The sequence below is a fragment of the Mycobacterium neglectum genome, from assembly GCF_002591975.1.
In the GTDB taxonomy this organism is placed as follows: Bacteria; Actinomycetota; Actinomycetes; order Mycobacteriales; family Mycobacteriaceae; genus Mycobacterium; species Mycobacterium neglectum.
Window position 1 is genome coordinate 1 of the sequence record NZ_NVQE01000002.1, and the last position, 229076, is coordinate 229076.

The 229076-nt window shown below is 65.6% G+C and carries 223 protein-coding genes, 1 tRNA gene and 2 pseudogenes (1 of these 226 running past the window's edge); 76 read left to right on the plus strand and 150 right to left on the minus strand.

Translation table 11 applies throughout. The annotated features are described in order from the left end of the window. Positions 1-964 precede the first annotated feature (964 nt). From CSQ99_RS01950 to CSQ99_RS01965, 4 genes are all read right to left on the minus strand, one after another. Positions 965-1273 carry a DUF4189 domain-containing protein gene (locus CSQ99_RS01950; RefSeq protein ID WP_342746661.1) on the minus strand — a complete coding sequence of 103 codons (309 nt, stop codon included), beginning with the start codon at positions 1271-1273 and terminating at the stop codon, positions 965-967. A gap of 363 nt (positions 1274-1636) precedes the next feature. Continuing rightward, positions 1637-2002, minus strand: coding sequence for a nuclear transport factor 2 family protein (locus CSQ99_RS01955; RefSeq protein WP_099037369.1), 366 nt, complete (start codon positions 2000-2002; stop codon positions 1637-1639). 163 nt (positions 2003-2165) lie between these two features. Continuing rightward, on the minus strand, positions 2166-3149 hold the full coding sequence (locus CSQ99_RS01960; protein ID WP_342746667.1) for a methyltransferase: 984 nt from the start codon (positions 3147-3149) through the stop codon (positions 2166-2168). A gap of 296 nt (positions 3150-3445) precedes the next feature. After that, positions 3446-5059 carry a cation:proton antiporter family protein gene (locus CSQ99_RS01965; RefSeq protein WP_099037371.1) on the minus strand — a complete coding sequence of 538 codons (1614 nt, stop codon included), beginning with the start codon at positions 5057-5059 and terminating at the stop codon, positions 3446-3448. A gap of 215 nt (positions 5060-5274) precedes the next feature. Here CSQ99_RS01965 and CSQ99_RS01970 point away from each other — a divergent pair, with 215 nt between their 5' ends. After that, positions 5275-5715 carry a hypothetical protein gene (locus tag CSQ99_RS01970; RefSeq protein ID WP_099037372.1) on the plus strand — a complete coding sequence of 147 codons (441 nt, stop codon included), beginning with the start codon at positions 5275-5277 and terminating at the stop codon, positions 5713-5715. A 13-nt stretch (positions 5716-5728) separates the two neighbouring features. On the opposite strand, the gene CSQ99_RS01975 is transcribed toward CSQ99_RS01970, so the two are convergent. The 8 genes from CSQ99_RS01975 to CSQ99_RS02010 form a co-directional block, all read right to left on the minus strand. After that, positions 5729-7186, minus strand: coding sequence for a flavin-containing monooxygenase (locus tag CSQ99_RS01975; protein WP_099037373.1), 1458 nt, complete (start codon positions 7184-7186; stop codon positions 5729-5731). Positions 7187-7223: 37 nt separating this feature from the next. Then, the gene (locus CSQ99_RS01980) at positions 7224-9011 is read right to left on the minus strand and encodes a flavin-containing monooxygenase (protein WP_099037374.1); all 1788 of its coding nucleotides are present in this window, start codon (positions 9009-9011) and stop codon (positions 7224-7226) included. A 17-nt stretch (positions 9012-9028) separates the two neighbouring features. After that, entirely contained in the window at positions 9029-11383 is a 2355-nt protein-coding gene (locus tag CSQ99_RS01985) for an ATP-binding cassette domain-containing protein (protein WP_099037375.1), read from the minus strand. Further along, positions 11384-11794, minus strand: coding sequence for a VOC family protein (locus CSQ99_RS01990; protein WP_099037376.1), 411 nt, complete (start codon positions 11792-11794; stop codon positions 11384-11386). A gap of 5 nt (positions 11795-11799) precedes the next feature. Next, on the minus strand, positions 11800-12249 hold the full coding sequence (locus CSQ99_RS01995) for a helix-turn-helix transcriptional regulator (RefSeq protein ID WP_099037377.1): 450 nt from the start codon (positions 12247-12249) through the stop codon (positions 11800-11802). A 43-nt stretch (positions 12250-12292) separates the two neighbouring features. Beyond that, positions 12293-13111: an acyl-CoA thioesterase domain-containing protein gene (locus CSQ99_RS02000; protein ID WP_099037378.1), complete on the minus strand. Its 819-nt coding sequence runs from the start codon at positions 13109-13111 to the stop codon at positions 12293-12295. Positions 13112-13144: 33 nt separating this feature from the next. Further along, complete coding sequence (locus CSQ99_RS02005; protein WP_099037379.1) at positions 13145-13672, minus strand: phosphate-starvation-inducible PsiE family protein; 528 nt, start codon at positions 13670-13672, stop codon at positions 13145-13147. A 71-nt stretch (positions 13673-13743) separates the two neighbouring features. Continuing rightward, on the minus strand, positions 13744-14358 hold the full coding sequence (locus CSQ99_RS02010) for a class I SAM-dependent methyltransferase (RefSeq protein ID WP_099037380.1): 615 nt from the start codon (positions 14356-14358) through the stop codon (positions 13744-13746). A gap of 48 nt (positions 14359-14406) precedes the next feature. Here CSQ99_RS02010 and CSQ99_RS02015 point away from each other — a divergent pair, with 48 nt between their 5' ends. After that, positions 14407-14844 carry a MerR family transcriptional regulator gene (locus CSQ99_RS02015; RefSeq protein ID WP_099037381.1) on the plus strand — a complete coding sequence of 146 codons (438 nt, stop codon included), beginning with the start codon at positions 14407-14409 and terminating at the stop codon, positions 14842-14844. Here the strand turns inward: CSQ99_RS02015 and CSQ99_RS02020 are convergent. Continuing rightward, positions 14805-15527: a YwaF family protein gene (locus CSQ99_RS02020; RefSeq protein WP_342746668.1), complete on the minus strand. Its 723-nt coding sequence runs from the start codon at positions 15525-15527 to the stop codon at positions 14805-14807. The two genes, CSQ99_RS02015 and CSQ99_RS02020, sit on opposite strands and share 40 nt — an antisense overlap. A gap of 78 nt (positions 15528-15605) precedes the next feature. Between CSQ99_RS02020 and CSQ99_RS02025 the strand changes: the two genes are divergently transcribed. After that, positions 15606-16481 carry an alpha/beta fold hydrolase gene (locus CSQ99_RS02025; protein WP_099037383.1) on the plus strand — a complete coding sequence of 292 codons (876 nt, stop codon included), beginning with the start codon at positions 15606-15608 and terminating at the stop codon, positions 16479-16481. Here CSQ99_RS02025 and CSQ99_RS02030 read toward each other — a convergent pair. Then, on the minus strand, positions 16445-17839 hold the full coding sequence (locus CSQ99_RS02030) for a purine-cytosine permease family protein (protein ID WP_099037384.1): 1395 nt from the start codon (positions 17837-17839) through the stop codon (positions 16445-16447). The two genes, CSQ99_RS02025 and CSQ99_RS02030, sit on opposite strands and share 37 nt — an antisense overlap. Before the next feature lie 97 nt (positions 17840-17936). Between CSQ99_RS02030 and CSQ99_RS02035 the strand changes: the two genes are divergently transcribed. Continuing rightward, the gene (locus CSQ99_RS02035) at positions 17937-19412 is read left to right on the plus strand and encodes an MFS transporter (RefSeq protein ID WP_099037385.1); all 1476 of its coding nucleotides are present in this window, start codon (positions 17937-17939) and stop codon (positions 19410-19412) included. Positions 19413-19420: 8 nt separating this feature from the next. Here CSQ99_RS02035 and CSQ99_RS02040 read toward each other — a convergent pair whose 3' ends face one another. Beyond that, complete coding sequence (locus CSQ99_RS02040) at positions 19421-19870, minus strand: type II toxin-antitoxin system Rv0910 family toxin (protein ID WP_099037598.1); 450 nt, start codon at positions 19868-19870, stop codon at positions 19421-19423. A gap of 376 nt (positions 19871-20246) precedes the next feature. Between CSQ99_RS02040 and CSQ99_RS02045 the strand changes: the two genes are divergently transcribed. From CSQ99_RS02045 to CSQ99_RS02060, 4 genes are read left to right on the plus strand one after another with little or no spacing between them, the layout of a single operon-like run. Then, the gene (locus tag CSQ99_RS02045) at positions 20247-21365 is read left to right on the plus strand and encodes an ABC transporter ATP-binding protein (RefSeq protein ID WP_099037386.1); all 1119 of its coding nucleotides are present in this window, start codon (positions 20247-20249) and stop codon (positions 21363-21365) included. A gap of 56 nt (positions 21366-21421) precedes the next feature. Further along, on the plus strand, positions 21422-22609 hold the full coding sequence (locus CSQ99_RS02050; protein WP_099037387.1) for a polyamine ABC transporter substrate-binding protein: 1188 nt from the start codon (positions 21422-21424) through the stop codon (positions 22607-22609). A 4-nt stretch (positions 22610-22613) separates the two neighbouring features. Continuing rightward, positions 22614-23489: an ABC transporter permease gene (locus CSQ99_RS02055; RefSeq protein ID WP_099037388.1), complete on the plus strand. Its 876-nt coding sequence runs from the start codon at positions 22614-22616 to the stop codon at positions 23487-23489. Beyond that, positions 23486-24331: an ABC transporter permease gene (locus tag CSQ99_RS02060; RefSeq protein ID WP_099037389.1), complete on the plus strand. Its 846-nt coding sequence runs from the start codon at positions 23486-23488 to the stop codon at positions 24329-24331. Before CSQ99_RS02055 ends, CSQ99_RS02060 begins: the two co-directional genes overlap by 4 nt. On the opposite strand, the gene CSQ99_RS02065 is transcribed toward CSQ99_RS02060, so the two are convergent. Together CSQ99_RS02065 and CSQ99_RS02070 are read right to left on the minus strand one after the other, a co-directional pair. Beyond that, positions 24332-24679 (minus strand): hypothetical protein, encoded by a 348-nt coding sequence (locus CSQ99_RS02065; protein ID WP_099037390.1) that lies wholly within the window; start codon positions 24677-24679, stop codon positions 24332-24334. It lies immediately after the preceding gene. A gap of 13 nt (positions 24680-24692) precedes the next feature. After that, positions 24693-25565, minus strand: a complete 873-nt coding sequence (locus CSQ99_RS02070; protein WP_099037391.1) for an EamA family transporter — start codon at positions 25563-25565, stop codon at positions 24693-24695. 1291 nt (positions 25566-26856) lie between these two features. Here CSQ99_RS02070 and CSQ99_RS02080 point away from each other — a divergent pair. Beyond that, entirely contained in the window at positions 26857-27765 is a 909-nt protein-coding gene (locus CSQ99_RS02080; RefSeq protein ID WP_099037393.1) for a LysR family transcriptional regulator, read from the plus strand. A 16-nt stretch (positions 27766-27781) separates the two neighbouring features. On the opposite strand, the gene CSQ99_RS02085 is transcribed toward CSQ99_RS02080, so the two are convergent. From CSQ99_RS02085 to CSQ99_RS02095, 3 genes are all read right to left on the minus strand, one after another. Next, on the minus strand, positions 27782-28096 hold the full coding sequence (locus CSQ99_RS02085) for a hypothetical protein (RefSeq protein WP_245908632.1): 315 nt from the start codon (positions 28094-28096) through the stop codon (positions 27782-27784). Next, positions 28002-28235, minus strand: a complete 234-nt coding sequence (locus CSQ99_RS02090; protein ID WP_099037394.1) for a DUF6400 family protein — start codon at positions 28233-28235, stop codon at positions 28002-28004. The genes CSQ99_RS02085 and CSQ99_RS02090 overlap by 95 nt, the downstream gene beginning before the upstream one ends. A 152-nt stretch (positions 28236-28387) precedes the next feature. Then, positions 28388-29782 carry a xylulokinase gene (locus CSQ99_RS02095; RefSeq protein ID WP_176560833.1) on the minus strand — a complete coding sequence of 465 codons (1395 nt, stop codon included), beginning with the start codon at positions 29780-29782 and terminating at the stop codon, positions 28388-28390. 157 nt (positions 29783-29939) lie between these two features. Between CSQ99_RS02095 and CSQ99_RS02100 the strand changes: the two genes are divergently transcribed. The 3 genes from CSQ99_RS02100 (at position 29940) to CSQ99_RS02110 (ending at position 31971) form a co-directional block, all read left to right on the plus strand. Then, positions 29940-30446, plus strand: coding sequence for a DUF6328 family protein (locus CSQ99_RS02100; RefSeq protein ID WP_099037600.1), 507 nt, complete (start codon positions 29940-29942; stop codon positions 30444-30446). 36 nt (positions 30447-30482) lie between these two features. After that, entirely contained in the window at positions 30483-31373 is an 891-nt protein-coding gene (locus tag CSQ99_RS02105; RefSeq protein WP_099037396.1) for a DoxX family protein, read from the plus strand. Positions 31374-31479: 106 nt separating this feature from the next. Next, complete coding sequence (locus CSQ99_RS02110) at positions 31480-31971, plus strand: RDD family protein (RefSeq protein ID WP_099037397.1); 492 nt, start codon at positions 31480-31482, stop codon at positions 31969-31971. Between the two features lie 12 nt (positions 31972-31983). Here the strand turns inward: CSQ99_RS02110 and CSQ99_RS02115 are convergent, their stop codons facing one another. Then, positions 31984-33447, minus strand: a complete 1464-nt coding sequence (locus CSQ99_RS02115; RefSeq protein WP_099037398.1) for a GntP family permease — start codon at positions 33445-33447, stop codon at positions 31984-31986. Next, positions 33447-33947, minus strand: a complete 501-nt coding sequence (locus tag CSQ99_RS02120) for a gluconokinase (RefSeq protein ID WP_099037399.1) — start codon at positions 33945-33947, stop codon at positions 33447-33449. The genes CSQ99_RS02115 and CSQ99_RS02120 overlap by 1 nt, the downstream gene beginning before the upstream one ends. A gap of 124 nt (positions 33948-34071) precedes the next feature. Here CSQ99_RS02120 and CSQ99_RS02125 point away from each other — a divergent pair, with 124 nt between their 5' ends. From CSQ99_RS02125 to CSQ99_RS02135, 3 genes are read left to right on the plus strand one after another with little or no spacing between them, the layout of a single operon-like run. Continuing rightward, positions 34072-34800 (plus strand): FadR/GntR family transcriptional regulator, encoded by a 729-nt coding sequence (locus tag CSQ99_RS02125; protein ID WP_099037400.1) that lies wholly within the window; start codon positions 34072-34074, stop codon positions 34798-34800. A 15-nt stretch (positions 34801-34815) separates the two neighbouring features. Continuing rightward, positions 34816-35703, plus strand: coding sequence for an SCO6745 family protein (locus tag CSQ99_RS02130; protein WP_099037401.1), 888 nt, complete (start codon positions 34816-34818; stop codon positions 35701-35703). Between the two features lie 5 nt (positions 35704-35708). Continuing rightward, entirely contained in the window at positions 35709-36038 is a 330-nt protein-coding gene (locus CSQ99_RS02135; RefSeq protein ID WP_245908634.1) for a YnfA family protein, read from the plus strand. A gap of 12 nt (positions 36039-36050) precedes the next feature. Here the strand turns inward: CSQ99_RS02135 and CSQ99_RS02140 are convergent, their stop codons facing one another. From CSQ99_RS02140 to CSQ99_RS02150, 3 genes are all read right to left on the minus strand, one after another. Continuing rightward, positions 36051-38018 carry a DUF7064 domain-containing protein gene (locus CSQ99_RS02140; protein WP_099037403.1) on the minus strand — a complete coding sequence of 656 codons (1968 nt, stop codon included), beginning with the start codon at positions 38016-38018 and terminating at the stop codon, positions 36051-36053. Then, complete coding sequence (locus CSQ99_RS02145; protein WP_099037601.1) at positions 38005-39969, minus strand: primary-amine oxidase; 1965 nt, start codon at positions 39967-39969, stop codon at positions 38005-38007. Before CSQ99_RS02145 ends, CSQ99_RS02140 begins: the two co-directional genes overlap by 14 nt. A gap of 87 nt (positions 39970-40056) precedes the next feature. Continuing rightward, positions 40057-41565, minus strand: a complete 1509-nt coding sequence (locus tag CSQ99_RS02150; protein ID WP_099037404.1) for a carboxylesterase/lipase family protein — start codon at positions 41563-41565, stop codon at positions 40057-40059. A gap of 75 nt (positions 41566-41640) precedes the next feature. On the opposite strand from CSQ99_RS02150, the gene CSQ99_RS02155 reads away from it, so the two are divergent. Beyond that, complete coding sequence (locus CSQ99_RS02155) at positions 41641-42318, plus strand: hypothetical protein (protein ID WP_099037405.1); 678 nt, start codon at positions 41641-41643, stop codon at positions 42316-42318. On the opposite strand, the gene CSQ99_RS02160 is transcribed toward CSQ99_RS02155, so the two are convergent. The 5 genes from CSQ99_RS02160 to CSQ99_RS31145 all read right to left on the minus strand — a co-directional run bounded on the left by CSQ99_RS02160 (position 42308) and on the right by CSQ99_RS31145 (position 46182). Then, a complete protein-coding gene (locus tag CSQ99_RS02160) occupies positions 42308-43237 on the minus strand; it encodes a cation diffusion facilitator family transporter (RefSeq protein WP_099037406.1) in 930 nt (309 codons plus the stop codon). The two genes, CSQ99_RS02155 and CSQ99_RS02160, sit on opposite strands and share 11 nt — an antisense overlap. Beyond that, on the minus strand, positions 43237-43611 hold the full coding sequence (locus CSQ99_RS02165) for an ArsR/SmtB family transcription factor (RefSeq protein ID WP_176560844.1): 375 nt from the start codon (positions 43609-43611) through the stop codon (positions 43237-43239). Before CSQ99_RS02165 ends, CSQ99_RS02160 begins: the two co-directional genes overlap by 1 nt. A gap of 137 nt (positions 43612-43748) precedes the next feature. Further along, positions 43749-44447, minus strand: a complete 699-nt coding sequence (locus tag CSQ99_RS02170) for a hypothetical protein (protein WP_099037408.1) — start codon at positions 44445-44447, stop codon at positions 43749-43751. A gap of 79 nt (positions 44448-44526) precedes the next feature. Further along, entirely contained in the window at positions 44527-45732 is a 1206-nt protein-coding gene (locus CSQ99_RS02175) for an alpha/beta hydrolase (protein WP_099037409.1), read from the minus strand. A 117-nt stretch (positions 45733-45849) separates the two neighbouring features. Next, complete coding sequence (locus tag CSQ99_RS31145) at positions 45850-46182, minus strand: hypothetical protein (protein WP_425437763.1); 333 nt, start codon at positions 46180-46182, stop codon at positions 45850-45852. A 132-nt stretch (positions 46183-46314) separates the two neighbouring features. Here CSQ99_RS31145 and CSQ99_RS02185 point away from each other — a divergent pair, with 132 nt between their 5' ends. Then, positions 46315-46650, plus strand: a complete 336-nt coding sequence (locus CSQ99_RS02185; RefSeq protein ID WP_006245254.1) for an RNA polymerase-binding protein RbpA — start codon at positions 46315-46317, stop codon at positions 46648-46650. A 29-nt stretch (positions 46651-46679) separates the two neighbouring features. On the opposite strand, the pseudogene CSQ99_RS02190 reads toward CSQ99_RS02185, so the two are convergent. The 7 genes and pseudogenes from CSQ99_RS02190 to cobN form a co-directional block, all read right to left on the minus strand. After that, a pseudogene (locus CSQ99_RS02190) lies at positions 46680-47432 on the minus strand (polyprenol monophosphomannose synthase); the annotation flags it as partial. Next, positions 47429-49132, minus strand: a complete 1704-nt coding sequence (lnt, locus tag CSQ99_RS02195) for an apolipoprotein N-acyltransferase (RefSeq protein ID WP_425437755.1) — start codon at positions 49130-49132, stop codon at positions 47429-47431. The gene lnt and the pseudogene CSQ99_RS02190, both read right to left, overlap by 4 nt. Next, on the minus strand, positions 49125-50711 hold the full coding sequence (locus CSQ99_RS02200) for an amidohydrolase (RefSeq protein WP_099037412.1): 1587 nt from the start codon (positions 50709-50711) through the stop codon (positions 49125-49127). The genes lnt and CSQ99_RS02200 overlap by 8 nt, the downstream gene beginning before the upstream one ends. Beyond that, positions 50712-51197, minus strand: coding sequence for an FxsA family protein (locus tag CSQ99_RS02205; RefSeq protein WP_099037413.1), 486 nt, complete (start codon positions 51195-51197; stop codon positions 50712-50714). 68 nt (positions 51198-51265) lie between these two features. After that, the gene (locus CSQ99_RS02210; RefSeq protein ID WP_099037414.1) at positions 51266-51649 is read right to left on the minus strand and encodes a PPOX class F420-dependent oxidoreductase; all 384 of its coding nucleotides are present in this window, start codon (positions 51647-51649) and stop codon (positions 51266-51268) included. A gap of 62 nt (positions 51650-51711) precedes the next feature. Beyond that, a complete protein-coding gene (locus tag CSQ99_RS02215) occupies positions 51712-52092 on the minus strand; it encodes a PPOX class F420-dependent oxidoreductase (RefSeq protein ID WP_099037415.1) in 381 nt (126 codons plus the stop codon). A 16-nt stretch (positions 52093-52108) separates the two neighbouring features. Then, positions 52109-55669, minus strand: coding sequence for a cobaltochelatase subunit CobN (gene cobN / locus CSQ99_RS02220; protein ID WP_099037416.1), 3561 nt, complete (start codon positions 55667-55669; stop codon positions 52109-52111). A gap of 84 nt (positions 55670-55753) precedes the next feature. Here cobN and CSQ99_RS02225 point away from each other — a divergent pair, with 84 nt between their 5' ends. Continuing rightward, the gene (locus tag CSQ99_RS02225) at positions 55754-56572 is read left to right on the plus strand and encodes a helix-turn-helix domain-containing protein (protein WP_245908645.1); all 819 of its coding nucleotides are present in this window, start codon (positions 55754-55756) and stop codon (positions 56570-56572) included. A 10-nt stretch (positions 56573-56582) separates the two neighbouring features. Continuing rightward, a complete protein-coding gene (locus CSQ99_RS02230; RefSeq protein WP_099037418.1) occupies positions 56583-56984 on the plus strand; it encodes a VOC family protein in 402 nt (133 codons plus the stop codon). Positions 56985-57214: 230 nt separating this feature from the next. Here the strand turns inward: CSQ99_RS02230 and CSQ99_RS02235 are convergent, their stop codons facing one another. After that, positions 57215-58672 carry a flavin-containing monooxygenase gene (locus CSQ99_RS02235; protein WP_099037419.1) on the minus strand — a complete coding sequence of 486 codons (1458 nt, stop codon included), beginning with the start codon at positions 58670-58672 and terminating at the stop codon, positions 57215-57217. 227 nt (positions 58673-58899) lie between these two features. Between CSQ99_RS02235 and cobG the strand changes: the two genes are divergently transcribed. From cobG to CSQ99_RS02255, 4 genes are read left to right on the plus strand one after another with little or no spacing between them, the layout of a single operon-like run. Next, complete coding sequence (gene cobG / locus CSQ99_RS02240; RefSeq protein ID WP_099037420.1) at positions 58900-60048, plus strand: precorrin-3B synthase; 1149 nt, start codon at positions 58900-58902, stop codon at positions 60046-60048. Positions 60049-60057: 9 nt separating this feature from the next. Further along, positions 60058-60684 (plus strand): precorrin-8X methylmutase, encoded by a 627-nt coding sequence (locus CSQ99_RS02245; RefSeq protein ID WP_099037421.1) that lies wholly within the window; start codon positions 60058-60060, stop codon positions 60682-60684. Continuing rightward, complete coding sequence (locus tag CSQ99_RS02250) at positions 60681-62156, plus strand: precorrin-2 C(20)-methyltransferase (RefSeq protein ID WP_099037422.1); 1476 nt, start codon at positions 60681-60683, stop codon at positions 62154-62156. Before CSQ99_RS02245 ends, CSQ99_RS02250 begins: the two co-directional genes overlap by 4 nt. 12 nt (positions 62157-62168) lie before the next feature. After that, positions 62169-63236, plus strand: a complete 1068-nt coding sequence (locus tag CSQ99_RS02255) for a phosphotransferase family protein (protein ID WP_099037423.1) — start codon at positions 62169-62171, stop codon at positions 63234-63236. Here the strand turns inward: CSQ99_RS02255 and CSQ99_RS02260 are convergent. The 4 genes from CSQ99_RS02260 to CSQ99_RS02275 are packed head-to-tail and all read right to left on the minus strand — an operon-like array spanning position 63214 to position 66654. Then, entirely contained in the window at positions 63214-63945 is a 732-nt protein-coding gene (locus CSQ99_RS02260; RefSeq protein ID WP_099037424.1) for a cobalt-precorrin-6A reductase, read from the minus strand. The genes CSQ99_RS02255 and CSQ99_RS02260 overlap by 23 nt on opposite strands. Next, entirely contained in the window at positions 63945-64700 is a 756-nt protein-coding gene (gene cobM / locus CSQ99_RS02265; protein ID WP_099037603.1) for a precorrin-4 C(11)-methyltransferase, read from the minus strand. Before cobM ends, CSQ99_RS02260 begins: the two co-directional genes overlap by 1 nt. Continuing rightward, positions 64697-65875 carry a precorrin-6y C5,15-methyltransferase (decarboxylating) subunit CbiE gene (gene cbiE / locus CSQ99_RS02270; RefSeq protein ID WP_099037604.1) on the minus strand — a complete coding sequence of 393 codons (1179 nt, stop codon included), beginning with the start codon at positions 65873-65875 and terminating at the stop codon, positions 64697-64699. The genes cobM and cbiE overlap by 4 nt, the downstream gene beginning before the upstream one ends. A 26-nt stretch (positions 65876-65901) precedes the next feature. Next, positions 65902-66654 carry an SDR family NAD(P)-dependent oxidoreductase gene (locus tag CSQ99_RS02275; RefSeq protein WP_099037425.1) on the minus strand — a complete coding sequence of 251 codons (753 nt, stop codon included), beginning with the start codon at positions 66652-66654 and terminating at the stop codon, positions 65902-65904. Positions 66655-66688: 34 nt separating this feature from the next. Between CSQ99_RS02275 and CSQ99_RS02280 the strand changes: the two genes are divergently transcribed. Continuing rightward, a complete protein-coding gene (locus CSQ99_RS02280; RefSeq protein ID WP_099037426.1) occupies positions 66689-67114 on the plus strand; it encodes a F420-dependent biliverdin reductase in 426 nt (141 codons plus the stop codon). Here CSQ99_RS02280 and CSQ99_RS02285 read toward each other — a convergent pair. Next, on the minus strand, positions 67111-68286 hold the full coding sequence (locus CSQ99_RS02285; protein ID WP_099037427.1) for a M24 family metallopeptidase: 1176 nt from the start codon (positions 68284-68286) through the stop codon (positions 67111-67113). The two genes, CSQ99_RS02280 and CSQ99_RS02285, sit on opposite strands and share 4 nt — an antisense overlap. 10 nt (positions 68287-68296) lie before the next feature. Next, entirely contained in the window at positions 68297-68692 is a 396-nt protein-coding gene (locus tag CSQ99_RS02290) for a VOC family protein (protein WP_099037428.1), read from the minus strand. 23 nt (positions 68693-68715) lie between these two features. Here CSQ99_RS02290 and CSQ99_RS02295 point away from each other — a divergent pair, with 23 nt between their 5' ends. Further along, on the plus strand, positions 68716-69687 hold the full coding sequence (locus CSQ99_RS02295) for a 5'-3' exonuclease (protein WP_099037429.1): 972 nt from the start codon (positions 68716-68718) through the stop codon (positions 69685-69687). Here CSQ99_RS02295 and CSQ99_RS02300 read toward each other — a convergent pair whose 3' ends face one another. The 6 genes from CSQ99_RS02300 to CSQ99_RS02325 are packed head-to-tail and all read right to left on the minus strand — an operon-like array spanning position 69688 to position 76629. Beyond that, a complete protein-coding gene (locus tag CSQ99_RS02300; protein ID WP_099037430.1) occupies positions 69688-70536 on the minus strand; it encodes a DUF4333 domain-containing protein in 849 nt (282 codons plus the stop codon). It lies immediately after the preceding gene. A gap of 35 nt (positions 70537-70571) precedes the next feature. Beyond that, complete coding sequence (locus CSQ99_RS02305; RefSeq protein ID WP_099037431.1) at positions 70572-73355, minus strand: DEAD/DEAH box helicase; 2784 nt, start codon at positions 73353-73355, stop codon at positions 70572-70574. Further along, complete coding sequence (gene tatC / locus CSQ99_RS02310; RefSeq protein ID WP_099037432.1) at positions 73339-74289, minus strand: twin-arginine translocase subunit TatC; 951 nt, start codon at positions 74287-74289, stop codon at positions 73339-73341. Before tatC ends, CSQ99_RS02305 begins: the two co-directional genes overlap by 17 nt. Before the next feature lie 50 nt (positions 74290-74339). Beyond that, on the minus strand, positions 74340-74618 hold the full coding sequence (gene tatA / locus CSQ99_RS02315; RefSeq protein WP_099037433.1) for a Sec-independent protein translocase subunit TatA: 279 nt from the start codon (positions 74616-74618) through the stop codon (positions 74340-74342). A gap of 29 nt (positions 74619-74647) precedes the next feature. Beyond that, positions 74648-75631, minus strand: a complete 984-nt coding sequence (locus tag CSQ99_RS02320; protein ID WP_099037434.1) for a helix-turn-helix transcriptional regulator — start codon at positions 75629-75631, stop codon at positions 74648-74650. Further along, a complete protein-coding gene (locus CSQ99_RS02325) occupies positions 75628-76629 on the minus strand; it encodes a helix-turn-helix transcriptional regulator (RefSeq protein WP_099037435.1) in 1002 nt (333 codons plus the stop codon). The genes CSQ99_RS02320 and CSQ99_RS02325 overlap by 4 nt, the downstream gene beginning before the upstream one ends. Positions 76630-76651: 22 nt before the next feature. Between CSQ99_RS02325 and CSQ99_RS02330 the strand changes: the two genes are divergently transcribed. Then, positions 76652-77257, plus strand: a complete 606-nt coding sequence (locus CSQ99_RS02330; RefSeq protein WP_099037436.1) for a class I SAM-dependent methyltransferase — start codon at positions 76652-76654, stop codon at positions 77255-77257. Here the strand turns inward: CSQ99_RS02330 and pafA are convergent. Then, positions 77232-78590: a Pup--protein ligase gene (pafA, locus tag CSQ99_RS02335; RefSeq protein ID WP_099037437.1), complete on the minus strand. Its 1359-nt coding sequence runs from the start codon at positions 78588-78590 to the stop codon at positions 77232-77234. The two genes, CSQ99_RS02330 and pafA, sit on opposite strands and share 26 nt — an antisense overlap. A 130-nt stretch (positions 78591-78720) precedes the next feature. On the opposite strand from pafA, the gene CSQ99_RS02340 reads away from it, so the two are divergent. Next, positions 78721-80325 carry an alpha/beta hydrolase gene (locus CSQ99_RS02340; RefSeq protein WP_245908636.1) on the plus strand — a complete coding sequence of 535 codons (1605 nt, stop codon included), beginning with the start codon at positions 78721-78723 and terminating at the stop codon, positions 80323-80325. A 49-nt stretch (positions 80326-80374) separates the two neighbouring features. Further along, entirely contained in the window at positions 80375-81259 is an 885-nt protein-coding gene (locus CSQ99_RS02345) for an alpha/beta fold hydrolase (RefSeq protein WP_099037438.1), read from the plus strand. A gap of 9 nt (positions 81260-81268) precedes the next feature. Here CSQ99_RS02345 and prcA read toward each other — a convergent pair whose 3' ends face one another. The 4 genes from prcA to dop form a co-directional block, all read right to left on the minus strand. Beyond that, positions 81269-82003, minus strand: coding sequence for a proteasome subunit alpha (gene prcA / locus CSQ99_RS02350; RefSeq protein WP_099037439.1), 735 nt, complete (start codon positions 82001-82003; stop codon positions 81269-81271). Further along, positions 82000-82848 carry a proteasome subunit beta gene (prcB, locus tag CSQ99_RS02355; protein ID WP_176560847.1) on the minus strand — a complete coding sequence of 283 codons (849 nt, stop codon included), beginning with the start codon at positions 82846-82848 and terminating at the stop codon, positions 82000-82002. Before prcB ends, prcA begins: the two co-directional genes overlap by 4 nt. A 56-nt stretch (positions 82849-82904) precedes the next feature. Then, positions 82905-83099 carry a ubiquitin-like protein Pup gene (locus CSQ99_RS02360; protein WP_006245296.1) on the minus strand — a complete coding sequence of 65 codons (195 nt, stop codon included), beginning with the start codon at positions 83097-83099 and terminating at the stop codon, positions 82905-82907. Between the two features lie 104 nt (positions 83100-83203). Next, positions 83204-84700, minus strand: a complete 1497-nt coding sequence (gene dop / locus CSQ99_RS02365; RefSeq protein WP_099037441.1) for a pup deamidase/depupylase — start codon at positions 84698-84700, stop codon at positions 83204-83206. A gap of 39 nt (positions 84701-84739) precedes the next feature. On the opposite strand from dop, the gene CSQ99_RS02370 reads away from it, so the two are divergent. The 3 genes from CSQ99_RS02370 to CSQ99_RS02380 are packed head-to-tail and all read left to right on the plus strand — an operon-like array spanning position 84740 to position 88316. Then, the gene (locus CSQ99_RS02370) at positions 84740-85996 is read left to right on the plus strand and encodes a threonine/serine exporter family protein (RefSeq protein ID WP_099037442.1); all 1257 of its coding nucleotides are present in this window, start codon (positions 84740-84742) and stop codon (positions 85994-85996) included. Next, positions 85989-87134 carry a hypothetical protein gene (locus CSQ99_RS02375; RefSeq protein ID WP_099037443.1) on the plus strand — a complete coding sequence of 382 codons (1146 nt, stop codon included), beginning with the start codon at positions 85989-85991 and terminating at the stop codon, positions 87132-87134. The genes CSQ99_RS02370 and CSQ99_RS02375 overlap by 8 nt, the downstream gene beginning before the upstream one ends. A 45-nt stretch (positions 87135-87179) precedes the next feature. Next, positions 87180-88316 carry a hypothetical protein gene (locus CSQ99_RS02380; RefSeq protein WP_099037444.1) on the plus strand — a complete coding sequence of 379 codons (1137 nt, stop codon included), beginning with the start codon at positions 87180-87182 and terminating at the stop codon, positions 88314-88316. Here the strand turns inward: CSQ99_RS02380 and CSQ99_RS02385 are convergent. After that, complete coding sequence (locus CSQ99_RS02385) at positions 88313-88948, minus strand: hypothetical protein (RefSeq protein WP_176560835.1); 636 nt, start codon at positions 88946-88948, stop codon at positions 88313-88315. The genes CSQ99_RS02380 and CSQ99_RS02385 overlap by 4 nt on opposite strands. Positions 88949-89229: 281 nt before the next feature. On the opposite strand from CSQ99_RS02385, the gene CSQ99_RS02390 reads away from it, so the two are divergent. After that, positions 89230-89514: a DUF732 domain-containing protein gene (locus CSQ99_RS02390; RefSeq protein WP_099037445.1), complete on the plus strand. Its 285-nt coding sequence runs from the start codon at positions 89230-89232 to the stop codon at positions 89512-89514. Between the two features lie 28 nt (positions 89515-89542). Here CSQ99_RS02390 and arc read toward each other — a convergent pair whose 3' ends face one another. Continuing rightward, a complete protein-coding gene (gene arc, locus CSQ99_RS02395; RefSeq protein WP_099037446.1) occupies positions 89543-91378 on the minus strand; it encodes a proteasome ATPase in 1836 nt (611 codons plus the stop codon). Between the two features lie 146 nt (positions 91379-91524). Between arc and CSQ99_RS02400 the strand changes: the two genes are divergently transcribed. The 3 genes from CSQ99_RS02400 to CSQ99_RS02410 are packed head-to-tail and all read left to right on the plus strand — an operon-like array spanning position 91525 to position 92905. Beyond that, positions 91525-92016: an MTB12 family secreted protein gene (locus CSQ99_RS02400; RefSeq protein WP_099037447.1), complete on the plus strand. Its 492-nt coding sequence runs from the start codon at positions 91525-91527 to the stop codon at positions 92014-92016. Positions 92017-92044: 28 nt separating this feature from the next. Then, positions 92045-92596, plus strand: coding sequence for a lipoprotein LppK (gene lppK / locus CSQ99_RS02405; RefSeq protein ID WP_099037448.1), 552 nt, complete (start codon positions 92045-92047; stop codon positions 92594-92596). 12 nt (positions 92597-92608) lie between these two features. Next, entirely contained in the window at positions 92609-92905 is a 297-nt protein-coding gene (locus tag CSQ99_RS02410) for a DUF503 domain-containing protein (protein ID WP_099037449.1), read from the plus strand. On the opposite strand, the gene CSQ99_RS02415 is transcribed toward CSQ99_RS02410, so the two are convergent. Further along, the gene (locus CSQ99_RS02415) at positions 92902-93741 is read right to left on the minus strand and encodes a tRNA (adenine-N1)-methyltransferase (RefSeq protein ID WP_099037450.1); all 840 of its coding nucleotides are present in this window, start codon (positions 93739-93741) and stop codon (positions 92902-92904) included. The two genes, CSQ99_RS02410 and CSQ99_RS02415, sit on opposite strands and share 4 nt — an antisense overlap. 64 nt (positions 93742-93805) lie before the next feature. On the opposite strand from CSQ99_RS02415, the gene CSQ99_RS02420 reads away from it, so the two are divergent. From CSQ99_RS02420 to CSQ99_RS02440, 5 genes are all read left to right on the plus strand, one after another. After that, positions 93806-94687 (plus strand): RecB family exonuclease, encoded by an 882-nt coding sequence (locus CSQ99_RS02420; RefSeq protein ID WP_099037451.1) that lies wholly within the window; start codon positions 93806-93808, stop codon positions 94685-94687. Further along, positions 94684-95478 (plus strand): thioesterase family protein, encoded by a 795-nt coding sequence (locus tag CSQ99_RS02425; RefSeq protein WP_099037452.1) that lies wholly within the window; start codon positions 94684-94686, stop codon positions 95476-95478. Before CSQ99_RS02420 ends, CSQ99_RS02425 begins: the two co-directional genes overlap by 4 nt. 120 nt (positions 95479-95598) lie before the next feature. Then, a complete protein-coding gene (locus tag CSQ99_RS02430; RefSeq protein WP_099037453.1) occupies positions 95599-95916 on the plus strand; it encodes an ArsR/SmtB family transcription factor in 318 nt (105 codons plus the stop codon). After that, a complete protein-coding gene (locus tag CSQ99_RS02435) occupies positions 95913-96422 on the plus strand; it encodes an SRPBCC family protein (RefSeq protein ID WP_099037454.1) in 510 nt (169 codons plus the stop codon). The genes CSQ99_RS02430 and CSQ99_RS02435 overlap by 4 nt, the downstream gene beginning before the upstream one ends. Further along, on the plus strand, positions 96419-97066 hold the full coding sequence (locus CSQ99_RS02440; protein ID WP_176560836.1) for a flavodoxin family protein: 648 nt from the start codon (positions 96419-96421) through the stop codon (positions 97064-97066). Before CSQ99_RS02435 ends, CSQ99_RS02440 begins: the two co-directional genes overlap by 4 nt. Here the strand turns inward: CSQ99_RS02440 and CSQ99_RS02445 are convergent. The 6 genes from CSQ99_RS02445 to CSQ99_RS02470 form a co-directional block, all read right to left on the minus strand. Continuing rightward, on the minus strand, positions 97017-98387 hold the full coding sequence (locus CSQ99_RS02445) for an FAD-containing oxidoreductase (RefSeq protein WP_099037455.1): 1371 nt from the start codon (positions 98385-98387) through the stop codon (positions 97017-97019). The genes CSQ99_RS02440 and CSQ99_RS02445 overlap by 50 nt on opposite strands. Before the next feature lie 8 nt (positions 98388-98395). Further along, complete coding sequence (locus CSQ99_RS02450) at positions 98396-98878, minus strand: DUF4126 family protein (protein ID WP_099037456.1); 483 nt, start codon at positions 98876-98878, stop codon at positions 98396-98398. A gap of 68 nt (positions 98879-98946) precedes the next feature. Next, complete coding sequence (gene hisG, locus CSQ99_RS02455; RefSeq protein ID WP_099037608.1) at positions 98947-99792, minus strand: ATP phosphoribosyltransferase; 846 nt, start codon at positions 99790-99792, stop codon at positions 98947-98949. 5 nt (positions 99793-99797) lie between these two features. Then, a complete protein-coding gene (locus CSQ99_RS02460; RefSeq protein WP_099037457.1) occupies positions 99798-100079 on the minus strand; it encodes a phosphoribosyl-ATP diphosphatase in 282 nt (93 codons plus the stop codon). A gap of 45 nt (positions 100080-100124) precedes the next feature. Further along, a complete protein-coding gene (locus CSQ99_RS02465) occupies positions 100125-101600 on the minus strand; it encodes a sugar porter family MFS transporter (protein ID WP_099037458.1) in 1476 nt (491 codons plus the stop codon). Between the two features lie 82 nt (positions 101601-101682). Next, positions 101683-102366 carry an HAD family hydrolase gene (locus CSQ99_RS02470; RefSeq protein ID WP_099037459.1) on the minus strand — a complete coding sequence of 228 codons (684 nt, stop codon included), beginning with the start codon at positions 102364-102366 and terminating at the stop codon, positions 101683-101685. A 39-nt stretch (positions 102367-102405) separates the two neighbouring features. On the opposite strand from CSQ99_RS02470, the gene CSQ99_RS02475 reads away from it, so the two are divergent. Beyond that, positions 102406-103209: an NAD(P)H-binding protein gene (locus CSQ99_RS02475; RefSeq protein WP_099037460.1), complete on the plus strand. Its 804-nt coding sequence runs from the start codon at positions 102406-102408 to the stop codon at positions 103207-103209. Positions 103210-103248: 39 nt separating this feature from the next. Here CSQ99_RS02475 and metH read toward each other — a convergent pair whose 3' ends face one another. After that, entirely contained in the window at positions 103249-106893 is a 3645-nt protein-coding gene (gene metH, locus CSQ99_RS02480) for a methionine synthase (protein WP_245908649.1), read from the minus strand. A gap of 323 nt (positions 106894-107216) precedes the next feature. Here metH and CSQ99_RS02485 point away from each other — a divergent pair, with 323 nt between their 5' ends. Then, positions 107217-108068, plus strand: coding sequence for a PAC2 family protein (locus CSQ99_RS02485; RefSeq protein ID WP_099037610.1), 852 nt, complete (start codon positions 107217-107219; stop codon positions 108066-108068). A gap of 85 nt (positions 108069-108153) precedes the next feature. On the opposite strand, the gene CSQ99_RS02490 is transcribed toward CSQ99_RS02485, so the two are convergent. The 4 genes from CSQ99_RS02490 to CSQ99_RS02505 are packed head-to-tail and all read right to left on the minus strand — an operon-like array spanning position 108154 to position 112573. Then, positions 108154-109551, minus strand: a complete 1398-nt coding sequence (locus tag CSQ99_RS02490) for a DUF1254 domain-containing protein (RefSeq protein ID WP_099037461.1) — start codon at positions 109549-109551, stop codon at positions 108154-108156. Between the two features lie 35 nt (positions 109552-109586). Then, a complete protein-coding gene (locus CSQ99_RS02495; protein WP_099037611.1) occupies positions 109587-110462 on the minus strand; it encodes an SDR family oxidoreductase in 876 nt (291 codons plus the stop codon). Between the two features lie 42 nt (positions 110463-110504). Continuing rightward, positions 110505-111743, minus strand: coding sequence for a cysteine--1-D-myo-inosityl 2-amino-2-deoxy-alpha-D-glucopyranoside ligase (gene mshC, locus CSQ99_RS02500; RefSeq protein ID WP_176560837.1), 1239 nt, complete (start codon positions 111741-111743; stop codon positions 110505-110507). A 56-nt stretch (positions 111744-111799) separates the two neighbouring features. After that, positions 111800-112573, minus strand: a complete 774-nt coding sequence (locus CSQ99_RS02505) for a 3'(2'),5'-bisphosphate nucleotidase CysQ (RefSeq protein ID WP_099037463.1) — start codon at positions 112571-112573, stop codon at positions 111800-111802. Positions 112574-112681: 108 nt separating this feature from the next. Between CSQ99_RS02505 and CSQ99_RS02510 the strand changes: the two genes are divergently transcribed. Then, entirely contained in the window at positions 112682-113374 is a 693-nt protein-coding gene (locus CSQ99_RS02510) for a Crp/Fnr family transcriptional regulator (RefSeq protein ID WP_245908651.1), read from the plus strand. Between the two features lies 1 nt (position 113375). On the opposite strand, the gene CSQ99_RS02515 is transcribed toward CSQ99_RS02510, so the two are convergent. The 5 genes from CSQ99_RS02515 to CSQ99_RS02535 all read right to left on the minus strand — a co-directional run bounded on the left by CSQ99_RS02515 (position 113376) and on the right by CSQ99_RS02535 (position 116771). Then, positions 113376-114221 (minus strand): SCO1664 family protein, encoded by an 846-nt coding sequence (locus CSQ99_RS02515; RefSeq protein WP_099037465.1) that lies wholly within the window; start codon positions 114219-114221, stop codon positions 113376-113378. Continuing rightward, on the minus strand, positions 114205-114792 hold the full coding sequence (locus tag CSQ99_RS02520) for a DUF3090 domain-containing protein (protein WP_099037466.1): 588 nt from the start codon (positions 114790-114792) through the stop codon (positions 114205-114207). Before CSQ99_RS02520 ends, CSQ99_RS02515 begins: the two co-directional genes overlap by 17 nt. Before the next feature lie 57 nt (positions 114793-114849). Next, on the minus strand, positions 114850-115566 hold the full coding sequence (locus CSQ99_RS02525) for a histidine phosphatase family protein (protein WP_099037467.1): 717 nt from the start codon (positions 115564-115566) through the stop codon (positions 114850-114852). Continuing rightward, entirely contained in the window at positions 115563-116393 is an 831-nt protein-coding gene (locus CSQ99_RS02530) for an undecaprenyl-diphosphate phosphatase (RefSeq protein WP_099037612.1), read from the minus strand. Before CSQ99_RS02530 ends, CSQ99_RS02525 begins: the two co-directional genes overlap by 4 nt. A 66-nt stretch (positions 116394-116459) precedes the next feature. Continuing rightward, positions 116460-116771, minus strand: coding sequence for a hypothetical protein (locus CSQ99_RS02535; protein ID WP_099037613.1), 312 nt, complete (start codon positions 116769-116771; stop codon positions 116460-116462). Between the two features lie 131 nt (positions 116772-116902). Here CSQ99_RS02535 and CSQ99_RS02540 point away from each other — a divergent pair, with 131 nt between their 5' ends. The 3 genes from CSQ99_RS02540 to CSQ99_RS02550 are packed head-to-tail and all read left to right on the plus strand — an operon-like array spanning position 116903 to position 119263. Next, positions 116903-117937 (plus strand): YncE family protein, encoded by a 1035-nt coding sequence (locus CSQ99_RS02540; RefSeq protein WP_425437756.1) that lies wholly within the window; start codon positions 116903-116905, stop codon positions 117935-117937. After that, entirely contained in the window at positions 117934-118191 is a 258-nt protein-coding gene (locus tag CSQ99_RS02545; RefSeq protein WP_425437757.1) for a DUF5703 family protein, read from the plus strand. Before CSQ99_RS02540 ends, CSQ99_RS02545 begins: the two co-directional genes overlap by 4 nt. Positions 118192-118198: 7 nt before the next feature. After that, the gene (locus CSQ99_RS02550) at positions 118199-119263 is read left to right on the plus strand and encodes a quinone-dependent dihydroorotate dehydrogenase (protein ID WP_176560848.1); all 1065 of its coding nucleotides are present in this window, start codon (positions 118199-118201) and stop codon (positions 119261-119263) included. Positions 119264-119294: 31 nt separating this feature from the next. On the opposite strand, the pseudogene CSQ99_RS02555 reads toward CSQ99_RS02550, so the two are convergent. The 9 genes and pseudogenes from CSQ99_RS02555 to CSQ99_RS02590 form a co-directional block, all read right to left on the minus strand. After that, a pseudogene (locus CSQ99_RS02555) lies at positions 119295-119995 on the minus strand (response regulator transcription factor). Then, the gene (locus tag CSQ99_RS02560) at positions 119992-121125 is read right to left on the minus strand and encodes a sensor histidine kinase (protein WP_099037470.1); all 1134 of its coding nucleotides are present in this window, start codon (positions 121123-121125) and stop codon (positions 119992-119994) included. Before CSQ99_RS02560 ends, CSQ99_RS02555 begins: the two are co-directional and overlap by 4 nt. Positions 121126-121195: 70 nt before the next feature. Next, positions 121196-121744 carry a hypothetical protein gene (locus tag CSQ99_RS02565; protein ID WP_099037471.1) on the minus strand — a complete coding sequence of 183 codons (549 nt, stop codon included), beginning with the start codon at positions 121742-121744 and terminating at the stop codon, positions 121196-121198. Further along, on the minus strand, positions 121741-122853 hold the full coding sequence (locus CSQ99_RS02570) for a hypothetical protein (RefSeq protein ID WP_099037472.1): 1113 nt from the start codon (positions 122851-122853) through the stop codon (positions 121741-121743). Before CSQ99_RS02570 ends, CSQ99_RS02565 begins: the two co-directional genes overlap by 4 nt. A 14-nt stretch (positions 122854-122867) precedes the next feature. Then, a complete protein-coding gene (locus CSQ99_RS02575; RefSeq protein WP_176560838.1) occupies positions 122868-123275 on the minus strand; it encodes a FixH family protein in 408 nt (135 codons plus the stop codon). Then, positions 123272-124609 carry a hypothetical protein gene (locus tag CSQ99_RS02580; RefSeq protein ID WP_245908637.1) on the minus strand — a complete coding sequence of 446 codons (1338 nt, stop codon included), beginning with the start codon at positions 124607-124609 and terminating at the stop codon, positions 123272-123274. Before CSQ99_RS02580 ends, CSQ99_RS02575 begins: the two co-directional genes overlap by 4 nt. 116 nt (positions 124610-124725) lie before the next feature. Then, complete coding sequence (locus CSQ99_RS30900; RefSeq protein ID WP_176560839.1) at positions 124726-124887, minus strand: hypothetical protein; 162 nt, start codon at positions 124885-124887, stop codon at positions 124726-124728. Between the two features lie 160 nt (positions 124888-125047). Then, positions 125048-125584 carry a YbhB/YbcL family Raf kinase inhibitor-like protein gene (locus CSQ99_RS02585; RefSeq protein ID WP_099037475.1) on the minus strand — a complete coding sequence of 179 codons (537 nt, stop codon included), beginning with the start codon at positions 125582-125584 and terminating at the stop codon, positions 125048-125050. Between the two features lie 32 nt (positions 125585-125616). Further along, a complete protein-coding gene (locus CSQ99_RS02590) occupies positions 125617-126960 on the minus strand; it encodes a M20/M25/M40 family metallo-hydrolase (RefSeq protein ID WP_099037615.1) in 1344 nt (447 codons plus the stop codon). Between the two features lie 106 nt (positions 126961-127066). Here CSQ99_RS02590 and CSQ99_RS02595 point away from each other — a divergent pair. Both CSQ99_RS02595 and CSQ99_RS02600 read left to right on the plus strand, forming a co-directional pair. Beyond that, positions 127067-127152, plus strand: a tRNA-Leu gene (locus CSQ99_RS02595). 4 nt (positions 127153-127156) lie between these two features. Next, on the plus strand, positions 127157-127777 hold the full coding sequence (locus CSQ99_RS02600) for an FMN-binding negative transcriptional regulator (protein ID WP_099037476.1): 621 nt from the start codon (positions 127157-127159) through the stop codon (positions 127775-127777). Between the two features lie 22 nt (positions 127778-127799). Here CSQ99_RS02600 and CSQ99_RS02605 read toward each other — a convergent pair whose 3' ends face one another. From CSQ99_RS02605 to CSQ99_RS02635, 7 genes are all read right to left on the minus strand, one after another. Then, the gene (locus tag CSQ99_RS02605) at positions 127800-129218 is read right to left on the minus strand and encodes a cytochrome P450 family protein (RefSeq protein ID WP_099037477.1); all 1419 of its coding nucleotides are present in this window, start codon (positions 129216-129218) and stop codon (positions 127800-127802) included. A gap of 227 nt (positions 129219-129445) precedes the next feature. Next, positions 129446-133219: a bifunctional nitrate reductase/sulfite reductase flavoprotein subunit alpha gene (locus CSQ99_RS02610; RefSeq protein ID WP_099037478.1), complete on the minus strand. Its 3774-nt coding sequence runs from the start codon at positions 133217-133219 to the stop codon at positions 129446-129448. A gap of 5 nt (positions 133220-133224) precedes the next feature. Then, complete coding sequence (locus tag CSQ99_RS02615) at positions 133225-134661, minus strand: nitrate/nitrite transporter (protein ID WP_099037479.1); 1437 nt, start codon at positions 134659-134661, stop codon at positions 133225-133227. Between the two features lie 144 nt (positions 134662-134805). Next, positions 134806-135198, minus strand: a complete 393-nt coding sequence (locus tag CSQ99_RS02620) for a universal stress protein (protein ID WP_099037480.1) — start codon at positions 135196-135198, stop codon at positions 134806-134808. Then, a complete protein-coding gene (locus tag CSQ99_RS02625; RefSeq protein ID WP_099037481.1) occupies positions 135195-136736 on the minus strand; it encodes a tripartite tricarboxylate transporter permease in 1542 nt (513 codons plus the stop codon). Before CSQ99_RS02625 ends, CSQ99_RS02620 begins: the two co-directional genes overlap by 4 nt. A 1-nt stretch (position 136737) precedes the next feature. Beyond that, positions 136738-137262 carry a tripartite tricarboxylate transporter TctB family protein gene (locus CSQ99_RS02630; RefSeq protein WP_099037482.1) on the minus strand — a complete coding sequence of 175 codons (525 nt, stop codon included), beginning with the start codon at positions 137260-137262 and terminating at the stop codon, positions 136738-136740. Further along, entirely contained in the window at positions 137259-138218 is a 960-nt protein-coding gene (locus tag CSQ99_RS02635; protein WP_099037483.1) for a Bug family tripartite tricarboxylate transporter substrate binding protein, read from the minus strand. The genes CSQ99_RS02630 and CSQ99_RS02635 overlap by 4 nt, the downstream gene beginning before the upstream one ends. A 119-nt stretch (positions 138219-138337) precedes the next feature. Here CSQ99_RS02635 and CSQ99_RS02640 point away from each other — a divergent pair, with 119 nt between their 5' ends. Together CSQ99_RS02640 and CSQ99_RS02645 are read left to right on the plus strand one after the other, a co-directional pair. Beyond that, positions 138338-139966, plus strand: coding sequence for a sensor histidine kinase (locus tag CSQ99_RS02640; RefSeq protein WP_099037616.1), 1629 nt, complete (start codon positions 138338-138340; stop codon positions 139964-139966). After that, the gene (locus CSQ99_RS02645) at positions 139959-140624 is read left to right on the plus strand and encodes a response regulator (RefSeq protein ID WP_099037484.1); all 666 of its coding nucleotides are present in this window, start codon (positions 139959-139961) and stop codon (positions 140622-140624) included. Before CSQ99_RS02640 ends, CSQ99_RS02645 begins: the two co-directional genes overlap by 8 nt. On the opposite strand, the gene CSQ99_RS02650 is transcribed toward CSQ99_RS02645, so the two are convergent. From CSQ99_RS02650 to CSQ99_RS02685, 8 genes are all read right to left on the minus strand, one after another. After that, positions 140610-141896, minus strand: coding sequence for an HNH endonuclease (locus tag CSQ99_RS02650; protein ID WP_099037485.1), 1287 nt, complete (start codon positions 141894-141896; stop codon positions 140610-140612). The genes CSQ99_RS02645 and CSQ99_RS02650 overlap by 15 nt on opposite strands. A 51-nt stretch (positions 141897-141947) precedes the next feature. Then, complete coding sequence (lgt, locus tag CSQ99_RS02655) at positions 141948-144248, minus strand: prolipoprotein diacylglyceryl transferase (protein ID WP_099037486.1); 2301 nt, start codon at positions 144246-144248, stop codon at positions 141948-141950. Next, positions 144245-145015: a tryptophan synthase subunit alpha gene (gene trpA, locus CSQ99_RS02660; protein WP_176560849.1), complete on the minus strand. Its 771-nt coding sequence runs from the start codon at positions 145013-145015 to the stop codon at positions 144245-144247. The genes lgt and trpA overlap by 4 nt, the downstream gene beginning before the upstream one ends. Positions 145016-145029: 14 nt before the next feature. After that, entirely contained in the window at positions 145030-146289 is a 1260-nt protein-coding gene (gene trpB / locus CSQ99_RS02665) for a tryptophan synthase subunit beta (protein ID WP_099037488.1), read from the minus strand. 3 nt (positions 146290-146292) lie between these two features. Continuing rightward, a complete protein-coding gene (gene trpC / locus CSQ99_RS02670; RefSeq protein ID WP_099037489.1) occupies positions 146293-147111 on the minus strand; it encodes an indole-3-glycerol phosphate synthase TrpC in 819 nt (272 codons plus the stop codon). A gap of 70 nt (positions 147112-147181) precedes the next feature. After that, positions 147182-147775: a TIGR02234 family membrane protein gene (locus CSQ99_RS02675; protein ID WP_099037490.1), complete on the minus strand. Its 594-nt coding sequence runs from the start codon at positions 147773-147775 to the stop codon at positions 147182-147184. Beyond that, positions 147772-149298: an anthranilate synthase component I gene (locus CSQ99_RS02680; protein ID WP_099037491.1), complete on the minus strand. Its 1527-nt coding sequence runs from the start codon at positions 149296-149298 to the stop codon at positions 147772-147774. The genes CSQ99_RS02675 and CSQ99_RS02680 overlap by 4 nt, the downstream gene beginning before the upstream one ends. Next, positions 149299-150021 (minus strand): phytanoyl-CoA dioxygenase family protein, encoded by a 723-nt coding sequence (locus CSQ99_RS02685; RefSeq protein WP_099037617.1) that lies wholly within the window; start codon positions 150019-150021, stop codon positions 149299-149301. It abuts the gene before it with no gap. Positions 150022-150090: 69 nt separating this feature from the next. On the opposite strand from CSQ99_RS02685, the gene CSQ99_RS02690 reads away from it, so the two are divergent. Together CSQ99_RS02690 and CSQ99_RS02695 are read left to right on the plus strand one after the other, a co-directional pair. Continuing rightward, a complete protein-coding gene (locus CSQ99_RS02690; protein WP_099037492.1) occupies positions 150091-150555 on the plus strand; it encodes a peroxiredoxin in 465 nt (154 codons plus the stop codon). After that, the gene (locus CSQ99_RS02695; protein WP_099037493.1) at positions 150552-151352 is read left to right on the plus strand and encodes an ABC transporter ATP-binding protein; all 801 of its coding nucleotides are present in this window, start codon (positions 150552-150554) and stop codon (positions 151350-151352) included. Before CSQ99_RS02690 ends, CSQ99_RS02695 begins: the two co-directional genes overlap by 4 nt. A gap of 32 nt (positions 151353-151384) precedes the next feature. On the opposite strand, the gene hisI is transcribed toward CSQ99_RS02695, so the two are convergent. The 9 genes from hisI to CSQ99_RS02740 all read right to left on the minus strand — a co-directional run bounded on the left by hisI (position 151385) and on the right by CSQ99_RS02740 (position 158344). Next, positions 151385-151735 carry a phosphoribosyl-AMP cyclohydrolase gene (hisI, locus tag CSQ99_RS02700; protein WP_099037494.1) on the minus strand — a complete coding sequence of 117 codons (351 nt, stop codon included), beginning with the start codon at positions 151733-151735 and terminating at the stop codon, positions 151385-151387. After that, positions 151732-152505 (minus strand): imidazole glycerol phosphate synthase subunit HisF, encoded by a 774-nt coding sequence (gene hisF / locus CSQ99_RS02705; protein WP_099037495.1) that lies wholly within the window; start codon positions 152503-152505, stop codon positions 151732-151734. The genes hisI and hisF overlap by 4 nt, the downstream gene beginning before the upstream one ends. Further along, positions 152506-153321 (minus strand): inositol monophosphatase family protein, encoded by an 816-nt coding sequence (locus tag CSQ99_RS02710; protein WP_099037496.1) that lies wholly within the window; start codon positions 153319-153321, stop codon positions 152506-152508. Then, positions 153322-154056: a bifunctional 1-(5-phosphoribosyl)-5-((5-phosphoribosylamino)methylideneamino)imidazole-4-carboxamide isomerase/phosphoribosylanthranilate isomerase PriA gene (priA, locus tag CSQ99_RS02715; protein WP_099037618.1), complete on the minus strand. Its 735-nt coding sequence runs from the start codon at positions 154054-154056 to the stop codon at positions 153322-153324. It abuts the gene before it with no gap. 10 nt (positions 154057-154066) lie between these two features. Next, positions 154067-154684: an imidazole glycerol phosphate synthase subunit HisH gene (gene hisH / locus CSQ99_RS02720; protein ID WP_099037497.1), complete on the minus strand. Its 618-nt coding sequence runs from the start codon at positions 154682-154684 to the stop codon at positions 154067-154069. Further along, positions 154681-155289: an imidazoleglycerol-phosphate dehydratase HisB gene (gene hisB, locus CSQ99_RS02725; protein WP_176560850.1), complete on the minus strand. Its 609-nt coding sequence runs from the start codon at positions 155287-155289 to the stop codon at positions 154681-154683. Before hisB ends, hisH begins: the two co-directional genes overlap by 4 nt. Positions 155290-155291: 2 nt before the next feature. Further along, complete coding sequence (locus CSQ99_RS02730) at positions 155292-156422, minus strand: histidinol-phosphate transaminase (RefSeq protein ID WP_099037499.1); 1131 nt, start codon at positions 156420-156422, stop codon at positions 155292-155294. Continuing rightward, positions 156419-157735: a histidinol dehydrogenase gene (gene hisD / locus CSQ99_RS02735; RefSeq protein ID WP_176560851.1), complete on the minus strand. Its 1317-nt coding sequence runs from the start codon at positions 157733-157735 to the stop codon at positions 156419-156421. The genes CSQ99_RS02730 and hisD overlap by 4 nt, the downstream gene beginning before the upstream one ends. Positions 157736-157831: 96 nt before the next feature. Then, the gene (locus tag CSQ99_RS02740) at positions 157832-158344 is read right to left on the minus strand and encodes a hypothetical protein (RefSeq protein ID WP_099037501.1); all 513 of its coding nucleotides are present in this window, start codon (positions 158342-158344) and stop codon (positions 157832-157834) included. A gap of 653 nt (positions 158345-158997) precedes the next feature. Here CSQ99_RS02740 and CSQ99_RS31655 point away from each other — a divergent pair. The 3 genes from CSQ99_RS31655 to CSQ99_RS02755 all read left to right on the plus strand — a co-directional run bounded on the left by CSQ99_RS31655 (position 158998) and on the right by CSQ99_RS02755 (position 161446). After that, positions 158998-160251 (plus strand): PGRS repeat-containing protein, encoded by a 1254-nt coding sequence (locus CSQ99_RS31655; RefSeq protein WP_099037502.1) that lies wholly within the window; start codon positions 158998-159000, stop codon positions 160249-160251. Positions 160252-160334: 83 nt separating this feature from the next. After that, positions 160335-160748: a nitroreductase family deazaflavin-dependent oxidoreductase gene (locus CSQ99_RS02750; RefSeq protein ID WP_099037503.1), complete on the plus strand. Its 414-nt coding sequence runs from the start codon at positions 160335-160337 to the stop codon at positions 160746-160748. Between the two features lie 131 nt (positions 160749-160879). Then, the gene (locus CSQ99_RS02755) at positions 160880-161446 is read left to right on the plus strand and encodes a TetR/AcrR family transcriptional regulator (RefSeq protein WP_099037504.1); all 567 of its coding nucleotides are present in this window, start codon (positions 160880-160882) and stop codon (positions 161444-161446) included. Here the strand turns inward: CSQ99_RS02755 and CSQ99_RS02760 are convergent, their stop codons facing one another. Genes CSQ99_RS02760 through nadA form a run of 4 tightly spaced genes read right to left on the minus strand, consistent with a single transcriptional unit; the run spans position 161447 to position 165384 of the window. Continuing rightward, on the minus strand, positions 161447-161926 hold the full coding sequence (locus CSQ99_RS02760) for a hypothetical protein (protein WP_099037505.1): 480 nt from the start codon (positions 161924-161926) through the stop codon (positions 161447-161449). A 7-nt stretch (positions 161927-161933) separates the two neighbouring features. Beyond that, positions 161934-162800 carry a carboxylating nicotinate-nucleotide diphosphorylase gene (nadC, locus tag CSQ99_RS02765; protein ID WP_099037506.1) on the minus strand — a complete coding sequence of 289 codons (867 nt, stop codon included), beginning with the start codon at positions 162798-162800 and terminating at the stop codon, positions 161934-161936. Continuing rightward, the gene (locus CSQ99_RS02770; protein WP_099037507.1) at positions 162800-164344 is read right to left on the minus strand and encodes an L-aspartate oxidase; all 1545 of its coding nucleotides are present in this window, start codon (positions 164342-164344) and stop codon (positions 162800-162802) included. The genes nadC and CSQ99_RS02770 overlap by 1 nt, the downstream gene beginning before the upstream one ends. Then, a complete protein-coding gene (nadA, locus tag CSQ99_RS02775) occupies positions 164341-165384 on the minus strand; it encodes a quinolinate synthase NadA (protein WP_099037508.1) in 1044 nt (347 codons plus the stop codon). Before nadA ends, CSQ99_RS02770 begins: the two co-directional genes overlap by 4 nt. 47 nt (positions 165385-165431) lie before the next feature. On the opposite strand from nadA, the gene CSQ99_RS02780 reads away from it, so the two are divergent. Both CSQ99_RS02780 and CSQ99_RS02785 read left to right on the plus strand, forming a co-directional pair. Then, the gene (locus CSQ99_RS02780) at positions 165432-166124 is read left to right on the plus strand and encodes an NUDIX hydrolase (RefSeq protein ID WP_099037509.1); all 693 of its coding nucleotides are present in this window, start codon (positions 165432-165434) and stop codon (positions 166122-166124) included. Between the two features lie 42 nt (positions 166125-166166). Next, entirely contained in the window at positions 166167-167504 is a 1338-nt protein-coding gene (locus CSQ99_RS02785) for a lipase family protein (RefSeq protein WP_099037510.1), read from the plus strand. On the opposite strand, the gene CSQ99_RS02790 is transcribed toward CSQ99_RS02785, so the two are convergent. The 3 genes from CSQ99_RS02790 to bioB are packed head-to-tail and all read right to left on the minus strand — an operon-like array spanning position 167470 to position 169297. Further along, complete coding sequence (locus CSQ99_RS02790; protein WP_099037511.1) at positions 167470-168102, minus strand: DUF2567 domain-containing protein; 633 nt, start codon at positions 168100-168102, stop codon at positions 167470-167472. The genes CSQ99_RS02785 and CSQ99_RS02790 overlap by 35 nt on opposite strands. Then, positions 168099-168290: a biotin synthase auxiliary protein BsaP gene (gene bsaP / locus CSQ99_RS02795; RefSeq protein ID WP_099037512.1), complete on the minus strand. Its 192-nt coding sequence runs from the start codon at positions 168288-168290 to the stop codon at positions 168099-168101. The genes CSQ99_RS02790 and bsaP overlap by 4 nt, the downstream gene beginning before the upstream one ends. A gap of 11 nt (positions 168291-168301) precedes the next feature. Beyond that, the gene (bioB, locus tag CSQ99_RS02800; protein ID WP_099037513.1) at positions 168302-169297 is read right to left on the minus strand and encodes a biotin synthase BioB; all 996 of its coding nucleotides are present in this window, start codon (positions 169295-169297) and stop codon (positions 168302-168304) included. 74 nt (positions 169298-169371) lie between these two features. On the opposite strand from bioB, the gene CSQ99_RS02805 reads away from it, so the two are divergent. Both CSQ99_RS02805 and CSQ99_RS02810 read left to right on the plus strand, forming a co-directional pair. Continuing rightward, on the plus strand, positions 169372-169935 hold the full coding sequence (locus tag CSQ99_RS02805; RefSeq protein WP_099037514.1) for a TetR family transcriptional regulator: 564 nt from the start codon (positions 169372-169374) through the stop codon (positions 169933-169935). A 2-nt stretch (positions 169936-169937) separates the two neighbouring features. Beyond that, positions 169938-170273 (plus strand): MmcQ/YjbR family DNA-binding protein, encoded by a 336-nt coding sequence (locus tag CSQ99_RS02810; protein WP_099037515.1) that lies wholly within the window; start codon positions 169938-169940, stop codon positions 170271-170273. Here the strand turns inward: CSQ99_RS02810 and CSQ99_RS02815 are convergent. From CSQ99_RS02815 to CSQ99_RS02830, 4 genes are read right to left on the minus strand one after another with little or no spacing between them, the layout of a single operon-like run. Next, entirely contained in the window at positions 170270-170788 is a 519-nt protein-coding gene (locus CSQ99_RS02815) for a 2'-5' RNA ligase family protein (protein WP_099037516.1), read from the minus strand. The genes CSQ99_RS02810 and CSQ99_RS02815 overlap by 4 nt on opposite strands. A 1-nt stretch (position 170789) precedes the next feature. Next, positions 170790-171470 carry a dethiobiotin synthase gene (bioD, locus tag CSQ99_RS02820; RefSeq protein WP_099037517.1) on the minus strand — a complete coding sequence of 227 codons (681 nt, stop codon included), beginning with the start codon at positions 171468-171470 and terminating at the stop codon, positions 170790-170792. Further along, positions 171467-172612, minus strand: a complete 1146-nt coding sequence (locus tag CSQ99_RS02825) for an 8-amino-7-oxononanoate synthase (RefSeq protein WP_099037518.1) — start codon at positions 172610-172612, stop codon at positions 171467-171469. Before CSQ99_RS02825 ends, bioD begins: the two co-directional genes overlap by 4 nt. A gap of 28 nt (positions 172613-172640) precedes the next feature. Continuing rightward, the gene (locus tag CSQ99_RS02830) at positions 172641-173924 is read right to left on the minus strand and encodes an adenosylmethionine--8-amino-7-oxononanoate transaminase (protein WP_099037519.1); all 1284 of its coding nucleotides are present in this window, start codon (positions 173922-173924) and stop codon (positions 172641-172643) included. A 32-nt stretch (positions 173925-173956) separates the two neighbouring features. Between CSQ99_RS02830 and CSQ99_RS02835 the strand changes: the two genes are divergently transcribed. Genes CSQ99_RS02835 through treZ form a run of 4 tightly spaced genes read left to right on the plus strand, consistent with a single transcriptional unit; the run spans position 173957 to position 182311 of the window. Then, positions 173957-176134 (plus strand): acyltransferase family protein, encoded by a 2178-nt coding sequence (locus CSQ99_RS02835; RefSeq protein ID WP_176560841.1) that lies wholly within the window; start codon positions 173957-173959, stop codon positions 176132-176134. Next, positions 176134-178284, plus strand: a complete 2151-nt coding sequence (glgX, locus tag CSQ99_RS02840; protein ID WP_099037520.1) for a glycogen debranching protein GlgX — start codon at positions 176134-176136, stop codon at positions 178282-178284. The genes CSQ99_RS02835 and glgX overlap by 1 nt, the downstream gene beginning before the upstream one ends. A 3-nt stretch (positions 178285-178287) precedes the next feature. Continuing rightward, a complete protein-coding gene (gene treY, locus CSQ99_RS02845; RefSeq protein WP_099037521.1) occupies positions 178288-180567 on the plus strand; it encodes a malto-oligosyltrehalose synthase in 2280 nt (759 codons plus the stop codon). Further along, the gene (treZ, locus tag CSQ99_RS02850; RefSeq protein ID WP_099037522.1) at positions 180560-182311 is read left to right on the plus strand and encodes a malto-oligosyltrehalose trehalohydrolase; all 1752 of its coding nucleotides are present in this window, start codon (positions 180560-180562) and stop codon (positions 182309-182311) included. Before treY ends, treZ begins: the two co-directional genes overlap by 8 nt. 131 nt (positions 182312-182442) lie before the next feature. Here the strand turns inward: treZ and ilvA are convergent, their stop codons facing one another. Both ilvA and CSQ99_RS02860 read right to left on the minus strand, forming a co-directional pair. Beyond that, positions 182443-183723 carry a threonine ammonia-lyase IlvA gene (gene ilvA / locus CSQ99_RS02855; protein ID WP_099037523.1) on the minus strand — a complete coding sequence of 427 codons (1281 nt, stop codon included), beginning with the start codon at positions 183721-183723 and terminating at the stop codon, positions 182443-182445. Between the two features lie 29 nt (positions 183724-183752). Beyond that, entirely contained in the window at positions 183753-184190 is a 438-nt protein-coding gene (locus tag CSQ99_RS02860; protein WP_099037524.1) for a nitroreductase family deazaflavin-dependent oxidoreductase, read from the minus strand. A gap of 88 nt (positions 184191-184278) precedes the next feature. Here CSQ99_RS02860 and CSQ99_RS02865 point away from each other — a divergent pair, with 88 nt between their 5' ends. Beyond that, complete coding sequence (locus CSQ99_RS02865; protein ID WP_099037525.1) at positions 184279-184473, plus strand: hypothetical protein; 195 nt, start codon at positions 184279-184281, stop codon at positions 184471-184473. Positions 184474-184482: 9 nt separating this feature from the next. On the opposite strand, the gene CSQ99_RS02870 is transcribed toward CSQ99_RS02865, so the two are convergent. Next, the gene (locus CSQ99_RS02870) at positions 184483-184884 is read right to left on the minus strand and encodes an SRPBCC family protein (protein WP_099037526.1); all 402 of its coding nucleotides are present in this window, start codon (positions 184882-184884) and stop codon (positions 184483-184485) included. 29 nt (positions 184885-184913) lie between these two features. On the opposite strand from CSQ99_RS02870, the gene CSQ99_RS02875 reads away from it, so the two are divergent. Together CSQ99_RS02875 and CSQ99_RS02880 are read left to right on the plus strand one after the other, a co-directional pair. Then, on the plus strand, positions 184914-185654 hold the full coding sequence (locus CSQ99_RS02875) for a hypothetical protein (protein ID WP_099037527.1): 741 nt from the start codon (positions 184914-184916) through the stop codon (positions 185652-185654). Between the two features lie 35 nt (positions 185655-185689). Further along, complete coding sequence (locus CSQ99_RS02880; RefSeq protein WP_099037528.1) at positions 185690-186523, plus strand: class I SAM-dependent methyltransferase; 834 nt, start codon at positions 185690-185692, stop codon at positions 186521-186523. A 12-nt stretch (positions 186524-186535) separates the two neighbouring features. Here CSQ99_RS02880 and CSQ99_RS02885 read toward each other — a convergent pair whose 3' ends face one another. From CSQ99_RS02885 to lspA, 6 genes are read right to left on the minus strand one after another with little or no spacing between them, the layout of a single operon-like run. Continuing rightward, positions 186536-187345 (minus strand): isocitrate lyase/PEP mutase family protein, encoded by an 810-nt coding sequence (locus CSQ99_RS02885; protein ID WP_099037529.1) that lies wholly within the window; start codon positions 187343-187345, stop codon positions 186536-186538. Next, a complete protein-coding gene (gene dnaE / locus CSQ99_RS02890) occupies positions 187345-190878 on the minus strand; it encodes a DNA polymerase III subunit alpha (RefSeq protein ID WP_099037530.1) in 3534 nt (1177 codons plus the stop codon). The genes CSQ99_RS02885 and dnaE overlap by 1 nt, the downstream gene beginning before the upstream one ends. Before the next feature lie 58 nt (positions 190879-190936). Beyond that, complete coding sequence (locus tag CSQ99_RS02895; RefSeq protein ID WP_099037531.1) at positions 190937-191143, minus strand: hypothetical protein; 207 nt, start codon at positions 191141-191143, stop codon at positions 190937-190939. A gap of 9 nt (positions 191144-191152) precedes the next feature. Then, a complete protein-coding gene (gene rarD / locus CSQ99_RS02900; RefSeq protein ID WP_099037532.1) occupies positions 191153-192085 on the minus strand; it encodes an EamA family transporter RarD in 933 nt (310 codons plus the stop codon). Then, a complete protein-coding gene (locus CSQ99_RS02905; protein WP_425437766.1) occupies positions 192085-192996 on the minus strand; it encodes an RluA family pseudouridine synthase in 912 nt (303 codons plus the stop codon). The genes rarD and CSQ99_RS02905 overlap by 1 nt, the downstream gene beginning before the upstream one ends. Positions 192997-193007: 11 nt before the next feature. After that, positions 193008-193580, minus strand: coding sequence for a signal peptidase II (lspA, locus tag CSQ99_RS02910; protein WP_099037534.1), 573 nt, complete (start codon positions 193578-193580; stop codon positions 193008-193010). 42 nt (positions 193581-193622) lie between these two features. Between lspA and CSQ99_RS02915 the strand changes: the two genes are divergently transcribed. Further along, entirely contained in the window at positions 193623-194573 is a 951-nt protein-coding gene (locus tag CSQ99_RS02915; RefSeq protein ID WP_099037535.1) for an asparaginase, read from the plus strand. Between the two features lie 13 nt (positions 194574-194586). After that, positions 194587-195048: a hypothetical protein gene (locus CSQ99_RS02920; RefSeq protein ID WP_099037620.1), complete on the plus strand. Its 462-nt coding sequence runs from the start codon at positions 194587-194589 to the stop codon at positions 195046-195048. On the opposite strand, the gene CSQ99_RS02925 is transcribed toward CSQ99_RS02920, so the two are convergent. Beyond that, positions 195030-196394 carry a DNA polymerase IV gene (locus CSQ99_RS02925; protein WP_099037536.1) on the minus strand — a complete coding sequence of 455 codons (1365 nt, stop codon included), beginning with the start codon at positions 196392-196394 and terminating at the stop codon, positions 195030-195032. The two genes, CSQ99_RS02920 and CSQ99_RS02925, sit on opposite strands and share 19 nt — an antisense overlap. A 32-nt stretch (positions 196395-196426) precedes the next feature. Between CSQ99_RS02925 and CSQ99_RS02930 the strand changes: the two genes are divergently transcribed. Next, positions 196427-196666 (plus strand): RNA-binding S4 domain-containing protein, encoded by a 240-nt coding sequence (locus tag CSQ99_RS02930; protein ID WP_099037537.1) that lies wholly within the window; start codon positions 196427-196429, stop codon positions 196664-196666. Continuing rightward, positions 196657-197694: a TIGR03617 family F420-dependent LLM class oxidoreductase gene (locus tag CSQ99_RS02935; RefSeq protein ID WP_099037538.1), complete on the plus strand. Its 1038-nt coding sequence runs from the start codon at positions 196657-196659 to the stop codon at positions 197692-197694. Before CSQ99_RS02930 ends, CSQ99_RS02935 begins: the two co-directional genes overlap by 10 nt. On the opposite strand, the gene ileS is transcribed toward CSQ99_RS02935, so the two are convergent. Together ileS and CSQ99_RS02945 are read right to left on the minus strand one after the other, a co-directional pair. After that, a complete protein-coding gene (ileS, locus tag CSQ99_RS02940) occupies positions 197687-200806 on the minus strand; it encodes an isoleucine--tRNA ligase (RefSeq protein ID WP_099037539.1) in 3120 nt (1039 codons plus the stop codon). The genes CSQ99_RS02935 and ileS overlap by 8 nt on opposite strands. 214 nt (positions 200807-201020) lie before the next feature. Then, positions 201021-201674 (minus strand): hypothetical protein, encoded by a 654-nt coding sequence (locus CSQ99_RS02945; RefSeq protein ID WP_099037540.1) that lies wholly within the window; start codon positions 201672-201674, stop codon positions 201021-201023. Between the two features lie 137 nt (positions 201675-201811). Here CSQ99_RS02945 and CSQ99_RS02950 point away from each other — a divergent pair, with 137 nt between their 5' ends. Both CSQ99_RS02950 and CSQ99_RS02955 read left to right on the plus strand, forming a co-directional pair. Further along, complete coding sequence (locus CSQ99_RS02950; RefSeq protein WP_099037541.1) at positions 201812-202195, plus strand: transcriptional regulator; 384 nt, start codon at positions 201812-201814, stop codon at positions 202193-202195. A 43-nt stretch (positions 202196-202238) separates the two neighbouring features. Further along, positions 202239-202976, plus strand: coding sequence for a hypothetical protein (locus CSQ99_RS02955; RefSeq protein ID WP_099037542.1), 738 nt, complete (start codon positions 202239-202241; stop codon positions 202974-202976). An 18-nt stretch (positions 202977-202994) separates the two neighbouring features. Here CSQ99_RS02955 and lipL read toward each other — a convergent pair whose 3' ends face one another. The 4 genes from lipL to mutA are packed head-to-tail and all read right to left on the minus strand — an operon-like array spanning position 202995 to position 209446. Then, complete coding sequence (gene lipL / locus CSQ99_RS02960) at positions 202995-204263, minus strand: esterase/beta-lactamase LipL (protein ID WP_099037543.1); 1269 nt, start codon at positions 204261-204263, stop codon at positions 202995-202997. Between the two features lie 59 nt (positions 204264-204322). Then, entirely contained in the window at positions 204323-205303 is a 981-nt protein-coding gene (gene meaB / locus CSQ99_RS02965; RefSeq protein WP_099037544.1) for a methylmalonyl Co-A mutase-associated GTPase MeaB, read from the minus strand. Beyond that, positions 205284-207557 carry a methylmalonyl-CoA mutase gene (gene scpA, locus CSQ99_RS02970; protein WP_099037621.1) on the minus strand — a complete coding sequence of 758 codons (2274 nt, stop codon included), beginning with the start codon at positions 207555-207557 and terminating at the stop codon, positions 205284-205286. The genes meaB and scpA overlap by 20 nt, the downstream gene beginning before the upstream one ends. A 2-nt stretch (positions 207558-207559) precedes the next feature. Beyond that, complete coding sequence (gene mutA, locus CSQ99_RS02975) at positions 207560-209446, minus strand: methylmalonyl-CoA mutase small subunit (protein WP_099037545.1); 1887 nt, start codon at positions 209444-209446, stop codon at positions 207560-207562. A 147-nt stretch (positions 209447-209593) separates the two neighbouring features. Between mutA and CSQ99_RS02980 the strand changes: the two genes are divergently transcribed. Next, positions 209594-210319 (plus strand): TVP38/TMEM64 family protein, encoded by a 726-nt coding sequence (locus CSQ99_RS02980; RefSeq protein WP_099037622.1) that lies wholly within the window; start codon positions 209594-209596, stop codon positions 210317-210319. Here the strand turns inward: CSQ99_RS02980 and CSQ99_RS02985 are convergent. Together CSQ99_RS02985 and CSQ99_RS02990 are read right to left on the minus strand one after the other, a co-directional pair. Next, positions 210307-211527: an SPFH domain-containing protein gene (locus tag CSQ99_RS02985; RefSeq protein ID WP_099037546.1), complete on the minus strand. Its 1221-nt coding sequence runs from the start codon at positions 211525-211527 to the stop codon at positions 210307-210309. The genes CSQ99_RS02980 and CSQ99_RS02985 overlap by 13 nt on opposite strands. A gap of 31 nt (positions 211528-211558) precedes the next feature. Next, the gene (locus CSQ99_RS02990; protein WP_099037547.1) at positions 211559-211990 is read right to left on the minus strand and encodes an NfeD family protein; all 432 of its coding nucleotides are present in this window, start codon (positions 211988-211990) and stop codon (positions 211559-211561) included. A gap of 59 nt (positions 211991-212049) precedes the next feature. Between CSQ99_RS02990 and CSQ99_RS02995 the strand changes: the two genes are divergently transcribed. Further along, positions 212050-212910 carry a hypothetical protein gene (locus CSQ99_RS02995; RefSeq protein WP_099037548.1) on the plus strand — a complete coding sequence of 287 codons (861 nt, stop codon included), beginning with the start codon at positions 212050-212052 and terminating at the stop codon, positions 212908-212910. 21 nt (positions 212911-212931) lie between these two features. On the opposite strand, the gene CSQ99_RS03000 is transcribed toward CSQ99_RS02995, so the two are convergent. From CSQ99_RS03000 to CSQ99_RS03050, 11 genes are all read right to left on the minus strand, one after another. After that, entirely contained in the window at positions 212932-213177 is a 246-nt protein-coding gene (locus tag CSQ99_RS03000) for a hypothetical protein (protein ID WP_099037549.1), read from the minus strand. A gap of 98 nt (positions 213178-213275) precedes the next feature. After that, complete coding sequence (locus CSQ99_RS03005) at positions 213276-214289, minus strand: ferrochelatase (RefSeq protein WP_099037550.1); 1014 nt, start codon at positions 214287-214289, stop codon at positions 213276-213278. Beyond that, positions 214290-215096, minus strand: coding sequence for an NADH-dependent enoyl-ACP reductase InhA (gene inhA / locus CSQ99_RS03010; protein WP_099037551.1), 807 nt, complete (start codon positions 215094-215096; stop codon positions 214290-214292). A gap of 22 nt (positions 215097-215118) precedes the next feature. Then, positions 215119-215886 carry a 3-oxoacyl-ACP reductase FabG1 gene (fabG1, locus tag CSQ99_RS03015; protein WP_099037552.1) on the minus strand — a complete coding sequence of 256 codons (768 nt, stop codon included), beginning with the start codon at positions 215884-215886 and terminating at the stop codon, positions 215119-215121. A 43-nt stretch (positions 215887-215929) separates the two neighbouring features. Further along, complete coding sequence (locus CSQ99_RS03020) at positions 215930-216940, minus strand: VWA domain-containing protein (RefSeq protein ID WP_099037553.1); 1011 nt, start codon at positions 216938-216940, stop codon at positions 215930-215932. A gap of 22 nt (positions 216941-216962) precedes the next feature. Beyond that, positions 216963-217970, minus strand: coding sequence for a VWA domain-containing protein (locus tag CSQ99_RS03025; protein WP_099037554.1), 1008 nt, complete (start codon positions 217968-217970; stop codon positions 216963-216965). Positions 217971-217999: 29 nt separating this feature from the next. Continuing rightward, on the minus strand, positions 218000-218917 hold the full coding sequence (locus CSQ99_RS03030) for a DUF58 domain-containing protein (protein ID WP_176560852.1): 918 nt from the start codon (positions 218915-218917) through the stop codon (positions 218000-218002). Between the two features lie 35 nt (positions 218918-218952). Further along, positions 218953-220116, minus strand: coding sequence for a chaperone MoxR1 (moxR1, locus tag CSQ99_RS03035; RefSeq protein ID WP_099037556.1), 1164 nt, complete (start codon positions 220114-220116; stop codon positions 218953-218955). A gap of 175 nt (positions 220117-220291) precedes the next feature. Beyond that, positions 220292-220954: an NlpC/P60 family peptidoglycan endopeptidase RipB gene (gene ripB / locus CSQ99_RS03040; RefSeq protein ID WP_141562646.1), complete on the minus strand. Its 663-nt coding sequence runs from the start codon at positions 220952-220954 to the stop codon at positions 220292-220294. 53 nt (positions 220955-221007) lie between these two features. After that, a complete protein-coding gene (gene ripA / locus CSQ99_RS03045; RefSeq protein ID WP_099037557.1) occupies positions 221008-222441 on the minus strand; it encodes an NlpC/P60 family peptidoglycan endopeptidase RipA in 1434 nt (477 codons plus the stop codon). A 214-nt stretch (positions 222442-222655) separates the two neighbouring features. Next, positions 222656-223207 carry an Rv1476 family membrane protein gene (locus tag CSQ99_RS03050; RefSeq protein WP_245908640.1) on the minus strand — a complete coding sequence of 184 codons (552 nt, stop codon included), beginning with the start codon at positions 223205-223207 and terminating at the stop codon, positions 222656-222658. 161 nt (positions 223208-223368) lie between these two features. On the opposite strand from CSQ99_RS03050, the gene acnA reads away from it, so the two are divergent. Together acnA and CSQ99_RS03060 are read left to right on the plus strand one after the other, a co-directional pair. Then, positions 223369-226188, plus strand: coding sequence for an aconitate hydratase AcnA (gene acnA, locus CSQ99_RS03055; protein ID WP_099037558.1), 2820 nt, complete (start codon positions 223369-223371; stop codon positions 226186-226188). Positions 226189-226192: 4 nt separating this feature from the next. Beyond that, positions 226193-226756, plus strand: coding sequence for a TetR/AcrR family transcriptional regulator (locus CSQ99_RS03060; protein ID WP_099037559.1), 564 nt, complete (start codon positions 226193-226195; stop codon positions 226754-226756). Positions 226757-226771: 15 nt separating this feature from the next. Here CSQ99_RS03060 and CSQ99_RS03065 read toward each other — a convergent pair whose 3' ends face one another. The 3 genes from CSQ99_RS03065 to CSQ99_RS03075 all read right to left on the minus strand — a co-directional run. Beyond that, positions 226772-226969 carry a helix-turn-helix domain-containing protein gene (locus tag CSQ99_RS03065; protein WP_099037560.1) on the minus strand — a complete coding sequence of 66 codons (198 nt, stop codon included), beginning with the start codon at positions 226967-226969 and terminating at the stop codon, positions 226772-226774. A gap of 99 nt (positions 226970-227068) precedes the next feature. Continuing rightward, positions 227069-228697 (minus strand): ABC-F family ATP-binding cassette domain-containing protein, encoded by a 1629-nt coding sequence (locus CSQ99_RS03070; protein ID WP_099037561.1) that lies wholly within the window; start codon positions 228695-228697, stop codon positions 227069-227071. Between the two features lie 89 nt (positions 228698-228786). Beyond that, positions 228787-229076 carry the 3' end of an enoyl-CoA hydratase gene (locus CSQ99_RS03075; RefSeq protein ID WP_099037562.1) on the minus strand. 556 nt of this gene lie beyond the right edge of the window, so 290 of the gene's 846 nt are visible here — the last part of the coding sequence; its start codon lies off the right edge, out of view; its stop codon occupies positions 228787-228789.

The window sequence follows — 229076 nt, forward strand, 5'->3', positions numbered from 1 at the left end:
TTCGGTCATCGCAGGTGAGACTACGGCCGGGGTACGACATTAGCCGCCAGATTCACTGAGATATGCGTGACACACCGAAAACCGCCAGGTCAAATGCGAAACCCGCCAGATATACCGAGACAGGACAGCAATTTGGGTGCCGCATGATTCATCAGATGAAAACGGCGACGTTAACTTGACATAATGTGGCTTATCGGCACTTTGTCGACCAGGCTGAACCCCGTGAAGTGCACGAACCCCGGGAACAGACGGGCGCCCGCACTCTGTGACGGCTTGGGCTATCGACCGCGCCGCGGGACCTGGCGTACGCGCAAGTCGCGTCATCGGTCCTAGGTTCATACTCCCAATCCGGCGAGTCTGCGACGAAACCCTGCGTATGTCTCCGTCGACCGGCTTTGGCGTCAGCATTGGCCACTCTTCCCTTCCCGTCCGTGCCGTCTCAATTTGTCACAGTGACGAATTAGTCTGTGACACATGCGCACTGGGGTTACGCTTTTGGCTGGTGGCCGGCCATTCACCGATGTGCACACGACCGATTCTTGCGCTCGACGGATTCGCCAACGCCGAGTCTGTTCGGGTGTTCCGCCCCCAAGGTCGCGGGCTCCCCTTCTCCCTGCACCCCGCCCCAATGCGTCACAGTGACGAATTATCCTGTGGCCAACGGCATTTGAGTTATCGCATCCCGCTTACCAGCTCAGGATGACGCCGCTTCGGCCTCGGTTAGGCCACCCTTGGCCCGGCTGGGGGGCACGTGTCGTCGGCACTGCCTTGATCGACACGCTCCCACTGGTCTCGCACCGGACGAAACTGCCGGCATCGTGACAGGTTTGCCGTGCGTCTGCGATGGGAGCCGAAATCAGCGACGCCGCAATCACGCCCACCAACAGCACCGAACTCTTTCCGCGCTTGGCCATTTGGCCGACCCCTCTCACCGGGACTTGGTCTGTCATTCGGACCGGGCTCGTCACGGGCACGCCGATGCGAGAATCCGGGCGTTCGGATCCAGCGGCGCATTGGCCTCCTGGGCATGCCGGAACGCATCATCACGGGCGGTCTCCACCGTCGGACCGGCACCGCCTGCCACGACCCCGCTGCCGTCATCGCCGACGGATACGATGCACAAATTGTCGTTGGTCACCTCGTCGCGGCTGCAATCCAGGGCGCCGGCCTGCTGACACGCCGCGATCACGGCCGCCGACGCCGCCTCATTGGTCGGCCCGGTCGCGCTGAATCCGACCAGTGCCACGTCGAGCACACCGGAGCCTACGGCCACGGAGATATCACCATCAGGCTCAACCACACCGCCCGGTCCGTCGGCCCAGGCCGAGCCGGCCCAAACGACCGCGGCGAGTACGCCCGTTGCGAAAACCGCGGTATACCTGGCGAAAGCAACCATTCCGACCCTCTCGTAAGACCCGATGTGCGGGACGCTCGATAGCGTAAACCCTGCTGGTTGGCATTACGCGCAGAAGACGTCGATCCGCGCATGGACTGAAGGCCGAATGTGGTTACGACGTGCTCGGCCACGGGCTATCCAGATTTACGGATCGAGCACCTCAGCCGCCACCCGTACCGACAGCGGCAGGAAGGTTTGGCAACCGCCTATCGATATGACATGCGTATTCGCGAACCGGCGTCACACCTCGGCGTGGAGCGGCGCGATGTCGACATAGATGCGCCAGTCTCGCACCAGATCACCGTCGTAGGTCAGGATGTCGGAATTCGGAACGGTCACAGAGTGCCCGTCGATGCGGAGGTACTCGACGTCGATCTGAACGATCGTGGTGTCCTCCACATCCCACAGATTCTTGATGTGGTGATTCAAGCCTTTGATCGTCGAGAAGAACTGTCCGACAAACTCTTTAACGGCCGATCGTCCGACGACAGGCTCAGCATTACCGAACTGAAACACTACATCTTCGGACAGGCGCCCCACAAAACCGTCGACATCCATCGCGTCGATGTCAGCGAACGTTGCGCGGATAGCAGATTCGCGACTCATATATTCTCCCGTTCATCCACTTCACCGCGGTCGCGGCTAGATCAACGCTGCGGAGTCGGCTCGCAGCGTCTAGGTACTTGACGTCGCATCGTGCGTTTCATTCGCCCGATCACGATGTAGAGGGCCCCATTTCAGCGTCAGTGGGGCGCTCGGCCGCGTGAGTTCAGTCCCGAGTCGCTTCGAGAATTGAAAAGGGGCTGGCGGTCGCGACCACCCGGTCGAGGGTGAATCCCGCGGTGGCCAGCAGTTCGCGGTATTCGTATTCGGATCGTTCCTTGCCGGTCAGCATCCCTAGCATCGTAAGGTCGAGGGCCTTGATGAAGTGAGGTTCGTCGCCAGGGGGAACTACCCCTTCGATGAGCAACACACGTGCACCTTTGTCGGCGGCCGACGCGATAGCCGCGAGAATGCGCCGGCTTTCCTCGTCGCTCCAGTCGTGGAGGATAAAGCCAAGAACGTAGATGTCCGCTTTCGGCACTGCGGTGAAAAAGTCGCCGCCGATCCGTTCGATGCGGTCGGTGAGACCCGCAGCGGCGACACTGGATTCCGCGTTCGAGATAACGGTGGGTCGGTCGAATACGATGCCGCGCCGCGTGGGGTCGCCGTCTCGGTGCAGGAGCTCGATGAGCACACTGCCGTTGGATCCACCGATGTCGGCGACCACCCGGCCGGGTGGGAGCTGATAGCCATCGAACATGCCCGTACGCAAGGTCGACGTCAAGTTGGCCATTGCTTGGCTGAACAATGCTTCCCGTTCACTGTCCCGGGCGAGCCACTCGAAGAGTGGCTCGCCAAAGTACTTGTTGCAAGCGGGTTCACCGCTGCGGACGGTGTGAATCAGTTCGCTAAAAGGCAGGTAATGGGTTTCCATCCACAGCCGCGCAAAGGCGTGCAGCGATTGCGAGTGCGTCTCCGACAAGGTGGCGCCGATCGGGGTGATGCTGACGAGTTCGCCCTCTGTGCTAAAGACGCCAAGCGGCGCAAGGGTTCGCACGATTCGTGCCAATGCCTCTGGAGCGGCTTCTGTACGCGTCGCGAGTTCGGCGACTGTCTTGGGCCCGTCCTGTTCGAGGATCGTCGCCACTCCCAGCTTGGCCACCACGTAGACCGCCTGCGATATCTGAAAGCCCGTCATCAGTTGCATCATGGCGGCGGTGCTGGGTGCCAGATCCGCATTCTTGGAGCTCAATGTCGTAAACCCTTCCGTGAAGTTGCCATACCGGTGAACCTGTGATCGCGTCCACGGTCTTGATGGCTCGATCCCTACGTTGATATAGACGTGAGCGTCGGCAGATTCGTTCGCACGCGCGGTGACTGCACCCGCGAGGTCTCGTCGTAGTTGAACGAGATGACGTCGAGAAATGCCGGCGCGGGTTGGCGAGTCACTCACGCAGGTCGTTCTCCGGCACGTATCTTGCGCCGTAGGACTATTGGATCACCCAACTACTCGCTGGGCTCGTCGTCGGCCGGTTGAGCGCGTTCGGGTACGCCATTGCCCGCCACCTGATCGGCCAACTCCAAGCCCGCGCCGGCATAGACGTTGAACGCGATGTCGACACCGTGATCCCTCGCCCACTGCACCTCGTCGTCGTATCTGGCGACGGCGGCGACCTCACCGCTGAATCCCGACTCGCGCAGGCATGCGAGTGCGGTGACGTTGGCGCCGTGTCGTGGCATCGCGAGCACGGCGATGCGGACCGACTCGGAATGTCGTAGTTGGTGCCAGAAGTCCAGGTCGGTGGCATCACCTTCGATGACGCGTAGCCCTTCGGCTGCGAGTCGCTCGACGCGTGGCCCGTCGTAGTCGACACCGACGACCCGTAGTCCGTAGTGATCGGTCATTCGTTGGTAGGCGGCGAACCCGACGCGGCCCATACCGATCACCACGACCTCGGCGTCGCCGGCGTCGGCTGGCCGTTCCTCCGGGACAAGGGCATTTTCGTCCTGAGCGGGTAGCCGGGTCGCGATCTTCTCCACCATCAGGTGTCCGCGTCCGTTTACGAATGCCGCGAGTACGAAACTCAGCGCCACCGCTATCGACATCTCCACGAGCCAGGCTTGGGCCAGCAGTCCGGCCGAGACGCCGACCGACACCACGATCAATCCGAATTCTGAGTAGTTCATCAGGCCGAGTCCGGCGAGCAATGCGGTGCGATACCGCAGCTTCATGCGCGACAGCAACAGCACGTACCACGCCGCCTTGAACGGCAGGAGCAGCACCATCAGCAGCGCGACGCCGATCGTCGGCAGGTCGGGTAGTCCGGTCAGGCCGATCGATACGAAGAAGCCGACGAGCAGCAGTTCCTTGATGTGGAACAGCGAGCGTGACAGCTCGGAGGAAGCCGAGTGCGACGCCAGCAGCACACCGATGATCAGAGCGCCGAGGTCACCCTTGAGCCCGACCGCGGAGAACAACGCATATCCGGGTACCAACGCCATCACGATCCCGAACAGCGACTGCATCTCCCCGTGTCCCAGGCGACTCCAGATCTTGCGCACGAATCGGGTCAGCGGCCACAGGCCGACCAACGTCAGCGCCCAAGGGCTGGGCAGATGACCGCTGGTCGCAGTCAGGAAAACCACGGCGACGATGTCCTGCATGACCAGGATGCCGATGGCGACGCGGCCATACAGCGCGTGCGATTCGCCCCGTTCCTCGAGAACCTTGACCACGAAGACGGTGCTGGAGAACGACAGCGCGAAGGCGAGCAAGGCGATCGTTTGCACACTCTGCCCGGACAGCATGGCCACTCCGGCCACCGCGGCCAGCCACAGGGTGATGCTCCCGAGAACAACGCTGACCAGCATGTGCACGGAGGTGGTCAACCAGACTTCGCGGCGCAGCAGGATGCGGGCGTCGAGCTTGAGGCCGATTGCGAAGAGCAACAGTGTCACGCCCAAATCTGCCAGCACTTCCAGTTGCGGTATGTCCTCGACATTGAGGGCGTTGATGACGAACCCCGCCGCCAGGAACCCCACCAGAGGCGGCAGGCGCAGCGCCATCGCAAGGCCGCCGAGACCGAAAGTGATGACGAGATAGATGGCGACTACTGTCACGCGCGCCCCCTTGATCTAGGTGTCGGTGGTGCTGAAGTTCTCCAAGTATCCCGGCAAACGTCTGAATTCTCTGCGCACTGCCAACGCCTGGTGCCTTGAGGACGAAAGACGCCGAAGAGGCTCGGCATCACTCCCCCTCAATGGCGTTGCGCTGCAACGGGCAGCTGATTGACCAAAGGGCAGACAGTCCAATGAACGTGCGGCACAGTTGATAGATGGCGAGCAAGGTTCCCAGCCCTAAAGACATCGTGGCTGCCGCGCAGGCGGCGGCGGACAGCGCGCAGGCTGCCGCGCGGGAGGCGGCCGAGACTGCGCAGTCCGCCGCCGGCGCAGCGCTGCGCATCCCGCCCGCGTCGATACAGCTCGCGAGTCAGTTGCCCGATCTGATCGAGAACCTGGCGATTGCGACGGAGCGGCTGAACACGGCGATCGATCGTGCCGAACGCTACCTCGCGCTCGCTGACCCGATGATCCGGACGATGGACGCGGTACTGCCGCAACTCGAAGCGCTCGTCGCTACCGGTAACGAGGTCTACGGCGCTGTGTCGTCGCTGCCGGGTGTCGCCACTCTGAGCCGACTCGCCACCCGTGGGTCGGCCGCGCCTGTCACCAAGAAGCCGTCGAGTGGCCGCCGCTCGAAGAAGACCGAGCAGTGACAGCGGTTTGCGCTCAGGTCCGATGGAGCCAGTCTCGTGACCGTATCCGCCACGTCGCCTTCGCGTAGTCGAATTCTGAGTGCGGCCACTGGGTGACGATCCGCCCGGTCGGCGATCGGTAGTAGCTGTCGCATTGCGTCCAGATCGTCTGCTCCAGATCTGCGGAAATCTGCTCATTGAACCGGGATTCGACTTCAGGTCGCAGGTCGAGGTAGCCGCCTCGCCCGGCCAACCGGCTTACCGCGCTGGCGACCATGCGGGCGCCTGCCTCGAGCACATAGATGATCGAGTTCGCGCCCTGGTTGGTGTTGGGTCCATACAACATGAAAAAGTTCGGAAAACCGCTCACGGCGACACCGAGGTAGGCCTGCGGATCCAGACCCCAACGGTCGTGGAGGCTTTCGCCGCCGAGCCCGACGACGTCGAGACCCGACAGGTAGCTGCTGGTCTCGAATCCCGTTGCGAGCACTAGCGCGTCGATGTCGACCACTCGACCGCCTGCGGTGATCACGGCTGTCGCGGTGACCCGTTCGATCGGATCTGTCACCAGTTCGACGTGCGGACGCTGCAGCGCCACATAGTATTTGTCGCCGAGCAGGACGCGCTTGCACCGGAACGGATACCGAGGGGTCAGCGCATCGCGCATTGCCTCGTCGGTGACGTGGCGCCGCAGAAAGTTCTCCGACAGCTCCTGAACCACCGCCATCCTCGGGTGGTCGGGCGTCAACGCGGTGTTGTCGTGCTGCATCTTCCACAGTCGCCACCGCTCCCGCAACGCGGCCCACGGGATCCGGCGGAATCGGGTGCGCTCGTCAGCGCTGTAGTGCCGATCCTCTTTGGGCACCATCCACGGAGGCGTGCGCTGGAAGACCGTCAGCTGCGCTGCGGTTTCGGCAAGTTCGGGGATGACCTGCACCCCGCTGGCCCCGGTACCGATGACGGCGATCCGCTTGCCGGTCAGGTCGATGTCCGCGTTCCACTGCGAGGTGTGCATGAGGTCGCCGGTGAACTCTGTAATGCCCACGATCTCGGGATACCTTGCGGCGCCGAACAACCCCACCGCGCTCACGATGACGTCCGCGACCAGCGTCCGACCGTCGGTGAGCTCGACGTCCCAGTGCGCATCGAGCTCGCTCCAGACGAGCCGCTGCACGCCGGTGCCCAGCATGAGGTGGCGGCGCAGGTCGAAGTCATCGGCCACCGACTCGAGGTACGACAGGATCTCGGGCTGATAGGCGTAGGTACGGGTCCAGTTGCGGTTCGGCGCGAACGAGAAGGAGTACAGGTGGCTCTGGATGTCGCAGGCCGCGCCCGGGTAGGTGTTCTGCCGCCAAGTGCCGCCGACACCGTCGGAGCGTTCGATGATCGACAGATCGTCGATACCCTTGCGGCGTAACGCGACCGCCGCGGCAAGTCCGCCGAAGCCGGCGCCGATGATCACTACCCGCGGTGACCCGCCACGGCGAGTCAGAGACCGAACACGACCGGTGAGGTATCGGCCGCGCCCCTCATCGAGGGATACCTGTGCGGATCTCGAACCCTTCCGGTGCGCCGTCCGCGCGGGACGCGTCGAGAATGTCGGCGTATTCGGTCGGGGTGCCGTAGAAGAAGCTGCCCTGACGCGTCTTCGCGTTCGCCTGTCCTTCGCGGTTGTAGTAGCCCGGTGTGCAGGCTTTGGCCCGTTCGGCGCTGGCTCCGGTCCGTGCGACCACCGTGTCGACCCACGACGACTCGGCGTCGACCGTCGCCTCCAGTTGCGTGACGTCGTTGCTCAGCGCCCACGCGATCACCTCCGCGCTGTGCCGCGCCTGCACGTCAAGGAGATACGGAAAATTCACGGTGAACCCGGACTGCGCGATGGACAGGATGAAGCAGTTCGGAAAGCCGTTGACGGTGAGGCCGTGCAGCGTTCGCACGCCGTCGCTCCACTTCTCGGTGAGTGTCACCGCGTCTCGCCCGATGATCTCGAAGCCGGTCCGCCGCGAGTAGTCGGTGCCGACCTCGAAACCGGTTGCGAAGATCAGACAGTCGATGTTGTGCTCCGTACCGTCGACGACCACACCGCCGCGGGTGATGCGCTCGACGCCCTTGCCTTTGGTGTCGACGAGAGTCACGTTGTCCCGGTTGAACGTCTGCAGATAGTCGTCGTGGAAGCAGGGGCGCTTACAGAAGTACCCGTACCAGGGTTTGAGCGCTTCGGCCGTCGCGGGATCGGCCACGATCGAATCGACGCGGGTCCGAATCTCTTCCATCTTGGCGAAGTCGGCCATTTCCACTGCACGTAGGCGCTCTTCGTCGGACACCCCCTCGACCGCGGTCTGCCGCATCAGGAAGAGCTTCTTGACGATGCTGGTCCATGCGTCGTCGACGAGGTCCTCGTCGGCTTCGCCGCCCGCCGTGAGCAGCTGGAAATTCTCTATCCGGCGACGCTGCCATCCGTCCGGTAGCGACTCCGACCATGTCGGATCGGTCGGTCGGTTCCCGCGTACATCGACGGTCGACGGCGTGCGTTGGAAGACGAGTAGCTGCTGGACCGCCTTCGCGATGTGGGGCACGCATTGGATGGCGGTGGCGCCGGTTCCGATGATCCCGACTCGCTTGTCCGCCAGCTTCCCGAGATCAGAACCCGTGTAGTCGTAGTCCCACCGGCTGGTGTGAAACGTGTGCCCCTCGAAGGCCGTGATTCCTTCGATGCCCGGCAGTTTCGGCTTCTGCAGATAGCCGTTGGCCATCGCGACGAAGCGGGCGCGAATGGCGTCGCCGTGATGGGTCGCGATGATCCAGCGCTGAAGTTCGGCCTCCCAGCGGATCTCGTGGACCTCGGTCTGCAGGCAGATGTCGCGATACAGGTCGTAATGCTCGGCGATGCTCTTGCAGTGCGCGAGAATTTCGGGGCCCTTCGCGTACTTCTCGGTCGGGACGTAACCCAACTCCTCTAGCAGCGGCATGTACACGTACGACTCGACATCGCAGGCGATACCCGGATATCGATTCCAGTACCAGGTGCCGCCGACGTCGGCGGCCTTGTCGATCAGCCGGATGCTCTGTACGCCCAGTTCCCGGAGCCGGGCCCCGGTGAGAAGCCCGCCGAACCCGGCGCCGATGATCGCGACGTCGACGTCGTCGGTCAACGGCTCGCGGGTGAACTCCTCATCACTCCAGGGGTCGTTCGCGAAGTCAGCGAACACACCTGAGGTCTCGACGTACTGCGCGATGCCGTCGGGGCGCAGTCGGCGATCCCGTTCCTGCGCGTATTTCTGCCGCAGCGCATCTACGTCGAATTCCACGCCCGGCATCTTGCCGCGAATCCTAGTCAGGCGTCGACGTATTCCGCGAGATGTTCGCCGGTCAGGGTGGTTCGCTTGGCGACGAGGTCGGCAGGGGTTCCTTCGAACACGACTCGGCCGCCGTCGTGGCCCGCTCCCGGACCGAGGTCGATGATCCAGTCCGCATGTGCCATGACTGCCTGGTGGTGCTCGATCACGAGCACCGACTTCCCAGCATCGACCAGGCGGTCGAGCAGGCCTAGGAGCTCCTCGACGTCGGCGAGGTGCAGACCCGAGGTCGGCTCGTCGAGTACATAGATATCGCCCTTGTCGCCCATCTGGGACGCGAGTTTGAGCCGTTGCCGCTCACCGCCGGACAGCGTGGTCAGCGGCTGACCGAGCGACAGGTAGCCCAGCCCGACATCGGCGAGGCGCTCCAGAATCTTGCGCGCGGCCGGGGTGGCCGCGTCGCCCTCGCCGAAGAATTCAAGCGCGTGGGCCATCGACATCGCCAGTACCTCGGCGATGTTGCGACCGCCGAACGTGTACTCCAACACAGAGATTTGAAAACGCCTGCCCTCACACTCCTCGCAGGGCGATTCGACGGTGGCCATGACACCCAATTCGGTGAAGATGACTCCGGCCCCGTTGCAGGTTGGGCATGCGCCCTCGGAATTGGCACTGAACAGAGCCGGTTTCACCCCGTTGGCTTTCGCGAACGCCTTTCGGATCGGATCCAGCAGTCCGGTGTAGGTCGCCGGATTGCTGCGTCGTGAACCGCGGATCGGCGCCTGGTCGATCACCACGACGCCGTCGCGGCCGGCAACCGACCCGCTGATCAACGAGCTCTTGCCCGAACCCGCCACGCCGGTGATCACGCACAGCACGCCGAGCGGGATGTCGACGTCCACCTTTTGCAGATTGTGCGTTGACGCCCTGCGGACCTCCATGACCTCGGAGGATGTGCGCACCGAGTCCCGCAGCGCCGCGCGGTCGTCGAGGTGGCGGCCGGTGATGGTATCGCTCTTCCTCAACCCCTCGATCGTGCCTTCGTAGACGACCTGGCCGCCGTCGCCGCCGGCACCGGGACCAAGGTCGACGACGTGATCGGCGATGGCGATCACTTCAGGTTTGTGTTCCACGACCAAGACGGTGTTGCCCTTGTCGCGCAGTTGCAGCAGAAGGTCGTTCATGCGCGCGATGTCGTGGGGATGCAACCCGACCGTCGGCTCGTCGAAGACGTAAGTGACATCGGTGAGCGCCGATCCGAGATGTCGAATCATCTTGACGCGCTGGGCTTCACCGCCCGATAAGGTTCCGGCCGGGCGGGCCAGTGAGAGGTAACCCAGCCCGATCTCGACGAACGAGTCGAGGGTGTGCTGCAAGGACGCCACCAACGGTGCCACCGACTTGTCGGTGACACCGCCGATCCACTCGGCGACATCGCTGATCTGCATCGCGTAGACATCGGCGATGCTGTGGCCCGCGATCTTCGAGGATCGGGCCGTATCGGACAGCCGGGTCCCGTCGCACTCGGGGCACGTCGTGAACGTCACCGCCCGCTCTACGAAGGCACGGATGTGCGGCTGCATCGCTTCGACATCCTTGGCCAGGAAGGACTTCTTTATCTGCGGAATCAGCCCCAGGTAGGTCAGGTTCACCCCGTCGATCTTGAGTTTGGTCGCCTCCTTGTGGAGCAGCGCATCGAGTTCCTTCTTGGTGAACTCACTGATCGGCTTGTCTGGGTCGAAGAAGCCACAGCCGTTGAAGATTCGTCCGTACCAGCCCTCCATGCTGAACCCAGGAATGGTGAGCGCGCCCTCATTGAGCGACTTGCTGTCGTCGTACAGCGCGGTCAGATCGATGTCGTTGACCCTGCCGCGACCCTCACAGCGCGGGCACATACCGCCGACGATGTTGAAGTCACGGCGCTCCTTGACGGTGCGCCCGCCCTTCTCCATCGTGACGGCCCCGGCTCCGCTGATGGAGGCCACGTTGAACGAAAATGCTTGTGGTGAACCGATATGGGGCTTGCCGAGCCGGCTGAACAGGATCCGTAACATCGCACCGGTGTCGGTTGCGGTGCCGACCGTGGAGCGGGGGTCGGCACCCATACGCTGCTGATCCACGATGATCGCGGTCGTCAGGCCCTCGAGAACGTCGACGTCAGGCCGCGCCAACGTCGGCATGAAACCCTGAACGAAGGCGCTGTAGGTCTCGTTGATCAGCCGTTGCGATTCAGCGGCGATTGTGTCGAAGACCAACGAGCTCTTGCCCGAACCCGAGACTCCGGTGAATACCGTCAGCCGGCGCTTGGGCAGCGCGACGTCGACGTCCTTGAGATTGTTCTCGCGCGCGCCGTGCACGCGGATCAGGTCATGGCTGTCGGCGGCGTGACCCACTCAGCTCAGCTCCTGGATACGGATCATGTTGCCTGCCGGATCACGCAACGCGCAGTCGCGCACGCCGTAGGGCTGCTCTGTCGGCTCCTGAACGATGTCGGCGTCGCCGCCCTGAATACGCTCGAAGGTCGCGTCGAGGTCCTTGGTTGCGAGGTTGATCTGGGCGTAGGTGCCCTTGGCCATCATTTCGGCGATCAGGCGGCGTTCATCCTCGGTGAGGCCTGGCGTGGCGGTCGGCGGATACAGGACGACGTTGGTGTCCGGCTGGTTGGGAGGCCCGACCGTGATCCAGCGCATCTTTCCCTGGCCGACGTCGAGGCGGACTTCGAAGCCGAGAGTGTCGCGGTAGAACGCCAAGGAGGCATCCGGGTCCTCGTGCGGGAGCATGCTGGAGTTGATGGTGATGTCCATGGCGCTCACGTTATGTGCAGCGATACGGCAGGCGCTTCTCGATTCCTGATCGGTCTGGTGATCTGTTTCTCGACGCAGTGAGGTAGGCCTGCCGAAGCGCCGGACGTCTGTTCGCGATAGGTGCTGGGCGGTATGCCGACCAACTCGGTGAACCGGGTGCTGAACGTGCCCAGCGACGAGCAGCCGACGGCGAAGCAGACCTCGGTGACCGATATATCGCCGCGCCGCAGCAGGGCCATCGCCCGCTCGATGCGCCTGGTCATGAGATAGGAGTACGGCGACTCCCCGTAGGCGCTCTTGAACTGGCGCGACAGATGTCCAGCTGACATGTTCACCCCGCGCGCGAGCGCCTCGACATCCAGCGGCTCGGCGTATTCGCGGTCCATCCGGTCGCGGACCTTGCGCAGAAGCTTGAGGTCGCGCAGGCGCTGTTCTTCCACCGGCCCGCCCGTCATGTACGCGATCGTACAAAGCGTGACAATGGCGCTGGGGAACCGGCTATTCGTAGTTGACGCCGGTCGGCGGAAACGGCCTGTTCGCGAAGTCGATCTGCGCCGCCGGGTTGGCGACGGCAGTGGTCATCCCCGATCCGAACGCACCGGCCTGGTCGAACAGGGTTGCCGTCCCGACGGCGATTCCGTCTGACGCCCAGTGCGAGTCGGCCTGAATGCAGATCCAATCGTCAACCGGCAGCCGCGATAACGCGACGGTCAGGTCGCCGTTGATATAGCCGACGCCCTCGGTGCCCAGGTTCGTCACCAGGCTGGTCGCCTCGGCGACAATCGCGGCCCGTACGAACGGCGAGACCTTCTCCCCCGCAACCACATTGATGCCTCCGTAGTAGAAGCTCTTGCGTGAGGCGTTCTGATGCGCCGCGGGTGTGCGAGTCCAGCCCGCATCGCTACCGATGAACGGCATCGTCTGATCGTCCGGCGGTGGCGGCGACGGGTGCGGGATCGGCGCGGACCACAGCACGCCTGGTGGTGGCGACGACCGTCGGTAGGAGAGCAACGTCGCGCGCGCGACCGTACGGCCCTCCTGCACCACATCACATTCCGCACTGCGCACTCGCCGACCATCGCGCACCACGCGTGCGTCCACCGTCGTGAGCACCGACCGGGCCGCCCTCAGCAGGTCGACCGTAAGGCGAGTCGGCATGAAGTCCGGCGACCCGCAGAGGCTTTCGAGCACCTGTGCGGACAGGCCCACGACAGCGGGTCCGTTGAGATGATCATCGCCCCAGTGGCTCAGCGCAAAACGGGTCGGCATGAACCCGCCGTCCTCGGTTCGCGTGAAATGCGCAGGTTCCGTTGCCATTCGCGCATCCTCGCACAAGCGTCGCGACGCCCCTCAGCCAGAAGCGGCTTCCTCTTCATCGCGCGCTTCTTCTTCGGCCGGGTCGGCATCACTTCGTCGACGCTCACGCAACACGTATGCCGCTACGGCCAGTACCAGCACGGCTACGCCGAGCACCGCGACCTCGACGATCGCGCGCGAGAACTGTGGCCCGTCCTTGAGCAGCGTGGCGGCCTCTACGGACAACACCACGATCTCCTTGATACAGGCCAGAATTCCGACGATGAGGAACGGCTCCGCGACGATCTCACGGGACCGAAGGCACGAGCGGACGGCGTACAACAGCTCCACGAAAATGAAGATCAGCAGTAGACCGTCGAGCACCTCCAGCATGACAGTCTTGGCCGGTGCGCTCCGCAGGCCGAGCATCGTGTTGAACTGCGCGACGAGCAGCGCGATGGATCCGATGACGAGCACGACGGCGATCGCCCAGTACACGATGTCTTCGAGAAACCCGAGCGCGCGGTCGGCGAACCGCTGCCGTTCTTCCTCGTCGGCGTCGCCGCTTTTCGCCCTCGCCATGCACCACCTCCGGATCGTTGCCGGTTTACCTGTCCGTCAGTAGATACCCCCAGGTCGATCGCGCCAATCCCTCACCCTCGAGTGGCGCTCACCGACCACACCGCGCGGCGGCCCCGACCGTGCTGACCAACCGTCACGTCGACGAAGCCCGCGGTTCGGCATTGGGTGGCAAAGGATTCCGCCTGTTGCCCCGTCCACCCGTGGCTGGCCAGCCCCGTGGCACCCGGTTGAGTTCGGCGTTCGACGGCGAGCAAACGCCCGTTTCGCGTCAGAAGCCGGTGCGCCTCGCCGAGGCCCGCGCCGACGTCCTGCCAGTGGTGCACCGTGGCCAGCGACCAGAAAACCGTCGCCGATCCGTCCGGCAGCGGCACGCTTTCAGCGGTGCCCTCGACCCACCCGACGCCGGAGGCCCGGGTGAAGGTGCGGGCCAGCCGCAGCATCACCGGCGCTGGGTCGACGCCGGTCACCAGGGCACCACGACGCGCCGCTTCCCTCACCGCACCTCCGGGGCCGCACCCGATGTCGACAACCCGGTCGCCGGTCGCGACGTTGGTGAGCTGGCAGGCCAGTCGCGCATTGGCCCGCCCCATCCACAGCAGCATCAGGCCGACGATCGCCCCAGTCAGACCAGAAAAGCCCGGATGGTCGGCGTGATGGTTGACCGGCAGCGCCTTTGGTGCAGTCATGCATCCGAGCTTGCAGGTTCAAGTCGGCTTGAAGTCAAATGAAACGCAATGGACCTGATTCCGATCGGCGAAGCCGCGGCCCGGCTCGGGTTGTCCGCGTCCGCGCTGCGCTATTACGACGAACGCGGGTTGGTCCGGCCGCAGCAGCGACGGGCCGGCCGACGAATGTACGGCTCCGAAGACCTCCGCCGCTTGGCGTTCATCAAGATCTTTCATCAGCTCGGCGTCTCGCTCGACACGGCCGCCGCGGTCCTCGATGCGCCCGCTCCCCAGTGGCGCGAAATCGTTCGCGAACAAATCGATCAACTCGATGACGTGATCAGGCAGGCCCAAGGTGCACAACAGTTCCTCACCCACGCCCTGCAGTGTCCGACGGAGCATCCGGCCCGCGAATGCCCGACGATGACGGGCGCGCTGGACCGCCTTGTCGACGGCATGAGTGTGGCTCAGCTGGCCGACGAGCATTCGGACGGCCCGGTGGACTGACCTCCGCGCCCCCGTTCCCACGGCCAGGTCATGGCCGCCCATATCGCCGCCACGAGCACGGCCCCCACCAGCACGTACCACGGCCATGTCCCCATCACATCCAGCAATGACGGAGTGCCGGGTTTCGCATTGAGGAAGCCGTAATTGCTTCCGGCGATGCTGTTGAACGTCATGGTGACGACCACCCACGTCACCGTCACCGCCACGACGAACCGATAGCCGCGCCACCCGGGCCGCATACCCCGCCCCCAGGTGAGGTAGATGGCGGCCCAGACGACCAGCAGATGGATCGCCCAGAACCCGAGGAACTGATAGTGCGGAAAGTCGGGACCCCTCAGCACCGGCGAGATCAACGCCTGCACGCTGAGCACCAGGCCCCAGTAGTAGGTCAACACGTAGGCCCACTGCCGCTGCGACCACATGGCGTACGCGGTCACCATGGTCGCCAGATCGGTCAGATGCAGCGGCACCGACCACCGCAGATCGGGCGGGAACAGCGCGTTGACGAAAGCGGCCGCGTAGATCGCCGCCGTGATTGCGCCGACGACCCGGCCGAAGATGCGCGCCTGCCCCTCGGTCTGTCGTCGGCCGAGCCACACCACCACCACGGCTCCGGCGGCGAAGACGGCGAGCGCAGCCCAATGTGATGGGCCATACACCGAGAACCCGCCGTGTGCGTTGATCTCACAATTCTGACGCCAGCTTCACGTGCCACGCTTTCGGGTAGATAGTGACTGGACATCACGAGGGGACCAATTCAGGTGAGTGAGACGAAGTATCTCGAGCTGCACGGGGACCGGGTGGCCTACCAGGACGTCGGCACCGGCCCCGAAACGCTGCTGCTCATTCACGGAATGGCAGGCAGTTCAGCGACATGGCGGGCGGTGATCCCCCCGCTGTCCCGAAACTACCGCGTCGTAGCGCCCGACCTGCTCGGTCACGGGCAATCCGCGAAGCCGCGCGGGGACTACTCGCTGGGCGCGTTCGCGGTGTGGCTGCGAGACCTGCTCGACGAGTTGGAGGTGTCGCGGGCGACGATCATCGGCCAGTCGTTGGGCGGCGGTGTCGCCATGCAGTTCGTGTACCAACATCCCGACTTCTGCGAGCGGCTGATCCTCATCAGCAGCGGCGGCCTGGGACCGGACGTCGGCTGGACACTTCGCATGCTGTCTGCCCCGGGAGCCGAGCTGATCCTGCCGGTGATCGCGCCGCGCCCGGTGCTGACGGCAGGCAACAAAGTGCGCTCGTGGCTGTCCAGTGCCGGGATTCAGTCACCCCGCGGTGCCGAGATGTGGAGCGCCTATTCCTCGCTGGCCGATGGCGACACGCGGCAGGCCTTCCTGCGGACACTGCGTTCGGTCGTCGACCACCGCGGCCAGGCGGTGAGTGCCTTGAACCGACTGCACGTGACCGCCGAGATGCCGATGATGGTGATCTGGGGCGACCAGGACCGCATCATTCCCGTCGAGCATGGCCACGCCCTTCATGAAGCACGTGCGGGAAGCCGGCTGGAGGTACTCGCCGGCGTCGGTCATTTCCCCCATGTCGAAAGGCCGGCCGAGGTGGTGGATCTGATCGACGATTTCATCAACACCACGGGTCAGCCGGATTCACCGCGCCTGCGCACAAATCGGTAGCCGCCGTAGAGCGCGGCGGCGACCAAACCATTGACGTAGTAGGCGATGTCGGCGCCGTGCCACGCGACGGCGATCGATCCTTGGAGAATGGTCGTGTTCATGAAAGGGATCGCCGCGCCATACGCCACCACGAACACGACCACCGCGACGGCGGCATCGCGCTTGTCGGTCGGCTCCAGAGCCGGGTTGAGGGTCGCCCTGCCGCGAATACGCAACACCCAGTCGACCACGACGATCGCGACGAACGCGGGAATCCAGTAGCTCACGAGCAGTAAGACGTCCAGAAATCGCGTCGCGGTGTCTGCGGCATTCAGCCAGAGGATCAGCGCGAACGCCAAGACTATGACAATCACCGCAGACAGCGGCCGACGCACTTTGACCCCGATCGTCTGCAGTGCGAGTGACCCGCTGTAGTCGTTCATGACACCTGAACCGATCGACGCCATCGTGATGATGGCCAGCGCCAGCGCCCCCAGGAGCCCACCGCCCATCACCGTGCGGACACCTTCTGCGGTGTGCTCGCTCAGTACGTCGGCCGCTGCGATCCCTATGCCCTGAACGAAGGTGTACGACAACACGAGTCCGGCGACCGTGAAGCCGAACACCCGGCCCCTCGAGGAATCCGATGGTAGGTAGCGGCTGAAGTCGGCGGCGTAGCTCGCCCACGACACGGCAAGGCTGAACGCGATGGTCACCTCCAGCACGAATGCGCCGGCGAGATCGGCTCCTGATACCAGCGCCGGCGTGACAATCTGATGTCCGCCAACGAGTTTCACCGCGAAAACCACGAACGTCACGAAGAGCACAACACTGAGGACCGCCTGCACGCGGTGAATCAGCTCGTAGCCGAAGATCCCGACCGCGCCCTGTACCCCGAGCGCGATCAGCACTGCCAACCAGAATGGAACGCCGAGCAACGCCGCCAATGCCTCGCCGCCAAAGAGCCCGACCAATGCCGTCCACGCGATCGACGAAAGCCATTGCAGGACACCGGGAACTAAGACCGCCCCGCCGAACGCCATCCGCGAGTTCGGCAGCTGTCCCGTGCCCGTGCGCGGTCCCCATGTGGATAGGTAACCGACGATTATCGAGCCGAGAAACGTCCCGATCACCATCGCCAACAGGCCCAGCCAGAACCCCAGCCCGAGCACGATCGCAAGTGTGCCGCTGAACACCCCGGCCATGTTCACCTGTGGTGCGAACCACACCGTGAACAATCGGCCCGGTGTTCCGTACCGCTGATCCTCACCGATCGGTGCGATGCCGTGCGTCTCGACCGACAGATCGCCCGCCCGGGTGGGACGGCGCCCGCTGAAAATCGATTCGGTCAGCGCGCTTTTCGGTCCGTTGTCCGGCATGGGTCCATTCGATCACGACGGGTGGCCATCGGCCCGCCCAGGCCGAGGCACATAATCGAGGACGAAACCAAAGATGAGCTAACGATCGGAGTGGTGCGTGGTCGACGCCGATGCGACCCGGTCGACCACGCCCGGCGATTCGAGCAGGCGGTCGAGGCTGCTTGTCGCGGGGTTGAGCATCGTGGTTCTGACGGTCGCCGTCTTGCAGACGGCCGTGGTCCCCGTGCTGGGCGTCATCGCCGATCAACTTCAGGCGTCCGACGTTGCGGTCAGCTGGGCGGTGACCGCCAACCTGCTCGCCGCAATCGCCCTGACTCCGTTGATCGGCCGCCTCGCCGATCTGCACAGCAAGAAACCCGTACTGCTGATCGTCCTTGTCGTCGTCCTCCTCGGTTCGCTGCTCGCGGCAACCACGACGTCGCTGCCGCTACTCATCGTCGCCCGTGTTCTCCAGGCCACCTCCTACGCGCTGTATCCGGTGGGCATCGCGATCCTGCGGGAGGAACTGCCCGAGGACCGACTGATGTCGGCGATGGCGGTGATGTCGGGCACGCTGGGCTTCGGCGGCGGGACCGGTCTCGTGGTGGTGGGGCTGTTGATGAGCGGTGATGCGGGCTACCACCGGGTGTTCTGGCTGACCACAGCGTTCACCGTCGTCGTCATCGTGATCGCTGTGATCGTCGTCCCCCGTCGGCCACGGGCCACCACCGGGACGATCGACTGGCTGGGCGCGGTCGGGATCGCAACGGGGCTTTCGGCGGTCCTGCTTGCGCTCACCCAGGGGCAGTCATGGGGCTGGACGTCGCCGGCGACGCTCGGGTGCGCGGCGGGCGGTCTGGTCGTGCTCGTCGGTTGGTGGATGTGGGAGCGACGCGCCAAGCAGCCGCTGGTGTCGACCGCGATGCTGAAGCGGCGCCCGATACTGCTCACCAACCTCGCCACCGTTTTCGTCGGAATGGGCCTGTATTTCGCCTTTCTCGGCTTGACGCAGTTTGTCCAAATACCAAGGGAAGCAGCAGGATATGGCTTCGGCGCGACGGTACTCGAGGCCAGCGTGGTCTTCCTGTTGCCCGGGGTGGTCGCGGGTTTCCTCATCGCCTTGTTCAGCGGCCGGTTCATCGACCGCTTCGGTGCTCGCCCCGTCCTGATGGTCGCGGCCGTCGCGGGGATCGCCGGGTTTCTGTTCATCGCATTCGCTCACTCGCAGGCGTGGCAGGTGATGGTCGCGGGCATTCTCGCCAACGCCTACATCAGTCTGGGCTACGGGGCGCTGCCCGCGTTGGTCGTCAGTGAGGTCGGGGCCGGCGAGACGGGTATCGCCACGAGCATGAACGCGATAGCCAGGACGATCGGGAGCTCGACCGCAGCGGCGCTGGTTGCGGTGCTGCTCAGCCGGGTGGTCGCCGGTACGGATGTGCCGATGGAGAGCAGCTTCTTCATCATCTTCATCGGCGGTGCGGTGACGGCCGCGCTGGCCATGGCGCTCATCGTGTTTTCGCATCTGGGCGCACCCGAACCGGAATCCGTGGAGGCGCGCTACGAATCCCGTGCCATGAACCACGAATGGGGCTGAGCGCCAACTCAGCGCAGGGCGGCCAGGTTCGTCACGGATCTGCGGACGTCGGACTCGAGGACCTTGGCGACCAGGCTGCCGATGGGGGTGTTGAGCAGGCCGCCGGTGAGATCGGCGATCACCTGGAATTCGGAGCCGGAGGCGACATCGGCGGAAGAGCCAGGTATCTCCTTCACGCACAGGCGCAGCGCGATGCAGACCGCCGGTTTTCCGCGGCCAACCAATTCGATCGCCTTCGGCTCGTCGTAGCGGGTGACACGCCAGTGGATGGTGTTGCGGAACCCCTTCACCTTGATCGCGGACGACACCGTGGTGCCGACCTCGACCTGCGGAGGAACGGGGCTCTTCCATCCGCCGAAGATAGTGAGCCATTCGTCGAACCGGCTCAGATCGGACGCGAGTTCCCACGCCTTCTCTGGACTGAGATCGGACGACACCGAGACATCCACTCCTGCCATGTCCACTCACTACCCGGGCATGCCATTGGGATAAACGAGTGATCAGATTTCGCCGACCCAGCGGCGAACGGTGCGAAACTGATCATGCGTGCTGCGGCGCACCCCAACCAGCCGGCTGCTGGACCAGTCCGGCCGCGGGTCTGCATGCTCTCGCTGTAGCGGATTCATTCGGTTTTCGGCGTAGCTGACGAAGGATTCGATTGTCGATATGTAAATTCGTTGCGGAATCGCTTGCGAAGGTCAGCATGATCGGCGATTGTTTATCCACAGCTTCTGGGGCTTCTGAGGAGGATCCGCTCTGACCGGCTCACACACCACCGCCGTAGACCAATCGACGGGACAACACGCGGCCGACCGCGCCAAGGGCGGCCCGGTCATCGAGATCGACCATGTCACCAAGCGCTTCTCGGACTATGTAGCGGTCACCGAGGCGGACTTCTCCATCGCCTCGGGTGAGTTCTTCTCGCTGCTCGGCCCGTCCGGCTGCGGAAAGACGACCACCCTGCGGATGATCGCGGGTTTCGAGACTCCGACCGAGGGGGCCATCAGGCTCGAGGGGGTCGACGTTTCGCGGGTGCCGCCGCACAAACGCAACGTCAACACCGTGTTCCAGCACTACGCGCTGTTCCCGCACATGTCGGTGTGGGACAACGTCGCGTACGGACCACGAAGCCGCAAGTTGGAAAAGGCCGACGTCCGTAAGCGGGTCGACGAACTGCTGGAGGTCGTCCGTCTGACGGACTTCGCCGAGCGCAGGCCCGCCCAACTGTCGGGCGGCCAGCAGCAGCGTGTCGCACTGGCCCGTGCGCTCGTGAACTATCCGAGCGCGCTGCTTCTCGACGAACCGCTCGGCGCGCTGGACCTCAAACTGCGCCATGCGATGCAGTTCGAGCTGAAGCGCATTCAGCGCGAGGTCGGGATCACGTTCGTCTACGTGACCCACGACCAGGAGGAAGCGCTGACGATGAGCGATCGCATCGCGGTCATGAACGCAGGCAATGTCGATCAGATCGGCTCGCCGACCGAGATCTACGACCGCCCCGCGACGGTGTTCGTCGCCAGCTTCATCGGGCAGGCCAACTTGTGGGCGGGTCGGCAGACCGGTCGCACGAACCGCGACTTCGTCGAAGTCGACGTTCTCGGATCAACATTGAAGGCCCGCCCCGGTGACACCACGATCGAGCCGGGCGGCCACGCGACGTTGATGGTGAGACCGGAACGCGTCCGCGTGTCGGTCGACGCGCCGACCGGAGACGTGGCGACCGTGGCCGCGACGGTCAAGGATCTGACGTTTCAGGGTCCGGTGGTGCGGCTGTTGCTGGCGGCACCGGATGATTCGACGATCGTCGCCCACGTCGGCCCTGAGCAGGAGCTGCCGATGCTGCGTCCCGGCGACCAGGTGCACGTGGGCTGGGCTCCCGATGCGTCGCTGGTCCTGCCCGCCGCGGACATCCCCACCGCCGAAGATCTCGAAGAGATGCTCGACGACTCCTAATCAAGCGTCCCTGAACGCCTGTCCCCTGTTTTACACCGACGAAAGGCACAGTCGCCATGTCCTCCAAGAACATCGATCTCGAACTGGCCGCCCGCCTCGCCGCCAACCGAACATCCCGTCGCCGGTTCATCGGCGGTGGTGCCGCCGCGGCGGCTGCGCTGGCACTCGGTCCGTCCTTCCTCGCCGCATGTAGTTCGGACGGCGGCGGGTCCGGCGAAACGTCCGCGCAGGACGGTGGTCCGGCGAGCGGCACACTGCGGGTCTCGAACTGGCCGCTGTACATGGCCGATGGCTTCGTGGCCGCCTTCCAGACCGCGTCCGGCATCACGGTGGACTACAAGGAAGACTTCAACGACAACGAGCAGTGGTTCGCCAAGAACAAGGAACCGTTGTCACGCAAGCAGGACATCGGCGCCGATCTGGCAGTGCCGACCACGTTCATGGCGGTGCGGTTGCACCAACTCGGCTGGCTCAACGACATCAGCGATGCCGGCTGGTCCAACAAGAAGAATCTGAGGCCCGACCTGCTCGAAGCCAGCGTCGATCCCGAGCGCAAGTTCAGCGCGCCGTACATGTCCGGTCTCGTCGGGCTGGCCTACAACCGCGCGGCCACGGGCCGTGACATCACAAGGATCGAGGATCTGTGGGATCCGGCGTTCAAGGGCCGCGTCAGCCTGTTCTCCGATGCGCAGGACGGGCTCGGAATGATCATGCTGAACCAGGGCAATTCTCCCGAGGACCCCAGCACCGAGAGTGTGCAGCAGGCAGTCGATCTGGTCCGTGAGCAGAAGGACAAGGGTCAGATCAGGCGCTTCACGGGCAACGATTACGCCGACGATCTTGCGGCGGGCAACATCGCTGTCGCGCAGGCCTATTCGGGCGACGTCGTACAGCTGCAGGCGGACAATCCGGACCTGCAATTCGTGGTTCCGGAGTCAGGGGCGACGACCTTCGTCGACACCATGGTCATCCCCTACACCACGAAGAACCAGAGTGCCGCCGAGGCGTGGATCAACTACATCTACGACCGGGCCAACTACGCCAAGCTGGTCTCCTTCGTGCAGTACGTCCCGGTGCTCTCCGACATGACCGAGGAATTGGAGAAGATCGATCCGGCCTCGGCGAGCAATCCGCTGATCAATCCGTCGCCGGAGATCCTGGCGAAGTCGAAGGGCTGGGCGGCGCTGTCCGACGAGCAGACTTTGGAATACAACACCTTGTACGCAGCAGTCACCGGCGGCTGACCGGATGGCAGGTGTAGCCAGCAGCAGTCGGCAGCGGAGCAAGATCGCTCCGTATCTGATGGTCCTGCCGGCGCTCGTGTACCTCGGAATCTTTTTCGTGGTGCCGTTCTTCACACTGGCGCGGACGTCGCTGTCGTCCTCCGGCGGTTCGGTGTACATGCCGGAGCTGACGTTTGGCTGGAACTTCGCCAACTATTCCGACGCGTTCAGCTTGTACCGCGATCAAATCCTGCGTTCCCTCGGCTACGCATTCGTCGCCACCATCCTGTGTCTGCTGCTGGCGTTTCCGTTGGCTTACGTCATCGCTTTCAAGGCGGGCCGATACAAGAACCTGATCCTCGGGCTGGTGATTCTTCCGTTTTTCGTCACGTTCTTGATTCGCACCATCGCGTGGAAGACGATCCTGGCCGACGAGGGTTGGGTGGTCCAAGCGTTGGGAACCATCGGAATGCTGCCCGACGAGGGCAGGCTGCTTTCGACGAGTTGGGCAGTGATCGGGGGCCTCACCTACAACTGGATCATCTTCATGATCCTGCCGCTGTACGTGAGCCTCGAGAAGATCGACCCGCGGTTGATCGAGGCGTCGAAGGATCTGTACTCGTCGAACGTTCGCAGCTTCACGAAAGTCATTCTGCCGCTGTCAATGCCCGGTGTCCTCGCAGGAAGCCTGCTGACGTTCATCCCCGCAATCGGCGACTTCATCAACGCCGACTATTTGGGGAGTACGCAGACCACGATGATCGGAAACGTCATCCAAAAGCAGTTCCTCGTGGTCAAGGATTACCCCGCCGCGGCGGCTCTGAGCCTCATGTTGATGCTCATCATCCTGAACGGGGTGCTGCTGTACACCCGGGCACTTGGCACGGAGGACCTGGTATGACCGTCGCCGCCATGGAGTCCGCCACCAGTCCGAAACCGGCCAAGACGGTCAAGGGCTTTCCCCGGTGGGGTGATCTCCTACTGCGCGCCGCCGCCGGGTTGGTGCTGCTCTACCTCTTCGTGCCGATATTCGTCATCGTTCTGTTCTCGTTCAACAAGCCCGCGGGCAAGTTCAACTACACGTGGCAGGGCTTCACACTGGAGAACTGGGCGGACCCCTTCAAGTACCCGCCGCTTACCGAGGCGCTGGTGTTGAGCCTCAACGTCGCTGCCGTCTCCACGGCGATCGCGCTGGTGCTCGGCACCCTGGTGGCGATCGCCCTGGTTCGGCAACGCTGGCGGGGTAAGAGCGCCGTCGACACCTTCCTCATCATTCCGCTCACCGCACCGGAAGTCGTGATGGGTGCGGCGTTGCTGACGCTGTTTCTCGACCTCGGGTGGGCCGCGGGTTATACGACCATCCTGATTGCCCACATCGCCTTTGAGGTCAGCTTCATCGCGATGACCGTGCGGGCCCGGGTGCGAGGGTTCGACTGGACGCTGGAAGACGCGTCGTTGGACCTCGGCGCCAGTCCGTTGCGCACGTTCTTCAAAGTAACGCTGCCGCTGATCATTCCGGGCATCGTCGCGGCGGCGATGCTGTCGTTCGCCCTGTCGCTGGATGACTTCATCATCACCTACTTCGTCAGCGGATCGGCGGTGACCTACCCGCTCTATGTGAACGCCGCCGTCAAGGCCGCGGTGCCGCCCCAGATCAATGTGCTGGCGACCGCGATCCTGGTGATCAGCCTGATTCTGCTGGCGGCGGGAACGTTGCTGCGACGCAAGAGGTTCGAGGGCTGACTAGAGCTTGACGGCTACTGACACGCGGCCGGCGGCGTCGCGGTTGGCCACGGCGTGGCCGGTGCGATCTGAGCCATCGAATTTCACCAGGGTGATCTCGCCGCCGTCGCCGAGAAAGTTGCGCCACCACGTCTTCTTGTCCGGCGACATGACGTTGATGACGATCCCGTCGCCGGTGCGCCGATAGCCGATCGGTGTCTCGATCGTTCTGCCTGAACGGCGCCCCACGTATCGGACGTTGATCATGGCTTTGCGGACCACACCTCCAACGACCGGTGCATCGATGAGAGCGACGAAGAGTTTGTTCATGAGTCCGACGATCGGCGACCCGTAGAATCCGCTAGCCATCCACCGAGCGTAGCTAGGAGTTCACCTCGGCGGGTACTGGCGCTGGCGTGCGGGTCCCGCTGCGGGCCGCGCCGATCCCTGCGGCCACCACGAGACAGATCCCGACGACCCCTACACTGCCTGGCTCCTGGTGCAGGACGATGAGGCCGACCACCATCGCGAACGCGGGCTCGAGCGCCATCAGCGTCCCGAACGCGGCAGTGGTCAGCCTCCGCAATGCCAGCAGCTCGAGCGCGAACGGCACGACAGGAAGCAGGATCGCTAGGCCAATGCCGATCAGCAGGATCTCGGGAGTCATCCGGTCGAACACCGCGGGGCCGACCGTGACGGTGGCGACCAGTCCGGCAACGGGCATCGACACCGCGAGGCCGTTGATGCCCGCAACCTGATCACCGACGCGCTGGGTCAGCAGGATGTAGGTGGCCCAGCACGCGGCGGCCCCCAGCGCGAACATGACGCCGACCGCATCGATGACGCCCGCCCACGGCTGGGTGAGCAGCACGACACCGACCGCAGCCAGGCCCGGCCAGACGAACCGCTGCCTGCCCTTGCCATGTGCCACCGCGACGCAAAGCGGTCCGAGGAACTCAATGGCGCTCGCGGTGCCCAACGGGATGCGGTCCAGCGCGGCCATGAACAGCAGCGTGACCGCCGCGGTGACCACGCCGAGCACGACACACATCAAGAAGCTGGACCGGGTGAACGCCGAGCGCTTCGGTCGCACAATGAGCAGCAGTAGAATTCCGGCCCACGCCAATCGCAGCCACGCCGCGCCTTCGACACCGATTCGGTCGATCAACGTCACCGCGATCGCGAGGCCCAGCTGAACGCAGAGCATCGAGCCCAATGCCATGAAGGCTCCGGTGCGCGCCTGGTTCGTGGTCACTCCTGCATTGAACGGGACCCGTACCGTTCACGTCCACATGATTTTCTTGGACATACCGTTCATCAATCGTGAACGATTTCAGGTCCCCCGGCCGCCGCTGCCCAGCGACATCACAGCGGAATCCATTGTCCGAGAAACCAAAATCCCCACGCTTGACCGTTCCCAGCCGGCATCGGTGTGACCTGCCGGCCATTCCAGTTGAATGGTTGATGATCCTGACGACCGTGGTCGATGCCCCTTGCCTGCCAGTTGGGGCCGGCTCCCGGCTGATTGTGTCCAGGTTGGTTGGGCCCTCCAGGTCGATTGGGTCCACAAGACGGCGAGTTAGGCGTCCCGCAGCCACCGGGTTGCGCAACCGCAGACCCGAGTCCGACACCCAGTACCCCAGCAATCGCGATGCCCCCAGCCAGTACAGCTGCACCCACCGTTCGTTTGAAATCCATTCCGTCAGCTCCTTTTTCGTGTGGCGTCGTTCGCCAACCCGAATGCTAGGAGCAAAATATTGGACTTCTCGATGGTGACCCTAGGTGTGAGCTGTGTCCCGTTGGGCGCCAGGATATTCGCGTGCGGCGCCAGCGGACTGCGTCAGTTGCCGCAAATGCCTTCTCGGCTACGCGTCAGGGGTGGGCACGCTTTGAACGTGTTATGTACGTCATCCGAGAGAGTGGCGGCAGTGCCACTTTTCGCAGGCTACCGATGCAGCCGGTACACAGGAAAAACACACGTAGCCGACAGGTCGCTCTTAACGACCGGGCCTATGTTCACAATGCTGCAACCAATGCCCCGAAGACTCCCCCCAATCGATTCTGAGGGGCGGCGGTGCAGCCAAGGAGGTGACTCGTCTGAGCCACCTCAGCGAGGCGGCACGCGAGCGGAACCCCCCGTCGCTCGCGTGCCGCATTTTGCTCTTCTGGGTTGATTCGCCTTGCTGCCAACAATTTTGAGCCGTCCGAGCACCTTCTTGCATGGCGCGGACATAGCCGGGACATAGCCCGAACATAGCGCTTCTACCGGTGGAGGTGCCATGTCGGCTTCAAGCTTTCCGCAGGTGTTGAGAAGTACATTGATCGCGACGTCCTGAACAACGTCGGTGTCGGCTAAACGAACGCGGGCGTTGTTCACCATTATCGCGATCACGATGTACTGCCCCTCGATGGAGTCGTCACTTACGAGTGGCGATTGGTGGTCACAATTCCCGATATTCGGCGGCTGACGCTTCAGGTCCGGGCATTGCTTGAGAGGCCCGCGGGATCTGAGAATATTTGTTCATAAATCGTGAACAATTGCCGTTGTGGACACCCGGCGGCTCCAACTTCTGCTCTCGCTTTCGCGCCTGGGCTCGATGCGCGCGGTGGCCGATGCGCACCACCTCACAACGTCCACGGTGTCGCAGCAGATCGCCGCGCTCGCAAAGGAAGCCGGTGCGCAACTGATCGAACCCGACGGTCGTCGGGTTCGGCTCACCCCAGCGGGCGTTCGCCTGGCCGACCACGCGGTCACAATTCTCGCCGCCATCGACAGTGCGCGTCTGGACCTGGACCCGGACGCCGAACCGTCGGGAACAGTGCGCGTCGGCGGCTTCGCCACCGGCATCCGGGTGTCGCTCTTGCCGATCGTGGCCGATCTCGCCGAACAATATCCAGAGGTCCGCCTGGTGATCAGCGAGTACGAGCCCATCGAGGCGTTCGCGTTGTTGACCGACGACGACCTCGACCTGGCGCTCACCTACGACTACAACCTGGCCCCCGCGTCGCCCAACCAGGTGCTTCAGACGGAGCCACTCTGGTCGATCACGTGGGGGCTGGCCGTTCCTTCGAGCTTTCCCGACGGCCCGGCCGACATCGCTGCGTATGCGGAACAGACGTGGATTGTCAACTCCCGCAATACCGCTGACGAAACCGCCGTTCGGACGTTGGCCTCACTCGCAGGATTCGCACCTCGCATCGCGCACGAGATCGACAGCCTCGACCTCGTCGAGGACCTGATCGTCGCCGGGTTTGGCGTCGGCCTCTTGCCCATGGGACGACCGACGAGCAACGGCGTCAAGGTGCTACCCCTCTCGCAGCCAGAAGCCGTTCTGACCGCATACGCCGTGACCCGCCGCGGTAGGGCCGAATGGCCACCACTGAGGGCGGTTCTGGATCGAATGCGACCTCCGCCTGGAGCGGGGCTGCCGCGTCCGCGATGGCCTCGCCCCTAGCCGGACGACTAGGTGCTCAGGCCGCGCGGCGCTGCCGTCGTGAACGTCGGCGCGTGTCGGTCGACCACAGATGACCGCAGTCGGAGCACTGCAGGTGGACCACCATGCCCTCATTGCTCAGCAGGTACTGCCAGTGCGTGGCGCAGTTCTTGCGTTGGTGGCAGTCGTCGCATTTGGCGGCGTGGTCGCAACACGGGCAAGGCAGCCAGGCGCGTCGTGACCGGTCGGCAGTCGGATCAATCGGCAGCACGATGCACCACCCGACCCGGCAGGACGCCCGCTTCCACCAGGTCGTCGAAGATCCGTTGCTGTTCGTCGTCGAGATCGGCATACAGCATTTCTTCGGCCCGCTGCTCCTCGGCGAGCACCGCGGTCGGGTTCCAGTCGTCGCCGAGCGCCTCGAGCACGGCGCTGCGCCGTCGCGCCTCGTCGCGTGTCAGGTCATAGGCGAATTCGAGGTCGGCCCTCATGGCATCTCCAGCCGTTCGTAAGCAAAGCGAACGGTAAGGGTGACCTAACTAGGCGTGGTCCGGCAATGACCCACATCACACTTGAGGGTCGGAGTACGTCACATGTCTCGCGAGCCGAGCAACACCATCTGCGAGGTGTTCCCATGCGAAATTCATCGGCCGAGCGTCAGCGGCTCTGCGGCGCGGTATTGCTCGAGCACGTGCGGCGTGGGGTCCGCCGTGTACGTCGTGGTGATTCCAAACGACCATGCCGCAGGCGAAGCACTCTGGGTGAGTGCCCACGCGGCCTGCCGGGCGGCACCCAAAGCGACGTACTCCGCAGGCGTCGGCACATGCACGGGTGCGCCCCAGAGCGCGGGCGCGATATGCCGAACCGCCTCCGACCGCGCTCCCCCGCCCACCAGGATGATGCGGTTGACCTCGACCCCGTGCGCGGTGATCCGGTCGATGCAGTAGGCCATTGAACTGAGCAGTCCCTCGACGGCCGCGCGGGCAATGTTGGCGGCATTGAGGTTTCGAGTGGTCACGCCCTGCAGCGCGCCCGCCGCCTCCGGCAGGTTGGGCGACCGTTCACCTTCGAAGTACGGAATCAGCGTGAGCCCCTCGGCGCCGGCCTGAGCGGACATCGCCAACCGGTCCAGCTCGTCGAAGTCCACGCCGAGCATCGTGGCGACGGCTGCAAGCACCGGGGCTCCGTTGAGCGTGCAGACAAGCGGCAGTTGCCGTCCGGTGGCATCCGCGAAACCGGCCACGATGCCGTCGGGGTCGTGCGGCGCAACGTCACCGACCGCGCTCACGACCCCTGAGGTGCCGAGCGAGACGACGCAATCACCCGGGCCCGCACCCAATCCGAGTGCCGCCCCCGCGTTGTCCCCGGCGCCCGGCCCGAGAACCGCACCCGTCGGCATGGATCCGGCTGCCTGCGAAGGACCCAGGACGGTAGGAACTTCGGGCCGCCGGCCCCGCATCGCCATTTCGAGCAGATCGAGTTGATAGCTGTCGGACGCCGACGAGTAATAGCCGGTTCCGCTGGCATCGCTTCGGTCGGTGCGCAGATCGGCGATGTCGTCGGAACCGCTCAGCCGCCAGGTCAACCAGTCGTGCGGTAGGCACACCGCAGCCGTCGCATCGGCGTGCGCGGGTTCGTGATCGGCGAGCCAACGCAGTTTGGCCGCCGTGATCGCGGCGACAGGCACCACGCCGATGCGCTTTGCCCATTGGAGCGCACCCAATTCGGCGACGAGCGCATCGGCGGCTGCGCTCGATCGAGTGTCGTTCCACAGCAGTGCATCTCGCACGACTGCGCCAGCGCTGTCGAGACACACCATGCCGTGCTGCTGCGCGCCGACGGAGACCGCTGCCACGTCATCGAGTCCGCCCGCGGCGGCGGCGGCGGATTGCAGCGCCGTCCACCACTGCTGCGGATCGATTTCGGTGCCGTCCGGGTGCGGCGAGCTCGCCGACCGCACGACCGCGCCGGTGTCCGCGTCGCAAATGACGACCTTGCAGGACTGGGTGGATGAATCGATACCCGCGACGAGAGCCACGCAACCGACGCTACGCCGATGCATTCGGAGCGCGCAGCGGGCCGATCCACACAGGCGAAGGCTTGTGATCTGGTCGCGAATCGCATCCCCGCTGCGCTACCGCGCCGCATAACCTTTAATCAGGCACAGCTTGCTGGTTGTGGTGGGAGAATGCGCTGTGGCCAGCGAACACCCTGAGGCCGAAAGGCGTTGGGACGACGACCGCGACGAGACGGAAGCTCAACGGCTGGACCGAAACTGGTCGAGTCTGCTGCAGGAGTTGCGGGTCGCGCAGACCGGCGTCCAGTTGCTCACCGGTTTCCTACTCATCCTGCCTTTCCAGCCACGGTTCGGCGCCCTGGACGGCGTCATGCGCATGGTCTATCTCGTCACGGTCGGTTGTTCGATCGGGGCGACGGTGTTGTTGGTCGCTCCGGTCAGCATGCACCGCGTGCTGTTCCGGCGGCACAGACTCAAGACGTTGGTGGCCATCTCCCACAAGTACGCGACGGTCGGGATCATGTTGCTTGGCGCCGCCCTCGCCGGTGTCGCCGTGGTCATCTTCGACAGCGTGATCGGCAGGCCAGGCGCCTGGATCGCCGGCGGGTGCACGCTGCTGGCACTCGTCACGTTCTGGTACGCGTTGCCGCTACGGGATCGAGACTCGCGCGACACCTCGTACTGACGTTTGCGTCCCCACTGGCCGGGGAACACCTGGTCCATGTTGATCCGACGTGTCGCCCGACCGATGTTGTCAGCGGCCTTCATCGCCCGCGGCGTCGATGCCCTACGCAGCCCAAAACCCGCCGCCGATGCGGCCCGCCCCACGCTCGAGGGCCTGAGCAAGTTGCCCGATCCGGTCGGCACCAACATTCCGTCGAATGCCGAGACCGTGGCACGCGTCAACGCGGCGGTGCAGATCGGCGGCGGCCTGCTACTTGCCAGCGGAAAGCTGCCGCGGTTGGCTTCGGCGGCGCTAGCTCTCAGCGTGGTGCCGGGAAGCCTGGGCGGACATACTTTCTGGAACGAGACTGATCCACAACGCAAGGCCGACGAACGTCGCGCCTTCCTCACCGACATCAGCCTCATCGGTGGCCTCATCATCGCCGCCGTCGACACCGAGGGCAAGCCGTCGCTGGGGTGGCGCGGACGTCACGCCGCCCACAAGGTGTCCGACGCGGTCACCGCGGCGCTGCCGGTCGGCGCCGCGACCGGTGGGGCTCTTGCCGACAGCCAGCTCGCCGAAAAGGTAGGTCACGGCCTGCAGGTCGGCGCCGAACGTGGGCGTGAATTCGCGCATGTTGCCCGCGAACGGGGACCCGAGTTCGCCGAGCTGGCACGTAAACGCAGCGCCGAGATCGCCGATGTCGCCCGCGAACGGGGACCCGAGTTCGCCGAGCTGGCACGTAAACGCAGCGCCGAGATCGCCGACGTCGCCCGTGATCGCGGCTGGGAATGGGCCGATGTCGCCCGCGAGCGGGCACCGGAATTGGCCGAAACCGCACGTGATCGCGCAACAGATCTCGCCGACTCGGCGCGCTCTCAGGGACGTAGGCAGGTCAGGCAGGCGCGCAAGCAGATCAAGCAGGAGCGCAAGCGCCTGAGTTCATGATCATCGTGGGCTGAACAGGCGCGTTCCGTCAGATTCGGTTGTACATTGACTCCACCATCCCCGCGGTTGGATTCGCCTTCCGCGCAGCGGACGCGAGGAGTGCACGATGACAACCCCCGAGTACAACCCCCAGCCGGGTCAATACGGTGAGCACGGCGCCTATCCCCCTGTCGGAGGTCAGCAGCCCGGCGGATTGCTGTGGCGCTGGCTTGCCCGGGTCATCGACGGCATCTTGGTCGCCATCGTCAGCTACGCGCTGATCTTCCTCACCGACACGTTGTCGAACTTCTGGGCGACGGGCCTGTTCACCGGCGTGCTGACCTTCGTCTACTTCGTGGCCTTCGAGGTCTCCATGGGATCGACGCCCGGCAAAAAGCTGCTGGGCCTGAGCGTCCACGGTCCGGCCGGTGCGCCCAAACCGACGCCTGCGCAATCGGCGATCCGCAACTCGTGGACGCTGCTGCCGATCATCCCGTTCATCGGTGGGCTGCTTGGAGTCGTCGCGATCATCATCATCGCGGTAACCATCAATGGCAGCCCCACCAAGCAGGGCAAGCACGACGAACTCGCTGGCGGCACTCAGGTCGTCAAGGGCTGACGCGGGAGCCGATCAGGTTACGACCCACAGGGCCAGGGCTATCACGAATGCGGTGAGGCCCAGCGTCGTCTCCATCACGGTCCACGTCTTCAGCGTCGTCTTCACGTCCATCCCGAAGAAGCGACTCACCAGCCAGAAACCCGAGTCGTTGACGTGCGAGAGCACGGTTGCGCCCGCCGCGATGGCGACCACCAAGAGCGTCAGATGAAAACTGCTCAGGCTCGCTTCGGCGGCCGCGGCGCCAAGCAGGCCGGCAGTCGTCGTGATCGCGACGGTCGCGGAGCCCTGTGCGACGCGTAGCAACGTGGCGATGATGAATGCCTGGAGTATCAGGGACATTCCGAGGTTCGAAAGCGAGCTGCTCAGCGCATCTCCGATACCGCTCAATCGCAGCACGCCTCCGAACATGCCGCCGGCGCCGGTGATGAGGATGACCGTGCAGATCGGGCCGAGCGCGTTGTCGAAGATGTCGCTGACGTCGGCCATCGACCTGCCCCGCAATCCCAGTACGAGCGTGGCCACGAGCACAGTGATGAGCAACGCGACCGAGGTATTGCCGAGCAGCATCAGGTAGTCGGCCCAGGCCGCGCCCTCTTCGATGACGCCTGCGGTCGTCAGCGTCTTGAGCACGGTGTTGAACGAGATCAAGAAGAACGGCAGCAGCAAGATGCCGAGCACGGTAGCGAAGGCCGGAGCCGTTCGGGTCGGTGCCTGTGTCGCGGTGTGCCCGTCGCCACCGTCTCCGGTGGGTGCAACGCCGCCGCCGGAGACGTCGGGATCGGTGACCTTGTCGCGGCCACCATTCATTGGACCGAACAATGCCTCGGGGATGTCAACGTGTACGCGGTGTCCGATGAACTGGGAGACGAGATAGGCGCCGATGTACCAAGACACGACGGCAATGGGCGCGCCGACAAGCAGCGTCAGTCCGATGTTGGCTTCGAGCGCCTCCGCGGCGGCGACCGGTCCGGGGTGGGGTGGCACTATCGCGTGCATGGCGGCGAATGCGCCGGCGGCTGGGAACGCGTACAACAGAAGCGAGCCGCCGAAGCGCCGCGCGACAGTCATGATGATCGGCAGGAAGACCACAAGACCGGCATCGAAGAAGATCGGGAAGCCGAAGATCAACGCGGCGATACCAAGTGCAAGCGGAGCGCGCTTCTCACCGAACCTGCTGATCAGCGTGTCGGCGAGAATCTGTGCGCCGCCGGTTATCTCGAGGAGTCGGCCAATCATCACGCCGAAGCCGACCAATAGTGCCACCGACCCGATTGTGTTCGAGAAGCCGAAGGAGAGCGCATCGGGGACGTCGCCGACTGGAATGCCCGCGGCCAGTGCGGTCAGCACACTTACCAGTACGAGCGCCACGAACGCATGCAGCTTGACCTTCATGATCAAGAACAGCAGGACGGCGACTGCCACGACCGCGATCAGCAGCAGCGTTGTGACGCCGTATGCCGGTTCGATTGCTTCCACTAGGACTCCTGTTCGGTTGAAGCGACATAGGTTTCGACAATGGAATCGATGTTCTGGTCGACATCGATGGCGATACCGCGCTCGTCATCGCCGAGTGTTTCGAGCGTCTCGAACTGAGAGGCCAGCAGTGACGCGGGCATGAAATGGCCCGGGCGGCTGGCCTGCCGTTTGGCGATGACCTCCGGCGTGCCACTGAGATGGAGGAACTCGACATCGGGACAATGGCGGCGAAGCTGATCGCGGTATCTGCGCTTCAGCGCCGAGCAACTCATCACACCGCCGGTGCCGCAGCGCTCGGCCAGCCACTCCCCGATCGCTTCCAGCCAGGGAAAGCGGTCGTCGTCGTTGAGCGCTTCGCCCGCGGTCATTTTTGCGATGTTGGCCGGCGGATGAAAGTCGTCGGCGTCGGCGAACGGCACTCGGAGCCGCTGGGCCAGTGCCGCTCCGACCGTCGATTTACCTGACCCCGAGACGCCCATCGCCACGATTGGTGACGCCATCTATCCCACCTACCCAGTTGTGCTTGACGTCACACAGCATGCCTCAATAGTCATACGATTACAAGTATCTTTCGGAATCATATGGTTTTAATGCGTCCAGCAAATCCTATGACAAGATGTATAAGTGGTCTCCCAACCAATCGTCGGCGCTCTGCATGGTGGTCTTCTCACCGCCCTGGGCACCGCGATCGTGTCCGGGGAGTACTCGGCGGGCCAGGTGATCACGCTCGACGGGGTGAGCGCGCAGCACGGTGTGTCGCGAAGCGTCGTCCGCGAAGCCGTCCGGGTCCTCGAATCCATGGGCATGGTCGAATCGCGACGTCGGGTGGGCATCACGATCCTGCCTGCGGACAAATGGAACGTCTTCGACCCCATCGTGATTCGGTGGCGACTTGAATCGGGCGACCGGGCCGCACAGCTGCTGTCTCTGTCGGAGCTGCGGCGAGGCTTCGAGCCCGCCGCCGCGGCACTCGCGGCGCGTCGAGCCGATCCCCATCAGTGCAGGATCATGGCGGCCGCCGTATCGGACATGGTGGTGCATGGGCGGTCGGCCGACCTTGACGCCTACTTGCTGGCCGACAAGATTTTCCACCAGACAATGCTCGAGGCAAGTGGCAACGAGATGTTCCGCGCCTTGAACGGTGTGGTCGCCGAGGTGCTCACCGGACGCACCCATCACGGCATGATGCCCGAGGTACCCAACCCGGCCGCCATCGCATTGCACGACGAGGTGGCGCGTGCCATCAGGCTGCGTGACGAGGCGGCCGCCGAACGTGCCATGCGCGCGATCATCGACGAAGCGGCATCCGCTGTGACTGAAGAGTTTTCACCCTCAGGACCGCTGGAGCCGTAGTGGTTAACTGGGGGCATGGATAGGCAACCCAGACTGGCACGGCGCTTCTTCGATCGGCTCGAACCGATTCACGCCGTCACCTATTTCGCGCCCGAGGCCCGTGCCGCCCTCGACGGGCTCGGATATCGAGGTTTCTGGATGGGTTACTTCGCCGCCCGCTCGGCGCCGTTCGGTGTGGTGCCGGCGGAAGTGGTTGCCGCGGCGTTCTACAACTTCGCCCCCCACCGTGTCGCTAAGGCGTTACCGGCGGCGTGGGAGATCGCGTCGCCGGCCGACGCCCTGCGAGCTCGCGAGCAATCGGCGGTGGAAGCGCTTCGCCGCTACGGCGTCGGTGATGGCGACGATCTGGGAACGGCCGCGGAGCTGGCCGCCAAAGCTGCCCGAAGCGCTGCGCTGGACGGGCGTCCGCTGTTCGCCGCAAACCTGGCGTTGGACTGGCCTGAGGAGCCGGTGGCCAAGCTGTGGCATGCCGTCACGCTGCTGCGCGAACATCGCGGCGACGGACATGTGGCGGTGCTGTCGAGTGTGGGAGTCTCCGGTCGCGAGTGCAACGTCCTGCACGCCGCGGCGAACCGGGTGCCCAAGCAGATGATCATGCGCAGCCGCGACTACGACGACGAGCAATGGGCGCACTATCGCGACCGGCTGGTCCGTCGAGGCCTGCTCGATGGCGACGGACTCAGTTCGGCGGGACAGGAACTCAAACAGCGCATCGAGGACACCACCGATGCATTGGCGCTCGGTGCGCTGGATGCGCTCGACGACGACGAGGTGGAGGCGCTCTTCCGCAGTCTGACGCCCACGACCCGCAAGGTGGTGGCCGCCGGTGATGTCCCCGCGGCGACCCCGATGGGCCTGAGCCGAGACGACCTCGACGACGACAGCGCCCGATTGAGCGGCTGACGATCGTGACGGTGCTGAAGTCGATCGCCTTGTTCGTGTTGGCCGCGCTGCTGGAGATCGGCGGAGCGTGGCTGGTCTGGCAAGGCGTCCGTGAGCACAGGGGTCTGGCGTGGATCGGTGCCGGCGTGATCTTTTTGGGTGCATACGGGTTCGTCGCTGCATTTCAACCCGATCCGCACTTCGGGCGGGTCCTGGCGGCCTACGGCGGCGTCTTCATCGCCGGCTCACTGTTGTGGGGCATGGTCGCCGACGGCTTCCGGCCCGACCGTTGGGATGTGACGGGCGCCGTGGTGGCGCTGGTCGGGGTCGGCGTGATCATGTACGCGCCGCGCTGAGCGTGCGCGAACTTAGGGGTTGTTGCGGTTCCATTCCACCCAGCCAACGCCGGTGCGGCCGTCGGCGGTGGTGACCGACGCCCACGCTCGTGGGAAGTGACTGATTCGGCCGTCGGGTGATGTCAGCAGGACCGGTGCGTGCCCACGGATGTCGATGGTCGCGACGAGTCCACCCGGGTTGTAGGTGATCGTGGACGAGGCCGGCAGATCGTCCTCGGCGAACGTGGATTGCGCCGTCACGCCCTGCAGTTCGACCAGTGCCTCGCCGGCGCGCTGCGTGTAGCCGATACCGATGGGCGGTGCGCCGGGTATCCGGATATCGACGCCGTGGGCGTGGGTGCCGTCGTCGAGATGCAGGGCGCTCCACACCCAATCCATCGACCACCAGTCGCGCACGCCCCAGGAGTGATCGCGCTGACCGGGCACGCCGTTCAGCGTGTACTCGTGGCCGTCGATGGTGACGATGCCCGACACCGTGCACGGGATCTCGTATCGAGGGGTGATTCGGTACTGGTACGGGACACCGGTCGTAGTCCAGACCAACTCCATCGTCGCCTCGACCGGCCTGCCCGGTTGCCCGTGCAGCAGCGCCGCCGGGTCGTCGTATGCCTGACCGCTCCCCCGCACCGTCACCGCGTAGGTCTGCAGCGGTGCTGTCGCGTCCAGGGTGAGCTCGATCTCGCCGGTGCCGTCGAAATCCAGCAGTGCGATGGTCGGCATGTCAGGTCCGCACAGAAGCGCGTTGACCCAGGTGGTGTTCTCGTTGGGCATCAGACCCAGCCGCACCCATCCGCCGATTCCCTGCTGTGGGTCGGCGAAGTCGAAATACCAGCTTTCGCTCCACAGCGGCTCGTCACCTGCGGTGTGCGCCTGCTCATCGGCGGGATTGACTGTGAGCGGTTCAGCGACAGTGCTTTTCGAGGGGTCCGGCAGAGCATCCAGCGCCCCGGTGTCGAGCACGTGATCGCCGTGCCGAGCCAGCATCGTCATGAACATCTCATCACCGCGATCGGTGCGCTCGACGAGCATCGAGCTCACGATCGCCATCATCACGCCGAAGAAGCTCTGCCGTCGCACGCCGTCGCGGACCTCGTCGAGGCTGATTCCGGCGGCGGACCCGAGCGCTTCGTGGTACGTCCGCAGCAAGGCGTCGTAATTCTCGCGACGAAGTTCGGTGGGCAGCGCGCAGCCGAGGAAGTAGGCGACGTCGGTCATGGCCGGACCCCACGTGACGGTCTGCCAGTCGACCACCGTCAACGCCCGGTCTGCTTGCGGACGGCCGAAAAGCATGTTGTCCAGCCGGTAATCGCCGTGGACGAGTCCCTTGATCCGGTCGTGCGCACCCTCGGCTTCCAGATAAGCATCAAAACTGGCGACGAGGCGCTCGCAGACTGCACGATGCTCGGGGGCGATCTGGTTGCTGTATCGGTCGATGAATCCGGCATACAGCGCCGCGATCAGGCCCTGGTTGATCGGCGCGTCGCGGTTGAGCCAGTCCGCCTGCGCCATCGATGTGTCGCCGAACGCAGGCGCGTGCAGTCGGGCCAGTTCTGCCAGCGCCAGCATGGCTTCTTCGATTGTCGCACCGCGCAATTCGTCGCCGACGACGGCCGGCGCAGCGTCGTCGAGCAGGAGATGAAAGGCACCCGTGTCGGAGTCGAAGCCTGCCGAATAGCACGTGGCCACCGGGCCGCCGCCGAGGTGGGATGCGACATCGGTGTAGAAGCGCACCTCGCGCTCGTAGAGTCCGAGCGCCAAACCGGTCTGCCTGCTCGCCGGATCGGTCGCCGCGACTTTCAGTACGACCGACGACGGCCCGGCCCCATCAGAGGGACGCGTCAACTCGACGCGATAGCACTCGCTCATCTGTCCGGTGCCGATGCGCTCGAACGCGAAATCCGTGACCGTGGTGCCGAGTGCAGAGGTCAACCACGCGGCCGTCAGGTCCGACGGCCGCTCAACGACGTCAGTGGTGCGCACTGGTCGACGTGGTGTGGCACATGTCAGGCGGCGTTCCGGCGACGTCCAGGGACGGGTTGCGGTCGAAGAATCCGAACGGCTTGAGCCAGAAGGACACGATGTCGACGGGCATCACCGGCCAGTCCTCTGGCCGGGTGATGTGGTGGATGCCAAACACGTACCACATCACGACGTCGGTGTTGTCGATGGACCGATTGGCCAGCGTCCATTTCGCCAGACCGGTGTCTGTCGAGGACTGATTGACGAATTCGCCGGCGGGCCAACGCTCGTCGGGATGATTCGGCGTCACCCACAGGGTATGGCCGATGACGCTGGCCCGCTCGAGCACCGGTGAGTCCGGATCGAACATGGGTGGAATCGCCCCGCTGGGCACCAGCTTGTACGACGGGTGCGTACCCAGCCCATTGACGACGTTGGGGTTGACGATCTTCCAGGTGCGTTGCGTCGCATAGTTGACGTCCTGCTTGCCCTGGCTCTCTGTGCGCAACGGATGGGTACGGGTCACCAGCGATAGGCCGTACGGATTTTCCGGCCCCATCGGTTCGGCGTGCGATTCGGTCATGCAGACCGTGTTGTCGGTGCCGTCGATGTCCATGTCGAGCCGGGCAACAAGGAAGTGCTGGTGGTAAGGCGCGTAGGTACGTTCGTCGACCAGGGTGCCGTTGGGGTGCGGCTGTCCGGGAGCCACCGGCGTGGTCACCATGATTCCGGTCGCCCGGATCTCGCACTCGATGTTGCCGTCCTGGTAGAGCCGCCAATAGATCAGGTATTCGTAGTTGGCGACGGTCACGTGCGACGAGATCGTCAGCCTGCGCATCCGGCGCACCTCGGCGCCGATGTCATGGTCGACGTGCTTCCAGAGCACGGCGTTGTCCTCTTCGTGGATACAGACCGCGTTGGTGATGGTGTAGGGCTCGCCCTTGCTGTTGTGCAGCACCGCGTCGAGGTAGCGGATCTCGCCGAGGCAGTCGCAGCCCAATTCCAGCGACGTGGTCATGAATCCCAGACCCCATTCGCCGATGTCGAAGGCGGTGCGCCGGTAGTGGTCCTCCGACGAGTCGCGGTAGGGCACGATCATTTCGGCAAGCGATATCCGGTGTGCCACAGACCGTTCCCGGTCACCGTCGCGGTAACTGACGGTATGCAGCGTCATCCCCTCGCGGTGGTTGAATCCGACCCGAAGCGACCAGTTCTGCCATCGCAGCAGGTTGCCGTCGAGGGTGAACGACGGCCCCTCGGGCTGCTCGATGTGCAGCGGTTTCAGCGGCTCCCTACGCGATGCCGACCGGATAGCCTCCGGAATCATGCTCGGCACGTATTCGCCCATCACGTCGGGCTTCTCGACCCCACTGTTGTCTTCGACACGGAGCAGTTCCATGGCATTGAGGTCGATGACGCAATGCAGCCCGCTGATCAGATTCGCATAGGGACTGCCACCGGCCGAGTCCCTCATCCAGGTGTCCGACCAGCCGATCCGCCGGTCGCGGTATTCCGGGGGCGCGACCGCGTTGCCGTAGGTCCAGGTGTCGAAGTACACGAGATCGATGTCGGTGATGCCGCGCTTGCTCAGTGCGGCCACGACGTCCGGGTGTGAGCGCAACAGTCGGTCGCACTCGGCGAATTCGTCGACCGTGAAGTTTGCCTGCACCCCCGGGATGTGCTCGAACGACTCCACTCGGTCGTCGGTCAATGACACCGTGCTCTTGTACGTCGCATTGGCGGCCCGCTCAAAGCACGTCACCCGCGCACGTCGCGGCGGCGATGCTCCCCCGCCGTCGAACTCGCGCAATTCGGCCTTGCCGGGTTCGATCAATTCGATCGACGCGTACCGCCAGCCCAGGCCGGATGTCGCCGACCCTTCGGCTCCGACGCCGACACCGTGCTCGCGTTGCAGGATCGACGCGACCGCCGTGAACTCGTCGCTGCTAAGCGGATCCAGGGGGTAAGTCACGGGAGTCACGCAACCACATCGTTGGCAGGATGCGCAGCGATTTCCGGCACGCAGGCCCTATCGCTCGTCGCGTGCGCGGGGACGGATTCAGCGGCCGGCCAGTGTGAAGCCCTCCCACGCCTGGCGGCGGTCGGCGTGCGGATCGAATTCGACACGCGGCCGGCTGTCGAAAACTCGTACCGCCCGCTCGGGGTCGGAATATGCGGGCCAGTCCGCACCGGGTAGCCCCGACTCGGCAAAGGCTCGCCACCGAGACTGCACATCGTCGCTGACGCGCAGGGCCGTCTTGCGATCCGCCGCCGCGGTGAGCAGCCTTCCAAAATTCGTTCGGTAGACGTCGAACACCGCAAGTAACTCGGTGGCGTGCGTGGCGCCCAGCCCCGACCAGCGCAACGTCCGAGGTGCGTAGTCGTAGCGGTACAGGTAGGTCGGCGCGTGCCGGCTGTGGGCCTCGGCGATCTGCCACGCCGCCGACCCGAACGCGAAGTCGCTGCCGAACTGGATGCACGCCGCCGAGTCGGGGTAACCCGGGTAAGCGGAGGTGATGCGTTCGCGCTCAGCGGGTTCCGTTGTCGAGAGCAGCCGCTCAATCATCGGCTCCGTCATCGGTAGCAGTTTGAGGAACCGGCCGAACAACTTGGCCTCCTCGGCATTGGTGCCCACGATGAGCGGTACCTGGTGGGTGTGCCCGTCACGCATCGCCTCGACCGGGTCCAGCGGCAGATATTCGGTTCCGCTGGTGGGACCCGCCGCGAACGCACCGAGCATTTCGCGCTGGCCCGCGACGATGAGCCGTTCGAATGCCGTCACCAGTTCCGTCGGCCGCGCCGCCATCACGGCTGCGGCGCCGGTGGCCTGGCCGGTCTCGACGAGTTCGGCGAACTTGGTGGCGTAGTCCGCCGCGATTTCCGGCGTGCGCACCATCCCGGCGGCCGGACTCTCGGAAATAGCCTGGGCGAAAAGACCTTTGGCAGCTGGAACTGCCAGCAGCGTTGCGACCGCGTGTGCGCCGGCACTCTCGCCGAAGATCGTCACCTTGTCCGGGTCGCCACCGAAGACCGCGATGTTCTCGCGAACCCAACGAAGCGCCATCACCAGGTCGCGCAGGTAGAGGTTGTCGTCGAAGGTGTGCTCACTGTTGGACAGCGAGGACAGGTCAAGACAGCCAAGCGCACCCAGCCGGTAGTTCACCGACACATAGACGCAGCCCTGGCGCGCCAGGGCTGCACCGTCATAGATCGGCGTGGCCGAGCTGCCCATGAAATAACCGCCGCCATGGATGAAGACCATGACCGGCATCGAGTCCTCGGGCGGCGAGGTGGGGGCCACGACATTGAGCGTCAGGCAGTCCTCGCTCATCGGTTGGTATCTGCCGGGAGCGAGCATCGTGTACATGCGCTGCTGCGGCGAGCAGTAGCCGACCCCGTGGCAGTACCGCACGCCTGGCCAGGCCTCGACGGGCTGGGGTGCGCGCAGGCGCAACTGACCCACCGGTGGACGGGCGTATGGGATCGCGCGCCAACGATTCACCCCGTCGCGGGTGAAGCCCTCTACGGTGCCGGAGGCGACGGTCGCGCGGACCGTGTGTTCGTGCATCACCCGACGGTAGCGAATGCCATGCGCCGCCGCGCCTGGACGGGATCGGCGAGTCGGCCCGCTAGCCTGGCCGGTATGCGAGTCGCCGGGCTGATCGCGATCTTGATGCTGGTAGCAGGGTGTTCGTCGTCGACGGATGACGGGGCCGAGCGGATCACCCCGATACCACCCAACACCAGTAGACCGTCGTCGACCGCCACCCCGACGACGGCAGTGCCGACCACGCCTCCCAGCCCGGGAGCGTCAATGGCCGACGTCATCGCCTGGATCGAGGCAGGCGACACCGTCGACGCCGCGGAGTATCACGTCGCTACTCGAGACGGGGTGACCACGGATCTCGGCGAGGACATCGCGTTCATCACTCCCTCGGGCAAGACCAACTGCATGACCGATTCGAAATACAGCGACGGTGCGCTGGCGTGTCTGGTCGAGCTCACCGACCCGCCGCCGCGGCCTGCGGACGCGTACGGCGAGTGGAAGGGCGGCTGGGTGGACTTCGACGGCAAGAGTGTCACCGTCGGTTCCGTGCACGGTGACCCCGGCCGGTTCACCGCGGGCACGGGTCCGGAACTGCCCTACGGGCGGGCGCTGGGCTTCGGCGACTATCAGTGCCGCGTCGATGCCGTCGGCCTGTTCTGCGCCAACCGCGCGAACAATACGGCGGCTCGCTTCAGCGATGCGGGCATCGAACCGTTCGGCTGCCTGCAGCAAGTCACCGCTCCGCCGCAGATTGGCGAGAAGTTCAGCTGCTGATCAGATGGTCGTGGGCCGGATATGCGTGCACGACCACCGAGCTTAGTTTCGGAATTGCGTGCGCCAGTTCATGTTCGGCGGTGTGGGCGACGGCATGGGCGTCGGCCAGGCTCAACGTCGGATCGACATCGAGTTCGGTGTCGGCCTCGAGTCGGTGCCCGACCCACCGCATTCTGAGCCGCCGGACTGCACGGACGCCGGGCTGGCTCGACAGCACGGAGCGCGCGGTGTCCAGATATTCGGGATCGATGCGGTCCAACAGCCTGCCGAACACATCCCGCGCCGCGACGACCAGCACGATGCCGATGGCACCGGCGATCACCAATCCGACTATCGGGTCTGCCAGTGGGAACCCCATTCCCACGCCGAGCGCGCCCGCGACCACTGCCAACGAGGTCAAACCGTCTGCGCGAGCATGCATTCCGTCGGCGCGCAGAGCGGCCGACCCGATCCGGCGCCCGACTCGGATCCGGTACACCGCAACCACTTCATTGCCGACAAACCCGATGAGTCCAGCCGCGATCACCCAGCTCAGATGGCTCAACGGCACCGGATTGATGAGCCTGCGCACGGCCTCGACGGCGGCAACAAGCGCGGAGACTGCGATGGCCGTCACCACGAACAGGCCCGCCAGATCTTCGACACGACCGAATCCATAGGTATAGCGCCGGGTTGCGGCCCGTCGGCTCATCGCGAACGCGACCCACAGCGGCACTGCGGTCAGGGCGTCGGAGAAGTTGTGCACAGTGTCGGCGAACAGCGCCACCGAACTCGAGACGGCGACGACGACCAGCTGCGCCGCCGCGGTGACGCCGAGCACGACCAGACTGATCTTGACCGCGCGAATGCCTGCGGCGCTGTCGCGCAGTTCGGCGTCGATGCGGTCACCGTGGTCGTGCGAATGATGGCCGACGCCCACTACCCCACGCCCTTGTCGTGCAGCACGCGAAGCTCGCCCGCATCCAAATGGTGGGCGGGTACGCCACCCGTCGCATGTTCGGCGTTGTGCACCGCATCGGTGACCAATTGGCGTACGTGATCGTTTTCGAGCCGGTAGAAGACCTGTGTGCCCTCACGGCGGGTGCGAACCAGGTGCGCCATCCGGAGCTTTGCGAGGTGCTGTGACACAGAAGGCGCCGGCTTGGCGACCCGAGATGCGAGGTCGTTGACTGACATCTCGCGGTCCGCCAACGCCCAGAGCAGCTGCACGCGGGTTGCATCGGCCAGCATCCTGAACACCTCGACGACAAGGTCGGCCTGGTCATCGGCGAGTCGGCGAGCGCAGACCTGCATATCTGCATTCATACGCAGATAGTAGCGCAATGGTTCAGCCGAACACCACGTGCTGGGACCGTCGGCCAAAGCGATTGGCCCTGCCGATGTGACGGATCACATCGGCAGGGCCGTTGGATAGCAAGGGTTTTGACCTGTCAACCGAGCCGAAAATCTCCGGTGACCAGCGTCGGTGTCACATCCTGACCATCGATCTTTGAGCTCATGCTGCCGTTTTGCAGGCGCTCGATCTGCTGCGCCTGCTGGAGCAGCCGCCTGTTGCGCACCTCGGCGCGGAACCGCGCCTCGTTCAGCTCGAAGACGTTGATGTCATCGTCGTTGTTATTGCGGAATTGCACGCCAACAGCCGAGCCGTTCTCGCGGACCACCCAGGATGCTCGCGTACCGTCCAGCTCAGCGGTGTACATCCCCGCATCGCCCGTCACCGGTGCTGCCGTGAATTGATATGCCACACCGTTCATGTTCAGATCGCCGTCGACGTTCCCGCCATCGAACTCCGCTTGCAGGGTGTCGCGGAATCGCGACTTGATGTCGATCGAACCGTCGGTCTGGTTGCCGAAGAACCAGGCTTCGTCGTCGGTCCCGTTGCAGGCGTACGCCGCAACCTCGTCTCCATCAACGGAGATTCCGATCGTCATTGTCTTGCCGTCGGCCGCTGTCATGTCGGCGATGTAGCGAGCCGACTGGGGGAAGGAGTTGGATGCGGTGGTCGTGGTGCCCGGCGCCTCGGGTGACGAGGACGCTTCGTTTGATGATCCGCCCGAGCAGGCGGCAAGGGTGCCAAGCGCGAGCAACGCGCTGATACCCACGAACAGGGTGCGAGTGAGTTTCTTCATGTGACCAGCATGAATGTCCGGATCCGGCGTTACATGAAGAATGTATGGAGATTGCGTGGAGATATCTGCGGCGCCCGATTCACAACGCCAGAAATTCGTCGATCTCGGCGCGAAACACCTGCCACGCCGGCTCGGATGCGGTCAACAGATGGTTGTTACTGGAGAGCGCCACCAAACGGGAATCCGGTATCAGCGAAGCCAATTCCTCGCCAAAGCGCAGCGGAACCCGGTGATCGTCACGTGAGTGCATGATCAGGGTCGGGCACGAGACGTCTCGCGCCAGTTCACGGACATCGATGCGACCGAACTCCTCGAGGAAACGCACTGCGTTCTCCGGCGAGGTGGTGCGCCGCTGCAGTTGGTCGAACGCGGCCCAGTCGGAGCGGGTGCCGTCGGGCAGGAACTGCGCGGCGAAAACCTGCCGGAACGCCGGATCGTCCCGGCCCCAACCGACTCGGGCGAGTTCGAGGTCCAGCGCCGCGGCCCGCTTTTCGTCCTCCCCAGACGCCCGCACCGCCCGTCCACGCGCATACGCACTGCACAGCACCAGGCGGCTGACCCGTTCGGGGTGACGGGCCGCATAAGCAACCGCGACGGCGCCGCCCTGCGAAACGCCGAGCAGTGGAAAGCGTTCCAAGCCAAGGGCCTCGACAACCGACTCTAGGTCGGCCACCCAGTCTTCGAAGGTGAAATCTGTTGCATCCCAATCGGATAACCCACAGCCCCGCTCGTCATAGCGTATGAACCGGCGGTTCTCCGACAGGTCGCGCACCCAGTGTTTCCACACCGGGCTTTCGATGTCGTACCCGAGGTGGGTCATCCAGTTCGCCGCCCGCACGAGGGGCGAGCCCTCCCCTGCCACTGCGTAGGCAAGCCGTACGCCGTCGGCGGCCCTGCAGAACGCGATGTGCTGGCGCGGCGGCGGTGGCTCGTCGACCACCACGGCCTCCGAAGGCGGTGGGATTGGCGGGGGTGGCGCGTCCGCGGTGAGGGTGGCCACGAACTGGTAGCCACGGCCACGGACGGTCCTGATGAACCGCTGCAATTCACCATCGTCGCCCAGGGCACGGCGGGCGGCCTTGATGCGGCTGGTCAACGCTGCCTCGGTGACGAAGCGCCCGCCCCACACCGAATCGAACAGTTCCTCTTTCGATACGAACCGGTGGGCGTTGCTCACCAGCTGGGTCAGCACGTCGAACACTTGGGGCTCGACTCGGATGACCTTGCCGTCGGCGCGCAATTCGTAGCGCTGGGTGTCGAGCACGAAGTTCTCGAACCGCCACACGCCGGTCGAAGTGGGCAGAGGGACTGAAGACTCAGGTGTTGACAAGGTCACAGCGGGTCCCGTCGGGAGGGTTGCAGGTCATCGTAACGACGAACAGCCCCTCTCCGGGGTTCATCGCTAGCGCCAGCCGTCGGCCGCCTTGGCCGCGCGCATGAGCGCATCGCACAGCTGCCGTAACTCCGTGCCGTCGGCTCCCTCGTCCACGGCGGTGGAAACGTCCTCAGCGGCACATCTGACCTGGTAAACGCGATCTGCAAGCTCTGCGGCCTCGTCAGCGGTCAGCACAACGGCGTCCGGTGCCACCGAGGTGCCTCTGACGATGGAGCGCTGTTCATAAGCGCGCTGCCGGCAAGACTGTCTGCAGTACTGTCTGCGTCTGCCCAATCCGGCATCAGCGACTTCACGACCGCACCAACGACACGGTTGAGCACGTCGGCGGTTCGATAACACGGTGACCACGGACCAGACTGTAAACCGGCGGCGGCAGGAATCCCGGTATCATCAGTGGCCGAGTCGGGAACTGCGTGCCGCACCGCTGCGTTGATTCTCCGGACAACTTGCATTGATTGAGGAGTGTGGACCATGGCTGATCGCGTCTTGAGGGGCAGTCGTCTCGGGGCTGTGAGCTACGAGACCGACCGCAACCACGATCTTGCGCCGCGTCAGGTTGCGCGCTACCGGACCGACAACGGCGAGGAGTTCGACGTCCCGTTCGCCGACGACGCCGAGATTCCCCACACGTGGCTGTGCCGCAACGGCATGGAAGGCACGCTGATCGAGGGTGACGCGCCGGAGCCGAAGAAGACCAAGCCGCCGCGTACCCACTGGGACATGCTGCTGGAGCGTCGCTCGGTCGACGAGCTCGAGGAACTGCTCAAGGAGCGCCTCGACATCATCAAGGCTCGCCGTCGCGGTTAGGTTAGTCAGCGGCTGACGCCGACGCCGCGGGCGCGATCGAGACGCCCGCGAAAACCCCACTCCGCGACCTTGAAAAGTGCTTCGCGGATGTTGGACCCGCTCATCTTGGATTGGCCGAACTCGCGCTCGGTGAAGGTGATCGGCACCTCGACGACGACGAACCCGTTGTTGATGGTGCGCCAGGTCAGGTCGATCTGGAAGCAGTAGCCCTTCGAGTCCACGGCGGACAAGTCGATCTTTTCCAGCACCTCACGCCGATACGCACGGTATCCGGCGGTGATGTCGTGGATGTCGACGCCGAGCACCACCCTGGCATAGCCATTGGCCGTACGGGACAACGCCTGACGCCGTCGCGGCCAGTTCTTCGTCTCCCCGCCCTTGACGTAGCGCGAACCGATCACCAGATCCGCACCGTTGTCGATGCTGTCGAGCAGGCGGTGCAGCTGTTCGGGCGGATGGCTTCCGTCGGCATCCATCTCGACCAGGACCCCGTACTCGCGCCCCAAGCCCCACTCGAACCCGGCCAGGTATGCCGCCCCGAGGCCCGCCTTGGCGGCGCGGTGCATCACATGCACGCGATCCGGGTCGGCGAAGGCCAGTTCGTCTGCCAACTCGCCGGTGCCGTCCGGGCTGCCGTCGTCGACGATCAGGATGTGGACATCCGGACATGCGGTCTGCACACGTCCGACGATCAACGGCAGATTTTCCCGCTCGTTGTAGGTGGGGATGATGACCAGCGTGCGCTGACTTGGGCGATCCCCGGAGCCCGGGCCAGTCGTCATTTAGCTCCTCTATCTTTCGTCGTTCGTAGCCGACGAACGAAACTCCCATTGTGCAGTATCGCGGCGATCAGAGCGCCAATGCCGATGGCGACCAGCACACCCTCGACCAGCGGTGCCCATCGCGTCGCGGCTGTGAGCTGGGATTTCAAGCGCACCTGAGTGTCCAGGTAGGCGGGTTCGAAGAACTCGGTGCGGGCAAGCTCACGTCCGTCCGGGGCGATGACCGCGCTGATACCGGTGGTTCCCGCGACGACCACGTACCGGTCGTGTTCGACGGCCCGCAACCGGGCGAAGGCGAGCTGTTGGGCGCTCATTGCCTCGTCGAACGTGGCGTTGTTGGTCGGGACGGCCAGTATCTGCGCACCGTTTCGCACCGACTCGCGGGTGGCACGGTCGAAGATCACCTCCCAGCAGGTGGCAACCCCGACGGGCACGCCAGCGGCATGCACCATCCCGTTACCGCTGCCCGGGATGAAGTAGCCGGCGCGGTCGGCGTACGGCGAAAGGAGGCGGAAGAAACTGCGCCACGGCAGGTACTCGCCGAACGGCTGCACGATCTGCTTGTCGTGACGATCGGCAGGACCCGTCTCGGGGTTCCACACGATCACCGAATTGTTCGAGACCGGGTTGTCGCGGCTGTGGCCCGGTGCCGCAACCACACTTCCGACCAGAATCGGCGCATTGATCGCTTCCGCCGCCGACGAGATTTCGGCGTTCGCGTCGGGATTGGCGAGCGGATCGATGTCCGAGGAGTTCTCCGGCCAGACGACGAACATCGGCTGCGGCGCCCGGCCCGCGCGCACGTCCTCGGCGAGCCGCATCGTTTCGCGGACGTGGTTGTCCAGGACCGCGCGGCGCTGCGCGTTGAACTCGAGTCCGAGCCTTGGCACGTTGCCCTGCACGGCGGCCACGGTGATCGGCTGTTCGTCGTCGGCGCCAACGCCCGAGTGCCGGACTTGAGGCCACGTGAGCGCGGTGAGTAATAGGACGACGGTGATGCACGCACCGGGTACTACGACTGCCGGCGGCCCCGCGGTCCTGGTGGCGCCGGTGCGCCACCACTTCACGATCTCCAAAGTGATTGCGGCCAGACTGAATCCGATCAGCACGACGGCGAACGAAAGCAGTGGTGCTCCACCCACCTGCACGATCGACAACATCGGCCCGTCGGTTTGGCTGTAGGCCACGACACCCCACGGGAATCCCCCGAACGGCACCGTCGACTTGAGCCACTCCTGCACCGCCCACAGCCCGGCGAACCAGAGCGGCCACCCCGGCAGGCGCCGGACCGCGACCGCCATTGCGCCGAACACGGCGGGGAAGAGCGCCTGCAGCACGCAGAGGGCGATCCACGGAATCGGTCCGACAAATCCGCTGATCCAGGGCAGCAGCGGGAGGTAGAACGCCAATCCGAAAATGAATCCGTACCCGAATCCGCCTGCGACAGTGGTTGTTTCCCGCGTGAGCGCCCAGGACAGGAGTGCGAATGCGATGAATGCCATGTACCACCAGCCGAACGGCGGGAAGCTCAGGCACAGCGCAATACCGGCGACGATGAGGACGCTCAACTGCGGCAGACGGTCGATTACGGCACGGCCGAATCGCTGTGCCCGCGACTGACTGCCGAGGTCAGCGACTGCCTCGTCGGCGATGTCGTCGGCGTCGTCGTCGAGCACGGGGGGACGCACGTCGTCAGCCATGGATGGTGACACCCCGGTGCACCGTCTGGCGACAGAGGGGCAAGGCGTCGTCGAGGCGTGGCAGCGCAGGCACCCGCGAGCGCGCATCCGTCGACCAGCGCTGCACCGCGTCGGCCGGTGCACTCACTTCCAGTTCGTCGGCCTCCCAGACGGCATAGCTCGCCTGCGCCCCGGGAACCAGGGTGCCGGTGACACCGTCGCGCACGCCGGCTGCGCGCCAGGCTCCGCGGGTGGCTGCGCCAAACGCCGCGCGCGCGGACAGCGCGCTGCCCTCGGTCTGATGCTGGGTCGCCGCACGCACCGTCGCCCAGGGATTCATGCTGGTGACGGGGCTGTCGGAGCCGAAAGCGAGAGGCACGCCTTGGGATGCTAGCAGCGCGAACGGATTCAACAATCCGGCTCTGTCGGTGCCGAGGCGTCGGGCATACATGCCGTCGTCGCCGCCCCACAATGCATCGAAGTTGGGCTGCATGCTGGCAAGCACGCCCCACGCGCCGAGACGGTGTGCCTGCTCCCCTGTCACCATTTCGAGGTGCTCGAGGCGATGTCCGCATCGGGCGACCGCGGGCGCGCCGAACTCCTCGACTACGCGCTCGAACGCGTCGACGACGGCGCCGACGGCCGCGTCGCCGATCACGTGGAAACCTGCGGTGATACCCGCCTCGGTACAGGCCCCCAGGTGGGCCGCGATTGCATCGGTATCGAGGTACGCGTTGCCGCAGCAGTCCGCGGCGTCGTCGTAGGACCGGTGCAGCCACGCGGTGCGGGAGCCAATCGCACCGTCGACAAACAGGTCGCCGGCCAGCCCACGTGCTCTGGTGCGGGCGATCAGTTCTCGCGCTTCGGCGGCGCTGCACACCGCTTGGCCCCAGTAGCCGACGACCTCCACGCCGTGCTCGATGCCACGTACCTCATCCCAATCGGACAGCCCGCCGATCTCGGGTCCCGCGCACTCGTGCACCGCGACGATGCCGAGGGCGGCGGCGGTATTCAAGGCTGTCCGCTGGGCGTTGAGCCGTTGTTCGGCGTTGAGCCCCTCGCGCGCGGCGGCCCGCGCCAGGTGATGCGCATCGCCGCTCAGCGGTTGTTCGGCGGAGAAGCCGTGCGCCTCGGCCAGGCCGGGAGCCAACCGGCGCAGCGCGGTCGAGGCTGCCGCCGAGTGGACGTCGACCCGGGACAGATACGCGGCCCTGCTCCCGACGGCCTCGTCGACGTCGGCGGTGCCCGGCGGCGTCCGTTCGGGCCAGCCGGATTCGTCCCAGCCGTGTCCCCATATTGCGCCGTCGGGATGGGCGCGGGCGTAGTCGCCGAGCAGCTGCATGCAATGCCGCAGCGAGGTCGCCTGCCGCAGGTCCAATCCGGTCAGGGTCAGCCCGGTCGCTGTGAGGTGGACGTGACTGTCGACGAAGGCCGGTGCGACGAAAGCGCCGTCGAGGTCGACGATATGGGCGTCGGGATACTGGGCGCGGCCCACGTCGTCGCTGCCCAACCAGGCCACGACACCGTCGCGCACCGCCATCGCGGACGCGTCGGGCATTGCCGGGCTGTGCACCCGGCCGTTGAGAAGAAGGGTCGTCACTTAGTCGGGTTTGCGCTCCACGGGCAAAGGTTCGATGTCGGTGACATCGATGACCTCGCCGTCAATGTAATCGCCGCGGGCCGCATTTGAGCCGGTATATGCGGTGTAGCCGGTAGCTCCCGCGACGGTGATCAGCGGCATGCGGCGAGCGGCGATGGCCGCCACCAGCGGTCGCGCGGCCGCGCGGGTCGGCGGCAGCAGGAGCAGGGCGCCGATGGCGGAGCTGGCCAGTCCCGGGATGACGACGAGGACGGTGCCCAGCGCGACGAGCAATCCGTCCGCCGCGGCGCCCTGCACCGACGCCGGATTGATGCCGGAGCGTAGGCGCCGGAAGTGCCGCTTGACCTGTGACCCGGCCAACGCGATGCCGACCACGAAGGTGCCGAGCAGCAGTAACACCGTCCAGCCGAAGCCGATCGTCGATACCAGCGCCACGATGACCGCCAGCTCGATGACCGTGTAAAGGAGAAACAGCCGCATCGCCATGTAAAGGGAACGTACGGGATGGCGGCTTCGGTTCCGGGGTTCCCTTCCGCAGAATTGGCGGAACGCCGTTAAGCCGCCTTGACCTCGATCGCGCTGTGGACCTTGTCGATGCCGCCGCGGACGATCGCCTGCGGGATCCACCACCACGCGTGCCACCAGTACTTCTTGGTGACCATGTCGAAGACCCGACGGTTTTCCGACTTGGGCAGGTTGCGAGCCACCGCCTCAACCGGTTCGCCCTTGGGCTTGCCGAGCGCACCCGACCGCTGAATCGTCACCCGCGGCGTGTTGTTGATGCGCTTGGTCTTCCATGACCCGTCGTCGGTGGAGATCAGCAACCGGTCGCCGTCCTTCACACCCCATACGGTGGTCGGCTTCGGCCTGCCATCCTTGGTGAAGGTGGTGAGCAGCAGATATTTGGACCGTGCCACGTCGTCAAAGGTGTCTGTCATGGGTCCTGATTCTTCTTTCGATGCGCAAACGATGCAAGTAAGGGATACCCGCTGCCGAGTCGTTAAACCGCTCTCACCTCGATGGTCACGTTGTTCTTCATGCCGCCGCGCAGCTTGGAGAAGAGGTTGAACGTCTTGCCCAGCAGGCCGTAGCGCTTTCCGATCAAGTCGTAGGTGGCGGCATTGGCCGATTTGTCCAGGATCGCCGCGACTGCCTCGATCGCCTCACCCTGCGGGTTGCCGCTTCGGTCGCATTTCGCGATCGTCACCCGCGGGGTGTTCCGGATGCGCTTGACCTTCCACGACTTCTCTTGAGTGATGACGAGTAGGCGATCGCCGTCCGGGGGCGCCCAGACCGCGGTCGGCTTGGGTCGGCCGTCCTTGGTGAACGTGGTCAGCAGGATGTATTCCGACTTCGCGATGTCGGCAAAGGTCGCAGGCACACTCCAAACCTAGCCGTCAGCCCTCCAACTCGCCTTCGGTCTCCAGCAGCACCTGCCGCAGACCGTCGAGTGTTGCCTGATCCGGCTGCGCCCACATGCCGCGGCCGGCCGCCTCCAGCAGTCGCTCGGCCATGCCGTGCAGAGCCCACGGGTTCGACTCCGCCATGAATTTGCGGTTGTCGTCGTCGAGTACGTATTCCGCCGACAGTCGCTCGTACATCCAGTCGGCCATCACCCCCGCGGTCGCGTCGTACCCGAACAGATAGTCGACGGTGGCCGCCATCTCAAAAGCACCCTTGTAGCCGTGCCTGCGCATCGCGTTGATCCACCGGGGGTTGACCACCCGGGCGCGGAACACGCGTGCGGTCTCCTCCGACAGCGTGCGGGTGCGCACCGCGTCGGGCCGGGTGTTGTCACCGATGTAGGCGGCGGGCGCCTTGCCGGTCAACGCCCGCACCGTCGCGATCATGCCGCCGTGGTACTGGAAATAATCGTCGGAGTCGGCGATGTCGTGCTCGCGGGTGTCGGTGTTCTTGGCCGCGACCGCAATGCGACGGTAGTTCTGGTTCATGTCGTCGGCCGCCGGCCTGCCGTCCAGGCCGCGGCCATAGGCGAAACCGCCCCACGCGGTGTAGACCTCTGCGAGGTCGGCATCGTCGCGCCAGTTGCGGCTGTCGATCAGCTGCAGGAGCCCGGCGCCGTAGGTACCCGGTTTGGAGCCGAAAATTCTTGTGGTGGAACGTCTCTGATCGCCGTGCTCAGCGAGGTCGGCCTGCGCATGAGCGCGGACGTAGTTGTCCTCGGATGACTCGTCCAGGCCCGCGACGACTTGTACCGCGTCGTCGAGCATCGTGACCACGTGCGGGAAGGCGTCGCGGAAGAAGCCGGAGATTCGCACGGTGACGTCGATGCGTGGGCGGCCGAGTTCGGTCAGCTCGATGGGCTCCAGGTTCACCACCCGTCGCGATGCGTCGTCCCAGACCGGTCGGACGCCGAGCAGCGCGAGCACCTCGGCGATGTCGTCGCCCGCGGTGCGCATGGCCGACGTCCCCCATACCGACAACCCAACAGACCGTGGCCAGTCGCCGTGGTCCTCGCGGTAGCGCGCCAGTAGCGAATCCGCCATGGCCACACCGGTTTCCCACGCCAGCCTCGAGGGCACTGCCTTGGGGTCGACGGAGTAGAAATTGCGGCCGGTGGGCAGCACGTTGACCAGGCCTCGCAGTGGCGAACCCGACGGGCCCGCTTGGATGAAGCGGCCATCGAGCGCGCGCAGGATCTGCGGGATCTCAGCGGCCGTGCCCGCCAGCCGGGGCACCACCTCGGTCGCCGCGAATCGCAGAATCGCCGCGACGTCGGCGTTATCGGTGATGGCGTCGACAGCGGCGGGGTCCCAACCCGAGTTCGCCAGGGCCACAACGAGTTCGCGAGCTTGCGCCTCGGCGGTGTCCACCGCGGCGCGTTCATCGTGACCGTCCTCGGCGAGACCGAGCGCCTGCCGAAGGCCTGCCACGCTCTGATCGCCGCCGAACAGCTGGCGCGCGCGCAGGATCGCGAGCACCAGGTCGATTTCTGCCTCCCCCGTGGGCTTTACGCCCAGAATATGCAGCCCGTCGCGGATCTGGACGTCCTTGATCTCGCACAGCCAGCCGTCGACGTGCAGCAGCATGTCATCGAACGAATCCTCGTCGGGCCGGTCCTCGAGCCCGAGATCGTGATCCATCTTGGCCGCACGCATGAGCGTCCAGATCTGCTGCCGGATGGCGGGCAGCTTGCCGGGATCGAGTGCGGCGATGTTGGCGTGCTCGTCCAGCAGCTGTTCCAGACGTGCGATGTCGCCGTAGCTTTCGGCCCGGGCCATCGGCGGGATGAGGTGGTCGACAAGGGTGGCGTGTGCCCGGCGTTTGGCCTGGGTGCCCTCCCCTGGATCGTTGACCAGGAACGGGTAGATCAGCGGGAGGTTGCCGAGCGCAGCGTCAGTGCCGCACGCCGCCGACATGCCCAGCGTCTTGCCCGGCAGCCATTCCAGGTTTCCGTGCTTGCCAAGGTGCACGACGGCGTCCGCACCGAAGTCGGCGTCGAGCCAGCGGTAGGCCGCCAGATAGTGATGGCTGGGCGGCAGATCGGGGTCGTGGTAGATCGCAACGGGATTCTCCCCGAAACCGCGTGGCGGCTGAACCATCAGCACGACGTTGCCCGCCCGCATCGCGGCGATGACGATCTCGCCGTCGGGGTCAGCGCTGCGGTCGACGAACAATTCGCCGGGTGGCGGACCCCAATGCCGCACCATCGCGTCGGTGAGCTCGGCAGGCAGGGTCGCGAACCAGTCGCGGTACTCCTTGGCCGGTATCCGGATCGGATTGCCCGCGAGCTGGCCGTCGGTCAGCCACGCCGCATCCTGTCCGCCGCGCTCGATCAGCGCATGGATCAACGCGTCACCGTCGCCGGAGTCGACGCCGGGAATGTCATCGATCCGGTAACCGTGTTCGCGCATCGCGCGCAACAATGCGATGGCGCTGGCTGGGGTGTCGAGGCCGACCGCGTTGCCGATGCGGGCGTGTTTGGTGGGATACGCCGAGAACACCAGCGCCACGCGTTTCTGCGGGGCCGCGATGGCGCGCAACCGCGCGTGCCGTACCGCGAGTCCTGCGACGCGCGCGCAGCGCTCCGGATCGGCGACGTAAGAGATCAGCCCCTCGTCGTCGATCTCCTTGAACGAGAACGGGACCGTGATGATGCGGCCGTCGAACTCGGGGACGGCGACCTGAGTTGCGACGTCCAGGGGCGACATCCCGTCGTCGTTGCTCTGCCACTGCGACCGTGAGCTGGTCAGGCACAGACCCTGAAGAATCGGGATGTCGAGGGCGGCCAGATGCGCCACGTTCCAGGTGTCGTCGTTTCCTCCCGCGGACGCGGTGGCAGGGGTGGACCCACCCGCGGCGAGCACGGTCGTCACCAGCGCGTCGGCGGTGCCGAGCAACTCCAGCAGTTCGGTGTCCGCGGTGCGCAACGACGCGCAGAACACCGGCAGCGGCCTACCGCCTGCGACCTCGATGGCCCGGCACAGCGCCTCGACGTAGCCGGTGTTGCCGGCGAGGTGCTGCGCACGGTAGTACAGCACCGCGACGGTCGGCCCCCCGTCGTTCACCGACGCATGCTCGAGGACACCCCAGTTCGGGGTTGTCGCCGGAGGCGCGAAGCCGAAGCCGGTCATCAACAATGTGTCGCAGAGGAACGCGTGCAGCTGTCGCAGGTTCTCGACCCCGCCCTGCGCCAGGTAGACGTGTGACTGCAGCGCGACGCCCGCGGGCGTCGTGGAATGACCCATCAGCTCGGCGTCCGGGGACTGCTCGCCGCTCACCACGACGGTCGGCACGCCGCCGGCCTCCAGCGCGTCGATGCCGTCCTGCCAGGCGCGGTAGCCGCCAAGAATTCGGACTACGACGATGTCGGCACCACCCACGAGTTCGTCGAGTTCGCCGTCGAGCAGCCGAGACGGATTCGCCCATCGATAGCCGGCCCCGCTGGCACGGGCCGTGATCAGGTCGGTGTCGGAGGTCGACAACAGCAGGACCATCGGCGATTGAGTCGGCTGGGTCACCCGTCATTACTACCCCACGCGCTCGACCGGATGCCGACTAGCGTGAACAGGGTGAGCACGATGTTCACGGCCGGCACACCTCATCCGTCGCTGCGCGGCGTGGTGCTGCGCTATGAGGGCTACGCGGAGCGAGCTGCCGGCCCCGTCACATTCCGCGAACTGCCGTGCACATTCGTGCCGATCATCATCGACCTCGACTCGGGGTGGACCGTGGCGCATCGTGAGCACACACGGACCGCACCGCTCCGGCTCGACTCTTTCGTCGCGGGCATCACCGACGGGCCGGTCCTGGTCGGCCACGGCGGGTCGGCTCGTTGTCTGCAGGTCGACCTGACGCCCATGGGCGCCCGCCGGCTGGTCGGTATGCCGATGAGCGAGTTGGCCAACCGGACGGTGCCCATCGACGACGTGTTCGGCCGGTTCGGTCGAGAACTCGTGCAGCGCGTCGGCGATGCTCCGGACTGGTCTGCGCGATTCGCGTTGGTGGACGCCGCGATCCGGGCCAGGCTTACCGACACCGCCCCCGTCGACTCGGGAGTGGAGTGGTCGCTGCGCCGCATCACCGCAAGTGGCGGCGCGGCGACGATTTCAGACATGGCCACCGAACTCGGTTGGAGCCACCGGCGACTGATCGCGCGTTATCGCGATGCCGTCGGACTGCCGCCGAAGCTTGTCTCGCGGATTGTTCGGTTCGAGCGCCTCGCAGCATTGGTCGCGAGCGACCCGGCCACCGACTGGGCCGGGGCAGCGCTCACGTGCGGGTACTTCGATCAGGCCCACCTGGCCCGCGAGGTGCGGGAGTTGGCCGACATCACTCCGACCGAACTGCGGGCGCTGACCGTAAATTCCGTCCAAGACGCGGCGACCACGTCGGCCTAGCGTCGGCGCTATGACCGAAACACTCACTTCGAACGGGGCCGTGCCGATCGTCCCCTTCACCGACCCGCGCGCGGGGATCAGTTGGCTCGAGCGGACGTTCGGCGCCGTCGCGACATTGGTGGTTCCTCCGGAGTCCGACCAACCGCTCATGCACGCCGAGGTGAAGGTCGGTAATGGGCTGGTGATGATCGACGACGCGGACCGCACGGATAGCCCGTTCGCGCTACCGGGGCCGGTCGTGCTCTATGTGGTGGTCGACGACCCCGATGGGTTGCACGACCGGGCGGCCGCGGGTGGAGCTGAGATCGTCATGGGGTTGACCGACCAGGATTACGGCTCACGCGAGTTCGCCGCACGCGACCCGCACGGCAACGTGTGGTGCTTCGGGACCTACCGGCCGGGGCAGGGCTAGCGCCGGTTCCAGCGGTCATAGGTGCTCTGTGAATACGGCAGCAGCCCGAGGGCACCGATAAGGACGACCAACACAGCGCCGAAAACGATGAATTCGAACATCGTCGTTCCTTTCTGACATCGCTTACTACACACGCGTGTAGTTACCTGGAACGTACGACGACACGCACCAGAAGTGAGCAACTTGTGTGGCACGGATCACTGGAACCAATAGTGTGTCGGTCGTCACATTCAGGCAGTTCGAACGTCGAAATGAGAGATGTCCGGAGTGGCCAGAAGCTCGCGGTGGCGAGCCGGCCGCCACGGGAAGAGCTCGGGCAAACCGTCCTTGCCCAGGTACCAGCTCTTGCATCCGGTCATCCAAATCGTCTGCCGCAGAGCAGATTTCATCTGCTCATTGTAATCCTTGGTTGCCGTATCGGTGGGCGACGCAGCGATGATGTCGCCGTTGCGGATCTTGTTGATCCACCACATCGCGTAATCGGCCTGGTTCTCGGCGATGAGGACCAGTGACTGATTGCCGATCGGCGAGTGCGGACCCATGAGCATGAACAGGTTCGGGAAACCCGGAACCGCGATCGAACGGTAAGCGTGCGGACCGTCCTCCCAGACGTCGTCGAGCGTCACACCGTTGTCGTTGACGATGCCCATCGGGCGCACGTAGGCGCGGGCGTCGAACCCCGTGGCCAACACCAACAGGTCGAGTTCATGGAGCACGCCGTCGGATGTCACGACACCTCGCGGTTCGACGTGGTCGATCGCCTCGGTGACGAGATGCACACCCGGCTTCTGGATGGACCGGTAGTAATGGCCGGCCAGGATAAGCCGCTTGCACATCGCGTGATAGTTGGGAGTGAGCTTGCGGCGCATCGCGGGGTCGCGTACCGACAGTCGCAGATTGAGCCGGCACAACAGAGCCATCAGCCGCCTGTTCAGCCCCGCCTCGACAGCCGCACGACCCAGCGTGTTCTCGATATAGGTCTGCCAGAAGCGATATCCCAGGTTGTTGAGGACCGGCCAGCGCGCGAGCGCCGCCTTGGTCAACGCCCGGTAGCGAAGGTTGGGCGTTGGATAAACCCACTGGGGTGAGCGCTGGAAGATCGTCAGTCCGCGGACCTTCCCGCCGAGTTCAGCGGTGATCTGTACACCCGTAGAACCTGTGCCTATCAATCCGATCTGCTTGTTGTGCAACGAAATCGAATGATCCCAGCGGGCTGAGTGGAACGTCGGCCCGGCGAATGTGTCGAGCCCATCGATCTCCGGGTAGCGGGGAACCCGAAGCACGCCGGTCGCCGTGATCAAGACATCGAAGGCTTCTTCGCCCTCTGACGTGCCCACCCACCAACGCCCGTCCTCGAATCGTGCGGAGGTGACTTCGGCACCGAATCTGATATGCGGTGTGACGCCGCGCTCGTCGGCGACCTGTCGAAAGTAACGATGGATCTCCGAACCCGGCGACATGAACCGCGACCAATGGGGGTTGGGCCGGAACGAGTACGAGTAGAAGCGTGACGGAACATCGCAACTCAACCCCGGATAGGTGTTGTCGCGCCAGGTCCCGCCGACATCGTCGGCGGACTCGTAGATCACGAAGTCGTCGATGTCTGCGTCCTGCAGTTTTACCGCCATACAGATGCCGGACATGCCGGCACCGACGATCGCCACGTTCAGCTTGCGCGTCTGCGTCACCGGGACCCCCTAGTGCGACTGGCCGCACAGTACGCCCGGCCGGCGCGAGCGATTGACGGTTTCGACAACTTGTTACAGCCGGGCTTCACGCGTGGCAGTGCCACTGCCGCCGCAGTGCTGAACAGCAGCTGCTGCTCGTCGAGCAGAAAGCACATGCGTAGCCGACCACCTCGATCGGTGTTAATCCGGCGGCAACTCCGGCGGCAACTCCGGCGTACCGTGAACTGATGGCCAGGATCCGCGACCAGGACGCCTGCCCAGGTGCGCTGCAGGTGCATCAGGCCGCCGACGGGGCACTGGCCCGCGTGCGTCTTCCTGGCGGGATGATCTCCGCGCAGCAACTCGAGGCCGTGGCACTCGCGGCGACTCGGTGGGCCTCTCCTGCAATGGAACTGACGTCGCGCGGCAACATCCAGATCCGCGCGGTGACCGACACTGCTGCGGTCGCTGACGCACTGGCGTCCACGGGCCTGCTGCCTTCGGACTCGCACGAGCGCGTGCGCAACATCGTCGCCTCGCCGCTGTCGGGCCGGGTGGGCTCGGCCGCCGACGTTCGCGGACTGGTCACCGAACTGGACCACGCGATCCAGGCGCGGCCCGCGCTGGCCGGGCTACCGGGCAGGTTTCTGTTCGGCCTCGACGACGGGCGGGGCGATGTCAGCGGACTGGCGCCCGACGCCGGGATCCACCTGGTCGGCGACGATTCGGCGGCGCTACTGCTGGCGGGCCGGGATACCGGCGTACGGCTGTCGATACCGGACGCGGTGGGATCGCTGGTGACAGTGGCGGGCCGGTTCGCTGATAGCCGCGGAACATGCTGGCGCATCGGCGAGCTCGGCGACACCGAACAACTGCTGGCGGGCTTCGCGGTGACAACGCAGCCGGGTGCGACGTGGCCACCGGTGAGCAGGCCGCCGGTGGGCTGGATCGAACAGAACGACGGCCGGGTGGCCCTGGGCGCCGCGGTTCCGCTTGGCGTGCTGGACGCCCGCGTCGCCGAATACCTCGCGGCGATCAACGCGCCGATGGTCATGACGCCGTGGCGTTCCGTGCTCGTCTTCGACCTCGAAGAAGAGGTCGCCGATGTCGCGCTGCGGGTGCTGGCGCCGATGGGTCTGGTCTTCGACGAGAATTCACCCTGGCTGTCGATCAGCGCGTGCACCGGTAGCCCGGGCTGTGAACACTCCCTGGCCGACGTCCGGTCCGACGCCGCGGCGGCAGTGGCGGAATGTCGCCGGCCCAGCGGCTCCGGCGAGGCGCCCGCAGCCGGTCGTCGGCACTTCGTCGGCTGCGAGCGCGCATGCGGTAGTCCCCCGGCCGGTGACGTGCTGGTCGCGAGCGAAGACGGATATCGGCCGCGAAACACCCACCCGTAGGGTGAGCGGGTGCTCGACTACATCCGCGACGCCGCCGAGATATACCGGCAGTCGTTCGCGACGATCCGCGCCGAAGCGGACCTGTCGCGGTTTCCCGATGACGTCGCGCGCGTCGTGGTCCGGCTGATCCACACCTGCGGGCAGGTCGACGTCGCCGACCACGTCGCCTACAGCGAAGACGTGGTCGCGAAGACCCACGCCGCGCTCGTCGCCGGTGCCCCGGTGCTGTGCGATTCGTCGATGGTGGCCGCGGGGATCACCAAGTCTCGGTTGCCCGCGGCCAACGAGGTCGTTTCACTCGTAGCCGACGAGCGGGCGCCCGCGTTGGCCGACCGACTCGGCACCACGCGATCAGCGGCTGGGGTGCAGTTGTGGGCCGACCGGCTCGCCGGCGCGGTGGTCGCCATCGGCAATGCGCCGACCGCGCTGTTCCGGTTGCTGGAACTCGTCGACGAAGGTGCACCCGCCCCCGCCGCGGTGCTGGGCGGGCCGGTGGGGTTCGTCGGCTCCGCGCAGTCCAAGCAGGAGTTGATCGAGCGGCCCCGCGGAATGTCGTATCTGGTGGTTACGGGCCGACGCGGCGGGAGCGCGATAGCCGCTGCAGCCGTGAACTCGATTGCGCAAGAACGCGAATGACAGCGAAGAGGGGAACGCTCTGGGGCGTCGGCCTTGGACCGGGTGATCCGGAGCTGGTGACGGTCAAGGCGGCCCGGGTCATCGGAGCAGCCGATGTCGTGGCGTACCACAGCGCGCGGCACGGTAAGAGCATCGCGCGCGGCATCGCCGAGCCGTATCTGCGCACGGGCCAGATCGAGGAACACCTGATCTATCCGCTCACCGTCGAGACCACCGACCACCCCGGTGGCTACACCGGCGCGATGGAGGACTTCTACCGCGAATCCGCCGACCGGATCGCCGTTCATCTCGACGCGGGCCGCGACGTCGCCCTGCTGGCGGAGGGCGATCCGCTGTTCTACAGCTCATACATGCACATGCACACCCGGCTCACCGAACGGTTCGACGCGGTGATCGTTCCCGGCGTCACATCGGTGAGTGCCGCATCGGCGGCAACCGGCACTCCGCTCGTCCAGGGCGACGAGGTGTTGACGATACTTCCTGGGACCCTCCCGGCCGACGAACTCAAGCGCAGGCTGGCCGACACCGACGCCGCGGTGGTCCTCAAGCTCGGACGCTCCTATCCCGCTGTGCGCGAAGCGCTTTCGGCGTCCGGCCGTCTCGGCGAGACCTTCTACGTGGAGCGCGCGAGCACCCAGGCGCAGCGGGTGCTGGCCGCCGCCGACGTCGACGAGACATCGGTGCCGTACTTCTCGTTGGCGATGCTGCCTGGAACACCGCGGCGCAAGGCGGAGGACGGCAGCGTCGCCGTGGTCGGATTGGGCCCCGGCGACACCGACTGGATGACACCGCAGAGCCGCCGTGAGCTGGCGTCGGCCACCGACCTCATCGGCTACGGCCCCTACCTCGACCGTGTCTGCACCCGTGATGGTCAGCAGCGCCATCCCAGCGACAACACCGACGAGCCCGCCCGCGCGCGCTTGGCGTGCACGCTGGCAGAGCAGGGTCGCGCCGTCGCCGTGGTGTCTTCCGGTGACCCGGGGGTTTTCGCGATGGCGACGGCGGTGCTCGAGGAGGCCAAGCAGTGGCCGGGGGTGGCGGTACGCGTCATTCCGGCGATGACCGCCGCGCAGGCGGTTGCCAGCCGGGTCGGCGCACCGTTGGGCCACGACTACGCCGTCGTCTCGCTGTCCGACCGGCTCAAGCCGTGGGAGGTGATCGCGGCGCGATTGTCCGCCGCCGCGACGGCGGACCTGGTGCTGGCCATCTACAACCCCGCTTCCAAGGGGAGAACCTGGCAGGTCGGGGCGATGCGGGACCTGCTGCTCGAACATCGCGACCCCGGCACGCCCGTGGTGATCGGCCGGGACGTCTCGGGTCCGGCCGAGCACGTGAAGGTGGTGCGGTTGGCCGACCTCGATCCGGCCGATGTCGACATGCGCACCCTGCTGATCGTCGGATCGTCACAAACCCAGTGGTATTCGAGCGACACCGGGGACACCGTGTTCACGCCCCGGCGTTACCCCACCTAGGATCGGACGACCATGGGCATTCCACACGGACCCGAAGATGTAACGGCGGCATGGCTCGGTTCGGTGCTGGACGCCGACGTGCGCGAGGTCGAGGTCACCGCGATCGGTACCGGCCAGACCGGTGCGACGTATCGGGTGTCCGCGACGTATGGGACTCCGCAGGCCGGGCTGCCTGATTCGTTCGCGGTCAAGCTGTCGGCCCAAGATGACGCGGTCCGCGAACGCGTCGCGCTCGGCTACCGCTCGGAAGTCGAGTTCTACTCGCAGATCGCCCCCAGCATGCGCATCCCCGTCCCGCAGAGCTTCCACAGCGACATCTCCGCCGACGGCGCCGATGTCGTGCTGCTGCTGGGCGATATGGCGCCGGCGGTACAGGGTGACCAGATCGCCGGGTGCACCGAAAAGGAGGCCGCGCTGGCGGTGGAAGCGCTGGCGGGTCTGCACGGCCCCAGCTGGTGTGACGCGCAGTGGATGGATCTGGCCGCCATCGCCATGCCGAAACCCGGTGACGACGACGCCGCCAAGGGCCTCGGCGACATCTCGAAGATGGCCGCCGACATCGTGATCGACAGGCTTGGCGAGCGCATCAGCGGTGCGGATCAAGAGACCCTGATCGCCTCAATGGCATCGGTGACCCCGTGGCTGAAGGCCGAGCCGAAGCGGTTCGCGCTGATGCACGGCGACTACCGGCTCGACAACATGTTGTTCGACCCTGACCGCACGCGCATCACCGTCGTCGATTGGCAGACGGTGGGAATCGGTCTGCCCGGGCGCGACCTCGCCTACTTCACCGGGACCAGCCTCGAACCGGATTTGCGCTCAGCGGTCGAACGCGACCTGGTCAGGCGCTATCACCAAGCGCTGTTGGGTTACGGCATCACGGATTATGACGCCGATACCTGCTGGCAGGATTACCGCCTCGGCGCCGTTCAGGTGCCGCTGCTGGTCGCGCTCGGCACCGCGTTCGCGTCGACCACTGACCGCGGTGACGACATGATGCTGGCCATGCTCAGCCGTGGCTGCCAGGCGATCCGTGAACTGGACACGCTCGAACTGATCAACTCCTACCAGCAGACCTGACCCACAACGCAGCATCGTCGACCGTGGCCACGGTCTGGACACCCTCGGGCAACGGTGGTCGGTCGACCATGATCACCGGAATACCCAGTGCGGCCGCGGCGTCGAGCTTGGGGCGGGTCATCGCTCCCCCGCTGTTCTTCGTCACCAGCGCGTCGATGCGGTGTTCACGCAGAATGGCCAGCTCGTAGTCGTAGTGGTACGGGCCACGCGACAACAGGATCTCGTGCCGCAGGGGTAGGTCGTGCGGTTCGGGTTCCGCCACCGCACGGATCAAGAACCAGGCGTCGGCATCCTTGAACGCCGCGGCTCCGGAGCGTCCTGTCGTCAGAAATACCCGTGAGAATCGCTTCTCGGCAACGGTATTCGCGGCCTCCGTGTCAGAGGCAACTACGAGGGCGTCGCCGGGTGGCCAGGCGGGCCGGACCAGCGCCAGATAAGGCACGTCGAGCTCGCGGCACACCATGGCCGCGTTCGCCGTGATCGTCGCCGCGAACGGGTGGGTGGCGTCGACGACCGCGTCGACGACCGCTTCGCGCAACCAGTCCCGCAGTCCGTCGGCCCCGCCGAACCCGCCGATCCGAACCTGACCCACCGGCAGCGCAGGATCGGGCACCCGGCCTGCCAACGAACTGATGGCCTCGACATCCGGATGCAACTGTGCGGCGAGCGCGCGTGCCTCCGCGGTGCCCCCCAGCAACAGGATCCGCATCAGTGCCGTTCGGAACGGGTTCGCCCCGCGGAATAGAGATAGCTGTCCATGAAGCCCTCGGCAGCGAGCACGTCGCCGACGAAGATGACCGCAGTGCGGGTGATGTCGGCAGCGTGCATCTGTTCAGCCAGATCGGCGAGCACACACCGGAGCACCTGTTGTTGCGGCCACGTCGCGAACGCCACCACGGCACAGGGCGTTTCGGGCCGGCACCCGCCACTGAGCAGTTGCGGAACGATCGTGTCGATCTGCGCGGCGGCGAGGTGCAGCACCAACGTGCCGCCAGTGGCCGACAGCGTCGCGAGGTCCTCGCCGGGCGGCATCGCGGTCGAGAGCGTCGCCACTCGGGTCAGGGTGACGGTCTGTGCCACCCCCGGGGCGGTGAGCTCGCGGCCCAATACCGCTGCGGCCGCGGCGAAAGCCGGTACTCCGGGCACCATTTCGTAGTCGATGCCGAGAACGTCGAGGCGACGGCACTGCTCGGCAACCGCGCTGTAGATCGACGGGTCCCCCGAATGCAGCCGCGCAACATCGTGACCTCCGGAATGCGCATCGGCGATCTCGGTGATGATCGCGTCCAATGTCAATGGGCCGGTGTCGATAACCCGTGCGCCGGACGGGCACAACGCGAGCAGGTCCTCCGGCATGATCGAGCCGGCGTACAGGCAGACCGGGCACCGACGCAGGAGTCGATGGCCGCGCACGGTGATCAGGTCGGCCGCGCCCGGCCCGGCGCCGATGAAGTAGACCGTCATCGCTTCGTCACCGACCACTGCGTCACGGGCATCGCGGGCCGCCAACCCGTGAAGCCGCCCAGCGGCTCGCCCCGTTGATAATCAAAACGGCAAAGCGCACCGCCATATCGTGAATACCACTGAGCAACAAGAGCTTCCGACTCGACAGTCACCGTATTGGCAACCAAGCGTCCGCCCACGCTGAGCTTGTCGTAGCACGCCTCGAGCAGGCCCGGCCGGGTCAGCCCGCCGCCGACGAAGATGGCGTCGGGCGCCGGGACGAATTCGAACGCCTCGGGAGCGCCGAAGTGCACCTCGACCCGCGCACCGAAGGCGACCGCGTTCTGCGTGATGCGCTTGCGCCGCCCTTCGTCACGCTCGAACGCCACGGCATGGCATCCGGGCCCGCTGCGGCACCACTCGATCGCGATGCTGCCTGAGCCGGCCCCGACGTCCCACAGCAGCTCGCCCGGTCGCGGCGCCAGGGCGGCGAGCGTGAGCGCGCGCACCGGCTGTTTGGTGATCTGCCCGTCGTGGGCGAACGCCTCGTCGGGCAGGATCGCGAACCGGCGCTCGTCTGGCAGGTACCGCACGGCGATCACGTTCAGATCGTCCACATCGCCGGGCGGCCGGGCGGCCCACTCGTGCGCGGTGGCCGAACGACGCCGCTCTGCCGGCCCGCCGAGCTGCTCGAGCACCGTGATCTCCGAATCGCCGCGGCCGGTGTCGGTGAGCATGAGAGCCAACGCTGCCGGGCTGGTGGCGTCGCGCGACATCACGACCGCCTGCCCACCCCGCCGCACGGCGGTATGCGGTTCGTTCGTCACGAGGCTGATGATCTCGGTGTCCTGCACGGCCCAGCCGACCCGCGAACATGCCAGCGTCACCGACGACACGTGAGGCAGCACGACGACGTGCTGCGCGCCGTACAGCCGGATCAGGGAGCTGCCGACGCCGTGGCACAGCGGATCGCCACTGGCCACGACATGCACGTCGCCGTCCGACCCCTCCAGCAGTGTGCGCAGCGCGGGCAGCATCGGCGTCGGCCACGCGCGCCGCTGGGCGCTGAGGCTGTCGTCGAGCAGATCCAGTTGGCGCCGCGAACCGTAAATGACTGTGGCGTTGAGTAATTCGGCGCGTGATGCCTGTGCGAGCCCGGCCATACCGTCGGCGCCGATCCCGACGACGATGATCATCGGCTCTCGGATCTTCGCGCGAGCGCTCATCTCGGCATCCTTCGCCAGACGAACTGCGGCAGCATGCGCATCGTCGAGAACACCGGCCCCAGCACCTTCGGCACCCACACGCTCCGGCGGCCTTTCGACAACGCCAGCACCGTAGCGGTGGCCACCTGCGACGGGGTGCTGGAGAACGGCGCGGGCGACATACCTTCGGTCATCCGCCCGATGACGAACCCCGGTCGCACCAGCAGCAGTCGGACGTCGGATCCGTGCAGCGCGTCGGCCAGTCCGCTGCAGAACCCGTCGAGGCCTGCCTTGGCCGAACCGTAGACGTAATTGGCCCGCCGCACCCTGGCGCCGGCGACCGAGGAGAACACGACGATGCGACCCGATCCGGCGGCCTGCATCGCGGTGGTCAGCACCGTCAGCAGGCTGGCCTGCGCGACGAAGTCGGTGTGCAGGATGGCGGCGGCATGTGCGGGGTCCGTCTCGGCGCGGGCCTGGTCGCCGAGAATTCCGAATGCGAGCACCGCGGTGCCGACCGGGCCGAAGTCGGCGACGATGGAGTCGACAAGTGGGCGATGGGAGTCCAGCGCATCGGCGTCGAATTCACGCACGGCCACCGCGGCGGCGCCGGCCGCCCGCACAGCTGCGACCTGCGAATCGAGATCGCCGCAGCGGCGAGCGGCCAACAGCACGGTTGCGCCGGGCGCCAGTCGCTTCGCCACCTCGATTCCGATCTCGCTGCGGCCACCGAAGATCACGACCAACTCCGTGTCCGTCGTGTCTTTCATGGTTGCGATTATCGCCTGCGCTAAGTTGGGGCCGATGGCACAGTCCAGTCGTCGGGCAACAACCCGACTCACCAACGACGCGATCGCGTTCCTCACGGAGCGGCATCTGGCGATGCTGACCACGCTGCGGTCGGACAATACGCCGCATGTGGTGGCTGTCGGTTTCACCTTCGACCCCAAGACACACATCGCCCGGGTCATCACCTCGGGTGGCTCTCAGAAGGCCATCAACGCCGAGAACCAGGGCGTCGCGGTGCTGAGCCAGGTCGACGGCGCGCGGTGGTTGTCTTTGGAGGGCAAGACCGTGGTCAACCCCGACGCCGACGCGGTGCGCGACGCTGAACTGCGCTACGCCCAGCGATACCGGACGCCACGGCCGAATCCCAAGCGCGTGGTGATCGAGGTCCGCGTCGAGCGGGTGCTCGGATCCTCGGACCTGCTGGACCGCGGGGCAGACTAACCAGTAGCTGCTGGGCCCGCGGGCACCACGACGAGTTCATGTGGGCGGTTGTTCACCGGCAATGCGCCGTCGGCGGTGACGATCACGATGTCCTCGATCCGGGCGCCCCACTTGCCGGGAAAGTAGATGCCGGGCTCGATGGAGAACGCCATGCCCTCCTCGAGTGTCAGATCGTTGCCCGCGACGATGTAGGGCTCCTCGTGCACGGACAACCCGATGCCGTGGCCGGTGCGGTGCACGAAGGCCTCAGCCAGCCCTTCGGCGGCCAGCATGTCGCGGGCGGTGGCGTCGATCTGTTGCGCCGTGACCCCGGGCCGCACGGCGTCGACCGCCGCCTGCTGCGCGCGCTGCAGTATCGCGTAGCGCCGCGCCACCTCGGGGTCGGGCTCGCCGATGCTGTACGTCCGGGTGGAGTCGGAGTTGTAGCCGGGCTCGTAAGGGCCACCGATGTCGACGACGACGATGTCGCCGGCTCGCAATTCACGGTCGGAGCACTCGTGGTGCGGGTCGGCGCCGTGCGGCCCCGAGCCGACGATGATGAACGCGACCTCCGAATGTCCTTCGGCGACAATTGCTTGAGCGATGTCAGCGGCCACGTCGGCCTCGGTACGGCCGGGCACCAGGAACTCGGGCACGCGCGCGTGGACGCGGTCGATCGCCGCGCCGGCCTTGCGCAGTGAGTCGATCTCGGCGGGGTCCTTGATCATTCGCAGCCGGCGCAGCACATCGGTGGCGAGCACCGGAACGACCCCGAGGATCTCGGCCAGCGGGAGTAGGTGCAGCGCGGGCATCGCGTCGGTGACTGCCGTTGCGACGGCGGGCCGTCCAGATGATCCAGCTGGGGTGCCACCGAGTGCTTCGGCCACCAACCGGTACGGATCGTCGCCGTCCACCCAGTCCCGCACCGCCAACGGCAGTTCGGTCACCGCTGATTCCTTCAGAGACGCCAGTTCCAGCCGCGGCACCACCACGGTCGGTTCGCCGGATGCGGGCAGCACCAGAGCGGTCAACCGCTCGAATGTCTGCGCACGCGAGCCGACCAGGTACCGCAGGTCGTAACCCGGTGTGATGACCAGACCCGCCAGGCCGGCGTCGCCCGCCGCGGTGGCGGCCGCCCGCAGGCGTTGCGCGTAGACGTCGGTGTCGAATCTCGCGGGGTTGCTGACGGCCATGCTTTTCAGGCTAATCGGGCGCCCGATAGCTGGCGACCTCGATCAGGTTGCCGTCGGGATCTCGGCAGTAGTGCGACGTCATCGGGCCCTGCGCGCCGGTCTTTGTGACCGGGCCCTCGGTGATCGGCACACCACATGCGCGCAGATGCGCGCCGACATCCTGCGGATTCGTTTCGGCGATGAAGCACAGATCCAGCGAACCGGGCGCGTCCAGGACACCGGTTGCCCAGTTGGGCGCGCCAGTTGGCCGCACGTTGATCTTCTGATCACCGAACACCAACGCAATCCGGCCCTCGCCGAAAACCTCGCGCCTCATCCCGAGCACCCGCACGTACCAGTCGACGGTCTGCTCGACGTCGCGGCAGTTGAGCACCACATGGTCGATTCGGTCGACGGCGAAGGTCATACCTCACGCTAACCTCAGAAACTGTGTCCGGACCCCTGTTACTTCTCGACGGCGCCAGCATGTGGTTTCGCTCGTACTTCGGTGTGCCCTCGTCGATCACGGCACCCGACGGGCGGCCGGTCAATGCGCTGCGCGGATTTCTGGACGCCGTCGCGACGGTGATCACCCGTGAGCGACCTAGCCGCCTTGTGGTGTGCCGCGACGACGACTGGCGTCCGCAGTGGCGGGTGGACCTGATCCCGTCGTACAAGGCGCATCGGGTGGTCGAGGAGAACCCCGGTGACGAGCCCGACGTCGAGGAAGTCCCCGATGAGCTGACACCGCAGGTCGACATGATCATGGAGATCCTGGACGCGTTCGGTATCGCGACGGCAGGTGCGCCGGAATGTGAGGCCGACGACATCCTCGGCGCGCTGGCCTTCCGCGAGACGCATGACCCGGTCGTCGTGGTCAGCGGTGATCGCGACCTATTGCAGCTGGTGCGTGACGAGCCCGTCTCGGTCCGGGTGCTCTATCTGGGCCGCGGCCTGGCGAAGGCGACCAAGTGGGGCCCTCAGGAGGTGGCCGAGACGTACGGGGTGCCCGTCGACCGCGCGGGTCCCGCCTACGCCGAACTCGCTCTGCTGCGCGGCGATCCGTCTGACGGGCTGCCTGGCGTTCCAGGGGTCGGCGAGAAGACCGCTGCGACGCTGCTGGCGCAGCACGGCTCGCTGGACGACATTCTGGCGGCGGCTCGCGATCCGAAAGCCAAGATGTCCAAGGCGTATCGGACCAAACTCCTTGCCGCGACCGACTACGTCGAGAAGGCAGGTCCGGTGGTGCGGGTGGCAAGCAACCTGGCCCCCGACGCCACACTCGACTGGTCGACGGCGTCGGACCTGTTGCCGCTGGCCGCCGACCACCCACGCAAGGTCGTCAAACTCGCCGAACAGTACGGTGTGACGTCGTCGATCGGCCGCCTACAGAAGGCCTTGGACGACCTGCCGAACCGCTAGTTACTTGGGCCGGCCGACCTCGTAGGTGCCGCTGTCGTCCTGGAACGTCACCGTCACCTGACGCTTGGTGCCGTCGATGCTGACCTCACAGTCGAAGGTGCCGCCTTTCTCGACTGTGGGGTTCTGCCCGTCGTTGCACTTGATGTTCGAGACGTTCTGCGCCCCGTAACCGTTGGCCTCGTCGGTGAGCACCCGCTGCACGCCGGTCTGCGCCGCATCGATGTCGAGCTTGGTGGTGACGAAGAAGCCGGGCTTCCAGAAGCCCATGACGAGCACGACGGCCACGATGACCGCTGCCAACAGGCCGACCACACCGCCGATCACCGCGAGTGAGCGCTTGGAGCCCTCCTCGGCGCCCGGGGCGCCCGGCGCGCCGTACTGGCCCGGCTGGCCGTATTGCCCTGCCTGCGGGGGGTATTGACCCGGCTGGCCGTACTGGCCTGGCTGCTGACCGTACTGGCCTGGCTGGCCCGGCTGGCCGTACTGCGTTGCGTACTGACTGGATGGGTCGTAGCCGGGCTGTCCGTATTGACCCTGCTGCGGGTACGCCTGTGGGTTGTACTCGGTGGGCTGTTGATACTCCGGTGGCGGCTGATAGGCAGGCTGTTGCGGGTACTGGGGGTATTGCTGCTGTTGGGCTGGGTCGTAAGCCGGTGGCTGCTGCTGTTGCGTTGCGTCGTACGCCGGTGGCTGCCACTGCGGCGCGGCCGTGGTGGGCTCGCTGCTCGCAGGCTGTGAAGGCCACGGCTGATTGGCCGCGGGATCGCTCGACGGCTGCTCAGCCGGCTGGTCCGGCTGTTGGCCGCCGGTCCAATGCTGCGTCGGGTCCGATCCCTGCGGTCCGCTCATTTCACTCCTTGATCGAGGCTCTGCTTGCGCACACCCTACCCCGCATCAACAGCTACGACGCCCCGCCGAACATCGTTTATCGCGCGTTTCGCGGTAGCCCGCAGCGCGGGGTCGGGCGCTGCGTTTCGGACTTGGTCGAGCAGGTCAAGAACTTGTCGGCACCAGCGTACGAAATCGCCTGCCGACAATGGGGAGCCGGTGCCCGCGGCGTCCGAGGCGGCAAGTGCCGTCGTGAGGTCGCCGGTGGCGGCCCAGCGATGGATCGCCGGAACGAATCCTTCGTCGGGCTCACGGCTGTGACTGATCCGATGACGCTGTTCGTCGGCCCGAAGTTCACTCGACAGTCTGCGTGTCTGATTCAGCGCGCGTCGCAACTTGCCTGTCGGGATGTCGACACCGCCGGGGGCGGTCGGAGTGTCGCCGCGCGTTTCGTACAGCACCGCCGACAGCACTGCGGCCAACTCCGGTGCGTCCAGGCTCTCCCAAATGCCGCTGCGCAGCGCCTCGGCGACCAGCAGGTCGCTCTCGCTGTATATCCGTGCCAGCAGACGACCGTCGTCGGTGACTTTCGGGTCGCCGCCATTATCGCCTGCGGCGATGAATCCGCGTTCGGTCAGCAGGACCACGATTCGGTCGAACGTGCGGGCCAGCGAGTTCGTCGCCGCAGCGACCTTCTGCCGGATCTGTTCGTTGTCACGTTCGATGCGCAGATACCGCTCGGCAAGCCGCGCCTTCTCCTCGCGGTCGGGCAGGTTGTGCGCCGGGTGCCTGCGAACCTGCTCGCGCAGCGACGCCAATTCGGGATCGACGTCGCGTTCGGCGGGTTCTCCGCTGCGCTTGCGCTTCGACGATCCGACGTCGAGTCCGGCGGCCGCCGACAGCAGCGCCGAGGCGAGATCGCGCCGCGCGCGCGGATTGCGGTGTTCGACCCGCTTGGGTAGCGACATGGATCCGAGCGGTGCGGACGCCCCCGAGTAGTCCGCCGACGAAATTCGGCCTGCCCAACGGTGCTCGGTCAACACCAGCGGCCGCGGATCATCGCTGTCGCGGGCCGGTTCCAGGACCACGGCCAGTCCCCCGCGCCTGCCCTGGGTGATGGTGATGATGTCGCCGCGGCGCAGCGACTCGAGCGCGTCGTTGGCGGCCCTGCGCCGCTGCAGCCGCGACGCTCTGGACTGAGCTCGCTCGCGTTCCGAGATCTGCAGCCGCAGCCGCACGTAATCCAGTATCGGAATCTCGCCGTCGTCCCGGACCCGCTCGCCGTCGGTAAGTTCGGCAGCGATCTCCTCGAGCATCTTCTCGCCGCGCTCGATGCCCCGCACCAAACCCACCACCGAGCGGTCCGCCTGGTACTGCGCGAACGAACTCTCCAACAGCTTGTGCGCCTGCGCAGGCCCCATCTGGTGCACGAGGTTGATGGTCATGTTGTACGAGGGCGCAAAGGAACTGCGCAGCGGGAACGTACGCGTGGAGGCGAGTCCGGCGACTTCGGCCGGGTCCACGTCGGGGGTCCACAACACCACCGCGTGACCCTCCACGTCGATGCCTCTACGCCCCGCGCGGCCGGTCAGCTGGGTGTACTCCCCCGGGGTCAACGGCATGTGCTGTTCGCCGTTGAACTTCACCAGGCGCTCGAGCACCACCGTCCTCGCCGGCATGTTGATCCCCAAAGCCAGTGTCTCCGTGGCGAATACAGCCTTCACCAGACCCGCGACGAACAGTTCCTCGACGGTGTGGCGGAACACCGGCAACATGCCGGCGTGGTGGGCCGCCAGTCCACGCAGGAGCCCTTCGCGCCATTCGTGGTAGTCGAGGATGATCAGGTCGGCTTCGGGCAGGTCGGCGCATCGGCGATCGATCACCTCGGCGATGCGGGCGCGTTCGGAGTTGGTGGTGAGACGCAGCGACGACCGCAGACACTGTTTCACCGCGGCGTCGCAGCCGACCCGCGAGAAGATGAAGGTGATCGCGGGCAGGAGCTCCTCACGCTCCAGGGTGCCGATCACGTCGGGCCGGGTCGGACCCCGGTAGATGCTCGGGCGACCCCGGTTGCGCCCGCGGCCACGCGGCTGCCAGTCGGCGAGGCGATCCGCTTCGAGGCGGTGTGAGATGTGGCGCAACAACTCTGGATCGACAAGTAGTTCGCGCCCGGATTTCCGCGCCCCCGTCGCGCGGTAATCGAACAGGTCGAACACCCGCTTGCCCACCATGACGTGCTGCCACAACGGCACGGGACGGTGTTCGTCGACCACCACCGTGGTGTCACCGCGCACCGTCTGGATCCAGCCGCCGAACTCTTCGGCGTTGCTCACGGTCGCCGACAGGCTCACCAACAGCACGTCGTCGGGAAGGTGCAGGATCACCTCCTCCCACACCGCGCCGCGCATCCGGTCGGCCAGGAAATGGACCTCGTCCATCACGACGTGCGAAAGCCCCTGCAAGGTAGGCGAATTCGCGTAGAGCATGTTGCGCAGTACTTCGGTGGTCATCACCACGATGTCGGCGTTGCCATTTATCGACTGATCGCCGGTGAGCAGGCCGATCTTCTCCGGGCCGTATCGGCGTACCAGGTCGTTGTGCTTCTGGTTACTCAACGCCTTGATTGGTGTGGTGTAGAAGCACTTCCGGCCCGCTGCCAGGGCCAGGTGCACGGCGAACTCCCCCACCACCGTCTTCCCCGCGCCTGTCGGTGCGCAGACCAGGACGCCGTGTCCGTTCTCCAGCGCCTCGCACGCGGTCCGCTGGAAGGCATCGAGACGGAATGGCAGCTGCTCGGTGAAGCCGCCCAGTTGGTGGCCGCCGCTAGGTGGCGTCGTCATCGACCACGAGCCGTCCCGACGTCGCCACAGCGGTCGGCGCGTCGATCTGCTCGACACCGCCGATGGGTGCCGCCTCCTCGTCGGGGACCTCTTCAAGGGCGTCACGACGGGCCTTGCGCCTGTCGTGAATGCGAGCGATCTGGATCGCGAACTCGAGCAACACCGTCAGGGCCATTGCCAGCGCGATCATCGAGAACGGATCCGAGCCGGGCGTGAAGAACGCGGCGAACACGAAAAGCCCGAAGATCAGGCCGCGGCGCCATGCCTTTAGTCGCTCATAGGGCAGGATTCCGACGAAGTTCAACATGACGATCAGTAGCGGGAATTCGAAGCTGAAGCCGAACACCAGCAGCAGATTGATCAGGAACCCGAAGTACTGGTCACCGGACAACGCGGTCACCTGTACATCGCTGCCGACGGTCAGCAGGAACCCTAGTGCCGTCGACAGCACCACATACGCCAGAATCGCGCCGGCGATGAAGAGCACCGCGCCGACGACCACGAACGCGATGGCGAAGCGCCGTTCCTTCTTGTACAGGCCGGGGGTGATGAACGCCCACAGGTGATACAGCCAGACGGGGCAGGCCATCACGATGCCCGCGGTCAGGGAGACCTTCAGACGGAGCATGAACTGGTCGAACGGCGCAGTGGCGAGCAGACGGCACCCGCCGTCGGGTGTGATGCTGGCCCGTGAGGACTCCGGTAGTGCGCAGTAGGGTCCCCGCAGCCAGTCGCCAAGGCTGGGCAGTCCGAAGACACCGTGGCTGTACCAGAGGAAACCGAGGATGGTCGTCAGCACGATCGCGCCTGCGGCGAGCAGCAGCCGTGTCCGCAGTTCGTGGAGATGCTCGACCAGTGACATGGTGCCGTCGGGGTTGACCTGCGAACGACGCCGACGAGGGTCGAGCTTCTTGAAGATTCCGGGGGTCTGCACGGCGATGCCTATGACGCGGCGTTACGCCGCGCTCGGTGGGTCTGCGTCGGTCAGGCCGGCCGCTGGTCCGGCGGCGCGGTTTCCGGAGCCGGGGTGGCGGAGTCGGCGCGTTCCGAGGCGATCGGGGTCGGCGACGAAGCCGACCGGCCTGCGACATCCGATGACGGCGTGTCCGGCTTGGAGTCGGACTGCATCTCCTTGATCTCGGACTTGAAGATGCGCATCGACTTGCCGAGCGAACGCGCTGCGTCCGGCAGCTTCTTGGCACCGAAGAGCAGGACGAACACGGCGATGACGATCAGCCAATGCCAGGGTTGTAGACCACCCAATTTGGTTACCTCCAGACGACGTGGTCAGTCTACCCGGCGTGTGCATCTGCGTATGCGCTCAGCGCCGCGGCGGCGGATTCTCGCACCCGCAGGGCCAGCGACTCGGGTTTCAGCACCCGGACCGCCGAACCGAAGCCGAGCACGAACCGCGTCATCCAGTCCTCTGAGGCGTAGGTCATCGCCGCCTCGAAGGCGCCGTCGGGCAGTTCGCGGATCTCCCGCAGCGGGTAGTAGTCGAACATCCAGGACGCCGACCGCTCGATGAGCAGCGTGGCCGACGGCAGGGAAGAGTTGGCCGGGTCGGCGTCGAACAGCGACGTGTCCGGGCCGGCCTGCACTGCAGGTGGTGGCGGCGCTGACGGTTGCTCGAGGACGCGTGCGTCGACGATGCGGTCGAACCGGAACAGCCGGACCCCCTCGGCCGAACGACACCACGCCTCCAGGTAGCTGTGGTCGGCGACCAGGACGATCCGAATCGGGTCGACGATGCGGCTGGACAACATGTCGTGAGACGCCGAGTAGTACTCGATCGCCAGCGCACGTCCGTCGCGCGCCGCTGCCCGCACCGCGGCGGCAGCCCCACTTTCGATGGGGGCAGGTTCGTCGACCGCGGCCACCGGCATGCCGTCGCCTAACCCGACGACTCCGGCGGCCGATTCGATCTTCGCGATCGCGCTGCGGGCGGCTTCCGGGTCGACCATGCCGGGCACGTCCGCGAGCGCACGCAACGCAACCAGGACACCGGTCGCCTCCGGCGATGTCAGCCGCAGCGGGTGATCGATGCCAGCGCTGAACGTGACTTCGATCGTGTCCCCCGAGAATTCGAAGTCGATCAGGTCGCCGGGGCCGTAGCCGGGCAACCCGCACATCCACAGCTGGTTGAGGTCGTCGCGCAGCTGCTTGACGCTGACGCCGAGGTCGGAGGCCGCTTCGGCGTAGGTGATCTTCGGGTTGGCCTGGAAGTACGGGACCATGTTCAACAGCCGCACCAGCCGCGTCGAAATGGCGGTCATGCGCGCACCCCATCCGTCTGTTGTGCCTGTGCACGCAGCCGGTCGACCACATCGGCGCGTAGGGCTTCGGGTTCCAGGGCGACCGCGTCGGGACCGTAGCTCGCGATCTCGCGGGCCAATCTGTCGATCATCCCGATGTCCAGCGCGATCTCCTGCCCGGGGCGACCGCCAAGGGTCCGCGGTCCGATGACGGTCGCGCGGCGCCGTAACGCGGTGGCGCGACCGTCTGCGACCCATACCTTTGCCTCACCGGTCGCAGGCCACTCTCCCACCGCGCGGTCGACGGTCTCGCGCAGATCGATCCCGTCGGGCCGCTGCACCGCACCGGGCGGGCCGATCGCCGTCACCTCGGCCCCGATGCGGGACAGCCGGAAGGTGCGGGTGGCGTCGCGGTCTCGGTCGTGGCCGACGAGGTACCAGCGGCCCTTGTTCGTAATCACTCCCCACGGCTCGACGGTCCTCGTCGTGTAGGGATCGCTGCGCGTCGGCCGATGCGGGAACTGCACCGTGCGCCCGGAATCGATGGCGGACAACAGCATTCCCAGCACCTCCTCGGACCCGCGCATGCTCGGCAGCGCCCCGGTTGAGGTGATCGCGACGGCGTCGTCGGCCTCGATCTCGGTACCTGCGGCCCTCAACTTGAGCAGCGCGCCCTGAGTGGCCGTGATGAGTTCCGGAGACTGCCACAGCTGCGTTGCCACGGCGACGGCCGCGGCCTCGTCCGCGGTGAGTTCAACTGCGGGCAGCGCATAGGTCTCACGGTTGATGCGATAGCCCTCGGTCGGGTCGGACTGCGATACGCGGCCGGTCTCCAGCGGGATTCCCAGGTCGCGTAGCTCGTTCTTATCGCGTTCGAACATGCGGGAGAACGCCTCGTCACTGGCGCTGTCGGCATAGCCGGACACCGTTTCGCGGATCCGCTCGGCGGTGATGAAGGTGCGGGTCGACAGCAGCGCGATGACAAGGTTCATCAACCGTTCGACTTTGGAAATCGCCACTCCTATGAGCTTAGGGTGAGTCGTGGGCAGTCGTTGGCAGGACACCGGTGCGCCCCGCGGAGATGCCTACGACGAACGCTGGCGCAAACTTGCCGCCGCAGGTCAAGGTATCCACGGTGAGGCCGATCTGATCGAATCCCTGCTGCGCGAGACAAGTGGGTGCCGCGTTCTCGATGCGGGATGCGGCACCGGCCGGGTGGCGATCGAACTCGCGGCGCGCGGATTCTCGGTGGTCGGCATGGACCTCGACGAGCAGATGCTGGACACCGCTCGTGCCAAGGCACCCGAGCTGACGTGGATCCTGGCCGATCTGAGCGAGGCGAGCGCACACCTGGACGCCGAGTTCGACGTCGTGGTCTTGGCGGGCAACGTGATGATCTTCGTCGAACGTGGGACCGAAGCCACAGTGGTCGAGCAGCTCACGGCGCCCCTGGTACCCGGCGGGCTGTTGGTCGCAGGCTTCCAGCTCACTACGGGACGGCTGTCGCTGGAGCGCTACGACAGCTACGCGGCAGCGGCGGGCCTGCAATTCGTCGATCGCTGGGCCGGCTGGGATCGCGAGCCGTTCCACGGCGGCGACTACGCGGTGTCAGTGCACCGGGCTACATCGACGCGATCAACCGCTTGACTCGTTCGTCGACCGACCGGAACGGGTCCTTGCACAGCACAGTGCGCTGCGCCTGATCGTTGAGCTTGAGGTGGACCCAGTCGACGGTGAAGTCACGGCCGGCTTCCTGTGCGGCGCTGATGAACTCACCACGCAGCTTGGCCCGGGTGGTCTGCGGCGGCGTGTTGACCGCGGCCTCGATGTCCTCATCGGTGGTGATCCGCGCGGCCAGCCCCTTGCGCTGAAGTAGGTCGAACACGCCCCTGCCGCGCTTGATGTCGTGGTAGGCCAGGTCGAGCTGGCTGATCTTCGGGTCGGACAACTCCATGTTGTAGCGGTCCTGGTAGCGCTGGAACAGCTTGCGCTTGATGACCCAGTCGATCTCGGTGTCGACCTTGGCGAAGTCCTGGCTCTCGACGGCATCAAGCTGACGGCCCCAGAGCTCCACCACCTGCTGGATCTGCGTGTTCGGCTCACGGTTCTGCAGATACTCCACCGCGCGGGCGTAGTACTCGCGCTGGATGTCGAGCGCGCTGGCCTGCCTGCCGCCCGCGAGCCGCACCGGCCGCCGGCCGGTCAGGTCGTGGCTGACCTCGCGAATCGCCCGGATCGGGTTGTCCAGCGAGAAGTCGCGGAACGCGACACCCGCCTCGATCATCTCCAGCACCAGCGACGCAGTGCCCACCTTGAGCATTGTGGTCGACTCGCTCATGTTCGAGTCGCCGACGATCACGTGCAACCTGCGGTATTTCTCGGCGTCGGCGTGCGGTTCATCGCGGGTGTTGATGATCGGGCGCGACCGCGTAGTCGCCGATGAGACACCTTCCCAGATGTGCTCGGCACGCTGGGACAGACAGAATGTCGCCGCCTTCGGCGTCTGCAGCACCTTGCCCGCACCGCAGATCAGCTGGCGCGTCACCAGGAACGGCAACAGCACATCGGAGATGCGAGAGAACTCGCCCGCACGCACGATCAGGTAGTTCTCATGGCAACCATAGGAGTTGCCTGCCGAGTCCGTGTTGTTCTTGAAGAGGTAGATATCGCCGCCGATGCCTTCGTCGGCGAGGCGCTGCTCGGCGTCGATCAGCAGGTCTTCCAGCACCCGCTCCCCGGCCCGGTCGTGGGTGACCAACTGGATGAGGCTGTCGCACTCGGCGGTGGCGTACTCGGGGTGGCTTCCCACGTCGAGATACAGCCGCGCACCGTTGCGCAGAAACACGTTGGAACTGCGGCCCCACGACACCACGCGCCGGAACAGATACCGCGCGACCTCGTCGGGGCTCAGCCGACGGTGACCGTGAAACGTGCAGGTGACACCGAACTCAGTCTCGATGCCCATGATTCGTCGCTGCACCTGTTCGAGACTACTGGTTGCTGGCCGGCCGCGGAGCCCTGCCGCGCCGAATACCGCGGGTACTCGCAGGGTGCCACCACCCCTGTGGATAACTCGAGCGCCCCCGCCGGCTGATCTGTCAGCATGAGGCATGGGGGGTGTGACGCGCCCGACGGTGTCCGATGCACAAGCGTGGCAACCGGATTCGTTACGCGAGGCAGCAGTCAGCTGGCAGGCAGCTGCGACAGATATCCATGCCGATATCGAGATCGCGGTGCAGGGTGTGGCCGCCACGCGCAAGGTCTGGATCGGTTCGGCGGCCGAGGCCGCCCGGGCCGAAGTGCGCAATGTCGGCCTGGCGTCGGATGCGCTGTCACGCGCCATGGTGCTGGCCGCCGTCGCGGCCGGTGACGCTGCCAACCAGATCACCATCGCCCGGGCCACGGTGCTGGACCTGGTGTCAGCCGCGGAGTCTGAGGGCTTTGTGGTCGCCGACGAGGGCGCCGTATCCGTTCACGACGCACCGACGTCTTTGCTGATCGCACTCTCCGGTGGCGATTCGGCGGTGGCCCACGACCTGCTGACGATGCGGGCCGACGACCTGACCCGCCAGATCGTCGACGCGCTCGAAGGGCTTGGTGCCGCGGATGCCGATGCCGCCCATGACATCGAGGAGGCATTCGCCACGCCGCACGTGCGGCCAACCGCCACGACGCCCGCCGGTGCCACGCTGCCCGAGGACCTGGTGACCGGGTGGCCAGTGATGAGTCAGGACCGCATCGCGGCCCAGATCGCCGCGCTGACTCCAGAGCAGCGCGAGGGGCTGATCGCCGCCTTCCCTCGTCAGGTGGGCAATACCGATGGAGTGCCTTGGGAGATGCGCATCGCCGCGAACCGGACCAATATCGCCCAGGCGGTCCTGGACGAATCCGATCCATACCGCGGCGTGTTCTACCGGACCCTGCTCGGCGAGGTCGATGATCCCGCAGGTGGCGGCCGCCGCGTCGACCGGCAGATCGTGGCGTTCGACCCGGCGAGATCCTCCCTCGTCGAGCTGAACGGGGATCTGGCCACCGCCAAGAGCGTCGCCGTGCTGGTTCCCGGGATGAACACCACGATCGAGGGATCCGCCGCCAATACCGCGACCGCCCGCCGGTTTGTCGCCGCCGACAGCGACGTCGCGGTCCTGACGTACCTGGGCGGACCGTTCCCCAGGGGAAACCTGGTCTCGGGCGTCGTCGACGCCGCCAGCCCGCGGTATGCGCTGGACATGGCGCCGCGCCTGGTCGCATTCAGCGAGGATGTCGACCGCACCGTGGACGCTCGAGCCGCGGGCAGTGAAGCGCACGTCCCGGTCACCTATATCGGACACTCATATGGCGGTTCGATCCTGGGCACCGCCGAAGCCATGGGGCTGACCGCAGATCAGACGATGTATGTGGCGGCCGCGGGCGCGGGGGTCGGCGTCGACGATCCGAGGGAATGGCACAACCGCAATCCGGGCGTGGTGCGCTACTCCATGACCGCGCCCGGTGACCTCATTCAGGCCGTGCAGGGCATCCCGCGTGGTCCGCACGGGGCCGATCCGGATGAGATGACGGGCGTAATCCATTTGGCGACAGGCCATTACGATGATGGCCGGCTCATGGCCGGATTCGACGCGCACTCCGACGTCCTGAATTCGCCGTCCGATTCCTGGCGCAACATCCTGGCGGTGATCACCGGAGATCGCGAGCGGATCCAGGTGGCCGGGTGAAGGCGGCAAAACCAGCCATTCCGGCCCGATCGACGGTCAGAATGAGCCGATGTGGTCGCGCAGCGCCCCGGTCGACGGTTTCCGGCTCGCATTTGACCGATTCGGCGCCAAGGGCGCGCCGCCGGTGGTGTTGCTGCACGGCTGGCCAGGCAACCGCCAGGACTATCGCCGCGTCGTTCCGCTGCTCAGCGGCGCCGCCGACGTCATCATTCCCGACCTCCGTGGATTCGGTGGATCCGACAAGCACGCCGTCGCCGTGCGCCACTTTTACAGCGCCACCGCGCAAGCGGGCAGCGTCATCGGGCTCATCAAGGAACTCGGTCTTTCGCAGGTAGTGCTCGCGGGTTACGACGTCGGCAGCCGGGTCGCCCAGAGTGTCGCGCGAATGGAGCCCGACCTGGTGTCGGCTCTGGTGCTTTCTCCCCCACTGCCCGGTGCCGGAGACCGTGTGCTGACCGCGCGGGCGCAGACCGAATTCTGGTACCAAGCCTTCCATCAACTCCCGCTGGCCCCACAGCTGATCGACGGCAACTCCGAGGCCGTGCGGGAATACCTGAGGCACTTCTGGCAGCACTGGTCAGCACCGGATTTTGCTGTCCCCGAGGACGATCTGGACAGGTTGGTGGCCGACTATGCGTTGCCCGGGGCATTCACCGCGTCGATCGCGTGGTACCGCGCTGGGGCGGGAATGATCGCCCAGTCGCTGACCGAACTGCCGCCGGATCGCGCAATCAAGATTCATGTCCCCACCGATGTGCTGTGGCCGCAACACGATCCGTTGTTCCCGCGCGAGTGGTCCGACCGCCTCGATTCCTACTTCACCGATGTGACGCTGCACTTCGCCTTCGACGCCGGACATTTCACGCCACTGGAATGCCCCGACCAATTCGCTGAACTCGTCCTGATCCGGGCCTGCCCAACCGACACCGGCTGAGACGGCTGCCTATTCGTCCGACGACTTTTCCTCGGCAGTCGGAACCTCTTCGGGCAGCATCGCTTCCAGCGCTGAGCCGGTGATCCGCCGAAAAGCGCGGCGCGGCCGGTTCACGTCCAGGATGGCAACCTCGAGCGTTGCCGCGTCCAGCGCGCGTGGCTCGCCGTTGCTGCCGGCTTTCAATGCGTCGATCGCGATCTTCGCGGCGGCCGACAGGCCGGCGTTCTCGGTGTACGACTCGTTGAGCTTCTCGGCGATCGGTTCGGTGGTGCCACCCATAACGACGAAATGGGGCTCGTCGGCGATCGACCCGTCGTAGGTGATCCGATAGAGCTCAGGCGCTTTGGATTCGCCGAAGTGCGCAACCTCGGCCACACAGAGTTCCACCTCGTACGGCTTGGCCTGCTCGGTGAAGATCGTGCCGAGCGTCTGGGCGTACACGTTCGCCAGCTGGCGGCCGGTGACGTCACGCCGCGCATAGGCGTAACCCCTGGTGTCGGCGAACTGGATGCCGCCACGACGCAGATTGTCGAATTCGTTGAACCGTCCGACAGCGGCGAACCCGACACGGTCGTACAGCTCGCTGACCTTCTGCAGTGAACGCGAAGGATTCTCGGCGACGAACAGCACGCCGTCGGCATATGCGAGCACCACAACGCTTCGGCCTCGGGAAATACCTTTACGCGCGAGCTCCGAACGCTCACGCATCGCCTGCTCAGGCGAGATGAAATATGGAAAGCTCACGAGTCTCCCCGGGCGTCCGTGGACCGATGCACCGCATCCGGGCCGAACGTGTCTGACCGGGAACGGCTTTCGATGACCTGTCGGGCGAATTGCGCGATGCGCTCTTCCGCAATCTCCTCGGCTCCGCCAGCGCTGATGATGACCGCGGTCGGGTAGATACCGCGCACCAGGTCCGGCCCGCCCGTCGCGGAATCGTCGTCGGCAGCGTCATAGAGCGCCTCTACGGCGACCCGAAGTGCGGAGTCGGCGTCGGCGACTTGCGAATAGAGCTTCTTCATCGAGGACTTGGCGAAAAGTGAACCCGACCCCACCGACTGGTAGCCCTCGTCCTCGAAGTTCCAGCCGCCCGCTGCGTCGAACGACACGATGCGCCCCGCGGCGACCGGGTTGGGATCGTCGAGGTCGTAGCCCGCAAGCAGCGGCAGGGCGACGAAGCCCTGCAGTGCGGCGCCGAGGTTGCCGCGGACCATCGTCGCGAGCCGGTTGACCTTGCCCGCGAAAGTCAGCGCGACGCCCTCGAGCTTCTCGTAGTGCTCGAGCTCGACCGCGTACAGCCGAGCGAATTCAACCGCGATCGCCGCGGTACCGGCGATACCCGTCGCGGTGTAGTCGTCGGTGATGTAGACCTTCTGCACGTCGCGGCCCGCGATCATGTTGCCCTGGGTGGAGCGGCGGTCCCCGGCCATCACCACACCGCCAGGGAACTTCAACGCCACGATCGTGGTGCCGTGCGGAACCGCATCCGTCGGCAGGGCGGTGTGCTTGTGCCCGGGGAGAAGTTCGGGAGCCTGGCGGAGCAGCAATTCAGAAAACGACGACAGGTTCACGTGCACGGATGGAACCATCGGGGCGCCGGTAGGCGCAAAACTCGGAAAGGGCTGCTGTTCGCGGTTCGGCCAGGTCACTGGCCACCCTTCTGGACATATGCGCGCACGAAGTCCTCCGCATTCTCTTCCAGCACGTCGTCGATTTCGTCGAGCAGGTCATCGGTCTCTTCGGCGAGCTTCTCGCGACGCTCCTGGCCGGCCCCCGCGTTACCGGTGGGGTCGTCGTCTTCACCACCGCCGCCACCACGCTTGGTCTGCTCCTGCGCCATCGCCGCCTCCTGCTTATGTCTATGCCTTTGACGGCTGGGCGTACTACCCGCCCGCCGTAAACCCACCCTACCGTTCGCCTCCCGGAATGCCGTGGATAGCGCGCTCAGTTGGTGAGCTGTTCCACCAGTTCGGCGGCACTGTCCACGGAGTCCAGCAGGGCGCCGACGTGGGCCTTGCTGCCGCGCAACGGCTCCAGTGTTGGGATCCGGACGAGCGAATCGCCCCCGAGATCGAAGATCACCGAGTCCCAGCTTGCCGCGGCGATATCCGCCCCGAACCGTCGAAGGCATTCGCCACGGAAGTACGCCCGAGTGTCGGTCGGCGGGCTGTCCACGGCATCGATGACCTGCTGTTCGGTGACCAGTCGCTTCATCGATCCCCTGGCGACCAGCCGGTTGTACAGGCCCTTGTCCAGCCGGACGTCGGAGTACTGCAGGTCGACCAGGTGCAGCCGGGGTGCTGACCAGCCCAGGTTTTCCCGCTGGCGGAATCCCTCGAGCAGGCGCAGCTTCGCCGGCCAGTCCAGGATCTCCGAGCACTGCATAGGATCGCGCTCGAGCAGGTCGAGGACGTTCGCCCAGGTTTCGACGACATCCGCGGCGCGCGGATCGGGGTCCCGGCTGTCCACGAGCTTCGCCACCCGGTCCAGGTAAATCCGTTGCAGCGCAAGCGCGGTCAGCTCCCTACCGTCGGCCAGTGCGACGGTGGCGCGCAGCGTCGGGTCGCGGCTGATGACGTGCACCGCGTGCACCGGCCGGGCCAGCGCCAGATCGGTGAGGTCCATCCCCTCTTCGATCAGATCGAGCACCAACGCGGTGGCTCCGACCTTGAGGTACGTCGATGTCTCCGCGAGGTTCGCGTCTCCGATGATGACGTGCAGTCGCCGGTACTTGTCGGCGTCGGCATGCGGCTCGTCGCGGGTGTTGATGATGCCGCGCTTGAGCGTCGTCTCGAGGCCGACTTCGACCTCGATGTAATCGGAGCGTTGCGACAGCTGGAAGCCCGGCTCGTCGCCTGATGGGCCGATACCGACCCGGCCGGAACCGGTGATCACCTGGCGCGACACCAGATGCGGTGTCAGACCTGCGATCACCGCCGAGAATGGCGTCTGACGCGACATCAGATAGTTCTCGTGCGACCCGTAGGACGCGCCCTTGCCGTCGACATTGTTCTTGTAAAGCTGCAGCTTGGCGGCTCCCGGCACGCTCGCGACATGCCGCGCCGCGGCCTCCATCACCCGCTCACCGGCCTTGTCCCAGATCACCGCGTCGAGTGGGTCGGTGCACTCGGGCGCCGAGTACTCGGGGTGTGCATGGTCGACATACAGCCGAGCGCCGTTGGTGAGGATCATGTTGGCCGCACCGACCTCGTCGGCGTCCACTACCGGTGGCGGTCCCGCCGACCGGCTCAGATCGAACCCGCGGGCGTCGCGAAGGGGCGATTCCACCTCGTAATCCCAGCGGGTGCGTTTGGCGCGCTGGATCCCCGCGGCCGCGGCGTACGCCAGCACCGCCTGAGTGGAGGTCAGGATCGGATTCGCGGTGGGGTCAGACGGCGACGAGATGCCGTATTCGACCTCTGTTCCGATAATCCGCTGCATGTGGCCAGCCTAGGCGACGTCCCACAGTAGCCTGCGACCGTGCCGTCTGAGAGAGACGACCCCGCTGCCGACCGCGAGGCCGCCGCGAGCCGGTTCGTCGCCGCGCTCGGTGCCACGATGTCCGCCGCCAATTACCCGGTGACGATGGTGAGCGCCGTGATGTCGGCGACCTCGAAGGCCTACGGCCTCGACAACCAGTTCCTCGCCTTGCCGAATTACGTGCAGGTCGGAAGCCCGACAGGCGAGAGCCTCTACATCTCCAACCCCGACTTCGTCCTGCGCTATGACCAGTCGTTCCCGCTCGCCGAGCTGGTAGCACGCGCTCCAAGCGGGACGCTCGCGCCCGCGGACGGCATGGCCGAGATCGAGCGAATCCGCAACCTGGACAAGCGATTTCCGGTGTGGCTCACTATCGGAGGATACGCGGTACAAAGCACCGGCTTGGCGCTGATCCTCCAACCGACGCCATTGGCCCTCATCGGTGCGGCTTCGCTGGGACTGTTGGTCGGCGTTCTTTCCGTGGCCGGTCGGCGCATCGAGGCGATCGGCTACATGCTCCCGACCATCTGCGCATTCCTCGTCGCCTTCATTGTGTTCTCGGTCGACGCACACTGGCACGTCGGTATCGACAGCCTGCGCGCTCTCGCCGCGCCGTTGGCCACCTTCCTGCCTGGTGCGGCGATCACCCTTGCCGTCATCGAGCTGACGACGCGCCACGTGGTATCGGGTGCGAGCCGGCTCGTCGCCGGATTCATGCAGATCGCCCAGCTGGCATTCGGGATCCTGATCGCGGCACAGCTCGCGGGGGTCGCCGACGCCGACCTCGTCACGACCGAACTCAACCGGCTCGGGCCGTGGGCGCCGTATCTCGGTGTGCTGGTGTACGGGATCGGTATCTGGCTGAACTTCGCGCCGCCCACGCGCTTCCTGCCCTGGATGATGCTGATGCTCTACACCGCCTACGTCGGCCAGTGGATCGGCAACGAATTGCTCGGCAGCTATGCCAGCGGGTTCGGCGGCGGCCTCACACTCATCCTGTTCGCGCTCGCGATATCGCACCGCCCGAACACGCCACCGACCATGTCGCTGGTGCTACCTGGCTTCTGGCTGCTCGTACCGGGGTCGCTCGGGTTCATGGGAGTGACCCAGCTGCTGGGTACCCACAGCACGGCCGTGTTCGGCGCCACGCTGATCTCGATGATGTCGATCGCCGTCGGGGTACAGACTGGCCTGTTGTTGTGGCGGGCGGCGATCCAGCTGACCGATACCCCTGGGCGGCGGTTCCTCCATGATTGACATCGAAAAGCGCCGCGCGGCGGACGCCTGGTTCCTCATGCACGGCCTGCCCGCGGTGCTGCGCCCCGGTCGGCTGGTCCGGCGGCTCTGGCCGCGATCGGCGCCTGCGCTGGCGGCGTTTGCGGTGTTCATGATCAATTCCGCGGTGGTCGTTCAAATCACCGGGAAATACACCGTCAACATCGCGGGCGAGCCGACCCGTACCGAGTGGTTCGTGCTGGGGTTGCTCGTTCTGGTCCTGCCCGCCGCAACGCTGGTCGGCTGGCTGGTGTCCAGAATCTCCACCGTGCGGGGCCGCACCGTGGCAGCGATCGTTGCGGTCTTGGCGGGGATCGCCGGTGGCATCGTCGGCGGCCCGAGTCCGCGGGTGCTGGTCGATCTGATCTTCGAGGCGGCGGTGATCGCCACCATCTTGGCGATGACCGCGTCCGGGCTCGGTTCGATCATGGCGTGGACCGCGCGGATGACGTCCTCGCATCTGGCTGCGGTGGGGACGCTGATGATCCGAGCACTGCCGGTGCTGCTTCTGACGTTTCTGGTGTTTTTCAATTCGCCGGTGTGGCTCATGGCATCCGCCATCTCGCGCGGCCGGATGTGGCTCGCGCTGATTTTCCTCTCGCTGATCGCCGCGGCGTTCGTGGTGGCGGTCACCATCGACCGTTTCCGGCCGGTGATCGAGGCGCCGGATGCCGCCGTTGGTCGTAGTCCGGAACTGGCAGACACGCCGTTTTCGGCCATGCCCGATCCGACGGAGACGCAGACCCTCAATCGTGCCGAGCGGGTCAATGTGATGTTCGTGCTTGCGGTTTCGCAACTCGCCCATATCTTCGTCGTCGCCATCGTCACGGCGTTGATCTTCTTGATTCTCGGCCTGATCCTGCTCTCTCCGGAAGTACTGTCGGCGTGGACGCGTGGCGAAGGGTCGAGCGACGGAACATTCCTCGGGATGACGATCCCGGTGCCGCAGGCGTTGATTCAGGTCACGATGTTCCTCGCCGCGCTGACGTTCATGTATGTCAGCGCGAAGTCGGCAGGCGACGGCGAGTACCGCAAGCAATTCCTTGACCCACTGAGCGATGACCTTCAGCTCACGTTGGTTGCCCGAAACCGCTACCGGGCCGCCGTTCCGGCGCGCTGACACTTATCTGGTCCCGGTTTCACGCACAATATTCGCGTGTCCGACATGCAGGGCGTCCACGAATGGTTCCTCCATCGCGGGCTGCCGCTGGTCCTCACCCGGCGCGTCCGGTCACGCGCGCTGATTGACCGGTCGGCACCGATGGTCAGCGGCATCGGGGCGTTGATCGCGCTGACGATGACGCTGGCCGAATTGACCGATGGGGACCCGGACTACGGCTACGCGATCCGGCTCGGCGTGCTCACCCTGGCGCTGATCGCGGCGCCGTTTGCGCTCCACCTCCTGCACCGGTCCGGCACGACGCGCGGCGAGGCCGGGCGACGGTCGGCAGCCCTGCTCGTGATGGCGTTGTTCGTGTTCGGGCTGCCGTTCGCCGACAGCGGCTTCTCCGGGATCGCTGCGGCCGAGATCGTCGGATTCGCTTTTGTCGCAGTCCTGGCAATATGGCTGACGTATATCGGTATCGGCTCAATTGTGCTGTGGGCGTTCAGATTCGCATGGCTTCAGGTAGGGGCGCTTGGCACTTTGATGAGCCGTGCGCTGCCGCTGCTGATGCTCACGGTGGTGGTGTTCTTCACCGGCGAGCTGTGGCAGCTGGCGGCCCGGATGACCCGTGAGAGGCTCTGGCAGACGATCGGATTCCTCGCCCTCGTGGCGATCCTCTTCATGGTGAGCACCATCCGTGACGAGGTGAAGGCGCTGCGCGAGGATCGAGCCGGCCAGACAGACCCAGCCAAGCTCCTCGAAGGAACGCCGCTGGCGACCGGAAGCCACGCGGCGGCGCGCTCGCCCCTGTCCTTCGCCGAACAGGTCAACGTCGTCGCGGTGATGGTGGTCGCCCAGGGAATCCAAGTGATTCTCTTCACCGCGGGCCTGTTCGCGTTCTTCGTCGCGCTCGGAATCGTCGCGGTTCCCGATGATGTGGCGGTGCTGTGGGCGTCGGAGGCGACCTGTCCAGTGGGAGAACCCCCGTGCGCGGGTACGTGGTTCGGCATCCATGTACCGATAGCGCAGACCATCGTGCACGTCTCGTTGTTTGTGGCGGTGCTGTCGGGCCTGTACTTCACGGTGAGCACCAGCGTCGATCCGATCTACCGAGAGCGGTTCTTCGACCCACTGATCTCCGACGTTGCGGTCAGTCTGGCAGGCCGCGACGCCTATCTCGAGATGGACAGGGGCTAAGAGCCCGCCTGAAGCGAGTAGCTGTTGGCCAGGTCGTCCTGGGTCACGCTGGCGTCCGAGTTCGTGGTGTCGACGCGCAGCGCCGACGTCGGTGTTCGCGCTTCATAGCGCCAACCGGCGGGTAGTGAAAGGCGGTTTGCGAGTCCCGGCAGATCGGCCAGTGACAACGTGGGATCGACTGTTTGACTCCAGGTCTGCATGACCCAGCGGCGGCCATCCGGATCGATGAGCTCATAGAGCTCACGGCCGGCGTCAAACGTGAAAAGGGCCTTACGGTTCACCCGGTTGAGTTGGTATGGCGCCGGGTTCATCGACGCCAACTTCACCGTCGCTTGTCTGATCATCTCGAGGCCACCGAAAGTCTTGTGCTCCAAACCCTCTCGGTCGCGCTTGCCAATGCCGCTCATCAGCCAATAGCGCGGCCCGTTGAGCAATGCGGCCACCGCATCATTTTCCGCGGCAATGGTGGTTGCGTCCAACTTGTCCCACAATTCCGCCGGACAATCGTTGAGGGGAAAAGTGTTGTACACCGTCGCTTCGGGTCCGGATTCGGTGGAATGGACCAGAAGGACTTCGCCGTAGCGCTTCCCGAATACATCGCCGATCACGGTGAAATCTCGATCGCCAGACATGTTGGACATAATGCGAAATTACGTTCCCCGCGGCGCGAACGCGCGCAAAGTGCGTCGATTTCGCCGTTTGCTGGGAACGGATTCGCACGCTCGCGGGAGTGCAGTGGTGCGTTCACCCAGGTCAGCCGTATCAGAGGCGACTAATTGACGACAACGTTCATTCCGGTCGCGGGTATCAAATAGTTAGCCTAAACTGCGCCAATGCAACGTGCCGAGTGGTCCGATGGCCACACCCAGGCTCGGATAACGATGCGGAACATCAGGGTGAAGGGCATTCAACAATGAAGAAGCTTTTGGTAGGCACGATCGGCGCGCTGGCACTTGGCCTGGCTCTCGCAGCACCGGCATCTGCGGATGAAGCGACGTTCTACGAGGAAGTCCAGGCGGGCGGCATCGAACCCAACGAAGCGGCGCTCAGCATGGGCCAGGCGGTATGCAACGAGATCGCCGCCGGCATCCCCGAGGGCACCACGGTGGTGTCGATCTACACGAACACCAGCAACGACATCACGGCCGAGCATGCACAGGTGCTCTACGACGCGGCTGCTGCCAACCTCTGCGCATAGTCCGACGAGCCGAACTGGGCCAGTGCGTCTAGAGGTACTGGCCCAGATTCGACTCGGTATCGATCGCCCGTGAAGCGCTCGACGACTTGCCGGTGACCAGCGTGCGAATGTAGACGATCCGTTCGCCCTTCTTGCCCGAAATCCGCGCCCAGTCATCGGGGTTGGTGGTGTTGGGCAGGTCTTCATTCTCGGCGAACTCGTCGACGATCGAATCGAGCAGGTGCTGTATGCGGAGACCAGGCTGCCCCGTCTCCAGCACCGCTTTGATCGCGTTCTTCTTTGCCCGGTCGACGACGTTCTGGATCATGGCGCCGGAGTTGAAGTCCTTGAAGTACATGACTTCCTTGTCGCCGTTGGCGTAAGTGACTTCGAGGAATCGGTTGTCGTCGATCTCGGCATACATCCGGTCGACCACCTTCTCGATCATCGCCTTCAGGCAGGCCGTCCGATCGCCGCCGAATTCGGCGAGATCCTCGGCGTGCACGGGAAGTGCCTCGACCAGATACTTGGAGAAGATGTCTTGCGCGGCTTCGGCATCCGGGCGTTCGATTTTGATCTTGACGTCCAAACGGCCGGGTCGCAGGATCGCCGGGTCGATCATGTCCTCGCGGTTGGAGGCACCGATGACGATCACGTTCTCCAGTCCCTCGACGCCGTCGATCTCCGACAGCAGCTGCGGAACAACAGTCGTCTCAACGTCCGAGCTGACGCCCGTGCCGCGGGTACGGAAGATCGAGTCCATCTCGTCGAAGAACACGATCACCGGAGTGCCCTCGGAAGCCTTCTCCCTGGCGCGCTGGAAGATCAACCGAATATGGCGCTCGGTTTCGCCGACGAACTTGTTCAGCAGCTCCGGGCCTTTGATGTTGAGAAAGTAGGACTTCGCCTCGCGGGCATCATCGCCGCGCACCTCGGCCATCTTCTTGGCCAGCGAATTGGCGACCGCCTTGGCGATCAACGTCTTGCCGCAGCCGGGTGGTCCGTAGAGCAGCACACCCTTCGGCGGGCGCAGCGAGTACTCCCGGTAGAGCTCCTTGTGCAGGAACGGCAGCTCGACGGCATCGCGAATCTGTTCGATCTGCCGGCCAAGGCCGCCGATGTCGTTGTAGCTCACGTCGGGGACCTCTTCGAGGACCAGGTCTTCGACTTCGGCCTTGGGAATCCGCTCGAACGCATACCCGGCCTTGGTGTCGACCAGGAGTGAGTCACCCGGACGCAGCTTGCGCGGACGTTCGTCGTTATCGTCATCGACCGCTTCGGGATCCTCTGGCAGGAACTCGGCGGCCACCAACGGCTCGGCCAGCCAGACGATCCGTTCCTCGTCGGCGTGGCCGACGACCAGCGCGCGGTGCCCGTCGGAAAGGATCTCGCGCAGCGTGCTGATCTCGCCGACGGCTTCGAAGTGGTGCGCCTCGACCACCGTCAGCGCCTCGTTGAGGCGGACGGTCTGGCCCTGCTTGAGCGTATTGACGTCGATGTTCGGCGAGCACGTAAGCCGCATCTTGCGGCCGGAGGTGAATACGTCGACGGTCTCGTCGTCCTGGACCGCCAGAAGCACGCCGTAGCCGCTCGGCGGCTGGCCCAGTCGGTCGACTTCCTCACGCAACGCCAGCAACTGCTGCCGCGCTTCCTTGAGGGTGTCCATCAGTTTGGCGTTGCGGGCCGCGAGCGAGTCGATGCGGGCCTCGAGTTGGTGTACATCGCGGGCGCTACGCAGACCGCTCTGAGGTCCTACGGCACTCTCGAGCTGCTCACGCAAAAGGGCAGCCTCGCGGCGCAGTTCTTCGAGTTCGGCGGCCTCGTCGCTGGACATGCCCGACTCGTGGGGTGTTCCAAATCCTTCAGAACGCTCGGACTCGCTCATGTTGCGCTCCTTCCCGCACCGGATGTTGGTGCAGTAACAACTTCAAAGCTACCGGCGATTCAGCCTTTGTGTGTGCTCTAGGAATTCGACACACCAGCGACACTTGTTAACCTCAATCGTGAATTGGGCCCAACGAAAGGACAATCGTGACCCTGAAAGCCCTCGTTAGCGGCGCGGCAGCAGCCGTCGTCATCGCCGGTGCCGCGGCGGGTGTGACTTCCATTGCATCCTCGGATGCACTGAGCTCACCGCGCGTGGCGCCGGTCGTGTGGGACATCCCGATGCCGGAGGCGCCCGCACCAGACCTGCAGGGACCGCTGCTGCAGACGCTTCAGGCGTTGGGCGGCCCGGGCCTGTCCTCATCCAAGGCGCCCTATATCCAGGGTGGAATTGGCCGGATCGAAGGCCGGGTCGCCGACACGAAGTTGCGCGAAGCGCAGGCCGAAGGGAAGTTTCCGCTCTCCTTCAGCCTGATCAACATCGACCAGAACGGCCCCGTGGTGACCGCCGACGTCACCGCGACTGCCGCGAACGGTGGAGTCGCGAGCCAAAACATCGCGTTCGTTCCCGGCCCCAGCCCCACCGGCTGGCAGATGTCCAAGCAGTCGCTCATGGCGTTGATGTCGGCTGTCGGCTAGACAATCGGCGCACCGCATCAGCGGTGCCGTGATCCTGAGCGCCGTCGCAATCGCGGCGGCGCTCGGGCTTGGCGCATGTGGGGCGCAAAGCGAACAGAAGCAGCCGGAGGCCGCGGTGGAAACCGCTCCGCCCACCGTTGGAGACCAGGTGCCGGCGGGTCCGCCCGCCGCTGCGCTGCCGCCACCGACCGCGCTCGCCGATGTGATGGGTCGAATCGCCGATTCGAACGTCCCCGGGGCGGATAAGACCGCACTGATCGAGTCCGCCGCACCCGGCGATGTGGACGCGATGGACAAGTTCGGCCAGGCGCTGACCCAGAACGGCTATACCCCGCTCACCTTTGAGGCGCGGGATCTGCGCTGGGTCCAAGGAACGTCCGACACGGTGTCGGCCGTGATTTCCCTCAAGTCCGCCAACCCACAGGCCGGCGACTTCTCGTACCCGATGGACTTCATCCTCACCGATAACACCTGGCAGCTGACGCGCGGTAGCGCCGACGAATTGCTTCAGCCGGATGCGGATGCGTCGCAGACACCGAGCGCGCCTTCGCCTCTGACGCCGCCGACCCCCCCGCGCTAGGCACGCTTTCGGATGTGGATCGGCTGGCTCGAGTTCGACTTGCTGCTCGGGGATGTGCACTCGCTCAAGCAGAAGCGGTCCGTCATCCGGCCTGTCGTCGCCGAGTTGCACCGCCGATTCGCGGTGTCGGCAGCCGAGACCGGCTCGATGGAGTTACACAGGCGTGCAGGCGTTGGCATCGCGGTCGTATCGGCTGACCGCGGCCATGTCGTCGACGTGCTCGACGCCGCCGAGCGACTCGTGGCTGCGCGACCCGAGATGGAGCTGTTGTCGGCCCGACGCGGTCTGCGGCGCAGCAGCGACGACTAGACGGACCCGCCGATTTGGCGCTTGCGCCGCAGAGGCATGGGAGCGATCGCACCCGGTGCCAATTTGCGCACGTTGATCAGAAACGCCGTGTGCCCACGCATCGTGTGTTGGGGACGCACGGCCAGGCCGACGACATGCCACCCGCGCTGCATGCTCTCCCAGGCCCGCGGCTCGGTCCAGCACTGCTGTTCGCGCAGGGCCTCCACCGTTCGTGAGAGTTGCGTCACAGTCGCGACGTAGATCATCAGCACGCCGCCGGCCACGAGCGCATTGGCGACGGACTCCAGCACTTCCCACGGAGCCAGCATGTCGAGCACGACCCGGTCCACTTCGGGACCCGCATAGTCGCCGACGTCCGCGATCACCAGCTCCCAGTTGTCCGGGCGCTGCCCGAAGAACGTCTCCACGTTGCGCAGCGCATGCTCGGCGTGGTCTTCGCGCACGTCATAGGAGGTGACCTGCCCCTCCGAACCGACGGCGCGCAACAGCGAGCACGTCAGCGCGCCCGAGCCGGCGCCGGCCTCCAGGACGCGTGCGCCGGGGAAGATGTCTCCCTCGTGCACGATCTGGGCGGCATCCTTCGGGTACACGACCTGCGCGCCGCGGGGCATCGACATGACGTAGTCGACCAGCAGCGGTCGCAGCACGAGGAATTGATCGCCGTTGGTGGACTTGACCACGCTGCCCTCGGGCAGCCCGATGACGCTGTCGAGGTCGATGATTCCGCGATGCGTGTGAAACTCGCCGCCAGGCTTCAGCAGCATCGTGTAGTGCCTGCCCTTCGCGTCGGTGAGCTGCACGCGATCACCGACGGCGAATGGCCCGGTCCTGTTCACAGCAGTTCAGCCTGCCAGTCAACGCATCCTGGTTGTTGTCGGGGTGTCGCCATACCCTGAACTCATGACAGATGATCGGGAGCCGACCGCGTTTCGGCGTCCTGCTCTGTCGCCGTCGCGGGCCGCGGACTTCAAGCAGTGCCCGTTGCTCTATCGGTTCCGTGCCATCGACCGACTGCCCGAGCCGTCGTCGACGGCGCAGGTGCGTGGTTCGGTGGTGCACGCCGCCCTGGAGCAGCTGTACGCGTTACCCGCCGCCCAGCGGGTCCCCGACACCGCGATGACGCTCGTCGACCCGGCGTGGGAGCGCCTCGTGGCCGAACAGCCCGAACTCGCCGATGACTTCGAGCCCGGACTGCGGGCCGAGCTCCTCGATGAGGCACGCGCGCTGCTGTCTGGCTACTACCGCCTGGAGGATCCAACCCGGTTCGATCCCCAGAGCTGCGAGCAGCGCGTCGAGGTCGAACTCGAGGACGGCACCCTGCTGCGCGGCTTCGTCGACCGCATCGACGTCGCACCCACCGGGGAGTTGAGGGTGGTCGACTACAAGACCGGCAAGGCTCCACCCGAGGCTCGGGCGCTGGCCGAATTCAAGGCCATGTTCCAGATGAAGTTCTATGCCGTAGCTCTGCTGCGCTCCCGTGGCGTGCTGCCCGCGCGGCTGCGGCTGCTCTACCTGGCTGACGGCCAGGTCCTCGACTACACCCCCGACCTCGACGAACTGCTGCGATTCGAGAAGACGTTGATGGCCATCTGGCTGGCCATCCAATCTGCCGGTGCCACAGGTGATTTCCGCCCGAACCCGTCACGGATGTGTGACTGGTGCGCTCACCATGCGCACTGCCCCGTATTCGGCGGGACACCACCGCCGTACCCCGGCTGGCCGAAGGCGCCCGACGAGGGCGATGATGACGCGGTGCTGCACACCGAGGAGTCGGCTGCATGATCGACTGCTATTACCGTCGGCTCGACGCCGACGGCGACTTTGTGGTTTTCGACTCGACCGACGGCACCCGCAGCAACTGGGATCCCGAAATCCAGCATGGTTCACCGCCTCTCGCGTTGATGACCAAATCGATCGAGGAGTTGGCTGCCGGCTCTGGTCTGCGTGTCGGTCGGCTGACGCTCGATATCCTCGGCGCAATTCCCGTCGCGCCGGTGAAGGTGCGGGCGTGGGTCGAACGTCCGGGTAGGCGGATCTCGCTGATGATGGCCGAGATGTCGGCGGCAAGGCCAGGGGGCGCCGACCGTCCGGTCGCGCGGGTCACCGCCTGGCTGCTGGCCCCCGGCGACACCGCCGATGTGGCCACCGAACGCTATCCCCCGCTGCTCGAGGGTGAGGCGATCCCGGTGCCGCACAGCTGGGTTGGCGCGAAGGGCTATCTGGAGACGGTGACCTGGCGTCGCCAACCCGAGACCGGCGAGACCGGGGACGTGGTGTGGCTCAGCCCCCTTGTGTCACTGGTGGATTCGGAGCCAACGACGGCACTGCAGCGGCTCGCGATGGTGGTCGACTCCGCCAACGGTGCGGGTGCGGCGCTGGAGCCAGAGCAGTTCATGTTCATGAACACCGACACGGTGGTGCATCTGCACCGACTGCCCGTCGGCGAGGACTTCGCACTGCGGGCCCGTGGCTCGATCGGTCCCGACGCGATCGGTGTCACCACCGCTGATTTATTCGACCGGCAAGGCTTCATCGGTACCTCCGCACAGACGCTGCTCGTCCAGCGTCGCTGATAAGCAACGTTGAGTCTGCTCTGAGGCCCTGGCTTGTCGCGTTTTCGCGGCGTCACCGCAGAGTCGATCGAGAACATTTATGCAATTGCATCTATATAGATCATTTGCAATACTGTGGGTGTGGATGTCTTCGAGGCCGTTGCCGAAGCGAGCCGTAGAGCGCTGCTGGACGCTCTGATCGAGGGTGAGCGCACCGCGGGTGAACTGGTGGCGACTCTGCCGGGGCTGACCCAGCCGACCGTGTCACGGCATCTGCGGGTGCTGCGCGAAGTGGGCCTCGTCGAAGTCCGCCCCGACGCGCAACGCCGCATCTATGCCTTGCGTGCCGACGGATTGGTCGCGATCGACGACTGGATCGACCGCTATCGCCGCTACTGGGCCGATCATCTCGACGCCCTGGAACAGCACCTCGCGGCACAGCAACGGGAGGCAGAATGACGGGCCGCGAAGGAAAGCTCAGCATCGAAGGCGAACGAGCCGTGCTGACGTTCGAGCGCCGGCTGTCCTTCCCCGTCAAAGCGGTGTGGGCCGCGATCACCGATCCCGTTGAACGCGCGAAGTGGTTCGGCGTGACGACGATCGATGGTCGCGAGGGCGGGACCATCGACATGGTTGCCGACGGCCCGCCGCTGCCGCCCGAACGCAAGCGGATGACGGGCCGCATCCTGGTATGGGATCCGCCCCATGTCCTCGAACACGAATGGAAACAACCCATCGTCGAGGACGGCGTGGTGCGGTACGAGCTCACCGCCGACGGCGACGGCACCCTGCTGCGCTTCTCGCATCGCGGTCTCGGCGTGCGCAACGCCACCGGGTTCCGCGGCGGCACGCACGCCTTTCTGGACCGCTTGGAAGCCCATCTGTCCGGCACGGACTTGCCCCACTGGACGGTACGCAGAGTCCAGGTCATCGATTCACACCGCACAGGAGGCGAACACGCATGAAACACAACGGTTCTGACATCGCCGCTCCCACGTTGGCGATCGCCTACCATTCCGGCTTCGGGCACACCGCCACGCTCGCGCACGCGGTGGCCGCCGGCGCGTCGGAGGCCGGCGCGGACGTCGCCGTGATCGCCGTCGACCAAATGGACGACACGGACTGGGACACGCTCGATGCCGCCGACGGCATACTGTTCGGCTCCGCAACCTATATGGGCAACGTGTCGGCGGCGTTTCAGTCGTTCGCCGAACAGACCGGACGCCGCTGCGTCGATGGCACCTGGCGAGACAAGGTCGCGGCCGGTTTCACCAACTCTGGCGGAAAGAGCGGCGACAAACTGAACACCTTGGTGTCGTTGTCCGTGTTCGCAGCACAGCACCATATGCATTGGGTGAGCCTGGGATTGGGCCCGGGCTGGAACAGTTCGGCCGGCAGCGAGCACGACCTCAACCGCCTCGGCTTCTTCCTGGGCGCGGGCGCTGCGACCGATGTCGATGCGAACTCCGAGGAGGTCCATCCCTCGGATGTGCGCACGTGTCGCCATCTCGGGTGGCGGGTCGCGCACGTCACGCGGCAACTCAACGTCGGTCGGTCCGCTATTCCAGCGGCTTCAAATCCTGGAGCATCGTCGGCACCAGCTCACTGACAGTGGGGTGGATGTGCATGGTGCGTGAGATCGCCGTGTAAGGCCTCTTTGCCGTCATGATGTCGAGGATCGAGTGGATGACTTCATCGCCGCCGACCCCGAAAATCGCGGCGCCGAGGATCAACTCGGTCTCGGCGTCGACGACGACCTTCATGAAACCCTGGGTCTCGCCCTTTTCGACAGCACGCCCGACCCGAGTCATGGGCCGCTTGCCCACCAACGCTTTTCGTCCCGACTTGCGAACCTCGTCGACCGTCATACCCGCGCGACCCAGCGGCGGATCGATGTAGAGCGCGTAGGTCGTCACCCGATCGCTGACTCGACGCGGGTCGTCGTCGAGTAGGTTGGCCGCGACGATCTCGAAGTCGTTGTAGGAGGTGTGGGTGAAGGCGCCGCGCCCGTTGCAATCCCCCATCGCCCAGATGTGCTCGACATTGGTGCGCAGCTGGTCGTCGACGACGATGTAACCGCGGCGGTCGGTTTCGACGCCCGCCGCTTCGAGTCCGAGGTCATCGGTGTTGGGCTGTCGCCCCACCGCCATGAGCAGGTGAGTTCCCGCGATGGGATTCACACCCTCACGGGGAGTAACTTCGAAACCGTTGTCGCGCTTGGTGAACCGAATGTCACTGGCGTCGACGACGACGTCGATGCCCTCAGCCTCGAGGATCTCCTTGATGGTTGCCGAGACGTCTTCGTCCTCGCGGGAGGTCAGGCGCGGACCCTTCTCGATCACGGTAACGCCGGCACCGAATCGGCGGTACATCTGCGCGAATTCCAGGGCGATGTAGCTACCGCCGATGACGACCAGATGCTCTGGCACTTTGTCGAGTTCGAGGATGCCGACGTTCGTCATGTATTCGATGTCGGAGAGGCCGGGCATATCGGGTGCCACTGCCCGGCCGCCCACATTGAGGAAGATCCTGTCCGCCTCGAGTACCCGGTCGTCCACCCGGATGGTGTGCGGACCTTCGAAACGCGCGTGACCGCGGATGAAGGTGGCGCCCTTCATGCCGGTGAGCCAGGACTCCAGGCCCTCGCGATCGCCGACCACAATCTTGTCCTTGCGCGCCTTGACAGCGGGCATTTCGACGCTGATATCGCCTGTGCCGATGCCGTATTCGGCGCCGCGGCGAGCGAGGTGAGCGGCGTAGGCGCTGGCGACCAGTGTCTTGGTCGGAATGCAGCCGGAGTTGACGCAGGTGCCGCCGACGAGTTTGCGCTCGATCACGGCTACCGTCTGGCCGGCCTCGGTGAGCCTGCCTGCCAGCGGCGGTCCGGCCTGGCCGGCGCCGACGATGATCGCGTCGAACTTCTCTGCCATAGGCCCGGTTAGACGAGGCTGACCAGGAAGGCGATCAGGAATCCGCCGCCGACCGCGACCACGTCTTCGATGAATGCGCCCGGTCGGTCCTTACCGTTGTTGGCTTCATAGAGCTTCGTTCTGACCGCGGCTCCGCCGAGCGTGCCGAGCACAGCACCGACGATGCCCGCACCGAGTGAACTGAAAGTGTGGAAGAACGCGCTGCCGATCACCGCACCGGCGAACGCGCCCATGATGAGCCGCGTGGCGAACTGCGGTGCCGTCTTGCGACTCGGCGTCTTCGGAAGCTGATCGGTGACCAACTCCACCAGCAGGAAGATGGTGAGAACGGTGACGGTGATCGGATGGGCCACCCATTCCGACCACTTGCCGTCCACGTCGATCCAGCCCAGCATGGCGCCCCAGGCGACAACCGCGGGAGCGGTCATCGCCCGCAATCCGGCGATGACACCGATCAGCAGAGCGAGCACGATAACGAGGACCTGCGTCATGCCAACCTCCGTACCGGTGAAAACGACACCCGGACGCTAACACGGGTGCTGCGTCATGACCTGTTGAATCAGAAGCGGCAGAACCGAATGTCGGATGCCAGGATCGCCTTGGCGCCGATCGCCGCGAGTTTGTCCATGATTGTGTTGACCTCGCGCCGCGGCACCAGGGCGCGCACAGCCACCCATGCCGGATCGGCAAGCGGGGCGATGGTCGGCGACTCCAGTCCAGGTGTGACGGCGGTGGCCTCGTCGAGCACGGTGCGCGGGCAGTCGTAGTCGAGCATCAGATACTGCTGTCCGAACACCACACCCTGTACGCGTGCGGCCAGTTGGTCACGGGCCGCGGAGTTCCCGGCCTCGGCGCCTTCGATCAATACGGCTTCGGAGTCGCACAGCGGGTCACCGAAAGCCACCAGATCATGTAACGCGAGCGTCCGGCCGGATCCGACGACGTCGGCAATCACATCGGCAACGCCCAGTTGCACAGAAATCTCTACGGCGCCATCGAGGCGTATCACTGTGGCATCGATTCCCTTGGCCGCGAGGTCTTTCCGTACCAGATTCGGAAACGATGTGGCGATCCGCTTGCCCGTCAGGTCGGTGGCGGCCCAGTCCCGGCCGATCGGGCCTGCGTAGCGGAATGTCGAATTCCCGAAACCGAGCGCCAGTCGCTCCCGCACCGGCGCGTCGGAGTCAGCGGCTAGGTCGCGACCGGTGATCCCCAAGTCCAGCTGGCCCGAGCCGACGTAGATCGCGATGTCCTTGGGACGCAAGAAGAAGAACTCGACGCCATTCGCCCGGTCGATGACGGTCAGGTCCTTCTGGTCCCGGCGCCTGCGATAGCCCGCCTCGGACAGGATCTCGGCGGCGGCCTCGCTCAGGGCACCCTTGTTGGGAACGGCGACGCGCAACATGTCGGTCATAGCTTCGAGTAGACGTCTTCGAGGGTCAGACCGCGGGAGATCATCAGCACCTGCGTCCAATACAGCAGCTGGCTGATTTCGTCGGCCAGCGCCTCGTCGCCCTCGTGTTCGGCAGCCAGCCACACCTCGCCGGCCTCTTCGAGGATCTTCTTACCGAGCCCGTGCACGCCACCGTCCAGCGCGGCGACCGTGCCGCTACCCGGCGGCCGGGTCCGCGCACGCTCGCTCAGTTCGGCGAACAGTGCGTCGAAGGTCTTCACGGGACGCGATTGTGTCACGACGCCGCCGGCAAAGTCACGGCGGTTTCGTCGCGGTACCTGCGCTCAGGTGGAGGCCTTGGGTGAATGCTGGTGCAGGATCTCGCCGTGCATGTCCTCCAGCGATACACCCTTGGTCTCCATCACCCAACGCCATACGAAGAGGCCCGATAGCACGGCGCAGAGCCCATAAAACCCGTAGGCCAAACCGAGATGCTCGCGCAGCCCCGGGAACGTGACCGTGATGAGCCAGTTGGCCGCCCATTGACCTGCCGCGGCGATGCCGAGCGCCGCAGCGCGGATGCGGTTGGGGAACATCTCGCCGAGCAGCACCCAGACCACCGGCCCCCAGGACATGCCGAATGCCACCACGAACAGGTTGGCCGCGATCAACGCGATCACCCCGGAAGCTCCTGGAAGGCTCGGATTGCCGTCGGGGCCGACAGTCGCGTTCGCGAAGATGACGGACATCGTGATGAGCGTGACGGCCATACCCGACGACCCGATGAGCAGCAGCGGCTTGCGCCCGATCTTGTCGATCAGCGCGATGGCGATCAGCGTCGTCAGCACGTTGATGACCGAGGTGATCACGGTATAGACCGCCGACTCGTCGGCGCTGAACCCGACCGCCTGCCACAGCACGTTCGAGTAGTAGAAGATCACGTTGATGCCGACGAACTGTTGGAAGATCGACAACCCGAGGCCCACCCACACGATGCCGTAGATGCCGCCGGTCGGCTTCTTCAGATCGCGCAGCGACGGCTTGTCCTCGCGCTCCAGTGTCTCCTTGATGCGATCGATCGTGATTTCCAGGTTCTTCTCGCCGAGCAGCATGCTCAGCACCCTGCGCGCTTCCGGAATCTTGTGGCTGGCAACGAGATACCGTGGTGACTCGGGAATGGTGAACGCCAGCACCCCGTACACGATGGCAGGGAGCGCCATCGCGAGGAACATCCAGCGCCACGCGTCGAGCCCGAACCACAGCACCTCGTTGGGGCCGCCCGCTGCCCATTGCAACAGCCAGTTGACAACGAAGGAAGCAAAGATGCCCAACACGATGGCCAGCTGCTGCAACGATCCCAATCGGCCACGGATCCGCGGCGGCGATGTCTCGGCGATGTAGGCAGGCGCGATGACCGAGGCCACGCCGACGCCGATGCCGCCGACGATGCGGAACAGAACGACCGACCACACCTCATGCGCGAAGCCCGTTCCGAAGGCGCTGACGAGGAAGAGCACCGCCGCAATCTTCATGACCGAGATGCGGCCGATCATGTCGGCGATCCGTCCGGCGGTCATGGCCCCGGCCGCGGCTCCCAGCAGTGCCGATGCCACCGCGAAACCGAGCTCAGCGTTGCCGATGCCGAAATCCTCTTGGATCGAGTCCACCGCGCCGTTGATCACCGCACTGTCGTAACCGAACAGCAGGCCACCCAGTGCGGCTACCGAAGCGATTCGTACGGCAGTCCCGCCCGATGAAAAATCATCGTCGGCGATCGGTAGTGAGGATTCGTCCCCGACGGGGGCATTGGAGCCTGCCATGGGCGTCCCTTTCGCAGCGTTGCGTGATCCGGGTCACTTGAGTACCCCCGTCTTACCACTGGCAAGCGCGCTGCGGGTGGACTTACGCCGAGCGTTCTCCGATGCCACGGCTGAGGTCGACGTAGACCTGGCGGAGATCGGCGACCCCGACCCCGGTCAGCGAACTCAAATGTGCCCGCCGCCGTCCTGCGGGCACTTCGACGTCATTGGGTACCACCAGCACCGGGCACCCCGCGCTTTCGGCCGCGGCGGTGCCGGTGACCGAGTCCTCGACCGCCAGGCACTCTGACGGGTCCAGCCCGAGTAGCGCGGCCGCCCGCTCATAGGCGTCGGGCGCCGGCTTGCCCTGCGGCACTTCGTCGCCGCATACCGACGCCGAAAAATAGTGCTCACCAATGCTTTTCAGGGCACGCTCGGTCAGCGCTCGCTGTGTGTTGGTGACCAGCGCCATCGGAGTCCGTTCGGCCGCAAGGGCTTCCAACAACTCACGCGCACCTGCGCACCACGGCAGCCCGCCGTCGAACAACTCCGCTGTGTATTCGTGCAGCCATCGGTCAGACTCCGCCATTGCCGCCGGATCGGGTTCCAGACCCAGGTCGGTATAGACGGTGCGGATGGTGTCCTCGGCCGACCCGCCCACCATCGAGGCGCGGACCTCGGGGGTGAGGCGCCCACCGTGGTACTCATAGAGCGCGGTCAACGAGATGTCCCAGAGCTTCTCGGAGTCGACAAGCGTGCCGTCCATGTCGAACAGCACCGCTTTCATGCACATGATTGTGTCACGCGTCCCACGTACGGTGAAAACATGACCATTCTTGTGACCGGAGCCACAGGAAACATCGGCCGCCTCATGGTGAATCATCTGATCAACTTGGGTGCCAACGACATCCGCGCGCTGACCAGAGATCCTGCCAGGGCGCAGCTGCCCGACGGCGTGACTGCGATCACCGGTTATCTTGGCGATCCCGAGTCCCTGCCTGCCGCGCTGGACGGAGTCGAAAGCTTGTATCTGGCGCCGCTGCCCAGAACACTGGATGTCACGCTCGACCTGTTCAAGCGGGCCGGCGTGGAATACGTGGTGGCACTGTCGGGTGCCGGCGATTGGCAGGAACACGCTGACGCCATCTCAGCGTCCGGCCTCGTCAACACCCAACTCGGCCCCGGCGAGTTCACCGACAACTTCACGATCTGGTCCGAGCAGATCAAAGCGACACACACCGTTCGCGACCCGTACCCGTCGGTGATCGAGGCGCCAATCTCCATGGACGACATCGCCCGAGTCGCCGCTAGGCTACTGGTCCGACCTGACGAGTCGCACTACGGAAAGACGTATCCGATCACCGGCCCTGACGCGCTGACCCGCGCGCAGATCGCCGAACAGATCGGCGTGGGCATCGGTGTCGACGTCGTCTTCGCACAGTGCAGCAGAGCCGATGGCGAAGCAGCATTGCAACCGATTATGGGCGAATACGCACGCTGGTACCTGGACCAGATCGAGACCGGTCTGGGCGAACCCCAACTGGCTAACCAGCTGGTCGCCGAGCTCACCGGCACGCCGGCCGAATCGGTCACGCAGTGGGCGGCGCGCAACGCAGAACTGTTCTCCTGACTCAGCGTCACGCCGATACCGCTTGGGCGCATGTAGAGCTCAGTCCTCCGGGTTGTATCCGAGGTTGGGGGCCAGCCAGCGCTCGGCTTCCTGCAGTGTCCAGCCCTTGCGCTTCGCGTAGTCGGCAACCTGGTCCTGGGCTATCCGGCCGACCACGAAGTACTGCGACTGCGGATGCGAGAAGTACCAGCCGCTGACGGCGGCTCCGGGCCACATCGCCATCGACTCGGTCAGCTCGATGCCGGTCCGCTCCTTGACATCCATCAGCTCCCAGAGCGTCGCCTTCTCGGTGTGCTCTGGGCAGGCCGGGTAGCCGGGGGCGGGGCGGATTCCCACGTACTTCTCACCGATGAGCGCCTCGTTGTCCAACTGCTCGTCAGGCTGGAATCCCCAGAACTCCTTGCGGACCCGTTGGTGCATCCGTTCGGCGAACGCCTCGGCCAGCCGGTCGGCGAGCGACTCCAGCAGGATCGCGTTGTAGTCGTCGTTGGCCGCCTTGAACTCGACGATCTTCTCTTGACTGCCGAGCCCCGTGGTGACGGCGAAGGCGCCGACATAATCCCGGAGACCCGTTTCTTTGGGGGCGATGTAGTCGCCGAGGCTCCGATTCGGGATACCGGCCCGGTGCTCGCCCTGCTGGCGCAGATTGCGCAACGTGGTCAACACCTCGGTACGCGTTTCGTCGGTGTACACCTCGGCGTCGTCACCGACGGCGTTCGCCGGGAAGAAGCCGATCACCCCGTTGGCCGTCAGCCACTTCTCCTTGATCAGGGTGTCGAGCATCTCCTGGGCGTCGTCGTAGAGCTTGCGGGCGGTCTCGCCCGAGACCGGGTTGTTGAGGATGTCGGGGAACCTGCCCTTCATCTCCCAGGCATTGAAGAACGGCTGCCAGTCGATGTACTCGCGCAGCTCGGCGAGGTCGTAGTCGAGAAATTCTCGCACTCCCACACCTTGCGCGGGCAACGGCGGCGTGTAGCCGTCCCATTCGATCGGCGTCCGGTTCGCACGGGCCTTCTCCAGCGTCAGCATCGGCCGCTCGCTCTTCTGGGCGTGCCGTTCGCGCAGCGCTGCGTAGTCGGTCTCGGTGGCTTCCAGCAGCGCTGGACGCTGCTTGTCGTCGAGGAGCGCAGCCGCGACCGGCACCGAGCGGGACGCGTCCTTGACCCAGACCACCGGACCGCTACGTCGTGGCGACACCTTCACCGCCGTGTGGGCGCGCGAAGTGGTCGCGCCACCGATCAGCAGCGGAATGTCCAGCCCCTGACGCTCCATCTCGACGGCGAAGTTGACCATTTCGTCCAGGGACGGGGTGATCAGGCCGGACAGCCCGATGATGTCGGCATCGTGCTCCTTCGCCGCGTCCAGGATCTTCTGGGCGGGCACCATTACACCGAGGTCGATCACCTCGAAGTTGTTGCACTGCAAGACGACCCCGACGATGTTCTTGCCGATGTCGTGGACGTCGCCCTTCACGGTCGCCATGATGATCGTGCCGTTGGTGTCCTTGGACCCGGTTGTCCCGGCCTCCTCCTTCTCCGCCTCGATGTACGGCAGCAGGTACGCGACGGCCTTCTTCATCACCCGGGCCGACTTGACCACCTGCGGAAGGAACATCTTGCCTGCGCCGAACAGGTCACCGACGACGTTCATGCCGTCCATCAGCGGTCCCTCGATCACCTCGATCGGCCGACCACCTGCTCCGGCGATCTCGGCCCGCAATTCCTCGGTGTCGGTCTCGACGTCGGCGTCGATGCCCTTGACCAGCGCGTGTGTGATCCGTTCGCGGACCGGAAGGCTGCGCCACTCCGCGGCGGCCGGATCCTCTGATTTCTCGGACTTGTTGAACCGTTCGGCGATTTCCAGGAGCCGTTCGGCCGCGTCCTCGCGACGGTTCAAGACGACGTCCTCGATTCGGTCCCGCAGCTCCGGGTCGATCGAGTCGTAGGGCACCAGCGCACCCGCGTTGACGATGCCCATGTCCAGGCCGGCCTTGATGGCGTGGAACAGGAACACCGCGTGGATCGCCTCGCGGACCGGGTTGTTGCCGCGGAACGAGAACGAGACGTTCGAGATACCGCCGGAGATGTGCACGCCGGGCAGGTTCTCCTTGATCCAGGCGCAGGCCTCGATGAAGTCGATCCCGTACGTCGCGTGCTCCTCGATACCGGTCGCCAGCGCGAAGCAGTTCGGGTCGAAGATGATGTCCTCGGCCGGGAAGCCGACCTCTTCGGTCAGGATCCGGTACGCGCGTCCGCAGATCTCCTTACGGCGTTCCAGGTTGTCGGCCTGTCCCTGCTCGTCGAAGGCCATCACCACGACGGCGGCGCCGTACTTGCGGCACAGCCGTGCTTCGCGGATGAACTTCTCCTCGCCCTCCTTCATGGAGATCGAGTTGACGATCGGCTTACCCTGCACGTTCTTCAGGCCGGCCTCGATGACCTCCCACTTGGAGGAGTCGATCATCACCGGGACTCGGCTGATGTCGGGCTCGGCCGCGATCAGCTTCGTGAACCGGTCCATCGCGGCGACGCCGTCGATCATGCCCTCGTCCATGTTGATGTCGATGACCTGAGCACCGACCTCGACCTGCTGCAGGGCGACCGACAGCGCGGTGTCGTAGTCCTCGGCCTTGATGAGATTTCGGAACCGGGCGGAACCGGTGATGTTCGTGCGCTCACCGATGTTCACGAACAGCGAGTCGTCGTTGATGTTGAGCGGCTCCAGGCCTGAGAGGCGGGTGGCCACCGGGATCTCCGGCAGCGCGCGCGGCGTCTTGCCCTCGACGACCTTGGCGATCTCGGCGATGTGTGGTGGAGCCGTTCCGCAGCACCCACCGACCAGGTTGACCAGGCCGGCCTCGGCGAACTCGGCGATGTAGCCAGCCTGAGCCTCCGGGGACTCATCGTATTCGCCGAAGGCGTTGGGCAGGCCGGCGTTCGGGTAGCAGGAGACATAGGTGTCCGCGATCCGTGCCACCTCGGCGATGTAGGGCCTCATCTCCGGCGCACCGAGGGCGCAGTTCAGGCCGACCGCGAGCGGCTTTGCGTGCCTGATCGCGTTCCAGAATGCTTCGGTGACCTGTCCGGACAACGTCCGCCCGGACGCGTCGGTGATGGTGCCCGAGATGATTACCGGCCAGCGTCTTCCGCGTTCGTCGAACAGCGTCTCGACGGCGAACACCGCCGCCTTGGCGTTCAGCGAATCGAAGATCGTCTCGATGATGATGATGTCGGAACCACCGTCGACCAGGCCGTTGGCAGCTTCGAGGTAGGCGGCAACCAGCTGGTCGTAGGAGACATTGCGGGCGCCAGGATCGTTGACGTCCGGGGAGATCGACGCGGTCCGCGTCGTCGGCCCGATGGCGCCGGCGACGTAGCGGGGTTTCTCCGGCGTGCTGAACTCGTCGGCCGCCTTGCGCGCCAGGGCAGCTCCGGAGTAATTCAGCTCGTAGGCCAGCTCGTGCATGTCGTAGTCGGAGAGCGAGACCGCGTTCGCATTGAACGTGTTGGTCTCCAGGATGTCGGCGCCCGCCTCGAGGTACTCGCGGTGGATACCCTCGATGATCTGCGGCTGCGTCAGGTTGAGCAGGTCGTTGTTGCCCTGAAGCGCTGTCGGCCACTCCGTGAAGCGATCGCCGCGGTAACCGGCCTCGTCCGGCCGGTCGCGCTGAATCGCCGTGCCCATCGCGCCGTCGATCACGATGATCCGCCGGCCCAGAGCCGCCGTCAGTTCCTCGGTGCAATCGGGGCGGATATTCGGCTCAAAGTTGCCGGGCTCGAGGACGTCCACGTGCACTCCTTCCGTAGCGGAAGGCGTCCTTAACTCTGCCGAGCGTGGCGGATGCCGGCAGACACCGGCGAACCGTTGCAACGCCTCTCGACGGAGAAAAGTCTACCGTCGTCACTTGATCGACGGCTGGGACGTCCAATTCGGTGCCGCGACCCGCTTGGCGATGACACTCGCGGGTGCCCGGCAGGGCTTACGCTTGGCTGGTGGCCGGTCCGGACATGCCCGAACTCAACGACACCATCGTCGTCGCGGCCTTCGAAGGCTGGAATGACGCCGGTGATGCGGCGAGCGACGCGCTGGAGCATCTGGATGCGATCTGGGAGGCCGAGCCGATCGTTGAGATCGACGACGAGGCCTACTACGACTACCAGGTCAACCGGCCGGTGATTCGGCAGGTCGACGGCGTGACCCGCGAGTTGGTGTGGCCGTCGATGCGGATCTCGCACTGCCGCCCCCCCGGGTCGAACCGCGACATCGTGCTGATGCACGGCGTCGAGCCCAATATGCGCTGGCGCACGTTCTGTGCCGAGTTGTTGGCGATCGCCGACAAGCTCAACGTGCAGACGGTCGTCATCCTGGGTGCGCTGCTCGCCGACACCCCGCACACTCGCCCGGTGCCGGTGTCCGGCGCGGCGTACTCGTCCGACTCGGCGAAGATGTTCGGGCTGGAGGAGACGCGCTATGAGGGCCCGACAGGTATCGCCGGCGTATTCCAGGACGCGTGTGTGCAAGCCGGTATCCCCGCGGTGACGTTCTGGGCGGCTGTCCCCCACTACGTGTCGCAGCCGCCGAGCCCCAAGGCCACCGTGGCGCTGCTGCGTCGCGTCGAGGACGTCCTCGACATCGAGGTGCCACTTGCCGACCTGCCTACGCAGGCCGAGGAGTGGGAGCTGGCGGTGTCCGAGATGACGACCGAGGACGACGACATCGCTGAATACGTGCAGTCGCTGGAAGAACGCGGCGACGCCGAAGTAGACATGCACGAGGCGGTCGGCAAGATCGACGGCGATGCCCTGGCCGCCGAGTTCGAGCGCTATCTACGCCGACGCGGGCCGGGCTTCGGGCGCTAGCCCGAAGAACCAGCACAGCGGGCGCTAGCCCGAAGAACCAGCACAGCGGGCGCTAGCCCGAAGAACCAGCACAGCGGGCGCTAGGTCAAACCTTTTCGGGTGAAGGCGCCTTCCAGACTCCGTTGAGCGCATCGGGTTTGGGCCAGTACAGCCGCAGCACCACCTGAAACGGGCCCTCGGGCGCCGGTAGCCAGTTGGATTCCTTCTCGATTCCCGGCGACGCGTGCTGAAGATAGATCGTGTAGCCGCCGTCGGAGTCGGGCACCAGGCTGGGCAGCATCGGCGAGTTGACGAGGTAGCGCTTCATCGGGTTCTCGACCAGCAGGCTCTGCGGAAGCTCGTACATGGTCAGCGACCAGAATGCATTGACGGGCGGAAGTTGATCCTTGGCGAACCGATAGATGTAGTTGTTGGCGCCGGTCAGCGGCGCACCAGCGGAGTCGATGCTCGCACCCGGATAGATCGCTTCGTCGGCGGTGTTGCCATAGATACCGAAGGCTGCGCCCGCCATTCGGTAGAGATAATTGCCCTTGAGATCGGCTGCGGTACCGAAGAATTGAGCCGAGCCCACTTCGCCGGTGTCCATCTTCTCTTGCTTGAGGGTATCCAGTTCGGCCCAGGCGTCGGCCATTCCGCCCTCGACCGCGGTTCTCGTCTCCGGCGTCAACTTGTTGGCGTCGAAATCTCCGTCGGGGCGAATGCCGATGGTGGCGAAACGGGCGCGCAACTGCTCCTCCGCGGGCGGCGTCGGCGCGAATCCAAGCAGGAAATTCAGGATCTCGAAGAACTGCGGCGAGGTCTTCTGCTGATCGCGGGTCAGCGGCGGGACGAAGTCGATCGATGGGGCGGGCGCAGGCGGTGGTTGATTGAGGAACACCGACAGTGGTGTCACCTGGTAGCCGGCTTGGATCTTCTTGACCTGGTCGATATCCGAGGGCCCGAACAGTTGGGTGCGATACAGCACCAATGCGAGATCGGTGTCGGACTTTATGACCTCGTTGATGCCCTCAGGCTTCTCGCCCTGCCAATTCGGGCCAGCCAGAAGATATTTCCCTCCGCCGTTGCCCGTCGTGCGACTTCCTACGTAGGCCATGTTGTAGGTGTAGAGGTCGACGAACTGAAGAGAGTAGTAGCGGTCCTGCTCGATGGGAGGAACCGTCAGCACCAGCGGTTCGGCGCGTAGATCGGCGCCGACGGCGGAGTACGGCGTGTCGGAATTCGGCGTTTGGACCGCCTTGTCCTCAGGTGTGTACACCTCTGCGCTGCTATGTATTTCGTTCCAAGAACCCTTGTACTCGGGATCGTCTTTGTTGACGAAGTAGGAGTACATCACCCGGTAGTTGTCGACCATCGGGAAGCCGTAGACGTAAGCCTCTTTGGCGATGGCGCGGGTCTGCTCAGGTGTGACGGCAGCAGGAGTCGGTGGTGGCGTCGACGTCGCAGCCTCCTCGTCCTTGCTGGTGCTACAGCCCGCCAACAGCATGAGCGATGCAACAACGATCGCAATGCAACGCCGCACTACTTCTCCAATGCCTCGGTACGAGCACTCACGCTTCGGCCGAGGGCCACGGCTTCCGCGTCCATCATCGGCAACAGCTCTGGAACATGCTTCATCGTGAGCGATTCGCCCAGCCGGGAAGACAGCACTGGCTTCAACCACCGTAGGAGCCCGACGAAGCGCGGGCAGTTGATCTGACGTTTGCGGTTCTCGATACCCGCCACGAAGATCTCACCGCACTTGTCGATCGATGTGGTTTTACCCAACGGTCCTGGCAGTCTTCGCAGCATCTCCCGGAAAGCCTCCGAATCGGCTTTGCCCTCGCGGACCATCGGCGTGTCGATCCACAGCATGTGCGCCGATCCGACGGCCACCCCACGGTGCGCGACCTCCATGCGCAAAGCATTGGCGAAGTGTTCGACTCCGGCCTTCGAGGTGTCGTAGGGCACCATGCCCGCGGCGGCGGCGTAGGCGGCCGCCGATGACACGATCAGCACGTAGCCGCGACGCTCGATCACCGACGGCAGCGCCGCGCGCACAGTGTGAAAGACCCCCATGACGTTCACATCGATCAATGTTTTGAACGCGGCCGGATCGACGCCGAGGACGGACCCGGTGGTCGCGATTCCGGCATTGGCCATCACGACGTCGATCCCGCCGAACCGCTCCACGCCGACAGCGACGGCGGCCTGCATGGCTGCCAGATCGCGGACGTCGGCAACGACAGTAAGGACCCGGTCACCGCCCAACTTGGCCGCCAGCTCATCGAGAAGGCCTTTGTCCAGGTCGGTCAGTACCAGATTGGCGCCCTTGCTGTGCAGGCGTCGGGCCACGTCCGCGCCGATACCGTTCGCACCACCGGTGATGAGGACGACTTTACCGCTGAGTGAACTCATGTCGGTCAAACGTACTCTGCGCGCCGACGGCACGAGCATGATCTACAGCTTGATACCGAGCAGCGTGTCGACAGCCGCGGCCACCACCCGCGGCGCCTCGGGATCGTGTCCGCCATAGGTGAGCGCATCCGTGGTCCAACCATCAAGTGCAGCAAGCGCTTTCGGGGTATCAAGATCGTCGGCCAGATAGCGGCGGACGCGGGCCACCACGTCACCCGCATCAGGCCCGGCAGGCATCGCGGCAGCGCGGCGCCAGCGCTGCAACCGGTCGTTGGCCTCGTCGAGAACGGCCTGACTCCAGGAGCGGTCGGCGCGGTAATGGCCCGCAAACAGACCCAACCGGATAGCCGCGGGATCGACGCCATCGGCGCGCAACCGCGACACCAGCACCAGGTTGCCCCGGCTCTTGCTCATCTTGTGCCCGTCCCAGCCGATCATGCCCGCGTGCACGTAATGGCGCGCAAATCGCCGCTCCCCCGTGACGGATTCGGCATGTGCGGCGGAGAACTCATGGTGCGGAAATATCAGATCAGACCCGCCGCCCTGGATATCCAGATCGGTGCCGATGCGGCTCAGCGCAATCGCGGCGCATTCGACGTGCCAGCCGGGCCGCCCGGCGCCGAATGGCGATGGCCAGCTCGGTTCACCGGGACGCTCGGCCCGCCACAACAACGCGTCGAGGGCGTCGCCCTTGCCGGACCGGTCGGGGTCGCCGCCGCGCTCGGCGAAGAGCCGCATCATGGTGTCGCGGTCATAGCCCGATTCGTAACCGAACTGGGGCGTGGCGTCGGCGCGGAAGTAGACGTCGGGGTATTCAACGTCATCGGCGATGTAGGCCGAGCCCGCGGCCAGCAGCTTTTCGACGACCTCGATGACCTCAGCGATCGCCTCGGTGGCCGCAACGTAATCGTGCGGGGGCAGCACCCGCAGGGCCGCCATGTCCTCGCGGAACAGCTGGGTCTCCCGGTCGCCCAGCTCGCGCCAGCCGATGCCGTCGCGCTCGGCCCGTTCGAACAGCGGGTCGTCGACGTCGGTGATGTTCTGCACGTAATGCACCTGATGGCCGGAGTCCAGCCACACCCGGTAGACCAGATCGAACGTCAGGTAGGTGGCAGCGTGGCCCAGGTGGGTCGCGTCGTACGGGGTGATACCGCAGACGTACATGGTGGCGACGTCGCCTGCGGTGACCGGACGTACCTGCCGGTCAGCGCTGTCGTAGAGGCGCAACTGCGGACCGCGGCCCTCGAGAGCCGGAACGGTCGGGGCCGCCCACGATTTCATAGCGTCGACTTTAGGCATCGGGAGGATCGACACCGCGACCGGCCGATTCATTCCCGTCAACGGTTCTTGTAGGCCGACAAGATGCCCTCGAGCAGCACATCGGCCAGCTCAGCCCGGCACATCAGTAGGTCGGGCAGGTAGGGGTCGGCTCGGTTGTAGATCAGTGGCGAGCCGTCCAGCCGGGTGGCATGCATTCCGGCGGCCGCCACCACTCCAGCAGGCGCCGCCGAATCCCACTCCCACTGGCCACCGGCGTGGAGGTACGCGTCGACGTCGCCGCGGACGACTGCCATGGCCTTGGCGCCCGCCGACCCGATGCGCACGAGCCTGATGTCGAGGCGGTCGCGTAACCACCACAGCACCGGCGGTGGCCGGCTGGCGCTGGCCGTGATGAGGATTGGGCCCTCGGCGCGCGGCGGCGGTGGGGACACCGTGTCGGTGCGGTACACCTCGCCGCGCGCGGGCAGCGCCACGGCGGCGTCGGTGATGCCGCCGCCGTGCGGACCGTTGTCGCGCTGCCAGAGTGCGACGTGTACAGCCCAATCCGTTCGGCCGGGCATCGAGAACTCGCGGGTGCCGTCGACGGGGTCGACGATCCAGACGCGATCAGCCTGAACACGGGAAATGTCGTCGGTCGCCTCCTCGGACAGCACGGCGTCGTCAGGTCGCTCGGCACGCAGTCGGTCGAGGATCAGGGTGTTGGCCCGCCTGTCGCCGGCGTCGCCGAGGTCATAGGGGTCGTAGAAGCCGATCTCGTCGCGCACGGCCAGCAACAGTTCACCGGCATCTTTGGCCACCTCGGCGGCCAGTGCCGCATCGGTCGCACTCACCGGCCAAGTAGATCACGGAGGTTTAGCTCGTCGCGGCAGTGGAATCCTGTTGCTCGTCGAACCCGGGGGTTCGAGGAGGTGATGGCCGCGGTGAAACAGCCCATCAAGCTGCCAACGCCCCAGCGCACCGCGGCGGTACTGTCCCGCGTGGGGTTTCTGGCTGGGCTCGACCCCGGCATCATTTCCGCGTTGTCCAGCCAACTGCGCCAGGTTGAGGTGTTGCGTGGCGCGATGGTCTACCGCCAGGGCGAGCCCGCCGACGGGTTGCACATCATCTTGGCCGGCAAGATCAAGATCTGTTGCCACTCCGCCGACGAACGTGAGCAGCTGCTGGCGATACGGGGGCCGGGCGACATCCTCGGCGCCGTTTCGATTCTCGACCGGTGTCCTCGTACGTCGACCGCGATCGCCGTCACGAACGTCTGCACGGCGTTTGTGGACGACGAGACGCTACAGGTGTGGATGACGGAGCGCCCGCAGATCGCACAGCAATTGCTGCGGTTCATGGCCGGCCGGTTGCGGCTCGCCAACAACCATCTACTCGACATCATCTTCGATGACGTCCCGGGCCGGGTCGCCAAGGAGCTGCTGCACCTGGCGCAGCGGTTCGGTACCCAGAGCGGCGATTCCTGGCAGGTCACCCACGATCTGACCCAGACTGAGATTGCACAGCTGGTGGGTGCCACCCGCGAGAGTGTCAACAAGGCGCTTTGCGACTTCGTTCAACGAGGATGGATCACGACGGACGGCAAGTCGACGCTGATCCACCGGCCACAGTTGCTCGCCAAACGCGCAGGGTGAATTAGAACGCAGGCCACGGGATCGGGCGTCGCCGATCCGGTGTTGGCATCACCGGATCATCAAGCAGCGCAGCTGTTCTCGCCAGCAGAGCGGCGATCTCACGCTCGGTGATGTGATCACCCAACACGTCCGCCAAACCGTTGCCCAGCTGCTCACGGAGAGCAGCGACCGCTGCCAAGGTCGAGTCGTCGACCGGCTTGCCCGCCCATCCCCACAAGACCGTTCTAAGTTTGTCCTCCACGTGCAGACTCACGCCGTGATCGACGCCGTATACCTGGCCGTCGACGCCGGACAGGATGTGGCCGCCCTTGCGGTCGGCGTTGTTGATCAACACGTCGAACACGGCCATCCGCCACAACCGGGTGTCATCGGCGTGCACCAGCGTCACCTCGGCACCGGCGTAGTCGTAGGCCTGCAGGATCGGCAGAAAACCGGGCGGGACCTGACCCGCAGGTAGCAAGTCGACGAGGTCCGGACCGTCCGCGGGTTCGTCGCCGACCTCTGTCAGGCTCTCGCCCGGCTGGTCCACCCACAGCTGGAGCATGCCGCGTCCGGCAGGGCCGTCACGAATGATGGTGTAGGGCACGATGTTCCAGCCCAGTGCGTCCGACACCAGGTATGCGGCGAGTTCGCGACCGGCCAGAGTGCCTTCGGGAAAGTCCCACAGGGGCGCCTCCCCTGCGATCGGCTTGTAGACGCAATGTGCTTGTTGCTCACCGAGATGCGCCTCGCACAGGAAGGTGGCATTGCTCGCAGAGCGGATGCGTCCGATGACGGTGATGTCGCCGCGCCGCAGCACCTCGTTGGCTACAACAGCGGAATCTGGATCGCTATTCGCTGGCGTCATCGTCGGAACCGGTGATTGCGTCACGCAGGTAGCCATTGGTGCGCACGCAGATGTGGCCCTCGGGGTCGAGCGGTTCGTCGCACAGCGGACACGGCGGGCGGCCCGCCGAGATGACTCGGGTGGAGCGTGTCGCGAACTGCCGCGCCGATTCGGGCGTCAGGAAGACCCGCACGGCATCGGGACCGTCCTCGGCGTCGTCGAGGACCACAGACGCGTCGAACTCGGTCTCGGACACTGCGAGAAGTTCGACGACGACGGTCTGCGCCTCCGAGTCCCAGCCAAGACCCATCGTCCCGACCCGGAATTCGGCGTCGACAGGAGTGATCAACGGGCTCAGATCGTCCACCTCGCCGGTCTCCGGGGGCACCGGGGTGCCGAAGCGCCGGTTGATCTCGAGCAGTAGTGCGGCGATCCGCTCGGCGAGCACGGCGACCTGCTGCTTCTCCAGAATTACCGACACCACCCGCTTGTCGTGGACTGCCTGCAGATAGAAGGTCCGGTTTCCTGGTTGCCCGACAGTCCCGGCCACGAAGCGGTCGGGTGTTCGGAAAACATGAATTTCGCGGGCCATGGCATCTCCAAAATACCGGTAGCGGCGGCGTCAGCCGTAATCCCGGGTCCGCACCGGCTAGTCGGTCGAGCCACCAACGACCGCGTCCTCGGGTGGCACGCCACCGTCCTTCGACGCGTCCTGGGCCGCGTCTTTCGCCGGTTTTGCGAGCAGACCGGCGGTCAATTGATCGCCGGTGTGGTTGACGTGGATGACGAACGGGCGCACGGCCGTGTAACGGATCACACTCATGGACGCGGGATCGGCGGTGATGCGCTGAAAACTATCGAGATGCGTTCCCAGCGCGTCGGCCACGATCGCCTTGATCACGTCGCCGTGGGTGCATGCGATCCATAGGACATCGCCGTTGTGCTGTTCGGCCAGCAGGCGGTCGTGCTCCCGGACCGCGCCAACCGCGCGTGCCTGAACTGCGGCAAGCCCTTCCCCTTCCGGAAACACCGCCGCGCTTGGCTGCTGTTGCACAACCGCCCACAGCGGCTCTTTGACCAGATCGCCGATCTTGCGGCCCGTCCATGAGCCGTAGTCGACCTCGGAGATGCGCTCGTCTACAACGGGGTCCAGACCCAACGCGGCGGCCAAGGGACCCACCGTGCGTTCGCACCGCAGCAGTGGCGATCGGACAATCGCGCGGATCGGAAGTGTCCCGACGCGCCCCACCAGCCCCCGGGCCTGTTCCTGCCCCTTGTCGTCCAGGTCGACGCCCTCGCTACGCCCGGCCAGCGTGTGGGCGGTGTTCGACGTCGATCGACCGTGGCGCAACAGGATGACCGTCATACCGCCGACACCACCCCGGCGCCGAGCAGGATCAGCACGACGGTGCCGAGCAGGACGCGGTAGCCGACGAACCAGTACATGCTGTGCCGCACCAGAAACCGTAGGAACCATGCGACGGCGGCGAATCCGACGACGAAGGCGATCAGTGTCGCCACCAGCAACTGTGGACCGGTAGCGCTCATCCCCTCGCCAACCGGATGAAATGCGTCGGGCAGTGAGAACAACCCCGATGCGAATACCGCCGGGATGGCGAGCAGGAAGCCGAACCGCGCGGCGAGTTCACGGTCCATCCCGAGAAACAGCCCGGCGCTGATTGTCGCGCCGGATCTCGAAACACCGGGTACCAGAGCCAGGCACTGTGCAAGGCCGACGATGATGCTGTCCTTCCAGGTGAGCTGTTCGACTCGGCGTACCTGGCGGCCGTAGTACTCCGCCGCGGCAATGACCGCCGAGAACACGATCAACGCGGTCGCGATCAACCATAGATTGCGTGCGCCGGTTCGGATTTCGTCCTTGAACAGCAGGCCCAACACGCCGATCGGGATAGTGCCGATGATGACCCACCAGCCCAGCCAGTAATCGGCGCTACGGTGCGCGGCGACGAATAGTCCGTTGAACCACGCCTTGAGGATGCGGCCGATGTCACGCGCGAAGTAGACGAGCACCGCCACCTCGGTGCCAAGCTGGGTGACAGCGGTGAACGATGCGCCCGCGTCCTGGGTGAAGAAGACACGCGATGCGATCGCCAGGTGTCCCGAGGACGACACCGGCAGGAATTCGGTCAAGCCCTGCAGTACCGCGAGAACGATCACCTGGACCCACGACATCGCGGCCACGTCCGTCACGACGACGACCGTACCTTCGGGGCGGCGAGAACTGCGTCAGCGGCGGTGTCAGCGGCTCGGTCGAGCCACCGGCTGGGCTGCCGCCACTGCATCGCGCACGGCCGCGGCCAGGCTCCGCTGGTCGGAGAGGTCGATGTCGATCAACTTTCGGGTGCTGGCTGCGACGACGTCCTCGCTCTGCGGGACCGGTCCGGTCAGTCGCGGGCGGTAGACCTCGACGATCAGCGACTGCCGTTCGACATGAAACGAAAAGCTTCGGCCGTCGCCGACCTGGCCAAACCCGCTAGCGTGTACACCAGTCGAAATATCCTCGATAGCAAACTCTCGGTCATCCAGTTCCCGGTCTGCGGCAAGGGTCATGTAATTGACCATAACTCTACTCATGCCGATCGCACAGGGAGGCGCAACCTTTTGCATGCAAAAGGTTGATGCGCCGTCTGCCTACACTGCAGGTCAACAGAGGTTCAATCCGCACGTCCGAGAGCTACCCCTTGCCGATTCGCATAAACAGTCAAGATCACGTATTTCGTTTATTGGCTATCGGGCTGGCAATTGTCGGACTTTCGGGGTGCACATCGAACTCGGTTGATGCGCCCCCGCCGACGATCGTGCCTGCTGAGGCGGCGTTATCACCTCCATCGGCGGGCGCACCGGATGGATCGGTGCGGCCACTGGCGGACCGTGCGCAGGCCGCCGTGTTCGACGCCGATACCGAGTCGTTGGCCGTACTCAGCCCACAGCCCGCCGATCAATCGATGATCACGACTTTTGCCAAGGGCGGCGAGACCCGGAGCGTGGCGTTACCCGGGCCGGCAACGGCGATGACAGGCGATGACGAGGGCCGGGTGTATGTGTCGACCCGCGGCGGCTACTTCCGGGTCGATCTCGCCGGGGGCACCGCGACCCTAGTCGACGTCGACGGTCAGAACGAGACCGACTTCACTGCGATCGCGCGGCGAGCGGACGGCAGGCTGGTGCTGGGTAGCGCCGACGGCACCGTGTTCACTCTCAGTTCGGATACCGAGGTCGGCGCACAGCTGAAGATCTTCGCCCGGGTCGATGACCTTGTCACGCAAGGCAATACCACCGTGGTGCTGGACCGTGCACAGACATCGGTGACCGCACTCGACGAGGACGGCACCGACGCCGACCACGCACTGCGCGCCGGCGCGGGGGCCACCACGATGGCCGCCGACGAGGCGGGCCGGGTGTTGGTCGCCGACACGCGCGGTGGTCAGTTGCTCGTGTACGGCATGGACCCGCTGATCCTTCGCCAGGCGTACCCGGTGCGCGACGCACCGTACGGACTGGCCGGATCGTCGACGCTGGCGTGGGTGTCGCAGACTGCCTCGAACTCCGTGGTTGGTTACGATCTGTCCACCGGCATCCCCGTCGAGAAGGTGCGCTATCGAACCGTGCAGCAGCCGAACTCTCTCGTCTACGACGAACCCTCCGGCACCCTGTATGTGGTGTCGGGCTCAGGAGCGGGTGTCCAGGTGATCCCCGGCGCGGCGGTGGGCTCGTGACGACGATGCAGCTCGGCCGAATGCCGGAAGGTTGGGATAAGGATCTCTCCGACGATTACGAGTGGATTCCGTTACGGCTGCCGCCCGATCTGACCCGGATCAACGCCTCGACGCGGTTGTCCATCGAGGCCGAATACCGCGGATGGGAGCTGACCCGCGTGCGGCTGTACACCGACGGCTCACGGCGGGTGCTGCTGCGCCGCAAGAAATCCGCGATCCGAGGGGCGGCTATTCCGGAGCAGCCCGCCCTGTGAGCTCGTGATCTACCGCGCGCTGCAGCGGGTGCTGTTCCTGTTCGCGCCCGAGCGCATCCACACCTGGGTGTTCGCGTTGCTGCGGGGCGCCACCGCCGCCGCCGTCACACGCCGTCCGCTGGCACGGTGGCTGGCACCGCGCGATCCGGTGCTGGGCAGCACGGTCTTCGGCGTGAATTTCGCCGCTCCGCTGGGCCTGGCGGCCGGATTCGACAAGGACGGCCGAGGGCTGAAGACGTGGGGCGCGCTGGGGTTCGGGTATGCCGAGGTCGGCACGGTGACCGCAGTGGCGCAGCCGGGCAACCCGCAACCGCGAATGTTCCGGCTGCCCGACGATCGGGCCCTGCTCAACCGGATGGGATTCAACAATCACGGGGCGGGTGAGCTGGCCATCAAGCTGGCACGCCACACCGCCGACGTGCCGATCGGCGTCAACATCGGCAAGACCAAGACCACCCCGGCCGAGTCCGCGGTCGACGACTACGCCGAAAGCGCGCGGCTACTCGGGCCGCTTGCGGCGTTCGTGGTGGTCAACGTCAGCTCGCCGAACACGCCGGGACTACGTAATCTGCAAGCCGTCGAATCGCTGCGCCCCATCCTGGCCGCGGTACGCGCAGAGACATCGACTCCCGTGCTGGTGAAGATCGCACCCGATCTCCTGGACGAGGAAATCGACCAGATCGCCGATCTTGCAGTCGAATTGGGGCTGGCGGGCATCGTCGCGACGAACACGACGGTGTCCCGAGACGGGCTGGCCACACCCGGGGTCGACGAGCTGGGTGCGGGCGGCATCTCCGGGGCGCCGGTCGCCAAGCGGTCCGCTGAGGTGTTGCGCAGGCTGTACCGGCGCGTCGGCGACCGGCTGGTGCTGATCAGCGTCGGAGGTATCGAAACCGCCGACGACGCATGGGACCGCATCATCTCTGGCGCCTCATTGCTTCAGGGCTATACCGGATTCATCTACGGCGGCGGACTTTGGGCCAAGCGGATCCATGACGGCCTGGCCCACCGCTTGCGCGACGGAGGTTTCACGTCCCTGGCCGACGCCGTCGGCTCGGCCGTACACGACTAATGGATGTCGATCGCCGCGACGCTCGCCTTATTTACTCGCCGGGGCTGACGAGTCCGGTCTCGTATCCGATGATCACGAGCTGGGCGCGGTCGCGCGCGTTCAGCTTGCCGAGGATGCGACTGACGTGCGTCTTCGCCGTGAGCGGCGACATGTAGAGCGACTCGCCGATCTCGGAGTTGGTCTTGCCACGTGCGACCTCGGCGAGCACTTCGCGCTCCCGCTCGCTCAAGACATCGAGGGGACCCGTGTCTCCCGGACGGCTGATCGGTCGGCGAACGAGGTCGGCGACCAAGCGCTTGGTCATCGCCGGTGAGATGAGGACGTCACCGTCGGCGGCCGCAGCGATCGCCTCGAGCAGGAGTCGCGGCGGGGTGTCCTTCAGCAGAAAACCGGAGGCGCCGACTCTGAGCGCGTCGTAGACGTACTCATCGAGCGCGAAGGTGGGAGCACAAGCACCTTGGTGGCGCTGAGCCGTTCGTCGCCGCAGATCGCTCGGGTCGCGTCGAGCCCGTCCATGCGAGGCATGCGGATGTCCATCAGCACGACGTCGGGGCGTGTCCGCCAGGTCTCGGCGATCGCCTGCGCGCCGTCGCCGGCCTCACCGACGACCTCGATTCCGGGTTCGTTGGCGAGCAGTGCTGCGAACCCGCGACGCACCAACTCCTGGTCGTCGACGAGCAGGACGCGGATGTCGCGCCTGGCCACCGCCGGCGCGTCGAGCCCAGCGGTCATGTTCCCCACCCGCCCGGCAGTTGGTAGGGCACGAACGCGCGCACCGTGAACCCGCCGTCGTCGGTGGGTTCGGCGTGGACGGTGCCCCCGAGGAGCTCCGCTCGCTCGCGGACCGCGACCAGGCCGATGCCGGTGCCGGGCGCCGCAACGCGTGCGGTGGCCGGGGCGTCGTTCGACACGGTGACGTGCACGCCGCCGTCCGCGTGCCGGAGCCGGACGATTGCGGGGACCTCGCCGGCGTGGCGGGCGACGTTGACAAGGCACTCGTGCACGATTCGGTGCACTGTCACCACGGTGCTCTCCGCCACGTTCGCAGGATAATGACCATCCTCGACCACCTCGACTTCCCTCGAGTGCCCGGCGGCAGCGACGACGACGTCGCTGATGGTGGTGGTGGCCGTCGGTACCGGGCGAAGCGGGACCGACTCGTCTGACCGCAGGAGCCCGAGGAGGGATCTCAGCTCGTCGAGCGATCGTCTGCCTGCGTCGTTGATCTCGACGAGCGCGGAGTGAGCGGCGGCCGGATCGCGCTCGAAAACGTGGGCGGCGATGCCGGACTGCACGGTGATTGCCGACAGCGAATGGGCGACGACGTCGTGCAGGTCGTACGCGATGCGAAGGCGTTCCGCCTGGAGCCGTTCGGCGACCTGGCGTTCCACTGCGTCGGCTCGACGCCGCAGGTTGGAGCGACGGGCGTCGGCGGCGGCGATCGCGAGCAGGAGAACGGCTGCGTCGGCGGCCCATTCGAACCAGAACGGGTCACTACCGACCTGCGCCCCGAAGCCTGCGACGACGATCGCGACGAGCGATCCGAACCAGATCGCGGAGCGATCGTCGCTGCGGCGCACGAGACGGAACAGCGCCACGGCGAGCAGCGGCCGCAGCGCGACCGGGCTGGAGGTCCACGCGAGGGTGGCGATGTCCAGCACACCGATCGCCACGACGGTGGCCCGACCGAACCGACCGGCGACGACGAGCAGCACTGCGGCGACGGCCGCGATCGCGATGCCTGCGAGTTGCCTTCCGGCCACGACGTCCGGATCGATGAACAACAGGCCGATCGACACCGCCAACGCGGCGACGATCGCAGCGAGATCGGCGCGAGAGGTGCGGCGATCGGCGTGCGTCACGGATCCATCATCGTCGCTACCGGTGGCGGTCGCGTACTCCGGCGGGAGGTCTCTGCACTGAGATGAGCCACTAGGAATTCGTGTCGACGTTCCTGCGCGGGCCGGTGCGTATCCAGACCACCGCGAAGAACACCATCGCCAGCACCAGCGGGGTGAGTCCGACGAGCCAGCTCAGCGCTAGTGGGGGTCCTGGCTGGTTGAGCACGTCGACGGCCAGGTCGCCGGTGCCTTCGCCCTGCGGTCCGTCGATCGTGAACCTCAGCGTCCACGTCCCCGAGGAACTGAGCGACTCCACGTCAAGGCCCCACACTTCGCGGTTGCGGGGATGCCGGGACAGGCGATCCGCGTCCTCCCGGCCATCGGGAGCGATCGCCGTGATGGTGCCGGACTTGCCCGTGATTCCGCCGTCCGGTTCGAACGTGAAATCCAACGACTGCATGGCGCGCAGCGGCCACACGGTGAACCCGACTGTCACCGGGTAGGGGCCCACTTGGACGTGCTCGGTGTGCACGACGTAGTCCAGCGGATCGGCGGTCGCGGCCGGTGCCACGCCGATCGACAGCGCGGCGACGGCGCACAGCATCGCGATCATCGCTCGCAACCTGTTGTGGATGGTCATGCCGTGCCACCGACGGTCACACTGACGGCAGGTGTCGCGTTCGATGCACGCAGTGCCTGGCCGAGTCGCCACGTCGCGCCGCCGAGCACCCCCGCGAGCAGCCCCCCGGCGACGCACGTCAGCAGGATGCTGCCCGCGTGTCCGCCGCCGTCCTCACCACCCAGGTCGACGCCCCCGGATCCCATTGAGCTGAGCAGCCAGGTGATCGCGATCACACCTGCCGCGCCGGAACCGGCCAGCAGCCAGGCGCTCGCGCCTTTCCACCGCAGCAGGAGCTCGACGACGACGCCGAACACGAAAACGATGGCTGGGATCAGCACCATGTCGATGGGGAAGCTCAACTCGACGAAGTCGCGAAGCGCCAAGTGCTGTAGGTCGGCGTACCAGCCGACCGCCCAGCTGGCGAACGACCACGTCGCCAGGTTCAGCACCAGTGTGAGAAGGCCGGTGCCGATGGCGCCGCCGCGCGGCACGACTTGAGATCCGAGCAGCACGCAGACGAGCGGAATGGCCAGCCAGGTCAGGGTGGGCCAGTCGATGGTCGCGCTCAGGTTGAGGTCTGCCAGCGCGCCGCTTTGGATCGAGGCGTACTGCCCGAACGCCGCAATCGCGACCATGAACCCCCAACGGCCCCAGCGATGTTCGCGGGCCGCTGCGAAGACGATCGCGGTGCCGATCATGGTGACACAGATCGACGTCAGCCAACCTTGGTGTGGCGGCGACGCGACGGTCACGTCGAATCCGTACAGGCCGTGCCACCACTCGTCGTACAGCCCGTACAGCAGGAACGAGGCCGCGGCGATACCGGCGACCAGATAGCCGATCGGTGCGGCGAATACGCCGAGTACCTTGAACGCGCGACCGCCGACGGTCGGATCGGGATCCTGGCCATTGCGCTGTGCGGCGGTGGCCCGCAACACCATCACCAAGCTGGTCAACCCGGCGATCGCGCCGCCGGCGTAGATGAACAGATGCGGCAGCGTGAAGAAGCTGTCCGGCCCGACGTCAAGGTGCCAGTCGATGTCCCAGGTCAACCCCGACAGCGAGATCAGGGTGCCAGCGAGCATGACAAACGCCGGTAACTTGCCGCGCGAATTCGCACTCGTCATGGCGGTGTGCCTTTCTAGCCGTTGGTGGTGACGCTCAGAACTGCTTCGTGCACTTGGCCGCTGGCGGCGATGCGGACCGTGATGTCCCATTGCCCGGCCATGGACAGATCCACGTCGGCGCGGTACCGGCCGTCGCCTTGTGCCACGGCGGCCACAGGTGTTGTGGCATGGCCCATTTGGGGCATCGCTGGTTCGAAGGTGACTGAGTCCGGTGTGGGGAGCTGGCCCCCGTTGTCGGTTATCTCGACGGTGAGCGGACTGATTCCGACCTCCGGCGGCTCGCCGGTCAGCTGCACACGGTACGGTCCTGCCGTCGCGGTGGCCACGCTGTCGGCCATCGATTTCGGCCACAGCAGCCAGATTCCGGCGCCGACGATGGCGGCGGCGATAGCGGCAATGATGACGAGGCGCTGGCGACTCATGGTTGGCGGACCTCGACTTCGGTTGGCGCGGTGAGGATGGCGTAGTCGCGTTCGGTCTGCACCCATACCTTGTAGCGGCCGGGCAGGGCGAACGAGTAGGTGAAATCGATTTCGGGTCCGTACCGGGCAACCGATTCGTCGGGTTGGCCGCCTGCGGCACCGGGTGCCGGCGGCACCATGGCATGCGCATGCGACCAGACCGGTGCTGTCAGTGCGTGTTTGCCGACGTCGGGGCCGTCGGGTAGTGGTCCGACGACCATCATGTGTCCGACCATCCCGAGCCACGGCTGCAGATCGGGGGTGTCCCCGAACCTGGCCCGGATGGTGCTCGGGCTGCCCGCTGGCGCGACCGTCGCGGTGATTTCGCCCTGCGAGGGTGGCGCCGCGGTCGGTGGTGTGGCAAGCGATTGCCCGTCGACCGAGCCGCGTAGCAGTTGCACCCCGCCACCGCGCCTGGCGATTTCGGCGGTCATCGCGTAAGTCCCGCGTTCGGTGGTGTCGAACTTCGCCTCGTACCGTCCCGGCGCGACACGGACAGGATGCAGGTGCGACATGGTGCCCGCAGGTGAGACGACGATGAGATGGATCAGCGCGCCGTGGTGGATCAGCAAGTCGTCGGCGGGTCGCCCGGTGGAGGAGTCGGTGAGGTTCAAACGCAGCGTGGACTGGCCAGCGGACACCGCCATGTTCACCGGCGGCCGCGAATAGTCGACCGGATTCAGCGAATTGGCCGCAACGCGCGCGTAAGGATCACGGATGTTCTCGAGGGTGGGGTCAAGGTCCTGGCCGGGCTGCGGGGGCGGCGGTGAGTACGCCGACAGCGTCGCGCCGGTGACAGCCACCGTCAGCGCGATGATCATGCCGGTCGCCGGGACTAGCGCCACCCAGCTGCGGCGCGCGCGCAACGCCGCTGCCAGTGAGACGATCAGCAGTGCGCCCGCGGTGAAGAAGCCGTAGTCACTGGCTTTCTTCCACGGCGGAATCACCTGCGCGGGAACCAGAAACGGGATCCGTGCCGCGGTGTGGCCGTCGTCGACGATCAGTTCCCACGGTCCGGCCCTGTCGACGTTCAGTGTCGCCGAATACATGCCGGGCGTGCCGAGCTTCACCTGCCCGCTGCTGGTAGTGGCTCCCGGTGCCGACGCGGTGAGTTGCAGTGTGCCTGGAGCGTCGCCGCGATGTGTGACGACGTCGATGTGCAGAGGCCCAAGGACCGGGCCGACTCGCCGGATCGTGATCGTCAATTCGCGACCGCCGAGCGACTGGGCGACGTGCACGTCTGCGTCCGATCCGATGCCGTCGGCCCGTGCCGCAGGCGCGCCAACCAAGGTCATGACCGCCAGCATGCCGCCCAAAAATGCCAGTGCCGCGGGGGATGAACCCCCACGCTGTCGCGCAGTTGTTGCGCAGCTCACCACGCCTACCAAGGTCAGGACCACCAGCATGCCGCTCAAAAAGGCCGGTCAGCGGTGTTGGGATCGTGCGTGAGCGTCGCCACGAGATTTGACGCCTGGAACACGAACCCGCGCCCCGAGGTCAGTTGATCCAATCCGGCGGCGCGGTCGAGCGCGACGATAGCTGACAGCACGCTCCCGGACTGCTGATCGACCACTCTGGAATATGGATGTGGGGACACGAGACCTCCGATGAGTCCTTGGTATCCACCACGATGACGGCGGCCGCTGGAGGCTGCATCCACCCACAGGAGGTGATGCGTACTCGCACGGGAGTACATCGCCGTCCGCGAGTGCGCAACACTGAGCCGTGCGCGACTATTTCTGCTCGTAGGTCCCGGTGATGATGGCCCGCGCGATCGCGTTGCCGAAAAGGTTGAAGCCCAGATAGGCCGGGGTGGCTTCCGCGGGCAGGTCGAGCTTCTCCACACCGACGGCGTGCACGGCGATGATGTAACGGTGCACACCGTGCCCCGCGGGCGGTGCGGCGCCGATGAAGCGCTTGAGGCCGGCGTCATTGGCCAAAGTGAGTGCGTCGCCGGGAAATCCGCTGGTGCTTCCGTCGCCCACGCCGGCGGGCAGGTCGGTGACGGTGGCGGGCAGGTTGGCCACAGCCCAATGCCAGAAGCCCGAGGCCGTCGGCGCGTCGGGGTCGTACATGGTCACCGCAAAACTGCGCGTCGCCTCGGGGAATCCCGACCACGACAGCTGCGGGGATACATCGGAGCCGCCTGCGCCCATGATGCCGCTGACTTGGTCGTTACCGAACGCCTGACCGTCGCTGAACGTCTCGGACGTCAGGGTGAACGAAGGAAGCTCCGGCAGGAAGTCGTAGGGGTTGTAGTCAAACGCCATATCTGATCCTTTCGAGTACTCAGCAGTGCAGGTCAGCAGTGCCGAAGGAAATGTTCGAGAACCCGGGTACCAAACGTCAGTGCGTCAACGGGTACCCGTTCGTCCACGCCGTGGAACAACGCGGCGAAGTCGAGGTCCGGCGGCAGTTTCAGCGGTGCGAATCCGAAGCAGCGAATCCCCAGGCGTGCAAAGTGTTTGGCGTCGGTGCCGCCGGAAAGCATGTACGGGACCGTGCGGGCTTCGGGATCGGCGGACAGGATCGCGCCGTTCATCGCCTCCAGCAGTTCGCCGTCGAAGCTCGTCTCATACGACGGCAGTTCGGTAATCCACTCGCGGACGATGTCGGGTCCGATGACCTCGTCGACCTCGCGCTCGAAGGCGGCGAGCCGGCCCGGCAATACCCGGCAGTCGACGACGGCCTCAGCCGTCGCAGGAATGACGTTGGCTTTGTATCCCGCCTTGAGCATCGTCGGGTTGGCCGTGTCACGCAGCGTCGCGCCGACGATTCGCGCGATCGGGCCGAGCTTGGCGATGGCTCCCTCGAGATCCGGTGAGTCCACGTCGAAGGTGTACCCGGTCTCCTCGGAGACCGCGGTGAGGAACTGCTCCACCGACTCGGTCAGGATCACCGGGAACTGGTGCCTGCCGAGCTTGGCCACCGCTTCGGCGACCGCGGTGACCGCGTTGTTGTCATGAATCATCGAACCGTGGCCCGCGCGACCGCGCGCCGTCAGCCGCATCCACATCATCGCCTTCTCGGCGGTCTCGATCAGGTACAGCGTCCGCTCGCCACCGTCACGGCGCGGGATCGTCAGCGAAAAACCGCCGACCTCCCCGATCGCCTCCGTGACGCCGTCGAACAGATCGGACCGGTTGTCGACCAGCCATTTGCAGCCGTACTTGCCGCCGGCCTCCTCGTCGGAGACGAATGCGAAGACGAGGTCGCGCGGCGGAACGGTTCCGGAGCGTTTGAAGTGCCTGGCGACGGCGATCATCATCCCGACCATGTCCTTCATGTCGACCGCACCCCGGCCCCAGACATAGCCGTCCTCGACCGCGCCGGAGAACGGATGCACACTCCAGTCGGCGGCCTCGGCGGGCACCACGTCAAGGTGGCCGTGCAACATCAAGGCGCCGCGCTCTCGGTCTGCACCTTCCAGCCGCGCGAACACATTGGCGCGCCCCGGCGCCCCCGCTTCGATGTATTCGGTCGTGTAGCCGACTTCCTGCAGCTGTTCGGCCACCCAGGCGGCGCATTCAGCCTCACCCTTGGTGGTCTCGGGCTCGCCGGTGTTCGACGTATCGAAGCGGATCAGCGCGCTGACGAGATCAACCACCTCGGCTTCGGCTGCGGAGGATGCGGTCACAGTCACCATTCGTACCACCCGGTCTACCCCGGGGGCTGCCCCCCGCCCCGAGGTCGAGCCTCCTTGGTTTGGGTCCGGCCTGGGTGATCCGATAACCTAAGCTGCCTTCGAACTGGTCCGAGTGGCGGAATGGCAGACGCGCTAGCTTGAGGTGCTAGTGCCCTATTAACGGGCGTGGGGGTTCAAGTCCCCCCTCGGACACAAGATGTATATCCCGTCTTTCAACCGAATCGACGATGACGACGAGATTCGGCGCTTCGTGGCCGCGGCGCGATCGGCCGAGTTCGTCACGGTCGACCCGGATGGGACTCCCGTCGCCACCCTGCTCCCGATCATGTGGGACGGCAACGTGGTGGTTGCGCACATGGCGCGTGCCAACCCTCAGTGGAAGACCATCACCGACGGCAGCCCGGCGCTGCTGATCTGTTCGGGCGCGGAGGCCTACATCAGCCCATCGTGGTACGCCGCCAAGGCCGAGCACGGCCGGGTGGTGCCGACGTGGAACTACAGCGCAGTGCACTTGACTGGCACCGTGCGCGTGCACGAGGACCGGGACTGGCTGCGCGACGTAGTCACCCGATTGACCGGCGTGCACGAGGACGGGCGAAGTGAACCGTGGCAGCCCAGCGACGCGCCGGAGAAGTACATCGATGGACAGCTCGGCGGCATCATCGGGCTCGAGATCGCCGTCGCCCGCGTCGAGGGCAAGGCGAAGCTGAGCCAGAACCGCTCAGCGGACGACCGCCGCGGCGTGGTGGCCGCTCTCTTCGACGAGGATCGCTACGAGGCGGCCGAAGTCGCGGCCGCGATGGAACGCAATCTGTAGTACGCGCCGTTGGGCCATCGGTCTATGACAGTCGGACGAAACCGATGTCGTCGCCGATGACAGTGTTGGGACCGATCGGCAGCTGCTCTGCGTTGTCCGACACGACCTTGACGAACTCGATGCGATCACGGGCGACCTTGCGGAGCAGATCCTCAAAGGCCATCGTGGTCAGCTGTTCTCCGGGGCATCGTCGGTAACCGAAACCGAAGGGCGCGAAACCGGCGTAATCGCACACCGGTCTTGGTCGGTCCTCGATCACACCGAATACCGTGCCGAAGGCGCTGTTGCGTAACGCCGCCGTGCGTCCGTCCTTAACTGGAAAGTCAGTTGGTGTGAATGGGCAGTTGGCCAGACCCATCTGGCGAATTCGCGCTTCATCGATCTGCTGGCTCGTCGGCGCCGTCTGGTAACGGGACGGGTCGAAGTCGTCGGGGTTGGACCACTGGACCGGATCCCTGCTCGTCGACGGGTGGGGTGTGGAGATATAGCCGTGGCTTTCGAATGCCGGTGGGCGCGTCGGCTCGAGTGCCGAGATGCTTCCACCGTTCGGCGAGATCGTGCGGAACAACTCCATGACCAACCGTTCCAGGGGCGGGAACGCAGAGCCGTCCGGCTTGTCGTACTCCCCCGCCATTGTCTTGGTGAACCAGTCCTTTGCCTGGGGGTCGCCTCCCTCCCGGCCAAGGTTCGACATCACGTTGTAGAGGCTGTTGCCCCACTGACTGAATGCCACGAAGTTGTGGAAGCACTCGAACACGACATCCTGGTGGTTGAAATACTCGCTTTCCTCGCCGTTCCTGAGCCAATACCAGGCGAACGTCTTCTCGGGTTCGGCGGTCTTGCCGGATCCGATGTCCGCCAGCCGATCGTCGATCCACGACTTCAGAAAGGTGAGCCGTTCCCTGACGGCCATGTAGTTGTCGTAAACGATCTTCTGAGTTGGATCCCGATGGGCCAGTACCGCATTGAAGCTGGCGCCGATCTCACGCACCTGAGCGGGGATCTCGACGCCACGCACACCCAGATGCAGGTCCCAGTATAGGTCCCAGAACGTGTCCAGATAGATTCTCATCAAAGGCGTTTCGCTGTTCTGCTGACTCATCAGTTCATCCCAGAAACGGACCACCTTGCCCTTGTACATGCGGTCATACAGGTCGGGCGTGACTGCCGACATATAGATCCGTTTGCGGCGGTTGTCCGGTCCACGAAGCTCGAGCCCCTGAAGGAAGACGGTGACACCCTTTTCGGGGTCCGGTCCCCACTTTTCGCTGAGCAAGCCCCACAGATCGGACGGCAGCGCATTTTCCTTCGTCAGCGCAACGTCGATCATCGGCAGCACGGGACGTTGTCCATCGAAGAAGCTGTTCTGCAGAAACGGCGCGATCGCGTTCTCCACATAGTCGGCGTCGAAGTCCGGATACTCTTCGCGCAACCGAGCCACGTCACCTGTTGCAGTGCTTTCCGCGCCGGATTGTTTTTTCCGGGGATGTTGAGCACCCTGCCACCGACTGCGCAGACACTGCGACAACAGCACCGGCCCCACCGGCGAGAAATACGCGTCGTCTCATGAATTCCCCCATTTATCCAGAAAGCGAAGCTCTGCTAAATGGGAACGTACTCCGATCCATGGGCCCGTAAGCTCGATCGGGCGATACACCGATTGGGACCTCAGTACACGTCGCGGACATAGCGTTTCGCGGCGACGAGTTCGCGCTTGAACTCGCGGGCCCGCTCTTGCGACATCCGTCCGTGCTTTTCGATGATCGTCGTCAGCGCCACATCGACGTCGCGCGCCATCCGGGTGGCGTCACCGCAGACGTAGAAGTGCCCGCCGTCGTCGAGCCAGCGCCACACGTCGGCACCGCGATCGAGCATCTTGTGCTGTACATAGACCCGGTCGGCCTGGTCACGGCTGAACGCCAGGTCGAGCCGGCTGAGGAAGCCGTCGCGGGCCATGTTCTCCAAATCGTCTCGGTAATAAAAGTTTTCGATGCGATGCTGGTCGCCGAAGAACAACCAGTTGCGGCCAGCGTGACCGAGCGCCCGCCGCTCCTGCAGAAAGCCACGGAATGGTGCAATGCCCGTCCCTGGGCCCACCATGATCATCGGTGCATCGCTGTCGTCGGGGGGGCGGAAGTGTGGTGAGCGTTGCAGGAATACCGGGGCCGACGCCGCGCGATCGGCAAGGAATGTCGAGCACACTCCGCCACGCTGCCTACCTTCGGCACCCCCGTAGCGCACCACCGAGACCGTGAGCTGTATCTCGTGCGGACTGACCAGCGGGCTCGACGAGATCGAGTAACTGCGCGGCGTCAACCGCACCAGGACTTCGAGCCACTGGTCGGGGTCGGCGTGGACGACGAACTCCTGGACGAGATCGAGTCCGTTGCGTCCGATGAGCCACTTGTCCAACTTGTCCTGCCTGCCTCTGCGAGCGCGCAGCCCCTTCGAATCGCGACTGTTCTCGGCGATGAAGCGCAACAGGTCGGGCGTCACGCGGCAGAAGTCGTAGCGTGACGTCAAGGCGTCGCGCATGGTCTGCTCGGTGCCGTCGACCACGACGACGTGCTCACCGCGCATACCGGTGGCCGCCAGCCACGCGTCGACGGCTGCCGGGTCGTTCGTGGGGAACACTCCGAGTGAGTCGCCTGCGGCGTAGGTGACGTCGAATTCGGAGATGTCAAACCCGAACTGGCGAACCTCTTTTCGTGATGATGGTGCGGTCAGCACGGTGTTTCTGGAAAGCGGCGCCACGATCGGATGCGTGCGGGTGAACGGCTCCGCAACGGTGACAGGCGTCGAGCACACCGCGCGGCCCAGCAGGCCGGCGACCAGGTCCACCCATCGGCCCATACGTTCGTCATCGTGAGCCTCGCAGTCGACGCGCCCGAGAAGCCGCGTCGCGCCGAGTGCGGCCAGCCTGGCGTCGACGGACCTCGCATGGCCGCAGAAGTCGTCGTACGTGCGATCACCGATCCCGAGCACCGCGAAGCGTACCCCGGTCAGGGTGGGGGCATCCGGGGAGCTGAGCCGGTTCCAGAACTCCGCACCACTGTCTGGCGGCCCGCCGTCTCCGAACGTGCTGGTGACCACCAGCACGTCACGCGACGCAAGCTCGGCAAGGGCGAGATCGTTCATGTTCACCAGGTTCGGTGCGCCGATTGCCGCAGCCACCTTGCCTGCGAACTCCTCGGCGGTGCCGGTCTGTGACGCCCACAGCACCAGTGGTCCCTCGGTGAGGACCGGACGCGACAGCATCCTGGTCGCGCGCACGGGCGCTGCCAGCGGTCTCAGGCTGACCGCGCACGCCTTGAACTCAGGCTGCAGCGAGTCGGGGTCGACGGCGTCGTTCGTGAGCGCGTTGACCGCCAGGTACTCGCCGTCTTCGTCGGTCCAGTGGAACGGCGCAAAACACATGCCTTGGCGCACCCGATCGGAAATCACCGCGGGAAGGACCGCGCGACCGCGCCGCGTCGTGAGTTCGACGGGCTGGCCGTCGACGATGTCGAGCGCAGCGGCGTCGATAGGGTGGATCTCGACGAACGGTCCGTCGTCGAGCCTGTTGAGCGCATCAACCTTGCCGGTCTTGGTCATCGTGTGCCACTGGTGTTGCAAGCGACCGGTATTGAGCACAAACGGGTATTGGTCATCGGGCAATTCGCGCGGATCGAGGTGCGGCCTGGGGTGAAAGATGGCACGACGTGACGGGGTGGGGAACGCGAGCCGGGGGGCATGACCGCCCTCGTCGACGAAGCGGTCCTGGCTGACGCCGTCATTCAGGTAGCGGATCGGATGCCGGTCGCTCTCGTCATCGGGCGGGCACGGCCACTGCAACGACGTCTGGCGCAGTCGCGCATAGCTTGCGCCGCGAAGGTCGTATCCGGTTTTCGGGTTCGAGAAGCTGCGGATCTCTTCGAAGATCTGCTCGCTGGACTCGTAGTTGAAGTGCTTGCCGAATCCCAGATGCGCTGCGACTTGGCAGATCAACTGCCAGTCTGGTCGCGCTTCCCCGCGCGGCGGCATCGACTGCGCAAGCAGGGTGATGTTGCGTTCGGAGTTCACCATCACGGCGTCGGACTCAGCCCACAGCGTGGCGGGCAGCACGATGTCGGCGTAGCGATTGGTCGCGGTGTCGCGGTAGGTGTCCTGTGTGATGACGAGCTCGGCTGCTTCCAGCCCGGCGATCACCGTTTTGCGATTAGCCACGGTGGCAACGGGATTGGTGCAGATGATCCAACACGCCTTGATGGTTCCTTCGGCGAGCTGCCCGAACATGTCGATGGTGCCGGGTCCGACTTCGGCACGGATGGTGCCCGCGTCCAGCGCCCATTGCTGCTCGACGAACTCCCGGTCGGACGCGGAGGTGACCGAGCGCTGGCCGGGCAATCCCGGCCCCATGTAACCCATTTCGCGACCGCCCATCGCATTGGGCTGACCTGTTAGCGACATCGGACCACTGCCCGGCCTGCAGATCGCACCGGTGGCCAGGTGCAGGTTGCAGATGGCATTGGTGTTCCAGGTGCCGTGAGTGCTCTGGTTCAACCCCATCGTCCAGCAGCTCATCCACTCCCCGGCATCGGCGATCATCCGGGCGGCGGTGCGGATGTCCGCCTCAGCGAGGCCGGTGATCTGCGCGACGTGCTCGGGTGTGTACTCCGCAAGGAACGCGGGCATGGTGTCCCAGCCCTCGGTGTGCTCAGCGATGAAATCCAGGTCGATGTCGTTGTTTTCGACGAGTAGGTACAGCAGGCCGTTGAGCAGCGCGAGATCGGTGCCCGGCTTGATCTGCAGGAAGAGGTCGGCACGCTCCGCGGTGGTGGTGCGTCGGGGGTCAACGACGATCAGCTTGGCGCCGGCCTTCAGGCGGTCGGTCATCCGCAGATACAGGATCGGGTGGCAGTCGGCCATGTTCGACCCGGTGACGAAGAACAGGTCTGTGCTGTCGAAGTCGGTGTATGAGCCTGGTGGCCCGTCGGCGCCGAGCGACTGCTTGAAACCGGTTCCCGCGCTTGCCATGCACAGCCGCGAGTTCGACTCGATATGCACCGTACGCACGAAGCCTTTGGCCAACTTGGTGGCCAGATATTGTGCCTCGATGGACATCTGACCCGATACGTAGAGTGCGACGGCATCCGGTCCGTGCTCGTCGACGATGGCGCGCAGCCGCCGTCCCGCCTCGGCGACAGCGTCGTCGACAGGTACGGGCACCGGTTCCTCACCCCGGGAGCAACGCAGCAGCGCGGATGTCAACCGCCCGTCGACGGCGGCCATCATCTCGGCGTGTGTCGCACCCTTGGTGCACAACCGCCCGAAGTTGGCGGGGTGCAGCTTGTCTCCCGAGACGCGCGCGATGACGGGACGGCCGGTATCGGAGTCCGTTGTGGTGTGGACCTCGATACCGCAGCCGACTCCGCAGTAGGAGCACGCCGTCCTGGTCGTCATGGGTGTCAGGCGGGCACCGGCGCGGGACTGCGGCCAACCTGTTCGCCGGCGCCCACCCGCGCGGTCTGGACTCGCAGGAAGACCACCCAGGTGACGATTGCGCACACCACGTAGAAGCCCAGGAACACCCAGAATGCGTTGGTGGCGGACTTGGCGTCGCTGACGTACGAGGCGCGCAGCACGACGTTGATGAACACGCCACCAAGGGCGCCGATCGCACCGGCGAAACCGATCAGCGCGCCGGACATGCTGCGCGACCAGGCCGCCTTCTCGTCACGGCTCCAATCGTCGCGGCCCTGGGCCTTCGCTTCGAAGATCGACGGGATCATCTTGTACGTCGACCCGTTTCCGATACCCGACAGGATGAACAGCAAGATGAAACCGGCCACGTAGGCGATCATCTGCCCGCCGGTCGCGGGGCCCGCCATCCCGTCGTCGATCATCCCTGCTGCCACCAGAATTCCCGCGGCGAAGATCATTGCGACGAACGTGTACATGGTGACCTTGCCGCCACCGATCCGGTCGGACACCTTGCCGCCGAACGGCCGGGCGATCGAGCCCAGCAGGGGGCCGAGGAAGGCGATCTGTGCGGCGTGCAGTGATGCCTGTGCCGCGGTGTCTCCCCCGGCGAGGAAGTTGATCTGCAGCACCTGCCCGAAGGCGAACGAGAATCCGATGAACGAACCGAACGTGCCGATGTAGAGAAAGCTCATCACCCAGGAGTGGCTGAACCGCAACGCTTCTCCCATGGCACCGAGATTGGAGCGCTGGTTGCCGAGGTTGTCCATGAACAAGGCGGCGCCGAGGGCGGCCAGCGCGATCAGCACAAGATAGATGGCGCAGACGACTTCGGGTGCGGTGTTGCTGACCGTCGCGATCACGAGCAGGCCGACGAGCTGGACCACCGGAACGCCGATATTACCGCCGCCTGCGTTGAGTCCCAGCGCCCAACCCTTGAGCCGCTGCGGGTAGAAGGCGTTGATGTTCGTCATCGACGATGCGAAGTTTCCGCCGCCGAAACCGGCGAAGGCCGCGACGATCATGAACATCGTGTACGACGAGTCGGGGCGATTCATCACCCACAGCGTCAGCACCGTCGGGATGAGCAGCAGCAGCGCGCTGACGATCGTCCAGTTGCGCCCGCCGAACTTGGCCGGCGCAATGGTGTACGGGATGCGCATCGCGGCGCCGACGAGCGTGGGCACCGCGACCAGATAGAACTTGCCCGCGGCATCGATGCCGTACACGTCCTGCGGCATGAACAGCACCATCACCGACCAGATCGACCACACCGAGAAGCCGACGTGCTCGGCGAAAATGGACCAGATCAGGTTGCGCTTGGCTACATCCTTTCCCGGCGGTTCGCCGCCCTCCCACGCATCGACATCTTCGGCGTCCCAATGCTCAATCGTTCGGCTGCGGCTCAGAGTCTTCACGAGCACTAGGTTCGCGCGACGCCATTCCGCATCCGTTGCACCGTCGTGTCCGAAACGTCAACACCCGCTCACTTAGCCACCGTGTCCGCGTGCGCGGTGGACGAAACGCGCCGGAAACATAGGTGATGCAGGCCACGTCGATGGTCAACGTCAGCTTTCGTCGGGCTTGACCGCCAATACGGGTTTAGGACATTCGAGCAGCAGATGCTGCGACACGCTGCCCAGCAGCAGCTTTCCGACCGGACTGCGATGCCGGATGCCGATGACCAGCAGCTCGGCGTCGTGCCGCCCCATGGCCTTGAGCAGCTCCTCGGCGGTGTCCACCCCGACGGGCTGGGTGAGCTTGAACTCGACGCCACACTCGTTGAGGTGCCGCTCGACATCGTGCACTTCGCCGGATTGGGCGAATCGCGGGTCGGCGTAGGCCTCCCCTGATGTCGAATTGATGACCAACAGCGTGGTGCCGCGGAGTTTCGCCTCGGCGATTCCGTGTTCGAGCGCGGCACGGCCGAACGCGTCCGCGCTGTATCCGATGACGATCATGACTGAGCCGCCTTCTCCCGCTGGTCCTTGTCATCCTCGACGATCAGGAGCGTCTCCTCGCTCCGGTGCATGAGTTTGAGGATCAGTGGCATCAACAGCAGGATCACCATCAGCGCATAGACGACGATCGCGACGGGCTCGGTGAACAGGCTGGCCCAATCCCCGCCACCGAGCTGCAGGCTCTGTCGCAGTTGACGTTCGATGCGTGGTCCGAGGATCACGCCGATGATCAGCGGCAGCACCGGCAGCCCGAATCTGCGCATCATCAGGCCGAGGAGGCCGAAGATCAGAAGCAGCGCCAGGTCCAATGGCTGGACGTTCACCGCGAGTGCGCCGAGAGTGGCGAAGAACAAAATGCCCGCGTAGAGGTAGGGCCGCGGGGTGCGCAGCAGCTTGGCCCACAGTGGTGCGAGCGGCAGGTTCAGCAGCAGCAGTAGCAGGTTCCCGATGAAGAGGCTGGCGATCAGCGTCCAGATCAGCAGCGGTTCCTTCTCGAACAGCGTCGGGCCGGGCTGGATTCCGTACGAAACGAATGCGGTGAGCATCACGGCGGCGGTCGCGTTGGTCGGCAGGCCGAGCGACAGCATCGGCACGAGAGTGCCTGCGGCCGATGCATTGTTGGCGGCTTCCGGGCCGGCGACACCTTCGATCGCGCCTTTACCGAACTCCTCCTTGTGCTTGGAGAGGCGCTTCTCGGTGATGTAGGACAGGAACGTCGGCAACTCGGCGCCGCCGGCGGGCAGGGCGCCGAACGGGAAGCCGTATGCGGTGCCGCGCAGCCACGGCTTCCATGATCGCTGCCAGTCGCTCTTGCCCATCCAGGGGCGGCCGACCGGAATGATATCGGCTGGGCGGCGGCGCAGATGCGCTGCAACCCATAGCGCCTCGCCGACCGCGAAGATGGCTACCGCGATGATCACGATGTCGATGCCGTCGGACAACAGCGGAATGCCGAAGGTTGCTCGGGGCTGACCGGTGAGGAAGTCGATGCCGACGACGCCGATCGCCAAGCCCAGGAACAGCGAGATGGCGCCGCGCAGCTTCGATGACCCCAGCACTGCGGTGACTGCGACGAGTGCGAAGAGCATGATTGCCAGATATGACGGAGCACCGAGAGTGACCGCGAACCGCGAGATCGGCGGGGCGAAGGCGGCCAGCAGTGCGGTGCCGATGGTGCCCGCCACGAACGATCCGATTGCGGCCGTGGCCAATGCTTGTGCTGCTCGTCCGGCCTTGGCCATCTTGTTGCCTTCGATGGCGGTGATGACCGACGACGACTCCCCCGGTGTATTCAGCAGGATCGAGGTCGTGGAACCGCCGTACATGCCGCCGTAGAAGATGCCTGCGAACATGATGAAGGCGGCGCTGGGGCTGACGTTGTAGGTCACTGGCAGCAGCAGTGCCACTGTCATTGCGGGTCCGATGCCGGGCAGTACGCCAACTGCGGTTCCCAGCAGCACGCCGATCACGGCGTACAGCAGATTCATCGGCGTGACGGCGTTCTCGAAACCCTGGATCAGCCAGTCAAGATTTTCCATGTCAGAGAATCCCATCCAGAATGCCTGCGGGCAAAGGGATTCCAAGCCCGGAATAGAACGCATAGAAGCTGCCGACCGAGAGCACCGCACCGATGACGATGTTGCGGACGTAGTGCCGACTGCCGAGAACGGTTGCCGCGCCCCCGAACAGCAGGGCGCCGGTGATGGCCCAGCCGAGCGGCTCCACCAGCAGGATCGTGGCGACGAACAGACCGACGAGCAGGCCCACGGTGCGCCAGTCGCTTGGTGCGTCAGGATCGACGTCCTCGCCGGCGTCGGCCTCACCCACTGACCCGCGCGGGATCGCGATGGCCAACACGATGGCAAGGAGGATCAACACAACACCGATGACGACCGGAAACATCTTCGGCCCAACGGGATCGACCTTGGCGAAGCCCGGCTCGAGGCTGAGCGCGTCATAGATCACGAATGCGCCGACTGCGACGAGCACGGCGCAGACGAGGTACTGCGCGGTGTCCGTTCGCTTTTCGGGCGTGGACGTCACGGCATCGTCTGTCGTCGTCATAGCAGCCCCAACTCGGTCAGGGTCGTCGAGACCCGGTTGTCTTGTTCAACGAGAAACTCCTCAAACGCTTCGCCGGTCATGAACGCGTCGGTCCAGCCGTTTTTCACAATCGCGTCCTTCCATCCCTGGGTACTGTGGAGGTCCTCGAGCACCTTGATCATCGATTCCCTGGCGTCATCGGAAATGCCGGGCGGTGCAAGGACTCCGCGCCAGTTGGCGAATGTCATGTCGATTCCGGACTCCTTGAGCGTCGGAGCGTCGACACCTTCGACACGCTCGTCGCTGGACACCGCGAGCACGCGCAATTGGCCGGCCTCGATCTGATCGATGAGCTCGCCGGGGCTCGACGTGCCGACGGTGATCTTCTTGCCGAGTAGCGCGGTCAGCAGATCTCCGCCGCCGTCGTACGTGACGAAGTTGACTGACTTCGGCTCGACGCCGACCGTTTTCGCGAGTTCCATCGGGAACAGGTGGTCAGGTCCCCCCGGCGACGAGCCGCCGCCGATCGTCACTTCGGCGGGATTGGCCTTCCAGGCGGCAACAAAGTCTTGCACGGTCTTGAAAGGTGAATCGGCGGGAACGAATATCGCTCCGGGGTCCTCGATCAACTTCGCCAGCGCCGTGGCGTCGGAAGCCTTGATCTTGGATCCGTTGGTGTAGGTGGCACCGACAACGCCCAGCCCCATGGTCATCATGAGGTCGTCGTTGCCCTTCTCATTCATCAGCCGGGCCATCGCCACAGTTCCGCCTGCGCCGAGCACGTTGAAGACCTCGATACGACCGGTGATGTCGTCGTCCTGCATGATCTTCACTGCGGTGCGGGCAGTCAGGTCGTAGCCGCCGCCCGGGCTGTTGGGCACCATCATGCGCAGCCGGTGCAGGCCGAGTTCACCGCTGTCGCGGGTGACGCCGCAGGCTGTCACCAGCAGTGCGGCGATCAGGACGATGACGAGCATCGGCCGGGTGTGCGTGCTATTCACGTCGTCCCCAATCACTTCAGTTGTGATGCTCAGCAATACTGGAACGTACAGTGACCCGGGTCACGCATGAGTACGCAAAGGACGTTTTGGTCGTTGTGAAACTTCTCCGTTCGCCGTCGCGAGGCTTCCGCAGCCTGGCAGGCCAGTTCCTGGTCTTTCAGTTGCTGGTCGTCGCGGTCGTGCTGATCGCGGTGGCGGCGGTGTCGGTAGCCCAGTCGACACGAGAGTTCCGCGAGGTGCGTGGCGCGCGGATGATCGCCGTCGCCGAGAACATGGCGTCCACGCCGGTCGTGCGCGACAGGTACGCCGACCCCGGAGCCTCCAAGGTGCTGGCGCCCGAGGTCGACCGTGCGGTGGCCTTGTCGGGGGCGGGACTCGCGGAGATCATCGGCCCCGGCGGGACGGTGCGGGCATCGTCGGATCCGTCCCGCATCGGCCGGCAGGTCGACATGGGGCCGACGCGGGCGGACGAAGGACGGGCCTGGTTCGGCGACCTGACCATCGACGGGGTGCACAGCCTCGTCGGTGAGGTCCCGATTCTGGCCGACAGCGGCGATGTGGTGGCGGTCGCCTCGGTCAGTGAGCGGTATCCGTCGTTGTGGGAGCTGATGGGTGCGTCGGGTGAGCGTCTGCTGTTCTACCTCGGGCTCGGCGCGGCGCTGGGCCTGCTGGCGTCATGGTTGCTGTCGAGGCGGATCAAACGGCATACCCGCGGGCTGGAGATCGCCGAGATCGCCGGCCTGGCAGATCATCGGGAAGCGTTGTTGCACAGCATCCGCGAGGGCGTCGTCGCGGTGAACAACGAGGGTGACATCACGCTCCTGAACGACAGCGCACAAGATCTGCTCGGACTGGCCGATAATGCCGTGGGTTGCCCGGTGGCCAGCGTCGGATTGGATCCCGCGGTGGTCGATTTCCTGCTCTCGAGTGAGGACGGCCGGTCCGCCGGAGACACTGTGATCGTCACGCGGACAAGGGTGCTGGCGCTGAACCGGCGGGCGGCGACAAGCCAGGGCCAGCGGATCGGGACAGTCACGACGATGCGCGACAGCACAGAGCTCGCGGCGCTCCAGGGGCAGCTGTCTTCGCACAAGAGCGTGACGGACACCCTGCGAGCGCAGACACATGAGTTCGCCAATCAATTGCACACCATCTCCGGCCTCGTCCAGCTGGGTGAATTCGATTCGGTGCGTGATCTGGTCGGCACTCTGACCAGACGGCGGGCAGAAATCAGTGATGCTGTGACACAACGCATTTCTGATCCGGCCGTAGCGGCGCTGTTGATCGCGAAGACAACGTTGGCGGCTGAGAGCGGGGTAGCACTCGGGATAACCCTGGATTCGCACTTGGCAGCGTTGCCGCCCGCGCTGGCGACGGACGTTATCACTTTGCTTGGCAATCTCATCGACAACGCAGTCGATGTGTCAGTGGGCGCGCAGCCGGCCAGGGTCACGGTCAGCATCGGGGACCATGAGGGCCTTAGCATCTCGGTCGCCGACTCCGGGCCGGGCGTGCCCAAGCATCTTCGGGAAACGATCTTCGCCCGAGGTGTGACCTCTAAACCCGACGCCCCCGGCGGACGGGGCATTGGCCTGGCGCTGGTGCGGATCGTGACCGCCCAGAACGGCGGAACGGTGGAGGTGACCGACGATGCCTCCGGCGGCGCGCTGTTCGTGGTGCGGTTACCGGCGGGCGTCGTCGCCAAGAAGGCGGCTCATGCGTGATGTGCTGATCGTCGACGACGATTTCATGGTGGCCGAGATCCACCGCAGGTTCGTCGAGCAGGTGGAGGGCTTTCAGGCGGTCGCGGTCACGCGCACCGGCACGGAAGCGCTGACGGCAGTGCAGGACTTGGAGCCGGACCTGGTGCTGCTCGACGTGTACCTCCCGGATTTGACTGGCCTGGAGGTGCTACAGCGGTTGCGATCGAGCGGCAACCTCGTCGGCGTCATCATGATCACTGCGGCGCGTGAATTGGACACAGTGAAGGGCGCTTTGGACGGCGGCGCAGCGGACTTCCTGATCAAACCTTTCGAGTTCAGTCAATTCAAGGCAAAGTTGGAGGCGTTCGCGGCGCGAGCGGACACGTTGGAGTCCGCCGCCGGAATCGATCAATCCGTGGTCGATTCGCTGTTCGGCCGGCCGGGTGGACCTGCTCAGTCGTTGCCGAAGGGGCTTGGCGCCGAGACGGGCCGACTGGTGCTGGATGCGGTGCGCAATGCCGGTGAAGTGTCTGCGGCGGAATGCGCAGATCTGGTTGGGATTTCACGCGTCAGCGCCCGACGCTACCTCGAGCACTACCTGGGCGCCGACATGTTGGAACTGCGATTGCAATATGGCGCCGGCAGACCCGAGCGGCGGTACCACCTACGCGGCGTGTAGGTCGGCGAGTTCTATGCCGATCCTGATCTCGACCTCACTGACAACGATCATCGGAGTCCCCGGCAGCGGTGGCGCGGTCGAACGGTAGTGCGCACGGGTGGGCGTCACGAAATCGGCGGTGTGGACGCCGTTTTCTTCGCTGGGACTCACCCCCCAACCCGGTGACTCCTTGACGAAGTTGCAGTGCGCGCACATGCCGAGACCGTTGAGAATGTGCGTCGGTCCGCCCTTGTTCTTTGGCACCGCGTGGTCGCGGTGCCGAATCGGCGCATCGCAATAGGGCGTTCGGCAGGTTCGGTCGCGCAGCCCGATGAACATCGCCAATCCCTTTGGAAAACAACGTGACCGCGACTCCATGGCGACTAATGCGCCGGACTTCGGATGGCGATACAGCCGCCGGAGTGTGGCCTTGGAACGAGCGTCTGTGGCCGCGGTGTCGACCAGTTTGCGAGCGATTTCGGCGGGGATCGGACCGTAACCGTCGACCAGGGCCGGGCAGTTGTCTCCGCCCAACAATGTTTGATCCGACATCACCAGGTTCACTGAGACCGGCTCCGGAACCTCGGCAGGTCGACCGGTCACCCGCTCCACCAAGGTGTCCGCCATCACCTGGCCGCGAGACCGATGGTCAAACGTCGTATCGGCGGCGCGTTTGAGTGCCGCGTACACACTCACTCCCTGCTTGACCGGCAATAGTGCGGTCACAAACGTCATGACGTCGGGCGCTGGACGAATGCTCACATTTCGTTCGGTCTCCGCCTTGGCTGCCCGGTCAACAACCGCCTGGGGATCGAGGCGATAGGCGATGTCTTTGGCAATCGCGGTGATCCTAGCGTCGCCCTTTCCGTCGAGACTTCCGACATCGGCGCACATTTCAGCGTCCAGCGCTCGGCGGTCCGCCACGCCGAGGCAGGCTGACTCGCGCACGATCAGTGTGGCGCGCCATTCTGAGAGCGCGCCACATTCCAAAGCGGCCAACGTGTGCGGCATTTCGCGCACTAGGGCTTTGGCGAATCCCAGATGCCGGTTGCCGCGCGACGGGGAATCACGCCGCGCCAGTGCCACCTCGCTGGCAACACCCTTGCCCCGCTTAGCCGCTGGCATGCCCTTAGCCGCTTCCACAGCGCGTCGAAGCTCGTCCAAGGCGGCCGCAGCGCGCGCCTGCCCGGCCGCCGCGGCTGACTTCAGTCGCTCAAGCTCGGCGATCCGACCGATCAGCTCAGCTTCGTCGGCGAGCGAATCCACCGAGGTCAGCGCTGCTGTATCGAGCATGCTTCGACACTATCCGGACCCACTGACAAGTTTTGGGTCTGGGCGATGCGCTCAGCTGTTGCGGCGTCGGAAGATGCGGCGAAGGCGACTGCCGCGCTCTTCTGGCTGGGCTGGCGCTTCGGCCGCCGGCCGTTTAACCGTGGCGTCAGTGTCCGAGACAGGAGCCTCAGCGTCACTCTCGGCCTCTTTTTCTACCGCGTCTGCATCGGCTTCTTCCGCAGCTACCTCCGCGGCTACTTCCTCAGCCTCTTCGGCGCCCTCGACGGCGGCCTCGTGCACCTCGGGTGCAGCCTCTTGCGCCTCGACAGCGTCCTCACCCTCGACAGCACCAATGCCACCGACAGTCTCGGAGTCGCTCTCAGTGGTGCCTTCAGTTTCGGAAGCGGCCTCGGCTTCGGCCTCGGCCGCAGCCGCCAACTCTGCGGCTACTTCCTCAGCCTCTTCGGCGCCCTCGACGGCGGCCTCGTGCACCTCGGGTGCAGCCTCTTGCGCCTCGACAGCGTCCTCGGCCTCGACAGCACCAACGCCACCGACAGTCTCGGAGTCGCTCTCAGTGGCGTCGTCAGTTTCGGAAGCGGCCTCGCCGGAATCGTTGGCCCCAGCTTCTTCGGCAGCCTCTTGCGTCTCGTCGGCGTCTTCAGCCGGGCCGTCCTCAGCTTCGTCCGCTTCTTCCGCGACGTCGGCGGCTACTTCCTCAGCCTCTTCGGCGCCCTCGACGGCGGCCTCGTGCACCTCGGGTGCAGCCTCTTGCGCCTCGACAGCGTCCTCACCCTCGACAGCACCAATGCCACCGACAGTCTCGGAGTCGCTCTCAGTGGTGCCTTCAGTTTCGGAAGCGGCCTCGGCTTCGGCCTCGGCCGCAGCCGCCAACTCTGCGGCTACTTCCTCAGCCTCATCGGCGCCCTCGACGGCGGCCTCGTGCACCTCGGGTGCAGCCTCTTGCGCCTCGACAGCGTCCTCGCCCTCGACAGCACCAACGCCACCGACAGTCTCGGAGTCGCTCTCAGTGGTGCCTTCAGTTTCGGAAGCGGCCTCGGCTTCGGCCTCGGCCGCAGCCGCCAACTCTGCGGCTACTTCCTCAGCCTCATCGGCGCCCTCGACCGCGGCCTCATGTACCTCGACCGCAGCCTCTTGCGCCTCAACGGCATCCTCACCCTCGACAGCACCAACGCCACCGACAGATTCGTCCTCGCCCGACTCACCGGTTTCGGCCTCAGTGTCAGCGTCGACCCCATCGCCTTCAGCTTCTTTCGCGTGCACGGCAGCCGCGAGCAATTTGGCGTCGGCCGCGACTTCCTCGTCGATGGCCGAGTCATCCTCCGACTCCAGCTCTTCCGAATCGACGTCGAAGTGTTCATCCCCTACGGCACGGGCGTCTTCATCTTCCTCAGCGCCCGCCGCCTTGGCAGCTGCCACCACACCCGATGTCGCTGCTACCGCGACGAGTTCATCGGCCACGTCGTCGATGAGCGATTCGTCGCGCGGCTTACCTTTCAGCGTCGCCGGATCCTCGCGCCCCTTGGGTGCGACCATGATGTACACCACGGCCCCGATGAACACGAACGTCGAGGTGAAAGTGTTAACTCTGATATCAGCGATCAGTGTGGCCTGGTCGCTGCGCAACAGCTCGATCCAGAAGCGACCCAGACAGTAGCCGGCGACGTAGAGGGCGAACAGCCGGCCGTGACCCATCTTGAATCGCCGATCGACCCAGATCAGCACCGCGAAAATCAGAACATTCCATAGCAATTCGTACAGGAACGTCGGGTGGACGACGGAGTACAACTCCCCCGTCGACACACCATTGGCCAGATCCGGGCTGACCACTCCGTTTGCGCTTTCGCGCTCGTAGATCTCCAGACCCCACGGAACCGTCGTCGGTCGGCCGTACAGCTCCTGGTTGAAATAGTTGCCCAACCGGCCGATCGCCTGCGCCAGAATGATTCCCGGTGCAATCGCGTCGCCAAACGCCGGCAGCGGGATGCCGCGACTTCGGCACGCGATCCACCCTCCGACACCACCGAGCGCCACCGCACCCCAGATTCCCAGGCCGCCGTCCCAGATGCGCAGCGCGCCCAAAAGCCCGGCGCCGCCTTCGCCGAAGTACTTCGGCCAGTCGGTGATGACGTGGTAGAGACGGCCGCCGATCAGACCGAACGGCACCGCCCACAGCGCGACGTCGTAGATGACGCCGCGTTCACCGCCCCTGGCCTCCCAGCGCCGATCGCCGATGACCAACGCCGCAATGATCCCGACGATGATGAACAGCGCGTAGGCACGAATTGGAACCGGACCGATATGCCACACACCCTGCGCCGGACTCGGAATGTAGGCGAGCACCGTCGTGGTCACGCGGTAACCCTCTGCCGCACTCCCTCAGCGAGCTCAACCGTCAATGTCCGCACCGCGTCTACCCCGTCCTGCAGCGCCGAGACCAATGCCGACCCCACGATCACCCCATCCGCGTATGCACCGATCTCCGCGGCCTGCTCGCGTGACCGCACACCCAGACCGACACCGACGGGAATATCGGATACCGCCTTCACGCGACTGACCAGTGCGGGCGCGGCATTGGAGACGGCGTCACGCGCGCCGGTCACGCCCATAGTCGATGCGGCATAGACGAATCCACGGGATGCCTCGACCGTCGCCGCCAGCCGCTCCGGAGTGGACGCCGGCGCGACCAGGAATATCCGGTCCAGGTCGTGAGCCTCCGACACTTCGAGCCATTCGGCTGCCTCATCGGGAATCAGATCGGGCGTGATGATGCCCAGGCCGCCCGCCGCGGCGAGATCGCGCGCGAAAGCGTCGACTCCCCAGTGCAGCACCAAATTCCAGTACGTCATCACGACGGCCCGACCGCCCGCATTACTGATCGCCTCGACGGCGGTCAGGCTGTCACGAACGCGCACTCCGCCGCGTAACGCCACCTCGGTGGCCGCCGCGATCGTCGGACCGTCCATGCCGGGGTCCGAATACGCAATCCCCACCTCGACTAAATCGCAGCCGGATTCGACCAACGCAGTCATCGCCGAGATCGATGCCGGCACGTCGGGAAAGCCCGTCGGTAGATAACCGATCAGCGCCGCTCGGTCCTCCGCCCGGCACGCATCGAACATTCCCGCCAACCGGCTCACGACTCACCATCCATCAGGCCGAACCATTTCGCCGCCGTCTCGACATCCTTGTCGCCGCGCCCCGACAGGTTGACCATGATGATCGCGCCGCGGCCGAGTTCCTGGCCGAGCTTCAGCGCACCCGCGACGGCATGCGCCGATTCGATGGCAGGGATGATGCCCTCGGTGCGGCACAACAATGCGAAGGCGTCCATCGCCTCGGTGTCAGTGATCGGTCGGTACTCGGCGCGGCCGACATCCTTCAGGAACGCGTGCTCGGGACCAACCCCTGGATAGTCCAAACCGGCTGAAATCGAATGCGATTCGATGGTCTGGCCTTCGTCGTCCTGGAGCAGGTACGAGAACGAGCCCTGGAAGGCGCCAGGCGATCCACCTGCGAAAGTCGCTGCGTGGCGACCGGTTTCGACCCCGTCGCCCGCAGCTTCGAAGCCAACCAGGCGGGTATCCGGGTCGTCGATGAACGCGTGGAAGATGCCGATCGCATTCGACCCGCCACCCACACAGGCTGTCACTGCATCCGGCAGCCGACCCGCTTGCGACTGGATCTGCGCACGCGCCTCGAGCCCGATAACCCGCTGGAAATCGCGCACCATCGTCGGAAACGGATGGGGTCCAGCCGCGGTGCCGAAGCAGTAGTACGTGTCGTCGGCGTTGGTAACCCAGTCCCGGAATGCCTCGTTGATCGCGTCCTTGAGTGTCTTGGATCCGGCCTCGACGGACACCACCTCCGCGCCGAGAAGTCGCATCCGCGCGACGTTCAGGGCCTGACGTGCGGTGTCGACCGCACCCATGTAGACGATGCACTCCAGACCCAACAGTGCGCAGGCCGTCGCAGTGGCCACCCCGTGTTGCCCCGCGCCCGTCTCGGCGATCACCCGCGACTTGCCCATCTGCTGCGCCAGCAGTGCCTGTCCGAGCACATTGTTGATCTTGTGAGATCCGGTGTGGTTGAGGTCTTCTCGCTTCAGGAAGAGCCGTGCTCCCCCGGCATGATCGGAAAGCCGGGTCGCCTCGTACAGCGGTGATGGCCGGCCGGTGTAGTGGCGTTGCAACCGATCCAATTCATCGAGGAATGTCTGATCGCCGCGAGCCTTTTCATAAGCGGCGGTGACCTCTTCGATCACGGCCATCAACGCCTCGGGCACGAATCGTCCACCGTAGACACCGAAATGGCCACGTGCGTCGGGGTCGTGCGTGGAGGGTTCGGCGACCGCCGCGCTGGAACGCGGCAACTCCGGCCCGGCGAGGTCGGCCACGTGTCAGCGCGAGGGTTTCGGGCAGGACGGATGCGTACCTGCGGTGACCAGATCGGCAACGGCGCTGCGGGGATCACCACTGGTGACCAGTCCCTCACCGACCAGCACGGCATCGGCGCCCGCTCCGGCATATGCGAGCAGATCGGCCGTGCCGCGCACACCGGACTCAGCGATCCGAATGACACCGCTCGGTAGGCCAGGCGCAATGCGCGCGAAGCAGTCCCGATCGACTTCCAATGTCTTGAGGTCTCGTGCGTTGACCCCTATCACCTTTGCGCCGGCCTGCAGGGCGCGATCCGCTTCCTCCTCGGTGTGCACCTCGACAAGCGCGGTCATGCCCAGCGACTCGGTGCGATCGAGCATCGACTCCAACGCCTGCTGCTCGAGCGCCGCGACGATCAGCAGCAGCATGTCGGCTCCGTGGGCGCGTGCCTCGTGGATCTGGTACGGGCCGACGATGAAGTCCTTGCGTAACACCGGGATTGACACGGCGGCACGTACGGCGTCGAGATCGTCAAGCGAACCATTGAAACGGCGTTGTTCGGTAAGCACGCTGATTATTCGCGCGCCGCCATCTTCGTATGCGCGGGCGAGCTTCGCCGGATCCGAGATCGACGCCAATTCTCCCCGCGACGGGCTGGCACGCTTCACTTCGGCGATTACCCCGATGCCGGGTTCGCGCAGCGCCGCCAGCACGTCCAGCGGCGACCGCGCAGCCTTGGCCGCTTCCTTGACGTCGGCGAACGGAAGAAGTGCCTCGCGAGCTGCGACATCAGCGCGGACACCCTCAATGATGGTGTCGAGCACGGTGGCCGAACTCATGGGGTTTCGATTCCTCTCGGATGCTGCCGACAGATCCTCAAAAGGGTAACCGTCGCCACACCATCGGGTGTCACCGCCCCTTGTTGTCCGGATTGGTTCGGTCCTGGGTGGGATCCAAGCCTTCGTCGAGTGCATCCCACAGCTGCCGCTCCGATATCGCGTCGTCCGGTTGTTGGGTTTGAACAGCCGTGCGACGTGTGTAGCGAGTCGCACCCGACCTTTCCGTGGTCGCCGATCGCAGCAGCAAAACGGCACATGCGAGCGTTACGACCGCGGCTACCACTGTGATCACCGCACCCCCGTAGTGCCGCTGGGTCCCGACCAGGTCGGCCACCGGCGCGTCGGCCAGGTTCGACGCCCTGACGCCGACATCACCGGTCACCCACAGGCTGATCCCCAGATAGGCCATTCCCGCGCTCGTGATGCCCGCCAGGACGGCCAGCATCCGCAACGGCCAGCCACGTACCGCCAGCGCAGCGACGGCCGTCGCCAATAGCAGTACGGCCAGCGGCACCAGCGCCGTCGACCACGAGGCGCCGGACAGCGCCACCGTTGTGGGCTGGCCTAACCCGTCGAACGACGTCACGTCGACCCATGACATCCGCGACGCCACCCACAACGCCGCCGCGGCCAGCACCAGCCCGAGTTGCGCGATACGGATCACGGTTCGGTCAGCGTTCCCGCGGCCGCGATGGCGTTCAGCACAGCTCGCGCCTTGTTCGCCGCCTCCGTGTACTCGTAGGGCCCGTTGGAGTCGGCCACGACTCCCCCGCCGGCCTGCACGTATGCCGTACCGCCGCGCATCAGCGCCGTGCGAATCGCGATGGCGAAGTCGGCGTTGCCTGCGAAGTCGAGGTAGCCGAGAACGCCGCCGTACAGCCCGCGACGCGTCTTCTCGACCTCCTCGATCAACTCCATCGCGCGAACCTTCGGTGCACCCGACAACGTTCCCGCCGGGAAGCATGCCGTCACCGCATCCAGCGCGGTCTTGTCGTCGGCCAGCTCACCATGCACCGTCGACACGATGTGCATGACGTGGCTGTAGCGCTCGATATGGCTGTAGTCCTCGACGCGCACCGTGCCGGGGCGACAAACGCGGCCCAGATCGTTGCGGCCGAGATCGACCAGCATCAGGTGCTCGGCACGTTCCTTGTCGTCGTGCAGCAGCTCCTTTTCCAGGAGCAGGTCTTCTTCCTCAGTCTCGCCGCGCCACCGCGTACCGGCGATCGGATGCGTCGATGCCCGGCCGTCCTTGACGGTCACCAACGCCTCGGGACTCGAGCCGACTATTGAAAAGTCAAGCTCGCCAGCATCATTGGGCACATTGAGCAAATACATGTATGGGCTCGGGTTCGTCACCCGCAACATGCGGTAGACGTCGAGCGGGTCGGCCTCGGTGTCCATCTCGAACCGCTGAGACGGCACCACCTGGAACGCTTCGCCCGCTTCGATGTCGCCGACGAGCTTCTCGACGATCGCTGTGTATTCCTCCACAGTCCGCTGTGAACGGTGCAGCGGCTCAGGTCGACTGAATGTCGCAACGGTCGACGGCAGGGCACCACCGAGAGCCCTGGTCATCACGTCGAGCCGGGCGACCGCGTCGTCGTAGGCCCAGTCGACGCGCTCGTCGGTGCCGTTCCAGTTCACGGCATTGGCGATCAGCGTGATGGTGCCTTCGTGGTGGTCGACGGCCGCGACATCGGTGGCTAGCAGCAGCAACATGTCGGGCAGCCCGAGATCGTCGACAGTCAGCGACGGCAGCCTTTCCAGACGTCGCACCATGTCGTATGCGAAGAACCCGACGAGGCCCGACGACAGCGGAGGCAGGCCCCCAACCGGCTCGGTCCTCAGCAGCTCCAACGTCGCGCGCAGCGCCGCAAGCGGCTCGCCGCCCTTGGGCGCGTCCTTCGGCGTCGTGCCCAGCCACACCGCCTCGCCGTCGCGGACAGTCAACGCCGACGGCGCACCCGCACCGATGAACGACCATCGCGACCACGACCGGCCATTCTCGGCCGACTCGAGCAGGAACGTCCCTGGCCGGTTGGCAGCCAGCTTGCGGTACGCCGACAGTGGGGTCTCACTGTCGGCCAGTACCTTGCGTGTCACCGGCACCACGCGGTGCTCGGCGGCCAGCGCCCGGAAGTCCTCGCGTGAGGTGGTTGGCGCAAGGTTGGCGGTCTTCTGCACTCACCGATTCTCCCAGACGTGTGCCAGCGGTGACGACGACGCAGGTGTCAGCGGGGTCGCCAGCACCACCGGCGCCTGCGCCATGAACCGCGGCGTGCGGCCGCGGTGCTCATCGGCGGCATGTGCGGTGAACGGATGCAGGAGGAACATGTCACCGGGCTCGCCGGTGGCATACGCCACTGGCCGCTGCGTGGTTGCCTCGTCGATCAATCGACCCATCTCGGCCAGTTCCACCGGGTGCGGTCCCAGCACCCGGGAAACGTCACGATGTGACCCGACTCGGATCCGCGTCGGTGCATCGTCCGGACCGACCTCCGACAGCAGGGTGAGCAGCAGCACCGTGTGCGGACGTCCGGTCACCGCCCATGACCCGTCGGGTTGCGGGGTATTGGCGTCGATGTGCCAGCCGAGGTCGTCATTGGGCGGGGAGACGGGAAACCGAACGGGAATATTGCCCAGTGAGCCCCGCGGTGACCAGCCGCCGACACCGCAGACGGCATCCAGCGCTTCGGCCAGCGCCGGACTTCGTGCGAGCGTGCCAAATGGGCCCTGCCCCATCAGATCTGATGCCCACCGCACGGGCTCCGACCACCCGGCGGGGTCGTCGGGTGACAACCCCAGCTGCTGCCACAGCGCCGCCCGCGCCTCATCGGCGACGTGGCGGGGCGCCGCCTGTGCGATTTTGGCGTAACCGTCGGACACGAAACCTTCGATATCGAGCATCGACGCGAACGCTCCCACGGAAACCACCACCAGCGCCAACAATTTTCGTTCGGGCGTAGCGTGTCGGCCATGAAACGTGGTGACCAGGTTGCAGAGTTCGAACTTCCGGACCAGACAGGCACTGTGCGAAGCCTCACGGAGTTGCTCGCAGGTGGGCCCATCGTGTTGTTCTTCTATCCCGCCGCAATGACACCGGGTTGCACCAAAGAGGCGTGCCACTTCCGCGATCTGGCTTCGGAGTTCGCCGCCGTCGGCGCTAGCCGGGTCGGCATCAGCACCGACGCCGTCGAGAAGCAGGCGAAATTCGCCGACAAGCAGAGCTTCGACTACCCGCTGTTGTCGGACGCCGACGGCGCCGTCGCCACCCAATTCGGGGTGAAGCGCGGACTGCTGGGCAAGTTCATGCCCGTCAAGCGCACGACGTTCGTGATCGACACCGATCGCACGGTGCTCGAGGTCATCGCCAGCGAGGTCAGCATGGACACCCACGCCGACAAGGCGCTGGAGGTGCTGCGCCAACGGCAGTCGGCGTGACACCCGTTCTCGAACTCGCCGATGTGACCTTCCGTCGCGACGGCAAGCAGATCATCGACGGCATCTCACTCACTGTGAACGCCGGTGAGCACTGGGCGCTGCTCGGCCCCAACGGTGCGGGCAAAAGCACGCTGCTGGGATTCTGCGCCGCGGTGATGTTTCCGAGTTCGGGCACCGTGCACATCCTCGGTGAGCAGATGGGCCGGGTGGAACTCGCGCAGCTGCGTCATTTCATCGGCCACGTGAATCCCCGTCACCGGCTGCAGTATTCGTTGACCGTGCGCGAAGTGGTCCTGACCGGCATCACGGCGACCATCGACACCCCGATGCGCTGGATGCCGAGTACGGAGGAACGTGACCGTGCCGACGCCATGATCGGTGCGGTTGGCCTGTCGCACAAGGCGGATGACGTGTGGCCGACTCTCTCGCAGGGTGAACGGGGCCGAACCCTCATCGCGCGCGCATTGGTATCGGAGCCGCGGTTACTGCTGCTCGACGAACCGACAACCGGACTCGACGTCGCCGCCCGCGAGCAGCTGCTGGAGACCATCGATTCGCTCGACGAGACACATCCGGAGGTGGCGTCGATCCTCGTCACCCACCATCTCGAAGAGCTGCCGACCACCACGACGCACGCCCTGCTGATTTCTGAGGGCCGGACGGTCGCCGTCGGTCCGGCACGAGCGACGGTGACGACCGACAACGTCAGCGCCGCGTTCGCCCACCCGGTGGCCGTCGGCTACGACAAAGGCCGGTGGACCGCGCGCGCCAAAGCCACCCGCATCATCGACCCGTGATCACAGGTGCTTGTCGAGATGGTCGACCATGCTCACTGTTCCGATGCCAGCAGAACGTCCGCATCGAAGCAACTGTGGTCGCCGGTGTGGCATGCCGCTCCGACCTGGTCGACCTCCAGCAGCACCGTGTCGCCGTCGCAGTCCAGCCGCACCGAGTGCACGTGCTGGGTGTGACCCGATGTGGCGCCCTTGACCCACTGTTCGCCGCGCGAACGCGAGTAGTACGTCGCCTCGCGGGTTTCCAGCGTCCGCGCCAGTGCCGCGTCGTCCATCCACGCGACCATCAGCACCTGGCCGGTGCCGCGTTCCTGCACCACCGCGGTGAACAGCCCGTTGGCGTCGCGCTTCAGGCGCGAGGCCACGCTTGCGTCCAATTCGCTCATCTCACGACAATTCCTTCTGCTGCCATCGCCGCCTTGACCTGGTCAATGGTCAGCTCGCGGAAATGGAACACGCTCGCTGCCAGCACGGCATCAGCACCTGCAACAACCGCGGGCGCGAAATGTTGGGGCGCGCCGGCGCCGCCGCTGGCGATCACAGGGACGTTGACCGCCCCGCGTACCGCCGCGATCATCGGCAGGTCGAATCCTGCCTTGGTGCCGTCGAAGTCCATCGAGTTCAACAGGATCTCGCCGACGCCGAGTTCGGCACCTCGGGTCGCCCATTCGACGGCGTCGATGCCGGTGCCCCGCCGGCCACCGTGCGTGGTCACCTCCCAGCCCGACGGAGTCGGCTCCTGGTCCCGCGGCACGGTGCGCGCGTCGACGGACAGGACGATGCACTGCGAACCGAACTGGCGGGACATCTCGGCGAGGAGTTCCGGCCTGGCGATGGCGGCGGTGTTGACCGCGACTTTGTCCGCGCCCGCGCGCAGCAACACGTCGACGTCGGCCACCGATCGCACGCCGCCGCCGACGGTCAGCGGAATGAACACCTGCTCGGCGGTGCGTTTGACCACCTCGAGCATGGTGGCCCGGCCCGCAGAAGATGCGGTGACATCCAGGAATGTGAGCTCGTCGGCACCCTCGGCGTCGTAGGCCGCGGCCAGCTCGACGGGATCGCCTGCGTCGCGGAGGTTTTCGAAGTTCACGCCCTTGACGACCCGGCCGTCGTCGACGTCGAGGCAGGGGATGATGCGCACTGCGAGGTCCATCTAGAAATCCTCCGGTGCGCCGACGGAGTGGAGTAACTCGAGCAGTTCGGAGTGCACCCCTGGCGCGCCGGCCAGCGCCGAGCGCGATTTGGTGGTCCAGTCGCTGCCGTCCAGGTTCGTGACGATTCCGCCCGCCGCCCGCACCAGCGCGACACCCGCGGCGTGGTCCCACACATGCGCTCCGAAACTGATGGCCCCGCCGAGGATTCCGGATGCGGCGTAGGCGAAGTCGACGCCAGTGGCGCCGTGCATCCGCATCCGGGAGCACTTCCGGCTGAGGTTCTCGATCACGGCGAGTCGATACCGGCCCGGCACTTTGCCGCGTGAGTCGATGTTGAAGGTGCTGACCCCGACGATCGATTCGGACAGTGGTACTGGATCGAGCGCCGGCTGCTCGATACCGTTGCTGCGCAGTGGCTCACCGACGACACCGGTGAACCTCTCCCCGGTGAACGGGACCCACGTCAGGCCCGCGACGGGCTCGCCGTCACGCAGGAGGCCGAGCAGGATGGCCGCCATTGGTGACCCGGCCGCATAGTTGAACGTCCCGTCGATCGGGTCGAGCACCCACACCAGTGGTGAATCGACGTCGGCGCCGCCGAACTCCTCGCCGTGCACCTCGATACCGGTCTCGCGCGTCAGCGCTTCGACCACCTGGCGTTCAATCGCGAGATCGACTTCGGTGGCGAAGTCATTGCCCTTCTTCTGCACTGCTGAGTCGGCGCGGTGACCTTCGATGAACGGCTTGGCCGCTTCGTCGAGGATCTTGGCGGCCACGGCGACCAACCCGTCGAGGTCCGCCGTATCGAGGGCCATCTATCGCGCCACCGCGGCCAGCGCCTCCGGAAGCGTGAATCGCCCGGCATACAGCGCCTTTCCGACGATCGCCCCTTCTACACCGCGGTCCGTCAGAGTCGCGATCGCGCGCAGATCGTCAAGACTCGAGACACCACCGGACGCGATCACCGGTGCGGCGGTGCGTTCGGTGACCGCCCCCAACAGCTCGAGGTTCGGACCATTGAGTGTGCCGTCCTTGGTCACATCGGTGACGACGAAACGTGAACATCCTTCGCGGTCAAGCCGTTCCAGCACCTCCCAGAGGTCACCACCGTCGGTCTCCCATCCGCGACCGCGCAATCGGTGGTCGGCTCCATCGATCTTGACGTCCAGACCGACGGCCACCTTGTCGCCGTGTTCGGCGACCGCCTTGGCGCACCAGTGCGGGTTCTCCAGCGCTGCGGTGCCGAGGTTCACCCGGGCGCAACCAGTGGCCAGTGCCGCCTTCAGCGAGTCGTCGTCGCGGATGCCGCCCGAAAGTTCCACTGCGACGTCGAGCCTGCCGACGACCTCGGCGAGTAGTTCACGGTTGTCTCCCCGACCGAACGCGGCGTCGAGGTCGACGAGGTGTATCCACTCTGCGCCGTCCCGCTGCCAGTTCATCGCGGCGTCGAGTGCCGAGCCGTACTCGGTCTCGCTGCCCGCCTTTCCCTGCATGAGCCGAACAGCGCGACCCTCCACCACGTCGACGGCTGGAAGGAGTATCAATCTCACGGCCGTCAACCTAGAGCCCCTCAACCCAATTGGCCAAAAGCGATGCGCCCGCGTCGCCACTCTTCTCCGGGTGGAACTGGGTGGCGGCCAGTGGACCGTCCTCGACTGCGGCCAGGAACGGCACCGTGTGGGTAGCCCATGTCAACAGTGCATCCGGACTGCCTTCCCACTGCTGGGCGGCATAGGAATGGACGAAATAGAACCGGATGTCGGGGTCCAGGCCCTTGAACAGCCGGGTACCCGATGGTGCGTCCACGACGTTCCAGCCCATGTGTGGGATCACCGGGGCGTCCAGCCGGATCACCGCACCCGGCCATTGACCACAGCCGGCGCTCTCCACGCCGAACTCGACCCCACGTGCGAACAGGATCTGCATACCGACACACACCCCCAGCACCGGGCGGCCCGCACTGACCCGATCGGCGATGATCTTCTCGCCACCGATCTGCCGCAGGCCCGCCATACATGCCTCGAAAGCGCCGACGCCGGGCACCACCAGACCGTCTGCGTTCATCGCCGCGTCGGCATCAGCGGTCACCTCCACGTCGGCGCCGACCCGTTCCAGGGCGCGCTGAGCCGATCGGAGGTTTCCGGAGCCGTAGTCGAGGACGACGACTTTCGCCGTCATAGGGTGCCTTTCGTCGACGGCACTCCGGTGACGCGCGGGTCGAACTCGACGGCCTGGCGAAGCGCACGGGCGACGGCCTTGTACTCCGCCTCGGTGATGTGGTGCGGGTCGCGGCCGTAGAGCACGCGAACGTGCAACGCGATGCGCGCGTTCATCGCGATGGTTTCGAACACATGCCGGTTCACCACGGTGTGGTACGGCGCCTCAGATCCCGCGATCGTGAAGTGCAGCATGTGATCCGGCTCGCCGGTGTGGACGCAGTACGGCCTGCCGGACACGTCAACCGCAGCATGCGCGAGTGATTCGTCCATCGGAATCCAGGCATCGCCGAACCTCCGGATGCCCTTCTTGTCACCCAGTGCCTGGCCCAGTGCCTGGCCGAGCACAATCGCCGTGTCCTCGATGGTGTGGTGGCCCTCGATCTCGACGTCGCCCTTGGCGCGCACGGTCAGGTCGAAGCTTGCGTGGCTGCCGAGCGCGGTCAACATGTGGTCGAAGAACGGAACGCCGGTTTCGACGCTGACGTTGCCGGTGCCGTCGAGGTCGAGTTCGACGACGATGTCGGACTCCTTGGTCTTGCGTTCGATCTTCGCGATACGAGTAATGGTCACTGTGCTCCTATGGATACGAGTTCGGTAGCTGCGAGACGGGCGCTCACGTCGAGCAGCGCATCGTTCTCCTCGGTGAGACCGGTGGTGGCGCGCAGGTATCCGGCGATGCCGACGTCACGAATCAGGACTCCGGCGTCCAGATACCGCTGCCAGGTCGCGGGGGCGTCGGCGAATTCGCCGAACAGCACGAAATTGGCGTCGCTGTCGATGACGCGAAATCCCATGCGGGTCAGGGCTTCTGCGACTCGATTGCGTTCTGCGATGAGTTTGGCCACGCTGCCGAGCGTGTCATCGGCGTGGCGGAGCGCGGCGCGGGCTGCCGCCTGCGTCACCGACGACAGGTGATAAGGCAGCCGAACCAGCAGCATCGCCTCAATGACCGCAGGGGCGGCAATGAGATAACCGAGCCGTCCGCCGGCGAACGCGAACGCCTTGCTCATGGTGCGGGTCACGACAAGCCTGCTCGGGTAATCGTCGATGAGGTTGACCGCGCTGAGTTGGCTCGAGAACTCGCCGTAGGCCTCGTCGACGATCAGCATGCCGGTACTCATCGCCTCAAGGAGGCGCCGCAGGTCGTCTAGTGAAATGCTCTGTCCAGAAGGGTTGTTCGGACTGGCCAGGAAGACGATATCCGGGTCGTACTCCTTGATCGCCTGGACCGCGACCTCGACGTCGAGGCTGAAGTCGTCGGCGCGGTTCGCGACCAGCCATCTGGTCTGAGTCCCGTCGGAGATGATGGGGTGCATCGAATACGACGGTACGAATCCGATGGCGCTGCGCCCTGGACCGCCGAAGGCCTGCAGAAGCTGCTGCAGAATCTCATTGGAACCGTTCGCCGCCCAGAGGTTCTCGACGTCCAGATCCACACCGGTTTGCGCGGTCAGATACGCGGCGAGGTCCGTGCGCAGGGCCACCGCATCGCGATCCGGGTAGCGATGCAGCTCCCCCGCGACGGCGTGGACCGACGCCGTCACGTCGTCGACGAGAGCCTTCGTCGGCGGGTGCGGGTTCTCATTGGTGTTGAGTCGCACCGGCACAGCCAGCTGGGGCGCGCCATAGGGCGACTTCCCGCGCAGGTCTTCACGCAGCGGCAGGTCGTCCAACGTCGTTTTTCGGCCGGGGGTCACGTTTCGAACCTCCGGCGTACGGCTTCGCCATGCGACGGCAGGTTCTCGGCCTCGGCAAGCGTGATCACATAGCCGGAGACGTCCTTGAGTGCGGCCTCGTCGTAGTCCACGACGTGGATACCGCGCAGGAATGTCTGCACCGACAGTCCGCTTGAGTGCCGGGCGCAGCCGGCGGTGGGCAGCACGTGGTTGGACCCCGCGCAGTAGTCGCCGAGACTCACCGGAGAGTAGGCACCGACGAATATCGCACCGGCCGAACGGATTCGGCCCGCCACTTCTCGGGCATCGACGGTCTGGATCTCCAGGTGCTCGGCAGCGTAGGCGTTGACGGTGCGGATGCCCGCGTCGAGATCGTCGACCAGCACTGTTGCTGACTGCTTACCGCGCAGTGCCGCCGCCACCCGCTCGCGGTGGATGGTGGTGGTCAGCTGATTCGCCAGTTCTCGGTCGGTGGCGTCCGCCAGGTCTGCGCTGGGGGTGACCAGCACGCTGGCGGCCATCTCGTCGTGCTCGGCCTGGCTGATCAGGTCGGCGGCCACGTGCACGGCATCCGCGGTGTGATCGGCGAGGATCGCGATCTCCGTCGGGCCCGCCTCCGCGTCGATGCCGACCTGCGAACGGCAGATCCGCTTGGCCGCGGTGACATAGATGTTGCCCGGACCGGTGATCATGTCGACAGGCGCCAACTCGGCGCCGTCGGTATCGGTGCCGCCGTACGCCAGCAGCGCGACGGCCTGCGCCCCGCCGACAGCCCATACCTCGTCGACACCCAGCAGTCGCGCCGCGGCAAGGATCGTCGGGTGCGGCAGGCCCTCAAACTGCGCCTGCGGGGGGCTCGCGATCACCAGCGAATCGACACCGGCGGTCTGGGCGGGCACCACGTTCATCACCACGCTGGACGGATAGACCGCGTTGCCGCCCGGCACGTAGAGGCCGACACGCTCGACGGGCACCCAACGCTCGGTCACTGTGGCACCCGGGGCGAGCGTCGTCGTGGTGTCGGTACGGCGTTGGTCGGCATGCACCGCGCGGGCGCGTTCGATGGCTACCTCTAGCGCCGTGCGGACATCGGATGGCAGTTCGTCGATCGCGCGCTTCAGACAAGCCGCGGGCACTCGGACCTGCGCGGGTCGCACGCCATCAAACGATTCGCCGAACTCAAGGGCGGCCTCGGCGCCGCGCGCGGCCACGGCATCGACGATGGGGCGGACCTTCGGTACGACCGCGTCGACGTCTACGCCACCGCGCGGCAACGCCGACCGCAGACCAGCAGCCGAGAGATCGGTTCCCCGCAGATCGATGCGGGACAGCAGGGGTGATGGTGCGCTCACCCAGCCATTGTCCCAGAACAGGCCAAATCGATATCGTCGCGGCAAGCGGCCGCGTCTGCGGTCAGGTGGGGCGGGCGCTCACTTGCACAGAGTGGTGATCATGGCGTTGGTGGCGTCGGCGTCCTTCAGCCGCGCGGCCTGGTCGGGATCCGCGTTCGCAATGCCGGCAACCGAGCGAGCGCCGATGTCCATGAGCTGGTTGGCGAACTTGCGCACCGGCTCCGCCAGCTCCGTCGGCGTGTCTGGCTGCAGCCGGGCCATCAGGTATTGGCCCCCGTCGAAGAGCGACACCCGTGCATTTGCCGCCACTGCCAGAACGCCGGTGACGTCTGACGGCCCGCCGGCAGGCTGCAGGTTGGTGTTGAGCTGGACGCCATTCCGAACGAGGTTGAAGGCCTCACAGACACTGCCCTTGGGGTCGTCGGTCGTGGTGCCGGTGAATACCGAGGCCTGCTCCGACTCCGAAGCTGACGACGTCGATGACGGCCCCTTCGTCAACGCCCAACCGGCCAGTCCGACGGCGACGAGCGCCACGACTAACGCCAGAACGGAAATGATGGACCCCCGTGAAGACTCCGAATGCTCAGACATGCGGCCGATAGTAGCTGCCAGTCACCGTTATACGTAGCAAACTACGGATTCGATGGCCATACGGCGCGTCCAAAACAAGATCAGTTTACTCAATGGCGCGGACACGATAATTGATTGCGCAAGAAGCTGATCATGAAAGTTAGCTAGCCGAGTGCATTCAGATCGGCTACTCGCACGTCGACCGACAATTAACGATGACGTAAAGTCAAGGTCAATTTGATGCCCTGGCGAACGTCTAGGTGCTTGCGGCCGGCTGTCAAATAGCCTTAGCTGTACGGATCATTGTTGCAGCTCAAACTCTATTTACTGCTGTTAGAGCCTATTATCGCGCTGTTGCCATTCCCAATATTGGGATTGCTGACCCATGATCGCGATCACCGACTATTTCTTGCATGGGCAAGCGTCCAATCAAGATCGATCTACGGGAGCGTTGGAATTGTCGCCGAGGTTAATAAACTTTTTCCTGTCGAATTCGATAAGTTGCTATGAAATCCCTCTACGGGGTGTCAATATGTCTGTGATCGACATCAGTCGGTTAGCTGACTACCAGAGTGAACCTTCGGTCCAGCCACTCGGCCACAGGCTTCGCGAACGGATGTCGGAGATCTCGGGGTAACTGGATCGTTCGGTTCAGGTCGATAGAAGGGTAGAAAATGTCCAGCACAAAATTCGCGGGCAAGCACCGCGCATACGCGGCACGAGGTACGGTCGCGCGACGCGCCGTCGGCGGCGCAATGGTCGGTGGGGCCATGGCCGTGGCGTTCATCGGCTTCGGTTCGATCGGAACGGCGCAAGCGCAGCCGATAGCAAATATTCCCTGCATTCCGGGCATTTGTCCGTCTCTTATTGGCTCGTCCGGCGACACCAGCTCCAGCGGCGGAGGCATCTTCGATCCGGCCCCCTTCGTCAACGCGTTCGATCCCTTCCTCGACAATCCGCTGGTCCAGGTGTTCACCTTCGGGGCGATCGGCAATGGCGCCGACGGCAATTTGGCTCATCCCGACGGCTACAACGGAGGCTGGCTGTTCGGTAGCGGCGGTGACGGTTACAGCCCGACCGCGGCGGAGGCCGCCACGCTCGGCACTCAGCCAGGCAACGGCGGTAACGCCGGCTTCTTCGGCGGCAATGGCGGGCGCGGCGGCAACGGAGCCGACGCAACTTATGGCCCCGATATTGCAGGCGTGACAGTTCAGCTCAACCCCGCGCAGAGTGGTGGTCGCGGCGGAGATGCGGGCGCCGTCGGCAATGGCGGCGCAGGCGGTGACGGCGGCGACGACAACAATCCTGGCGGGCTCCTATTGGGCGATAACAATGCAGAGGGCGGCGCGGGCGGCTTTGGCGGCTCGGGCGGGTACTACGGGATCGGCGGCGACGGCGGCGACGGCGGCGAGGCAACTGCCGTCGGGGCCAATGAGGCTGATGGCGGCGACGGCGGTGACGCCGGGAACGGTGGCACCGGCGGCGGCGACGGCGGCGAGGGTGGTGATGCCGAAACCACCGGCACTGGCACCGCCACTTCAGGCGAGGGTGGCGACGGCGGCAACGCCGATTTCGTCGGTAATGGTGGATCCGGTGGCGACGCCGGGGACGCGGAGACCGAAGGCGGCATTGCCAACGGCGGCGACGCCGGTAATGGTGGTCATGGCGGCGTTGTGTTCGGCGACGGCAGCGAGGGTGGCGACGGCGGCGACTCCACAACCGGCACCGGCACCGGCACCGGCACCGGCGGCGATGGTGGCGACGGAGGCAACGGCGGCACCGTGTTCTCCGACGGCGGCAACGGCGGCAACGGCGGCGACGCCAGCGGCGCCGGCACCGGCTCCGGCGGCAGCGCCGGCGACGGCGGCAGTGGTGGCTTCGGCGGTAACGACGGCAGCGACGGCGACACCGGTAGCGACAATCCGTAATCGTCGAAACGGTTGACACTGCACGACAAATGGCGATGCCCGTCCCCTTGTGGGGCGGGCATCGTCACGTAGTGTCCAGGTTCATGTCCGCCAAGGATCACCCCAACAACGCGCCGGGCGTCCCGATGATCTATCCGCCGATGTTCGAGCGCCTGCAGATCAAATACATGAACCCCGTAGTCAAGCGCATCGCGGGCGTCATGCCCGGTGTTGCCAAGGTGAGGCACCGCGGCCGCAAGTCCGGCAAGACCTACGAAACCGTCGTCACACCCTTCCGCAAGGGCAGCACGCTCGCAATCGCGCTGGGCCACGGAAAGACCGATTGGGTGAAGAACGTGCTCGCCGCGAACGAGGCCGACGTGCTCTTCGGCTCCCGCACGGTCCACATCGTCAACCCGCGAATCCTGCCCGCGGGTAGCGGCGGCGCCGACGACCTACCGTTCATGGCCCGCACGCAGGCGAAGAAGATGGCTATCTTCGTCGCCGATATCGCATGACCGCTATCGCGTGAACACCGTCTTGTCCGACAACGTGGGCAGACGTCAGGGGCGCGGCACGCGATGCATTACGGGCATTCTTTAGCGAACGTTCAACTATTCTTGAGTGACCTTTCAAGTAAAGTCAAGGGATGCCGCGCCCAGACCGGAGCCGCACCGCTTTAGTCGACGCCGCCGCCATGCTTTTTCGCAGGCAGGGGTATGCCGCGACCGGTGTGAATCAGATTTTGGAAGTCGCCGACGTCAAGGCGGGATCGCTGTACCACCACTTCCCCGACGGCAAGCAGCAGTTGGCCGCGGCCGTGGTGGAAGGTACGGGAACCGACATCGAAACGCGGCTGCGGCAGTTTCTCGACAGCGGGTTGCCCGTGACCGACATCGTCGACGGCTGGATAGACCTGATGTCTTCTGGACTTGCGCTTGATTGTCGCGACGGCTGCCCGATCGAACCGATCGCGACCGAATCGGTGAACGCGAGTCCGCTTGTTCGGTCCGCGTCGGCCCGGGCGTTTCAGTCCTGGCAGATGGCCATCGCCGACCGATTGCGCGATGACGGCTGGGCCGAGGCCGAATCCGATGAGACGGCGCTCGCCGTCATCGCGCTCATCGAAGGGGCTCTGATCCTGTCGCGCATTTCGGGAGACAGCGCCGCGCTCAACGCCGCGAAAGCCGGGACGCGGGCGCTGCTCACCAAATAACTACTTGCACAATTGCGTTAGGTCGGCGCTCACCTGGTCCGCGGCCCGCAGTCGTTCGGCCTGCGAAGGATCATCGTTCGTGGTGCCGGCTGTCGCGTTCGCTCCGATATCCATCAAGTAGTCGGCGAATTCGCGGACCTTCTGCGCCACAGGTTCCGGTGTCGCCGGATCCAGCCGCGCCATCAGATACTGCCCGCCGTCGAAAAGCGATACCCGGGCGTTGGCGGCGACGGCCTGTGCGCCCGTGACATCTGCCGGCCCGCCGGCAGGCATCAGATTGGTGTTGACCGAAACGCCGCGCCGCACAACGTCGACGGCGGTACAGGCCTTGGCCTTGGCCGCCGCGATCTGGTCCATGCTGTAGTCCGTCTTGGCATAGTCCGACCGGTAAAGCGCCCAACCGGCCACACCGAGCGCGGTGGCCGCCACCAGCAGACTGATGATGGTCAGCACAATGAGGCGGCGCGATTCGACGTTCACGAAGGCCCTAGAGATCCAGACCGATGTCCAGCACGGTCACCGAGTGGGTGAGAGCCCCGACAGCGAGGTAGTCCACGCCGGTACCGGCGTACTCGGCCGCAGTGTCGAGCGACAATCCGCCTGAGGATTCCAACTTGGTTGCCGGCGAGCGAGAATCGCGGCGCTGCACCGCGATCTGTGTCTGCCAGACCGGGAAGTTGTCGAGCAGTATCAATGCCTCATCCCCGAGATTTTCGGCGAATACTTCGTCGAGTTGCTCCAGGGAGTCGACCTCGACCTCGCACGGCAGATTCGGCGCAGCTGCCCGCACCGCGTGCAGCGCAGCCACCACCGAGCCTGCGGAGGCGACGTGGTTGTCCTTGATCAGCGCGGCGTCGCCCAACCCCATTCGGTGGTTCACGCCGCCGCCGACGCGTACCGCGTATTTCTGCAGAGCTCGCAGTCCGGGCAGCGTCTTGCGGGTATCACGGATCTTTGCCCCGGTGCCCTCGACGGCAGCCACCCAGGCCGCGGTCGTGGTGGCGATACCCGATAGGTGACACACCAGGTTCAGCGTGGTCCGTTCGGCGGTCAGTAGTCCTTGCGTGGGCGCCTCGACGGTCAGCACGATCCCGCCCGCCTCCAGCCGCTCGCCATCGTCGACACGGTGCTTGACGACGTATTCGCCAGTGCCCAGCACCTCGTCGAGTACCAACAGCGCAATGTCCACACCGGCGACGACGCCCGGCTGGCGGGCGACCATCGACGCCGTCGTCGTCGCATCCGCGCGCACCGTCGCGAGCGTGGTGACATCGGGGCCGTACCGCAGGTCTTCCTCGAGGCCGCGGGTGATCAGCCGCCGGGCTTCACTCAACTCGTCAGCGTTGAGTTCCATCAGGCGCAGACCACCGCGGGCACCAGGCTGCGGGCCATCGCCGGATCGGTGTTCGGATGGTCGGCGCGATGATGGCAGCCCCGCGATTCCGTGCGCTCCAGTGCGGCTGCCATGACCGCACCGGCCGCGGTGGTCAGCGCAATATCCTCGAAATCCTTGCGTGAGTCCAGCTTTCGTGGTCCGGCAGTCTCCAATACCTGTGACAGCGTGCGCAACCCGTCTTCGTCACGGACAACCGCCGCGTATCGAGTCATCGCCCGCTGCAGATCCGCGCGCGGCACCGCACGTCGAACGCCGGTCTCCGGGAGCACAGCGGTCGACGATCCGGCATCGGAAGCGTGTGCAGCGGCCGCCTTTCCGGCCCGGCCGCCGATCACAAGGCCCTCGAGCAGACTGTTGGAGGCCAGCCGGTTTGCCCCGTGCATACCCGTGCGGGCGACCTCCCCCGCCGCGAAAAGGCCCGCCAGCGCGGTGCGCCCGTGCACATCGGTGACCACACCACCGCAGCTGTAGTGCGCACCCGGAAGGACGGGGATGGGCTGACGCGTCGGATCGATGCCCGCCTCCTGGCATGCCGCGGTGACCGTGGGAAAGCGCTTCTTGAATCCTTTGATGCCGCGGGCGTCGAGGTAAACGAAAGGATCGCCGGTCTCGGTCATCCGTGCGTCGATCGCCGCGGCGACGACGTCGCGTGGTGCCAGATCTCCCATCGGATGTACACCTTCGGTGACCGAACGTCCCCGTGAATCAACGAGAACCGCACCTTCACCACGAACCGCCTCGGTGATCAGCGGCCGGCGCCCACCCGCATGTCCGTCGAACAGCATCGTCGGGTGAAACTGGATGAACTCGAGGTCAGACACAGCCAGCCCGGCCCACGTCGCCAGCGCGACACCGTCGCCGGTCGAGCCCTCGGGATTCGTGGTCGCCGAGTAGAGGTGCCCGAGTCCGCCGGTCGCCAGGATCACCGATCGCGTGTGGACGATCCCGGGGCCATCGTCGTTGAGCGTGAACACTCCCGTGACTGCGCCGTCTTCGTGCAGGACCTCCAGCGCAACATGGTTGCGACGGATGTCGAGCCGCGCCGCAGCTTCGTCGAGGGCGCGCTGGACCTCCGCACCGGTCGCGTCGCCGCCGGCATGGATGATCCGCCGGCGCGAATGGCCCCCCTCGCGGGTCAGTGACCATTGTCCCGGCGCCGCTTCGTCGAAGCGCGCGCCGTCATCGACGAGGTCGCGCACGGCGCGGTAACCGTCGACGACGATGGAACGCACCACCTCCGGATCACACAGTCCAGCGCCCGCAGCCAATGTGTCGGCCACATGCGCGTCGACCGAATCGTCTGTTTTCGGCAGCACCACAGCGATGCCGCCCTGCGCGTAAAACGTGGCGGTGTCGCCGGCCTTGCTGAGCACCATCACCTTTTGACCCCGACGGTGCGCGGCAAGCGCGGCACACAGACCGGCCACGCCGGTGCCGATCACGACGACGTCGGCGCGCTGCTGCCAGTATCCGCGACCGCCGCAAGCGGCTTGGCGGCTCATTCGCCGCCGCCGGGTTGGCCGATCTCGATCATCCGGAGCACGCTGTCACGCCCCAGCTTGGCGGTCTCGGGATCCACGTGGACTTCGTCCTGACCCTCGACCAGGCAGCGCAGCAGCGCGGCGGGGGTGATCATCTTCATGAATTTGCACGACGCGCGATCGTTCACCGCGCGGAAATCGACTTCCGGTGCGGCGCGCCGCAACTGGTGCAACATCCCGACCTCGGTGGCGACCAGCACCTGGCGGGCCCGGGTGTCCCGAGCGGCGTCCAGCATGCCGCCGGTGGACAGGATCTTGACCCGGTCCTCGGGGAATGCGCCTTCCCCTGCCAGGTACAGAGCCGAAGTGGCACAACCGCATTCGGGGTGGACGTAAAGCTCGGCGTCGGGGTGGGCACGGGCCTGATCGGCCAGCTCGTCGCCGTTGATGCCGGCGTGCACATGGCATTCGCCGGCCCAGACGTGGAGATTCTTGCGCCCGGTCACCCGGCGCACGTGGGCACCGAGGAACTGGTCCGGGCAGAACAACACCTCACGATCGGCGGGGATCGACGCGACCACCTCGACGGCATTCGAGGAGGTGCAGCAGATATCGGTCTCGGCTTTCACCGCGGCAGTGGTGTTGACGTAGGACACCACCACCGCCCCTGGATACTCGGCCTTCCAGGCGCGCAGTTCGTCGGCGGTGATCGAGTCGGCAAGCGAGCATCCGGCCCGCTGGTCGGGAATGAGCACCGTCTTGTCCGGGGACAGGATCTTGGCGGTTTCGGCCATGAAGTGCACGCCGCAGAACACGATCGTGTCCTCGGGTACCTCGGCTGCGATCCGGGACAGCGCCAGCGAATCGCCGACGTGGTCGGCGACGTCCTGGATAGCAGGCAACTGGTAGTTGTGCGCCAACAGCGTCGCCCCGCGCAGATCGGCAAGGCGGCGGACCTCGTCGGCCCATTGCTGATCGCCGTCGACGCCGGAAAATCCGGTGGGACCGGCGACTATCCGGTCCGCCAAATCGTTAGCGGGCATGCGATCCAGAACCGTCATAGCCGCCTCCTTAGGCATATCGAGGTTTTCGACTTACAATCGAAAACATGGCCCATATTAGCACCGAGCACGAGGTGCTGGCTGCCGTGTTCCAGGTTCGTGCGGTCGACTCTCCGAAACCTGCACTTCACGTGCTGTTGTGGCAGCGTGCACGGGAACCGGAGGCCGGAAAGTGGGCCCTTGCCGGCGGCCGCCTCCGCGACGACGAGGACCTGACCAGCTCCGTTCGGCGACAGCTCGCCGAGAAAGTCGACCTGCGTGAGGTTGCTCACCTCGAACAACTTGCCGCCTTCTCCGACCCGAACCGAGTTCCGGGCACCCGCACCATCGCCTCGACGTTCCTAGGGCTGGTGCCCTCCCCGGCAACACCTGAACTGCCGCCCGACACCCGTTGGCATCCGGTGAACGATTTGCCAGCGATGGCCTTCGACCACGGACCTATGGTCGAGCACGCCCGCGCTCGGCTGGTCGCCAAGCTGTCCTACACGAATATCGGGTTCGCCTTGGCACCAACAGAGTTCGCAGTGTCGACGCTGCGGGACATCTACAGCGCGGCGCTGGGCCACCCGGTTGACGCCACCAACCTGCAACGCGTGCTGGAGCGGCGCAACGTCATCACCCGCACCGGTACGACGGCGCGGTCGGGGCGCAGCGGCGGGCGCCCTGCCGCGCTGTACCGGTTCACCGACTCCCAGTACCGCGTGACCGATGAATTCGCCGCGCTACGCCCGCCGGGGTGAGTCGGCTGGCTTCTTAACGCTCTCTTAAGCAACAATGGCCGGATGGATCTGGGCAGCGTCGCGCCAGCAGCTGGTGCAGAGTGGATCGGGCACGTCCCCCACGAGGAACTGGTGCGAGGTACCCGTCCGCCGCTGCCCTCCGACGACCCGTTCTACGAGCCACCCACGGGCTACCAGCACGCCACCCCGGGAACCGTCCTGCGCAGCCGGGACGTTGAGCTCGCGTTCATGGGCCTGATCCCGCAGCGTGTGCAGGCCACCCAGCTGCTGTATCGGACCACCGACATGCACGGCGGGGCCGATGCGGCGGCGACCACGGTGATCGTGCCCGCCGAGCGCGCCCCAGCGGCCGTGACGCCCGTCATCTCCTACCAATGCGCGATCGATGCCGTCACGTCGCGCTGCTTCCCGTCGTACGCCCTACGGCGCCACGCGCACGCGACGGGTGCGGTCGCCCAGTTCGAGTTCCTCCTGGTGGCCGCCTGCCTCGCTGAGGGCTGGGCGGTGTCGATACCCGACCACGAGGGCCGCCTCGGGATGTGGGGAGCACCGTACGAACCCGGCTACCACGTTCTCGACGGATTGCGCGCCGCAGTCGGCACCAAGCGGCTGGGATTGTCGCCGGACGCGCAGATCGGCCTCTGGGGCTATTCCGGCGGTGGACTCGCCACCGCATGGGCCGCCGAGATGAGCGGCACCTACGCGCCGGAACTGAACGTCGTCGGGGCGGTGCTCGGCTCCCCTGTCGGGGATCTCGGCCACACCTTCCGCCGACTCAACGGCACCTTCGCGTCCGGGTTGCCCGCACTCGTCGTCGCCGCGCTCGCGCACATCTACCCCGACCTCGACCGGATCATTCAGGAGCACGTCACAGAAGAGGGCAAGGTGCTTCTCGAGCGCCTGCACACGATGACGACCGCCGAGGCGATGGTCCGGATGGCCAAAAAAGACATGGGCGATCTGCTCGACCGGCCCCTTGAAGAGATCCTCAACAGCCCCGAGGTGCAGCACGTTTTCGCCGACATCAAGCTCGGCGTCGCGGTGCCGACGCCACCGGTGCTGATCGTGCAGGCGGTCCACGACCAGTTGATCTCGGTCGGTGACATCGACGAACTGGCCGACACGTACAGGTTGGGTGGTGCGTCGGTGACCTACCACCGCGACATGTTCAGCGAGCATATGCTGCTGCACCCGATGTCGGCACCCATGGCACTGCGCTGGCTCATCGACCGGTTCGCCGGAAAGCCTCTGTCGGAGCACATGGTTCGGACGAAGTGGCCGACGCTACTGAACCCGATGACCTACGTCGGCATGGCCAGGCTGGCGAAAATCGTCGCCAAGGTTGTCACTGGCCGGACGGTAGAACGTTCCCCGCTGTGAGGATCGCGCGGTCGAGTTCGTTGTCGACGGGCGGCCACGCCCCCAGGTCATCACGGGAGACCGTCGCCGCGATCAGCGAGTAGACCAGCGCTGCGATTGCCGCGGGGAACAGGATCGTCAGGGCGATCAGCAACGGCGAGTGCCCGAAGAACACCTGCGGCGCCTCGATCACGTAGTGCACCCGATGCTCGGGTGAAACGGGCGCGGCGCCTACATCGATCGTTCCGTACCGCCAATGCACCAGTACCGCACCGACTCCCGATGCCACACCCGCGGCCACAGCGGATCCGAAAGCGAGCGCCGTGACCATTAAGGGACCGCGGTGTACCCGCCATTGCCACGCCAGGACGGCCGCGACGACAGCCATCACGCACAGCATGCCGACGACCAGGAAGGCGGCGACGAAGAAGTGGTCGGCCTCGGTGCCGAGGTGCGCCCGAACCCGCTCGCCGCTCTTGGTCAGTGCCACCACGCCGTGCACCGCCGGCGCCAGCCACGCCCACAGCGCGCCGATCACCACGCCGGTCAACGCGAGACCGATCACGACCGTCGACGCCGCGCGTCCACGCGAAATCCGCGGCGGGGCAAGTTCATTCATCGCTGCTCCAGATCCTTCGAGTCCGTGAGACCGTGCCGCGAACATTTGGCCGACCAGCCGTCCGGTCGCACCTGCACGATCATCCGTCGTCCGCATTCCGCGCAGAACCTGGGCGGCTCGAGACCCAGCTGTGCTGCCGCAGGCTGCGCCGTGCCGTCGGCCTCGCCGGTATAGACGTTGAACGCCATCACTTAAAGTTCTACAGGCTGGCGTTGAGCGCCTTGATGGGCATCTGCAGATCCTCGAGCAGTTCCAGATCGGCCTCGGCCGGGCGGCCCAGCGTCGTCAGGTAATTGCCCACGATCACGGCATTGATGCCGCCGAGAATGCCCTGTTTGGCACCCAGGTCGCCCAGCGTGATCTCCCGACCACCTGCGAACCGGAGCATGGTGCGCGGCAGCGCGAGCCGGAAGGCCGCGACGGCCTTGAGCGCCTCGGAGGCCGGCAGCACGTCCAGGTCGCCGAACGGTGTGCCCGGCCGTGGGTTGAGGAAGTTCAGCGGCACCTCGTGCGGATCGAGCTCTGCGAGGTTGGCGGCGAACTCCGCGCGCTGTTCCAGCGTTTCGCCCATGCCGAGGATGCCGCCGCAGCAGACCTCCATGCCCGCCTCGCGGACCATCTGCAGGGTGTCCCACCGCTCTTCCCAGCTGTGGGTGGTGACGACGTTGGTGAAGAACGACCGCGCGGTCTCCAGATTGTGGTTGTAGCGGTGTACGCCCATCTCCGAAAGGCGCTCGACCTGATCCTGGCTCAGCATGCCCAGCGAGCAGGCGATCTGGATGTCGACCTCGTTGCGGATGGCCTCGATGCCCGCAGCCACCTGCGCCAACAGTCGCTCGTCAGGGCCTCGGACAGCCGCGACGATGCAAAATTCGGTGGCACCGGACTTCGCGGTCTGCTTGGCGGCCTCAACCAGGCTCGGAATATCAAGCCAAGCACTGCGCACCGGCGATGCGAAAAGCCCTGACTGCGAACAGAAGTGACAGTCTTCGGGGCAGCCGCCGGTCTTGAGGCTGATGATGCCCTCGACCTCGACGTCAGGTCCGCACCACTTCATTCGGACTTCGTGGGCAAGCGCGAGGAGTTCGTCGAGGTTTTCATCGGGCAGCTGCAGCACCTGCAGCGTCTGATCCTGGTCGAGGCCTTCGCCGCGCTCCAGTACCTGGTCGCGTGCCTTCGCCAGAATATCGCTCACCCGTGGGTCCTCTCGTAGAGCTCGAACACGTCGGCGAGCCGACAATTGAACACCGTTCAGGTTAGGCTACCGGTGTGCAGCTCCACAAACGCGACGTGGTCGAGGCGGCGGCGACGCTGCTGGACGAATATGGCATCGCCGACCTCACGATGAGACGTCTCGCGCGGGAGCTGAGCGTGTCCCCCGGCGCCCTGTACTGGCATTTTGCCAACAAGCAGGAGCTGCTCGGCGCCATTTCCGACCGGATTCTCGACGGTGTGCCGTCCGCACACGGCGTCGTCGACGTGTGCAATCGGCTTCGCGACGCACTGCTGTCGCACACCGACGGTGCCGAACTCGTGTCCGCCAGCTTCGCCGCCGGTCAGTCGTCGGCGATGAAGCAGATTCTGGCGGCCCTGACCGAGGCGGTGTCCGACGACGGCGTCGACACAGCCCATGCCGAGCTGGCTGCCCGCACCGTCGTCTACTACGTGCTCGGCTTCACCGTGGACGAGCAGTCACGCTTGCAGTGGGATGCGGCGGGCGCCGAGCTGCCCGAGTGGCAGTCGGTGCTCACCGACGACGCCAATGCGCGGTTCGGGTTCGGCCTTCGCCTGTTCGTCGATGGAATCAACGTTTCCCAGGCGATCTACGAGTAGACGTGATCACCGTCGACGATGTGCGACGTATCGCCTCGACCCTGCCGAGGTCCTACGAGGCGGTGGTGCGCGACGAGATCAGGTTCCGGGCGGGTCGGCTGGTTTATGCCGCGTTCTCGCGGGACGAGACGGTGCTGGGCGTGGGCTTTCCCAAGGAGGAGCGCGCGGCGATGGTGGCCGCAGAACCAGACAAGTTCATGCTGCCGCGCCAGTCGGAGATGCGATACAACTGGATTCTGGTGCGTCTCGACGCGATCGATCTCGACGAGCTCCGCGAGCTGGTGATCGACGGCTGGCGGATGTGCGTTCCGAAAAGCGTTGGGAAGACGATCGTTTAGATCCGGTACTCGCGCTTCGAGTCACCGTCCCAATGGCGCAGGCCCACAACGGTTGCAGACAGCTGATGCGACACACTCCGCAGCGCCAGCGCCGGTTTCAGTTGGTCGGCTGCCACCCGGCGCGCCAGCGTCACATGCGGCGTCCACTGGCCCGGTTGCGAGTGCGGCAACGGACCGGTCGGCATATGCGGCTCGCAGACGCTCTGTACCTCGGCGTGAAGTGACAGCAGCGTGGCCGACGGCACGACCAGCCGCACCAGCGTGAAGTCCCGCCGACCGAAGAGCATGGGTGCGCCGATGATGCAGTCAAGCGGCAGCAGACGTAACACCGGCCGCAGGGCGTCATTCACCGATTCGTCCATGCTCTCGGCCACCGCCAGGGTGGCGTGCGGTCTGTTGCTTGGCGATCTGTGTGCGGCCTGGCTCCGCACACCGGCTTCGGTGAGGTCGTCCCAGATGCTCCGAATCGCCGCATCGGCGTCCCGGTCGAACAGCAACTCGACGGAATGCACCACTTCAGGCTCCGAGACCGGCGACCCACGCCGGATCGAACGCCGATGCGCTGACGGCCTCGAACTCGGTGGCGCTCATGGCACCCAGGCCCGCGGGTAGCACCGCGCGCAGCGGAGCCAGCCGCCCCAGCGCCTCACGATTGCCCTCCTCGGCAGGGCCCGGAATGGACGGCCACGCACCGATCACCAGGCCTGCGCACGGAATCTGCTGGCAAGCAAGCGATTCCAATGTCAGCGCGGTGTGGTTCAGTGTGCCAAGCCCCGCGGCTACGACGACGAGCACCGGCGCGCCCAGATCGGTCGCGACGTCGCGCAGCGTCACGCCGTCCTCGCCAAGCTCGACGAGCAGACCGCCTGCACCTTCCACCAATACCAGCTCGGCTCCCCCATCACGGGCCTCGTCCACCGACCCGACCAGCTCGACGCGCGTTGGCAACGCCAGGCCAGCCCGTTGCGCGGCGGCCACCGGGGCCAGCGGCTCCGGATACCGCCACGAACCACGAAGGTCGGTCACACCGGAGAGCCGTGCGATGTCGGCCAGGTCGTCGTCGGCAGGGCTGCCGGTCTGAACCGGTTTGCACACCGCGACGTCGATGCCGGCCAGCCGCGCATGACAGGCCAGCGCCGCCGTCGCCATTGTCTTGCCGACGCCGGTATCAGTTCCGGTGACGACGAGAGTGCTCACGCGCCTGCGGAGAGCACGTTGGTGAGAACCTCACGCGCCAAGGCCATCTCGTCCTCCGAAAGAGATGCCCGGGCAGTGAGCCGCAACCGGGAGGTACCCGCCGGCACAGTCGGTGGCCGGAAGCAGCCGACGCGGACGCCGCGGTCCAGACACGACACAGCGGCGGCCAATGCCACCTCTGGCTCACCCAGGATCACCGAGACGACCGCCGAGTCGGGTCGCTCATCAAGGTCGCACACCGCGGCAAGCGCGGCCGCGTGGTCGAGCACCGCCTGCGCGCGCCACGGCTCGGCGATCAACACATTCAGCGCCGCCCACGCCGCCCCCACCGCGGCCGGGGCCAGTCCCGTGTCGAAGATGAAGGGCCGCGCGGCATCGATGAGATGGTCGCGCACGCCCGCCGGCCCGAGCACCACGCCGCCTTGGCTGCCCAGCGCCTTGGACATCGTCGTCGTCACCACCACGTCCGGCGCACCCGCCAAGCCGACTTCGTGCACCAGTCCGCGCCCGCCGGTCCCCCGCACACCGAGTGCGTGCGCCTCGTCGACCACGAGAAGTGCGCCGTGGCGACGGCACACGTCGTGCAGTGCCCTCAGGGGTGCCAGCACGCCGTCCGCGGAGAACACCGCGTCGGTCACGACGACCGCACGTTCCTCGGCACGAGTGGCCAGCGCCGTCTCGACGGCCGCGACATCGCGATGCGGGGTCACCACCACCCGGGCCCGCGACAGGCGGCACGCGTCGACCAGGGAGGCGTGTGTCAGTGCGTCCGACACCAGCAGCGAGCCCGCGCCGGACAGCGACACGACCGCGCCCAGGTTCGCGGTGTAGCCCGAGGAGAACACCAGCGCCGACTCGGTGCCGACGAAATCGGCGAGCGCGTACTCAAAGCCTTCGTGAATCTCGGTATTGCCGGTGACCAGCCGCGATCCGGTCGACCCGGCGCCCCAGGTTCGTAGTGCGGCCACGCCACCCTCGATGACATCCGGATGCTGCGAAAGGCCGAGATAGTCGTTGGAGGCCAGGTCGAGTTCGGCGCCGACCGGCGGGCGGGCCCGCAGAGACCGCCGCAGACCGGCGGCGCGGCGCTGCTGGGCGACCTCGTCGAGCCAGGCCAGCGGTGAAAGACCGGTGCGCGTCACCCTGCTCCTCCCGGTAATTGAACACCGTTCAGGTTAGTGCACGCGCCACGCCGACCATCGCCGAGGTGATCTGTCCGATCTCCTCCGGCGTGCAGATGTAGGGCGGCATCGCGTAGATCAGGTTGCGGAACGGCCGCAGCCAGACCCCGTGGTCCAACGCGGCGGATGTCGCGACCCGCAGGTCGACGGGTCGATCCAGCTCGATGACGCCGATCGCTCCGAGCACCCGCACGTCAGCCACGCCCGGCAGCGACTCGGCGGGTGCCAGTCCGTCGCGCAGACCCGCCTCGATCGAGTGCACCGTCGAACGCCAGTCGCCGGCGAGCAGCAGCTCAACCGAGGCCACCGAGACCGCGCATGCCAGCGCGTTGGCCATGAAGGTCGGGCCGTGCATCAGTGCGCCTGCGTCACCGGAGCTGATCGTGTGCGCAATCTGATTGGTGCACAGCGTCGCGGCCAGGGTGAGATAGCCGCCGGTCAGTGCCTTTCCGACGCACATGATGTCGGGCGTGACCCCGGCATGGTCGGCGGCGAAGAGTTCTCCGGTGCGGCCGAAGCCGGTGGCGATTTCGTCGAAGATCAGCAGCACGTCGTGGCGATTGCAGATGGCGCGCAGGCCGGCCAGATATTGCGGATCGTGGAACCGCATCCCACCCGCGCCCTGCACCACCGGCTCGACGATCACGGCGGCCAGTTCGTGGGCATGTTCGGCCAGAAGCTGCTCGAAGTCCTCGATGTAGGCGGCGTCGTAGTCGGTCGGTACCTGCGGGGCGAATATCTGCGGGACCAACACGTCGTTCCACAGCTCATGCATTCCCCCGTCGGGGTCGCAGACGCTCATCGGGGTGAAGGTGTCGCCGTGGTAGCCGCCGCGCCACGTCATCAGCCGGTGTTTGTCCCACCGTCCTGCGCTGCGCCAGTACTGCAGCGCCATCTTGACCGCGACCTCCACTGAGACCGAGCCCGAGTCGATGAAGAAGACCGTGTCGAGGCCGTCCGGTGTGAGTTCCACCAACAGCTGCGCGAGCCGGGCCGCTGGTTCGTGGGTCAGCCCGCCGAACATGACGTGGTTCATCGTGGCCAGCTGATCAGTGATGGCCGCATCCAGAACCGGGTGGCCGTGCCCGTGGATGGCGGTCCACCAGGACGCCATCGCGTCGAGAACGCGCAGCTCTTGTCCGTCGCGGCGCAGCGTCAGCCAGGCACCGTCGGCGCCCACTGCGACCTGCGGGGCCAATGCCTCGGCACCGATCGTGCTGTAGGGATGCCAGACGTGGGCAGCGTCGATTGCGCTGATCTCGGCGGGCGTCATTGCTGCCACCTTCGGTAGATTATCCGCTGACCATGATGACCCTCGCCCCTCCCCGGCCGGCGCCAGCGACCGAACCGGGACCACCATCACGCGCAGCGAACGCTGCGAAGACCGCGCGCGCGTCCGAAAGCTACCGCCACGACCTCGACGGGCTGCGCGGTGTCGCGATCCTGCTCGTCGCGGTATTCCACGTGTGGTTCGGCCGCGTCTCCGGTGGTGTGGACGTCTTCCTTGCGCTGTCGGGATTCTTCTTCGGCGGTCGCCTGCTGCGCACCGCGATGACGCCCGGCGCATCGCTGTGGCCGGTAGGTGAGGTCACCCGGCTGGTTCGGCGGCTGCTGCCCGCACTGGTGGTGGTCCTCGCAGCCGCGGCGGTGCTGACCATCCTCATTCAGCCCGAAACCCGTTGGGAGACATTCGCAGACCAGAGTCTGGCGAGCCTGGGTTACTACCAGAACTGGGAGTTGGCGCGCACCGCGTCGGACTACCTTCGTGCCGGTGAGGCGGTCAGTCCGCTGCAGCACATCTGGTCGATGTCGGTGCAGGGCCAGTTCTACATCGCCTTCCTCGCGCTGATCTTCGGGTGCGCCGTGTTGTTTCGCCGGATCTTCGGTCGCCACATGCGGATCGCGTTCATCGTGCTGCTGAGCGCGTTGACCGTCGCGTCGTTCGTCTACGCGATCTTCGCTCACAACGCCGATCAGGCCACCGCGTACTACAACAGCTTCGCGCGGGCATGGGAGTTGCTGCTCGGCGCCCTGGTCGGCGCGCTGGTGACGAACCTTCGCTGGCCCATGTGGCTGCGGACGACGGCCGCGGTGATCGCACTGGCCGCGATCCTGGCGTGCGGCGCATTGATCGACGGCGTGCACGAGTTCCCAGGGCCGTGGGCACTGGTGCCGGTCGGCGCGACGATGCTGTTCATCTTGTCCGCGGCGAACCGGGTCGCCGATCCGCACACCGGCGGTCGTATGCCCGCCCCCAACCGACTGTTGGCCACCGCGCCGTTCGTCGCGCTGGGCGCCATGGCGTACTCGCTGTATCTCTGGCACTGGCCGCTGCTGATCTTCTACCTGTCCTACACCGGGTATCCCCACGTCAACTTCGTCGAGGGCGCCGTCGTGTTGGTGGTGTCCGGCGTGCTCGCCTGGCTGACCACGAAGTACGTCGAGAACCCGCTGCGCTACCGCGCGCCGACGTCGTCGACCCCGGCCGTGCCGTTGCGCACCCGGTTGCGGAGGCCGACGATGGCGCTCGGCTCGGTGGTCGTCCTACTGGCGGTGGCGCTGACGGCGACGTCGTTCACCTGGCGCGAGCACGTGACCATCGAACGCTCCACCGGTAAAGAGCTGTCCGGACTGTCGTCACGCGACTACCCCGGCGCCCGCGCGCTGCTCGACAAGGCCAAGGTGCCGAAGCTACCGATGCGCCCGACGGTGCTCGAGGCCAGGAAGGACCTCCCCCGCACCACCGAGGACGGCTGCATCAGTGACTTCGACAACGTCGGCGTCGTCAACTGTACCTACGGCGACGAAACGGCTTCCCGCACCATCGCACTCGCGGGTGGTTCCCATGCCGAACACTGGATCACCGCGCTGGACCTGCTCGGACGGATGCACAACTTCAAGGTGGTCACCTATCTGAAGATGGGCTGTCCGTTGACCACCGAGGAGGTTCCGCTGGTCATGGGCGACAACCGCCCGTATCCGAAGTGTCACGAGTGGAACGAGCGGGTGATGGACAAGATCATCGCCGACCGCCCTGACTACGTATTCACCACTGCGACGCGACCGTGGAACATCAAACCGGGTGACGTCATGCCGGCCAACTACCTCGGTATCTGGCAGACATTGTCCGACAACAACATTCCGATTCTCGCGATGCGCGACACCCCGTGGCTCGTGCGCAACGGTCAGCCGTACTTCCCCGCCGATTGTCTGGCCGAAGGCGGCAACGCCATCTCCTGCGGAGTCAAGCGTTCTGACGTACTGTCGCCCTATAACCCCACATTGGACATCGTCGCGAAGTTCCCGTTGCTCGAGCCGCTGGATATGAGCGACGCGGTGTGCCGCAAGGACATCTGCCGCGCGGTAGAGGGAAACGTGTTGCTGTATCACGATGCTCATCACATCTCCACCACCTACATGCGCACGATGACCGCTGAGCTCGGCAGGCAGATCGCGGGCGCCACCGGTTGGTGGGTCGACTGATGGCATCCGACGCGCCGGCGTCGGTACTCACCGTCTGGCCGGGGACCGCCTATCCCCTCGGTGCCACCTATGACGGTGCAGGCACGAACTTCTCGCTGTTCTCGGAAGTCGCCGACCGGGTGGAGCTGTGCCTGATCGGCAAGGACGGCAGTGAGGAGCGCGTCAACCTCGACGAGGTCGACGGCTACGTCTGGCACTGCTATCTGCCCACCGTCACCCCGGGGCAGCGTTACGGCTTCCGGGTGTACGGTTCGTGGGACCCTTCCGCCGGAGATCGGTGCGATCCGAGCAAGTTGCTGCTCGACCCCTACGGGAAGTCCTTTTACGGCGACTTCGACTTCAGCCAGGCGCTGTTCTCCTACGACTTGAACGCCGAGGACCTGGCCAGCGGTGGGACGCCGCCGATGGTCGACTCGCTTGGCCACACCATGACGAGTGTCGTGATCAACCCCTACTTCGACTGGGCATCCGATCGCGCGCCCCGTACGCCGTACCACGAGACCGTCATCTACGAGGCGCACGTCAAGGGCATGACGCGGACCCATCCCGGCATTCCCGAGGATATGCGCGGGACCTACGCGGGGCTCGCGCATCCGGTGATCATCGACCATCTCAAGTCGCTGAACGTCACCGCCATCGAACTCATGCCGGTGCACCAGTTCTTGCACGACCATCGGCTGATCGACCTCGGACTTCGAAACTACTGGGGCTACAACACTTTCGGATTCCTCGCACCTCATTACGAATATGCGGCCAACAAGCACGCCGGCGGCGCGGTCGCAGAGTTCAAGGCGATGGTCCGGACCTTCCACGAGGCCGGCATCGAGGTGATCCTCGACGTCGTCTACAACCACACAGCCGAAGGCAACCACCTCGGCCCGACGATCAGTATGCGCGGCATCGACAACGCGGCGTACTACCGGCTGATGGACGACGACAAGCGGCTGTACCGCGACTTCACCGGCACCGGTAACAGCCTCAACCCCCGGCATCCGCACACGCTGCAGCTGATCATGGACTCGCTGCGGTACTGGGTGCTGGAGATGCACGTCGACGGGTTCCGCTTCGACTTGGCGGCCGCGCTGGCCCGCGAGTTCTACGAAGTCGACCGGCTGAGCGCGTTCTTCGATCTCGTACAGCAGGACCCGGTGATCAGTCAGGTCAAGCTGATCGCCGAACCGTGGGACGTCGGCGAGGGCGGTTATCAAGTCGGCAACTTCCCAGGTTTGTGGACCGAATGGAACGGGAAGTACCGCGACACTGTGCGCGATTACTGGCGGGGCGAGCCCGCAACCCTAGGCGAATTCGCTTCCCGGCTGACCGGGTCGTCGGACCTCTACGAGGCGACCGGCCGGCGGCCCGGTGCGAGCATCAACTTCGTCACCTGTCACGACGGTTTTCCGCTTGCAGACCTGGTGTCGTACAACGAGAAACACAACGAGGCCAACGGCGAGGACAACCGCGACGGCGAGAGCCACAACAGGTCGTGGAACTGCGGCGTCGAAGGGCCTACCGAGGACCCGGAGATCCTCGCGCTCCGCGGCAAGCAGATGCGCAACATCATGGGCACGTTGATGTTGTCCCAGGGCACCCCGATGATCTCTCACGGCGATGAGATCGGGCGCACACAGCGGGGCAACAACAATGTCTACTGCCAGGACGGCGAGATCTCCTGGATGGACTGGTCGCTGTGCGAGACGAACGCCGAACAACTCGAGTTCACCCGCAAGGTGACGAAGTTGCGCAGGAAGCATCCGGTGTTTCGGCGGCGCCGCTTCTTCGAGGGCACGCCCATCCGCACCGGCGACCAGGTCCGCGACATCGCGTGGCTGACGCCTGCGGGTAACGAGATGGCCCCGCAGGACTGGGGTTCGGGCCTGGACAAGTGCGTTGCCGTGTTCCTCAATGGTGAGGCCATCACGGCGCCCAATGAACGAGGCGAACGCGTCGTCGACGACTCGTTCCTGCTCTGTTTCAACGCACACAGCAAGCCGGTGGACTTCGTCGCGCCAGATTTGGGCTATGCCGCCCAGTGGACGGCGGCGATCGACACGGCCGACCCGGCTGGCGACACCGAACTCGTGGTCGCCGCAGGCGAGAAACTCACGCTTGCGCCGCGGTCCCTGCTGGTGCTGCGTAAGACCGGCTAGCGCATGCGCCCACTTTCGACGTATCGCCTGCAGATGCGTGGTGACTCGTTCACCTTCGCCGACGCCGAGAACCTGCTCGAGTACTTGGATGGGCTGGGGGTGTCACACCTGTACCTATCCCCAATTCTCACCGCGCAGCGGGGTTCGACGCACGGCTACGACGTCACCGATGCGACCACGGTGTCGGCCGAATTGGGCGGCGCCGAGGGCTTGGCCCGGTTGTCCTCGGCAGCACGGTCGCGTGGAATGGGCCTGATTGTTGATATCGTGCCCAACCACGTCGGCGTCGCGGATCCTGTGCAGAATTCATGGTGGTGGGACGTTCTCAAGCACGGCCCGGACTCCCCGTACGCCTCCTACTTCGATATCGACTGGGAGCTCGACAGTGGCCGAATCGTGTTGCCGGTCCTGGGTTCTGACGACGACGTCGCCGGCCTCGAGGTTGACGGTGATGTGCTGCGCCTCGGAGATCTGGAGTACCCGATCGCGCCCGGCACCGATTCTGGCTCGGGCGCCGAAGTCCACGACCGGCAGCACTACCGGTTGATCGGCTGGCGGAGCGGGCGCAGCGGATACCGGCGGTTCTTCTCCATCACCTCACTGGCCGGCTTGCGTCAGGAGGACCGCGCGGTTTTCGAGGCAACTCACGCGGAGGTCGGACGCTGGTTCACCGAGGGTCTGGTCGACGGCGTGCGCATCGATCACCCGGACGGATTATCCGACCCCGCAGGGTATCTCGGCTGGCTGCGCGAACTCGCCGGCCCGCAGGCGTGGATCGTCATCGAGAAGATCCTCGCCGTCGATGAGGCGCTGGAGCCGACGCTGCCGGTCGCGGGCACCACCGGTTACGACGCGCTGCGCGAGATCGGCGGCGTGTTCATCGATCCGGCGGGTGCCGGTCCGCTCACCGACCTGTTCGGCACCACCGGCGTTGACCACGAAGAGCTTCCGGACATCGCCCGCCGCCTCAAGGCCGAAGCCGCGACCGTCACACTGAGCGCCGAATTGAATCGGGTACGCCGTGCGATCGTCGCGGCAACCGGCGCCGACCATCCCGCTCTGGGAGATGCGGTGGCGACGCTGATCAGTCATATCGAGGTCTATCGCTCGGATTACCAGGCGCTCTCAGCGGTGCTGCCGACCGCATTCGCCGACGCCGTTGCCCAGAGGCCGGAATTGGCCGCACCCCTGACCACGGTGTCCGCCGCTCTGGCAGTGAGCGTCGAAACCAACGTGCGGATACAGCAATTGTGCGGTGCGGCGACCGCGAAGTCGATGGAGGACTGCCTGTTCTACCGCGATGCGCGACTGGTCTCGCTCAACGAGGTCGGTGGTGAGCCGCGCCGGTTCGGTGTCAGCGTGGCTGAGTTTCATCAACGGGCGGCGGTGCGGGCACAAATGTGGCCACACGCCATGGTCGCATTGTCGACACACGACACCAAGCGCGGCGAGGATGTGCGCGCCCGCATCGGGGTGCTCTCGCAGGTGCCGTCGCTGTGGGCGGAGCTCGTCGGAAAGTGGGCGCAGGCCACCCCGCCTCCCGACCCGGCGACAGGACTGTTCCTGTTGCAGAACGCATTCGGCGTCTGGCCGGTGGACGGCACGATCCACGCATCATTACGGGAGCGGTTGCACGCCTACGCCGAGAAGGCGATCCGGGAGTCCGCACTGCGCACGACCTGGAACGATCCTGACGAAGAGTTCGAGACTGCGGTACACACATGGCTCGACGCCGTACTGGACGGTGCCGTCGGTGCCGAGATGACATCACTGGTTGCCCGGCTCGACCTTCATGCGCGTAGCGACGCGCTCGGACAGAAGCTGATCGCGCTCACCGCACCGGGTGTTCCCGACGTCTACCAGGGCACCGAATTGTGGGAGGACAGCCTTGTCGATCCTGACAATCGGCGTCCGGTGGACTACGTGACCCGAGCGAAAGCGCTCGAGGCGTTGCGCCATCCGAAGATTCGGGTCGTGGCGGCGGCCTTGCGGCTGAGGCGGGACCGTCCGGCGAGCTTCACCGACGGTGGTTACACACCAGTGGGGGCCGATGGCCCGGCCGCCGACCATTTGGTGGCCTTTCTGCGCGGCGACGATGTGCTGACCGCCGTGAGCCGGCACACGGTTGTGTTGTCGGAGACGGGCTGGGGCGACACCACGGTGGCCCTGCCGGACGGCCAGTGGACCGACCGGATCTCCGGCGCACGGTTCCGTGGCACGGTCCTGGCCGTCGAGTTGTTCGCCGATTTGCCGGTAGCGCTTCTGGAGCGCACCGATGGCTGAATTCGCAGTTTGGGCCCCTATCCCCGAGCGTGTTCGAGTCGACGTGGACGGCACACTGCATCAGATGACGCGGGCCGACGACGGCTGGTGGAGTGCCGAGGTCGACGCCGGAACAGGTGCGCGCTACGGGTTCGTTCTCGACGACGACCCCACGGTGCTGCCGGATCCGCGTTCCCCACGCCAACCCGACGGCGTGCATGCCCGCTCGGCGCTCTGGCGGCCCGATGCCGGCGCGTGGACCGACGACGGCTGGGCGGGCGCCCCGATTGAGGGAGGGGTGATCTACGAACTCCACGTCGGTACGTTCACTGGCGGCGCGACACTCGATTCGGCGATCGAGAAGCTGGATTATCTGGTGGATCTCGGTGTCGACTTCGTCGAACTGATGCCGGTGAATGCCTTTGGCGGAACGCACGGCTGGGGCTACGACGGGGTGCTGTGGTATGCGGTGCACGAACCGTACGGCGGACCCGATGCATTGGTGCGGTTCATCGACGCGTGCCACCGACGCGGCCTCGGTGTTCTTATCGACGCGGTGTTCAACCACCTCGGCCCGTCAGGCAATTACCTGCCACGGTTCGGTCCCTACCTGTCCTCGGGCAGTAATCCGTGGGGCGAATCGATCAACATCTCCGGTCCCGATGCCGACGAAGTGCGTCGCTACATCATCGAATGTGCGCTGCGGTGGATGCGCGACTTCCACGCCGACGGCCTGCGCCTGGACGCGGTGCACGCTCTCGTGGACACCACCGCAATCCATATTCTCGAGGAACTCACGACCGAAACCGACGCGCTGGCCGAGGAATTGGGCCGTCCACTGTCGCTGATCGCCGAAAGCGATCTCAACGATCCGCGCCTGATCACCCCGCGGGACCGCGGCGGTCTAGGGATGACCGCACAGTGGGACGACGATATCCACCACGCGATTCACGCAGCGGTGTCGGGCGAACGCCAGGGCTACTACTCGGATTTCGGCTCGGTGGAGACCCTTGCGCAAACACTGAAGCATGGGTACTTCCACGCGGGCACGTACTCGTCGTTCCGGCATCGGCGCCACGGGCGGCCATTGGATACGGCGACGATCCCCGCGACCCGACTGCTGGCGTACACGTTGACGCATGATCAGGTGGGCAATCGGGCCTGCGGGGATCGGCCGTCGCAGAACCTCACCTTCGGCCAGTTGGCGGTCAAGGCGGCGCTGACACTTGGGTCGCCCTACACCGCAATGCTTTTCATGGGCGAAGAATGGGGTTCGTCATCGCCGTTTCAGTTCTTCACCTCGCATCCCGAGCCCGAGCTGGCCCGAGCCACCGCCGAGGGCCGCAAGCGCGAGTTCGCCGAGCACGGGTGGGACGCCGACGAGATCCCCGATCCGCAGGACCCGGCCACCTACGAACGGTCAAAGCTCAACTGGGATGAGATCGACGACGGCGAACACGGCCGGCTGCGCTGGGTGTATCGGCAGCTGATCTCGTTGCGGCACAACGAGCCCGACCTGGCCGACCCATGGCTGGAACATATGCGCATCGACTATGACGAGGAACGGCAGTGGATCGTGATGCAACGCGGGGCGTTGGCCGTCGCGTGCAACCTCGGTAGCGAGGCTGCCGACATCCCCGTCACCGGCGAGGTGGTGCTGGCCTGGGAAAACCCGACGGTGAGCCCGAAATCGATGCGCATCGAGGGACATTCGTTCGTGATTGTCAAGTCGCCATCCACCGGGGCGCAGCCTGTAGATAGCTGATTACCGTGAAATCGCTGATGGGCGAGCTCAGTTTCGGCCAAGGCGGTACCCGAACTGCGTACGCTCGTCACCTACAACAAATGCTTAGTCGACGCCGCCACCGCCATCGCTGTCGTCGGCGTTGCACCTTCCTAAAGCAGGTAGCGGTACGCGGGCGAGCCCGGCTCCAGCGCCTCGACATGGATGTCGGACGCCCGCATCCGTTCGAGCAGTCCGTCGAAGTCGGCGGCCGAACCGAGTTCGACGCCCACCAGGGCTTCACCGGTTTCGCGGTTGTTGCGCTTGACGTACTCGAACAGCGTGATGTCGTCATTGGCCCCGAGCACCGTGTCGAGGAACCGCCGCAGAGCCCCCGGTTCCTGCGGGAAGTCCACCAGAAAGTAGTGCTTGAGCCCGAGGTGCACCAGCGAGCGCTCGAGCACCTCGCCGTAGCGGGACACGTCATTGTTGCCGCCCGAGATCACGCACACCACAGTCGATCCGGGCTCCAGACGCGCCTCCATCAGGGCGGCCACCGACAGTGCACCCGCCGGCTCGGCGATGATGCCTTCGTTTTGGTAGAGGTCGAGCATCGCGGTGCACACCGCGCCCTCGTCGGCGGTGGTGAGCGACACCATGTCCCCCGCGGCGGCCAGCGCGGCATACGTCAACGCGCCGGCACGATTCACCGCCGCACCGTCCACGAACTGGTCGACTTCCTCGAGGGTCACCGGCTCCCCCGCGGCCAACGCGGCGATCATCGCTGCCGCACCCGCGGGCTCGACGCCGAGCACCGACGTGTTCGCGGTGCGCTCGGCCAGATAGGTGGTGATGCCGGCGATACAGCCGCCGCCGCCGACCGGAACGATGACCAGATCCGGTTCGTCGTCGAGTTGGTCGAGGATCTCGGCGGCGATCGTGCCCTGCCCCGCCATCGTGCGTAGGTCGTCGTACGGAGGGACAAGAGTCGCGCCCGTGCGTGCGATGTCGTCAAGCGCGGCCGCGGCAGCCTCGTCGTAGGTGTGACCGGTCACGATCAGCTCGATGAACTCACGTCCGTGGTACCGAATGCGATCGCGCTTCTGCTTGGGCGTCTTGCCAGGCACGTAGACCCGACCGTGGATACCCATCGATCGACAGGCCATGGCGAACCCCTGCGCGTGATTGCCCGCCGACGAGCACACGACACCGGCGGCGATCTCCTCGGCAGACAGCTGCATCAGCAGGTTGTGAGCACCCCGCAGCTTGTACGAGCGCACGGCCTGCTGGTCTTCGCGCTTCAGGTAGACGTTCGCGCCGGTCGCCTCGGAAAGTCGCTCGCTGAACTGCAGCGAGCTGCGCAGGACGACGCCGGAAATTCGCTGAGCAGCCTCGTCGATGTCGGCCGCGGACAGCGGCGACGTTCTCGGACTCTGGCTCAGTTCAGCGGACACCGGTCAATGGTGCCACCAGCCTGCGGTTTTTAGCGAACCGGGGTCAGCACGAAGACCGGGATCTGGCGGTCGGTCTTGGTTTGGTACTCCGCGTAGTCCGGCCACGCCTCGACCGCGCGCTCCCACCAGGCAGCCTTTTCATCACCGAAGACCTCCCGGGCCTCATAGTCCCTGGTCACAGCCCCATCCTGCAGCTCGACCCGTGGGTGCGCCTTGACGTTGAAGTACCACACCGGGTGTTTCGGAGCCCCGCCCAAAGACGCGACGATCGCGTATTCGCCGTCGTGTTCCACCCGCATCAACGGGGTTTTGCGGATCTTGCCGGTCTTGGCGCCAACCGTCGTCAGCAAAATGAGCGGCTTGTCCTTCATCTCGATGCCCTCGGTGCTGCCCGTCTCCATGATCTTGTCGGCATGGTCTCGGACCCAATCCCACGGGCTGGCTTCGTACTCTCCGGAAAGTGGCATGTCAGCCAGCTTAGGCCGGCCGTAAAGTGATCCGCCTCATCTGGCGTTTCGGTTGCCCGAAAACTCGCTTACGAGCTATCGTCAAACCATGACCGTGCGCGACCAAGTCAGCATCGCCGGAGTCCCGTGGCCGGTATACAAGGTGCTGGCGCTCGCGGTTGCGGCCATTGTGCTGGTCATCGTCGCCGTTGCGACCGCAAGCGCCGCTCCGGCCGTGCTGGCCGCCGCAGCCGCGGGGACCGTCGTGTGGCTGGGCCTCGGCGCCTTCCAGTCGACTGAATAACCGGACGCGTCAGTCCTGCACCAGTCGCGCCAGCGTCGCCAGATCCGCGGCGACCGCGGCAGCATCGGCGCCGAATTCTTCGTCTGTCATCCCCGGCCGGCGCCGAACGCTGAACACCACCTCGCACGCCGGCTCACCGACCCCGCCCGGGACCACCCGAAACGGGTTGTACACCTGTTCCCCCGAGGGCATCCGCACGACGTGATCCAGCACGCCGAACCGGTTCGGCGGCGAGAACTCCACGGTCACGGTGCCCATCGGTGAATCGGCGAGCCAGCCGTCGGCGCTCTGTCGCAGCTCCCCTGCGGCCAGGCCGGCCGCCCACTGCGGCCAGGTCTGCGGATCCGCCGCGAATTCGTAGACCACCTCGGGTGCAACATCGATCCAAATACTGACGTGTCGCGATTCCATCCCTCCATGGTGGCGCACACACTTGCCTGATGAACACCACCCCCGAACCTCCGAAGCCGGTTGAGGAGTTCGTGCGTCGTGCCGAACTCCTGGCGTCGGGCGCCGAACGGCGCATCCCGTCGTGGCTGCGTCCCGGTGATCCGGAGAACCGGATACCGGTGCTGCTCGCCCTGATCGCGGCGATCGCCCTCCAGCTCGCCATTCCGAAGAGCTACACGGTCGTGCCGCGGTGGCCGCTGATCGCCTTGGAGGTCCTGCTCGTCGTGGTACTGGTGGGCCTGAATCCGCTGCGCCTTTCACGGCAGACGACGTTCGGCACCTGGGCGAGTTATCTGTTGTTGGCGGCGATCACCATCGACAACAGTCTGTCCGCGCTGATCCTCGATATCCGCATTCTCTCCGGTGAGGTGAGCAACAACGCCGCGGTGCTGCTCGGCAGTGGTGCCGCCATCTACGTCACCACCGTTATCGTCTTCGGGATCTGGTACTGGGAGTTGGACCGCGGTGGCCCGTTCGCCCGACGAGAAGGTAGCCGGCCGTACCCGGACTTCATGTTCCCGCAGATGACGGAACGTGAACTGGCGCCGCCAAACTGGCGCCCGGAGTTCTTCGACTACCTCTACGTCAGCATCACCAACGTGGTCGCGTTCTCACCGACCGACACGATGCCGATGACCCGGCGGGCAAAAGCCATGATGACAGTGCAGGCGATGATCTCGTTCACCACGCTGGCGCTCGTAATCGCAAGGGCGGTGAACGTTTTGGGCTGATCGTTCAGCCAGGAATGAGGAGTACGGTCGCAGTCATGGGCATCGCGACCACCGAACTCTCGCCGATCGAAGAAACCGCCCTTCTCACCGAATACGCCCGAGCACTCGACAGTCAGTGGCCGGAGCCGATTCTGGGCGACCACCTTGCATTCGAAGTCATCGGCAATATCGACTACGACTTCACCGTGCTCGGCGTGCAAACCAGCGTGGTGTGCCAGACCGCGCTACGGGCGAAGATGCTCGACGAGCGCGTGAGCGCGTTCGTCGCCGAGCATCCCGAGGCGGTGGTCGTCGATCTCGGCGCCGGACTCGACAGCGGCTACTATCGCGTCGCCCCGCCTGAAACAGTCGACTGGTACAGCGTCGACCTGCCCGGCATCATCGCGCTTCGTAACCAAGTGCTGCCCCCGAGCGCGCATTCGCACTCCGTCCCGGTATCACTGGCCGACGAGCACTGGCCCGACGCCATCCCCGGCAGCCGGCCGACCATGCTGATCGCCGATGGGCTGTTCGCATTCCTGTCCGAGCCGCAGATCGCGGGAATCTTCCGCCGCATCACCGACCACTTCGGTTCCGGAGAGCTGGCGTTCAACGACTATGGCCGGATGGGGTGGGTCAGTCGCATCGGAATGAAGGTGCTCCCGCAGAAGATGTACAAGGTCATCGGCGGTCAGATGGGCTACCCCGGGTTCAAGGACGCCCACTATCCGCAGACGTGGAACCCCCGCATGACCGTGGTCGAGGAGGCCAGCCTGGTTTACGCGCCCGAAGTCGATCTGTTTCCCGGCTGGATCCGGGTAATGACCAAGCTGTCCAGGTACAGCAAGGCGGCGTCGCGCAAGGCGCGGATCCTGCGCTACGCGTTCTAATTCGGCCCGCAGCTACCGTCTGCGCCGAGCCTCGAACAGGCCGTTGAGGTCGTCGAAGCTCGCAGAGTCGGCCAACCCCGCGAACGAACCCTCATCGATGATGCGCCGGGCGGCCGACAGGAACGCACCCCAGGCGACCCGCGTCAGCGCCGATCCGACGCTGATCCGCCGTACGCCGAGCTCCGCGAGATCGTCCACCGTCAGCCCCGTGTCCGACGACATCAATACGTTGACCGGTGCGGGCCGGAGCGCATCGACGATTGCCGCGATGTCCTCTCGCGTCCGCACGCCCGGTGCGTACAACACATCGGCGCCCGCCTCCGAAAAGGCCTGCAACCGGGTGATCGCCTCCCGCAGTGGATCGGGATGACCGTAGAGATGGCATTCGGCGCGTGCGGTCAGCAGCACATCGGCTCCATCGATCGCGGAATGTGCGACCCGGATGCGTTCCACTGCCTCCGACAACGAATAGAGCGGATCCTCGGCGCCACCTTTGGCATCCTCGATGGACAGTCCGGCCACCCCAGTTGCCACACAACGCCTGACGTTCGCGGCGAGCCCGTCCACATCATTGGCATAACCCGCCTGGAAGTCGGCGTTGACCGGCAGCTCGACTGCGCCGACGATCTCGACGATGTTGCGCAGAGCACCATCGACCCCGAGCGCGGTCGGCGTATCGGGCAGTCCTTGCGCAAAGCAGGCACCCGCACTGGTCGTGGCAAGCGCCGGGAAGCCCATGGCTGCCAACGCGATCGCCGTCCCCCGATCCCACGGATTGGGGATGACGAAACATCCCTGCTCATGCAGCTCGCGAAACGACATCAGCCCAGGCAGCCGGGGCCCAGCAGCGCCTTCAGATCGCCCATCAATGCCGATGACGCCGTCACCCTCAGCGATGCGTCGAGTTCGAGTGTGGTGATGCGCTCGCCGCTGATCAGCCGCAGGTGCACCTGCGCGGTTCCGGGATGTCGAGCCAGGACCTGCTTGAGCGCGGTGACCTTGTCGACCGTGCACTGACGTGTCGGCAGGGTGACCGCCACCGGCCGATTGGCCTGGGCACTTGAGAAGTCCGGTACCACAAGATCGTTGGCGATCAACGAGATCCGGTCATCCCGAATCGCGACCTTGGCACCGACCACCACCACTGCGTCGTCGGCGATCTCGGCGCCGAACGTGGAGTACGTCTGCGGGAAGAACAGCACCTCGATACCGCCCGTGAGGTCTTCCAGTTGCGCTGAGGCCCAGGGTAATCCGTTCTTATTGACACGGCGGTTCACCGACGCCAAGATACCGCCGATCCGCACCTGGGTGTCGTTGGCGACGTCACCGTCGAGGATGGCGGGGATCGCGGTGTCCACCTGCGCCGCCAACAGGTGAGCGATGCCGTTGAGCGGGTGTCCGGACACGTAGAGGCCGAGCATCTCGCGCTCGAGCGCCAGCTTGTGCTTGTCGTCCCACTCCTCATCGGGCACCTTGATGGTGAACACCGCATCGGTGGCGGTATCGGCGCCGCCGAACAGGTCGAACTGACCCATCGCCTCGGCCTTCTTGGTGCCGAGCACCGAATCGACCGCGTCGGTGTGGATCAGGAAAAGGCCCTTGCGCGGGTGGCCCAGCGAGTCGAATGCCCCGGCCTTGATCAGCGACTCGGTGACTTTCTTGTTGCAGGCGCCGATGTCGATCTTGTTGAGATAGTCGGAGAAGTCGACGTACTTACCCTTATCTGTGCGCGAACCGATCAGTGCGGCAACGACATTCGCGCCCACGTTCCGTACCGCGCCCAACCCGTAGCGAATGTCCTCGCCCACAGAGGCGAAGTTGAGGCTCGACTCGTTGACGTCTGGCGGCAGCACGGTGATGCCGAGCCTGCGGCAGTCGGCGAGATAGACCGCAGCCTTGTCCTTGTCGTCGCCGACGGAGGTCAGCAGCCCGGCCATGTACTCGGCCGGATAGTTGGCCTTCAAGTAGGCGGTCCAGTAGGACACCAGGCCATAGCCGGCTGCGTGCGATTTGTTGAACGCGTAGTCGGCGAACGGCAGCACCGTATCCCACAGCGCCTTGATGGCGGCCGCGGAGAACCCGTTGGATTTCATCCCTTCGGAGAAGCCCTCGAACTCCTTCTCCAGGACCTCGCGCTTCTTCTTGCCCATGGCTTTTCGCAGAATGTCTGCTCGAGCCAGCGAGTAACCGGCCACCTTCTGCGCGATGCGCATGATCTGCTCTTGATAGACGATCAGGCCGTAGGTCTCGGCGAGGATCTCGGACAGCGGCTCAGCCAGCTCCGGGTGGATCGGCTTGATCGCCTGCCGGTTGTTCTTGCGGTCCGCGTAGTCGTTGTGGGCGTTCATGCCCATCGGACCCGGCCGATACAGCGCGATGACGGCGACGACGTCCTCGAACCCGGTCGGCTGCATGCGGCGCAGCAGATCGCGCATCGGACCGCCGTCGAGCTGGAACACGCCGAGCGTGTCGCCGCGGCCGAGCAGCTCGAAGGTCAGCGGGTCGTCCAGCGGCACCGAATCGAGGTCGAGATCGATACCGCGGTTGGCGCTGATGTTCTCGATCGCGTCGCCGATGATCGTCAGGTTGCGCAGGCCGAGAAAGTCCATCTTCAGCAGGCCGATGCTCTCGCACGACGGGTAGTCCCAGCCGGTGATGATGGCGCCGTCCTGCGGCCGCTTCCACAACGGGATCGCGTCGACCAGTGGCTCGCTGCTCATGATCACCGCGCACGCGTGCACACCGGCGTTGCGAACCAGGCCCTCGAGACCGCGAGCGGTCTCGTAGATGGTGCGCACGTCGGGGTCGGTGTCGATGAGCCCACGAACCTCAGCGGCTTCCTTGTACCGCTCGTGGTTGGGGTCGGTGATACCCGACAGCGGGATGTCCTTGGCCATGATCGGCGGCGGCAGCGCCTTGGTGATCCGGTCGGCAATCGCGAAGCCTGGCTGACCGTAGTTGACTCGAGCCGAATCCTTCAGCGCCGCTTTGGTTTTAATGGTGCCGAATGTGATGACCTGGGCCACCCGGTCGCTACCCCATCTGTTGGCGGCGTAGCGCAGCATCTCGCCTCGACGGCGATCGTCGAAGTCGATGTCGATGTCGGGCATCGACACACGTTCGGGGTTCAGGAACCGCTCGAACAGCAGACCGTATGGAATGGGGTCGATATTGGTGATGCCAAGCGCGTAGGCGACCAGCGATCCGGCCGCCGAGCCACGCCCGGGCCCCACCCGGATGTCCACCGAGCGGGCGTAGTTGATCAGGTCGGCGACGATGAGGAAGTAGGACGGGTAGCCCTTTTCGCAGATGACCTTCATCTCGTATTCGGCCCGGTCGGTGTAATCGCCGGGGACCGCTGCTCCGGGGAAACGCCGCTGCAGGCCGGCGCTGACCTCATGCCGTAGCCACGTCGACTGGTCATGGCCCTCGGGCACCGGAAAGATCGGCATCCGGTCTTTCGGCGTCCATACTTCGGCGTAGCTCTGCACCCGCTCGGCGATCAGCAGCGTGGAATCGCAGGCACCCTCGATCTCGCCATCCCACAGCGAACGCATCTCGGCAGCCGATTTGAGGTAGTAACCGTCGCCGTCGAATTTGAACCGGTTGGGATCCGACAGCGTCTTACCGGTCTGCACGCACAGCAGCGCCTCGTGGCTGTGCGCATTGTCGCGGGTCACGTAGTGGCAGTCATTGGTGGCCAGCGGCGGAATACCGAGCTTCTGACCGACCTCCAGCAGTCCTTCGCGGACCCGGCGCTCGATGTCGAGCCCGTGGTCCATCAACTCCAGGAAGTAGTTCTCGGGACCGAAGATCTCCCGCCACCTGGCGGCCGACTCGAGCGCCTCGCGGACGTGCCCGAGCCGCAGGCGGGTCTGCACCTCGCCGGACGGGCAGCCCGTGGTGGCGATGATGCCCTCAGCGTTTTCGGCGATGATTTCGGCATCCATGCGCGACCACTTGCCGAGCTGGCCTTCGAACGAGGCCAAGGACGACAGCTTGAACAGGTTGCGCAGCCCGGTCGCGTTCTCGGCGACCATCGTCATGTGGGTGTAGGCACCACTGCCCGACACATCGTCGGACTTCTGCGACGGGTCACCCCAGAGAATGCGTTTGGTGTCGAACCTCGAACCGGGGGCGATGTACGCCTCCACGCCGATGATCGGTTTGATGCCCGCGTCGGTGGCCGCGTTGTAGAACTCACTGGCGCCGAACATGTTTCCGTGGTCGGTCATGCCGATCGCGGGCATCTCGAGCCGTTGCGCCTCCGCCAGCATCGGCTTGACCTTCGCGGCACCGTCCAGCATCGAATATTCGGTGTGGTTGTGCAGATGCACAAAGGAGGAGCCGTTCATAGGGTGGCCAGTCTATGGCCGCGCCCCGACAGATCTCGGCGTGTCGCGATGCGTGTCTTTACTGCGATGTCGCTGAGCGCCCTTGCCGAGGCTCTGCCACCACCGTCGAGCTGGGCTGATGAGTGGGCAGCTGTCCAGACCGCGGGCGATCCATCCTGAATATCCGCTTGACCTCTGCTTTCTCGGGCAGCTGCCATCCGAGCTGGGCGGCGACACCCGCCACCACCAGCATCCCGATCATCGCCGCGAACCAGAAGCCATGCACAGCTCCACGTTAGGACGTGGGCGGTTCCGAGGAATCGGGTGTTTCCCTACGCTCTGCGTGGAGCAGGCCCCGGCCCGAGCTGGCCCGCGCCCGCCATAGCGCGTCGGCGCTGAACACCATCAGCGCAAGCCAGATGAGCGCGAAACCCAGCCAGCGCGCCGGCGGCATGGGTTCATGCCCGACGAACACGCCCCAGGTCAGTTGCATCGCCGGAGTCAGATAGAACAACAGGCCCATCGTCACGAGCGGCAGTCGCTGCGCCGCCGCGGCGAAGAGCAGCAGCGGCAGCGCGGTGATGGCGCCCGACAAGACGAGTAGCGCGATGTGCCCGGCGCCGAAGTCGGTGAAGGTTCCTGGTCCACCACCCTCCAGCACAGCGATGTAGGCCAACGCGAACGGGGCCGCCACTGCAGCTTCTACGCCGACGCTCACCCTCGGATCGGTCGGCACCACCTTCTTCACCGCACCGTAGAGGGCGAACGACAGCGCAAGCCCGATCCCGATGACCGGTGGTGCGCCAACCTCGACGGTGAACACCAAGACGGCGACCAGGGCGATGGCCAACGCGGTGAACTGAGCGCGATTGAGTCGCTCGCGAAAGACCAACAGCCCCAGCGCCACAGTCACCAGCGGGTTGATGAAATAGCCGAGCGCGGCGTCGACGACGTGGCCATTGTTGACCGCGTAGATGTAGATCCCCCAGTTGACGGAGATCAACGCCGATGCGCACACCAGCAGCAGCCAGACCCGCGGTGTGATCGCGCGGATGTCGCGAAGCCTGCGCGCCGCCGCGATGACGACGACCATCAACAGGCACGTCCACACAATCCGGTGGGCGAGGACTTCGACCGCGCCTGCGGGTTTAAGCAGCGGAAAGAAGGCCGGGAACACGCCCCACATCGCATAGGCGCCGATGCCGAAGAGCAGCCCGCTCGTTCGCACTATTCGTGCTGCCGCAGCACATCGAGTGCGTGCTGCAGATCCGATGGGTAGGGGCTGGTGATCTCGATGCGCCGCCCGTCCGCCGGATGTGCAAACGCCAGCGACCGCGCGTGCAGCCATTGGCGCTCCAGCCCGAGCTTGCGGGCCAACGTCGGGTCGGCGCCGTAGGTGAGGTCGCCGGCACACGGATGGTGCAGGGCTGCGAAATGCACCCGAATCTGGTGTGTTCGACCAGTTTCCAGATGAACGTCGAGCAGGCTCGCGGCCTGATGCGCTTCCAGCGTGTCGTAGTGGGTGATGCTGTGCCTGCCGCCCTCGGTGACTGCGAATTTCCAGTCGTTCCCGCGATGACGACCGATCGGCGCGTCGATGGTTCCGCTGGACGGATCCGGGTGGCCCTGCACCAGGGCGTGATACCGCTTGTCGACGGTGCGCGCTTTGAAAGCGCGCTTGAGCACCGTGTACGCGCGCTCGGAGATCGCCACCACCATGACGCCCGACGTGCCGACATCGAGGCGATGCACAATCCCTTGGCGCTCATGAATGCCCGATGTGCTGATACGGAAACCCGCCGCGGCGAGTCCGCCGAGCACCGTCGGCCCGTGCCAGCCGACCGTAGCGTGCGCCGCCACACCGGGCGGCTTGTCGACCGCGACGATATCGGCGTCGGAGTACAGAATCGACATACCGTCGATCTCGACAGGCGTATTTTCCACCGGCGCAGGCGCTTCCGGCAGCCGAACTTCCAGCCAGGCCCCCGCGATCAGCTTGTCGGACTTACCGGCGCGCGCACCGTCGACGTCGACACCGCCGTCTTCAGCCAGCGCAGCCGCAGCCGTCCGCGAAAGCCCGAGCAGTCGCGCCAGACCCGCGTCGACGCGCATGCCCGCCAGCCCTTCTGGGACCGGCATCGAGCGGGTCGTCACTCTGACGGATCACCCGTGCGGCGCCCGACCGTGTCGAAGTCGAAGCCGAACAACGACAGCGCGACGAGCAGGATGGCTCCGCCGACCACCGACGGGTCGGCGACGTTGAACACCGGCCACCACCCGACGGAGAAGAAATCCACGACGTGGCCCCGCAGCGGACCTGGAGAACGGAAGAAGCGATCGACCAGGTTGCCCATCGCCCCGCCGAGGATCATGCCCAGTCCGAGCGCCCACCAGGGTGAGACCAGGCGTCGGCCCATCCAGATGATGCCTATCACCACCGCGGTCGCGATGAGGGTAAGCACCCACGTGTAGCCGGTGGCCATCGAGAACGCGGCGCCCGAATTGCGGACGAGGGTCCAGGTCACCGTGTCGCCGATGATCGACACCGGTTGACCGGGGGTCAGCAGCCTGACGGCGAGCACCTTGGTGACGATGTCGGCGATCAGCACGATTCCGGCGACGGTCAGCAGCATGCGCAATCGGAGCCTCGGTGAGGGTTGCTCCTCGGGCGATGCGTCGGTGCCAGTCGCGGCTTCGTCCGACGCCGAGGATTCATCAGTCACTCCCCCATCATTCCAGGGCCGGAATGCGCGACAATTCCACCCATGGCTCGCCTCGTCGTCGTCACCACCGGAGGCACCATCTCCACCAGCGCCGACGACAACGGGGTGAAGCGCCCGACGCGCACCGGCGCCGACCTGACCTTCGGGCTCGACGTGCAGGTCGTCGACGTGATGGCGGTGGACAGCTCGATGCTCACGCTCGCTGATTGGGACCGGATCAGCGCGGCGGTGGGCGCGGTGTCGGACGCCGGCCGAGCCGGCGATTCGGCCCCCGCCGACGGCGTGGTGATCACCCACGGCACCGACACCATGGAGGAAACCGCGCTGTGGCTCGAGCTGACCTATGACGGTCGACTTCCCGTCGTGCTCACCGGCGCGCAGCGCAGTGCCGACGCACCCGATGCCGACGGTCCGGCCAATCTGCGCGACGCGCTGACGGTCGCCGCGAGTCCGCAGGCACGGGGTCTCGGAGTGCTGGTGAGCTTCGCGGCCACGGTATGGCAACCCCTGGGTCTGCAGAAGATCACGACGGCCGATCTGCAGGGCTTCACCGGGTTCGCACTCGGGTCGGTGTCGGGTGCGACGTTCACGGTGGACGCACCCAAGGATCGTCCGTTCCTGGCCGCAACCTCGGCTGCGGACGCACCTCGCGTCGACACCATCGCGGTATATCCCGGCAGCGACACGGTGGCGATGGACGCCTGCGTCGCCGCGGGCGCTCGAGGCCTGGTGTTGGAGGCGCTGGGGTCAGGCAATGCGGGCGCCGCGGTGATCGACGGCGTCCGGCGGCACTGCCGTGAGGGTGTGGCCGTCGCAGTCTCGACGCGGGTCCCCGGTGGGCGCGTCAGTCCCGGATACGGGCCAGGACGGGAACTGGCGGACGCCGGGGCTGTGATGGTGCCGCGGCTGCGTGCGCCCCAGGCCCGGGTCCTGCTGATGGCCGCGCTCGCGGCCGGTTCACCCGTCGAGGACGTGTTCGTGCGCTGGGGGTGATATGGGTGGAACCATGCATGTTCGTTGCGTCGTCGTGGCCGCGGGGATAGCCGGCCTTGCGCTGACCGCGGCGCCGGCGGTCGGCGCCCAGCCTGCACCAGATGACGATATTCGCGACTACCCCATAGCGCAGGGCCGGTACAGCACACCCCATGACTTCTACTTCGTCTACTTCAAGACCCCGGACGGCCGGTCGTGCGGAATCGGCCCGAACGGCGGTCCGGTCGGGTGCGACGCCGTGCCTGCCGACGCGCCACCGGGCACCGACCAGACCATCGTCAACAGCTGGGCCCCCGCGGAGTACCGCGACTCCGACACCGCGACGTTCACCCGCGACGTCGACGTCCTACCCGTGGGGTACCGGCTGGAGAATTGGGGCGCGACCTGCGCGGTCGAAGACGAGGGCCTGGTGCGTTGTGAGACCTACAACCAGCACGGGTTCCTTTTGACCGCCGGCTACGGCGAGCTCTGGTAGCGGCTCAGCTCCTCCACGTAGTCCGGCCAGTCCAGGCTGTCGACGGGATTCGCCCGGACGATGTCTGGGTCGTCCTCGCGCAGCGTGTGCACCGGTCCCGGTCCGGTGCCTCGGGTCTCGAACCGCACCGTCATCACACCGTGGCCGGCACCCTGGATCCACCCGTGTCCGTAGGCGGTGTGGGCGACGTCGTCACCGATTCGCCAGGCCGGCGGCGTGGCGGCCGCTTCGGTCAGCGTCGGCGGTAGATGGGTGCCCGACACCTCCTCGGCCACCAATTCCAGATCCGGGAACAACGATTCCTGCTGAACCTCAGACAGTCCCGAAAACCCAACGCCGACAAGGCGAATGGGGCCCACCTCGATGGGGTCCAGCAGCAGCCGGCGCGCGGTGGAGATCAGCGTGGAGGCATCCGTGGTTGCGTACGGCAGCGTCGCCGAACGGGACAAGATGCTCATATCGGATTTCTTCAGCTTGACGGTGATGGTGCGCGCACCGCGACCGTCCTTCAGCAGTCGGGTATGGGCGTGCTCTCCGATCCGCCCCGCCGCTTCACGGAGCTGATCGAGGGTGATCAGGTCTTCGGGGAACGTCGATTCGGCGCTGATCTGCTTGGCCGGGGAATTCTCGGCGACCGGCCGGTCGTCGATACCCCGGGCCAGCCGATGCAACGCCGCGCCGACGGCACCGCCGAGGATGTCGGCGGCTTCGGCGTCACTCAGCGCCGCGAACGCCCCGATGGTGGCGATGCCGAGCCGATGCAGTTTTTCCTCGGCGACCGGCCCGATGCCCCACAGTCGGCGTACGGGCAACGCGTCGAGCAGCGTGCGTTCCTCGCTGGCGGACACCACCCGCACACCGTTGGGTTTCGCGAGATCCGAGGCGATCTTGGCGACCTGCTTGCCCGATCCGGCACCGACAGAAGCCACCAATCCCGTCTCGTCGAGCACATTGGCCTTCAACCGCTGGCAGAACACCTCGACGTCAGCGTCCGATGCACCGGCGAGTTCGGCGGGCTCACCGAAAGCCTCGTCGAAGGAGAGCTGTTCCAGCACCGGCATGAAGCCGCGCACGGTCTCGAAGACACGGCGACTCGCCACGCCGTAGACGACACCGCGCGGGGGCAGCACCACTGCGGTGGCGCCCACCATTCTGCGGGCCTGGTGCATGGGCATCGCCGATCGAGCACCGAACACCCTGGCCTCGTAGCTCGCGCCCGCGACCACGCCGCGGCCGCCCAGCCCGCCGACCAGGACCGGTCGGCCCCGCAGAGTGGGTCGGGTCAGCTGTTCGACGGACGCGAAGAATGCGTCCATGTCGAGATGCAGCACCCATCGACCTTCCACACCCGCCGATGCTATTTCGCTAACCTGACGTCATGGCGCAGCCGGTCGGTGACGTGCCGATCCGGGATCAATCGATCCGCCTCGGCCAATTCCTGAAGTTGGCCGATCTGATTGACAGCGGCTCGGACGCCAAGGGCGTGATCGCCGGTGGGCTGGTTGTCGTCAATGGTGCTATTGAGACCCGCCGCGGACGGCAACTGCGCCACGGCGACATCGTCTGGTTCGGTGGCCGATCGGCCCGCGTCAGCCGGGAGTCCGCGCCGTGGACGTGATCACCTCCCTTCCGGCGAGCACGCGGCTCGCCGACGTCCCCGACCGCGTCCGGCGCATCGAGGATCTGGGATTCGACACCGCCCACGTCTCAGAAACCGTCCGAGATCCGTTCTCGGTATGCGCCCTCGCACTCGAGCACAGCACTACGTTGGTGGTCCGAACCAGCATGGTCGTTGCGTTCGCCCGAAGCCCGATGGTGACCGCTTGCGCGGCATGGGAACTCGCCCGCTACTCCGGTGGCCGCTTTCAGCTCGGCATCGCCACGCAGGTGCGGGGCAACATCGTCGGACGGTTCTCGATGCCATGGACCGACCCCGCCGCGCAGCTTCGGGACTACGTCGCATCGCTGCGCGCGATATTCGCCGCGTTCGCCGGGCAGCAGAGTCTGGACCACCGCGGCAGTCACTACACGTTCACCCGGCTGCAGCCTTATTTCAATCCCGGGCCCATCGACGTGGCTCCCCCGCCGATCTGGACCGGCGGCGTCAACCGCCGGATGTGCACCCTGGCCGGCGCCGTCGCCGACGGCTTCGTCGCGCACCCCACCAGTTCGCACCCGGCGGTGCTGAAGGAGTACGTCTTGCCCGCGCTCGCCGACGGTGCGACGAAAGCGGGGCGCACCGACGGCGGCCCGCGGCTGGTCGTCGTACCGCGGGTGATCTCCGGTCGTGACAATGCGGCCGTCGCCGCCGCGCGCGATGAACTGCGCTCAGAACTTGCCTTCCTGTACTCGACCCCGGCGTACCAACGCACGCTCGAGCTGTTCGGATTGACCGAGATCGGAACCCGCCTCAGCCGACATGCCCGCCGCAAGGAATGGGCCGCGCTCACCGATGTGCTCACCGATGACGTTGTCAGCCAACTCGTTCCGCAGGGAACCTACGCTGAGCTTCCCGACGTGCTCGCGTCCCGGTACGACCGGATGTGCGACGGGATCGCACTCGACACACCCGCTGATCCGGGCGATGACGCCGAATTCGCGGCGATGGTCGATCGCATCAAATCGATCCCGGCCCGGGTCAGTTGACCTTCGCGATCGCCACCCGCACACCGTCACCGATCTCGCTGCCGCCGGCAGGTTCGCCGAACTCGAAGCTGGTCGCCAGGATTTCCCGCGCCATGAGCTCACTGTGGGTTCGCGCCCAGCCCTGCTGCTGCGCCCCTGCTACCGACATGACCACCGAGATGCGGTCGGAGACATCGAGCCCGGTGGACTTGCGCAGCTCCTGCAGTTCGCGGATGCGGTCCTTGGCCCAACCCTCGGCCTCGAGCTCTTCGGTGACCGTGCCGTCGAGCACCACCAACCCCGCGCCCTCGGGCAGTGCTGCGGTGTACTCAGGATCTGCGGCCACCAAGCGCGAGCTGTACTCCTCGGGCTGCAGCACAGCCGGTCCAGCAGTCAACGTCCCGTCGTCATTGACGACCGCCTCGCCCGCTTTCACGGCCTTGATCGCGGCCTGAACGTCCTTGCCGAGCCGCGGTCCGGCGACCTTGGCGTTGACGGTCAATTCGAAGCGACCGTACGTGGGGACGTCGTCGGTGAGCTCGACCGTCTTGACGTTGAGTTCGTCGGCGATCAGGTCGCGGTACGGCGCTAGCCGCTGCGGGTTGTCCACCGCCACCGTCAGTTTCGGCAAGGGCAGCCGCACTCGCAGCTTCTTGGCCTTGCGCAGTGACGAGCCGGCTGATGCGACCACGCGGACCAGGTCCATGTCGGCCACCAACTGCGAATCCTTCGGCAGTAGATCGGCGGCGGGCCAGTCGGTCAGATGGACCGAGCGGTCCCCGGTCACCCCACGCCAGATCACCTCGGCGATCAACGGAAGCAGCGGCGCAGCGAGCCTGCCCGTCACCTCGAGCACTGTGTGCAGCGTGTCGATGGCGTCCGGATCTTCCTCCCAGAACCGCGAACGTGACCGTCGCACATACCAGTTCGTCAACGCGTCGGTGAACTGGCGCAATTGGTCGCAGGCCCCTGAGATGTCGCAGACGTCCAGCGATTCGGTGAGATCGTCGCGCAGGACCGCGAGCTTGGCCAGGATGTAGCGGTCCAGCACGTTCGCCGAGTCGGCCCGCCAGGTGCCCTTCTTCGGCGCGTAGAGCGACAGGAACGTATAGGCATTCCACAACGGCAGCAGGACCTGCCGGACGCCCTCGCGAATACCCTGCTCGGTGACCACCAGATTGCCGCCCCGCAGGATCGGTGATGCCATCAGGAACCAGCGCATCGCGTCGGAGCCGTCCCGGTCGAACACCTCGTTGACGTCCGGGTAGTTCCGCAGCGACTTGCTCATCTTCTGCCCGTCGTTACCCAGCACGATGCCGTGCGCCACACAGGTTTTGAAGGCTGGACGGTCGAACAGCGCGGTGGCCAGGACGTGCATGGTGTAGAACCATCCACGGGTCTGCCCGATGTACTCGACGATGAAGTCGCCGGGGAAATGGGTGTCAAACCACTGAGCGTTTTCGAACGGATAGTGCACCTGCCCGTAGGGCATCGAGCCCGAATCGAACCACACGTCGAAGACGTCCTCGATGCGCCGCATCGTCGAGCGGCCGCTGGGGTCATCGGGATTGGGCCGGGTCAACTCGTCGATATAGGGGCGGTGCAGGTTGTCGGGTCGCACGCCGAAGTCACGCTCGAGCTCGTCGAGGCTGCCGTACACGTCGATCCGCGGGTAGGCGGGATCGTCGGACTTCCACACCGGAATAGGGCTGCCCCAGTATCGGTTTCGCGAGATGGACCAGTCGCGTGCGCCCTGCAGCCACTTGCCGAACTGACCGTCCTTGACGTGCTCGGGATACCAGGTGATCTCCTGATTGAGCTCGACCATGCGGTCGCGGAAGTCGGTCACCTTGATGAACCACGACGAAACGGCCCGGTAGATCAACGGGTTCCGGCATCGCCAGCAGTGCGGGTAGGAGTGATCGTAGGTCTCATGGCGCAGCAGCACCGCGCCGTTGGCCGCCGCCGACCGCGTCTGATTCTTCAGATCGCGGATGATCTGCGGGTTCGCGTCGAAGACATGCTGGCCGGCGTACTCGGGCACCGTCACGTCGAACCGGCCCTTGGTGTCGACGGGTGTCACCGCGACGATGTCGGCCGCCTGGGCCGTGGCCATATCGTCCTCGCCGTACGCCGGTGACATGTGGACGATGCCGGTGCCGTCCTCCGTGCTGACGAAGTCGGCAGGCAGTACCTGAAACGCATTGGTGGAATCCATGAAATACGGGAACGGCGGTAGGTACCGCACACCGAGCAGTTCGCGTCCGGTGTAGGTGGCCAGCACTTCGGGCTCTTCACCGAGTTCGCGGGCATAGGCCGCCAGCCGCGCCTGCGCCAGCACATAGCGCCCGCCGTCGGGCGCTTGCACGCAGACGTAGGCGATATCCGGACCCACCGCGACCGCCTGGTTCGACGGCAGCGTCCACGGCGTCGTGGTCCAGATCAGCAGATAGGCGCCGTGCAGATCACCGTCGTCGACCACCTGGAAGCCGACGGTGAGCGCCGGATCCTGTCGCATCTGATAGACGTCGTCGTCCATCCGCAGCTCGTGGTTGGACAGCGGGGTCTCGTCGTTCCAGCAGTAGGGCAGCACCCGGTTGCCCTCATAGGCCAGGCCCTTGTCCCACAGCTGCTTGAACGCCCAGATCACCGACTCCATGAAGCCGAGATCGAGCGTCTTGTAGTCGTTGTCGAAGTCGACCCACCGCGCCTGCCGGGTGACGTAGGCCCGCCATTCGTCGGTGTACTTGAGGACCGAAGCGCGGCACGCTTCGTTGAACTTCTCGATGCCCATTTCTTCGATCTGCGCTTTGTCGGCGATCCCGAGCTGGCGCTGAACCTCGAGTTCGGCGGGCAGGCCGTGGGTGTCCCAGCCGAACCGCCGTTCCACCTTGTAGCCGCGCATCGTGCGGTAGCGGGGCACGATGTCCTTGACGTAGCCGGTCAGCAGGTGGCCGTAGTGCGGCAGGCCGTTGGCGAACGGCGGACCGTCGTAGAACACGTACTCCGGCGATCCGTCCCGATGGGCGATGCTGGCGCGGAACGTGTCATCGGAATCCCAGTAGTCCAGGACATCGGATTCCAACGCCGGGAAATTGGGCGCTCCGGCGGCCGGCTTCGGATAGGCGGTCACGTGTCTCCTGTGCCTGATCGAGGCACGGGGACGACGTCGCGCGGTGCGCGAGCGCCGCGGTACCACCCCGCTTGCGCACGTGACGTGCGCCGCTCATTTCGGGCGATGACGGGCCCACCCGTTCGGGTCTACTGAGCTAGATCAGCTGTTCTTCCGAAGGCTCCCCGGTGATGGCCGGATCAACGCCCTTACCGTCGATTCTAACGACGGGCTCTTACACAGCAGGCAGTGCGTCCGTGGTCATCTCGTAGAGGGCGCGCGGGAACTGCTCGGCGAGCTCTTCGACGGTGTACGGCTCGAAATGGCTCGTGTCGTACCACCAGTCGATGTGTACCAGATCCGCAGTGCGGTAGACCCTCATCTCCAGGGCATGTCCCAGCCCGGGTGGCGTCTCCTGAACCGGCACGGGCACCGAGTCGTCGGGCACCTCGCCCAGGTAGTTGAAATACGCCTCCGACATCCCGTCGGCGGCGCTCTCAGTCGCCGAGGCCAGGGCGTGGTGAACGCCGCGGAGTACGTCGGTGGCATCGGACTGCTGCGTTGTCGCGCACACGAGCGGGACGGCGTCGAGCAGGCTGCCACGTTCGCTGGCCACATCGACGAGGACAGTGCCGTCGCCGAGCGTCTTCGCGATCGTCCGAGCCAAGGCGGCGAGGAGGATCTCGTCGGCAGGCACGCCGAGGTACTCGGTGGCTCCATCGAGCTCCGCCGTGAGTTCTTCGGTGTCCGGTGTCGACAAGCGCACCATGCCCGCGGGACGGGCGGCGTCCGGGGCGTCGTAATCCACGATGTGGATCGTTGCTAGTGCAAATTCAGTAACGGCGTTAAACGCCTCTTTAGCCGTCATAGGCAACTGCGAAGCAACCATGGTCCCAACGATAGCTCAGATGTCCCAAATATGGGATAGGCCTCCCGAAACTGTGACGCCTGTGTCAATTAGGGCAAAGGTTTCCGGTTTGCGGTTCGCACTGCCTATTTTATGAACATTGCATTATCGTAGGACGGGTGCCACGTACCGACGAGAACGGCAGACAGCTAAAAGCCCTGCTAGATTACCTACTTGACGGCGACGTTGACGCCAAGGACATTTACGACGCGCTCGGTACATCGAGCAGCACGTATTACCGGCGGATCAAGGAAGCCGACTACCCGGACGCCGAAGAATTGCGGCGAGTATCCGACAGATTCGGTGTCAGCTACCCCGACCTGCAGATCCGGTTTGGCCTGATGAGCGAACAAGAGGTGTGGAGCTACATCGAGTCTTCGCCGTTCCGCGGAGTCGACCTCCGCGAGGCCGCCGACACCCGAATGGCCACTCGAACTATTCATCGAACCCGCGCGCCAAAACTCTCCGAGCTGAAACCGCGCAGTGACGCGCCACCGCTGTAGCCTTATACTTTGCTGAGTTCACCGCGGCTCGAAGGCGACACATATGGCTCTGACAACTCTGATCGCGATCACACTTTGCTGTATCGCGTGGAGTTTGTGGATTCGCCGAGTCACATGGTCGTCCCGTTGGGAGTTCGCCGCAACCCTGAACATCGCCCTGCAGGGTGGTGCGGTGCTCATGATGTCGCCGTGGGCCTCCGAGACGCTGGGCGTCTTCCTCCACGACCTGACAGGTAAGTGGAATCTGGAGGACTACATCGGCCACGATCTCTACATCGTCGCCGCGTCCGCCGTCGTCTATAACGCGCTCGGCCGGTTGCAACAGGATCACGAGCTGCAGCGGTCGTTCAAGCAGTACGTCGAGTACCCCGCGACGCTGTGCATACCGCTGCTGCTGGTCGCGTTCACACTCGGCAACGGCGCGAAGATCTACCAGGCCGACTTCTTCCAGGTACCGACCGACTTCTGGCTGAACATCTACTGGCTGCTGCTGTGCGGCACGCTCATCTATCTGCTGGTGTACGGATGTCGGGCGCTGCTGGTCCTGCGTAAGGATCCGCGCTCGCGCACCGTGGCCAACATCTACCTCGTATCGTCGGCCGCGGGTATCGCCGCCTGCATCGTACGGCTGGCCACCGCCTTCATCCCGCAGCTGCAGGCGCTTGACGCCGGCACCACACTCACGTGGGTGTTCGCCTGCATGTGCGGCGCCGGCTTCGCCATCACGTCGGCGGAATCCTGGCGCAAGAAGACGAAATGGTTCTCGACGGCCGACCGCTGAGGCTCCGTTGAGCTCGCTCTAGCCGACGGCGGATCGGGTGACCTTGAATTGCGCGCCGAGCGCGGGCACCGTGTCGTATCCGCGTTTGCGGGCGCGCGCGGCGTCGCGACGAATCAACGTCTGCAGACCGGCGAATGTCGCCTGATCGAGCACCATCCGCGTCAGCAGCCGGTTGTGCACGAACCCGAACGCCATCCCCGACTCCGGATCGGCCCAACCCACCGAGCCGGCCAGGCCGGCGTGCCCGAAGCCGGGCATCACCCCCGGGATCGGCACGGAGTGGTATCCGAGGTGGAAGGACAGCGGCACCCAGATGTTGCGGTCCGGCGCATAGCTCGGTTCGCCGGTCAGGCCCGCTGTCCTCTCCCGCGACAGCAGCTGCGTGCCGTCTACACGCCCGCCGTTGGCGATCGCGCCGTACATCTTCGCCAGTGCGCGCGCGGTGGTCACACCGTTGGCCGCCGGGATCTCGGCGTCCAGGAACGGCGTGTCGCCCTGTATGACGGCCTTCATGCCCGGGAAGTACATCGACCCGAAGATGCCCGAAACGCCCATGGCCGCCACCCGGGGCGCGACGAAGTTGAATATCGGGTTGGCCAAAGTGCCCTGGGGTGCCAGGATCTGCGCGGCGCGCGTCGCTGCACCGACCGGCGGCCGACCCAGGTGCAGTCCGTCGATGTTGAGCGGCTCCGCGAGTTCCTCACGGATCAGGTCCCGCATGCCCTTACCGGTGACGGCGCGGCCCAACCCCGACATCAGCCAGCCGTAGGTCAGCGCGTGATAGGCCTGATGCCCATACAGCAGGCGGTTGACCGGTGCCGCGGCGATCCGCTGCTCCATGGCGAGGTGGTCGAGCAGATCGGCCTTGCTGACCCCGTTGAGGTGCGATAGCCCCGCACGGTGCTGCATGACTTCGCGCACCGTGATGTCAGCCTTGCCGTTGGCGCCGAACTCGGGCCAGTACTGGCTGACCGGGGTGTCGTAATCGAGAAGCCCGCGGTCGGCGAGCCGATGGATCACCGTCGACGCCAGACCCTTGGTGACCGAGAAGACCATTGCGCCGGTATCGGCCGTCCAGTACTCGGTGCCGCGGCGGTCGGAGTAGCCCGTCCAGACGTCGACGACGGGCTCACCGTGCAGATAGACGCAGAGCGCGCCGCCGCCGAACCGAGGTCCGGGAAAGAGTTTCGAGAATGCCCGCACGGTGCAGGCAAAGTTCGAGTCCGATGCGCCCTGTATCCCTCGTGGGAGCGCTGCGCTGCGCTCCTCGGATTTGACACCCGTCACAATGAATTAAATTTACCTGGAGCCCCGGCAAATAAACGAGGTGTTACCAAAAAGTTAGGTTATCGCACGTCAGAGGCGTTCAAGATCTCTTGCGCAGCAAGCGCTGGGGTGAGTTCGCCGTCGCGCACCTGGCGCTCCACTTCGGCCCGGATCTTCTTAACCGACGGGTGCGACAGCACACGATCGAGCACCGTGTCGCGGACCATGGACCAGGTCCAGTCGACCTGCTGTGTACGCCGTCGGGCCTCGAATTCGCCGGCTTCGGTGAGCACCTCGCGATGCTTGAGAATCGTCTCCCATAGCTCGACGAGACCGTCGCCGCTCAACGCGCTCATAGTGAGAACCGGTGGGCGCCAAAGTGTTTCACGCGGATAGATCAGCCGGATCGCGCCGGTGAGTTCACGCGCGGCGGCCTTGGCCTCCACCGCGTGCTTACCGTCGGCCTTGTTCACCACCACGATGTCGGCGAGCTCCAGCACGCCTTTCTTGATGCCCTGCAGTTGATCGCCGGTGCGGGCCAAGGTCAGGAACACAAAGGTGTCGACCATGTTGGCGACCGCCACCTCGGACTGTCCGACGCCCACCGTCTCGACCAGAATGACGTCGAAACCGGCCGCCTCCAGCAACACGATCGTCTCGCGGGTGGCCCTCGCCACCCCGCCCAGGTTGCCCGAGGTCGGCGACGGCCGGATGTACGCGTCGGCGTGCACCGCCAGTTTCGCCATGCGGGTCTTGTCGCCGAGGATCGAACCGCCGGTGCGAGTCGAGGACGGGTCGACTGCCAGCACCGCGACGCGGTGCCCCTGCTCGATCAGGTACATGCCGAGCGCCTCGATGGTGGTCGACTTGCCGACGCCGGGGACCCCGGTGATTCCGACGTGCATGGCCTTACCGGCATCCGGCATCAGTTCGAGCAGCAATTGTTGCGCCTGTTCGCGGTGATCGGTGCGAGTTGACTCGACGAGCGTGATCGCCTTGGGCAGCGCCGCTCGGTCACCGCTGCGAACGGCGTCCGCTAGTTCAGAGACCGGGAGGTTCATCTATTTTCAACTGGTAGCCCAGCCGCTCGGCGAGCTTCTGCAGCAGGCCGATGGCCGCGTCAGCGATCACGGTGCCGGGCGGGAAGATCGCGGTCGCACCCGCCGCGTACAACTCGTCGAAGTCGCCCGGCGGTATCACGCCGCCGACCACGATCATGATGTCGGGCCTGCCCGCCCCGGCGAGCGCCTCGCGCAGCGCGGGCACCAGCGTCAGGTGGCCGGCAGCCAGCGAGGACACCCCGACCACGTGCACGTCGTTGTCGGCGGCCTGACGCGCGACCTCCTCCGGCGTGGAGAACAACGACCCGACGTCGACGTCGAAGCCGATGTCGGCGAACGCCGTCGCAATCACCTTCTGCCCACGGTCGTGGCCGTCCTGGCCCATCTTGGCGATCAGAATGCGCGGCCTACGACCGTCGGCCTCGGCGAACTTCTCGACGAATTCGGTTGCAGTGGACACGTTGCTGGCCTTTCCAACCTCGTCACGGTAGACGCCCGCGATCGTGCGGATCTCGGCAACGTGTCTGCCATATACCTTCTCGAGCGCGTCGGAGATCTCGCCTACCGTCGCGTGGGCGCGAGCCGCATTGACGGCCAGAGCCAGCAGATTGTTGCCGAGGCCGTCCTCCCCTGCCGGCCCGGATGCACCTGCCGCACGGGTCAATTCGGCCAACGCGGCTTGTGTCGCAGCCTGGTCGCGCTCGGCGCGCAACTTCTCCAGCTTGGCAATCTGCTCTGTGCGCACCCGGCTGTTCTCGACCTTCAGGACCTCGACCTCCTGGTCCTCGTCGACCTGGTATTTGTTCACGCCGATCACCGTCTGGGTACCCGAGTCGATGCGCGCCTGGGTGCGGGCGGCGGCCTCTTCGATCCGCATTTTGGGAATACCCTCGCTGATCGCCTGCGCCATGCCGCCGTGTTCGGCCACCTCGAGGATGTGGGCGCGGGCCTTTTCGGCCAGCTCGTGGGTGAGCCATTCGACGTAATACGAACCGCCCCACGGGTCGATCGGCCGCGTCGTTCCGGACTCCTGCTGCAGCAGCAGCTGAGTGTTGCGGGCGATGCGCGCAGAGAAGTCGGTCGGCAGGGCGAGTGCCTCGTCGAGCGCATTGGTGTGCAAGGACTGCGTGTGCCCCTGGGTGGCGGCCATGGCCTCGATACAGGTGCGGGCGACGTTGTTGAAGGCGTCCTGCGCGGTCAACGACCACCCCGAGGTCTGCGAATGGGTACGTAGCGACCTGGATTTTGGGCTTTCGCTTCCGAATTCGGCGACCAGCTCACTCCACAGCAGCCGTCCGGCACGCAGCTTGGCGACCTCCATGAAGAAGTTCATCCCGATGCCCCAGAAGAACGAAAGGCGCGGTGCGAACTTGTCGATGTCGAGGCCCGCGTCCAGGCCCGCCTTGATGTACTCGACACCGTCGGCCAGTGTGTAAGCGAGCTCGAGATCGGCTGTGGCTCCGGCTTCTTGAATGTGGTACCCAGAGATCGAGATCGAGTTGAACTTCGGCATCTTCGAGCTGGTGTATCCGAAGATGTCGGAGATCACCCGCATCGAGGGCTTCGGTGGATAAATGTAGGTGTTGCGGACCATGAACTCTTTGAGGATGTCGTTCTGGATGGTGCCCGCCAACTTCTCCGGGGGTACACCCTGTTCCTCGGCGGCCACGACGTAGAGCGCGAGGATGGGGAGCACTGCGCCATTCATCGTCATCGAGACCGAGACGGTCGAGAGGTCGATACCATCGAACAGCTGCCGCATATCGAGAATGGAATCGATTGCCACGCCGGCCATTCCGACGTCACCCTGCACGCGGGGGTGGTCGGAGTCGTAGCCACGATGGGTTGCCAGATCGAACGCCACCGACAGACCCTTCTGCCCTGCAGCAAGATTGCGGCGGTAGAAGGCATTGGACTCCGCGGCCGTCGAGAAGCCGGCGTACTGGCGGATGGTCCACGGCTGGTTGACGTACATGGTCGGGTACGGCCCACGGACGAACGGCGGTGCGCCGGGGAAGCTGTCCAGCGGGTACCCGGCGTCGACGACCCCGTCGCGGTCATCAGCGATGTAGACCGGCTTGACGTCGATGCCCTCCGGGGTGGCCCAGTCCAGCTGATCAGCGGTGTAGCCGTGTGCCGCGGCGGCCGCGGCGATATGCTCGCTGACCGCGGCCTCGGTTGCGGGCTCACCGATTTTCTCGCCGTGCAGGGGTACGTCGGCGAAATTCGTGATTCCTGGTTTGACGGTCGTCATCGTCACGCCCCCAAACGTGTGAGCAGGGCCGCCAATGCGGCGATCGCGTCGATCTTGGCGGTCAGGTATTCGTCCGGCTTGTTGGCGGGGTCTGATGTCGCCGCCGGGGCGGCTCCGGTGTCAGCGACCGACCTCTCCGGACCGGCCAGATATACGTGCGAAACTCCCGCCGCCCTCGCTGCTTCGACGGCGCCGGACGCCTCGTCCGCATATCGGGCGTCGGTGCCGCAGATCACTGCGGCAACGGCACCACCGGCATCCGAAACCGCCTGCGCGATTCCCGCGGCGTCCAAGGGGCCCGGATTGACGGCCTCCACACCGCCCGATGCCAGCAGGTTGGCCGCGAACGTCGTGCGGATGTTGTGTTCGGAGAGCGGGCCGAGCGGCAGGAGCAGTGCGGTGGGCCGCGAACCGTGCTCGGCGAGATATGCATCGGAGCGGTTCCGCAGCGCTTCGAAATCGGCCGCGTAGCGCTGCACACCGAGATTCGGTTCGGACTGGGGCAGCGGCATTTCTGAGAGGTTCGGATACTCGTTGACACCGGTGATGGCCGTCCGCCGGTGAGCGATATCGTCCCTGCGCTTCGCGTTTACCTCCGCGATCTGCGCGGCCAGATAGTCGCCGGCAGCGGCGAAACCACCACGGGATTCGATGTCGCGGAAATTTTTCCACGCCGTCTCGGCAAGCGCCCGCGTGAGATCTTCGATGAACCACGAGCCGCCGCCCGGGTCGAGCACACGTCCGATGTGCGACTCCTCCAACAGCAACAGTTGGGTGTTGCGCGCCATCCGCCGCGCGAAACTGGGTGCGGTGCCCGGCCATCCGCCGGGGATCGCACTGTCGAAGGTGTGTACCTGGACGGTGTCTGCTCCCCCGACGCCTGCCGCGAAGGCGGCGACCGTTGTGCGGAGCATGTTCACCCACGGATCGCGCTGAGCCATCATCGGTTTGGATGTCACCGCGTGCACGGTCGCCGCGCCTGCGTCGGCCGCATCAACCACCTCGGCCACCCGGGCCCATAGCTGTCGCGCCGCGCGCAGCTTGGCGATGGTCATGAACTGATCGTCATCCGCCGCGAATCGGAAGCTGATCTGGCGCAACGCTTCCGATGCCGAGATGCCACTTTCGACCAGCACGCGCAGATAGCTCACGCCCGCGGCGACAGCGCCGGCCAGCTCCCATGACGCGTTGGCGCCGAGATCGTGGAATGCCGGACCGTCGATCGTTATGGCCCGTACGCCGCCCTCGTAGCTGACCGTCTTGGCGACGGTGGCCACCACCTCGTCGATCGACGGCGCAGCTCGGCCGCTCAGTGTCGCGGTGAGAGGGTCGGCACCCAGATCGACCGAAACCCGCGCTCGCCGTTCGTCGTCCAGGTCGATCACCAGCGCCAGCACCGCGTCGGCGGCGGCGGCGAAGTCAATGCCCGCGTCGAGCACCACCGGAACCAGCTCGAGGAACACGCCCTCGAGAAGCCGGTCGAGTTCGTCGGCACTCACACCGTCGTCCCCGACCTGCAGGATCAATGCGCTGGTGCCCTCGGTGAGCGCAGCCAGCACGGCACCGTTTCCGTCGACCACCGAGACCTGTCCGGGCGCCGGAAACGACTCGGCGACCTTCCAGCCGGACTTGACGTCGCGCAGCCCGTCGGAACCACGGATGTATGGCCAGCGACCAGGCAGCGGCGCCTCGGGCTGGGAGTCCAGAATCGTGTAGAGCGGCCGGATCGGAAAGCCTTCGTACGTCGGCGAGTCGAGGAGTTGCTCGGGCGCCTCGCCGAGGTCGGCGGGATCCTTGCGGCTGCTCTTGGCGAGCACCCCGGCAACGGCGGCGCGCCACTGCTCGCGATCCGACTCCGATCCCACGGACGTATCTACCGACACCGGCATCTCCTGTTGTCGCAGCGTGTGACCTCTGTGTCTAACACGACCGCTCACCAGGCTAAATGATCCAGGTCACGGCGTTGACCGCCGGGCAGCCGACTCACGCTCGCGCCGATCAGCCAAGCCGGGCGCCGCAACGTAGGCTCGGTGGACGTGAATACCGTCGTCAGCACCTTGCGCGCCCTGCGCAGCTCGGTGATCGCGACCGCGTCCGCGGTGCCGCGACGACGGGTGTTCGCGATGCTGGCCGCGATTGTGATTCTCGTCGCAATCGCGCTGCTCGTGCCCCTGCCGACCGCAGTTCAACTGCGCGACTGGGCGACTTCCGTCGGCCCGTGGTTTCCGTTGGCGTTTCTCGGCGCACACATCGTGATGACGGTATTTCCGTTCCCGCGCACCGCATTCACCCTGGCCGCAGGCCTGCTGTTCGGTCCGGTCCTCGGCATCCCGCTCGCGGTCACGGCGGCCACCGTCAGCGCAGTCATCGCGCTGCTCCTGGTCCGCGCGGCCGGCTGGCAGCTCAACAAGCTGGTCAGCCATCCTCGAGTCGACGCGCTGGACGCCCGACTGCGGGAACGCGGGTGGCCCGCGATCATGTCGATGCGGCTGATTCCGGCCGTGCCGTTCTCGGTGCTGAACTACGCAGCGGGCGCGTCGGCGGTTCGGGTATTGCCCTATACCTTCGCCACGCTGGTCGGGCTGGTGCCCGGCACCTCAGCGGTGGTGATCCTCGGCGATGCGCTGACCGGCAGCGTCAGCCCGCTACTGGTCCTGATCTCGTTCTGCACCGCGTGCCTCGGCGTGGCGGGACTGGTCTATGAGTTCCGCGCCCATCGTCGCCATCACCGCGACCACGCTGAGGCCACCTATCTGGAGTGAGCGCCGCCGTCGTTGCGAGGCGGGGGCTGCTGGGAGTACGCCGACGGCGGCTGCTGCTGCTGGGACAGCGGCGGGTACTGCGGCGGCGGATCGATGACTCCGGCCACCGGCTTGCGCGCCTCGGCCTCGGCCTTGGCCACGGCCTGCGCGATCTCCGGATCGGTCTGAGTGTTGAACCAGGCGGCCACCTCCTCGGAGTCGTCCTCCGGCCGTTGGATGTCCTCCTCCACCGGCGACGGCTCGTAACGGAAGACGCCGTCCGAACCCGGCGCGCCGAGCATCTTCGTGAAGCCCTCGAGTGCCGATCCGAAGTCGCTTGGCACCAGCCAGACCTTGTTCGCCTCGCCCTTCGCCATCTGCGGCAGTGTCTGCAGGTACTGGTAGGCCAGCATCTCCGGAGTCGGTCGGCCCCGCTTGATCGCCGCGAACGTCTTCTCGATGGCCTTGGCCTGGCCCTGTGCCTGCAGGTAGGACGCGGCACGTTCACCCTGGGCGCGCAGCATGCGTGACTGCCGGTCGGCCTCGGCGGCCAGGATCGCGGCCTGCTTGGCACCCTCGGCGGCGAGGATCTGCGCCTGCTTCTGGCCCTCGGCCTGCTTGATCGACGCCTCCCGGTTGCCTTCGGCTGTCAGGATCATCGCCCGCTTCTCGCGGTCGGCACGCATCTGCTTTTCCATCGAATCCTGAATCGACGGCGGCGGGTCGATGCTGCGCAACTCGACGCGAGCCACCCGCAGCCCCCATCGGTTGGTGGCCTCGTCGAGCACGCCGCGCAGCTGTCCGTTGATCGAGTCGCGGGACGTCAGGGTCTGTTCCAGGGTCATGCCGCCGACCACGTTGCGCAGTGTGGTGGTGGTCAGCTGCTCGACGCCGACGATGTAGTTGCTGATCTGGTAGACGGCGGCCTGCGGATTGGTCACCTGGAAGTAGACGACGGTATCGATGTTGACCGTCAGGTTGTCCTCGGTGATCACCGGCTGCGGCGGGAAGGACACCACCCGTTCACGCAGGTCGACGCGGGCGCGGATCTTGTCGACGAACGGCAGCAGCAGCGTCAACTGTCCCGAAACCGTCTTGCTGTAACGACCGAGCCGCTCGATGACCGCGGCCTCGGCTTGCGGGATCAATGCGATGGACTTGGCCACGATGATGGCGGCGAAGACCACCAGCACAGCCACCAGAATCAAACCGGCGACGGCACCATCCATGAAAGTTCCTTCCCTAGGTGTCCAGGCTTCTCTAGACGACTTTCTGTACGACGGCGGTTGCGCCGTCGATCTGCACGACGGTCACGTGGTCGCCGGGCTCGTAGACATCGCTATCGTTCAGCGGGCGTGCGGTCCAGACTTCGCCCTCGAGTTTCACCTGTCCTTCGTGGCGTCCGACCCGGTCGAGCACCAGCGCGCTCTTACCCTCCAACGCCTTCGCAGGCTCGGGTAGACCCTTGCCCGAATTGAAGTGCCTGCGCAGTGCGGGCCGAACCAGTACCAGCAGTAGCACCGACACGACGGCGAAGACCGCTCCATGGATCCACAGGTCATCGAATATGAGGCTGGAGCCAGCGGCGGCCAGGGCGCCGCCGCCGAGCATGAGCAGGAACAGGTCGCCGGTCAGCGCCTCGGCTCCGGCAAGGGCCAGGGCGGCGATTAGCCAGATCAGCGCAGCAGGCATGCCGCCAGCCTAGCGCGTAGCCGACCCGATGAGCGGCTAACAACTACACTGCGGAAATCATGTGGTGTCCGAGTGTGTCGTTGACCGTGTGGGCGAACGCCTGGCTTGCTGGTGCCGCCGCGCCCGACGATGTGTTGGATGCGCTATCACAGTGGGCACCAAGACATTCCGTCACGGCGTACGACTCGGTGGCGGCCGGGCGTACGGGGCTGCCCTGGCCGGATCTGACCGACGCCGGCGCTGTCTCGCTGCTGCAGACCCTGCGTACCAGCGCGGGCCGGGGCAGCGGGGCGCCCGCGATGGGCGTCGCCCTGCCGGTACCCGGCGACGTTCGCGGGCTGCCGGCCGGCACACAGTTTCAGCGTGACGCGGTGGCCGCGGGCGAGGCGCTCATCATGGCCGGTGATCCCGCCGAGGCCATCGGCCTGGTACCCGACTTCGAATACCCGGATGTCGGCGACGATGGCGATGAGCTCGATACCGCAGCCGAACCGTCCGCGCTGTCGTGGACGGTGTATTCGGTGCCCGGCGCGGCGCCGACGGAGGGTCTCGATCTCGGTGAGTCGGAATATGCCATGCGCTCCGCGGTCCGCTCCGCCGCCGATGCGCTGGGAGCGCTGCACGCGGAAGCGGCAGGCAGCGATATCGAAGACCCGCGCAGTCTCGTCGAACAGGTTGTGGAATCCGAACGGCGACACAGTATTCCGGACCATGCGCCGACGCGTGCCCTGCGGGTGCTTGAGAACGCGGCATACATCGACGCGATCATCACGGTGAGCTCGGGACTGATTCCCATCGGACTCAACAGCTCCGCCGACGTCCAGACAGCCAGCGAAGCGCTGCGACCGTTGAACGGAGTCGTGCGGTCGGCGCGATTGGCGGCCGTCAGCGAAATCCTGCATTCCGCCTGGCAGCACTGAACGAGCGCGGCGCCGCAACGCTCACCAGCGCCACGGCCACCAATGCCGGTCATAGCCGAATCCGTAACCCGGACCGTGGTACCCGCCGAATCGATGGTCACCATGGCCATAGCCATGGCCGCCGCCACCGTACCCATGGGCAGCGGGAATGATCACGGCCGACGAAGTGGACGGGGGCGCTGCCGTCGCAACGGGCGCCGCCGCGATGGTCAACGCCGCGGCGCTCGCCGCGACCGCTGCCGCGATCTGCTTTAACCCTGGTCGCATCGCAAAACTCCTTCGAATGCCTATGTTTCTCTTGCACCTCCAGAGTTGCGCGCCAACCGCTCCGTGTCCTTGCGGCTGACGCCAAATTCGGGCCCCCGCTAGCTGGTATCACAGCGAGGCGTGCAGACCGCCCCATCAAGCGAAAAGCCCTGCAAGGGGGGAGCATCCGGGCCAGGGACACGGACCGGATCGCGGTCGGTGCGCAGTTCGTCGAGTAGGTCGGCGACCACCCGCGCAAGGTCGGCGTTCGGCGTCGCGGCTCGCGCAAATGCGATATCGGACTGTTCGGCCTGCAATCTCAACTCGTGGTCGAGGTCCCACACCACCTCGATGTGGTCTGCGACGAAACCGATCGGGCAGACGACCACCGCGTCCGTGCCTGTTTCCGCCAGAGCTGCGAGGTGATCGCCGACATCCGGCTCCAGCCACGGCACCTGCGGCGGCCCGGAGCGCGACTGCCACACCTGGTCATAGTCGTCATAGCCCGCCGCGGTGGCGACCAGCTTGGCGGCGTACGCCACCTGCCGCGCGTATAGGTCTGCGCCACAACGGGACGCATTCGACAGTGGGATCGAGTGTGCCGTGAAGATCAACCGTGCGTTGTCCGGCACGGTCTGCGCGGCGGTGATGATCGCCTCGCTGAACATCTGGACGAACAGCGGATGGTCGTAGTACTGACGCAGTTTCACCAGCTGGGGTGCCGTGTCGCCGACCGCCCGCCTGGCCCTTGCGATGTCCTCGACGTACTGCGTGCAACCCGAGTAACCGCCCCACGCCGACGTGGCGAAGACCGCGGCGCTGCGGATCCCATCGGCGGCCATGGCGGCGACGGCATCTTCGATGTACGGCTCCCAGTTCCGGTTACCGAAATATATTGGGAGGTCAATGAATCCACGCAGTTGATCGACCAGCGCCCGGTTGATGCCGTTGATCGGCGAGACGCCGCCGAAATGCATGTAGTGCTCGGCGACGGAGGCGAGACGCTCCCGCGGAATCCCGCGGCCCCTGGTGACGTTCTCCAGGAACGGCATCACCTGGTCCGGCCCTTCCGGCCCGCCGAAGGACAGCAGCAGGACCGCGTCTGGGCTATTGCTCTTCGCGTGAGCGGCCATCTAGAGCAACTGCGTGCTCGCGCCGCCGTCGGCGTAGATGATCGTGCCGGTCGTCGCGGGCAGCCAGTCCGACAGCAGCGCGCATACGGTCTTGGCCACGGGTGTGGGATCCTTCATGTTCCATCCGATGGGCGCCCGCTGATCCCAGCCCTCTTCGAGCAACTTCATCTGCGCACCGGCCTCCTCGCCGAGCGCACCGCCGACGATGGCGCTCATCGCCAGCGTGCGGATTGGTCCTGCGGCAACGAGATTCGAGCGGACACCGTGCGGGCCCGCTTCGCGAGCCACGAACCGGTTCACCGACTCCAGCGCGCTCTTGGCGACCGTCATCCAGTTGTACGCGGGCATCGCGCGGGTCGGATCGAAGTCCATCCCCACGATGGCGCCACCCGGATTCATGATGGGCAGCACCGCCTTCGCCAGCGACGCATACGAATACGCCGAGATGTGGATGCCCTTGGCGACGTCCTCGTACGGCGCATCGAAGAACGGGTTGATGCCCATCCCGGTCTGCGGCATGAAGCCGATCGAGTGCACCACGCCGTCGAGTTTGTTGCCGTCGCCGATGACCTCGGTGACGCGGTCGGCCAGCGTGTCGAGATGCTTTTCGTCCTGCACGTCGAGCTCGAGAAGGGGTGCCTTCTCCGGGAGTCGGTCGGCGATCCGCTGGATCAGCTTCATCCGGTCGAATCCGGTCAGCACCAGCTCGGCGCCCGCCTCCTGGGCAACCTTGGCGATGTGGAACGCGATCGAAGAGTCGGTGATGATCCCCGTGACGAGGATGCGCTTGCCTTGCAGAAGTGTCATGTGAAGCTTCCTTGTTCGTTTCCTAGTGGCCCATGCCCATGCCGCCGTCGACCGGGATCACTGCTCCGGCGATGTAGGTCGCATCCTCGGACGCCAGGAAGCTGACCGCCCCGGCGACCTCCTCGGCGGTGCCGACCCGCTTGGCCGGGATGAAGTCCAGCGCCCCCTCCTGGATCCGCTCATCGAGCGAGCGGGTCATCTCGGTGTCGATGTAGCCCGGAGCGACCACGTTCGCGGTGACGCCGGCCTTGGAGAGCTCCCGCGAGATCGAACGGGCCATGCCGATCAGTCCGGCCTTGGCGGCCGCATAGTTGGCCTGATTGCCGATCCCCCAGCTGCCCGACACCGAACCGATGAAGATGATCCGGCCGAACCGCTTACGTTGCATGCTGCGCGATGCGCGCTGAGCCACCCGGAACGCACCGGTGAGATTGGCGTTGATGACCTCCTCGAACCGCTCCTCGGTCATCCGGATGAGAAATGCGTCCTTGGAGATGCCAGCATTGGACACCAGCACCTCGACCGGGCCCTGATGCTCCTCGACCTCCTTGAAGGCACGGTCGACGGCGTCATTGTCGGTGACGTCGCACTCGACGCCGAAAAGACCCTCGGGCGTACCCGATCCACGGTGCGTGACGGCCACTTTGTGTCCGTCGGTAGCAAGTCGCCGAGCGATGGCGAGTCCGATTCCGCGGTTTCCGCCGGTCACCAATACTGAACGCGATACGAAAGGCGGACGGGTGCCAGCCGTTTGGCCGGCGGTCTCAGCCGAATCATCGGTCACAGTCATGCCCGCCAACCTATCGTCTGGACGCCAATTCTAAGAAATCGCCTCAGAGTGGCAGCCGGCGGTTGATCAACAGGCTCGCCACAGCGGCGATCGCAGCCAGCAGGGCCGCGAGCCGCAGCCAGCCGGTGGTGGCCTCGCCGCGGACTGTCTCGTAGCCGATCTGATCCTGGAGCGAGGAGTAGACCTTGTTCAGTTCCTCGATATTGGACGCGGTGTAGGAATCGCCGCCGGAAAGCTGGGCGATCTTCTTCATCATCTGGTCGTCGACGGGCACCGGTACCCGCTCGCCGTTGACCTCCACCTCGCCGTGTTCGGTGCCGAAGGAGATCGTCGAGATCGGGACCCCCTGGTCTTTGGCGGTGCGGGCGGCGGTGAAGGCGCCCTTCGGATTGTCCGGATTCGACGGCACGGTTTCCTTACCGTCGGAGAACAACACGATGCGGGCGGGCGGCGGCGTATCGCCGCCGCCGATGACGGCCCCGACCGTAGAGATCGACGACAACGCGGTGAAAATCGCTTCGCCGGTAGCGGTACGGTCGGCGACCTGCAGGTTGTCGATGGCGCGCCGGCTCGCGTCGCGGTTCGTGGTCGGTGAAACCAGCACCGTCGCGGTGCCGGCATAGGCGATTACTCCCAGGTTGATCCCCGGGGTGAGCTCATCGACGAACTTCTTGGACGCTTCCTTGGCGGCGGTCAACCGGTCGGGTTCCACATCAGTGGCCCGCATCGACTGCGACACGTCGATGGCCAGCATCACGACCGCGCGATTGCGCGGAAGGCGTTGGTCGTAGGTGGGCCCGGCCAGAGCGATCGTGCAGAACAACAACGAGATACCGAGCAGCGCCGCGGGTACGTGCCGCCACACGCTCGGGCGCCGCGGCGCCACGCTGTCGAGAAGCTCGGTGTTGGCGAACTGCTGTAGCCGCCTGCGTCGGGCGACTTGAGCGACGACGTACAGCCCGGCCAGCCCCAGCACGACGAGAACGAAGAACAGGAGCCACCAGATGTGTGAGAACCCCGTGAGCGAGACCGGCCCTAGCAGCGGAATCGTCATATCAGATCGTCATCCCGTCGACTCAGTTCGGCAGACGACGGTTGATGAGCAGCGCCGACAATGCCGCCAGCGCCAGCGCCAGCGCACCGAGCCGTAGCCAGCCGATGCTCGCGTCGCCCTTGATCGTTTCGTAGCCGATCTGCTGCTGCAGGTTCGCATATACGGCACGCAACTGCTCGAGGCTGGACGCGGTGAACGCCTCGCCGCCGGACAGATCGGCGATTTCCTTCAGCATCTCGTCGTCCACTGGCACCGGTTGACGCTGGTCGTTGATCTCGACATATCCGTACGGCGTCCCGAACGAAATCGTCGAGATCGGCACACCTTGGTCCTTGGCGGTGCGCGCGGCGGTGAAGGCGCCCTTCGGATTGTCCGGATTCGACGGCACGGTTTCCTTACCGTCGGAGAACAACACGATGCGCGCCGGTGGCGGTTCGTCGCCGCCGCCGATCACGGCGCCCACGGTGGCGATCGCCTGCAACGCGGTGAAGATGCCCTCACCGGTGGCGGTGCGGTCGGCGAACTGCAACTTGTCGATCGCGGCCTTGGTGGCTTCGCGACCGGTGGTCGGTGAAACCAGCACGGTCGCCGTACCGGCATAGGCGATCAGCCCGAGATTGATGCCAGGGGTCAACTCATCGGCGAACTGTTTGGACGCTTCCTGGGCCGCTGCCATGCGATTCGGCGAGACGTCAGTGGCCCGCATCGACTGCGATACGTCCATCACGAGCATCACCACCGCGCGGTTGCGCGGAATTCGGACGTCGTGTGTCGGGCCGGCCATCGCCACGGTGAGAAGCACCAGCGCGATCACGAGCAGGATCGCGGGCAGGTGCCGCCGCCGTGTCGGACTCTTGGGCGCAACACTCTCCAGCAGTTCCATGTTGGCGAATCGCAGCATCCGCCGGTGCCGGGCAAGCTGAACGAAGATGTAGAGCGCGACTACGCCGAGCACGACCAACAGGAACAGGAAGAACCAAGCGTGCTCGAACCCCGACAGCGTTATCGGACCAAGTAGCGGTAATGTCATGTACGCCTTAGCATTTCAGGTCAAAGATCTCAGGCGCGGCCCGCCAGGGCCAAGCGGCGAGTGGCGACGAACCGGACCACGTCGGCAATCCAGTCCCTGTCGGTGCGCAGCGACAGCAGCGGTGCATCGCAGCGTCGCAGCGTCCGCGCCACCTCGGCTCGATGGGCCGCCGCGGCCTTCGCGAAGTCGTCGCGCAGCTGCGCGTCAATGGTGAACTCACGAGTGCGGCCGGTCTCGGTGTCCTGCAGGATGACGTCGCCGACGGGCGGCAGTTCGACATCGCGCGGATCCAGCACCTCGATGCCGAGCACCTCGTGCCGCCCGGCGATGGCCCGTAACGGGCGCATCCAGTCGATCGGGCCGAGAAAGTCGCTGATGATGACCGCCATCCCGCGCCGGCGTTCGGGTCTGCGCAGGGCGTCGATGGTGGCGGCCAGATCACCGCGGACTCCCGCGGGCGCCTTGGGCATCGTGGCGATGGCCCGCAGCATCTCCTGTTCGTGCATGCGACCAGACAGCGCGGGCACCCGCCGGACGGAGTCGCCGTTGGCGATGATGGCGCCGATCCGGTTACCGCCGCCGCTGTTGAGGAACGTGATCGCCGCGGCCGCCGCCACTGCCAGGTCGCGCTTCTCGCACCCCACGGTCCCGAAGTCCAGGCTCGCCGAGACGTCGACCACCAGCCAGGTCTCCAGTTCACGGTCGGCGATCATCTGGCGTACGTGCGGATGTGTGGTGCGGGCGGTCACCGACCAATCCATCCGACGCACATCGTCGCCAGGCTGGTAGAGCCGCGATTCGCCGGGTTCGGAACCCGGGCCGGGCAGCAAGCCGAGGTGGTCGCCGTGCAGTACGCCGTCGAGCTTGCGGCGCACGGTCAACTCGAGTTTGCGCAGCGCCGCCGTCAGCGCGGGATCACGAATCTCCCCTCGCTTCAGCGACGGCAGATCGACTCGCCTCGTCGGGCCGCCCGTTGTTCGAGTCACCGACCGCTGGCCGCAGCCGCTGCGGCCGGCATCACGGGCGGCACCGAATGGCCTTGCTGCGGAATGGCATTCACCTGCGGAAGACCGACGGTCTGCAGGATCCGGTTGATCACGGTCTCGGCCGAGATCTCGTCGGCCAGCGCGTCATAGGTCAGCACGAGGCGGTGCCGCAGCACATCCGGAATGACCTCGACGACATCCTGCGGAACGACATAGTCACGTCCACGCACCAATGCAAGCGCGCGGGACGCGGCGATGATGCCGAGCGAGGCACGCGGTGAGGCGCCGTAGGCGATCCACGCCTGCGCGTCGGGCATACCGAACTTCTCGGGCTGGCGTGTCGCGGTGACGACGCGCACCACATAGTCCACGAGCGCGTGATGGACGAAGTTGTTGGCCGCGACGTCCTGCAGACGGAGCAGGTCGCCGGGGCCGAGCACCTGCTTGGGCTCCGGCGGCTTCACGCCCATCCGGTAGATGATCTCGCGCTCTTCCTCCGGTGTCGGATAGTCGATGTTGAGCTTGAACAGGAAACGGTCACGCTGCGCCTCGGGGAGCGCGTAGACGCCCTCCTGCTCGATCGGGTTCTGCGTGGCCATCACCAGGAACGGCGCGGGCAGCGGGAACGTCTTGCCGCCGATCGAGATCTTGCGCTCGGCCATGACCTCGAGCAGTGCGGACTGCACCTTGGCGGGCGCGCGGTTGATCTCGTCGGCCAGCAGGAAGTTGACCACCACGGGGCCGAGTTCGATGTCGAACTCCTCCTTGCCCTGGCGATAGATCCGGGTGCCGACGATGTCGGTGGGCACCAGGTCGGGGGTGAACTGGATACGCGCGAAGGTGCCGCCCACGACCTTGGCGAAGGTTTCGACGGCCAGCGTCTTGGCGACGCCCGGCACGCCCTCGAGCAGCACGTGACCCTTGGCGAGCAGGCCCACCAGCATCCGCTCGACGAGCTGGTCCTGGCCGACGATGATCCGCTTGACCTCGAAGATCGCGCGCTCCAGGGTGTGAACCTCCTGCTGGAGGCCCCCATTGTTGGCCGGTGCGGCATGCGTCCCGGCCTGCGCGGGGGGATAACCCTGGGCGGGGCCCTGCCCGGAAGGGGCCTGTCCAGAGAACCCTCCGGCGCCCTGCGGCGACCCACTCGGTGACGTCATCAACGGTCCTCCCACATCGGTATTTGGCCAATCTCCGGCCTCGGCGACACCTTGTCCGCCGCACGCTCGTCGTCAACTATTCCAGGCACTTCGGAATCCGTCGACGTCGCCCGGCCGCGTGCCGCCAACATCAACAGCATTGCTAACAGGAGCTCAGGCTTTGCTCAGGCGTCGCTCAGGTTTCGATAATCCGCGCGACGTACGGCTGCAGGCCCGCGGTCCGCACCTGGCTGACCCCAACCCCGCCCGCGGTGCCCCCGGACTCCAGCATCTTGCCGCCGCCGAGATAGATCGCGACGTGCTGGCTGCCACCCGGACCCCAGAACAGCAGATCGCCGCGCTTGGCCTGGCTCGTCGGCACTTTGCGACCGGTGTCGTACTGATCGCCCGAGTATTTCGGGATCAGCACGCCGACGCCGGCGAATGAGAACTGGGTGAAGCCCGAGCAGTCGTAGCCGACGGTGTTGGCGCCGGAGTCGACGCCGGTGCTCGGGCCTGTTGGCTTGCCGCCGCCCCAGGAATACGGGGTGCCGATCTGGGAGCCGCCGCGTCGGATGACGTACTCGATGGCCTGCGGACCGCGCACCCGGCCGGGTGCCACACCCGCCGAGGGCGGCGGGCCGAACCCGAGGGTGGCCAGGAACTTGCGGCCGAGGTCCATCGTGGCCTCGGTGGCCTGCGCGGTCGCAGCCAGAGACGCGTTGGCGATGGACAGCGGATCGCCCGGCGCGCCAGCGCTGAGAATCTTCGGCAGCGTGGGATCCCACTGGCCGTCGTCAGGGGCGGCGGTCGCGGGCATGGCTGCGCCGATGGCCACCACAACTGCGCCGACCATCATCAAGAGACCGCTGAGGACCCGAAAAAGCTTGGAGTGCAAAGTAATCCTTCTCGTCACCATTCGATGAGACGTGTCGCGTACGGGGTCATGCCGCTGGTGCGGACCGGCGAAACCTTCACGACCGACCCGGTGTAGGGAGCCTCGAGCATCTGGCCGTCGCCGAGGTACAGGGCGACGTGCTGACTGGCGTTGGGGCCCCAGAAGAGCATGTCGCCACGGCGGGCCTGGGCCGACGGGATCTTGCGACCCGCGTTGTACTGCGAACCCGAGTAGTGGTCCAGCTTGATGCCGACGCCGGCGAAGGCATAAAGCATCAGGCCTGAACAGTCGAATCCGACTGTGCCCGAACCGGAATCGATGCCCCGGCTCTTTCCTGCCGCGTTGCCACCGCCCCACGAATAGGGCACGCCCCGTTGCGACATGGCGCGCTGGATCACATACTCGGTGGCCTCCCTGCCGTGTACAGAGGGAATTGCGCCGTTGTTGGTGTAACCGGTCGGCGTGGGCAACAGGCCCAACTTCTGCAGGAAGCTACGCCCGAGATCCTGCGTGACCTGCGCCGAAGTCGACGCGTAACCGAGGATCTGGTTGATGATCGCGATCGGATCACCACTGACGAAGGCGCTGGGGATGGCAGGCAGGAACGGATCCCAGGCCGTGGCCCAGTTACCGGTAGCCGGATCGACCCGCTGTGGCCCGGTGTCCCAGTTGCCAGCGGGATTCGACGGCGCACTCGCCGCGGCGGCCGGCTGGGCCGGAACTCCGCCTGCCGCGGGGCGTGCGGGGGCCGACCACGTGCGCGCCTCGTCCAGCTTGGCTTGCGCGGCAGCACGTTCGGCTGACAGCTTGTCCAGTTCGGTCTGCTGAGCACGGAAGGTCTGCTGCGCCTCGGTCAGCGCCGACACCGCGGTCTGCTGGCTGGCCTCCGCATCGATCACCGCCTGGTCCGCGTTCTGCTTGGCCAACCGCGCGGCCGACTCCTTGTTCACCTGTTCGGTGCGCGCCCGCTGCAGATCACTGATCACCCGTTGGGTGCTGACGGCCAATGCCTCGCCGGTCGTTGCGGTGTTGAGGATGTCGCCCGGGTCGGATGCGGTCAGGTACGAGCTCGAGGGGCCGTTGACATATGTTGCGACAGCGAAGGTGTCGAATCGATCCTGCGCTGCCGCGATCGCGATGTTGGCATCCTTGACGCGCTGCGCGCTGGCGTCGAGCTCGACCTGCGCGGCGGCGGCGGCATCACGTGCGGCCTGCACATCGACGATGGCTTTGTTGACGCCTTCCTGCTTCGCCTGGATTGCAGCGCCCAGATCCTGCAGCTTCTGGTTGACGTTCGCCACTGCCGCGACGAGCGCCCCGATGCTGTCCGGACTGCCGGGTTGTGCACCGCCCAATCCCGGTGTGATGAGCAGCATGCCGGCGGTAAGTGGAATCACGCAGACCCGCGTGCATAGCCGCGAAGCAGAGGCGCTAGAGGTGCGTCTCATTGACATGTCTCCTATGGCTCACGCGAATGCGCAGAAGTCACACAAGTCACATCTGCAACATCAGCTACAGATTGCACCGTACGTCACATCTGACGCCAAAGAAACTTTAGTCACAAACTACAAGTTTGTAATTGCAGATAGCGTTATCCGGCTGTGACATTTGGCTACCGGGAATTGCGCAAAAGCGCAGCGCCACGCGGCTTTTCGAGTGCGCTTAGACGTTCTGGCGTTTGGCGCGATTTTGCAACGTTCGCGTTGCGACGATGGCGGCGACCACTGCTAGTACGACGACAATCGTGAATGTCGTCCAGGGGAAATGTTGGGCGGTCAACTCGCCGACGAAATTCTTCGATCCCTGCACCGAACCACGGCCCTCGGCGACGTCTTGGCCCGCCTCCAGCGTCATCCGGTCATACGTCGTACTGAAGGTTCCCGACTCCGTAGGGCTGAGCACCAACACGGTCGAACCGCCGAACGCCTCCCCTACCTCGGTGGCGACGTCGCGCAGTGGGGTGTCGATCGGCGGGTTGCGATCGACCACCACGATCTTGAGGTCGATGCCCTTCTGCTTGGCCTCGGCGACCACATCGGCCAGGCCGGCGTTCTCCGGGGTATCCGCAGCGCTGACGCCATCGTCCTCGATATCAGCGATGACCAGCTCCATACAGGTGTCGACCGGCGTGGTCGCGGGATCCTTTCCGACCGGCCCGCACACGTCAGACGGGATATAGGTCGGCAGGAACGGCATGACTTTCGGTCCGATCACAGGTGAAACCGTACGTGATGGGTATCCCGACGGGTGGCAGCACGCGCACTTGAGGAGAAGACTGGAGCCACCCCTGGGGTGGTTTACAGGACAAGCGTACTGTTAGAATCAGGAGCGCCGCCGACACAGCCCGTCGCGGCGATATCTAGCCGGGAGTTGATGTGAGCAGCAAAGATTCGGTCAATTCGTTTGGGGCCCGCGACACGCTGAAGGTCGGGGACCAGAGTTACGAGATCTATCGCCTGGACGCAGTGCCCGGCACCGAGAAGCTTCCGTACAGCCTCAAGGTCCTCGCCGAGAATCTGCTGCGCACCGAGGATGGCGCCAACATCACCAAGGGCCACATCGAGGCAATCGCGAAGTGGGACCCGTCGGCCGAACCCAGCGTGGAGATCCAGTTCACCCCTGCCCGGGTGATCATGCAGGACTTCACGGGCGTGCCCTGCATCGTCGACCTCGCCACCATGCGCGAGGCCGTCGGCGAGCTCGGTGGCGACCCGGACCAGGTCAACCCGCTGGCTCCGGCCGACCTGGTGATCGACCACTCGGTGATCGCCGATCTGTTCGGCACCGCCAACGCCTTCGAGCGCAACGTCGAGATCGAGTACCAGCGCAACGGTGAGCGCTATCAGTTCCTGCGCTGGGGCCAGGGCGCGTTCGACGACTTCAAAGTGGTGCCGCCGGGCACCGGCATCGTGCACCAGGTGAACATCGAGTACCTGGCGAGCGTCGTGATGGAACGCAACGGCGTCGCATACCCCGATACCTGCGTGGGCACCGACTCGCACACGACGATGGAAAACGGTCTTGGCGTGCTTGGCTGGGGCGTCGGCGGTATCGAGGCCGAGGCGGCCATGCTGGGCCAACCGGTGTCGATGCTGATCCCGCGGGTCGTCGGCTTCAAGCTCTCCGGTGAGCGCCCTGCCGGTGTCACCGCCACCGATGTCGTGCTCACCGTCACCGAGATGCTGCGCAAGCACGGTGTGGTGGGCAAGTTCGTCGAGTTCTACGGCGAGGGTGTCGCCGAGGTGCCGCTTGCCAACCGCGCGACCCTGGGCAACATGAGTCCCGAATTCGGTTCCACGGCAGCGATTTTCCCGATCGACGATGTCACCATCGACTACCTGCGGATGACCGGGCGCAGCGAGCAGCAGCTGGCGCTGGTCGAGGCATACGCCAAGGAACAGGGCATGTGGCACGACCCGTCGCGCGAGCCCAAGTTCTCGGAGTACATCGAGCTGGACCTTGGCGATGTCGTCGCGTCGATCGCGGGGCCCAAGCGCCCGCAGGACCGCATCGCACTGTCGGACGCGAAGACGGCCTTCCGCAAGGACATTCACAACTACGTCGAGGAGAACCTGCCCGTCGAGCACACCAACGTCGACGAGGCGGTAGACGAGACCTTCCCCGCAAGCGACCCGGTGTCGTTGTCCTACGCCGACGAGGATGCCGTCCTTCCGTCGGTTGCCGTCGGCTCCAACGGCAGGCCGAGCAAGCCGGTCGAGGTCAAATGCGAGGGCCGCGGCGAGTTCGTCCTCGACCACGGCGCGGTGGTGATCGCGGCGATCACGTCGTGCACCAACACGTCGAACCCCGAGGTGATGCTCGGCGCCGCCCTGCTCGCGAAGAACGCTGTCGAGAAGGGCCTGATGTCCAAGCCGTGGGTCAAGACCACGATGGCGCCCGGCTCGCAGGTCGTCACCGACTATTACGAAAAGGCCGCGCTGTGGCCTTATCTGGAGAAGCTGGGCTTCTACCTGGTCGGCTACGGCTGCACGACCTGCATCGGCAACTCCGGCCCGCTGCCCGAGGAGATCAGCAAGGCCATCAACGACTGCGACCTCTCGGCCGCGGCGGTGCTGTCGGGCAACCGTAACTTCGAGGGCCGGATCAATCCCGACGTGAAGATGAACTATCTCGCGTCGCCGCCGCTGGTCATCGCCTACGCGCTTGCCGGGACCATGGACTTCGACTTCGAGAACGATCCGCTCGGCAAGGACGAGGACGGAAACGACGTCTTCCTGAAGGACATCTGGCCGTCGCAGCAGGACATCAACGACACCATCGCATCGGCGATCAACACGGAGATGTTCGTCGAGAACTACGCAGACGTGTTCAAGGGTGACGAGCGCTGGCGCAACCTGCCCACGCCCGAGGGCAACACCTTTGAGTGGGACGCGAATTCGACGTACGTGCGCAAGCCACCGTACTTCGACGGGATGCCCGCCGAGCCCGAGGCGGTGACCGATATCAGCGGCGCACGGGTGCTTGCGCTGCTTGGCGATTCGGTGACCACCGACCACATCTCCCCCGCGGGCAATATCAAAGCGGGCACGCCGGCCGCGCAGTATCTCGACGAGCACGGTGTGGATAAGGCCGACTACAACTCCTACGGTTCGCGTCGAGGCAACCACGAGGTGATGATCCGCGGGACGTTCGCGAACATCCGGCTGCGTAATCAGCTGCTCGACGACGTGTCGGGCGGATATACCCGCGACTTCACCAACGGCGGAGAGCAGGCGTTCATCTATGACGCCGCGCAGAACTATGCCGAAAAGGGCATTCCGCTGGTCGTGCTGGGCGGTAAGGAGTACGGGTCTGGGTCCTCGCGTGACTGGGCGGCCAAGGGCACCAGCCTGCTGGGCGTGCGCGCGGTCATCACTGAATCGTTCGAGCGCATCCACCGCTCGAACCTGATCGGCATGGGTGTCATCCCGCTGCAGTTCCCGGAGGGTGAATCGGCGGCGTCGCTGAAGCTCGACGGCACCGAGACGTTCGACATCACCGGCATCGAGGCCCTCAACGACGGCAAGACGCCGAAGACAGTGAAGGTCAAGGCCACCAAGAACAATCGGGCGGGTGGCTCTGGCGACGTCGTCGAATTCGACGCGGTCGTGCGCATCGACACGCCTGGCGAGGCGGACTACTACCGCAACGGTGGCATCTTGCAGTACGTCCTGCGCAACATGCTGCGGTCGTAAACAAATGCCCCGGGTCACCGATGACCATTTGGCGGCGCGCCGCCGTCAGATTCTTGACGGTGCCCGCCGATGTTTCGCGGAGTACGGCTACGACAAGGCGACCGTGCGGCGACTCGAGCAGACCATCGGGTTGTCGCGCGGCGCCATCTTTCACCACTTCCGCGACAAGGACACGTTGTTCTTCGAGTTAGCGCGCGAGGACGCTGAACGAATGGCGGACGTGGCTTCGCGCGAGGGTCTCGTCCAGGTGATGCGGGACATGCTGGCGGCGCCGGAACAGTTCGACTGGTTGGCGACGCGGTTGGAAATCGCCCGCAAGTTGCGCAACGACCCCGAGTTTCACCGAGGGTGGCTGGAGCGCTCAGCCGAGCTGTCGGCGGCCACCACCGCGAGGCTGCGCCGCCAGAAGCAGGCCGGCCGACTTCGCGACGACGTGCCCAGCGCGGTGCTGCAGACCTATCTCGATCTCGTACTCGACGGCTTGGTTGCCCGGCTGGCTTCGGGCGACGATCCCGAAAAGCTCAGTGGCGTACTGGACCTGGTCGAAGCGTCGCTGCGCCAAGCCTGAGGCACAGCCGGAGAATCAGGCGTAGTGCCTCCGGCTGCGGTGGTTCGGACCCCCGCGGCTGCGCATTGTAGTCCCCGATTCACGCAGCATGCTGTGAATCGAACCGTATGAGCGACCCGTCGACGCTACGAGCGTCCGGATACTCGCGCCGCCTTCATAGGCGCTCTTCAGCTCGGTGAGAAATTCATCTCGGGCCTTCGTCAGTTTTTTCATCGGCAGCTCCCCACGCGTTTGATTCCCCGACGGATACCCAGCCTAGGAAGCGCTTACACCAGCGGTGAGAAATTCGAAGAAATGGTTTGCTGAACCGAGTCAGGCGAGCTCGATGAGATCCCGGTAGTCGTCGGACCAGAAGTCCTCCGTGCCGTCGGGCAGCAGCACCACGCGCTGCGGATTCAGCGCCTCGGCCGCCCCCGGATCGTGGGTGACCAGCACGACCGCACCCAGGTAGCTTCGCAGCGCATCGAGAACCTGCTCGCGCGACGCGGGATCGAGGTTGTTGGTCGGCTCGTCGAGCAACAACACGTTGGCCGTCGACGCGACGAGGCCGGCCAGCGCGAGCCGCGTCTTCTCGCCACCGGACAGTGTTCCCGCGGGCTGTTCGAGCTGCGGACCGCTGAACATGAACGCGCCCAACAGACCCCGCAGATCCTGCTCACCGGTGTCGGGTGCGGCGTGGCGAATGTTCTCCCAGACCGTCGCGCGGTCGTCGAGCGTGTCGTGTTCCTGCGCGAAGTATCCGAGCTTCATTCCGTGACCCGGCTCCAGCGATCCCGCATCCGCGGTTTCCGCGCCCGCCAGCAGACGCAGCAGCGTCGTCTTTCCTGCACCGTTCAGACCGAGCACCACGACGCGCGACCCGCGGTCGATGGCGAGGTCCACACCGGTGAACACCTCGAGCGAGCCATAGTTCTTCGTCAGCCCCTTGGCGACCAGCGGGACACGGCCGCACGCAGCCGGCGTCGGGAATTTGATCCGCGCCACCTTGTCGGCCACTCGCTCTTCGTCGAGCGCCGCCATCATCCGGTCGGCGCGGCGCAACATATTCTGTGCGGCAACGGCTTTGGTCGCTTTGGCCCCCATCTTCTCGGCTTGGGTCCGTAGGGCGCCCGCCTTGCGCTCAGCATTGGCGCGCTCACGGCGGCGACGCTGTTCGTCGGTGGCGCGGGCGTCGAGGTACTTCTGCCACCCCATGTTGTAGACGTCGGCCTCGCCACGCACCGCGTCGAGGAACCACACGCGGTTGACCACGTCGGCGAGCAGATCGACATTGTGGCTGATGACGATGAGTCCACCCTTGTGCTGCTGGAGGAATTCGCGCAGCCAGCCGACCGAGTCGGCGTCGAGGTGGTTGGTCGGCTCGTCGAGCAGCAGTGTGGTCGAGGAGCCCGAACCGGATTCGGACGCGGCGAACAGGATTCGCGAGAGCTCCACTCGACGACGCTGTCCACCGGACAGCGTCCGCAGTGGCTGCGTCAGAACACGTTCTGCCAGGCCGAGACTCGCGCAGATACGGCCGGCCTCACTCTCGGCCGCATAGCCGCCGAGCGCGGCGAACCGCTCCTCGAGCTGGCCGTAGCGCCGCACTGCCTTGTCCCGGGCCGCGTCATCGGCGACCTCGGCCATCAACGCCTGCTGCTTTTCCAGATCCGCGAGCAGCGAGTCGAGACCCCGCGCCGAAAGCACCCGGTCCCTGGCGAGCACATCGAGATCACCCTCCCTGGGATCCTGTGGCAGGTAACCGACGTCGCCCGTGCGCGTGACGATGCCCGCGTAGGGTTCGCCCTCCCCCGCGAGGATGCGCATGGTGGTGGTCTTGCCTGCACCGTTGCGGCCGACCAGACCGATCCGGTCGCCGGGCTGCACCCGCAACGCGGCACCTTCGGTCGAGAGCAGTGTGCGCGCGCCGGCGCGGACCTCCAGGTCCGTTGCGGTGATCACGCTGCACTCTCCCTAATGCTCAATGCTTACTTGTCGTCGCAGGCCGTCGACTCTCCCCCTGGCCTTCGGCCGGGAGGTGCCCCCACGCGCTAGCGCTCGTCGGTGAAGACCGGGGCCCGCTTCTCCGCGCGCGCTGCAACCGCTTCTTCGAAATTGGCGGTGAGCAATCGGACGAAGAGTTGTCCTAGGCCTTCGGCCTGCATGTGTGCCTCCAGGCTACCGGCGTCAAGTCCACTCCAAAGTGTGCGCTTGGTCAACTCGATTCCCGGTCGCGAGAACGCCGCGATCCCCTCGGCCATGTCGTAACACGTCTCGAGCAGATCGACCTCGGGCACGAAGCGCGACACCAGACCGATGCGCTGGGCTTCGTCGGCGTCCA

Bases quoted from the DNA above. Each gene is read 5' to 3' on its own strand.
- CSQ99_RS01955 (WP_099037369.1), bottom strand. From the start codon at position 2,002: ATGAGTCGCGAATCTGCTATCCGCGCAACGTTCGCTGACATCGACGCG.
- CSQ99_RS01960 (WP_342746667.1), bottom strand. From the start codon at position 3,149: ATGATGCAACTGATGACGGGCTTTCAGATATCGCAGGCGGTCTACGTG.
- CSQ99_RS01970 (WP_099037372.1), top strand. From the start codon at position 5,275: ATGGCGAGCAAGGTTCCCAGCCCTAAAGACATCGTGGCTGCCGCGCAG.
- CSQ99_RS01980 (WP_099037374.1), bottom strand. From the start codon at position 9,011: ATGCCGGGCGTGGAATTCGACGTAGATGCGCTGCGGCAGAAATACGCG.
- CSQ99_RS01990 (WP_099037376.1), bottom strand. From the start codon at position 11,794: ATGGACATCACCATCAACTCCAGCATGCTCCCGCACGAGGACCCGGAT.
- CSQ99_RS01995 (WP_099037377.1), bottom strand. From the start codon at position 12,249: ATGACGGGCGGGCCGGTGGAAGAACAGCGCCTGCGCGACCTCAAGCTT.
- CSQ99_RS02000 (WP_099037378.1), bottom strand. From the start codon at position 13,111: ATGGCAACGGAACCTGCGCATTTCACGCGAACCGAGGACGGCGGGTTC.
- CSQ99_RS02005 (WP_099037379.1), bottom strand. From the start codon at position 13,672: ATGGCGAGGGCGAAAAGCGGCGACGCCGACGAGGAAGAACGGCAGCGG.
- CSQ99_RS02010 (WP_099037380.1), bottom strand. From the start codon at position 14,358: ATGACTGCACCAAAGGCGCTGCCGGTCAACCATCACGCCGACCATCCG.
- CSQ99_RS02015 (WP_099037381.1), top strand. From the start codon at position 14,407: ATGGACCTGATTCCGATCGGCGAAGCCGCGGCCCGGCTCGGGTTGTCC.
- CSQ99_RS02030 (WP_099037384.1), bottom strand. From the start codon at position 17,839: ATGCCGGACAACGGACCGAAAAGCGCGCTGACCGAATCGATTTTCAGC.
- CSQ99_RS02040 (WP_099037598.1), bottom strand. From the start codon at position 19,870: ATGGCAGGAGTGGATGTCTCGGTGTCGTCCGATCTCAGTCCAGAGAAG.
- CSQ99_RS02050 (WP_099037387.1), top strand. From the start codon at position 21,422: ATGTCCTCCAAGAACATCGATCTCGAACTGGCCGCCCGCCTCGCCGCC.
- CSQ99_RS02055 (WP_099037388.1), top strand. From the start codon at position 22,614: ATGGCAGGTGTAGCCAGCAGCAGTCGGCAGCGGAGCAAGATCGCTCCG.
- CSQ99_RS02060 (WP_099037389.1), top strand. From the start codon at position 23,486: ATGACCGTCGCCGCCATGGAGTCCGCCACCAGTCCGAAACCGGCCAAG.
- CSQ99_RS02065 (WP_099037390.1), bottom strand. From the start codon at position 24,679: ATGGCTAGCGGATTCTACGGGTCGCCGATCGTCGGACTCATGAACAAA.
- CSQ99_RS02085 (WP_245908632.1), bottom strand. From the start codon at position 28,096: ATGCCGATCTCGACGACGAACAGCAACGGATCTTCGACGACCTGGTGG.
- CSQ99_RS02090 (WP_099037394.1), bottom strand. From the start codon at position 28,235: ATGAGGGCCGACCTCGAATTCGCCTATGACCTGACACGCGACGAGGCG.
- CSQ99_RS02105 (WP_099037396.1), top strand. From the start codon at position 30,483: ATGTTGATCCGACGTGTCGCCCGACCGATGTTGTCAGCGGCCTTCATC.
- CSQ99_RS02110 (WP_099037397.1), top strand. From the start codon at position 31,480: ATGACAACCCCCGAGTACAACCCCCAGCCGGGTCAATACGGTGAGCAC.
- CSQ99_RS02120 (WP_099037399.1), bottom strand. From the start codon at position 33,947: ATGGCGTCACCAATCGTGGCGATGGGCGTCTCGGGGTCAGGTAAATCG.
- CSQ99_RS02130 (WP_099037401.1), top strand. From the start codon at position 34,816: ATGGATAGGCAACCCAGACTGGCACGGCGCTTCTTCGATCGGCTCGAA.
- CSQ99_RS02150 (WP_099037404.1), bottom strand. From the start codon at position 41,565: ATGCACGAACACACGGTCCGCGCGACCGTCGCCTCCGGCACCGTAGAG.
- CSQ99_RS02155 (WP_099037405.1), top strand. From the start codon at position 41,641: ATGCGAGTCGCCGGGCTGATCGCGATCTTGATGCTGGTAGCAGGGTGT.
- CSQ99_RS02165 (WP_176560844.1), bottom strand. From the start codon at position 43,611: ATGCAGGTCTGCGCTCGCCGACTCGCCGATGACCAGGCCGACCTTGTC.
- CSQ99_RS02170 (WP_099037408.1), bottom strand. From the start codon at position 44,447: ATGAAGAAACTCACTCGCACCCTGTTCGTGGGTATCAGCGCGTTGCTC.
- CSQ99_RS02185 (WP_006245254.1), top strand. From the start codon at position 46,315: ATGGCTGATCGCGTCTTGAGGGGCAGTCGTCTCGGGGCTGTGAGCTAC.
- lnt (WP_425437755.1), bottom strand. From the start codon at position 49,132: ATGGCTGACGACGTGCGTCCCCCCGTGCTCGACGACGACGCCGACGAC.
- CSQ99_RS02205 (WP_099037413.1), bottom strand. From the start codon at position 51,197: ATGGCGATGCGGCTGTTTCTCCTTTACACGGTCATCGAGCTGGCGGTC.
- CSQ99_RS02210 (WP_099037414.1), bottom strand. From the start codon at position 51,649: ATGACAGACACCTTTGACGACGTGGCACGGTCCAAATATCTGCTGCTC.
- cobN (WP_099037416.1), bottom strand. From the start codon at position 55,669: ATGGTCCTGCTGTTGTCGACCTCCGACACCGACCTGATCACGGCCCGT.
- CSQ99_RS02225 (WP_245908645.1), top strand. From the start codon at position 55,754: ATGTTCACGGCCGGCACACCTCATCCGTCGCTGCGCGGCGTGGTGCTG.
- CSQ99_RS02230 (WP_099037418.1), top strand. From the start codon at position 56,583: ATGACCGAAACACTCACTTCGAACGGGGCCGTGCCGATCGTCCCCTTC.
- cobG (WP_099037420.1), top strand. From the start codon at position 58,900: ATGGCCAGGATCCGCGACCAGGACGCCTGCCCAGGTGCGCTGCAGGTG.
- CSQ99_RS02250 (WP_099037422.1), top strand. From the start codon at position 60,681: ATGACAGCGAAGAGGGGAACGCTCTGGGGCGTCGGCCTTGGACCGGGT.
- CSQ99_RS02255 (WP_099037423.1), top strand. From the start codon at position 62,169: ATGGGCATTCCACACGGACCCGAAGATGTAACGGCGGCATGGCTCGGT.
- CSQ99_RS02260 (WP_099037424.1), bottom strand. From the start codon at position 63,945: ATGCGGATCCTGTTGCTGGGGGGCACCGCGGAGGCACGCGCGCTCGCC.
- cobM (WP_099037603.1), bottom strand. From the start codon at position 64,700: ATGACGGTCTACTTCATCGGCGCCGGGCCGGGCGCGGCCGACCTGATC.
- cbiE (WP_099037604.1), bottom strand. From the start codon at position 65,875: ATGATCATCGTCGTCGGGATCGGCGCCGACGGTATGGCCGGGCTCGCA.
- CSQ99_RS02275 (WP_099037425.1), bottom strand. From the start codon at position 66,654: ATGAAAGACACGACGGACACGGAGTTGGTCGTGATCTTCGGTGGCCGC.
- CSQ99_RS02280 (WP_099037426.1), top strand. From the start codon at position 66,689: ATGGCACAGTCCAGTCGTCGGGCAACAACCCGACTCACCAACGACGCG.
- CSQ99_RS02285 (WP_099037427.1), bottom strand. From the start codon at position 68,286: ATGGCCGTCAGCAACCCCGCGAGATTCGACACCGACGTCTACGCGCAA.
- CSQ99_RS02290 (WP_099037428.1), bottom strand. From the start codon at position 68,692: ATGACCTTCGCCGTCGACCGAATCGACCATGTGGTGCTCAACTGCCGC.
- CSQ99_RS02300 (WP_099037430.1), bottom strand. From the start codon at position 70,536: ATGAGCGGACCGCAGGGATCGGACCCGACGCAGCATTGGACCGGCGGC.
- CSQ99_RS02305 (WP_099037431.1), bottom strand. From the start codon at position 73,355: ATGACGACGCCACCTAGCGGCGGCCACCAACTGGGCGGCTTCACCGAG.
- CSQ99_RS02320 (WP_099037434.1), bottom strand. From the start codon at position 75,631: ATGACCGCCATTTCGACGCGGCTGGTGCGGCTGTTGAACATGGTCCCG.
- CSQ99_RS02340 (WP_245908636.1), top strand. From the start codon at position 78,721: ATGGGGGGTGTGACGCGCCCGACGGTGTCCGATGCACAAGCGTGGCAA.
- CSQ99_RS02345 (WP_099037438.1), top strand. From the start codon at position 80,375: ATGTGGTCGCGCAGCGCCCCGGTCGACGGTTTCCGGCTCGCATTTGAC.
- prcB (WP_176560847.1), bottom strand. From the start codon at position 82,848: ATGGTTCCATCCGTGCACGTGAACCTGTCGTCGTTTTCTGAATTGCTG.
- CSQ99_RS02360 (WP_006245296.1), bottom strand. From the start codon at position 83,099: ATGGCGCAGGAGCAGACCAAGCGTGGTGGCGGCGGTGGTGAAGACGAC.
- dop (WP_099037441.1), bottom strand. From the start codon at position 84,700: ATGCAGCGGATTATCGGAACAGAGGTCGAATACGGCATCTCGTCGCCG.
- CSQ99_RS02375 (WP_099037443.1), top strand. From the start codon at position 85,989: ATGATTGACATCGAAAAGCGCCGCGCGGCGGACGCCTGGTTCCTCATG.
- CSQ99_RS02380 (WP_099037444.1), top strand. From the start codon at position 87,180: ATGCAGGGCGTCCACGAATGGTTCCTCCATCGCGGGCTGCCGCTGGTC.
- CSQ99_RS02385 (WP_176560835.1), bottom strand. From the start codon at position 88,948: ATGTCTGGCGATCGAGATTTCACCGTGATCGGCGATGTATTCGGGAAG.
- CSQ99_RS02390 (WP_099037445.1), top strand. From the start codon at position 89,230: ATGAAGAAGCTTTTGGTAGGCACGATCGGCGCGCTGGCACTTGGCCTG.
- arc (WP_099037446.1), bottom strand. From the start codon at position 91,378: ATGAGCGAGTCCGAGCGTTCTGAAGGATTTGGAACACCCCACGAGTCG.
- CSQ99_RS02410 (WP_099037449.1), top strand. From the start codon at position 92,609: ATGTGGATCGGCTGGCTCGAGTTCGACTTGCTGCTCGGGGATGTGCAC.
- CSQ99_RS02420 (WP_099037451.1), top strand. From the start codon at position 93,806: ATGACAGATGATCGGGAGCCGACCGCGTTTCGGCGTCCTGCTCTGTCG.
- CSQ99_RS02425 (WP_099037452.1), top strand. From the start codon at position 94,684: ATGATCGACTGCTATTACCGTCGGCTCGACGCCGACGGCGACTTTGTG.
- CSQ99_RS02435 (WP_099037454.1), top strand. From the start codon at position 95,913: ATGACGGGCCGCGAAGGAAAGCTCAGCATCGAAGGCGAACGAGCCGTG.
- CSQ99_RS02440 (WP_176560836.1), top strand. From the start codon at position 96,419: ATGAAACACAACGGTTCTGACATCGCCGCTCCCACGTTGGCGATCGCC.
- CSQ99_RS02445 (WP_099037455.1), bottom strand. From the start codon at position 98,387: ATGGCAGAGAAGTTCGACGCGATCATCGTCGGCGCCGGCCAGGCCGGA.
- CSQ99_RS02450 (WP_099037456.1), bottom strand. From the start codon at position 98,878: ATGACGCAGGTCCTCGTTATCGTGCTCGCTCTGCTGATCGGTGTCATC.
- hisG (WP_099037608.1), bottom strand. From the start codon at position 99,792: ATGTTGCGCGTCGCCGTTCCCAACAAGGGTGCCCTGAGCGAGGCCGCC.
- CSQ99_RS02465 (WP_099037458.1), bottom strand. From the start codon at position 101,600: ATGGCAGGCTCCAATGCCCCCGTCGGGGACGAATCCTCACTACCGATC.
- CSQ99_RS02470 (WP_099037459.1), bottom strand. From the start codon at position 102,366: ATGAAAGCGGTGCTGTTCGACATGGACGGCACGCTTGTCGACTCCGAG.
- CSQ99_RS02475 (WP_099037460.1), top strand. From the start codon at position 102,406: ATGACCATTCTTGTGACCGGAGCCACAGGAAACATCGGCCGCCTCATG.
- metH (WP_245908649.1), bottom strand. From the start codon at position 106,893: ATGGGCACGGCGATTCAGCGCGACCGGCCGGACGAGGCCGGTTACCGC.
- CSQ99_RS02485 (WP_099037610.1), top strand. From the start codon at position 107,217: ATGCCCGAACTCAACGACACCATCGTCGTCGCGGCCTTCGAAGGCTGG.
- CSQ99_RS02490 (WP_099037461.1), bottom strand. From the start codon at position 109,551: ATGCTGTTGGCGGGCTGTAGCACCAGCAAGGACGAGGAGGCTGCGACG.
- CSQ99_RS02495 (WP_099037611.1), bottom strand. From the start codon at position 110,462: ATGAGTTCACTCAGCGGTAAAGTCGTCCTCATCACCGGTGGTGCGAAC.
- mshC (WP_176560837.1), bottom strand. From the start codon at position 111,743: ATGAAATCGTGGGCGGCCCCGACCGTTCCGGCTCTCGAGGGCCGCGGT.
- CSQ99_RS02515 (WP_099037465.1), bottom strand. From the start codon at position 114,221: ATGACGCCAGCGAATAGCGATCCAGATTCCGCTGTTGTAGCCAACGAG.
- CSQ99_RS02520 (WP_099037466.1), bottom strand. From the start codon at position 114,792: ATGGCCCGCGAAATTCATGTTTTCCGAACACCCGACCGCTTCGTGGCC.
- CSQ99_RS02525 (WP_099037467.1), bottom strand. From the start codon at position 115,566: ATGACGGTCATCCTGTTGCGCCACGGTCGATCGACGTCGAACACCGCC.
- CSQ99_RS02530 (WP_099037612.1), bottom strand. From the start codon at position 116,393: ATGTCGTGGGTCCAGGTGATCGTTCTCGCGGTACTGCAGGGCTTGACC.
- CSQ99_RS02535 (WP_099037613.1), bottom strand. From the start codon at position 116,771: ATGACCCTTGCCGCAGACCGGGAACTGGATGACCGAGAGTTTGCTATC.
- CSQ99_RS02565 (WP_099037471.1), bottom strand. From the start codon at position 121,744: ATGACCATCCACAACAGGTTGCGAGCGATGATCGCGATGCTGTGCGCC.
- CSQ99_RS02570 (WP_099037472.1), bottom strand. From the start codon at position 122,853: ATGACGAGTGCGAATTCGCGCGGCAAGTTACCGGCGTTTGTCATGCTC.
- CSQ99_RS02575 (WP_176560838.1), bottom strand. From the start codon at position 123,275: ATGAGTCGCCAGCGCCTCGTCATCATTGCCGCTATCGCCGCCGCCATC.
- CSQ99_RS02580 (WP_245908637.1), bottom strand. From the start codon at position 124,609: ATGACCTTGGTTGGCGCGCCTGCGGCACGGGCCGACGGCATCGGATCG.
- CSQ99_RS02585 (WP_099037475.1), bottom strand. From the start codon at position 125,584: ATGGCGTTTGACTACAACCCCTACGACTTCCTGCCGGAGCTTCCTTCG.
- CSQ99_RS02590 (WP_099037615.1), bottom strand. From the start codon at position 126,960: ATGGTGACTGTGACCGCATCCTCCGCAGCCGAAGCCGAGGTGGTTGAT.
- CSQ99_RS02600 (WP_099037476.1), top strand. From the start codon at position 127,157: ATGTATATCCCGTCTTTCAACCGAATCGACGATGACGACGAGATTCGG.
- CSQ99_RS02610 (WP_099037478.1), bottom strand. From the start codon at position 133,219: ATGACGACCAGGACGGCGTGCTCCTACTGCGGAGTCGGCTGCGGTATC.
- CSQ99_RS02620 (WP_099037480.1), bottom strand. From the start codon at position 135,198: ATGATCGTCATCGGATACAGCGCGGACGCGTTCGGCCGTGCCGCGCTC.
- CSQ99_RS02625 (WP_099037481.1), bottom strand. From the start codon at position 136,736: ATGGAAAATCTTGACTGGCTGATCCAGGGTTTCGAGAACGCCGTCACG.
- CSQ99_RS02630 (WP_099037482.1), bottom strand. From the start codon at position 137,262: ATGACGACGACAGACGATGCCGTGACGTCCACGCCCGAAAAGCGAACG.
- CSQ99_RS02635 (WP_099037483.1), bottom strand. From the start codon at position 138,218: ATGCTCGTCATCGTCCTGATCGCCGCACTGCTGGTGACAGCCTGCGGC.
- CSQ99_RS02645 (WP_099037484.1), top strand. From the start codon at position 139,959: ATGCGTGATGTGCTGATCGTCGACGACGATTTCATGGTGGCCGAGATC.
- CSQ99_RS02650 (WP_099037485.1), bottom strand. From the start codon at position 141,896: ATGCTCGATACAGCAGCGCTGACCTCGGTGGATTCGCTCGCCGACGAA.
- trpA (WP_176560849.1), bottom strand. From the start codon at position 145,015: ATGTTCGATGCGTGCCGGGCGGAGGACCGAGCGGCGCTGATCGGTTAT.
- trpC (WP_099037489.1), bottom strand. From the start codon at position 147,111: ATGAGTTCGGCCACCGTGCTCGACACCATCATTGAGGGTGTCCGCGCT.
- CSQ99_RS02685 (WP_099037617.1), bottom strand. From the start codon at position 150,021: ATGCTCGATATCGAAGGTTTCGTGTCCGACGGTTACGCCAAAATCGCA.
- CSQ99_RS02690 (WP_099037492.1), top strand. From the start codon at position 150,091: ATGAAACGTGGTGACCAGGTTGCAGAGTTCGAACTTCCGGACCAGACA.
- hisI (WP_099037494.1), bottom strand. From the start codon at position 151,735: ATGAGCGAATTGGACGCAAGCGTGGCCTCGCGCCTGAAGCGCGACGCC.
- hisF (WP_099037495.1), bottom strand. From the start codon at position 152,505: ATGGACCTCGCAGTGCGCATCATCCCCTGCCTCGACGTCGACGACGGC.
- CSQ99_RS02710 (WP_099037496.1), bottom strand. From the start codon at position 153,321: ATGGCCCTCGATACGGCGGACCTCGACGGGTTGGTCGCCGTGGCCGCC.
- hisH (WP_099037497.1), bottom strand. From the start codon at position 154,684: ATGACGGCGAAAGTCGTCGTCCTCGACTACGGCTCCGGAAACCTCCGA.
- CSQ99_RS02740 (WP_099037501.1), bottom strand. From the start codon at position 158,344: ATGTCTGAGCATTCGGAGTCTTCACGGGGGTCCATCATTTCCGTTCTG.
- CSQ99_RS31655 (WP_099037502.1), top strand. From the start codon at position 158,998: ATGTCCAGCACAAAATTCGCGGGCAAGCACCGCGCATACGCGGCACGA.
- CSQ99_RS02750 (WP_099037503.1), top strand. From the start codon at position 160,335: ATGTCCGCCAAGGATCACCCCAACAACGCGCCGGGCGTCCCGATGATC.
- CSQ99_RS02755 (WP_099037504.1), top strand. From the start codon at position 160,880: ATGCCGCGCCCAGACCGGAGCCGCACCGCTTTAGTCGACGCCGCCGCC.
- nadC (WP_099037506.1), bottom strand. From the start codon at position 162,800: ATGGAACTCAACGCTGACGAGTTGAGTGAAGCCCGGCGGCTGATCACC.
- CSQ99_RS02770 (WP_099037507.1), bottom strand. From the start codon at position 164,344: ATGAGCCGCCAAGCCGCTTGCGGCGGTCGCGGATACTGGCAGCAGCGC.
- nadA (WP_099037508.1), bottom strand. From the start codon at position 165,384: ATGACGGTTCTGGATCGCATGCCCGCTAACGATTTGGCGGACCGGATA.
- CSQ99_RS02780 (WP_099037509.1), top strand. From the start codon at position 165,432: ATGGCCCATATTAGCACCGAGCACGAGGTGCTGGCTGCCGTGTTCCAG.
- CSQ99_RS02785 (WP_099037510.1), top strand. From the start codon at position 166,167: ATGGATCTGGGCAGCGTCGCGCCAGCAGCTGGTGCAGAGTGGATCGGG.
- CSQ99_RS02790 (WP_099037511.1), bottom strand. From the start codon at position 168,102: ATGAATGAACTTGCCCCGCCGCGGATTTCGCGTGGACGCGCGGCGTCG.
- bsaP (WP_099037512.1), bottom strand. From the start codon at position 168,290: ATGGCGTTCAACGTCTATACCGGCGAGGCCGACGGCACGGCGCAGCCT.
- CSQ99_RS02830 (WP_099037519.1), bottom strand. From the start codon at position 173,924: ATGACGCCCGCCGAGATCAGCGCAATCGACGCTGCCCACGTCTGGCAT.
- CSQ99_RS02835 (WP_176560841.1), top strand. From the start codon at position 173,957: ATGATGACCCTCGCCCCTCCCCGGCCGGCGCCAGCGACCGAACCGGGA.
- glgX (WP_099037520.1), top strand. From the start codon at position 176,134: ATGGCATCCGACGCGCCGGCGTCGGTACTCACCGTCTGGCCGGGGACC.
- treY (WP_099037521.1), top strand. From the start codon at position 178,288: ATGCGCCCACTTTCGACGTATCGCCTGCAGATGCGTGGTGACTCGTTC.
- treZ (WP_099037522.1), top strand. From the start codon at position 180,560: ATGGCTGAATTCGCAGTTTGGGCCCCTATCCCCGAGCGTGTTCGAGTC.
- CSQ99_RS02860 (WP_099037524.1), bottom strand. From the start codon at position 184,190: ATGCCACTTTCCGGAGAGTACGAAGCCAGCCCGTGGGATTGGGTCCGA.
- CSQ99_RS02865 (WP_099037525.1), top strand. From the start codon at position 184,279: ATGACCGTGCGCGACCAAGTCAGCATCGCCGGAGTCCCGTGGCCGGTA.
- CSQ99_RS02870 (WP_099037526.1), bottom strand. From the start codon at position 184,884: ATGGAATCGCGACACGTCAGTATTTGGATCGATGTTGCACCCGAGGTG.
- CSQ99_RS02875 (WP_099037527.1), top strand. From the start codon at position 184,914: ATGAACACCACCCCCGAACCTCCGAAGCCGGTTGAGGAGTTCGTGCGT.
- CSQ99_RS02880 (WP_099037528.1), top strand. From the start codon at position 185,690: ATGGGCATCGCGACCACCGAACTCTCGCCGATCGAAGAAACCGCCCTT.
- CSQ99_RS02885 (WP_099037529.1), bottom strand. From the start codon at position 187,345: ATGTCGTTTCGCGAGCTGCATGAGCAGGGATGTTTCGTCATCCCCAAT.
- dnaE (WP_099037530.1), bottom strand. From the start codon at position 190,878: ATGAACGGCTCCTCCTTTGTGCATCTGCACAACCACACCGAATATTCG.
- CSQ99_RS02905 (WP_425437766.1), bottom strand. From the start codon at position 192,996: ATGCCGGTCCCAGAAGGGCTGGCGGGCATGCGCGTCGACGCGGGTCTG.
- CSQ99_RS02915 (WP_099037535.1), top strand. From the start codon at position 193,623: ATGGCTCGCCTCGTCGTCGTCACCACCGGAGGCACCATCTCCACCAGC.
- CSQ99_RS02920 (WP_099037620.1), top strand. From the start codon at position 194,587: ATGCATGTTCGTTGCGTCGTCGTGGCCGCGGGGATAGCCGGCCTTGCG.
- CSQ99_RS02930 (WP_099037537.1), top strand. From the start codon at position 196,427: ATGGCGCAGCCGGTCGGTGACGTGCCGATCCGGGATCAATCGATCCGC.
- CSQ99_RS02945 (WP_099037540.1), bottom strand. From the start codon at position 201,674: ATGGTTGCTTCGCAGTTGCCTATGACGGCTAAAGAGGCGTTTAACGCC.
- CSQ99_RS02955 (WP_099037542.1), top strand. From the start codon at position 202,239: ATGGCTCTGACAACTCTGATCGCGATCACACTTTGCTGTATCGCGTGG.
- meaB (WP_099037544.1), bottom strand. From the start codon at position 205,303: ATGAACCTCCCGGTCTCTGAACTAGCGGACGCCGTTCGCAGCGGTGAC.
- scpA (WP_099037621.1), bottom strand. From the start codon at position 207,557: ATGACGACCGTCAAACCAGGAATCACGAATTTCGCCGACGTACCCCTG.
- mutA (WP_099037545.1), bottom strand. From the start codon at position 209,446: ATGCCGGTGTCGGTAGATACGTCCGTGGGATCGGAGTCGGATCGCGAG.
- CSQ99_RS02985 (WP_099037546.1), bottom strand. From the start codon at position 211,527: ATGGATGGTGCCGTCGCCGGTTTGATTCTGGTGGCTGTGCTGGTGGTC.
- CSQ99_RS02990 (WP_099037547.1), bottom strand. From the start codon at position 211,990: ATGCCTGCTGCGCTGATCTGGCTAATCGCCGCCCTGGCCCTTGCCGGA.
- CSQ99_RS02995 (WP_099037548.1), top strand. From the start codon at position 212,050: ATGTGGTGTCCGAGTGTGTCGTTGACCGTGTGGGCGAACGCCTGGCTT.
- CSQ99_RS03000 (WP_099037549.1), bottom strand. From the start codon at position 213,177: ATGCGACCAGGGTTAAAGCAGATCGCGGCAGCGGTCGCGGCGAGCGCC.
- CSQ99_RS03005 (WP_099037550.1), bottom strand. From the start codon at position 214,289: ATGGCCGCTCACGCGAAGAGCAATAGCCCAGACGCGGTCCTGCTGCTG.
- inhA (WP_099037551.1), bottom strand. From the start codon at position 215,096: ATGACACTTCTGCAAGGCAAGCGCATCCTCGTCACGGGGATCATCACC.
- fabG1 (WP_099037552.1), bottom strand. From the start codon at position 215,886: ATGACTGTGACCGATGATTCGGCTGAGACCGCCGGCCAAACGGCTGGC.
- CSQ99_RS03020 (WP_099037553.1), bottom strand. From the start codon at position 216,940: ATGACGATTCCGCTGCTAGGGCCGGTCTCGCTCACGGGGTTCTCACAC.
- CSQ99_RS03025 (WP_099037554.1), bottom strand. From the start codon at position 217,970: ATGACATTACCGCTACTTGGTCCGATAACGCTGTCGGGGTTCGAGCAC.
- moxR1 (WP_099037556.1), bottom strand. From the start codon at position 220,116: ATGACGTCACCGAGTGGGTCGCCGCAGGGCGCCGGAGGGTTCTCTGGA.
- ripB (WP_141562646.1), bottom strand. From the start codon at position 220,954: ATGATGGTCGGCGCAGTTGTGGTGGCCATCGGCGCAGCCATGCCCGCG.
- ripA (WP_099037557.1), bottom strand. From the start codon at position 222,441: ATGAGACGCACCTCTAGCGCCTCTGCTTCGCGGCTATGCACGCGGGTC.
- CSQ99_RS03060 (WP_099037559.1), top strand. From the start codon at position 226,193: ATGCCCCGGGTCACCGATGACCATTTGGCGGCGCGCCGCCGTCAGATT.
- CSQ99_RS03065 (WP_099037560.1), bottom strand. From the start codon at position 226,969: ATGAAAAAACTGACGAAGGCCCGAGATGAATTTCTCACCGAGCTGAAG.